The sequence below is a fragment of the Mesorhizobium sp. P3_B5 genome (assembly GCF_056402815.1).
Genome location: NZ_JBFUGR010000005.1, coordinates 55,388 through 278,714, shown reverse-complemented (window position 1 = coordinate 278,714; position 223,327 = coordinate 55,388). Strand labels below are relative to the sequence as shown.

Annotated in this window: 225 protein-coding genes, 3 tRNA genes and 1 pseudogene (2 of these 229 cut by a window edge); 99 read left to right on the top strand and 130 right to left on the bottom strand. The window is 61.2% G+C overall.

The genetic code is table 11. The features are described from left to right. On the bottom strand, positions 1 to 3 hold the 5' portion of the coding sequence (locus tag AC1DVW_RS15590) for a hypothetical protein (protein WP_477324189.1). Its footprint begins 171 nt before the window's first position; 3 of the gene's 174 nt are visible here — the first part of the coding sequence; its start codon is at positions 1 to 3; the stop codon falls past the left edge of the window. A 105-nt stretch (positions 4 to 108) separates the two neighbouring features. Here AC1DVW_RS15590 and AC1DVW_RS15585 point away from each other — a divergent pair, with 105 nt between their 5' ends. Beyond that, on the top strand, positions 109 to 1,023 hold the full coding sequence (locus AC1DVW_RS15585; RefSeq protein ID WP_477324187.1) for a LysR substrate-binding domain-containing protein: 915 nt from the start codon (positions 109 to 111) through the stop codon (positions 1,021 to 1,023). A 28-nt stretch (positions 1,024 to 1,051) separates the two neighbouring features. Here AC1DVW_RS15585 and AC1DVW_RS15580 read toward each other — a convergent pair whose 3' ends face one another. Next, positions 1,052 to 1,555: a DUF2314 domain-containing protein gene (locus AC1DVW_RS15580; RefSeq protein WP_477324185.1), complete on the bottom strand. Its 504-nt coding sequence runs from the start codon at positions 1,553 to 1,555 to the stop codon at positions 1,052 to 1,054. A gap of 165 nt (positions 1,556 to 1,720) precedes the next feature. Beyond that, positions 1,721 to 2,779 carry a glycoside hydrolase family 25 protein gene (locus AC1DVW_RS15575; RefSeq protein WP_477324183.1) on the bottom strand — a complete coding sequence of 353 codons (1,059 nt, stop codon included), beginning with the start codon at positions 2,777 to 2,779 and terminating at the stop codon, positions 1,721 to 1,723. A 420-nt stretch (positions 2,780 to 3,199) separates the two neighbouring features. Between AC1DVW_RS15575 and AC1DVW_RS15570 the strand changes: the two genes are divergently transcribed. After that, on the top strand, positions 3,200 to 4,114 hold the full coding sequence (locus AC1DVW_RS15570) for a hypothetical protein (protein ID WP_477324182.1): 915 nt from the start codon (positions 3,200 to 3,202) through the stop codon (positions 4,112 to 4,114). Between the two features lies 1 nt (position 4,115). On the opposite strand, the gene AC1DVW_RS15565 is transcribed toward AC1DVW_RS15570, so the two are convergent. The 5 genes from AC1DVW_RS15565 to AC1DVW_RS15545 form a co-directional block, all read right to left on the bottom strand. Continuing rightward, complete coding sequence (locus AC1DVW_RS15565; protein ID WP_477269440.1) at positions 4,116 to 4,313, bottom strand: hypothetical protein; 198 nt, start codon at positions 4,311 to 4,313, stop codon at positions 4,116 to 4,118. 116 nt (positions 4,314 to 4,429) lie between these two features. Beyond that, positions 4,430 to 4,828: a GFA family protein gene (locus AC1DVW_RS15560; RefSeq protein ID WP_477242982.1), complete on the bottom strand. Its 399-nt coding sequence runs from the start codon at positions 4,826 to 4,828 to the stop codon at positions 4,430 to 4,432. Between the two features lie 148 nt (positions 4,829 to 4,976). Beyond that, positions 4,977 to 5,927: an alpha/beta fold hydrolase gene (locus AC1DVW_RS15555; RefSeq protein WP_477324180.1), complete on the bottom strand. Its 951-nt coding sequence runs from the start codon at positions 5,925 to 5,927 to the stop codon at positions 4,977 to 4,979. Positions 5,928 to 5,953: 26 nt separating this feature from the next. Then, positions 5,954 to 6,439, bottom strand: coding sequence for an SRPBCC family protein (locus tag AC1DVW_RS15550; RefSeq protein ID WP_477324178.1), 486 nt, complete (start codon positions 6,437 to 6,439; stop codon positions 5,954 to 5,956). 110 nt (positions 6,440 to 6,549) lie between these two features. Then, entirely contained in the window at positions 6,550 to 6,798 is a 249-nt protein-coding gene (locus AC1DVW_RS15545; protein WP_023669061.1) for a ParB N-terminal domain-containing protein, read from the bottom strand. Positions 6,799 to 6,952: 154 nt separating this feature from the next. On the opposite strand from AC1DVW_RS15545, the gene AC1DVW_RS15540 reads away from it, so the two are divergent. From AC1DVW_RS15540 to AC1DVW_RS15515, 6 genes are read left to right on the top strand one after another with little or no spacing between them, the layout of a single operon-like run. Further along, positions 6,953 to 8,593, top strand: a complete 1,641-nt coding sequence (locus AC1DVW_RS15540; protein ID WP_477324176.1) for a N,N-dimethylformamidase beta subunit family domain-containing protein — start codon at positions 6,953 to 6,955, stop codon at positions 8,591 to 8,593. A gap of 1 nt (position 8,594) precedes the next feature. Next, entirely contained in the window at positions 8,595 to 9,968 is a 1,374-nt protein-coding gene (locus AC1DVW_RS15535) for an aminotransferase family protein (protein ID WP_477324174.1), read from the top strand. Positions 9,969 to 9,978: 10 nt separating this feature from the next. Then, the gene (gene kce, locus AC1DVW_RS15530) at positions 9,979 to 10,908 is read left to right on the top strand and encodes a 3,5-dioxohexanoate:acetyl-CoA acetone transferase (protein WP_477242977.1); all 930 of its coding nucleotides are present in this window, start codon (positions 9,979 to 9,981) and stop codon (positions 10,906 to 10,908) included. Positions 10,909 to 10,947: 39 nt separating this feature from the next. Further along, positions 10,948 to 11,457 carry a 2-thiouracil desulfurase family protein gene (locus tag AC1DVW_RS15525; protein ID WP_477269428.1) on the top strand — a complete coding sequence of 170 codons (510 nt, stop codon included), beginning with the start codon at positions 10,948 to 10,950 and terminating at the stop codon, positions 11,455 to 11,457. Between the two features lie 3 nt (positions 11,458 to 11,460). Further along, complete coding sequence (locus tag AC1DVW_RS15520) at positions 11,461 to 11,979, top strand: N-acetyltransferase family protein (RefSeq protein WP_477242976.1); 519 nt, start codon at positions 11,461 to 11,463, stop codon at positions 11,977 to 11,979. A 24-nt stretch (positions 11,980 to 12,003) separates the two neighbouring features. Further along, entirely contained in the window at positions 12,004 to 13,032 is a 1,029-nt protein-coding gene (locus AC1DVW_RS15515; protein WP_477324382.1) for a histone deacetylase family protein, read from the top strand. A gap of 15 nt (positions 13,033 to 13,047) precedes the next feature. Here AC1DVW_RS15515 and AC1DVW_RS15510 read toward each other — a convergent pair whose 3' ends face one another. From AC1DVW_RS15510 to AC1DVW_RS15495, 4 genes are all read right to left on the bottom strand, one after another. Beyond that, positions 13,048 to 14,313 (bottom strand): cysteine desulfurase-like protein, encoded by a 1,266-nt coding sequence (locus AC1DVW_RS15510; RefSeq protein ID WP_477324172.1) that lies wholly within the window; start codon positions 14,311 to 14,313, stop codon positions 13,048 to 13,050. 43 nt (positions 14,314 to 14,356) lie between these two features. Continuing rightward, the gene (locus AC1DVW_RS15505) at positions 14,357 to 15,424 is read right to left on the bottom strand and encodes an aldo/keto reductase (RefSeq protein WP_477324170.1); all 1,068 of its coding nucleotides are present in this window, start codon (positions 15,422 to 15,424) and stop codon (positions 14,357 to 14,359) included. Positions 15,425 to 15,545: 121 nt separating this feature from the next. Further along, a complete protein-coding gene (locus tag AC1DVW_RS15500; protein ID WP_477324169.1) occupies positions 15,546 to 16,001 on the bottom strand; it encodes a hypothetical protein in 456 nt (151 codons plus the stop codon). A 121-nt stretch (positions 16,002 to 16,122) separates the two neighbouring features. Next, positions 16,123 to 16,329, bottom strand: coding sequence for a hypothetical protein (locus tag AC1DVW_RS15495; RefSeq protein WP_477324167.1), 207 nt, complete (start codon positions 16,327 to 16,329; stop codon positions 16,123 to 16,125). A 69-nt stretch (positions 16,330 to 16,398) separates the two neighbouring features. On the opposite strand from AC1DVW_RS15495, the gene AC1DVW_RS15490 reads away from it, so the two are divergent. Beyond that, entirely contained in the window at positions 16,399 to 16,569 is a 171-nt protein-coding gene (locus AC1DVW_RS15490; protein WP_477324390.1) for a hypothetical protein, read from the top strand. A gap of 62 nt (positions 16,570 to 16,631) precedes the next feature. On the opposite strand, the gene AC1DVW_RS15485 is transcribed toward AC1DVW_RS15490, so the two are convergent. After that, positions 16,632 to 17,135, bottom strand: a complete 504-nt coding sequence (locus tag AC1DVW_RS15485; RefSeq protein WP_477324165.1) for a DUF1993 domain-containing protein — start codon at positions 17,133 to 17,135, stop codon at positions 16,632 to 16,634. A 124-nt stretch (positions 17,136 to 17,259) separates the two neighbouring features. Between AC1DVW_RS15485 and AC1DVW_RS15480 the strand changes: the two genes are divergently transcribed. Then, positions 17,260 to 18,300: a DUF1176 domain-containing protein gene (locus tag AC1DVW_RS15480; RefSeq protein ID WP_477324163.1), complete on the top strand. Its 1,041-nt coding sequence runs from the start codon at positions 17,260 to 17,262 to the stop codon at positions 18,298 to 18,300. Between the two features lie 9 nt (positions 18,301 to 18,309). Here AC1DVW_RS15480 and AC1DVW_RS15475 read toward each other — a convergent pair whose 3' ends face one another. The 8 genes from AC1DVW_RS15475 to AC1DVW_RS15440 form a co-directional block, all read right to left on the bottom strand. Next, the gene (locus tag AC1DVW_RS15475) at positions 18,310 to 19,203 is read right to left on the bottom strand and encodes an alpha/beta hydrolase family protein (RefSeq protein ID WP_477324161.1); all 894 of its coding nucleotides are present in this window, start codon (positions 19,201 to 19,203) and stop codon (positions 18,310 to 18,312) included. Positions 19,204 to 19,235: 32 nt separating this feature from the next. Then, on the bottom strand, positions 19,236 to 20,846 hold the full coding sequence (locus tag AC1DVW_RS15470) for an NTP transferase domain-containing protein (protein ID WP_477324159.1): 1,611 nt from the start codon (positions 20,844 to 20,846) through the stop codon (positions 19,236 to 19,238). Then, positions 20,843 to 21,547 (bottom strand): XdhC family protein, encoded by a 705-nt coding sequence (locus AC1DVW_RS15465; RefSeq protein WP_477324157.1) that lies wholly within the window; start codon positions 21,545 to 21,547, stop codon positions 20,843 to 20,845. Before AC1DVW_RS15465 ends, AC1DVW_RS15470 begins: the two co-directional genes overlap by 4 nt. Before the next feature lie 2 nt (positions 21,548 to 21,549). Continuing rightward, entirely contained in the window at positions 21,550 to 21,888 is a 339-nt protein-coding gene (locus AC1DVW_RS15460; RefSeq protein WP_023734542.1) for an XdhC family protein, read from the bottom strand. Between the two features lie 64 nt (positions 21,889 to 21,952). After that, entirely contained in the window at positions 21,953 to 22,348 is a 396-nt protein-coding gene (locus tag AC1DVW_RS15455) for a RidA family protein (RefSeq protein WP_477324155.1), read from the bottom strand. Between the two features lie 69 nt (positions 22,349 to 22,417). Further along, positions 22,418 to 23,662 (bottom strand): vWA domain-containing protein, encoded by a 1,245-nt coding sequence (locus tag AC1DVW_RS15450; protein ID WP_477324153.1) that lies wholly within the window; start codon positions 23,660 to 23,662, stop codon positions 22,418 to 22,420. 4 nt (positions 23,663 to 23,666) lie between these two features. Continuing rightward, positions 23,667 to 24,596, bottom strand: a complete 930-nt coding sequence (locus AC1DVW_RS15445) for an AAA family ATPase (RefSeq protein WP_477242965.1) — start codon at positions 24,594 to 24,596, stop codon at positions 23,667 to 23,669. A 29-nt stretch (positions 24,597 to 24,625) separates the two neighbouring features. Further along, on the bottom strand, positions 24,626 to 25,120 hold the full coding sequence (locus AC1DVW_RS15440; RefSeq protein WP_477269407.1) for a flavin reductase: 495 nt from the start codon (positions 25,118 to 25,120) through the stop codon (positions 24,626 to 24,628). Between the two features lie 181 nt (positions 25,121 to 25,301). Here AC1DVW_RS15440 and AC1DVW_RS15435 point away from each other — a divergent pair, with 181 nt between their 5' ends. Beyond that, the gene (locus tag AC1DVW_RS15435; protein WP_477324151.1) at positions 25,302 to 26,375 is read left to right on the top strand and encodes a branched-chain amino acid ABC transporter substrate-binding protein; all 1,074 of its coding nucleotides are present in this window, start codon (positions 25,302 to 25,304) and stop codon (positions 26,373 to 26,375) included. After that, entirely contained in the window at positions 26,375 to 27,388 is a 1,014-nt protein-coding gene (locus tag AC1DVW_RS15430; protein ID WP_477324149.1) for a P1 family peptidase, read from the top strand. Before AC1DVW_RS15435 ends, AC1DVW_RS15430 begins: the two co-directional genes overlap by 1 nt. A 16-nt stretch (positions 27,389 to 27,404) precedes the next feature. Here AC1DVW_RS15430 and AC1DVW_RS15425 read toward each other — a convergent pair whose 3' ends face one another. After that, positions 27,405 to 27,659, bottom strand: coding sequence for a DUF2171 domain-containing protein (locus AC1DVW_RS15425; protein WP_477324147.1), 255 nt, complete (start codon positions 27,657 to 27,659; stop codon positions 27,405 to 27,407). A gap of 140 nt (positions 27,660 to 27,799) precedes the next feature. Here AC1DVW_RS15425 and AC1DVW_RS15420 point away from each other — a divergent pair, with 140 nt between their 5' ends. The 3 genes from AC1DVW_RS15420 (at position 27,800) to purB (ending at position 30,420) form a co-directional block, all read left to right on the top strand. Beyond that, positions 27,800 to 28,525 (top strand): DUF2259 domain-containing protein, encoded by a 726-nt coding sequence (locus AC1DVW_RS15420; RefSeq protein ID WP_477324145.1) that lies wholly within the window; start codon positions 27,800 to 27,802, stop codon positions 28,523 to 28,525. 119 nt (positions 28,526 to 28,644) lie between these two features. After that, positions 28,645 to 29,058, top strand: coding sequence for a hypothetical protein (locus tag AC1DVW_RS15415; RefSeq protein WP_477242959.1), 414 nt, complete (start codon positions 28,645 to 28,647; stop codon positions 29,056 to 29,058). 60 nt (positions 29,059 to 29,118) lie between these two features. After that, positions 29,119 to 30,420 (top strand): adenylosuccinate lyase, encoded by a 1,302-nt coding sequence (purB, locus tag AC1DVW_RS15410; protein WP_477242958.1) that lies wholly within the window; start codon positions 29,119 to 29,121, stop codon positions 30,418 to 30,420. A gap of 57 nt (positions 30,421 to 30,477) precedes the next feature. Here purB and AC1DVW_RS15405 read toward each other — a convergent pair whose 3' ends face one another. Continuing rightward, positions 30,478 to 31,290, bottom strand: a complete 813-nt coding sequence (locus AC1DVW_RS15405) for a VOC family protein (RefSeq protein ID WP_477324143.1) — start codon at positions 31,288 to 31,290, stop codon at positions 30,478 to 30,480. Between the two features lie 215 nt (positions 31,291 to 31,505). On the opposite strand from AC1DVW_RS15405, the gene AC1DVW_RS15400 reads away from it, so the two are divergent. Together AC1DVW_RS15400 and AC1DVW_RS15395 are read left to right on the top strand one after the other, a co-directional pair. Next, positions 31,506 to 32,054: an RBBP9/YdeN family alpha/beta hydrolase gene (locus tag AC1DVW_RS15400; protein ID WP_477324141.1), complete on the top strand. Its 549-nt coding sequence runs from the start codon at positions 31,506 to 31,508 to the stop codon at positions 32,052 to 32,054. A gap of 97 nt (positions 32,055 to 32,151) precedes the next feature. Further along, positions 32,152 to 33,330, top strand: a complete 1,179-nt coding sequence (locus AC1DVW_RS15395; RefSeq protein ID WP_477324139.1) for an acyltransferase family protein — start codon at positions 32,152 to 32,154, stop codon at positions 33,328 to 33,330. A 30-nt stretch (positions 33,331 to 33,360) separates the two neighbouring features. On the opposite strand, the gene AC1DVW_RS15390 is transcribed toward AC1DVW_RS15395, so the two are convergent. Beyond that, entirely contained in the window at positions 33,361 to 34,134 is a 774-nt protein-coding gene (locus AC1DVW_RS15390; RefSeq protein ID WP_477324137.1) for an HpcH/HpaI aldolase family protein, read from the bottom strand. A gap of 170 nt (positions 34,135 to 34,304) precedes the next feature. Continuing rightward, positions 34,305 to 34,625 (bottom strand): DUF1476 domain-containing protein, encoded by a 321-nt coding sequence (locus AC1DVW_RS15385; protein WP_477242953.1) that lies wholly within the window; start codon positions 34,623 to 34,625, stop codon positions 34,305 to 34,307. 272 nt (positions 34,626 to 34,897) lie between these two features. On the opposite strand from AC1DVW_RS15385, the gene purC reads away from it, so the two are divergent. The 6 genes from purC (at position 34,898) to AC1DVW_RS15355 (ending at position 38,430) form a co-directional block, all read left to right on the top strand. Continuing rightward, entirely contained in the window at positions 34,898 to 35,692 is a 795-nt protein-coding gene (gene purC / locus AC1DVW_RS15380; RefSeq protein ID WP_477242952.1) for a phosphoribosylaminoimidazolesuccinocarboxamide synthase, read from the top strand. 39 nt (positions 35,693 to 35,731) lie between these two features. Then, on the top strand, positions 35,732 to 35,974 hold the full coding sequence (gene purS, locus AC1DVW_RS15375; RefSeq protein WP_477269993.1) for a phosphoribosylformylglycinamidine synthase subunit PurS: 243 nt from the start codon (positions 35,732 to 35,734) through the stop codon (positions 35,972 to 35,974). A gap of 1 nt (position 35,975) precedes the next feature. Then, entirely contained in the window at positions 35,976 to 36,644 is a 669-nt protein-coding gene (gene purQ, locus AC1DVW_RS15370) for a phosphoribosylformylglycinamidine synthase subunit PurQ (protein WP_477324135.1), read from the top strand. A gap of 61 nt (positions 36,645 to 36,705) precedes the next feature. Then, positions 36,706 to 37,371, top strand: a complete 666-nt coding sequence (locus AC1DVW_RS15365) for a glutathione S-transferase family protein (protein WP_477324133.1) — start codon at positions 36,706 to 36,708, stop codon at positions 37,369 to 37,371. A gap of 2 nt (positions 37,372 to 37,373) precedes the next feature. Next, on the top strand, positions 37,374 to 37,784 hold the full coding sequence (locus tag AC1DVW_RS15360; RefSeq protein WP_477269385.1) for a hypothetical protein: 411 nt from the start codon (positions 37,374 to 37,376) through the stop codon (positions 37,782 to 37,784). A 4-nt stretch (positions 37,785 to 37,788) separates the two neighbouring features. Then, positions 37,789 to 38,430: a Pr6Pr family membrane protein gene (locus AC1DVW_RS15355; RefSeq protein ID WP_477324131.1), complete on the top strand. Its 642-nt coding sequence runs from the start codon at positions 37,789 to 37,791 to the stop codon at positions 38,428 to 38,430. 87 nt (positions 38,431 to 38,517) lie between these two features. On the opposite strand, the gene AC1DVW_RS15350 is transcribed toward AC1DVW_RS15355, so the two are convergent. Next, positions 38,518 to 38,754 carry a DUF1127 domain-containing protein gene (locus tag AC1DVW_RS15350; protein WP_477324129.1) on the bottom strand — a complete coding sequence of 79 codons (237 nt, stop codon included), beginning with the start codon at positions 38,752 to 38,754 and terminating at the stop codon, positions 38,518 to 38,520. Positions 38,755 to 38,846: 92 nt separating this feature from the next. On the opposite strand from AC1DVW_RS15350, the gene AC1DVW_RS15345 reads away from it, so the two are divergent. From AC1DVW_RS15345 to AC1DVW_RS15330, 4 genes are all read left to right on the top strand, one after another. Beyond that, on the top strand, positions 38,847 to 40,259 hold the full coding sequence (locus tag AC1DVW_RS15345) for an aminotransferase-like domain-containing protein (RefSeq protein WP_477269379.1): 1,413 nt from the start codon (positions 38,847 to 38,849) through the stop codon (positions 40,257 to 40,259). A gap of 141 nt (positions 40,260 to 40,400) precedes the next feature. Beyond that, complete coding sequence (purL, locus tag AC1DVW_RS15340; RefSeq protein WP_477324127.1) at positions 40,401 to 42,632, top strand: phosphoribosylformylglycinamidine synthase subunit PurL; 2,232 nt, start codon at positions 40,401 to 40,403, stop codon at positions 42,630 to 42,632. After that, positions 42,629 to 43,153 (top strand): hypothetical protein, encoded by a 525-nt coding sequence (locus AC1DVW_RS15335; RefSeq protein WP_477324125.1) that lies wholly within the window; start codon positions 42,629 to 42,631, stop codon positions 43,151 to 43,153. The genes purL and AC1DVW_RS15335 overlap by 4 nt, the downstream gene beginning before the upstream one ends. A gap of 111 nt (positions 43,154 to 43,264) precedes the next feature. Next, positions 43,265 to 43,498, top strand: a complete 234-nt coding sequence (locus AC1DVW_RS15330; protein ID WP_023798252.1) for a BolA/IbaG family iron-sulfur metabolism protein — start codon at positions 43,265 to 43,267, stop codon at positions 43,496 to 43,498. A gap of 10 nt (positions 43,499 to 43,508) precedes the next feature. Here AC1DVW_RS15330 and AC1DVW_RS15325 read toward each other — a convergent pair whose 3' ends face one another. After that, a complete protein-coding gene (locus AC1DVW_RS15325; protein ID WP_477324123.1) occupies positions 43,509 to 44,303 on the bottom strand; it encodes a phosphodiester glycosidase family protein in 795 nt (264 codons plus the stop codon). 153 nt (positions 44,304 to 44,456) lie between these two features. Between AC1DVW_RS15325 and grxD the strand changes: the two genes are divergently transcribed. Further along, positions 44,457 to 44,792 (top strand): Grx4 family monothiol glutaredoxin, encoded by a 336-nt coding sequence (gene grxD / locus AC1DVW_RS15320; RefSeq protein WP_111542518.1) that lies wholly within the window; start codon positions 44,457 to 44,459, stop codon positions 44,790 to 44,792. Positions 44,793 to 44,958: 166 nt separating this feature from the next. Then, positions 44,959 to 46,203 (top strand): multidrug effflux MFS transporter, encoded by a 1,245-nt coding sequence (locus tag AC1DVW_RS15315; protein ID WP_477242941.1) that lies wholly within the window; start codon positions 44,959 to 44,961, stop codon positions 46,201 to 46,203. A gap of 97 nt (positions 46,204 to 46,300) precedes the next feature. Here AC1DVW_RS15315 and AC1DVW_RS15310 read toward each other — a convergent pair whose 3' ends face one another. The 4 genes from AC1DVW_RS15310 to rpsD all read right to left on the bottom strand — a co-directional run bounded on the left by AC1DVW_RS15310 (position 46,301) and on the right by rpsD (position 49,249). Next, positions 46,301 to 46,708, bottom strand: a complete 408-nt coding sequence (locus tag AC1DVW_RS15310; RefSeq protein ID WP_477324121.1) for a hypothetical protein — start codon at positions 46,706 to 46,708, stop codon at positions 46,301 to 46,303. 109 nt (positions 46,709 to 46,817) lie between these two features. Then, positions 46,818 to 47,645 (bottom strand): inositol monophosphatase family protein, encoded by an 828-nt coding sequence (locus tag AC1DVW_RS15305; RefSeq protein ID WP_477324119.1) that lies wholly within the window; start codon positions 47,643 to 47,645, stop codon positions 46,818 to 46,820. Further along, positions 47,635 to 48,522 (bottom strand): tRNA 2-thiocytidine(32) synthetase TtcA, encoded by an 888-nt coding sequence (gene ttcA / locus AC1DVW_RS15300; RefSeq protein WP_477324117.1) that lies wholly within the window; start codon positions 48,520 to 48,522, stop codon positions 47,635 to 47,637. Before ttcA ends, AC1DVW_RS15305 begins: the two co-directional genes overlap by 11 nt. Before the next feature lie 109 nt (positions 48,523 to 48,631). Then, positions 48,632 to 49,249, bottom strand: a complete 618-nt coding sequence (gene rpsD, locus AC1DVW_RS15295; protein ID WP_006332867.1) for a 30S ribosomal protein S4 — start codon at positions 49,247 to 49,249, stop codon at positions 48,632 to 48,634. Between the two features lie 385 nt (positions 49,250 to 49,634). Between rpsD and AC1DVW_RS15290 the strand changes: the two genes are divergently transcribed. Then, positions 49,635 to 49,844 carry a hypothetical protein gene (locus tag AC1DVW_RS15290; protein ID WP_477324115.1) on the top strand — a complete coding sequence of 70 codons (210 nt, stop codon included), beginning with the start codon at positions 49,635 to 49,637 and terminating at the stop codon, positions 49,842 to 49,844. 126 nt (positions 49,845 to 49,970) lie between these two features. On the opposite strand, the gene AC1DVW_RS15285 is transcribed toward AC1DVW_RS15290, so the two are convergent. Then, positions 49,971 to 50,159, bottom strand: coding sequence for a DUF3008 family protein (locus AC1DVW_RS15285; protein ID WP_477243118.1), 189 nt, complete (start codon positions 50,157 to 50,159; stop codon positions 49,971 to 49,973). 133 nt (positions 50,160 to 50,292) lie between these two features. Between AC1DVW_RS15285 and AC1DVW_RS15280 the strand changes: the two genes are divergently transcribed. After that, positions 50,293 to 51,675: an RNB domain-containing ribonuclease gene (locus AC1DVW_RS15280; protein WP_477324113.1), complete on the top strand. Its 1,383-nt coding sequence runs from the start codon at positions 50,293 to 50,295 to the stop codon at positions 51,673 to 51,675. An 86-nt stretch (positions 51,676 to 51,761) separates the two neighbouring features. Here the strand turns inward: AC1DVW_RS15280 and murI are convergent, their stop codons facing one another. The 3 genes from murI to AC1DVW_RS15265 form a co-directional block, all read right to left on the bottom strand. Continuing rightward, the gene (murI, locus tag AC1DVW_RS15275; protein WP_477324111.1) at positions 51,762 to 52,562 is read right to left on the bottom strand and encodes a glutamate racemase; all 801 of its coding nucleotides are present in this window, start codon (positions 52,560 to 52,562) and stop codon (positions 51,762 to 51,764) included. Between the two features lie 96 nt (positions 52,563 to 52,658). Next, positions 52,659 to 53,411 (bottom strand): hypothetical protein, encoded by a 753-nt coding sequence (locus AC1DVW_RS15270; RefSeq protein ID WP_477324109.1) that lies wholly within the window; start codon positions 53,409 to 53,411, stop codon positions 52,659 to 52,661. Next, positions 53,350 to 54,201 (bottom strand): RNA methyltransferase, encoded by an 852-nt coding sequence (locus AC1DVW_RS15265; RefSeq protein WP_477324107.1) that lies wholly within the window; start codon positions 54,199 to 54,201, stop codon positions 53,350 to 53,352. Before AC1DVW_RS15265 ends, AC1DVW_RS15270 begins: the two co-directional genes overlap by 62 nt. A 220-nt stretch (positions 54,202 to 54,421) precedes the next feature. Between AC1DVW_RS15265 and AC1DVW_RS15260 the strand changes: the two genes are divergently transcribed. Both AC1DVW_RS15260 and AC1DVW_RS15255 read left to right on the top strand, forming a co-directional pair. Then, positions 54,422 to 55,633 carry an NADP-dependent isocitrate dehydrogenase gene (locus tag AC1DVW_RS15260; protein WP_477324105.1) on the top strand — a complete coding sequence of 404 codons (1,212 nt, stop codon included), beginning with the start codon at positions 54,422 to 54,424 and terminating at the stop codon, positions 55,631 to 55,633. Positions 55,634 to 55,645: 12 nt separating this feature from the next. Continuing rightward, positions 55,646 to 56,272 (top strand): glutathione S-transferase family protein, encoded by a 627-nt coding sequence (locus AC1DVW_RS15255; protein ID WP_477324103.1) that lies wholly within the window; start codon positions 55,646 to 55,648, stop codon positions 56,270 to 56,272. A gap of 20 nt (positions 56,273 to 56,292) precedes the next feature. On the opposite strand, the gene AC1DVW_RS15250 is transcribed toward AC1DVW_RS15255, so the two are convergent. The 4 genes from AC1DVW_RS15250 to recA form a co-directional block, all read right to left on the bottom strand. After that, positions 56,293 to 56,772 (bottom strand): DUF2269 family protein, encoded by a 480-nt coding sequence (locus AC1DVW_RS15250; protein ID WP_477324101.1) that lies wholly within the window; start codon positions 56,770 to 56,772, stop codon positions 56,293 to 56,295. Continuing rightward, positions 56,769 to 58,064, bottom strand: a complete 1,296-nt coding sequence (locus AC1DVW_RS15245; protein WP_477324099.1) for an SDR family oxidoreductase — start codon at positions 58,062 to 58,064, stop codon at positions 56,769 to 56,771. The genes AC1DVW_RS15250 and AC1DVW_RS15245 overlap by 4 nt, the downstream gene beginning before the upstream one ends. Before the next feature lie 10 nt (positions 58,065 to 58,074). Continuing rightward, positions 58,075 to 60,741 (bottom strand): alanine--tRNA ligase, encoded by a 2,667-nt coding sequence (gene alaS / locus AC1DVW_RS15240; RefSeq protein ID WP_477324097.1) that lies wholly within the window; start codon positions 60,739 to 60,741, stop codon positions 58,075 to 58,077. A gap of 280 nt (positions 60,742 to 61,021) precedes the next feature. Continuing rightward, positions 61,022 to 62,122: a recombinase RecA gene (gene recA, locus AC1DVW_RS15235; protein ID WP_112561417.1), complete on the bottom strand. Its 1,101-nt coding sequence runs from the start codon at positions 62,120 to 62,122 to the stop codon at positions 61,022 to 61,024. Between the two features lie 283 nt (positions 62,123 to 62,405). Between recA and AC1DVW_RS15230 the strand changes: the two genes are divergently transcribed. After that, positions 62,406 to 63,350, top strand: a complete 945-nt coding sequence (locus AC1DVW_RS15230) for a carbohydrate kinase family protein (protein ID WP_477324095.1) — start codon at positions 62,406 to 62,408, stop codon at positions 63,348 to 63,350. 49 nt (positions 63,351 to 63,399) lie between these two features. After that, on the top strand, positions 63,400 to 64,317 hold the full coding sequence (locus tag AC1DVW_RS15225) for a pseudouridine-5'-phosphate glycosidase (RefSeq protein WP_477324093.1): 918 nt from the start codon (positions 63,400 to 63,402) through the stop codon (positions 64,315 to 64,317). A 4-nt stretch (positions 64,318 to 64,321) separates the two neighbouring features. Here the strand turns inward: AC1DVW_RS15225 and AC1DVW_RS15220 are convergent, their stop codons facing one another. Next, on the bottom strand, positions 64,322 to 64,645 hold the full coding sequence (locus AC1DVW_RS15220) for a TfoX/Sxy family protein (RefSeq protein ID WP_477324091.1): 324 nt from the start codon (positions 64,643 to 64,645) through the stop codon (positions 64,322 to 64,324). Positions 64,646 to 64,734: 89 nt separating this feature from the next. On the opposite strand from AC1DVW_RS15220, the gene AC1DVW_RS15215 reads away from it, so the two are divergent. Continuing rightward, positions 64,735 to 65,232, top strand: a complete 498-nt coding sequence (locus AC1DVW_RS15215; RefSeq protein ID WP_477324089.1) for a GFA family protein — start codon at positions 64,735 to 64,737, stop codon at positions 65,230 to 65,232. A 179-nt stretch (positions 65,233 to 65,411) separates the two neighbouring features. Here AC1DVW_RS15215 and sufA read toward each other — a convergent pair whose 3' ends face one another. The 9 genes from sufA to AC1DVW_RS15170 all read right to left on the bottom strand — a co-directional run bounded on the left by sufA (position 65,412) and on the right by AC1DVW_RS15170 (position 73,455). Next, the gene (gene sufA / locus AC1DVW_RS15210) at positions 65,412 to 65,792 is read right to left on the bottom strand and encodes a Fe-S cluster assembly scaffold SufA (protein WP_477242922.1); all 381 of its coding nucleotides are present in this window, start codon (positions 65,790 to 65,792) and stop codon (positions 65,412 to 65,414) included. A 105-nt stretch (positions 65,793 to 65,897) separates the two neighbouring features. After that, positions 65,898 to 66,290, bottom strand: coding sequence for an SUF system Fe-S cluster assembly protein (locus tag AC1DVW_RS15205; protein WP_477324087.1), 393 nt, complete (start codon positions 66,288 to 66,290; stop codon positions 65,898 to 65,900). Positions 66,291 to 66,311: 21 nt separating this feature from the next. Beyond that, entirely contained in the window at positions 66,312 to 67,544 is a 1,233-nt protein-coding gene (locus tag AC1DVW_RS15200) for a cysteine desulfurase (RefSeq protein ID WP_477324085.1), read from the bottom strand. 21 nt (positions 67,545 to 67,565) lie between these two features. Next, positions 67,566 to 68,180: a hypothetical protein gene (locus AC1DVW_RS15195; RefSeq protein ID WP_477324083.1), complete on the bottom strand. Its 615-nt coding sequence runs from the start codon at positions 68,178 to 68,180 to the stop codon at positions 67,566 to 67,568. Positions 68,181 to 68,216: 36 nt separating this feature from the next. Further along, on the bottom strand, positions 68,217 to 69,485 hold the full coding sequence (gene sufD / locus AC1DVW_RS15190) for a Fe-S cluster assembly protein SufD (RefSeq protein WP_477324081.1): 1,269 nt from the start codon (positions 69,483 to 69,485) through the stop codon (positions 68,217 to 68,219). Positions 69,486 to 69,528: 43 nt separating this feature from the next. Next, the gene (gene sufC / locus AC1DVW_RS15185; RefSeq protein ID WP_477324079.1) at positions 69,529 to 70,284 is read right to left on the bottom strand and encodes a Fe-S cluster assembly ATPase SufC; all 756 of its coding nucleotides are present in this window, start codon (positions 70,282 to 70,284) and stop codon (positions 69,529 to 69,531) included. A 95-nt stretch (positions 70,285 to 70,379) separates the two neighbouring features. Then, on the bottom strand, positions 70,380 to 70,541 hold the full coding sequence (locus AC1DVW_RS15180) for a hypothetical protein (RefSeq protein ID WP_477324077.1): 162 nt from the start codon (positions 70,539 to 70,541) through the stop codon (positions 70,380 to 70,382). A gap of 45 nt (positions 70,542 to 70,586) precedes the next feature. Next, positions 70,587 to 72,104, bottom strand: a complete 1,518-nt coding sequence (gene sufB, locus AC1DVW_RS15175) for a Fe-S cluster assembly protein SufB (protein ID WP_258593086.1) — start codon at positions 72,102 to 72,104, stop codon at positions 70,587 to 70,589. A 187-nt stretch (positions 72,105 to 72,291) separates the two neighbouring features. Continuing rightward, positions 72,292 to 73,455: a cysteine desulfurase family protein gene (locus tag AC1DVW_RS15170; protein ID WP_477324075.1), complete on the bottom strand. Its 1,164-nt coding sequence runs from the start codon at positions 73,453 to 73,455 to the stop codon at positions 72,292 to 72,294. Between the two features lie 239 nt (positions 73,456 to 73,694). On the opposite strand from AC1DVW_RS15170, the gene AC1DVW_RS15165 reads away from it, so the two are divergent. Continuing rightward, complete coding sequence (locus AC1DVW_RS15165) at positions 73,695 to 74,369, top strand: alpha/beta hydrolase (RefSeq protein WP_013532163.1); 675 nt, start codon at positions 73,695 to 73,697, stop codon at positions 74,367 to 74,369. 18 nt (positions 74,370 to 74,387) lie between these two features. After that, on the top strand, positions 74,388 to 75,038 hold the full coding sequence (locus AC1DVW_RS15160; RefSeq protein WP_477324073.1) for an FMN-binding negative transcriptional regulator: 651 nt from the start codon (positions 74,388 to 74,390) through the stop codon (positions 75,036 to 75,038). 3 nt (positions 75,039 to 75,041) lie between these two features. Here AC1DVW_RS15160 and AC1DVW_RS15155 read toward each other — a convergent pair whose 3' ends face one another. From AC1DVW_RS15155 to AC1DVW_RS15140, 4 genes are all read right to left on the bottom strand, one after another. After that, positions 75,042 to 75,917, bottom strand: a complete 876-nt coding sequence (locus AC1DVW_RS15155) for a phosphatase PAP2 family protein (protein WP_477324071.1) — start codon at positions 75,915 to 75,917, stop codon at positions 75,042 to 75,044. Then, positions 75,904 to 77,553: an ArnT family glycosyltransferase gene (locus tag AC1DVW_RS15150; RefSeq protein WP_477324069.1), complete on the bottom strand. Its 1,650-nt coding sequence runs from the start codon at positions 77,551 to 77,553 to the stop codon at positions 75,904 to 75,906. Before AC1DVW_RS15150 ends, AC1DVW_RS15155 begins: the two co-directional genes overlap by 14 nt. Positions 77,554 to 77,651: 98 nt before the next feature. Further along, positions 77,652 to 77,987 carry a lipid-A-disaccharide synthase N-terminal domain-containing protein gene (locus AC1DVW_RS15145; protein WP_477242912.1) on the bottom strand — a complete coding sequence of 112 codons (336 nt, stop codon included), beginning with the start codon at positions 77,985 to 77,987 and terminating at the stop codon, positions 77,652 to 77,654. Beyond that, positions 77,980 to 78,714 carry a glycosyltransferase family 2 protein gene (locus AC1DVW_RS15140; protein WP_477324067.1) on the bottom strand — a complete coding sequence of 245 codons (735 nt, stop codon included), beginning with the start codon at positions 78,712 to 78,714 and terminating at the stop codon, positions 77,980 to 77,982. The genes AC1DVW_RS15145 and AC1DVW_RS15140 overlap by 8 nt, the downstream gene beginning before the upstream one ends. Before the next feature lie 266 nt (positions 78,715 to 78,980). Between AC1DVW_RS15140 and tyrS the strand changes: the two genes are divergently transcribed. Continuing rightward, the gene (gene tyrS, locus AC1DVW_RS15135; protein WP_477269337.1) at positions 78,981 to 80,234 is read left to right on the top strand and encodes a tyrosine--tRNA ligase; all 1,254 of its coding nucleotides are present in this window, start codon (positions 78,981 to 78,983) and stop codon (positions 80,232 to 80,234) included. Positions 80,235 to 80,314: 80 nt separating this feature from the next. Here tyrS and AC1DVW_RS15130 read toward each other — a convergent pair whose 3' ends face one another. Next, positions 80,315 to 83,692 (bottom strand): hypothetical protein, encoded by a 3,378-nt coding sequence (locus AC1DVW_RS15130; protein WP_477324065.1) that lies wholly within the window; start codon positions 83,690 to 83,692, stop codon positions 80,315 to 80,317. Positions 83,693 to 83,787: 95 nt separating this feature from the next. On the opposite strand from AC1DVW_RS15130, the gene AC1DVW_RS15125 reads away from it, so the two are divergent. From AC1DVW_RS15125 to AC1DVW_RS15090, 8 genes are all read left to right on the top strand, one after another. Next, positions 83,788 to 84,255: a peroxiredoxin gene (locus AC1DVW_RS15125; RefSeq protein ID WP_477269333.1), complete on the top strand. Its 468-nt coding sequence runs from the start codon at positions 83,788 to 83,790 to the stop codon at positions 84,253 to 84,255. 134 nt (positions 84,256 to 84,389) lie between these two features. Next, positions 84,390 to 85,679, top strand: coding sequence for a M23 family metallopeptidase (locus AC1DVW_RS15120; protein WP_477324063.1), 1,290 nt, complete (start codon positions 84,390 to 84,392; stop codon positions 85,677 to 85,679). A gap of 297 nt (positions 85,680 to 85,976) precedes the next feature. Further along, positions 85,977 to 87,413 carry an FAD-binding oxidoreductase gene (locus AC1DVW_RS15115; RefSeq protein WP_477324061.1) on the top strand — a complete coding sequence of 479 codons (1,437 nt, stop codon included), beginning with the start codon at positions 85,977 to 85,979 and terminating at the stop codon, positions 87,411 to 87,413. Beyond that, positions 87,410 to 88,153, top strand: coding sequence for a FadR/GntR family transcriptional regulator (locus AC1DVW_RS15110; RefSeq protein ID WP_477269318.1), 744 nt, complete (start codon positions 87,410 to 87,412; stop codon positions 88,151 to 88,153). Before AC1DVW_RS15115 ends, AC1DVW_RS15110 begins: the two co-directional genes overlap by 4 nt. Before the next feature lie 2 nt (positions 88,154 to 88,155). Further along, on the top strand, positions 88,156 to 88,593 hold the full coding sequence (locus tag AC1DVW_RS15105) for a VOC family protein (protein WP_477324059.1): 438 nt from the start codon (positions 88,156 to 88,158) through the stop codon (positions 88,591 to 88,593). 67 nt (positions 88,594 to 88,660) lie between these two features. Continuing rightward, complete coding sequence (locus tag AC1DVW_RS15100; RefSeq protein ID WP_477324057.1) at positions 88,661 to 89,713, top strand: ABC transporter substrate-binding protein; 1,053 nt, start codon at positions 88,661 to 88,663, stop codon at positions 89,711 to 89,713. Further along, a complete protein-coding gene (locus AC1DVW_RS15095; protein ID WP_477324055.1) occupies positions 89,713 to 90,486 on the top strand; it encodes an ABC transporter ATP-binding protein in 774 nt (257 codons plus the stop codon). Before AC1DVW_RS15100 ends, AC1DVW_RS15095 begins: the two co-directional genes overlap by 1 nt. Further along, a complete protein-coding gene (locus tag AC1DVW_RS15090) occupies positions 90,483 to 91,238 on the top strand; it encodes an ABC transporter permease (RefSeq protein ID WP_477242901.1) in 756 nt (251 codons plus the stop codon). The genes AC1DVW_RS15095 and AC1DVW_RS15090 overlap by 4 nt, the downstream gene beginning before the upstream one ends. Positions 91,239 to 91,267: 29 nt before the next feature. On the opposite strand, the gene uxuA is transcribed toward AC1DVW_RS15090, so the two are convergent. Beyond that, positions 91,268 to 92,452, bottom strand: a complete 1,185-nt coding sequence (gene uxuA / locus AC1DVW_RS15085; protein ID WP_477324053.1) for a mannonate dehydratase — start codon at positions 92,450 to 92,452, stop codon at positions 91,268 to 91,270. Between the two features lie 98 nt (positions 92,453 to 92,550). Between uxuA and AC1DVW_RS15080 the strand changes: the two genes are divergently transcribed. Beyond that, complete coding sequence (locus AC1DVW_RS15080; protein ID WP_477324051.1) at positions 92,551 to 93,336, top strand: SDR family NAD(P)-dependent oxidoreductase; 786 nt, start codon at positions 92,551 to 92,553, stop codon at positions 93,334 to 93,336. A gap of 50 nt (positions 93,337 to 93,386) precedes the next feature. On the opposite strand, the gene AC1DVW_RS15075 is transcribed toward AC1DVW_RS15080, so the two are convergent. After that, a tRNA-Val gene (locus AC1DVW_RS15075) sits at positions 93,387 to 93,462 on the bottom strand. 217 nt (positions 93,463 to 93,679) lie between these two features. Here AC1DVW_RS15075 and AC1DVW_RS15070 point away from each other — a divergent pair. After that, positions 93,680 to 93,756, top strand: a tRNA-Asp gene (locus AC1DVW_RS15070). 319 nt (positions 93,757 to 94,075) lie between these two features. After that, on the top strand, positions 94,076 to 94,594 hold the full coding sequence (locus AC1DVW_RS15065) for a hypothetical protein (RefSeq protein ID WP_477324049.1): 519 nt from the start codon (positions 94,076 to 94,078) through the stop codon (positions 94,592 to 94,594). A 102-nt stretch (positions 94,595 to 94,696) separates the two neighbouring features. Here AC1DVW_RS15065 and AC1DVW_RS15060 read toward each other — a convergent pair whose 3' ends face one another. The 5 genes from AC1DVW_RS15060 to AC1DVW_RS15040 all read right to left on the bottom strand — a co-directional run bounded on the left by AC1DVW_RS15060 (position 94,697) and on the right by AC1DVW_RS15040 (position 98,204). Beyond that, complete coding sequence (locus AC1DVW_RS15060) at positions 94,697 to 94,942, bottom strand: hypothetical protein (protein ID WP_477242898.1); 246 nt, start codon at positions 94,940 to 94,942, stop codon at positions 94,697 to 94,699. Between the two features lie 295 nt (positions 94,943 to 95,237). After that, a complete protein-coding gene (locus tag AC1DVW_RS15055) occupies positions 95,238 to 95,555 on the bottom strand; it encodes a hypothetical protein (protein WP_477242897.1) in 318 nt (105 codons plus the stop codon). Positions 95,556 to 95,726: 171 nt separating this feature from the next. Further along, positions 95,727 to 96,656 carry a ribokinase gene (rbsK, locus tag AC1DVW_RS15050; RefSeq protein WP_477324047.1) on the bottom strand — a complete coding sequence of 310 codons (930 nt, stop codon included), beginning with the start codon at positions 96,654 to 96,656 and terminating at the stop codon, positions 95,727 to 95,729. 4 nt (positions 96,657 to 96,660) lie between these two features. After that, the gene (locus AC1DVW_RS15045) at positions 96,661 to 97,113 is read right to left on the bottom strand and encodes an RbsD/FucU family protein (RefSeq protein ID WP_477324045.1); all 453 of its coding nucleotides are present in this window, start codon (positions 97,111 to 97,113) and stop codon (positions 96,661 to 96,663) included. Between the two features lie 32 nt (positions 97,114 to 97,145). Then, on the bottom strand, positions 97,146 to 98,204 hold the full coding sequence (locus AC1DVW_RS15040; protein ID WP_477324043.1) for an ABC transporter ATP-binding protein: 1,059 nt from the start codon (positions 98,202 to 98,204) through the stop codon (positions 97,146 to 97,148). A gap of 290 nt (positions 98,205 to 98,494) precedes the next feature. On the opposite strand from AC1DVW_RS15040, the gene AC1DVW_RS15035 reads away from it, so the two are divergent. The 4 genes from AC1DVW_RS15035 (at position 98,495) to AC1DVW_RS15020 (ending at position 102,636) form a co-directional block, all read left to right on the top strand. After that, positions 98,495 to 100,159, top strand: coding sequence for an ABC transporter substrate-binding protein (locus tag AC1DVW_RS15035; protein WP_477324041.1), 1,665 nt, complete (start codon positions 98,495 to 98,497; stop codon positions 100,157 to 100,159). A gap of 96 nt (positions 100,160 to 100,255) precedes the next feature. Next, complete coding sequence (locus AC1DVW_RS15030; RefSeq protein WP_477324039.1) at positions 100,256 to 101,377, top strand: carbohydrate ABC transporter permease; 1,122 nt, start codon at positions 100,256 to 100,258, stop codon at positions 101,375 to 101,377. A gap of 14 nt (positions 101,378 to 101,391) precedes the next feature. Continuing rightward, positions 101,392 to 102,309 (top strand): carbohydrate ABC transporter permease, encoded by a 918-nt coding sequence (locus tag AC1DVW_RS15025; protein ID WP_477324037.1) that lies wholly within the window; start codon positions 101,392 to 101,394, stop codon positions 102,307 to 102,309. Positions 102,310 to 102,312: 3 nt separating this feature from the next. Further along, the gene (locus AC1DVW_RS15020) at positions 102,313 to 102,636 is read left to right on the top strand and encodes a hypothetical protein (RefSeq protein WP_477324035.1); all 324 of its coding nucleotides are present in this window, start codon (positions 102,313 to 102,315) and stop codon (positions 102,634 to 102,636) included. Positions 102,637 to 102,653: 17 nt separating this feature from the next. Here the strand turns inward: AC1DVW_RS15020 and AC1DVW_RS15015 are convergent, their stop codons facing one another. Together AC1DVW_RS15015 and AC1DVW_RS15010 are read right to left on the bottom strand one after the other, a co-directional pair. Next, the gene (locus tag AC1DVW_RS15015) at positions 102,654 to 103,397 is read right to left on the bottom strand and encodes a creatininase family protein (RefSeq protein WP_477242889.1); all 744 of its coding nucleotides are present in this window, start codon (positions 103,395 to 103,397) and stop codon (positions 102,654 to 102,656) included. Positions 103,398 to 103,400: 3 nt separating this feature from the next. Then, positions 103,401 to 103,967, bottom strand: coding sequence for an SIS domain-containing protein (locus tag AC1DVW_RS15010; RefSeq protein WP_477324033.1), 567 nt, complete (start codon positions 103,965 to 103,967; stop codon positions 103,401 to 103,403). A 184-nt stretch (positions 103,968 to 104,151) separates the two neighbouring features. Here AC1DVW_RS15010 and AC1DVW_RS15005 point away from each other — a divergent pair, with 184 nt between their 5' ends. After that, positions 104,152 to 105,174 carry an aldo/keto reductase gene (locus AC1DVW_RS15005; RefSeq protein ID WP_477324031.1) on the top strand — a complete coding sequence of 341 codons (1,023 nt, stop codon included), beginning with the start codon at positions 104,152 to 104,154 and terminating at the stop codon, positions 105,172 to 105,174. Positions 105,175 to 105,257: 83 nt separating this feature from the next. Here the strand turns inward: AC1DVW_RS15005 and AC1DVW_RS15000 are convergent, their stop codons facing one another. The 4 genes from AC1DVW_RS15000 to clpP form a co-directional block, all read right to left on the bottom strand. Next, entirely contained in the window at positions 105,258 to 105,530 is a 273-nt protein-coding gene (locus AC1DVW_RS15000) for an HU family DNA-binding protein (RefSeq protein WP_112392385.1), read from the bottom strand. 197 nt (positions 105,531 to 105,727) lie between these two features. Continuing rightward, positions 105,728 to 108,139 (bottom strand): endopeptidase La, encoded by a 2,412-nt coding sequence (gene lon, locus AC1DVW_RS14995; protein WP_477324029.1) that lies wholly within the window; start codon positions 108,137 to 108,139, stop codon positions 105,728 to 105,730. Positions 108,140 to 108,399: 260 nt separating this feature from the next. Continuing rightward, positions 108,400 to 109,674, bottom strand: coding sequence for an ATP-dependent Clp protease ATP-binding subunit ClpX (gene clpX, locus AC1DVW_RS14990; RefSeq protein WP_436161829.1), 1,275 nt, complete (start codon positions 109,672 to 109,674; stop codon positions 108,400 to 108,402). Positions 109,675 to 109,991: 317 nt separating this feature from the next. Further along, complete coding sequence (gene clpP / locus AC1DVW_RS14985; RefSeq protein WP_192253416.1) at positions 109,992 to 110,621, bottom strand: ATP-dependent Clp endopeptidase proteolytic subunit ClpP; 630 nt, start codon at positions 110,619 to 110,621, stop codon at positions 109,992 to 109,994. A gap of 331 nt (positions 110,622 to 110,952) precedes the next feature. Between clpP and AC1DVW_RS14980 the strand changes: the two genes are divergently transcribed. Continuing rightward, on the top strand, positions 110,953 to 111,543 hold the full coding sequence (locus tag AC1DVW_RS14980) for a hypothetical protein (protein ID WP_477324027.1): 591 nt from the start codon (positions 110,953 to 110,955) through the stop codon (positions 111,541 to 111,543). Between the two features lie 5 nt (positions 111,544 to 111,548). On the opposite strand, the gene AC1DVW_RS14975 is transcribed toward AC1DVW_RS14980, so the two are convergent. Next, positions 111,549 to 112,652, bottom strand: a complete 1,104-nt coding sequence (locus AC1DVW_RS14975; RefSeq protein WP_477324025.1) for an NAD(P)/FAD-dependent oxidoreductase — start codon at positions 112,650 to 112,652, stop codon at positions 111,549 to 111,551. Positions 112,653 to 112,769: 117 nt separating this feature from the next. Between AC1DVW_RS14975 and AC1DVW_RS14970 the strand changes: the two genes are divergently transcribed. Genes AC1DVW_RS14970 through AC1DVW_RS14955 form a run of 4 tightly spaced genes read left to right on the top strand, consistent with a single transcriptional unit; the run spans position 112,770 to position 115,866 of the window. After that, positions 112,770 to 114,008, top strand: a complete 1,239-nt coding sequence (locus AC1DVW_RS14970) for a cytochrome P450 (RefSeq protein WP_477324023.1) — start codon at positions 112,770 to 112,772, stop codon at positions 114,006 to 114,008. A 23-nt stretch (positions 114,009 to 114,031) separates the two neighbouring features. After that, entirely contained in the window at positions 114,032 to 115,099 is a 1,068-nt protein-coding gene (locus AC1DVW_RS14965) for a hypothetical protein (RefSeq protein WP_477324021.1), read from the top strand. Positions 115,100 to 115,159: 60 nt separating this feature from the next. After that, on the top strand, positions 115,160 to 115,561 hold the full coding sequence (locus AC1DVW_RS14960; protein WP_477324019.1) for a transporter substrate-binding domain-containing protein: 402 nt from the start codon (positions 115,160 to 115,162) through the stop codon (positions 115,559 to 115,561). A gap of 47 nt (positions 115,562 to 115,608) precedes the next feature. Next, the gene (locus tag AC1DVW_RS14955; protein WP_477324017.1) at positions 115,609 to 115,866 is read left to right on the top strand and encodes a hypothetical protein; all 258 of its coding nucleotides are present in this window, start codon (positions 115,609 to 115,611) and stop codon (positions 115,864 to 115,866) included. Positions 115,867 to 115,885: 19 nt separating this feature from the next. Here AC1DVW_RS14955 and AC1DVW_RS14950 read toward each other — a convergent pair whose 3' ends face one another. From AC1DVW_RS14950 to AC1DVW_RS14925, 6 genes are all read right to left on the bottom strand, one after another. Then, positions 115,886 to 116,236 carry a cupin domain-containing protein gene (locus AC1DVW_RS14950; RefSeq protein ID WP_477324015.1) on the bottom strand — a complete coding sequence of 117 codons (351 nt, stop codon included), beginning with the start codon at positions 116,234 to 116,236 and terminating at the stop codon, positions 115,886 to 115,888. Between the two features lie 23 nt (positions 116,237 to 116,259). After that, a complete protein-coding gene (locus AC1DVW_RS14945; protein ID WP_477324013.1) occupies positions 116,260 to 117,540 on the bottom strand; it encodes an O-acetylhomoserine aminocarboxypropyltransferase in 1,281 nt (426 codons plus the stop codon). Between the two features lie 147 nt (positions 117,541 to 117,687). Continuing rightward, positions 117,688 to 118,209, bottom strand: coding sequence for a CoA-binding protein (locus tag AC1DVW_RS14940; protein WP_477324011.1), 522 nt, complete (start codon positions 118,207 to 118,209; stop codon positions 117,688 to 117,690). Next, positions 118,206 to 118,982 (bottom strand): AAA family ATPase, encoded by a 777-nt coding sequence (locus AC1DVW_RS14935; RefSeq protein WP_477324009.1) that lies wholly within the window; start codon positions 118,980 to 118,982, stop codon positions 118,206 to 118,208. Before AC1DVW_RS14935 ends, AC1DVW_RS14940 begins: the two co-directional genes overlap by 4 nt. A 10-nt stretch (positions 118,983 to 118,992) precedes the next feature. Then, positions 118,993 to 119,415, bottom strand: coding sequence for a VOC family protein (locus tag AC1DVW_RS14930; RefSeq protein WP_477324007.1), 423 nt, complete (start codon positions 119,413 to 119,415; stop codon positions 118,993 to 118,995). Between the two features lie 2 nt (positions 119,416 to 119,417). Further along, complete coding sequence (locus AC1DVW_RS14925) at positions 119,418 to 120,239, bottom strand: enoyl-CoA hydratase (protein ID WP_477324005.1); 822 nt, start codon at positions 120,237 to 120,239, stop codon at positions 119,418 to 119,420. Positions 120,240 to 120,387: 148 nt separating this feature from the next. Between AC1DVW_RS14925 and AC1DVW_RS14920 the strand changes: the two genes are divergently transcribed. From AC1DVW_RS14920 to rpsI, 5 genes are all read left to right on the top strand, one after another. Further along, positions 120,388 to 120,840, top strand: coding sequence for a PaaI family thioesterase (locus tag AC1DVW_RS14920; protein ID WP_477269249.1), 453 nt, complete (start codon positions 120,388 to 120,390; stop codon positions 120,838 to 120,840). A 53-nt stretch (positions 120,841 to 120,893) separates the two neighbouring features. Further along, complete coding sequence (locus AC1DVW_RS14915; protein WP_477324380.1) at positions 120,894 to 121,085, top strand: type II toxin-antitoxin system HicA family toxin; 192 nt, start codon at positions 120,894 to 120,896, stop codon at positions 121,083 to 121,085. A gap of 18 nt (positions 121,086 to 121,103) precedes the next feature. Then, positions 121,104 to 121,502, top strand: coding sequence for a type II toxin-antitoxin system HicB family antitoxin (locus tag AC1DVW_RS14910; RefSeq protein ID WP_477269247.1), 399 nt, complete (start codon positions 121,104 to 121,106; stop codon positions 121,500 to 121,502). Between the two features lie 267 nt (positions 121,503 to 121,769). Next, positions 121,770 to 122,234, top strand: a complete 465-nt coding sequence (gene rplM, locus AC1DVW_RS14905; RefSeq protein ID WP_477242871.1) for a 50S ribosomal protein L13 — start codon at positions 121,770 to 121,772, stop codon at positions 122,232 to 122,234. A gap of 1 nt (position 122,235) precedes the next feature. Continuing rightward, positions 122,236 to 122,718 (top strand): 30S ribosomal protein S9, encoded by a 483-nt coding sequence (rpsI, locus tag AC1DVW_RS14900; RefSeq protein ID WP_023810272.1) that lies wholly within the window; start codon positions 122,236 to 122,238, stop codon positions 122,716 to 122,718. 76 nt (positions 122,719 to 122,794) lie between these two features. Here rpsI and AC1DVW_RS14895 read toward each other — a convergent pair whose 3' ends face one another. Beyond that, positions 122,795 to 123,820, bottom strand: a complete 1,026-nt coding sequence (locus AC1DVW_RS14895; RefSeq protein WP_477324003.1) for an acyltransferase family protein — start codon at positions 123,818 to 123,820, stop codon at positions 122,795 to 122,797. Positions 123,821 to 124,083: 263 nt separating this feature from the next. Next, on the bottom strand, positions 124,084 to 124,995 hold the full coding sequence (locus AC1DVW_RS14890; protein WP_477269242.1) for a LysR family transcriptional regulator: 912 nt from the start codon (positions 124,993 to 124,995) through the stop codon (positions 124,084 to 124,086). Between the two features lie 94 nt (positions 124,996 to 125,089). Between AC1DVW_RS14890 and AC1DVW_RS14885 the strand changes: the two genes are divergently transcribed. Continuing rightward, the gene (locus tag AC1DVW_RS14885; RefSeq protein WP_477324001.1) at positions 125,090 to 125,962 is read left to right on the top strand and encodes an aldo/keto reductase family oxidoreductase; all 873 of its coding nucleotides are present in this window, start codon (positions 125,090 to 125,092) and stop codon (positions 125,960 to 125,962) included. A gap of 224 nt (positions 125,963 to 126,186) precedes the next feature. Here the strand turns inward: AC1DVW_RS14885 and AC1DVW_RS14880 are convergent, their stop codons facing one another. Continuing rightward, a complete protein-coding gene (locus AC1DVW_RS14880) occupies positions 126,187 to 127,236 on the bottom strand; it encodes a glycerophosphodiester phosphodiesterase family protein (RefSeq protein ID WP_477323999.1) in 1,050 nt (349 codons plus the stop codon). Positions 127,237 to 127,324: 88 nt separating this feature from the next. Next, on the bottom strand, positions 127,325 to 128,548 hold the full coding sequence (locus AC1DVW_RS14875) for an acyltransferase family protein (RefSeq protein ID WP_477323997.1): 1,224 nt from the start codon (positions 128,546 to 128,548) through the stop codon (positions 127,325 to 127,327). Between the two features lie 260 nt (positions 128,549 to 128,808). Here AC1DVW_RS14875 and speB point away from each other — a divergent pair, with 260 nt between their 5' ends. The 3 genes from speB (at position 128,809) to AC1DVW_RS14860 (ending at position 131,190) form a co-directional block, all read left to right on the top strand. After that, complete coding sequence (gene speB / locus AC1DVW_RS14870) at positions 128,809 to 129,816, top strand: agmatinase (protein ID WP_477323995.1); 1,008 nt, start codon at positions 128,809 to 128,811, stop codon at positions 129,814 to 129,816. A 30-nt stretch (positions 129,817 to 129,846) separates the two neighbouring features. After that, positions 129,847 to 130,773, top strand: a complete 927-nt coding sequence (gene argC / locus AC1DVW_RS14865) for an N-acetyl-gamma-glutamyl-phosphate reductase (RefSeq protein WP_477269232.1) — start codon at positions 129,847 to 129,849, stop codon at positions 130,771 to 130,773. 99 nt (positions 130,774 to 130,872) lie between these two features. Further along, entirely contained in the window at positions 130,873 to 131,190 is a 318-nt protein-coding gene (locus tag AC1DVW_RS14860) for a hypothetical protein (protein WP_477323993.1), read from the top strand. Between the two features lie 28 nt (positions 131,191 to 131,218). Here the strand turns inward: AC1DVW_RS14860 and AC1DVW_RS14855 are convergent, their stop codons facing one another. Continuing rightward, positions 131,219 to 132,310 carry a COX15/CtaA family protein gene (locus AC1DVW_RS14855; RefSeq protein ID WP_477323991.1) on the bottom strand — a complete coding sequence of 364 codons (1,092 nt, stop codon included), beginning with the start codon at positions 132,308 to 132,310 and terminating at the stop codon, positions 131,219 to 131,221. A 152-nt stretch (positions 132,311 to 132,462) separates the two neighbouring features. Between AC1DVW_RS14855 and AC1DVW_RS14850 the strand changes: the two genes are divergently transcribed. Beyond that, positions 132,463 to 132,678: a DUF2842 domain-containing protein gene (locus AC1DVW_RS14850; RefSeq protein WP_477269226.1), complete on the top strand. Its 216-nt coding sequence runs from the start codon at positions 132,463 to 132,465 to the stop codon at positions 132,676 to 132,678. 5 nt (positions 132,679 to 132,683) lie between these two features. On the opposite strand, the gene AC1DVW_RS14845 is transcribed toward AC1DVW_RS14850, so the two are convergent. Next, a complete protein-coding gene (locus AC1DVW_RS14845) occupies positions 132,684 to 133,742 on the bottom strand; it encodes a polysaccharide deacetylase family protein (protein WP_477269225.1) in 1,059 nt (352 codons plus the stop codon). A gap of 91 nt (positions 133,743 to 133,833) precedes the next feature. On the opposite strand from AC1DVW_RS14845, the gene AC1DVW_RS14840 reads away from it, so the two are divergent. Beyond that, on the top strand, positions 133,834 to 135,063 hold the full coding sequence (locus tag AC1DVW_RS14840) for a GNAT family N-acetyltransferase (protein WP_477269223.1): 1,230 nt from the start codon (positions 133,834 to 133,836) through the stop codon (positions 135,061 to 135,063). Between the two features lie 107 nt (positions 135,064 to 135,170). Here the strand turns inward: AC1DVW_RS14840 and AC1DVW_RS14835 are convergent, their stop codons facing one another. After that, positions 135,171 to 137,348, bottom strand: a complete 2,178-nt coding sequence (locus AC1DVW_RS14835; protein WP_477323989.1) for a GumC family protein — start codon at positions 137,346 to 137,348, stop codon at positions 135,171 to 135,173. A gap of 265 nt (positions 137,349 to 137,613) precedes the next feature. On the opposite strand from AC1DVW_RS14835, the gene AC1DVW_RS14830 reads away from it, so the two are divergent. From AC1DVW_RS14830 to AC1DVW_RS14815, 4 genes are all read left to right on the top strand, one after another. Beyond that, positions 137,614 to 138,177, top strand: coding sequence for a polysaccharide biosynthesis/export family protein (locus AC1DVW_RS14830; RefSeq protein ID WP_477323987.1), 564 nt, complete (start codon positions 137,614 to 137,616; stop codon positions 138,175 to 138,177). Between the two features lie 5 nt (positions 138,178 to 138,182). Further along, positions 138,183 to 139,313, top strand: a complete 1,131-nt coding sequence (locus tag AC1DVW_RS14825) for a glycosyltransferase (RefSeq protein ID WP_477323985.1) — start codon at positions 138,183 to 138,185, stop codon at positions 139,311 to 139,313. Between the two features lie 84 nt (positions 139,314 to 139,397). Beyond that, positions 139,398 to 140,933 carry an undecaprenyl-phosphate glucose phosphotransferase gene (locus tag AC1DVW_RS14820; protein WP_477323983.1) on the top strand — a complete coding sequence of 512 codons (1,536 nt, stop codon included), beginning with the start codon at positions 139,398 to 139,400 and terminating at the stop codon, positions 140,931 to 140,933. Positions 140,934 to 140,968: 35 nt separating this feature from the next. Continuing rightward, positions 140,969 to 142,261, top strand: coding sequence for an O-antigen ligase family protein (locus AC1DVW_RS14815; RefSeq protein ID WP_477324378.1), 1,293 nt, complete (start codon positions 140,969 to 140,971; stop codon positions 142,259 to 142,261). An 85-nt stretch (positions 142,262 to 142,346) separates the two neighbouring features. Here the strand turns inward: AC1DVW_RS14815 and AC1DVW_RS14810 are convergent, their stop codons facing one another. Next, complete coding sequence (locus AC1DVW_RS14810) at positions 142,347 to 143,459, bottom strand: tyrosine-type recombinase/integrase (protein ID WP_477323981.1); 1,113 nt, start codon at positions 143,457 to 143,459, stop codon at positions 142,347 to 142,349. Further along, positions 143,342 to 143,644 carry a helix-turn-helix domain-containing protein gene (locus AC1DVW_RS14805; RefSeq protein WP_477323979.1) on the bottom strand — a complete coding sequence of 101 codons (303 nt, stop codon included), beginning with the start codon at positions 143,642 to 143,644 and terminating at the stop codon, positions 143,342 to 143,344. The genes AC1DVW_RS14810 and AC1DVW_RS14805 overlap by 118 nt, the downstream gene beginning before the upstream one ends. A 658-nt stretch (positions 143,645 to 144,302) precedes the next feature. Between AC1DVW_RS14805 and AC1DVW_RS14800 the strand changes: the two genes are divergently transcribed. Then, positions 144,303 to 145,031, top strand: a complete 729-nt coding sequence (locus tag AC1DVW_RS14800) for a hypothetical protein (RefSeq protein WP_477323977.1) — start codon at positions 144,303 to 144,305, stop codon at positions 145,029 to 145,031. Between the two features lie 287 nt (positions 145,032 to 145,318). Here the strand turns inward: AC1DVW_RS14800 and AC1DVW_RS14795 are convergent, their stop codons facing one another. Genes AC1DVW_RS14795 through AC1DVW_RS14785 form a run of 3 tightly spaced genes read right to left on the bottom strand, consistent with a single transcriptional unit; the run spans position 145,319 to position 146,555 of the window. Then, a complete protein-coding gene (locus AC1DVW_RS14795) occupies positions 145,319 to 145,582 on the bottom strand; it encodes a hypothetical protein (protein ID WP_477232845.1) in 264 nt (87 codons plus the stop codon). Positions 145,583 to 145,585: 3 nt separating this feature from the next. Next, entirely contained in the window at positions 145,586 to 145,879 is a 294-nt protein-coding gene (locus AC1DVW_RS14790; RefSeq protein ID WP_477323975.1) for a hypothetical protein, read from the bottom strand. Positions 145,880 to 145,892: 13 nt separating this feature from the next. After that, on the bottom strand, positions 145,893 to 146,555 hold the full coding sequence (locus AC1DVW_RS14785; RefSeq protein ID WP_477323973.1) for an SOS response-associated peptidase: 663 nt from the start codon (positions 146,553 to 146,555) through the stop codon (positions 145,893 to 145,895). Between the two features lie 156 nt (positions 146,556 to 146,711). Here AC1DVW_RS14785 and AC1DVW_RS14780 point away from each other — a divergent pair, with 156 nt between their 5' ends. Beyond that, a complete protein-coding gene (locus AC1DVW_RS14780) occupies positions 146,712 to 147,173 on the top strand; it encodes a hypothetical protein (protein WP_477323971.1) in 462 nt (153 codons plus the stop codon). A 198-nt stretch (positions 147,174 to 147,371) separates the two neighbouring features. After that, the gene (locus AC1DVW_RS14775; protein ID WP_477323969.1) at positions 147,372 to 148,553 is read left to right on the top strand and encodes a hypothetical protein; all 1,182 of its coding nucleotides are present in this window, start codon (positions 147,372 to 147,374) and stop codon (positions 148,551 to 148,553) included. Positions 148,554 to 148,645: 92 nt separating this feature from the next. On the opposite strand, the gene AC1DVW_RS14770 is transcribed toward AC1DVW_RS14775, so the two are convergent. Next, positions 148,646 to 149,314 carry an endonuclease NucS domain-containing protein gene (locus AC1DVW_RS14770; protein ID WP_477232850.1) on the bottom strand — a complete coding sequence of 223 codons (669 nt, stop codon included), beginning with the start codon at positions 149,312 to 149,314 and terminating at the stop codon, positions 148,646 to 148,648. A gap of 116 nt (positions 149,315 to 149,430) precedes the next feature. Here AC1DVW_RS14770 and AC1DVW_RS14765 point away from each other — a divergent pair, with 116 nt between their 5' ends. The 12 genes from AC1DVW_RS14765 to AC1DVW_RS14710 all read left to right on the top strand — a co-directional run bounded on the left by AC1DVW_RS14765 (position 149,431) and on the right by AC1DVW_RS14710 (position 170,878). Further along, entirely contained in the window at positions 149,431 to 149,970 is a 540-nt protein-coding gene (locus AC1DVW_RS14765; protein ID WP_477232851.1) for a hypothetical protein, read from the top strand. Positions 149,971 to 150,243: 273 nt separating this feature from the next. Then, positions 150,244 to 150,897, top strand: coding sequence for a hypothetical protein (locus tag AC1DVW_RS14760; RefSeq protein ID WP_477323967.1), 654 nt, complete (start codon positions 150,244 to 150,246; stop codon positions 150,895 to 150,897). Between the two features lie 117 nt (positions 150,898 to 151,014). Next, positions 151,015 to 151,992, top strand: a complete 978-nt coding sequence (locus AC1DVW_RS14755; protein ID WP_352535687.1) for a helix-turn-helix transcriptional regulator — start codon at positions 151,015 to 151,017, stop codon at positions 151,990 to 151,992. Between the two features lie 149 nt (positions 151,993 to 152,141). Continuing rightward, positions 152,142 to 153,269, top strand: a complete 1,128-nt coding sequence (locus tag AC1DVW_RS14750) for a metallophosphoesterase family protein (RefSeq protein WP_477323965.1) — start codon at positions 152,142 to 152,144, stop codon at positions 153,267 to 153,269. Next, the gene (locus AC1DVW_RS14745) at positions 153,266 to 155,881 is read left to right on the top strand and encodes an AAA family ATPase (protein ID WP_477323963.1); all 2,616 of its coding nucleotides are present in this window, start codon (positions 153,266 to 153,268) and stop codon (positions 155,879 to 155,881) included. The genes AC1DVW_RS14750 and AC1DVW_RS14745 overlap by 4 nt, the downstream gene beginning before the upstream one ends. Next, a complete protein-coding gene (locus AC1DVW_RS14740) occupies positions 155,881 to 159,213 on the top strand; it encodes a TM0106 family RecB-like putative nuclease (RefSeq protein ID WP_477323961.1) in 3,333 nt (1,110 codons plus the stop codon). The genes AC1DVW_RS14745 and AC1DVW_RS14740 overlap by 1 nt, the downstream gene beginning before the upstream one ends. A gap of 4 nt (positions 159,214 to 159,217) precedes the next feature. After that, positions 159,218 to 159,886 (top strand): hypothetical protein, encoded by a 669-nt coding sequence (locus tag AC1DVW_RS14735; protein ID WP_477323959.1) that lies wholly within the window; start codon positions 159,218 to 159,220, stop codon positions 159,884 to 159,886. Positions 159,887 to 160,898: 1,012 nt separating this feature from the next. Further along, complete coding sequence (locus AC1DVW_RS14730; protein ID WP_477323957.1) at positions 160,899 to 163,343, top strand: AAA domain-containing protein; 2,445 nt, start codon at positions 160,899 to 160,901, stop codon at positions 163,341 to 163,343. Beyond that, complete coding sequence (locus AC1DVW_RS14725; protein WP_477323955.1) at positions 163,309 to 164,730, top strand: coiled-coil domain-containing protein; 1,422 nt, start codon at positions 163,309 to 163,311, stop codon at positions 164,728 to 164,730. Before AC1DVW_RS14730 ends, AC1DVW_RS14725 begins: the two co-directional genes overlap by 35 nt. 9 nt (positions 164,731 to 164,739) lie before the next feature. After that, entirely contained in the window at positions 164,740 to 166,872 is a 2,133-nt protein-coding gene (locus tag AC1DVW_RS14720; protein ID WP_477323953.1) for an McrB family protein, read from the top strand. 5 nt (positions 166,873 to 166,877) lie between these two features. Then, entirely contained in the window at positions 166,878 to 168,461 is a 1,584-nt protein-coding gene (locus AC1DVW_RS14715) for a DUF2357 domain-containing protein (RefSeq protein ID WP_477232860.1), read from the top strand. Continuing rightward, positions 168,461 to 170,878 carry a hypothetical protein gene (locus tag AC1DVW_RS14710; protein WP_477323951.1) on the top strand — a complete coding sequence of 806 codons (2,418 nt, stop codon included), beginning with the start codon at positions 168,461 to 168,463 and terminating at the stop codon, positions 170,876 to 170,878. The genes AC1DVW_RS14715 and AC1DVW_RS14710 overlap by 1 nt, the downstream gene beginning before the upstream one ends. 94 nt (positions 170,879 to 170,972) lie before the next feature. On the opposite strand, the gene AC1DVW_RS14705 is transcribed toward AC1DVW_RS14710, so the two are convergent. From AC1DVW_RS14705 to AC1DVW_RS14650, 12 genes are all read right to left on the bottom strand, one after another. Next, positions 170,973 to 173,063 carry a 3'-5' exonuclease gene (locus AC1DVW_RS14705; protein WP_477323949.1) on the bottom strand — a complete coding sequence of 697 codons (2,091 nt, stop codon included), beginning with the start codon at positions 173,061 to 173,063 and terminating at the stop codon, positions 170,973 to 170,975. Positions 173,064 to 173,066: 3 nt separating this feature from the next. Next, positions 173,067 to 173,888 (bottom strand): HNH endonuclease, encoded by an 822-nt coding sequence (locus tag AC1DVW_RS14700; RefSeq protein ID WP_477323947.1) that lies wholly within the window; start codon positions 173,886 to 173,888, stop codon positions 173,067 to 173,069. Positions 173,889 to 173,898: 10 nt separating this feature from the next. Further along, entirely contained in the window at positions 173,899 to 174,561 is a 663-nt protein-coding gene (locus tag AC1DVW_RS14695) for a hypothetical protein (RefSeq protein ID WP_352560785.1), read from the bottom strand. A gap of 289 nt (positions 174,562 to 174,850) precedes the next feature. Continuing rightward, the gene (locus AC1DVW_RS14690) at positions 174,851 to 175,939 is read right to left on the bottom strand and encodes an HNH endonuclease (RefSeq protein WP_477323945.1); all 1,089 of its coding nucleotides are present in this window, start codon (positions 175,937 to 175,939) and stop codon (positions 174,851 to 174,853) included. Positions 175,940 to 176,017: 78 nt separating this feature from the next. Next, on the bottom strand, positions 176,018 to 176,554 hold the full coding sequence (locus tag AC1DVW_RS14685) for a GIY-YIG nuclease family protein (RefSeq protein WP_352560788.1): 537 nt from the start codon (positions 176,552 to 176,554) through the stop codon (positions 176,018 to 176,020). Between the two features lie 7 nt (positions 176,555 to 176,561). Further along, positions 176,562 to 179,660: a site-specific DNA-methyltransferase gene (locus AC1DVW_RS14680; protein ID WP_477323943.1), complete on the bottom strand. Its 3,099-nt coding sequence runs from the start codon at positions 179,658 to 179,660 to the stop codon at positions 176,562 to 176,564. A 20-nt stretch (positions 179,661 to 179,680) separates the two neighbouring features. Continuing rightward, a complete protein-coding gene (locus tag AC1DVW_RS14675; protein ID WP_477323941.1) occupies positions 179,681 to 180,019 on the bottom strand; it encodes a hypothetical protein in 339 nt (112 codons plus the stop codon). Between the two features lie 58 nt (positions 180,020 to 180,077). Further along, on the bottom strand, positions 180,078 to 181,079 hold the full coding sequence (locus AC1DVW_RS14670) for a PGN_0703 family putative restriction endonuclease (RefSeq protein WP_477323939.1): 1,002 nt from the start codon (positions 181,077 to 181,079) through the stop codon (positions 180,078 to 180,080). After that, positions 181,076 to 181,504, bottom strand: a complete 429-nt coding sequence (locus AC1DVW_RS14665; protein ID WP_477323937.1) for a hypothetical protein — start codon at positions 181,502 to 181,504, stop codon at positions 181,076 to 181,078. The genes AC1DVW_RS14670 and AC1DVW_RS14665 overlap by 4 nt, the downstream gene beginning before the upstream one ends. Before the next feature lie 7 nt (positions 181,505 to 181,511). Next, positions 181,512 to 183,419 carry a GmrSD restriction endonuclease domain-containing protein gene (locus AC1DVW_RS14660; protein WP_477323935.1) on the bottom strand — a complete coding sequence of 636 codons (1,908 nt, stop codon included), beginning with the start codon at positions 183,417 to 183,419 and terminating at the stop codon, positions 181,512 to 181,514. 37 nt (positions 183,420 to 183,456) lie between these two features. Continuing rightward, complete coding sequence (locus AC1DVW_RS14655) at positions 183,457 to 186,495, bottom strand: BPTD_3080 family restriction endonuclease (protein ID WP_477323933.1); 3,039 nt, start codon at positions 186,493 to 186,495, stop codon at positions 183,457 to 183,459. A gap of 1,119 nt (positions 186,496 to 187,614) precedes the next feature. Next, complete coding sequence (locus AC1DVW_RS14650; RefSeq protein WP_477323931.1) at positions 187,615 to 187,929, bottom strand: hypothetical protein; 315 nt, start codon at positions 187,927 to 187,929, stop codon at positions 187,615 to 187,617. A gap of 2,228 nt (positions 187,930 to 190,157) precedes the next feature. Between AC1DVW_RS14650 and AC1DVW_RS14645 the strand changes: the two genes are divergently transcribed. Next, on the top strand, positions 190,158 to 191,651 hold the full coding sequence (locus AC1DVW_RS14645; protein ID WP_477323929.1) for an exonuclease domain-containing protein: 1,494 nt from the start codon (positions 190,158 to 190,160) through the stop codon (positions 191,649 to 191,651). A 61-nt stretch (positions 191,652 to 191,712) separates the two neighbouring features. Here AC1DVW_RS14645 and AC1DVW_RS14640 read toward each other — a convergent pair whose 3' ends face one another. The 6 genes from AC1DVW_RS14640 to AC1DVW_RS14615 all read right to left on the bottom strand — a co-directional run bounded on the left by AC1DVW_RS14640 (position 191,713) and on the right by AC1DVW_RS14615 (position 198,347). Beyond that, positions 191,713 to 194,427, bottom strand: coding sequence for a UvrD-helicase domain-containing protein (locus AC1DVW_RS14640; RefSeq protein ID WP_477323927.1), 2,715 nt, complete (start codon positions 194,425 to 194,427; stop codon positions 191,713 to 191,715). A 340-nt stretch (positions 194,428 to 194,767) separates the two neighbouring features. Continuing rightward, complete coding sequence (locus AC1DVW_RS14635) at positions 194,768 to 195,091, bottom strand: hypothetical protein (protein ID WP_477323926.1); 324 nt, start codon at positions 195,089 to 195,091, stop codon at positions 194,768 to 194,770. A 185-nt stretch (positions 195,092 to 195,276) separates the two neighbouring features. Next, positions 195,277 to 195,684: an XRE family transcriptional regulator gene (locus AC1DVW_RS14630; protein WP_477323924.1), complete on the bottom strand. Its 408-nt coding sequence runs from the start codon at positions 195,682 to 195,684 to the stop codon at positions 195,277 to 195,279. Positions 195,685 to 195,850: 166 nt separating this feature from the next. Continuing rightward, a complete protein-coding gene (locus AC1DVW_RS14625) occupies positions 195,851 to 196,498 on the bottom strand; it encodes a hypothetical protein (RefSeq protein WP_477323922.1) in 648 nt (215 codons plus the stop codon). Between the two features lie 20 nt (positions 196,499 to 196,518). Then, complete coding sequence (locus tag AC1DVW_RS14620) at positions 196,519 to 197,484, bottom strand: hypothetical protein (RefSeq protein WP_477323920.1); 966 nt, start codon at positions 197,482 to 197,484, stop codon at positions 196,519 to 196,521. Next, positions 197,481 to 198,347: a hypothetical protein gene (locus AC1DVW_RS14615; RefSeq protein WP_477323918.1), complete on the bottom strand. Its 867-nt coding sequence runs from the start codon at positions 198,345 to 198,347 to the stop codon at positions 197,481 to 197,483. Before AC1DVW_RS14615 ends, AC1DVW_RS14620 begins: the two co-directional genes overlap by 4 nt. Positions 198,348 to 198,702: 355 nt before the next feature. Here AC1DVW_RS14615 and AC1DVW_RS14610 point away from each other — a divergent pair, with 355 nt between their 5' ends. Further along, on the top strand, positions 198,703 to 199,776 hold the full coding sequence (locus tag AC1DVW_RS14610) for a hypothetical protein (protein ID WP_477323916.1): 1,074 nt from the start codon (positions 198,703 to 198,705) through the stop codon (positions 199,774 to 199,776). A gap of 337 nt (positions 199,777 to 200,113) precedes the next feature. Continuing rightward, a tRNA-Pro gene (locus AC1DVW_RS14605) sits at positions 200,114 to 200,190 on the top strand. Positions 200,191 to 200,478: 288 nt separating this feature from the next. Here AC1DVW_RS14605 and AC1DVW_RS14600 read toward each other — a convergent pair. The 3 genes from AC1DVW_RS14600 to AC1DVW_RS14590 form a co-directional block, all read right to left on the bottom strand. After that, complete coding sequence (locus AC1DVW_RS14600) at positions 200,479 to 200,679, bottom strand: hypothetical protein (protein ID WP_477242854.1); 201 nt, start codon at positions 200,677 to 200,679, stop codon at positions 200,479 to 200,481. Positions 200,680 to 200,811: 132 nt separating this feature from the next. Next, positions 200,812 to 201,111, bottom strand: coding sequence for a DUF1236 domain-containing protein (locus AC1DVW_RS14595; RefSeq protein WP_477323914.1), 300 nt, complete (start codon positions 201,109 to 201,111; stop codon positions 200,812 to 200,814). Between the two features lie 558 nt (positions 201,112 to 201,669). Continuing rightward, the gene (locus AC1DVW_RS14590; RefSeq protein ID WP_477323912.1) at positions 201,670 to 201,861 is read right to left on the bottom strand and encodes a hypothetical protein; all 192 of its coding nucleotides are present in this window, start codon (positions 201,859 to 201,861) and stop codon (positions 201,670 to 201,672) included. 191 nt (positions 201,862 to 202,052) lie between these two features. Here AC1DVW_RS14590 and AC1DVW_RS14585 point away from each other — a divergent pair, with 191 nt between their 5' ends. Then, on the top strand, positions 202,053 to 202,202 hold the full coding sequence (locus AC1DVW_RS14585; RefSeq protein ID WP_477242851.1) for a hypothetical protein: 150 nt from the start codon (positions 202,053 to 202,055) through the stop codon (positions 202,200 to 202,202). Between the two features lie 64 nt (positions 202,203 to 202,266). Here AC1DVW_RS14585 and AC1DVW_RS14580 read toward each other — a convergent pair whose 3' ends face one another. The 3 genes from AC1DVW_RS14580 to AC1DVW_RS14570 all read right to left on the bottom strand — a co-directional run bounded on the left by AC1DVW_RS14580 (position 202,267) and on the right by AC1DVW_RS14570 (position 203,738). Beyond that, positions 202,267 to 202,692, bottom strand: coding sequence for a hypothetical protein (locus tag AC1DVW_RS14580; protein ID WP_477323910.1), 426 nt, complete (start codon positions 202,690 to 202,692; stop codon positions 202,267 to 202,269). Between the two features lie 129 nt (positions 202,693 to 202,821). Continuing rightward, on the bottom strand, positions 202,822 to 203,280 hold the full coding sequence (locus AC1DVW_RS14575; protein WP_477323908.1) for a YbaK/EbsC family protein: 459 nt from the start codon (positions 203,278 to 203,280) through the stop codon (positions 202,822 to 202,824). Between the two features lie 176 nt (positions 203,281 to 203,456). Further along, positions 203,457 to 203,738, bottom strand: coding sequence for a helix-turn-helix domain-containing protein (locus AC1DVW_RS14570; RefSeq protein ID WP_477242849.1), 282 nt, complete (start codon positions 203,736 to 203,738; stop codon positions 203,457 to 203,459). A gap of 310 nt (positions 203,739 to 204,048) precedes the next feature. Between AC1DVW_RS14570 and AC1DVW_RS14565 the strand changes: the two are divergent. The 4 genes and pseudogenes from AC1DVW_RS14565 (at position 204,049) to AC1DVW_RS14550 (ending at position 206,677) form a co-directional block, all read left to right on the top strand. Further along, positions 204,049 to 204,662 (top strand): annotated as a pseudogene (locus tag AC1DVW_RS14565) (hypothetical protein). Positions 204,663 to 204,827: 165 nt separating this feature from the next. Then, positions 204,828 to 205,034, top strand: coding sequence for a hypothetical protein (locus AC1DVW_RS14560; protein ID WP_477323906.1), 207 nt, complete (start codon positions 204,828 to 204,830; stop codon positions 205,032 to 205,034). Positions 205,035 to 205,227: 193 nt separating this feature from the next. After that, positions 205,228 to 206,226: an ATP-grasp fold amidoligase family protein gene (locus AC1DVW_RS14555; protein WP_477323904.1), complete on the top strand. Its 999-nt coding sequence runs from the start codon at positions 205,228 to 205,230 to the stop codon at positions 206,224 to 206,226. 172 nt (positions 206,227 to 206,398) lie between these two features. Continuing rightward, positions 206,399 to 206,677, top strand: coding sequence for a hypothetical protein (locus tag AC1DVW_RS14550; protein WP_477323903.1), 279 nt, complete (start codon positions 206,399 to 206,401; stop codon positions 206,675 to 206,677). A gap of 74 nt (positions 206,678 to 206,751) precedes the next feature. Here AC1DVW_RS14550 and AC1DVW_RS14545 read toward each other — a convergent pair whose 3' ends face one another. From AC1DVW_RS14545 to AC1DVW_RS14515, 7 genes are all read right to left on the bottom strand, one after another. Beyond that, positions 206,752 to 207,054: a hypothetical protein gene (locus AC1DVW_RS14545; protein WP_477323901.1), complete on the bottom strand. Its 303-nt coding sequence runs from the start codon at positions 207,052 to 207,054 to the stop codon at positions 206,752 to 206,754. 100 nt (positions 207,055 to 207,154) lie between these two features. Continuing rightward, positions 207,155 to 207,697 (bottom strand): MerR family transcriptional regulator, encoded by a 543-nt coding sequence (locus tag AC1DVW_RS14540; protein ID WP_477242843.1) that lies wholly within the window; start codon positions 207,695 to 207,697, stop codon positions 207,155 to 207,157. 132 nt (positions 207,698 to 207,829) lie between these two features. Continuing rightward, positions 207,830 to 208,153 (bottom strand): integration host factor subunit alpha, encoded by a 324-nt coding sequence (locus AC1DVW_RS14535; RefSeq protein ID WP_477242842.1) that lies wholly within the window; start codon positions 208,151 to 208,153, stop codon positions 207,830 to 207,832. A 102-nt stretch (positions 208,154 to 208,255) separates the two neighbouring features. Continuing rightward, positions 208,256 to 209,191, bottom strand: coding sequence for a beta-ketoacyl-ACP synthase III (locus tag AC1DVW_RS14530; protein ID WP_477324376.1), 936 nt, complete (start codon positions 209,189 to 209,191; stop codon positions 208,256 to 208,258). A 70-nt stretch (positions 209,192 to 209,261) separates the two neighbouring features. Then, a complete protein-coding gene (gene plsX / locus AC1DVW_RS14525) occupies positions 209,262 to 210,332 on the bottom strand; it encodes a phosphate acyltransferase PlsX (protein ID WP_477323899.1) in 1,071 nt (356 codons plus the stop codon). Positions 210,333 to 210,454: 122 nt separating this feature from the next. Continuing rightward, positions 210,455 to 211,003 carry a YceD family protein gene (locus AC1DVW_RS14520; RefSeq protein ID WP_477323897.1) on the bottom strand — a complete coding sequence of 183 codons (549 nt, stop codon included), beginning with the start codon at positions 211,001 to 211,003 and terminating at the stop codon, positions 210,455 to 210,457. Further along, positions 211,000 to 211,557 (bottom strand): ubiquinol-cytochrome C chaperone family protein, encoded by a 558-nt coding sequence (locus AC1DVW_RS14515; protein WP_477323895.1) that lies wholly within the window; start codon positions 211,555 to 211,557, stop codon positions 211,000 to 211,002. The genes AC1DVW_RS14520 and AC1DVW_RS14515 overlap by 4 nt, the downstream gene beginning before the upstream one ends. 114 nt (positions 211,558 to 211,671) lie before the next feature. Between AC1DVW_RS14515 and AC1DVW_RS14510 the strand changes: the two genes are divergently transcribed. Then, positions 211,672 to 212,193, top strand: coding sequence for an outer membrane protein assembly factor BamE (locus AC1DVW_RS14510; RefSeq protein ID WP_477269195.1), 522 nt, complete (start codon positions 211,672 to 211,674; stop codon positions 212,191 to 212,193). Positions 212,194 to 212,381: 188 nt separating this feature from the next. Here AC1DVW_RS14510 and AC1DVW_RS14505 read toward each other — a convergent pair whose 3' ends face one another. The 12 genes from AC1DVW_RS14505 to nrdR all read right to left on the bottom strand — a co-directional run. Then, entirely contained in the window at positions 212,382 to 214,523 is a 2,142-nt protein-coding gene (locus tag AC1DVW_RS14505) for a sodium-translocating pyrophosphatase (RefSeq protein ID WP_477323893.1), read from the bottom strand. A gap of 240 nt (positions 214,524 to 214,763) precedes the next feature. Then, a complete protein-coding gene (locus AC1DVW_RS14500) occupies positions 214,764 to 215,513 on the bottom strand; it encodes an ABC transporter permease (RefSeq protein ID WP_477269192.1) in 750 nt (249 codons plus the stop codon). After that, positions 215,510 to 216,448 (bottom strand): ABC transporter ATP-binding protein, encoded by a 939-nt coding sequence (locus AC1DVW_RS14495; protein WP_477323891.1) that lies wholly within the window; start codon positions 216,446 to 216,448, stop codon positions 215,510 to 215,512. Before AC1DVW_RS14495 ends, AC1DVW_RS14500 begins: the two co-directional genes overlap by 4 nt. Then, positions 216,445 to 217,608: an ABC transporter permease gene (locus tag AC1DVW_RS14490; RefSeq protein ID WP_477323889.1), complete on the bottom strand. Its 1,164-nt coding sequence runs from the start codon at positions 217,606 to 217,608 to the stop codon at positions 216,445 to 216,447. The genes AC1DVW_RS14495 and AC1DVW_RS14490 overlap by 4 nt, the downstream gene beginning before the upstream one ends. 56 nt (positions 217,609 to 217,664) lie before the next feature. Then, on the bottom strand, positions 217,665 to 218,576 hold the full coding sequence (gene osmF, locus AC1DVW_RS14485) for a glycine betaine ABC transporter substrate-binding protein OsmF (RefSeq protein ID WP_477323888.1): 912 nt from the start codon (positions 218,574 to 218,576) through the stop codon (positions 217,665 to 217,667). A gap of 157 nt (positions 218,577 to 218,733) precedes the next feature. Further along, a complete protein-coding gene (locus tag AC1DVW_RS14480) occupies positions 218,734 to 219,945 on the bottom strand; it encodes an MFS transporter (RefSeq protein ID WP_477323886.1) in 1,212 nt (403 codons plus the stop codon). Beyond that, complete coding sequence (gene nusB, locus AC1DVW_RS14475) at positions 219,942 to 220,442, bottom strand: transcription antitermination factor NusB (RefSeq protein WP_477242830.1); 501 nt, start codon at positions 220,440 to 220,442, stop codon at positions 219,942 to 219,944. The genes AC1DVW_RS14480 and nusB overlap by 4 nt, the downstream gene beginning before the upstream one ends. Continuing rightward, the gene (gene ribH, locus AC1DVW_RS14470) at positions 220,439 to 220,933 is read right to left on the bottom strand and encodes a 6,7-dimethyl-8-ribityllumazine synthase (protein ID WP_477323884.1); all 495 of its coding nucleotides are present in this window, start codon (positions 220,931 to 220,933) and stop codon (positions 220,439 to 220,441) included. Before ribH ends, nusB begins: the two co-directional genes overlap by 4 nt. A 73-nt stretch (positions 220,934 to 221,006) precedes the next feature. Beyond that, a complete protein-coding gene (locus AC1DVW_RS14465; protein WP_477269178.1) occupies positions 221,007 to 221,222 on the bottom strand; it encodes a type II toxin -antitoxin system TacA 1-like antitoxin in 216 nt (71 codons plus the stop codon). Then, complete coding sequence (locus tag AC1DVW_RS14460; protein ID WP_477269176.1) at positions 221,222 to 221,839, bottom strand: riboflavin synthase; 618 nt, start codon at positions 221,837 to 221,839, stop codon at positions 221,222 to 221,224. Before AC1DVW_RS14460 ends, AC1DVW_RS14465 begins: the two co-directional genes overlap by 1 nt. An 11-nt stretch (positions 221,840 to 221,850) precedes the next feature. Then, positions 221,851 to 222,975: a bifunctional diaminohydroxyphosphoribosylaminopyrimidine deaminase/5-amino-6-(5-phosphoribosylamino)uracil reductase RibD gene (ribD, locus tag AC1DVW_RS14455; RefSeq protein WP_477269174.1), complete on the bottom strand. Its 1,125-nt coding sequence runs from the start codon at positions 222,973 to 222,975 to the stop codon at positions 221,851 to 221,853. A 2-nt stretch (positions 222,976 to 222,977) separates the two neighbouring features. Next, positions 222,978 to 223,327: the 3' portion of a transcriptional regulator NrdR gene (gene nrdR / locus AC1DVW_RS14450; protein WP_477242825.1), read on the bottom strand. Its footprint extends 130 nt past the window's final position; the window shows 350 of its 480 coding nt (coding positions 131-480); its start codon lies beyond the right edge, outside the window — the gene reads right to left on this strand; it ends in the stop codon at positions 222,978 to 222,980.

Genomic DNA, 223,327 nt, shown 5'->3' with positions numbered 1-223,327 from the left:
CATTGCCGTATCCTCCAGGGGTTCGATCTGATGACCAGAGCATGCCGTTTTCCGGTCTTGGTTTCCAATCGAACGTCGCGTAGCATGCATCAGGAGGATTGATGCATCATGGGTTGGGAGTTGCCGCCACTAGGCGCTATCAGGGTGTTCGAGGCCGCGGCGCGGCTGGGCAGCTTCACCAAGGCAGCCGAGGAACTCGGCATGACCCAGTCAGCGGCAAGCTATCAGATCAAAGTGTTGGAAGAACGTGCCGGAACGCCGCTTTTCATAAGGAAAATAAGGCAGATCGCCCTGACGGAGGCCGGACAACAACTGGCGCCGCTGGCAACCGGCGCGTTCTCAGCTTTGGCGGATGCGTGGCTCGCCACCAAGGGTGGAGCGACCGGGGTGCTTTCCGTCACGACGATGGGAACGTTTGCGTCGAACTGGCTGGCTGTCTGGCTTGGAACATTCCAGCTGATGCATCCCGATCTCGCCGTGAAGGTGGACACGTCGTCCCGGCTGGTCGATTTCGGGCGCGAGGACATGGATATCGGCATTCGAACCGGCATTGGAAAATGGCCCGGTCTGACCGCCCATTATCTGTTCAAGGCGGACTACACGCCGATGCTCAGTCCAAGACTGGCCGAGAGCGTCGGTGGCATTCACCACCCCGAGGATCTCTACAAGGTGCCGCTATGCGGCCCTGACGATCCCTGGTGGAAAATCTGGTTCGAAGCAGCCGGCGTGCCCTTCGATCCCGATCGTGTCATCGCGCGTCCGGCGCTTGGCGGGCAGGCCTATGATGCGATGGCGGCAATCACCGATCAGGGCGCTGCAATCCTCACCCAGAACCTCTACAGCGCTCTGCTGGCGAAGGGACAGCTGATACAGCCCTTTGACATCGTCGGATCCGACGGCGACGGCTATTGGCTGGTGCACCTGGAAAGCCGCCGCAACACACCCAAGATCAAGGTGTTCCGCGACTGGGTGCTGGCCCAGACGGCAGTCATACGCGAGCGCGAGATGCGCGCAGCGCGGTAGTGCTTTCAGCGCGCGGTGACGGGCCGCCTCAATCCTTGAAGGTCAGCCCGTACTTTGCGACCTGCTCCTTGGGCATATCCGCAAACGCCTGACGTGTGGTGTAGCCGCCATAGATGACGTTGCCGTCCTTGACCATCCAGTCCTCGACGTCGGCCTCGGCCACGGTCATCCGGTCGCCCAGTTTGTACTTGTTGCCGTTGACCGGAACGTCGGCGAGCAGACCGATATACGAGCCGTCGCTGTAGCCGACCAGCTGCAGCCAGATATGCTCGGTGGCGCCGTTTTGCGTCAGCGGAAATTTCACCGTGTAGGTGCCGGGCGTGCCGGCGGCGATCAGTTGGTGGAAGCGCGGCAGCGTCGAGCGGCCGTTCTTCTTGGCGGCCTGCATCGCCTTGTCTTCGGTGGAATAGGAGACGACGTTTTGCTTCGACTCCGCCAGCGAGGTGTCGGCGCCCGGCATGTGGCCGAGCGAGTTGAAAAACCCGTAGCCGACGCCGGCCACAACAGCGATTGCCACGACTGGATTGCGCATTGACCCCTCCGAAACCCGATCACGGGCACGTTACCGGAAGGCTGTTGCGATAGCGCTAAAGGACAAAGTGAGCGGATCGTTAGCGAAACACTGAAAATTCAAGCCAAGGCGACCATAGGGCCGCCGGCGCGGGCGCTGCCGTCATCAGCCTGCGTCGCGAGGCGTTCAGTCGGCGTCAGCCACCATCTGCCGTCCGCCCGCCCATGCGCGCCAGGCATTTTCATCGCCATGGAAGACATTGAGGTCGATGCGGCCGCTCACCCCGTGCGACAGGCCGGAGCCGGAATACTGCCAGAACAGCCATTTGCGGCCGGGGTAGACTTTTGAGGGATGCCGCGCCACCGCACGCAGCCAGAACGGGTAATCCAGGAAGGCGCCCTGTAGATTGTCGCGGTAGAAATCGGGGCTGGTGTAGATGATGGGCCGCTGGCCGTAGTGGCGCTCCAGTCTGTCCATGAACACCTGCATCTTCTCCAGCACTTTTTCGCGCGACGGGCGCCGCTTGCAGCTGGATTCGCCGTTCCACTCGACGTCGATGACCGGCGGCAGCGCGCCGTCCATTTTTGGCACGTTGCGGATGAACCAGTCGGCCTGCTCGCCGGCCGTGCGGCACCAGTAGAAGAAATGATAGGCGCCGCGCTTCAGCCCGGCGGCATTGGCATTGCGCCAGTTCTTCATGAACATCGGATCGAGATGGTCGCCGCCATCGGTCGCCTTGATGTAGGCGAAGTTGGCACCCTGTGCGCGCAGCTTGTCCCAGTTGATGTTGCCCTGCCAGCGCGAGATGTCGACGCCGTGAACGGCCAGTCGCCTTGGCGATACCTTGCCGAAATTGATCGGCTTGGCGTCACGAAAGCCGTAGCGTGTTACCGGCGAGGCCAGCATCGCGGGTGCCGCCCGGCTCAGCCGCTTCGGCGGCGACATCAGGGCAATAGGCTCGGCCTGCGGTTCGGCGCTCTCCTGCGGCGCTGGCGAGGGCGCGAGCATGGCCTCTTCTTCCTCAACCATGGAAAAGGGTGGCGCATTGTCGGCCACAGCGTCGGACCGCATCGGCGCGAGAACGGCCGTCTCCACCGGAGCCGCCGCGACCGGCACGCTTGGCCGCACGACCGAACTGGTGGTTTCGTTGGACGGCATTTGCAAGGCATCGACGCCTGCCGTCGACGAGCAGCCGGCAAGGCACAAAGCCGCGACCGAGAAAATGACGACGCCTGATAACCGCATCTGGACCTGTACGCAGAACACAACAGACCGATGGCCAACACTCGCCGCCGGACAAAACTGGCTTCGATTACTAACGAGAAATTACCAACAAAGTTTGAATCAAATATTAGCCATAAGGTGGCTCTCCCTTCTCCCCTTGTGGGAGAAGGTGGATCGGCGCGCAGCGCCGAGACGGTTGAGGGGTGTTGGAAGGATCGCCGTCATTGCCAAGCTGGAACACCCCTCATCCGACCGAGCTTCGCTCGGCCACCTTCTCCCACAAGGGGAGAAGGGGGAGCCTGGCGCCCGCATCTCGGCAAATTTCCAGCGGTGGCATTGGCATCGAGGCCGATGAGTCCCCCAATCCCGCTTGACAACTTCCGTGTTAATATTACTCTGCGCTAACCTTACATCGTAAGGTAATGAATCGGGAGGAAGCCCATGTCGTCCGCCGCTCTGTCCGAATTGCAACCCGTCGCCCTGCCCGAACCGCATCAGCCGGCCATCGCGATGGAGGACGTCTCCCGCGATTTCAGCCGCGCCATCGAACGCGCCGAGGTCAATGCCTGGCTGGACCTTTACCAAGCCGCTCCCGCCGACTTTGCCGCGCGGCTCGGACTGACGATCGCCGAAGACGGTAATCTCGTCTGGACCACCTGCACGGCAATCCCGTTCATCCATTTCAACTGCGTCAAGAATTTCGGCGTCGACCGCCCGGCCACCGAGAGCCAGCTTGACGCGCTGTTGGCGCAGTACCGCGCCGCCGGCATTGCGAGGCCATGGTTCTATGCCAATCCGCACACCGAGCCTTCTGCACTCCGATGCTGGCTCGAGGCGCGCGGCCTGCAGCGCCTGAGCGGCTGGGAACGGATTTTTCGCGAGGCAGCCCCTCTGGCGGCTGAACCGCTTTTCCCGATCGAGGGCGTGTCGGTCGAGCGCGTGACGTCTGCAACGGCAGGCGAATGGGCTGGCTTCATCGACAGCCAGTACCGGCTGCCGACCTCACCATGGCTCAAGGCGCTGGTCGGCCGACAGGGTTGGCATCATTACATGGCGCGGCGGGACGGCGCGGTCGTGGCTGTGCGCTCGCTGTTCATCGGCGCTGACGGCACGGCCTGGAGCGGCATCGACGCGCCGGTGCCTGGCATCATGGCGCCAAGCTTCGATCTCGATGCCATGCTTGGCGAAGCCATGGTTCGCGACGGCCTTGCGGCCGGCGCGAAACTGTTTGTCGCCGACATCGAGGCGCCGCACCCCGACCGCGACGGTCCGGCCTATAGCAACTATGCGCGGCTCGGTTTCAAGCTGGCCTATTTCCGCAGCCATTACAGCTATTTGCCGGCAAACTCCGGCTGACCTATCTGCCCAGCCACTGTTGCAGGCAGGTCTTGGCGACGACATGCGCCGGTGGCACCAGCGGCCCATAGACGGCGGGGCGACGGGCGCGTTCAAGCAAGATGCGCACCTGTTCGGGTTTTACGCGGTCACGCTCCATCACCAGCAAGACCATCGGATCGCTCAAAAGCTCGTCCAGGGTGTTGATGCTGTCGCTCATCCGTCGCCTCCTCGAATGCCGGCCCGCAGCCGATAGATAGGGAGACAATCATGGCCCGCCAATGACGCTTTGCCGGCTATGTCGTGACTATTTGGATTAAATTTTGGTCATGCGATTCAGTTCGGCGGCGGCGCGCCTTCAAATTGCGGCAGGCCGTCGTCGAGCTGCACCCAGGGCTGCTTCGAGGCGGTCCACATATGCATCTGTGGCTTGAACAGCTTGGGATCGTCGAGCGAGCCGGTGGTGATGCCGATGATGCCGGCGGACTCGCGTCGCGAAAACATCGTCGTGCCGCAGCTGGAGCAAAAGCCGCGCTTGAGGTCGGGCGAGGTGTTGACCGTCGCCACCGCCCCGTCGATCGTCACATCGTCGACGCGAAACAGCACGCGGGCATTGAAGGCCGCGCCAATCACCTTCTGGCAGAGCCGGCAATGGCAGACGCGTTCATTGATCGGTGCAGCATCGGTGCGGTAACGCACCGCGCCGCACAGGCACCCGCCCTGATATCCAGCCATCGCCCGGTTCCGTTTTCCTGAGGAAGCTTAGAGGTAACGGCAGGATTGGCCCGGTCAATTGAAAAGCTTTGATGACGGTATCACCTGTCGTGATGGGAATGGGACCGGCCGCCCTTGGGGGACGGCCGGCAACCGTTTCCGGTGATGGTTATTCCGTTTCGCTGACGACCTCGTCCCAGGTCTTCACCTTGGTCTCGCCATCGAGGAAAGGCAGCGCCGCGGCGGTCAGTTCCGGGGCGAAAAAGACGTCGTAGTGGGTGCGATTGGGCAGTATGGCCAAGCGGTTCTGCGACAGGTTCTCGCGCATCCAGCCGGCATCCTTCAGTCCGCCGCCGAGCATCTGGTAAAACTTGATCTCATGCTCGGGCCGGTACATGTCGCTGTCGCCATAGACCAGCATCACCGGCATCTTCAGCTTGGTGACGTCGGCGGAATAATCGTAGTCCTTGCGCATGAAATTGCCGAGTGCATCGAGCAGTTTTGGGAAATCCTGCGGATGCGGCGCCACCGCGATGTAGGATTTGTACATCGGCGTGTCCTTCATGAAATCGGCGGCGGCGGCGCTGACTTGCGCCTGCTGGCCGCGCATCTCGGCATAGAAGCCGTCGGCTGCATAGCCGGTCGAGACCAGGACAAGCCGACGCACCGCTTCGGGATGCTGGACGGCCATGCGGAAGGCGACGCCGCCACCCAGCGAATAGCCCATGACATCGACCTTGTCATAGCCGAGTGCCTTGACGATCGCAGCCATGTCGTCGCCGATGGCTTCCAGGCCGAACGGCCGCTCACCAAGCGCGGTGCGGCCATGCCCCTGCAGGTCGACGGCGATCACCGTGCGATGCTCGGCAAGCCTGGGCAGGATCGGTGCGAACATATCGATCGTGCCCAAACCGCCATGGAGCAGAAGCAGCGGCTCGCCCTTGCCGTAGACGGCGTAATAGTAGTTGAGGCCGTCGATCGGCAGCAGGCCGGACTTTTCCGGCTTCGGCAAGGTTTTGGTCTCGGTCGTCATGGTGGTCTCCTCTGCATTGGTGGTGGCCGGTGAGGCAAGAAGCGCTGCCGCCGCGGCAAGGATGGCGAAAAGCAAGGTTCTGGACATATCGATCTCCTCCCGTCTTGTTGGCATCAAAGCGTCTTGGCGAGATCTTCGAGCTGGTCGGTGCACTGCCCCCAGCCGTCGTGAAAACCCATCTTTTCGTGCTGTTCGCGGTCGGCGACGCTCCAGTGCCGGACCCGCACCGTGTAACGGGTCTTGCCGGCGCCCTCATCCTCGAAGGTCAGCACAACGGTCATGAACGGCTTTTCCGAGGGATCCCAAGCTGTGGTGTAGGCGTCGGTGAAGACGATCTTGTTGCCGGGGATGACCTCGAGAAAGACGCCGGGGTTGGGGAATTCGTGGCCGTCGGGGCTGGCCATGACGACCAGGGTGGAGCCGCCGGTGCGCACGTCCATCTCGGCGCGCGGCGTCGTCCACGGTTTTGGCGCGAACCATTGCGTCACCAGCTTGGGGTCGGTCCAGCAACGATAGACGTTTTCGCGCGGCGCATCGATGATGCGGGCAAGTGCCAGTTCGCGGTCATTGCCGGGGGCGATGTCGAGCTTGGTGGTCATGATGGTCTCCTCGGATTGTTCTGGGTTGTGCCCCAAGGACGGGCCAACGGAGCACGAGCCGACAGTGGCCGGCGAAAAAATCACGGGAACGGTGGACCGAGGTCGGAAACTTAGTGGCGCTTGGCTTGCACGAGATAGGCGTCGATCTCGGTTTCGCCGAGCCACTTGGCCGCTTCCAGCCGATGCAGGCCCTCGACCAGGATGTGGCGCTTGCCGTCATGGCGCACCTGGATCGGTGTCTTCATGCCGTTTTCCAGAATGTCCTCGGCCAGATGGCGGACGGTCTCGGGGTGCAATGTCTTCTTGCGCGCGGTCGGCACGTAGATTTCGTCGACCTTGACCTTTTGCACTCTCAGCATTTTGGCTCCCACGGCAGAAATGCCGCCTGCCCTTGAGATAGTCTGTTTGGCCAACAGGGCCAAGGGCGCTTAGGACGAATGCTGGCCCGATCGTTTCCATTTGACGCTTGGCTGGCCGATGGTCTCAATGGCGGCCACTGATCTCAGGTGTTCATTGACGCAGCTGCCGACCGAGTTCCCCGATTTCGGGCTGACGCCCGAGCAGCGCCGCGAGGCGGTGCGTGGCCATTATTACGAATGGCCCGGCATGGATGGCGAGCGTGGCGAGATCTGGTGCTACACGGACCGGTTTTCCTATCGCCCCGGCGAGACGGTGGCGCTGCATGTCAGCTCGACGGCACCAAGCTTCGGCATCGTCATCATCCGCGACGGCGCAACCGAAACCAAGATTCTCGAGCAGGCCGGAATCGTGGCGCGCTGGCAGGAAACGCCGGACCAATGTTCGGTCGAGGGCTGCGGCTGGGAGACGTCCTTCGAATTCCGCGTCGCGGACGACTGGCCCTCCGGCGCCTATCGCGTGACGCTGACAGCCGATGGCCGCGACGGCAAGCCGATCCTTTGCCACCATCTGTTCATCGTCGCCCCGCCGCCCGGCAAAAGGCCTGGCCGCGTGTTGCAAATCGCGGCGACCGGCACCTGGCTCGCCTACAACACCTGGGGCGGCTCCAACCACTACCAAGGCATAACCGGCCCAAACCGCGACCAGTATGCGACGATGGTATCGACGCAACGGCCGTGGTGCCGCGGCTTCGTCGTGCTGCCAAAAGATGCGCCGCGCGTGCCGCTGGAGGTCGCGGTGCCGCCAAAGACCGCGCCGCGCTATCCCCATATGGAATGGGCCTATGCCACCGGCCATTCGAAGAAATACGCCTCATCAGGCTGGGCGAGCTATGACAGCCACTTCTTCCGTTTTGCCGAGCGCGCCGGCTATGGCATCGATCTTGCTAGCCAGCACGATCTGCATTTCTCGCCGGAGATTCTCGACGGCTACGACTGCGTCGCCTTTGTCGGCCATGACGAATACTGGACCTGGGAGATGCGCGACGCGGTCGACGCCTATGTCGAACGGGGCGGCCACGCGGCGCGTTTTGCCGGCAATTTCATGTGGCAGACAAGGCTGGAGGACGAGGGACGCCGGCAGGTCTGCTACAAATACCGGGCGCGTGCGGAAGATCCGGCCTATCACGGCGGCGACGTGACGCGCGCCAGCAATTCGTGGGAAGCACCTGAGATCGGCCGTCCCGGCGCTCTGACTTTCGGCCTCAACGCGACCAGGGGCGTCTATGCCGGGTGGGGTGGCTGCGCGCCGCGCGGCGTGCGCGGCTTTCCAGTCTACCGGCCCGAGCATTGGGCCTTTGCCGGCACCGGCATCTACTATGGCGACCTGCTCGGCGCCGACAGCCATGTCTATGGCTACGAGGTGGACGGGCTCGATTTCGAGATCCGCGGCGGGCTGCCCTACCCGACGCCAGGCAGCGGCGCGCCGGATGGTTTGCAAGTGCTGGCCGTCGGCATGGCGAGCCAGGTCGAGGAAAGCGCCGACATTCCGTTCGAAGACCAGTTCCTCGGTGACGAGGACGGCCGCTTCACCGCCGAGACCTTGTTTGGCGAGGCAAGCGACGCCAATCTGGAAAAAGTCAAACGCGGCAACGGCATGATCGTCAATTTCCCACGCGGCAAGGGCGAGGTTTTCCACGCCGGAAGCTGCGAATGGGTTGCCGGCCTGCTAAGGCAGGATGCAATGGTCGAACGCGTGACCAGAAATGTTCTCGACCGCTATCTCGGAAAGACCTGACATGCCGAAGCCCTCCACCGCCGTATCAGAAGCGCGCGCGCCATCGCATCTGTTCTATCTCTCCAGTCTGCGCCGGCCGCTGATCGATCGCGCCGAGGGCATCTATATGTGGACGCAGGACGGCCGCCGTTTCATCGACGGTTCGAGCGGGCCGATGGTCGCCAATATCGGCCATTCCAACCGCAACGTGCTCGATGCGATGAAGCGGCAGATGGACCGCGCCACCTTTGCCTATCGGCTGCATTTCGAGAACGAGCCGGCGGAAGAACTGGCGCGGCAACTGGCGGGAAAACTGCCGGAGGGCATGGACCGCATCTTCTTCGTCTCTGGCGGCTCGGAGGCGACGGAATCCTGCATCAAGCTGGCCCGGCAATGGGCGGTCGCCACCGGGCAAGCCAGCCGCTGGAAGGTGATCACGCGCTTTCCCTCCTATCATGGCGGCACTTTGGGTTCGCTCTCGGTCACCGGCGACGATGCGCTGGCCGAAAGCTTCACGCCGATGATGCAGGTGATGCCGAGCGTGCCGGCGCCGACGGCGTGGCGCGACCGCGACAATCTGTCGATGGAACAGCGCGGCATCCGATACGCCGACATGCTGGAGGACAAGATCCAGGCCGAAGGACCGGACAGCGTGCTCGCCTTCATCATGGAGCCGATCGGCGGCGCTGCGACTTCTGCCCTGGTGGCGCCCGACAGCTACTATCCGCGCATTCGCGAAATCTGCGACCGCTACGGCATCCTGCTCATCCATGACGAAGTGATGAGCGGCGCCGGTCGCACCGGCAAATTCCTCGGCGGCGACCATTGGAACTGCAAGCCCGACATCGTCGCGCTGTCGAAGGGGCTGGGCTCTGGCTACGCGCCGCTCGGTGCGCTGGCCGCACCGATGCGGCTGGTGCAGCCGCTGCTCGCCTCCGGCGGCTTCCAGCATGGCCACACCTATGCCGGAAACCCGCTGGCCTGCGCCGCCGGGCTTGCGGTGCTCGGCGAGATGGACCGGCTCGATTTGATCGCCAATGCGGCGAGAATGGGCGACGTGCTGATGGACGGGCTGAAAGGGCTTGCGAAACGCTTCCCCTTCATTGCTGACGTGCGTGGCAAAGGCCTGCTCACCGGAGCCGAGATGGTCGCCGATCCGGAGACGCTTCGGCCGATCGATCAGAGCAAGAAAGCCACGCAGCGCCTGCTCGACCTGGCCTATGAGCGCGGCCTGATCATCTACGGCCGCAGGGTCAAGGGCGGCGTCGACGGCGACAATTTCATGGTGGCGCCGCCGATGATCGTTACCCGCGAACAGATCGGCGAAATCATTTCCATCATCGGCGACTCGCTGCAGGTGCTGGCCGCCGAACTCGACCTCCCGGTCGAAGGCTGAGGGGGAAAAAATGGCGCCGAGGAAAGTCATCATCACCTGCGCGGTCACCGGCTCGGTGCACACACCGTCCATGTCGCCCTATCTGCCGGTGACACCCGACCAGATCGCCGCTGAGGCGATCGCCGCCGCCGAAGCCGGCGCGTCGATCCTGCATCTGCACGCCCGCGATCCAAGCGACGGCCGGCCGACCGCCGACCCTGATGTGTTCATGCAATTCCTGCCGCGCATCAAGCAGGCGACCGATGCGGTGATCAACATCACCACCGGCGGCTCGTCGCTGATGACGCTGGACCAGCGGCTGGCCGCGCCGCTGCGGGCCGAACCCGAAATGTGCTCGCTCAACATGGGCTCGATGAATTTCGCGCTGTTCCCGATGCTCGACAGACCGAGGGAATGGCAGCACGAGTGGGAGCCGAAGCTGCTCGAGGCGACCCGCGACACGATCTTCAAGAACACTTTTGCCGACATGGAGACGGTGCTCGATAAACTCGGCAAGGGCTGCGGCACGCGTTTTGAATTCGAATGCTACGATGTCGGCCATCTCTATTCGCTGGCGCATTTCCGCGACCGCGGGCTGGTGTCGGGACCGTTTTTCATCCAGTTCGTCTTCGGCATTTTGGGTGGCATCGGCGCCGATCCGGATAATCTCGTGCACATGAAGCGCATCGCCGACAAACTCTTTGGCGACAGTTTTCAGTTCTCGGTACTGGCAGCCGGCCGCCAGCAGATGCCACTGATCTCGATCGCCGCGGCAATGGGCGGCAATGTCCGCGTCGGGCTGGAGGACAGTCTTTACGACGGCCGCCAGCTGGCCAAATCCAATGCCGACCAGGTGCGCCGCATCCGCGGCATTCTCGACGGGCTGTCCCTGGAGGTCGCGACGCCGGCCGAGGCGCGCGCTATGCTGGCGCTCAAGGGTGGCGACCGGGTGGCGTTCTAGGCGCATGGTGGAGGCCGGGTGGCAAAGGGAGGAGCTGATATGGAAAGGGTTCTCGTCTCAGCCTGCCTGCTCGGCAGCAAGGTTCGTTACAACGGTTCCTACCGGCTCAACGACCATCCCGTTCTGGCGCGATGGCAGGCAGAAGGGCGGGTCGTGCAGATCTGCCCGGAGGTCGCCGCGGGTTTCTCGACGCCGCGCCCGCCGGCTGAAATTCGCGGCACCGGCGACGGCCTTGCTGTGCTGCACGGCCAAGGCCAGGTGGTCGAGAAAACCGGAAACGATGTGACTGCACTCTATCTCGAAGCCGGGCAGCTCGCGCTCGATCTCGCCCGGGAAACAGGCTGCCGCTATGCAGTCCTGACTGACGGCAGCCCGTCGTGCGGCAGTAGCTTCATCTATGATGGGAGTTTTTCGGGCAACCGGGTGGCTGGCTCTGGCACGACCACGGCGCTGCTGGAGGCGAACGGCATTCGCGTCTTTTCGGAAGACGGCATTGGCGAGCTTGATGACCTCCTGGCCAAGCCTGATACAGCCGGAACCGCAGCCTGATCCATGCGAGAGAAAGCCCGAGCCACGACCCGCGATACCATCATCCGCCCCGGCACCATCGACGACGTCGACACCATCTACGCCGCCCTGTTGCGCCTCGGCAACCATATTGGCGCGCATCAGGAGATCACGTCCACCGCCGACGACCTGCGCCGCTACGGCTTTGGCGAAAAGCCTGCCTTTTCGACCCTGATCGCCGAAGTCGGCGGCGAGTTTGCCGGGCTGTGCCTGCATTTCCCGATCTTCTCGACCTGGATGGGCCGGCCCGGCGTCTATGTGCAGGACCTCTATGTCGAAGGCCGCTTTCGCGGCCGCAAGATCGGCGAACGCCTGCTGCGCAGTGTCGCTGCGCAATGCCGGAAGGACGGTGGCGTCTATCTCAGGCTATCGGTCGACACCGACAACGAAACCGCCAAGGCCTTCTACGAACGATTGGGCATCGCCTGGTCGAGCTACGAACAGACTCAGAAGATTGTCGGCGACGCTTTCTTCGCCTTTGCCGATGGGCCGGACGATGTATAGCCGGCTACTGTATTGGGAGACATGATGAAAGCCTTCTATGCCGAGGAACAGAAACGCCACGATCCAAAGGCCTTCCTCTCCAGCGGGGCGCCGCAGCCCAATCCGGAAAAGCCGGAACGCGCAGAGCGACTGCTTGCCGGTGCCAAGGCCGCCGGCTGCACGATCGAGCGGCCACGGGATCATGGGCTCGGCCCGGTCTCTGCGGTGCATACGCCCGAATATCTGGATTTCCTCGAGCACATCTTCGTGCGCTGGCAGCGCATCGAAGGCGCCTCGGCCGAGGTGATCCCCAACATTCACCCGATTGCGCGCAACGGCTCCTACCCGGCCTCGGCTGTGGGACAGGCCGGCTATCATATGGCCGATACCGCTTGCCCGATCTCGGGCGAGACCTGGGGCAGCGCGCTGTGGAGCGCGTGGAGCGCGGTCGAAGCTGCCGAAGCGGTGATGGCAGGCGCACCGGCCGCCTATGCTCTCTGCCGCCCGCCCGGCCACCACGCTTTTGCCGATGTCGCCGGCGGCTTCTGCTTCATCAACAATTCGGCGGTCGCGGCGCAGACATTGCGCAAGCAGTCCGCGCGGGTGGCAATCCTCGACGTCGACCTGCACCACGGCAACGGCACGCAAGGCATTTTCTATGCCCGGCCGGACGTGCTGACCGTCTCGGTGCATGCCGATCCGGTGCGCTTCTATCCGTTCTTCTGGGGGCATGCCGACGAGCGCGGCGAAGGTTCCGGCCTCGGTTACAATTTCAACCTGCCATTGCCGCGCAAATCCAGCGACGCCCAGTTCCTCGAAGCCTTGGCGACGGCCTTCCAGCGCATCCGCGCTTTTGCACCCGACGCGCTTGTGGTGGCGCTTGGCCTCGACGCTTTTGAGGGCGACCCGTTCGGCGGGCTTTCGGTGACGACGCCGGGATTCTCGCGCATCGGCGAAGCCATTGCCGGCCTTGGCCTGCCGACGGTTATCGTCCAGGAAGGCGGCTATCTCTGCGATGAACTCGGTGACAACCTCACCGCGTTCCTCACCGGCTTCGGCGGCAAGAAGCGTTGAGGATGCAAGTTAGCGTCAAGATCGCTGCTGCCTGAGCATGGCGATGACGCGGTGCACTCTTTCCAGCGTCTCGTCGATCTCGGCGACCGTGTTGTAGTGGGCGATGCCGATGCGCACGACGCCGTGCTCGGCCGGAATGCCGAGCTGGTGGACGATCTCCCAGGCGTAGTTGTGGCCCGACCAGAGGAAGATGTTTTCGGCATTCATCTGGCGCACGATGGTTTCCGGCACGATACCGTCGACCGTGAAGGAAACTGTCGGCACGCGATGCTCGAGCCGCGCGGGGTCCGTAATGCCGTGGATGGTCAGGCCGGAAATGTCCGACAGCCCGTCGATCAGCCTTTGCGCCAAGGGGTTTTCGTAGGCGGTCGAGACTTCGAACGCCCTGGCAATCTTGCGCCTTCTTGACCCATCCTCGCCCGCCGCCGTGCCCAGTTCGGCGAAATAATCGACGGCGGCGGTGAGGCCGGCCATCAGTTCGATTTGCGGCGTGCCAAGCTCGAAACGTTCCGGCAGACCGTTGGACGAACAGCGGCATTTGTACGGTTTCAGCGCCTCGATGACATCCAGCCTGCCCCAAAGAATGCCCATATGCGGGCCGAAGAATTTGTAGGCCGAGCAGATCAGGAAATCGCAGCCGAGGTCGTGCACATCGACCAGGCCATGCGGCGCGAATTGCACGGCATCGACATAGACCAGCGCGCCGGCCTGTTTGGCAATGCCAGTCAGCGCCTTCACCCGGTTGATGGAGCCGGTCAGATTGCTGGCATAGTTGAGCGCAACGAGCCGCGTCCGGTCGGTGAGCAGTGCGCTGAGCGCCGTCTCCTCGACCTGCCAGCTCTGCTCATCGAAAGCCAGCCAGCGCACGACGAGGCCAAGGTCCTCGGCCAGTTGCAGCCAGGGCGAGACATTGCCCTCGTGGTCCATGCGGGTGAGGATGATCTCGTCGCCAGGCTTGAACGTGCGGCCGAGCGTGCGCGACATGTGGTAGGTCAGCGTCGTCATGTTGGCGCCGATGATGATTTCCTGCGGGGACGCGGCACCGAGGAAATCGGCCATTGCCGCATGGGCGTCGTCGACGACCTGTTGCGCGGCGATCGTGGTTTCGAAGAAACCGCCGAGATTGGCATTGGTGGTCAAAAGGCAGCGCGACACCGCGTCTGCGACCGTCTGCGGCACCTGCGTGCCGGCGGGATTGTCGAGATAGATGCGGCGGCGGCCCTTGTCGGTGAGTGCAAGAGCCGGAAATTTTGCCCGCACGGCGTCGATCTGAAATGCCACTTTTGTTCCCCCGATCAATTCAACTGGCCTACGGATCCCCTGCTCACGGGCACGGATTGCCGACGCGCTGATGGATCGCATCGACCGCCTTCTGCATCTCCTCGGTCCAGGTCACGTCGACGGATGACAGCGCCATTTCAAGTTGCGCAATCGTCGTGGCGCCGATGATGTTCGAGGTGACGAAGGGCCGGCTCGACACATAGGCGTTGGCAAACAAGGCCGGCTCCAGGCCGAACGAGCGCGCCAGCTCGTTATACTCAAGCTGCGCCTCCGCCGCGTTCGGCGTCTCGTAGCGCTGGCCGCGGTTGAACAGTTGCGAGCGCGACCCTTGCGGGCGTGCGCCATGGTCGTATTTGCCGGTGAGATAGCCCTGCGCCAGCGGCGAATAGGCCAGCAGCGACACCTGCTCTCGGTCGCAGACTTCGGCCAGGTTCACCTCAAAAGTGCGGTTGACGAAATTATAGGCATTCTGGATCGAGGCGACGCGCGGGCCGATGCCCTTGTCGGCCTCGGCGATGAAGCGCATGGCGCCCCAGGAATTCTCGTTCGACAGGCCGAGATGGCGGATTTTTCCTGATTTCACCAACTCGTCGAACACGGCGAGTGTCTCGGCAATCGGCGTCTCGCCGGCCGGCGCCCCGATGGAATCGGCACGCGGCCCCACGGCGCCGATGCGGTTCGGATTGGCGCCCCACGGTATGTCGCGTTCCGGCCAATGGATCTGATAGAGATCGAGATAATCGGTGCCGAGCTTGGTCAGCGATTTTTCGATCGCGTCAAAAATGTCGGCGCGCACCAGCTTCGAGGGACGATCGCCGCGAAACCAGGTGTTGGCGGTGCGGCCGACCACTTTCGAGGCCAGGATGACCTGGTCGCGGTTGCCCTTCGCTTTCATCCAGCTGCCGATGATCTTTTCGGTGCGGCCTTGCGTCTCCGCCTTGGGCGGAATCGGGTAAAGCTCGGCGGTGTCGATGAAATTGACACCACGGGCAAAGGCCAGGTCCATCTGGGCATGGCCTTCGGCTTCCGTGTTCTGCTGGCCCCAGGTCATCGAGCCGAGGCAAATCTGGGTAACAAGAAGATCGGTCCGACCGAGACGGCGTTTGTGCATGGAATTTCTGCTCCGGAGGGAAGACTGGCGCGGCGGCGCGAGAAGGAAATCGCATTTATAGGGAAAGCAGTCGCGCTCTCCAAGCCTCAGCGGACCGACTTTTGCGTGAACTCCGGAAAAGTCAGCGCCTGGCGCCGGCCAAAGCGCGCCGCTTGGCTTCGTCGATCAGCATGTTGGCCACCTGCATGCGGATCATGGCGCGCTGGCGCAAATGCGGGGCGACACGGTCGGGATGGTTGGCGAAGGCGAAACTGCGGCGCATGCGCCCGAAATCGGCAACATCCCTGGGCTGGTTGAGGCCAAGTTCGACGGCGATGGATTCGGGATCGATCGGCGGCAGCTTTTCTTCTGGCTTGGGCTCTTCGCCGGCAAGCGCGAACTTCGCCTGATCGAGCAGCGCGGCGAATTCGCTCGCCAGATCGGCACCCTCGCGATACTCGGCAGCAAACGTGTCGCCTGCAACCTTTATGCGGCCGGAATGAAGCTCGTCCGCCACCGACAGATAATCGAACGGAATCGACGGCCGTGCGCCGGCCTCTTCGCCCTTGTCGGGGGCGACGAAGAGGTCGTCGAGCAACGAAGCGAAATCCCGCCTGCTCCCGGTGCCGATCTCAGCCTCCCCTGTCGTAAGCGCACCTATACCGGCACCCAACATAGAATCGGCTCGTTAAAAATGAATGCGACCGATCTTAACCAATTTAGCCGTTGGCTTCCGGCTTTGGCCAGCCGAACTCTCCATGCAAAAAAAAGCCGGACTGCATTTTCATACAGTCCGGAAAATTCGCCAGGAGTGGCGAGGAAAAGCCGGCCATGTGCCAGCGTTGAAGCATACGGTCGGGACGCGCCGGAAGTTTCACCGGCCGGTTCGATTGTGACGAAAAAAATTCGCGCAGCATGGCTGCCATGCAAATGCTGCACTGCACAATCTTCATGATTTGCCTATATTGCTTGATGTGGAGGATCAACAAGGGGCCATGATCATGGGGTTCTTCACTGAAATGTTCGCTCGTCCGCGTCCGCAGGAACATCTGCGCTATCGCTCGGCACTGGCACTGCTGCATGCGATGAGCAGCAGCGACCGCGCCGACATCGGCATCAAGCCGGCCGATTTTCCGCGCATCGCCCGCGAAATGTCGCTGCGCTGAACAAGGCGTTTAGCCGAGCCTGACGCGAGGTTTCCCGGCAGCGCCGGGAAACCTTTTGACCTTCAACGTCCGAGGAAAGTTGCCTTGCCCAGCGGCACGCCGTTGTGACGCAGGATGTCGTAGGCCGTGGTTACGTGGAAGTAGAAGTTGGGCATTGCGGCGTGCAAAAGATATTGCAGCCCGGGCATCGAGACTTCACGCCCCGCAAGCCTGAGTTCGATCGTCCGCTCGTCGGAGCCATCGAGGTCGGCCGCCGAGAAGGTTGCGAGATGCTCGAGGGTCTTGGCGATACGGGCCTGGACGTCGGCAAAACTCGCCTCATTGTCCTCGTATTTCGGCACCTCGCGGCCGGCCAGCCGTGACGGCGCACCCTTGGCATGATCGGTGGCGATCTGCACCTGTCTCACCAGCGCGAACATGTCGGGCGCTAGCCTCGCTGTCAGAAACACCTGCGGGTCGATCTTGCGATCAGCCGCATTCTGTTCGGCTGCAGACAGCACATTGGACAGCGCCTTGAGCCTGGCGGAAAACACCGGCACGGACGCCTCATACATCGATAGTGTCACTTGAAATCTCCATGCGGCGGAACGCCGACGGCGGCACGTAGCGCCTTCGCGTGCGACTTTTCAAGCGTCACCGCGTCGCCGTAATCCTTGTGCTAGGATTTTCCGCATCGACTGGAGATTCGCGATGAGAAGCGCCCTTTTTGCAGCGACCGCTTTTTTCTCCCTTGCCACCATCAGCCAGACAGCATTCGCCGACGACGAAGCACCCTATCTCGATGACCGCTCGAGCGCCGAGGCCGTGATCCGGTCGCTCTACAGCGCCATCAATCGGCACGAATTTGCGCGCGCCTGGGGCTACTACGGCGACACCAAACCGGCCAAGGATTTCGACACATTCGTCAAGGGCTATGACGGCACCGGCAAGGTCGATGTCGCCACCGGCGCTGTCTCCGACGATGGCGCGGCCGGCAGCATTTTCTACAATGTTCCTGTCGCCATCCGCGCCACCGACAAGGACGGCAATGAAGCGGTCTTCGCCGGCTGCTACACGTTGCGGCAGGTCAACGCCCAGATCCAGCAACCGCCGTTCCGCCCGATCTTCATCGACAAGGGCGCGCTGAAACCGTCAAAAGCCGATTTCGAAGAGGCGCTGCCGGCAAGCTGCGGCGACGGACCGCCGCCGCCCAAGAAGGACACCGTACTGGAGCAGGTGAAAAAACTGTTCGCCGCTGATTATGGCAGCCAGTGCGACGAGCAATTTCTCGGCGAGGAGCCGAACATTTTTTCGATCAAATACAAGAACAAGGACGCGGCTGCCGGCGACCCCGACAAGGAAACGCGGCTTTTCGAGTTCTACTGCCAGGCGGCCGCGTACAACACCGCTTCAGTCTACTACATGACCGACGAGGTGTCGGGTGTGAGGCAGTTGCAGTTCGCCGAGCCCGAGATGGATATCCGCTACGAGAACAATGACAGCGACGGCAAACTGCTGGGCATGAGCATTATCGGCTTCCAGACGAGCGGTTGGGCGACCAATCCCGAATATAATGAAGAGACCAAGACAATCACCACGTTCAACAAATGGCGCGGCATCGGTGATGCCTCCAGCTCAGGGACATACCTGTTTCGCAACGGTGATTTTTCCCTGGTCCAGTACGACGTCGATGCGTCCTATGACGGCGAGGAAAACCCGCAGACCGTCGTCGACTACAACACCGCGCCCTAGCACCGCGCCTTACGGCGCTTTCGACAGCATCCAGTTGAGCGTTTCGCGCCAGTCGGTCATGCGGATCGGTGTGCCATGCGTGCCGGTCTCGAAGCGAACGAAATGAGTCGGATACGGATAGGCTTTCGATTTGGCGATGATGGAGCGGAAGAAGGCTTCCTGCTTTTCCACCGGAAATACCGGGTCCTTGCTGCCCTGACCGAAGAAAACCGGCACATGACGCCTGAAGGCGGGGCTCGCCAAAAAGCTCTCGTCCCAGAGCGAGCCGAGCAGCAGCAGCCCACTTATGCGCCGGCCGGTGTCGTTGCGAGCGGCGAGTTGCCAGCACAGCGATCCGCCCATCGAGCCGCAGGCGACGAAGATTTTCGCGCCAGGTGATTTTTCCGCATAGTGGTCGATCAGCGCCGCGACCTGGGCTGTGCCGGTGTCGCCGAAATCGGTGAAATCCGGAGAGAGATAGAGGCCGCCATTGGCTGCCATCAGGTTCTTGATGCGGTTGAAATTGCCGCCGAAGGTGAAGTCGTCGACGCCTTGCTTGCGGCTGCCGCCCTGCCCGTGCAGGTAGAGCACGATGATGCCAGCGCCCTCCGTCTTGCCGACGGCGACATGCCTGACATCGCCGGCGTCGGTCTTCAGCAGCAAATCCTGCTGCACCTTGCGCACGCTGGTGTCGGTGTATTGGGCGTGTACGCGCTTTTCCGGCACCTCGTCGCGGGCATTGATGTCTCGCATTTCGCGATAGTCGATAACAGTATAGGCGCCATTGTCCGTGGATGACAGCGTGGCCGGATAGGCGAACAGATCGTCCTTGAAGGGTTTTAGCGCGTCGGCGCGAGCGGCGACACCGCCAGGAAACAATACAAGCGCTGAGGCAAAAAGGGCATAGTGGAATCTGAGAGCCATGCCCATGGCATGCGTTTTTCAGCTTCGGTTTGTCAATCCTGCAGCACGCCGCCGGCGCCTTCCAGCGCCTCTCGGGTGTCGACATCGATCGATGCGCCGTCGCCGATCTCGACATCAACGACATCCAGCCCTTCGGCTTCGACCAGATGTCGCGCGCCGGTGTCGCCTTCGAGATGAGCGATCGCGGGAAACAACGCACGCGGCAACAGCACCGGGTTGCCGCGGCGGCCGTCATGCGAGGCGCGCACGACCGAGCGGCCTTCGGCCTTGCGGAAAGCGTCGATCAGACTGTCGAGGTCGACCGATGCGACGCCCGGCATGTCGCCGAGAACAATCATGGCGCCGGCGGCGTCTTCGGCAACTCTGGAAATGCCGGCTTTCAGCGACGAGGACAGGCCTTCGGCAAAATCCGGATTGTCGGCAAAGGTGACGTCAAGGACAGACAAGGCTGCCCGCACCCGCTCGCGCTGATGGCCGGTGACGACGATTGTTTGAGAGGCTTTCGAGGCGAGCGCCCGCTCGGCGGTCCGGCGCACCAGCGGCTTACCGTCGAACAATGCCAGCAGCTTGTTTGGCCCGCCCATGCGGCTGGAGCGGCCGGCAGCCAGAAGCACGATATCGACCGCCAGCTGCGCCTTGGCCGGCAGCGGCTCGCGCGGCTGCGGCCGTGTCGGGATTTCCATCAGCAGCCCGCCGACGCCCATGCCGGCAATGTCCTTGGCGGTTACGTCGAGGCCGGCGATCAGCCGATCGAGAACCCAGTCGAAGCCGTTCTCCTTCGGGCTGCGTGCGCAGCCCGGCGCACCGATGACACGTTTGCCGTCGAGCATGCCGAGCACCAGCAGATTGCCGGGATCTACGGGCATGCCCGCCCGGACGATGGTGCCCCCGGCGCGCTCGATGGCCGCCGGAACGACGTCGCCGAAGTCGCTCATCGCCGAGGCGCCAAAAATCACCACCATGTCATTGTCGCGCGCCAGCGAGGCTGCCGCCTCGGCCACGGCGATGATCTCATGCGGCGTGCGGCGCTCCGCCGTCAGCCGGCCGCCGGAGCGCGCCAGCCGCGCTTCGGTGACGCGCAGCGTCTTGTCGAGCACACTTGGCTTGATGCCAGGCAGGACCGTCTGGATGACGCCGACGAGTACCGGCTGGTAGGCGTTGACGGCAAAGATCTCGCCGCCGGCGCAGATCTTTGTCACGGCATCGACCAAAGCCGAGGCGACCGCGAAAGGAATGATCTTCACTGTCGCCACCATCTGGCCTTTTTCGACCGGGGCGTGCTGCGCCAAAGTGGCGATGGTGATGGTCGGGTCGACGGCGTTGATGGCGTCTATCATCGCGGCGTCGACGGTGAAGATGCCGGCGGCGTCAGCGTGCAGATTGACGCGGCCGGTCGCCGCCGGCCTCGCCTCGATGTTGCGATGGTGCATGCTCGCGGCGATCTTTTCGGCGGCTGCGTCCTCGCTCAGATCGTCTGCGGCCAGCACCGCAGCGACAACCTCCGAAATGCCTGAAGCCTTCAGCAGCGACACGTCGTCGGCGCTCAGCCGGTGCGCCTTGCGGAAGAGCCGTTCTCCGGCCGTGGTGGCGTGGGCCAGCACAGCACCTTCGGCCGCCTCGATCGGGATCGGGCCGAATTTCACGCCGCGGCATCCTTGGCTTCGAGACCGCGCGAACGAAAGGCGTGGATCGCCTGCGCCAGCACCGCAACCGCAATCTCGGCCGGGCTGGCCGCACCGATGTCGAGGCCGATCGGCGCATGGATGCGGGCGATCTGGTCGGCGGTGGCGCCCAGGGCCAGCAAGCGTTCGACGCGTTTCGCATGCGTCTTGCGGCTGCCAAGCGCACCGACATAGAAGCAGTTGGCGTCGAGTGCCGCCTTCAGCGCAAAGTCGTCGATCTTCGGGTCATGGGTGACGGCTGCCAGCGCCGAATAGCTGTCGAGCGGCTGGCGCTTCAGCACATCCTCAGGCCATTCGGCATGCAGCGCGACATCGGGAAAGCGGTCCGGGGTGGCAAAGGCCGTTCGCGGATCGACGATCTCGACCGGATAGCCGGCGATCTTCGCCATCGGCGCCAGTGCCTGGCTGATATGGACAGCGCCGATCACCACCAGGCGCGGCTGCGGCAGATGGGCGTTGAGAAAGAAGGTTCGTCCCTCCGCCTCGACCGAACCGGAATTGCCGGTACGAAACGCCTTGGCGATGGCCGCTCCCAAATCGCCGGCAACGGGATCGCCCTCGCGCACGATGCGGTCGCGGCCGTCGCCAAGATCGGTAACCAGGATCGCCGCGCGGCGAGCGCGGCGTTCGGCATTCAGCGTTTTCAGGGCATAGGGATCCATGGTCAGCCCAGCCGCTCTACATAGACTTTTATCCGGCCGCCGCAGGACAGGCCGACCTGCCAGGCTGTCTCGTCGGCGACGCCGAACTCCAGCATCTTGGCCTTCCCTGAGTCGATGACGTCGATCGCCTCGCTCACGACAGCACCCTCGACGCAACCACCGGAGACCGAGCCGTGGAAATTGCCTTCCGCATCGATGACCAGATGGCTGCCGACCGGTCGCGGCGCCGAGCCCCAGGTTTCGACCACAGTGGCAATGGCGACATCCTTGCCGTCCTTCATCCAGCCTTCCGCGATGATCAGCGGGTCGCGGGCCTCATCGAGATAAATGCTGTTGTCCATCGTCGCTTCTCTCAGAGTCTGTTTATGATCCGGCTATCGCCGAGTCGCGCAAGCAAATGCATGGTCAATCGATCACCGCGAATGCGTCAACTTCGATCAGATAGCCGGGCGACAGGCTCGCCACACCAAGCACCACGTCAGCCGGTTTGTGATCTCCGAACAGCCCTAGCCGAGCCTTTTCGATGATCGGCAGGCATTCATCGCGATCGTAGTTGACGACATAGATCGTGATCCTGGCGACCTGGGCAGGCGCCGCACCGGCAGCGGCAAGTGCCCGGCCGAGATTGGCAAACACCTGGCGCGCCTGAGCCGCAAGATCACCACGGCCAACAAGCTTACCGTCCAGGTCCTCGGGCTCCTGACCCGAGATGAAGACCAACTTGCTCCCTGTCGCAACGACGACCTGGCTGTAGGTCTGCGGGACTGGCAAATCCTTGGGATTGATGCTTTGGAGCGTCATCTATTGGGTCTCCAGTGCCGTGATTCCAATTTTTTCCGGGAGTCTGTTTTCCGCTGGATAAACATATGGCTATGCGGCGTGCCTGGCGCCAGCGTCCAACCAGTGACGCGGATCGACGGAAGCAGCCGACTTCTTGTCCAGCGAGGCGCAGAGATCGGCCAGCGCATCGAGATTGTGCACCGAGCGGAACTCGTCGACATACGGCAGCATCGCCTTGACGCCGCGGGCGCGGGCTTCGAAACCGTCGAAGCGCAGCAAAGGATTCAGCCAGATCAGCCGCCGACAGGATTTGTGCAGCCGCTCCATCTCCTCCGACAGGCCGGCGACATCGTCGCGCTCGAGCCCGTCGGTGATCAAAAGCACCACCGCGCCCTGCCCCAGCACGCGGCGCGACCATAGCTTGTTGAACTCCGCCAGCGTGTCGCCGATGCGGGTGCCGCCCGACCAGTCCTTGACCGCCGCCGAACAGTCGGCGAGTGCGGCATCGGGGTCGCGATGGCGCATCTGCCGGGTCAGATTGGTCAGCCTGGTGCCGAAGACGAAGGCATGCACGCGCCGGCGCTTTTCGGTCAGCGCATGCAGGAAATGCAGGAAGATGCGGGTGTACTGGCTCATCGAACCGGAGATATCGGCCAGCACCACCAGCGGTGGGTGAACCTCGCGCGGCGACCGGAATTTTGGCAGGATCAATTCACCGCCGGTGCGGGCGGCCGAGCGCATCATGGCGCGTGGATCAATGCGGCGGCCATGGGCGTCGGCCTTGAAACGCCGCGTCCTGACCATGTCGAAGGGCAACCGCAACGCGGCGATCGCCTTCTTGGCATCCGCCATCTCGGCGGCGTTCATCTGGGCAAAATCCTTGCCGCGCAGCACTTCGTTGCCGGAAAAGGTGAAGCGGGCGTCAACCTCGATCTCAGGGATTTCCTGCACCGGCTGTTTTTTCTGATGGCCCTCGAACATCGCCTGGCTGACGCGGTTTTCGGCCGCGCGGGGTTTTTGCTTTTCCCTGGCGTCCGGTGCCACCGGCGAAAACATCGCCAGCAGCTTCTCGATCAGTTCGCGCGATTTCCAGAACAGCCGGAAGGCTTCGTCGAAAGTTGGGTGATCCTCGTGCCTGGACACCAGCACGGCGTGCAGCGTCCAGTAGAAATCGTCGCGCGAGCCGATGCCGGCGGCCAGCACCGCCTCGATGGCGTCCTTGACCGAGGCCGGCCCGACCCGCATGCCTGATTTGCGCAAGGTGCGGGCGAAATAGACGATGTTGTCGGCGATGCGCCCGTCGGCAGTGGCCTCTTTCGGTTCGGGACGCAACATCGCCCTACTCGGCCGCCGCAAGCTCGGCCTTCACCTCGTTGAGGATGCGCCGGCCTTCGCCCTGTTCGATACGGGCAATGTCGTCCTGGTATTTCAACAGCACGCCGATCGTGTCGGAAACCGTCTCCGGGTCGAGCGCCACCTTGTCGAGTTCGGTCAGCGCGCCGGCCCAGTCGATGGTCTCTGCGACGCCAGGCACCTTGAACAGTTCGATCTGGCGCAGCTTCTGGATGAACGACACCACTTCCGCCGAAAGCCGCTGGTTGGCCTGCGGCACCTTTCGGCGCACGATCTCCAGCTCGCGCTCGGCATTGGGATAATCGACCCAGTGATAGAGGCAGCGCCGCTTCAGCGCGTCGTGGATCTCGCGCGTGCGGTTGGTGGTGATGATGACGATCGGCGGCTCTTCGGCCTTGATCGTGCCGAGTTCGGGTACCGTCACCTGGAAGTCGGAGAGGATTTCGAGCAGGAACGCCTCGAAGGCCTCGTCGGTGCGGTCGAGCTCGTCGATCAGGAACACCGGGGCGGCACCCGCTTTCCCCGTCAGCGCATCGAGCACCGGGCGGCGGATCAGGTATTTTTCGGAGAAGACGTTGCGCTCCATGTCGGAGCGGTCGACCTTGCCGGCCGCCTCCTCCATGCGGATCTCGATCATCTGCGCGGCGTAGTTCCACTCGTAGACGGCCGAGGAGACATCGAGGCCTTCATAGCACTGCAGGCGGATCAGCCGGCGGCCAAGCGCCTGCGCCAGTACCTTGGCGATCTCGGTCTTGCCGACACCCGCCTCGCCTTCGAGAAAGAGCGGCCGCTTCATGCGCAGCGACAAAAACAGCACGGTCGCCAGCGACCGGTCCGCGACATAGTCCGCGCCGGTCAGGAGATCGAGCGTCTCGTCGATCGTCCGCGGCGCGGGGCGCGGCTTCAGCTCGGTCATTCTTTCTCCATCAGCGCCGCCGGTCCGTTTCACAGAACGTGGTAGCCGCGGTTGTGGTAGATCAGCGGCCGCAAATTATCGCCCATGCGCAACCCTGTCACCTTGCCAAAAAGCACACGATGGGTGGCCAGATCCTTGGTGTCGATGAGTTCGCAGTCGAACACGGCAAGCGCGCCCTTCAGCGTCGGCGCGCCGGTCGAGATGACATCCCATTCGCCGAGCGCAAAGCGCTCCTCAACCGGCAGGCCGGTGATGCCGGAAAAGCCGATCGACAGCGGCTCCTGGTCCGAAGCCAGCGTATTGAGGGCGAATTTGCCGTTCTTGACGAACGGCTCGTTCTTGGGATTTTCGCGGTTGAGGCAGACCAGAATGGTCGGCGGCGTGTCCGATACCGAACAGGCGGCGATGACGGTTGCGCCGCGTCTGCCGGCGGGACCGTCGGTGGTGACCACGTGGACGTGACCGGCAAAATGGGCCATCGCGTCGCGATAGGCCTGCGGTCCGATGTCGTTCTTCTTCAGCACGGATGATTTTCCACAGTCAGAACCCAAGCGTTATATATGGCGGCATACGATATGCCACAAGCGAAGTGGTTGACCTGTATTCCCGGAATTAGCGTGTTGCACCAAGGCCGGGCAGCCTTTAGGTCTTGGCGGCAAATAGTGCCAGTAGCGTAAAGCCGGCACGGAGGAATCCATCGCTCGAATGCGACCCTGGACAAGAACAATAGCGGCGCTGGTCTGGCTGTTTGTGGCCGGCGGAGCGAACGCGCAGACGCTGCTGGTCGGCGTCGCCGCGCCCTTGTCGGGGCCGTCGGCGCTGCTGGGCAAGCAGATCGAGACGGGCGCCGGCCTTGCAGCCGAGGCGAACGGCGTCGAGCTTCGGACTGTCGACGATGCCTGCACGGCCGATGGCGGCGCTGCCGCCGCAAGGGATTTCGTTGCAGCAAAGGTCAGCGTGGTCGTCGGCTTTCTCTGCACCGACGCGATCGAGGCGGCGCTGCCGATCCTGAAGGATGCCAACATCCCGGTCATCACCGTTGGCGTGCGCACCGAAAGCCTGACAGACCGCCGCGCCAAGACCGGCTGGCCGGTCTATCGTCTTGGGCCGCGCGGCGACGACGAACGCAACGCCGTTGCAGCCATCCTCACCCGCCTGTGGCAAAACGAGCTGTTCGCCATCGTCGACGACGGCACCATCTATGGCCGCGAAATGGCCGAGACGTTTCGCGCCGCGGCCGAGCAGGCGGCGTTGAAGCCGGTGTTCGTCGACACGTTCCGGCCGCAACTCGACAACCAGATCGGCTTGATCGGCCGACTTAAGAAGGCCGGCGCGACCCGTGTGTTTGCCGGCGGCGATGGTGACGACATCGCCATCATGGGCCGCGACGCCGGCCAGCTCGAAGCCGGCATCGTCTTTGCCGGCGGCGAGAACATGCGCACGCCGCCCGGCGACGTGCCCTATGCCACGGGCACGCTGATGATCGCGCCGCCCGAATGGGCCGAAGTCGCCGATCCCAAGGTGCTGGAAGCGTTTGCCGCACAGAACATTGCGCCCGATGGCTACACACTGCCGGCCTATGCGGCGGTGGAAATCGCCAAGGCCGCGTCTGCTCTTTCGGAAACCACCGGCAAGCCGCTGACCGAGGCGCTCACCGCGCATGATTTCACCACAGCGATCGGGCCGATCCGCTTCGATGAAAAGGGCGACCTCAGCCACAACCCCTTCCGTGCCTACCGCTACGACGGCACCCATTTCGTGCCGGCGGAGACCAACTGATGTTCCGCACCGGTCCGCGCAATCTCATCACCGACGTCGCCGGCCTGCGGGTCGGCCATGCATCCGATGCCAGGCTGAAGTCGGGGGTGACCACCGTGCTGTGCGACGAACCGGCGGTCGCCGGCGTGCAGGTATTGGGCGGCGCGCCGGGCACGCGCGAAACCGATCTGCTCGAACCGCACAATTCGATCGAGGCCATCCATGCCGTGGTGCTTTCCGGCGGCTCGGCCTTCGGCCTCGATGCCGCTTCCGGCGTGCAGGCGGCATTGCGCGAGAAAGGCATCGGCGTGGAGGTCGGCGGCTTTCGCGTGCCGATCGTGCCGGCGGCCATCCTGTTTGACCTGCGCAATGGCGGCGACAAGGATTGGGGCCGCTATCCGCCCTATCGCGACCTTGGCTATGAAGCGGCGCAGGCCGCGGCAATCGACTTTGCGCTCGGCACGGCCGGCGCCGGCACCGGCGCGCTGAGTTCCGGCCTGAAGGGCGGACTTGGCTCGGCCTCGACAATGTTGGACAGCGGCGTCACCATCGGCGCGCTCGCCGCCGTCAATCCGACCGGCTCGGTCACTGTCGCCCGAACCAGGCATTTCTGGGCGGCGCCATTCGAGATCGGCGATGAATTCGGCGGGCTCGGATATCCGTCGCCGATGCCGGAGGATGCGAAAACAATCCTGCTGAAATATCGCGACAAGCATTTCACGGGACAGGCCGGCGGCAACACCACCATCGCCGTCATCGCCACCGACGCCGTTCTCACCAAGGCTGCGGCCAAACGCCTGGCGATATCGGCGCATGACGGTTTCGTCCGCGCCATCTGGCCAGTCCACACGCCGGCCGATGGCGATCTGGTGTTCGCGCTGGCGACGGGCAAGAGTGGCATCGAGCTGACGGCCGACGCGGCAGTCGACCTCTTTGCAGCGGCCGGCGCCACTATGGCGCGCGCCATCAGCCGTGGTGTCTTTGCCGCGACGCCAGCCGATAGCGACCTGTTTCCGGTGTGGTCGTCGCGCTGAAGGCGCGACGGTATGATCAGGCGGGATCGGATTTTTCTTCCTCGAAAGTGACTGCGACATCCGAGTTTGCAGACAGGCGCACCTTGTTGCCCTCGACCTCGGCGATCAGGCTCGACGGGATATAGTGGTGATGCCCCTTGTGACTGCCCTGCCCGCTGTCGAGCTTGGTCAGCTTGATTCGTTCGCCCTCGATCTTGTCGACCGTGCCGACATGGACGCCGTCGGCGCCGATGACTTCCATATGTTCGCGAATTTTGCTGGTGTCGGTCATGGTGGGTCTCCGTTGAAGCTGCCGACAACAACTAATGGCGGCGGGATTGGATGCATCGACCTTGTGTTTTAGACAGCACGACGTTTTGACCGCGTCGTGATAGGTGATCGGTCGACATTGGCTGCCGGAGCGAAATCCCGATGCGAATATTTGTCCTGCTTGCCGTTTCCTTGCTTGCCCAGTTTGCGACATCCATCGCCGCCCGTGCCGGCGATGTCGCCGAGCTTGAAATCCTAGGCTTCACTGGGGATGGCGGCGTCTTCGCCTTCGAGGAGTATGGCGTCTATGACGGGTCGGGCTTTCCCTATGCCAACCGCTATTACATCGACACCAGCAACGACAGTTTCCTGCCGGGCACGCCGATCCGGGTCCGGCTAGACGACGAGAATGCCACGCTCGACGCAGCGCGCCTCCAGGCGCGGCAAAAAGGCGAGGCGATCGTCAAGCAGGCGGAGCTCACGGCCAATCGTGGCATCACTGCCGGCTTCAACCCGGTGACCGAACTTTCGGCCGACCCGTTCCGCATGGTGGTGAACCCGCGCCCCATCTTTTCGCCGGTCGATCCCCCGCTCGAGTTCCGGCTCGATGAGATTGGCATGAATGACACCGAAGCCTGCCAAAGCTACGGCGAAATCAACGGTTTTCGCCTGCTGCGCATCGAGGCGAACGACGGCGGCCAGACCCACCTGCTGCATCAGGACAAATCGATCCCCAAGAGCCGAGGGTGCCCGAACGGCTACCGGATCGGCGCGGTGCAGACGTTTTCAATGGACAGCATCAGCACCTATGCGGTGCTGATCGCAGTGCGCCAATACGGCTTCGAAGGGCCGGATTTTCGCTGGATCGCGGTGACCGGCCGCCTGTGACACCTCCTGTTCAATCCGCAACACCCAACCCAGGCTCCGAGCGTTTGCCGGGCCGAGTCCGGCGTGCCCTGCCCTCGCTTCGGGTCGCTCTTTTCGGCGCCTTGCTGTGGGCTGCGGCGATGGGCGTCAGCGCGCTGGTCAATCTGTGGCTGGACGATTGGGAAACCCCGGCGAAGATCCGCTTCGTCTTCTTGCTGTTTGCCGCCGGCGGCGCGCTGGCCTTTCCGGTCGGCCTGTTCGCGGCCCGGCTGGTCTCGCTTGGACGGCATTGGGAAGTCGCCCTGGCGGCGGCCTTTGTCTGCCTCCTCGTCGCGACGATCGGCTTCACCGGCGGGCTATTCGCGCTGCAATACCGCTCCTACTACGCCGAGTGGCATTCGCCCGCCTTCACCATCACCTGGGCCTTCCAGTTCGTGTTCACGATGTTGACGGCGCTCTACCAGTTCGTCGTCCTGGGCATCCGGCTCTATTTTCCACTCGGTTTCATCGCGTTGGCGCTCGCCAGCGTCTGGTTTGCGCGCCGGCAGCGTTGAGCATTTTGTCTGCCTCTGTTAGGACGCGGGCAAAAGCTCTCGACACGTCAGGACTGACCGATGATCCCTCGCTATTCCCGGCCGGAAATGGTCGCCATCTGGTCGCCAGAAACCCGGTTCCGCATCTGGTTCGAGATCGAAGCCTATGCGTGCGATGCGCTGGCCGAACTCGGCGTCATCCCGAAGGAAGCGGCGAAAACCATCTGGGAAAAGGGCAGCGCGGCGAAATTCGATGTCGAGGCGATCGACGAGATCGAGCGCGTCACCAAGCACGACGTCATCGCTTTCCTGACTCATCTTGGCGAATTCGTCGGACCGGACGCCCGCTTCATCCACCAGGGCATGACCTCGTCGGATGTTCTCGACACCTGCTTTGCGGTGCAGTTGACGCGCGCCAGCGACATCCTGCTCGCCGACATTGACGGCCTGCTTGCCGCACTCAAGCGCCGCGCCTTCGAGCACAAGGACACCGTCACCATCGGCCGCAGCCATGGTATCCATGCCGAGCCGACCACTTTCGGCATCAAGCTGGCGCAGGCCTATGCCGAATTCTCGCGCTGCCGCGAGCGGCTGGTGCACGCTCGGGAGGATATCGCCACCTGCGCCATTTCGGGCGCGGTCGGCACTTTCGCCAATATCGACCCCTATGTCGAAGAGCATGTGGCCAAGAAGCTCGGGCTGAAGCCGGAGCCGGTGTCGACACAGGTCATCCCGCGTGATCGCCACGCCATGTTCTTCGCCACGCTGGGGGTCATCGCCTCGTCGATCGAGCGGCTGTCGATCGAAATCCGCCATTTGCAGCGCACCGAAGTGCTGGAGGCGGAAGAATATTTTTCGCCGGGCCAAAAGGGTTCGTCGGCAATGCCGCACAAGCGCAATCCGGTGCTGACCGAAAACCTCACCGGCCTTGCCCGCATGGTGCGCTCCTTCGCGCTGCCGGCGATGGAGAACGTGGCGCTCTGGCACGAGCGCGACATTTCGCACTCCTCCGTCGAACGTATGATCGGGCCGGATGCGACGGTGACGCTCGATTTCGCGCTGTCACGGCTGACCAGCGTCGTCGACAAGCTGCTCGTCTACCCCGACAACATGCTGAAGAACATGAACAAGTTCCGCGGCCTGGTGCATTCGCAGCGCGTCATGCTGGCGCTGACGCAGGCCGGCCTATCGCGCGAAGATTCCTACCGGCTGGTACAGCGCAACGCCATGAAAGTTTGGGAGCAAGGCGCTGATTTCCTTGAGGAACTTCTGGCCGACAAGGAAGTCACGGCAGCCCTGCCCGAAGCCGAGATCCGCGAGAAATTCGACCTTGGCTATCACACCAAGCATGTCGACACGATCTTCAGGCGCGTGTTTGGATAGGTAAGCTCCCTTCTCCCCGTATAGTGACGGGGGGAAGGAAGCTGTGCCACAGTCCAATCACGCCTTGCCGGGAACAGTCCTTATGACCGTGCCCCACGGATCTTCACGCGTGGTTTCGCCGGTCACATTGTCCGAGCGCATCTCGACCCAGGCGAGACCCGTGCGAGACGGATCGCGGCGGCCGGCGCCGGCGCTGTGCCAGGCGTTGGCGCCGATGTGATGGTGATAGCCGCCGGACGACAGAAACACCGCCTGGCCGCCATATTTCGCCACCGTGTCGAAACCGAACTCCTGGTTCCACCAGGCTTCGGCGTCTTCCGGCCTGCCGACGCGCAGATGCACATGGCCGACAATGCTGTTTTCCGGCGCGCCCTGCCAGCCGGCGTCGCCCGCCGGCACATCGGCGACGACAGACGGCAGGTTCAGCCGCTCGGTCGCCATGGCGATCTTGTCGCCATTCCATTTCCAATCCCTCGGCAGGCGGTCGGCATAGATTTCGATGCCGTTGCCTTCGGGGTCGGTCAAATAGAGCGCCTCGCTGACCAGATGGTCTGATGCGCCTTCGATGCGGATCTTGTTGGTGGCGGCATGGTTGATCCAGCGGCCGAGATCGGCGCGGCTCGGCAACAGGAAGGCGGTGTGGAACAGGCCAGCGCTGCGCGGATCGTCGGGCTTTGCCGCCGCATCCGCCTCGATGACGAGCAGCGGACGGTTGGCGGCGCCGAGCGAGATGGCGCCGTCGGCGCGGCTCAATTCCTGCAGGCCGACGACCTGGCGGTAGTACGCGGCGAGATTTTCGGAGTCGCGCGCCTTCAACCCGACGCGGGCAACGCTGACGGGAGTCGTGGCGGCAAAGGGCAGTTCACTCATCTGATGCTCCATTCGGCCGGCGTCCGACGAGCCCCCAAAAGCCAAGGACCCGGCGCCAGCGATCACTGTACGTCGTCTTTCTCTTCCTGACGACAGATCGTCGATCGGCATCGTTCACACAAGATGGCGAGAAGCGAACATGGTGTTCACTATTGTGATCAGCTGCGCGGCTCATCACGGTTGCATGACGCAGCAGTGCTCGCTATTTCAGCGCCATGAAAGTCAGGGAAGCAGATATTCTCATCGTGCCGGGCTACACCAATTCCGGCCCCGAGCATTGGCAGAGCCGGTGGCAGTCAAAACTGTCGACGGCACGCCGCGTCGAGCAGGCGGAATGGTCGAAGCCGGTGCGCGAAGACTGGACTGCGAGCGTGGCCAAGGCGGTCAACGAGGCCGAGCGGCCGGTCGTCATCGTCGCGCATTCGCTTGGTGTCGCCGCTGCCATCCAGGCCATGCCGCAGTTCGAGCGGCCGGTCGCCGGTGCCTTCTTCGTGGCCCCGCCCGATGTCGCCAATCCGAGGTTAAAGCCCAGGCATCTGATGACCTTCGGTCCCTACCCGCGCGAGCCGTTGGGCTTTCCCTCGGTGGTGATCGCCAGCCGCAACGACCCGTTTTGCCCATTCGACGTGGCCGAGGATATTGCCGGCGCCTGGGGCTCGCTGTTCATCGACGCCGGCGAGGCCGGTCACCTCAACGCGGATTCCGGCTTCGGCCCGTGGCCCGAGGGATCGATGACCTTCGCCAAGTTCCTGACCGATCTCTAGGAGTCAGGATCTGTTAATCTGGTCGATTTAGAGTGTTTTGAATCGTAGCGTATCGGACAAGCCAAGATTCTGTTGCAGCGAGACAAAAGGCCAATGCTTGCGCAAGGACGATTCACTTGAGTTCCTGAGGGGCGTCGCTGCTCTCGTCGTTCTGAATTGGCATACTTTGCTTGCGTTTGCGCCTTCGGCAAGCGGCATTTTCGCGGACGGTCCGGCCAACTCGCTGCAGACAAGCTTCGCCTTCGTCGCATTCAACGGCCCATCAGCCGTGTATCTGTTCTTCGTGCTGTCTTCTTTCGTGGTGGTGAAACGCTATTTCACCAGCCGCAAGATGCAAGACCTGGGGCTGGCCGCCATCAAACGCCTGCCGCGTCTTGCCGGCCCAGTCCTCGTCACGGTGCTGGCCTCTTGCCTGGTCTTCAAGCTTGATCTCTACTTCTTCAGCGAAGCGAGCACGCTGACCGCGTCGCCCTGGCTAGCCAGCTTCGCCTATGCCCCAAAGGTGCTGTCGCCGGAAACGGCGAGCTTTTCCGAAGCGTTCACAGAAGGCGCCTGGCGAACGTTCGTCTTCGGTGACAACTATTACGACACCAGCCTGTGGACCATGTGGTTCGAGTTCTGGGGCAGTCTTGCCGCCTTTATCCTCGCGCCAATTCTCTTCTTGATGCATGACCGCACACCCCTCCTTGCCTGGGTCGCCCTTTTCATCGGCATGTTTGTGGCATGGTCGATCAACTTCATGCTTGTGGCCTTTCCGGTTGGCCTTTCGCTCTATCTTGTGCTTGGCTGGACCTTCCGACCGAGTGCGCGGTTAAGGGCTGTGACCGTGGTGGTCGCGCTGGCCCTGCTGGGCTATGCCGGAAATGCGGTCGGCGCCTACCGTCCCCTGGTCATTCTGGACTTCAACGGCCTCAGCGTCGAGATGCGGCAAGCCTACGTCGCCATCCCGGCCAGCGTCATGCTTGTCTATGCCGTGTTGACGATGGAGAGCGCGCCATCATGGAGGACGGGCAAAGTGGCACGCTTCCTGGGCGATCTGTCGTTTCCGCTCTATCTCGTGCATGCGCCGGTCATTTGCTCCCTGGGATCATGGGCCCTTCTGACCAGCGGCTCCGCTCCGATCGCCGCCGCCCTGGCGATGCTGGGCTCGATCATCGTTGCGTTGCCACTCGTGGTCTTCAACAATTGGTGGGTTGCCGCGCTCGGCAATCTGGTTGGCAGGCTTAGACGCCGCGGCGGCATTGTGGCCGCAGCGCCTGAGGCCGCCAATGTCTGATCGCGGGCCGCTTTGCGAAAAGCCGACAGATCAGGATCCGATCGAATCCCTGACGCTCTTGATCAGGGTTTTTGCTCCGAGCGCAATCAGCGTGTGATCCGAGCCCATGGCCAGCAGGCGGTAGCCCATCGCCACGACGCGGCCGGCAATGGCCGGCTCGATGACATAGATCGCGGCATGCTTGCCGGCCTTGCGTGTCCGCTCGGCGATTGACGCCACGGTTTCCATCATGCTTTCCAGCGTCGAATTGACGGTGGCGCCGTTCGACCAGGCGATCGAGAAATCCGAGGGCCCGAGGAAGATGCCGTCAATACCCGGCGTGTCGAGGATGCCGTCCAGCGCATCGAGTGCGGCAAGTGTCTCGACCATGGCGAAGGCCATGGTGCGCTGGTTGGTGTCGCGCAGCCATTCGGCCTGGTCGCCCTTGCCATGGCGCGGAAAGGCATAGGTCGGACCCCAGGAGCGCTCGCCAAGCGGCGGATATTTCATGGCGGCGGCAAACAGTTTTGCGTCGGCCACCGAATTCACCATCGGCGCAATCACCGCCTCGGCGCCGAAATCAAGTGCGCGGCTGGCCATATCGAAGCGGCCGACGGGAATGCGCACCAGCGCCGGCTTGTTGGCGGCCAGCACCGGCACGAGGCCGCGCAACACGCTGTCTTCGTGATGACCGCCGTGCTGCATGTCGAGCGTGACGGCGTCGAACCCCTGCTTGGCGATGATTTCCACCGTCAAGGCATCCGGCACCCCGGACCATGCTGTGAACAGCGTTTCATCCGCCGCCAGGCGTGATTTCAGGGACATTGGCGATTTTCCTTGTTGGCTTACGCAGTTTCAGCCGGAAACAGCGGCAAAGGCAAAGAAAAACCGCCCGGATGGGCCGGGCGGTCGATTGGTCCAGTCATTCTTTGTTTGTCACCGCAGGTTCTGTCGCAAAACCGCAGGACACTTTTGCGGAACCTGCTTCGGCTGGATCAGGTGTTCTTGATCTGGTCGATCGCCTGCGCCATCAGCTCATCCATGGTGCGGCGGATCTGATGATCCGACTGGGCAACGCCGGCCGCATCGAAATCGGCGCGGATCTTGCGGAAAACGTCGTGATCGCCGGCTTCCTCGATGTCGGCGACAACCACCTCCTTGGCATAGGCGTCAGCGTCCGCCCCGGTCTTGCCAAGCTTTTCGGCAGCCCACAGGCCAAGCGCCTTGTTGCGGCGCGCCGCGGCCTTGAACCGAAGTTCCTCGTCGAATGCGAATTTGCGCTCGAAGCCCTCTTCGCGGTCTTTCATGCTGCTCATGGCATCCCTCCGGTACAGTCCGATTCGTTTGACGGTGAATATGTGTTGCCGAAGCACAAACCAAAAGGCCGCGGGTCGGTCAATATGCTACCTTACTTGCTGCGCTGCGGCATTTCATTCCCGAAAGCGGTTGATTGGAAGGATTTGCCGATTGAGCAAACGATGTGATTGGGATAGACCCGGCATTGAACCCTACCGTAGCCGCACTATTTCAGGCTAACGGACAGGAACTGGTCGCTAGCCGCCTGCCCGGAAATCCAGAGAAAAATCAGATGAAAAATCGCCGCCGCATTTATGAAGGCAAGGCCAAGATCCTCTATGAAGGACCCGAACCGGGCACGCTGATCCAGTTCTTCAAGGACGATGCGACCGCGTTCAACAAGAAGAAACACGAGGTCATCGACGGCAAGGGCGTGCTCAACAACCGTATTTCCGAGTATATTTTCAACCATCTCAACCGGATGGGCATTCCGACCCACTTCATCCGCCGGCTCAACATGCGCGAGCAGCTGATCAAGGAAGTCGAGATCATTCCGCTCGAAGTGGTGGTGCGCAATGTCGCCGCCGGTTCACTGTCCAAGCGCCTCGGCATCGAGGAAGGCACCGTTCTGCCGCGCTCGATCATCGAATTCTATTACAAGGCCGACGCGCTCGACGATCCGATGGTGTCGGAAGAGCACATCACCGCTTTCGGCTGGGCCAGCCCGCAGGAAATCGATGACGTCATGGCACTTGCCATCCGCGTCAATGACTTCCTCTCCGGCCTGTTCCTGGGCGTCGGCATCCAGCTCGTCGACTTCAAGATCGAATGCGGGCGCCTGTTCGAGGGCGACATGATGCGCATCGTCGTTGCCGACGAGATTTCGCCTGACTCCTGCCGGCTGTGGGACGTGGCGACGCAGGACAAGCTCGACAAGGACCGTTTCCGTCGCGATATGGGCGGGCTGGTCGAAGCCTATCAGGAAGTTGCCCGCCGCCTCGGCATCATGAACGAGAACGAGCCGCCGCGTCCGGCCGGACCGGTGCTTGTCGCCTCGACCGATGGCATCAAAGGCAAGCCGCACTAACAATCCTACCGCTCAACATCGAACAGGAGCATGTCCAGCGTGATCAAGGCCCGCATTACCGTCACCCTCAAGACCGGCGTGCTCGACCCGCAAGGCAAGGCGATCGAACATGCTCTATCCGGGCTCGGTTTTGGCGGTGTCGGCACGGTGCGCCAGGGCAAGGTGTTCGATGTCGAGCTTTCGGAGACCGACAAGGCCAAGGCCGAGGCTGACTTGAAAGCCATGTGCGACAAGCTGCTGGCGAACACGGTGATTGAGAATTACGCGGTGGAGATAGCCTAAGGTGAAATCAGCGGTTGTTCTTCTGCCTGGCCTCAACCGTGATCGCGACATGATCGCGGCGCTTACCAAGATTTCCGGGACGCCGCCGGTCACCGTCTGGCAGACCGACACTGAAATTCCCGATGTCGACCTGATCGCCATTCCGGGCGGCTTCTCGTTTGGCGATTATCTGCGCTGCGGGGCGATTGCCGCGCGCATGCCTGTCATGCGGGCGGTTGCCGAAAAGGCGGCCAAGGGCGTCATGGTCATCGGCGTCTGCAACGGCTTTCAGATCCTGGTCGAGGCCGGCCTGCTGCCGGGCGCCTTGATGCGCAACAGCTCGCTGAAATTCGTCTGCCGTGAGGTGAAGCTGCAGATCGCCAATGCCAACACCATGTTCACCCGCCGCTATCAGCCGGGCCAGATCATCCGCTCACCGGTGGCGCATCATGACGGCAATTACTTTGCCGATGCCGAGACGCTGGCGCGCCTCGAAGGTGAAGGCCAGGTGGTGTTCCGCTATGCCGAAGGCACCAATCCCAACGGCTCGATCAACGACATTGCCGGCATCATCAACAGCCAGGGCAATGTGCTCGGCCTGATGCCGCACCCCGAAAACCTGATCGAAACAGCCCATGGCGGCAGCGACGGCCGGGCTTTGTTCGAAGGTGCGCTTGGCATCGCCGCTTGAATTTCCTCAACGCAAGCACCGCAAAAAGCGGGCAAATCCAACACATTAGGGAGAGACGGTCATGAAACTCTATTCGCGGCCGTTGTCGCCCTACTCGTCGATCGTGCGGGCGCTGGCCTACATCAAGAACGTGCCGCTCAAGGTGATCGCGCCGCCGTCGGGATTTCCAATCCCCGAAGAATTCCGCGCCATTTCGCCACTCAACCGGATTCCGGTGCTGATCACCGGCTCCGGCGAAACCATCGTCGAATCGGTGGTCATCGCCGAATATCTGGAAGAGCGGTTTCCGGAGCCGGCACTGCTGCCGCAGGATTCGAAGGACCGGGCGCTGGTGCGCATGTTCGCCCGCATCACCGATCTCGATGTGCTTGCCCCGATGATGAAGCTGTTCGAGCTGTATTTCGTGCCGAAGCGCAACGACGCGGAGATCAAGGCGCAATTCGCCCGCCTGCATCACGGACTGGCGGCGATCGAGGCCCGCATGGCGCAAGGGCCGTTTGCGCTCGGCGACGACATCAGTTTCGCCGACGCCTGGCTGACGCCGACCCGCTTCATCTTCAACAATTTCCGGGTGACGACCGGGCACCATGACCTGCTTGACGCCTATCCGAAGTTCGATGCCTACGAGCAGATCGCCTTGCAGCACCCGGCGCTGTCGCGGGTCTGGGGTGAGATGACGGACGGGCTGAAAATCTTCCTTTCCGAACTCGAGATGGGTGCGGCCTGAGCATGACATCGACGATCGCCCGCCTCTGTCTTGTCGCCACCGCCTGCTTTGTGCTCGCCTCCTGCCAGTCGACGCCAAAGAGCGCGCCGGTGCCCATGGGCAAGAGCGCTTCGCTGCTCGCCATGGAGCAGGTGGCGATCGCTGCCCACAAATGCTGGATCGCCAGCAAGGACCCGGCCTTCAAATCGTATCAGATGGCCAATGAGCTGAATTCGTTCAGCGGCACGCCGCGCTTCCTGCTGGTGCCGGCCAAGCATTATGGCGGCAAACCGCTGCTGGTCGTGCAGGCGCAAGGCAATTCAAGCCACGTCGATGCGTTCGGCCCGCTGATGGCCGATCCGCTCGGCGCCCGCATCGGGTCGGACATTGCCCGCTGGCAGGCCGGCAATCCGGCCTGCAACGCGGCCGCATAGCCCGATGGGCCGGTTCCTGCAGATCGCGGGTCTGGTCATCGGTCTGGCCGGGCTTGTCCTGCAATTCTGCATCACCATTCCGGCGTCGATGGAAGCCGGCCGCAGCCTGCTCGGCTCCATCGTCTTCCTGTTCAGCTTCTTCACCATCCTGACCAACATCGGCGCCGTGCTGGTTCACGTCTCCTTGCTCTCGCCCAGCGGCTATGCCTGGCTGCCGGCCTTTGCCGGGCCGCGCATGCGGGCCGGCATCGCCGTTTCCATCGCGCTGGTCTTCATCATCAATACGACGGTACTGGCGCAGCTTTGGCAGCCGCAAGGGCTGTTCCTGCTCTGCGATGTCCTGCTGCACTATGTGACGCCGGTGCTGTTCGTGCTGTGGTGGCTGGTGGCGGGCGCGGACGGCTCGACGCGGTGGCGCGACATCTCATGGTGGATGCTCTATCCGATCGCCTACCTGGTCTATGCGCTGGCGCGGGCGCCAATAGCCGGCGAAGTGCCCTACCCGTTCCTCGATGTCGCCAAAAACGGCACGGCCAGCGTCGCCATCGCGGCGCTGGCCATAACCGGGCTTTTTCTCGTGCTGTGCATCATCGCGGTCGTTGTTGACCGCGGCGTCTCGCGCCTCAGGACGTCAAGCGTCCGCTAGCCGATCCGGACCTCCGGTCCAGATCATGATTCTTGTTTGACTATGATCTTTTCCAAAAACCGGATTCCACTTTTTGGGATGATGGTCCTAATCCCAGAACGGCCTGATGCCCTCGCGGTGCGCATCGCAACGCGAGACGCCGATATCCTTGAGCTGCTCGTCGGTCATCTCCAGCAAGGCCAGACGGCTGCGGCGACGCTCCAGCAGGTTGCCAATCCAGCGCGCGGCCGATGCGACCACGTACACAAGGCGGCTGACATAGGTTCGCCGGGCCGACGGACGGGGTCCGAGCGACGCATAGGGAATTGTCTCGATTGTATGCATTGTCTTTCTGCCAAAGTCCGAATTGTACCCTTTTTGGTACGCGACTGATATGTATTGACTCCCATTTCGGTGCAATATAGAAAATTGTCACCATGACAAATTGGCTCCCAGACCTCACCGCCGGCACCGGCCCTCTTTATCAGCGTCTTGCTGACAGCATTGAGTCAGATATCGACCGGGGCGTGATTGATGCCGGGGCAAAACTGCCGCCGCAGCGCGACCTCGCCTACGACATCGGCACCACAGTCGGCACGGTCGGCAGGGCCTACCAGTTGTTGCGCGAGCGTGGTCTGGTGAGCGGCGAAGTCGGCCGCGGCACCTATGTGCTGGCGCAGCAATCCGAAGCGGCACGCCCCGAATTCGTCGAGACCGCCGTGCAGGGCACACGCTATGTCGATGCGCCGCCCGGCAAGCTGCGCTTCGACAGCACCGCCGCCCCCGAGATCGGCCAAGGCGCCATTGTCGCCGACATGCTGTCGCGCACGGTGCAGGATCATCCGCACGAGATTTCCAGCTACACCAGGGATTTTCCGGAGCGCTGGTTCGAGGCTGGCGCGCGCTGGCTGTCGCGCAATTCGTTCCGCCCGGCCGCAGAGACCATCGTTCCCACGCTCGGCACCCATGCCGCCGTGATGGCGGCGATCGCTGCGTTGACCACGCCCGGCGATTATGTCGCCTTCGAGCACCTCACCTATTCGCAGATCTCGCGCAGTGCCGGGCTGATCGGCCGGCGCACGGCGTTGGTGGCATCGGACGAGGAAGGCCTCGATCCCGAGGATTTCGAACGTGTCTGCGCGCAAAAGCACCCGAAAATGATCTTCCTGATGCCGACGGTGCAGAACCCGACGCTGGCGATCCTCTCGGCAGCACGCCGCGAGGCGATTGCTCGGGTAGCGCGTGAGTACAATGTCATCCTCATCGAGGACGACCTCTATGGCGGCTTGACCTCGGATCCGACACCATTGCTCGCCGAATATGCGCCTGAGCGCACCATCGTTGCCGGCGGCCTGTCGAAATCGGTCGCCGCCGGCGTTCGCGGCGGCTGGCTCTCCTGCCCGCCCGCCTATCGCCATCGCATCCGCGTCGCCCACAAGATGATGAGCGGCGGCATGCCGTTCCTGCTGGCAGAGGTGAATGCCCGGCTGGTTCTGTCGGGCCAAGCCGGCGACATCCGCAAGCGCAGTATCGCCGAAATCGGCGCCCGCATCGCGATCGTGCGCGAGACGCTGGCCGGCTTTGCGTTCAAGTCGCATGAGAACGTGCCCTTCGTCTGGCTGACGCTGCCCGACCCCTGGCTGTCCGGCACCTTCAGGAGCGCCTGCCTCGAACATGGCGTGCTCCTCGACGACGAGGACGAGTTCAAGGCGGGACGCTCCGAGCAGGTTTTTCACGGCGTTCGTTTCGGCGTTTCGCAGCCGAGGCGGCGCGAGGACATTGCCGGTGGCGTCGAAGCTATCCGGCGGCTGCTCGACGAAGGCCGCGCCGGCTACGACAGTTTTTCCTGAGTTCGCTTTCGGCCGGGCCTGACAGGTGACGCGCTGCCGTTTTCCGGCGTTTTTCCTCATCCGAAGGGGTGTATCGCGCCAAAGCTTGCGATAAGAGGGGACTCAGAAATCCCCCTCTCCCACGGATACCAATCGCCGCCCATGACCATTTCCAATTCCGTGCCGATCACCCCGGAACTCATTGCCGCGCACGGGCTGAAGCCCGACGAATACCAGCGCATCCTCGACCTGGTCGGGCGCGAGCCGAGTTTTACCGAGCTCGGCATCTTCTCGGCGATGTGGAACGAGCACTGCTCGTACAAGTCTTCGAAAAAGTGGCTACGCACGCTGCCAACCACCGGGCCGCAGGTCATCCAGGGACCAGGCGAGAATGCCGGCGTGGTCGACATCGGCGATGGCGACTGCGTCGTCTTCAAGATGGAGAGCCACAACCACCCCTCCTACATCGAGCCCTACCAGGGTGCGGCGACCGGCGTCGGCGGCATATTGCGCGACGTCTTCACCATGGGCGCGCGGCCGATCGCGGCAATGAACGCGCTGCGCTTCGGCGCGCCTGACCATCCCAAAACCAGGCATCTCGTCTCGGGCGTCGTCTCCGGCGTGGGCGGCTACGGCAATGCCTTCGGCGTGCCGACGGTTGGCGGCGAGGTCAATTTCGACGCCCGCTACAACGGCAACATCCTGGTCAACGCCTTTGCCGCCGGTCTTGCCAAGACCGATGCGATCTTCCTGTCGGAAGCCAAGGGCGTGGGCCTGCCGGTCGTCTATCTCGGCGCCAAGACCGGCCGCGACGGTGTCGGCGGCGCCACCATGGCTTCGGCCGAATTCGACGACAAGATCGACGAGAAACGCCCGACCGTTCAGGTCGGCGACCCCTTCACCGAAAAATGCCTGCTGGAGGCCTGCCTCGAACTGATGGCGTCCGGCGCCGTCATTGCCATCCAGGACATGGGTGCCGCCGGCCTCACCTGTTCGGCGGTCGAAATGGGCGCCAAGGGCGACCTCGGCATCGAGCTCGATCTCGACAAGGTACCGGTGCGCGAGGAGCGCATGAGCGCCTATGAGATGATGCTGTCGGAAAGCCAGGAGCGCATGCTGATGGTGCTGCGCCCCGAGAAAGAGAAGGAAGCCGAAGCGATCTTCCACAAATGGGGGCTCGACTTCGCCATCGTCGGCAGGACCACCGACAACCTGCGCTTTCGCGTGCTGCACCAGGGCGACCAGGTCGCCGACCTGCCGATCAAGGACCTTGGCGACAAGGCACCCGAATATGACCGCCCCTGGACCGAGCCGAAGAAGCCGGCGGCGCTTGCCGCAAGCGATATTCCGCAATCCGACGTTGCCGATGCGCTGCTGAAGCTGCTTGGCGGACCGGACCAGTCCTCGCGCCGCTGGGTCTGGGAGCAGTATGACACGCTGATCCAGGGCAACTCGCTGCAGCTTCCCGGTGGCGATGCCGGCGTGGTGCGCGTCGAAGGCCATCCCACCAAGGCACTGGCCTTCTCCTCCGATGTGACGCCGCGCTATTGCGAGGCCGACCCTTACGAGGGCGGCAAGCAGGCGGTGGCCGAATGCTGGCGCAACCTGACCGCCACCGGCGCGCTGCCGCTGGCGGCCACCGACAACCTCAATTTCGGCAATCCGGAACGGCCCGAGATCATGGGCCAACTGGTCGGCGCGGTGAAAGGCATTGGCGACGCCTGCCGCGCGCTCGGCTTCCCGATCGTCTCCGGCAACGTCTCGCTCTACAACGAGACCAACGGCCAGGGCATCTTGCCGACGCCGACCATCGGCGGCGTCGGACTGATTGCCGATTGGACGAAGATGGTGCGGATCGGGTTTGCGGCGCAAGGCCAGATGATCCTGCTGGTCGGCGCGCCACGCATGTGGGGCACGCATCTCGGCCAGTCGGTCTATTTGCGCGATATCCATGGCCGCACCGATGGCCCGCCGCCGCCGGTCGACCTCGACCATGAAAAGCGCGTCGGCGACCATGTGCGCGCCCTGATTGCCTCCGGCATCGTCACATCGGCGCATGATGTCTCCGATGGCGGCATCGCGGTGGCGCTGGCCGAGATGGCGATGGCCTCCGGCATCGGCGCGACCGTGCCCGGCCTTGCCGGCACGGATCCGATTCCGGTCTGGTTCGGCGAGGATCAGGGCCGTTATCTCTTGACGCTGTCGATCGATCCGCAGAGCGACGAATGGGACGCCATTCGCGAGCAGCAAAGCAAGCTCGGCATCTTCGCGCCGTGGATCGGCTCGACCGGCGGAAGCGAGCTGAAGCTGGGCGATGCCAGGGCTATACCGGTCACGGAATTGACCGCCGCCCACGAGGGATGGTTCCCGCGCTTCATGGATCAGGCCATTTGACAATGCTGGCCGTCCGGGCGCTGCTTGCAGTCGTTTTCTGGCCGTCGCTGTTCTTCTTCTGGTTTCTCGGACCGTTCGTCTTTTTCCTGCTGTCGACCACCTCGAGCGAGGTTTGTCCCCGGCTGGAAACGCGGGCGGCGTTTCTTGCCGCGGCCAACGGCACGATCTTGATGCTGGCCGTCCAGAGCCTCGTCTATGCGGTGCCGATCCTGTGCCTGGTCCTTTGGGACCGGCTTTCACCGGAGCCGGCGCGGGCTCGGCACATCATCACCTGCGTCAAGCTCTTTGCCGTTACCGTCGTCATTGGCGTGCTGTGGGCGTATGGTTCCTCGCTCGTCTGCGACGGCTACGGCCAGACGTTCTTCTCACCCCTCTGGCAGTGGACGAGTTACCTCCCCATCGTCAGTCTGATGGTCAACGTTCCACTTTATGTGCTGACCTTCAGCCTTGGCCGCGCCTTCTCGACACGCGAGGATGTTGCCGAGGACGATGCTTCCCAAACAAACCAAGATGTCCCTTGAGCCTTCAATCGTGGCCGGAACCGCTTCAATCCGAACCCGAAAGGCTTTAGGCTCACCCCGACTCTCATGACGCGGGCTGCACCGCTCCCCCGGCTGAAACAGGATTTTGCCATGGCAATGGACGCGCACGACATCGAACGGCTGATCAAGGAAGGCATTCCGGACGCCAAGGTGACGATTCGCGACCTGGCCGGCGATGGCGACCACTATGCGGCCGAAGTGGTGGCCGAAAGCTTTCGTGGCAAAAGCCGCGTCCAGCAGCACCAGATGGTCTATGACGCGCTGAAGGGCAATATGGGCGGTGTGCTGCATGCGCTCGCGCTGCAGACCAGCGTTCCGGAGTAGCTAACGCGCCTCACTTCTTCGTCGACACCGCGATGATCGGCCCGGCCGGATAGGTGCCGCCGACGACCATTCTCTGGCCATTCGACAATGCCGACACCGCGCCGTCGAAAAACAGCGCGTTGGGACAATTGAGTGCGTCGCGGAACAAGCGCGCGAAGCTGCCCAGGCTGACCTCCGAGCGCGAGATCGCCAGCACCACCGTATCGCCGTCACGCACGCCGACACCATTGCGGATGTAGCGCGAGGTGCCGTTGGCCTCGAAGCGCGGATGCAGCTGGCCGCCGATCACCAGCATCGGACCTGACTGGGTGGCGAAGGCAACGTCAGGCTTCGCAACCGCATAGGCGTTGCTCTCCATGATCGCCGCCTTGCCGTCCTTGCCGATCTGGAACACGCCATTCGGCTTCAGGAAGAAATTGCCTTCTGCGTCGGCCAGGTTGAGTGGCGCCTTTTCGCGTCCGTCCTCGACCAGGAGGCCAACGGGCGTCAGATCCTCGTGATACATGCCGGCGTTCATGGCGAGCAGCACCGGCCTGCCCTCGCCTGTCATCACCTTGTCGAATTTATCCAGCGAGCCGAAGGGTTTGCCGTCGGCACCGGTGTGGAAGACAGCGATGTCATAGCTGCGAAGATCGACCTCACAGACGACATAGGGAACCGCTTCGAAACTGAAATCCCGGCATGGCGCCGGCAGGTCGCCACTGCCGACGATGAGTGGACGCACCGGCTGCCTGAACCACCAGATCAAGGCCGTTGCCGCGACTAGAAGACCGATCGCGATTGCCGCAAAATATCGTCTTTTCATCACGCCCCGGGCTCAATGCGTTTGGCCCAACATCACGCGATGTTTTGCGCCATTTGCACGGCGGCGCGGCAAACATCTTGTTTCGGGCAACCTATGGGTTTATTTGATGGCTATGTTTCCAGCCTGACTCCCACAGGCGTGAAAGGATCGTCCATGAGCGGAATCAACGACTACATCGACAATGAAGTGAAGGGCAACGACGTCGTCCTTTTCATGAAGGGCACGCCCGGTTTCCCGCAATGCGGATTTTCCGGCCAGGTCGTGCAGATCCTCGATTACATCGGCGCCGACTATAAGGGCGTCGACGTGCTGACCTCGGCCGAGTTGCGGCAAGGCATCAAGGAATATTCCAACTGGCCGACGATCCCACAGCTCTACGTCAAGGGTGAGTTCGTCGGTGGTTGCGACATCATCCGCGAGATGTTCCAGGCGGGCGAACTGCAGACGTTCCTCGTCGAAAAAGGCGTCAGCGTCAAAGGCGCCGCCTGACTTCCGTTTTGTGCATGTCGTTGTTTCAAAACCGCTGTACACTTTTGGGCGACATGCACTGAAAACGTCGGGGGTGCCCCCACCTCGGCAGACTGTGTTAGCGGGGCAAAGACGAATTCATGCGCCGGCCTTCCGGCGCATATTCGTTTGAACGATCGGACTTGCCGTGGACAACCAGACAGACGCGCCGCAACGGGCATTCAAGCTGCCCATTCCGCGCTGGGAATTTATCGCGCTGTGCGCGGCGCTGATGGCGCTGAACTCGCTGGCCATCGACATTATGTTGCCGGCACTGCAGCAGATCGGCGCGTCGCTTGGCGTCGAAAATGAAAATCATCGCCAGTATGTGATCACCGCCTATATTCTGGGCTTTGGCGGCGGCCAGCTCTTCTTCGGGCCGATCTCCGACCGTTTTGGCCGCCGTGCGCCGTTGGTCGCCGGCCTGATCATCTATGTGGCCGCGGCTGCCGCAGCCGCCATTTCACCAAGCTTTGAAACGCTTCTCATGTGCCGGGCCGTGCAGGGCCTTGGCGCCGCCGCTACCCGCGTTATCGCCGTCTCGATCGTGCGCGATACCTTTGACGGCCGGCGCATGGCCGAGGTGATGTCGCTGATCTTCATGGTGTTCATGGCCATCCCGGTCATTGCTCCTGGCATTGGCCAGTTCATCATGCTGTTTGCCACCTGGCACTGGATCTTCGTCACCATGGCGGTCGGTGCGCTGATCGTGTCGGCGTGGTCGCTGCTGCGTTTGCCCGAGACGCTGCATCCCGAATATCGCCGGCCGCTGACGGTCTCGTCCGTCATCGGCGGGTTCCGCATCGTGCTCACCAACCGCATCGCACTCTGCTATGCCTTCGCCAGCACCTTCGTCTTCGGGGCGATGTTCGGCTTCATCGCTTCGGCGCAGCAGATTTATGTCGACGTGTTCAATGTCGGCGAAATGTTCCCCGTCATCTTCGCCGGGGTGGCGGGCGTGCTCGCCTTCTCCAACTATTTGAACTCACGCCTGGTCGGACGTATCGGCATGCGCCGCCTGTCGCAGGGCGCGCTGCTGCTGTTTCTGGTCATCAGCCTTGCCTGGCTGGTCGTCTCGCTGGAGATGAAGATGCCGCTCTGGCTGTTCGTCACCTTCTTCGCTTGCGCGATGGTGCCATTCGGCGCGCTTGGCGCCAATTTCAACGCGCTGGCCATGGAACCGCTCGGGCAGCTGGCCGGCACGGCGTCGTCGATCCTCGGCTTCATGCAGACCTTTTTGGGCGGCATCCTCGGCACGCTGATCGGTCAGGCTTTCAATGGCACGGTAACGCCGCTGGCCGCCGGCTTCTGCAGCGTCTCGGTCGCCGCATTGCTGATGATCTTCATCGCCGAGCGCGGCAAGATGTTCCAGCCGCACAACAAGCCGGTCTAGAGCCTGTTCCATCCCGATGGAATCGGGATGGGGCTCTATCATCTTGTTTGAGCATGATCTTTTCCGAAAACCGGTTCCCACTTTTCGGGATCATGCTCTAGGATGCCCCCTCACGCGCTGCCGTGAAGTGAGGAAACAGCGGACGTCCCGCGATTGCTCCGCCCATGCTCTTCGAAAGGGGCAGCGGCAGAGCCTTGTCGAGAGCCGCGAGGACGGAAGCCACGAAGGCCCGGTTGAGCGGGCCATCGTTGCCGAGATGGGCGTAGGTGGCGCGAGGCTTGCCCATCAGCGTGCCGTTTTGGCGAATTGAAAAACTCAGCGTCAACGTCATGCCCGCGGTTCCGGGCGGCGGCTGCCAACAGGCATAGATCGCGGTGAACATTTCGTCGATGGTGTCGACGGGATCGGGACTGTGACACGCGCGTTCCTGCGATCTCGCCCCGGTGGCACCGGCGACCAAGGCAATAGCAAGGACCGTAGCGGCAATCGCCGAGCGAGGTTTCATCGCGGGTCTCCGGTCTCGGCCTAAAGCGCGCCGCGCGCTTTAGGTCTTTGTTTCATGCATGTCGTGCTCCCAAAACCGGGGCCACTTTTGGGCAACATGCATTGGCCGGCTATTGCGCCCAGAGTTCGCGGCGGATTTCGCGCCAGCTTTCCTCGTCCGGCGCGACGAGGATGCCGCCGTCAAGATGCGACGGCAGATAGGCGCTGCCGTCGATGCGCCTTGTGTACCCGCCGGCCTCGGCGTGGATCAGCACGCCGGCCAGATGGTCCCAAGGCATCAGCTTGTTGTAGACGACGAAATGGGCGTGGCCGCTCGCCAGCAGGCGGTATTCGTGCGCGGCACAGCGATAGCCGAACTGCGACAGGCTCTTGGTCTGATTGCGCGCCAGCCGCGACCGCTCCGGCTCCGGCATGTACTGCCAGGACACCGCGCCGGTCGTTTGCGACATCGGTACCGGCTTAGCGACATGCACCTTCTCCAGGCTGCCATACGCATGCCTGATGTGGCTTCCGGCCCCTCTGGCGCCGATCAGCCAGTCCTTGCCGACCGGATCGTGAATGATGCCGGCAACAGTCTCACCGTTGACCACGACGCCCAGCATGACGCCGAACAGCGGCACGCCGGAAGCGAAGTTGAAGGTGCCGTCGACCGGGTCGATGACGAAGGCGAGTTCGGCATCGCCGAGTCCCCTAAGCAGCGCCGGATCGTCCGAGCAGGCTTCCTCGCCGACGATCATGGCCTGGGGGTAGCGCTGACGCAGCCTGGCAGTGATCAGCCGTTCGGCATTGACGTCGGCCTCGGTCACCAGATCGGCGGCCGAAGTCTTCTGGCGGATGTCGCTCTCACCCAGCCGGCGAAAGCGCGGCATGATCTCGGCCTTTGCCGCGTCCGAGAGAAGATCGGCGAGCCAGTCGATGGCGCTGTCGTCAAAGGTCATCGGCTTGCCGTGCGGTGAGCGTTTTGTTGAGGGCGGCGAAATCGAACAGTTTTCGGTCCATGAGATGCGAAGGCCGCACGTTGCTCATCGCCCGGATCATCGTGTCCTTGCGGCCGGGCATGCGCTTTTCCATGTCGTCGAGCATCGCCTTCATGGCGTTGCGCTGCAGGCCTTCCTGGCTACCGCAGAGGTCGCACGGAATGATCGGGAACTTCATGGCGCCGGCGAATTTTTCGAGATCGGGCTCGGCGCAATAGCTGAGCGGCCGTAGCACCATGACGTCGCCTTCGTCGTTGAGCAGCTTTGGCGGCATGGCGGCAAGACGGCCGCCATGGAACAGGTTCATGAAGAAGGTTTCCAGGATGTCCTCGCGGTGGTGGCCGAGCACCAGCGCCGAACAGCCTTCCTCGCGCGCAATACGGTAGAGATGGCCGCGCCTCAGCCGCGAGCACAGCGAACAATAGGTGCTGCCCTGAGGCAGCTTGTCGGTGACCACCGAATAGGTGTCCTGATATTCGATGCGGTGAGGAATGCCGTATTTTTCGAGATAATCAGGCAGAATGTGTTTTGGGAAATTCGGTTGGCCCTGGTCGAGATTGCAGGCCAACAGATCGACCGGCAGCAGGCCGCGCCATTTGAGATCGAGCAGCACGGCGAGCAGCCCGTAGGAATCCTTGCCGCCAGACAGAGCGACCAGCCAGCGGTCGCCGGGCCTGGCCATGGCGAAATCCTCGATCGCCTGGCGGGTAAGCCGCAACAGCCGTTTGCGCAGCTTGTTGAACTCGACGGAGGACGGCACGTCGGCAAACAGCGGATGAAAACCGCCTTCGGCCTCAGTGATCGGTTCCAATGATTCGACGTCTGGCAGCATGTTCATGGCGCGTCGGCCCCGAAATCTCTGTTGCCGCCCGGATTAGCGGAGGTGGCGGACAAAGAAAAGGCCGCCTCGACGGGCGGCCTTCGATGGTGTCGTAAAATGGGGTCGATCAGCGCGAATAGAATTCGACGACCAGGTTCGGTTCCATCTGCACGGCGAAGGGAACGTCGGCCAGGCCGGGGATGCGCGCGAAGGTGGCGACCATCTTGTTGTGATCGGCATCGATGTAGTCCGGCACGTCGCGCTCGGCGAGACCGACCGATTCCAGCACGATGACGAGCTGCTTCGACTTCTCGCGCACTTCGACGACGTCGCCCGGCTTGCAACGGTACGAGCCGATGTTGACGCGCTTGCCGTTCACATTGACGTGGCCGTGGTTGACGAACTGACGGGCGGCAAAAATGGTCGGCACGAACTTGGCGCGGTAGACGACCGCGTCGAGACGCGATTCGAGCAGGCCGATCAGGTTCTCCGAGGTGTCGCCCTTGCGGCGATCGGCCTCTTCATAGACCTTGCGGAACTGCTTTTCCGAAACGTCGCCATAGTGACCCTTCAGCTTCTGCTTGGCGCGCAGCTGCAGGCCGAAATCGGAAAGCTTGCCCTTGCGGCGCTGGCCGTGCTGGCCGGGGCCGTATTCACGCTTGTTGACCGGGGATTTTGGGCGGCCCCAGATATTTTCGCCGAGACGGCGGTCGATCTTGTACTTTGCGGATTCGCGCTTGCTCATCGCATTCCCTTTCAAAACAAACACACCCGGAACCTCATGGTCCGGGTGAAGGAAACGCGCCCTCCTCTGGCCTCCGTTTTCGAGGCCTGACAGGGTTTTCCCACGCAACGCGGCGGAAAACCCACGGGACACGTCAGTTCAAACAAGACCGGAAAATACAAACAGGTATCCGAGGTCTTGCGCATACAAAAAATACCACCGGACATTGCGGCCCGGTGTTGGCGCGGTGGTTAAACGGAGATTTAACCGGTGTCAAGCTTCTGAATGGCGCCGCGCGTCGCGACCGTATAGCATTTTCTGCGTTGAATACGGTGCCGGCTCTGGCGGGAAGTTGTCGCGCCAACGGCATCAGGAAGGGACTGGGAGTTAGAGGAGCCCGATTCTGATGAAGAAATTCTTCCTTTCGTTGGCAGGTGCGGCGGTACTGGCAGCATCGATGTCCGTTGCGGTGCCGGAGCCGGCAATGGCCCGGCATTGGCATGGTCACCGGCATCATCAGGTATGCCGCATCGTGATCAAGAAGAAGGTAGTTTGGCGTCATGGCCACAAGCGCGTTATCCGTTACACGGTAAAGCGCTGCTGGTGGCGCTGGTAAGTCCGGCTTCGGCCTCCGAGGGGTGACAGCCCGATCAATTGAAGCCCGCGGTTTTAGCCGCGGGCTTTTTGATGGAACACCGCCTGGCGGAACACTGCGTTGCGACGTTATTTCGTTTGATTTCCTTCAATGCTTCGACTTCTTCTCGGGCAGGCCCTTGCGCTTGGTCTCGGCAAAATCCTCGAGCTGTTTTTCACTCATGGATTCGTACATTTCCTTGGAAGCGCCTTTGAGTTCGCTCTGCTTCGTCTCGCCACGTTTGGCGGACAGTGCCGCGCCGGCGGCCATTTGCTGGGCTTTCGATGTGGCTGGCATATCCGTTCCTCCTTTGCTGCCAGAAGAAACGTTGCGCCTCAGCGACGGTTCCAGCGCCGGCGGTTCAATTTCGTGTCTGCCCCGCCAGCAAATCGGCCTTCCCGCGTCCGGAACGCCAGTGTAGGACGACGCCATGAAATCGTTGACCGATCCCTCGCAAGCACTCGCTACCGGCCTCGCAAAAATCCGCACCGAGTTCCATGTGCCGGATGGATTTCCGGCAGTCGTAGTGGCAGCCGCAGAGGCGGCGGCCAAACGCGTGCCCACCCAGCATACCGATCGCACAACGATGCCCTTCGTCACGCTCGATCCGGCAAGCTCCACCGATCTTGATCAGGCGTTTTCAATCGAGGCAAGCGGCAGCGACCTTCTGTTGCACTATGCCATTGCCGACGTAGCGTGGTTCGTCGAGGACGGCGACGCGATCGATCTCGAGGCCTGGACGCGGGGCGAGACGCTTTACTTGCCGGACGGCAAGGCCGGGCTCTATCCCCCGGTGATTGCCGAAGGTGCTGCGAGCTTGTTGCCCGACGGACCGCGTCCGGCGGTCGTCTTCACGGTTCGGGTCGCTGCGGACGGAGCGGTAAAGCTGGACGGTGCTGAGCGGGCAATCATTCAAAGCCGCGCCAAGCTTGCCTATGACAGCGTGCGTGCCTCCGACGTTCCGGCCGGCTTCGCCGAAATTGCACGGCGCATGGCGGCAGCCGAAGAGCGTCGCGGCGCTTCCCGCGTCGACCCGCCCGAGCAGGAGGTGGAACAGCTTGCCGATGGCAAATTCCAGCTTTCTTTCAGACCGCTGCTACAATCCGAGCAGGACAACGCCGCGCTTTCGCTGGCCGCCAACATGGCGATTGCCGACGCCATGCTGGCACACCGGACCGGGCTGTTCCGGGTGATGGCGCCGCCGGACGCTTCCAAGGTGCAAAGACTGCGCAACGCGGCACGGGCTCTCGGCCTGTCCTGGCCGGCTTCGACCAGTTTGCCTGACTATCAGCGAACCCTCGATGCGAGCAACAAGCAACAGGCCGCGCTGATGCTGGAAATCCGCCGCGCCGGCTCCGGCGCGTCCTACCAACCCTATCAAGAAGGCGTTGTCCCCTGGCACGAGGCGATGGCCGCGACCTATGCCCACGCCACCGCGCCGCTGAGGCGGCTGGCCGACCGCTACGTCGTGCGCTGCACGCTGGCCATCGCCAACGGCCGCCCGGTGCCCCAGGCCGTTACCGACGCGTTCGCCAGATTGCCGAAGGTTATGGGGCGCGCGGATGCTCGCGCCTCGCAAATCAACCACGCAGCCATCGACCTTGCCGAGGCGGTCATGCTGAAGGGACGCGAAGGTGAAACGTTCAAGGCCGTCGTCACCGACGTCGCCGATCAGCGTGTCCGCGTGCAGCTCTCGGACATGCCTGTCGTTGCCAACGTAAAGGCCTCCGGGTCCAGACAGGGCGATGGCGTGACGCTGAGGCTCGTTTCGGCCGATCCGGAGCAACGCAGTGTCGTCTTCGCACCTGCCTAGATGTCTTTGTTTTTACGCAATTCCTCGAGGGAAAGCGCTACGCGCTTTTCCCGGGAAAACCGTTTCACATTTTTCCTGGAATTGCTCTAGCGCGCGCTCAGGCCAAAACCCTGCATCAGCCGGCGGGTGGCGAAATCCACCTTGCCGGAGGTGAAAACAGCGATGTCGGGCTCGCCGTCCGGCAGAGGGCCGTCTACAGGCGCAAGCAGCGACATGGCGCGCCGTGCGATCGCTTCAGCCGGATCGATCCAGTCCACCGGCCAGGGCGCCGTCTTGCGCATGCGGTTGGCCAGGAAGGGGTAGTGCGTGCAGCCCAGCACGACAATGTCGGTGCGGGCGCCGTCCTTTTCGACGAAGCACGGCGCGATTTCCTGGCGCACGATCTCCTCGTCGACGAATCCCTGGCGCATGTAGATTTCGGCCAGCGGGGCAAGTCGGTCTGAACCGACCAGCCGCACATGGCACTTCTGCGCCCACTTTCCGATCAGATCGCGCGTGTATTGGCGCTTCACCGTGCCTGGCGTCGCCAGCACGGAAACCAGACCCGAGCGCGTGCGCTCGGCCGCCGGCTTGATCGCCGGCACCGTGCCGACAAAGGGATGTCCGGGAAATTTCTCGCGCAGCGCATCGATCACCAGCGTCGAGGCAGTGTTGCAGGGAATGACCGAGATCTCCGGCTGGAATTTGTCCAGCAGCGCGCCGAACAGGCCGAGGATGTGAGCGTTGAGCGCCGGTTCTTCCCAAGCGCCATAGGGAAAGGCCGCGTCGTCGGCGACATATATGAAGCGGCGGTCGGGCATCAGCACGCGCGCCTCGCGCAGCACGGTGAGGCCACCGATGCCGGAATCGAACATCAGGATCGGGCGGGCGTCTGATGGAACGGTCATTGTGCTTGAATCACGAGAAGAAGCTGAGGATCAGGAGAAGAGGCTGGCTGCGGCGCTTCTATCTGGAACGATCATGGCCTTGAAGTGGCGAGACGCTCACACAAGACCGCGCTTGCCGAAGCCGCCTGGCTGAGGACGAGCATTTGGACCTGTCGGTCGCGACGGCGCCGGTCGCGTGGCAGAGGTGGAAGCCGACGAAGCGGTGGCGGCGGCCGGCGACGAATACAATCTCGAATTCATGTTGCCGAGCGGCGCGGCCGGTTCGTCGAAATCAAAAACCGACGCCAGCTCGTTGAGGTCGACGCCTGCCGGCTTCGCCATCAGAATTGTGCACCAAAGGCCAAAAATCGAGAACCCGAGCAGGTTCAGGCCTGAATTGAAATCTTCAGCATCGAAATCATAAACCAGGACCGTGCCCGCCTGCAGAAACGCAAAGATGGCAGAAAACACGACGTAGCCCCACAGGATCCACTTCGATCCTTGCGCGTCGCGGCTGCGGCGCCATGCGAAATTGGTGCGAAACAGCACGACCACCAGCGAAACCACCAGGATCGCCCCGGCCACCCCTTCCCGGCCCGGGCCAGGTTTCGAATTGGCCAGCCCATCGAAGCCGATGGTGAACGAAATGCACAACACCACCGCCGCTATTTCCGCGACCAGCACGGCCGCAGAATAGGAGAAGAAGCGCAGACGGCCGATATTTGAAGCAAACATCTCAGGACCCATCGTTTTCACGACAATGAGCCCAACCGGATAAAATTCGGTTACTGGTGACGTAGGGGCATGCCTACTCTTTGTCTGCGGCTTTTCTGGCGCGCGCAGCCGCTGCCGGCAGCCGCCTTGGATCATCTCCCGGCGAGCCATCGCCGCGCGGCATTGCCGGCGAAAACCGGTCCAGCGACGATATGATGCCGCGCAACACTTTGAGCTCCGGCTCGGCAAAGCCGGCGCGCGTCAGCACCGCGCGCAGATTGTCGACCATCTTCGGCTTCTTCGGCGCTGGGCGAAAATAGCCGCGTGCTTCGAGCGCGCCTTCCAGATAGGCGAACAGGCCGTGCAGTTCTTCCTTGCTGGCCGGCTTCATGTCCGGACCGGCAAAGTTGGTTTTGGTCTCGTCTTCGAGGCCGGACTTCATCCACTCGTAGGACATCAGCAACGCCGCCTGGGCGATGTTGAGCGAGGAGAAGTCGGGATCCACCGGAAAGGTGACGATCTCGTCGGCAAGGCCGACCTCGTCATTGTAGAGGCCGAAGCGCTCGCGGCCGAACAGGATGCCGGTGCGCTGCCCCATTCCGTGACGGGCGCGGAGCACCCTGCCCGCCTCCACCGGACCGCGTACGGATTTGAAGCCGTCGCGCTGCCTGGCCGTGGTGGCGACGACAAAGTTGAGGTCGGCGATTGCCGAGGCCAGATCGTCGAAGACGGTGACGGCATCGATGACATGGTCGGCGCGGCTGGCGGCGGCGCGTGCCTTCTCGCTCGGCCAGCCATCGCGCGGATTGACCAGGCGCAATTCGGCCAGGCCGAAGTTGGCCATCGCGCGCGCCACCATGCCGATGTTCTCGCCAAGCTGCGGCTCGACGAGGATGATCGCCGGCCCTGCGGCAGGAATTTTGTCGGGCTCTACCTGGGCTGTCATGGTGTCAATGAACTGCGGTTTGCGGCATTTCAGCGTCCCCTGCCACATTCGGCCGTGAAAATGAAGCTTTCGAAAGCAACGATCGGCGGCGACGGTTAGGCCCTACAGGGCGGATCGCCGTTTGCGCGGTCAAAAATGCTTTGATATACGGGCCACATCCCCGGCCGAAAGCCATGCGGGCAAGGCCGTTCCGATCCCCCAGCAACGAGGCATTCTTTCCATGGCGAAGATCAAGGTGGCGAACCCTGTCGTCGAACTCGACGGCGACGAGATGACCCGCATCATCTGGCAGTTCATCAAGGACAAGCTGATCCACCCCTATCTCGACCTGAAGCTCGAATATTACGACCTCGGCGTCGAGCACCGTGATGCCACCAACGACCAGGTGACCATCGATTCGGCCAACGCCATCAAGAAATGGGGCGTCGGTGTGAAATGCGCGACGATCACCCCCGACGAGCAGCGCGTCGAGGAATTCAAGCTTAAGAAGATGTGGAAGTCGCCGAACGGCACCATCCGCAATATCCTCGGCGGCACGATCTTTCGCGAGCCGATCATCATGAAGAACGTGCCGCGGCTGGTGCCCGGCTGGACCAAGCCGATCATCGTCGGCCGTCACGCTTTCGGCGACCAATACCGCGCCACCGATTTCCGCTTCCCGGGCAAGGGCAAGCTGACGATCAAGTTCGTCGGTGAGGACGGCAAGGTGATCGAGCACGATGTGTACGATGCGCCGGGCGCCGGCGTCGCCATGGCCATGTACAATCTGGACGACTCGATCCGCGAATTCGCGCGCGCCTCGCTAAACTACGGGCTGCTGCGCAACTATCCGGTCTACCTGTCGACCAAGAACACCATCCTCAAGGCCTATGACGGCCGCTTCAAGGACATTTTCCAGGAAGTCTACGAGGCCGAGTTCGAAGCCGAATTCAAGTCGAAGAAGCTGTGGTACGAGCACCGGCTGATCGACGACATGGTGGCTTCCAGCCTGAAATGGTCGGGCGGCTATGTCTGGGCTTGCAAGAACTATGACGGCGATGTGCAGTCCGACACGGTGGCGCAAGGGTTCGGCTCGCTCGGCCTGATGACCTCGGTGCTGATGACGCCGGATGGCAAGACCGTCGAAGCGGAGGCAGCGCACGGCACCGTCACCCGCCACTATCGCCAGCACCAGAAGGGCGAGGAAACCTCGACCAACTCGATCGCCTCGATCTTTGCCTGGACGCGTGGCCTCGCCCATCGCGCCAAGCTCGACGACAATGCCGAACTGAAGCGCTTTTCCGAAACACTGGAAAAGGTCTGCATCCAGACGGTGGAGTCCGGCTTCATGACCAAGGATCTGTCGCTGCTGATCGGCCCCGACCAGCCCTGGCTGTCGACCACCGGCTTCCTCGACAAGATCGACGAGAACCTGCAGAAGGCGATGGCCTGACAGGCAAGTGGCATGGGCAAGCCCATCGTCTACGGGGCGGACTACAGCGTCTATGTGCGCATCGTCCGCCTCGCTCTCGAGGAAAAGGGCATCGACTACGAACTTGTGCCGGTCGATGTCTTTGCGGCTGAGGGCATTCCCGCCTGGTATTTCGAGCATCATCCATTCGGCCGCATCCCGGCCTTCTCGCATGACGGGTTTCGCCTGTTCGAAACCAGCGCGATTGCCCGCTATGTCGACGAGGCTTTCGACGGCCCGGCGCTGCAGCCCGAGGAGCCGCGCAGCCGCGCGACGATGAACCAGATCATCGGCATGCTCGACGCCTATGGCTACCGGTCGATGGTCTGGGACGTCGCCGTCGAGCGGCTGGAGAAAGAGGCGCCCGACGAGACCCTGATCGCCGACGGACTGCGGCAAGCAGCCACAGTGCTGCGGGTGTTGACGTCACTCAAGGCTCCGGGGCCGTGGTTGCTCGGCGATCAGCTGACGCTGGCCGACCTGCATGCAGCACCCATTGTCGCCTATTTCCTCAAGGTCGCCGAAGGGCAGAACCTGCTGGCTGATTTCGCCGACATCCAGGCTTGGTGGGGCCGCATAGCCGCCCGGGATGCTTTTGCCATAACCGAAAAGCTCGATTAAGCACCCTCAGAGACGATGAGCTAGAACCCTATCTCGGGCCGGGTGACCATCAGCCAGAGAATGACAAGCACGGCGGCGAATGCCGGGAAGCCGCAAGCAAACCAGATGCGAAACAGGCGCTTTTCTTCAGCAGGCAGCGGCGCGTTTTCGATGGCCGCCTGCCGCGCCAGATTTCGTATCCTGACCTGAATCCAGACGACAGGCAGCCAAAACAGACCGGTCACGACATAGAGCAGCAGAGACAGCACGATCCAGCCCTCGGACAGCGGCCATCCCATGGCCTGCGCCAGCAGCACGCCGGTGATCGGCTGCACCAACACGGCCGTTGCCGTGAATATGGTGTCGGCGATGACGACCGTGCCCGCGACATGGGCGACGAGATCGGCCCGGCCGGTGCGCTGCGCCATCAGCATGAAGAAGGCGATGCCGGCGCCGGTGCCGAAGAGAACCGTGGCGCCGATGACGTGCACCCAGCGCAATATATCAGCCCAAAGACTCATCGCTCGTCCAGAACCGCCAGCGCCACAAGCACCAGACAAAGCGCGGGAAGTGTCTTGACCAGCGGTCCCAGCGGAGCGAGCCAAAACTCGGGAGCGAGAAGCGTCGACGCCGCCAGATAGAACAGCGTGATCGCAATCATCGCCAGCAGTGCCCGCTTGGCCAACGGTCGGACCAGAACCGCCGCGCCGACAAGGATATCCGCGGCGCTGCCGGCCAGAACCGAGATGTTAGCGACATTCGCCGGCACGCCACGCAAGACAAGAATATCCGCGGCTTCGTCCTGCCGGATCAAGCCGATGATGCCCGAAGCAAGCCAGAACAGGGACAGGCAGGTAAAGATGACGGGCTTTGTAAGCCAGAGGCGCGCGAACCAGCGCTCCTGAACATGAGCGGGCATGTCGGCCAGCGTTGCTTCCAGCGGCTGCAGCGGATGGTCGGAAACCTTGCTCCAAGGCGCGGCATTGCCGGTAACGCCAACCGCCAGCGCGGCCAGGGCCGAGCTGCGCAAGGGTGATCGCCAACCGAGCATGCCAAGGACATCGGCAACGGCGCCGGCCAGCCGGCCGAAAATAGCCGGCATTGGCACGACCCGCGCCGGCGGCAGGCCAAGCCATGCACGAAAGGCAGACAGAACATCAGCGAGAGATCTGGCCTTGGCTTCGACGAGATCGATGACCAGGCGGGGCGGCAGAGATCCAGTGACCGCACGCGAGACCGCTTCGGCAACTTCGGCGACCGATACCGTCTGGATCAGCTGGCGCGATAGGACGGCCGGAACGAAACCGGGGAAGCCTGCAAGGGCGCGCAGAAGTGCGGTGCCGCCATAGGCGGCGGGCGCGATCACCAAACCCGGCCGCAGGATCGTCCATTCCAGTGAAGAGCTTGCGACGGCGCTGTCGCCTTGCGCCTTGGTGCTGAAAAAGGGATTTGCTGAAGCCGGATCGGCGCCGATCGCGGAAATCTGCACAAAACGCCGCACGCCGGCCTGTTCGCAGGCCGCGACCAGCGCCACCACCGCGCCTCGGTGGATGGCATCGAGGCGGTCGCGCGGGCCGTCCTGCAAGGCGCCTGCCGCATTGACGACCGCATCCATGCCCGCGACCAGCGGCAGCCAGTCCTCAGGCGCAAGCAGTTGCGCCATGTCGGCCGCGATCCAGCGGACCGATGGCCTGCGTCGCTGCGCATCCCAGACATCGCGACCAAGGCCGGTCACATGATGGCCGTCGCGCAGCAGACGGCCGACGAGGGCTTCCCCGATCAAACCATAGCCGCCGAGGACAAGGACCTTCATGTGGCGGCCTTCAGGCTGCTTCGAGTGCAGCCTTCACCGCAGCGATCGCATCATTGGCCTTCGAGGCATCTGGGCCACCGGCCTGGGCCATATCGGGACGGCCACCGCCGCCCTGCCCGCCCAAGGCGGCCGAGGCGACGCGCACCAGGTCGACGGCGCTGAAGCGGCCGAGAAGGTCGTCGGTGACAGCGACCACGACGCTCGCCTTGTTGTCTTCACCGGCGCCGACGAACACCACTACGCCGGAGCCGAGCGATGTCTTGCCGGCATCGGCCAGCGGCTTCAAATCCTTCGGCGAGACGCCCGAAACCGCCTTGCCGAGGAAGCCGACACCGGCAACGGTCTCGTTTTCGGCCGGCGCACCGGCCGCCGCACCGCCGCCCAGCGCCAGCTTCTTGCGCGCCTCGGTCAGTTCCTTTTCAAGCTTCTTGCGCTCGTCGAGCAGTGCTTCGACACGCGCCGGCACGTCGGCCGGCGAAATCTTCAGCGTCGCGGCGGTTGCCTTCAGCCGCCGGTCCTGCTCGTCGAGATACTTTCGCGCAGCCTCGCCGGTCAGCGCCTCGATGCGGCGCACGCCGGCGGCGACCGCGCTGTCGGAGACGACATGCACCAGACCGATATCGCCGGTCGCCCTGACATGCGTGCCGCCGCACAGCTCGACCGAATAGGGCCGGTTGGCCTTGGCGCCGTGCAAGCCGGTGCCCATCGACACGACGCGCACTTCATCGCCGTATTTTTCGCCAAACAGCGCCATGGCGCCTTCGGCAATGGCATCGTCGACCGACATCAGGCGCGTGGATACCGGGCTGTTCTGGACGACGATTTCGTTGGCCATGCGCTCGACCTCTTCGAGATCCTCAGGCGAAATCGGCTTGTTGTGCGAAATGTCGAAGCGTAGCCGCTCCGGCGCGACCAGCGAGCCCTTCTGCGCGACGTGGGTCCCCAACACCTCGCGCAGCGCCTCATGGATCAGATGCGTCGCGGAGTGGTTGGCGCGCAGCCTGGAGCGGCGCGCATGGCCGACCTTCAGCTCGACGGTCGCGCCCGTCTTGACGGTGCCGCTGGCCACCTTGCCGAGATGGACGAACAGCCCATCGGCCTTCTTCTGCGTATCGGAGATCTCGATCGAAAACCCTTCGCCGGAGATAATTCCGGTGTCGCCCATCTGTCCCCCGGACTCGGCATAGAACGGCGTCTGGTTGACGACCACCGCAACCGCCTCGCCCTTGCTGGCGGCGTCGATGGTCTTGCCGTCCCTGACAAGCGCCTGGATGAGGCCTTCCGCCTGTTCGGTCTCGTAGCCGAGGAACTCGGTGGCGCCCGCCTTCTCGCGCACCGAAAACCAGACTGTCTCGGTGGCTGCGTCGCCGGAGCCGGCCCAATGCTTGCGCGCCTCGGCCTTCTGCCGCTCCATCGCATCGGTGAAGCCGGCAAGATTGACCGAGATGTTGCGCTGGCGCAGCGCATCCTGCGTCAGATCGAGCGGGAAGCCATAAGTGTCGTAGAGCTTGAAGGCGGTTTCGCCGTCCAGCATATCGCCGGCGCCGAGCGTTTCCGTCGCTTCGGAAAGCAGGCCGAGGCCGCGGACCAGCGTCTTGCGAAACCTGGTTTCCTCGAGCTTCAGCGTTTCGGTGATCAACTGTTCGCCGCGCACCAGTTCCGGGTAGGCCTGGCCCATCTCGCGCACCAGCGCCGGCACCAGGCGCCACATCAGCGGATCATGGGCACCGAGCAACTGCGCATGGCGCATGGCGCGGCGCATGATGCGGCGCAGCACGTAGCCACGGCCTTCATTCGACGGCAGCACGCCATCGGCCACCAGGAAGGAGGACGAGCGCAGATGGTCGGCAATGACGCGGAAGGACGCGACCGTCTCCTTGTCGGGACCGCGCCCGATGGCGGACGACGCCGCATCGATCAGATGGCGGAACAGATCGGTCTCAAAGACGCTTTCCACCCCTTGCAGGATGGACGCCATGCGCTCCAGGCCCATGCCGGTGTCGATCGACGGGCGCGGCAGGTCGATGCGCTCCTGCTTGGTCACCTGCTCGTACTGCATGAAGACGAGGTTCCAGAATTCGAGGAAGCGGTCGCCATCCTCTTCCGGACTGCCGGGAGGACCGCCCCAGATGTGCTCGCCGCGGTCGATGAAGATCTCCGAGCACGGACCGCACGGACCGGTGTCGCCCATCGCCCAGAAATTGTCCGATGTCGCGATGCGAATGATGCGATCGTCGGAAAAGCCGGCGATCTTCTTCCAGAAGCCGGCCGCCTCGTCATCCGTGTGATAGACGGTGACCAGCAGCTTGTCCTTGTCCAGCCCGAATTCCTTGGTGATCAGGTTCCAGGCAAGCTCGATGGCGCGTTCCTTGAAATAGTCGCCAAAGGAGAAATTGCCGAGCATCTCGAAGAAGGTCAGATGGCGCGCGGTGTAACCGACATTGTCGAGGTCGTTGTGCTTGCCGCCGGCGCGAACGCTCTTTTGGGCGGTCGAGGCGCGCGAATAGGGCCGCTTCTCGAGACCGGTGAAGACGTTCTTGAACTGCACCATGCCGGCATTGGTGAACATCAGTGTCGGATCGTTGCGCGGCACCAGCGGGCTCGACGCGACGATCTCGTGACCCTCCTTGCGGAAGTAGTCGAGAAATGTCGACCGGATCTCGTTCACGCCACTCATGAATGCTGCCTTTTCTAGGAGAGCCGCCGGTCGGCCCGGCGGAAAATAGATTTTTGCCCTTGGAGGACGGACTTGGCCTTTTAGCGGTCACACCGCAGCCTGTCCAGAAACACGGGATTGGTCCAAATCGCGGCTTTGCGGGCCAGTCGAACCAGCCCTGCCTCGCCGCCAAAACACAAAACCGCCGGCTTCAAGGCCGGCGGTTTGAAACACACTGATACGCAAACTCAATCGGGATACGCGAACTCAAGAAGAAACTCAGGCGGACATTGCCCGCATCCTACATGGCGCCGGATTCTTCCTCGAAGCCGTCGTCTTCGCCACGCTCAGGGCCGCCATTTTCGAGGAATTTCTCGGCGATCAGCCCGGCATTTTGCCGCAGCGCCAACTCGATCTCGCGTGCCGTGTCGGGATTGTCGCGCAGGAACAGTTTTGCATTCTCGCGGCCCTGGCCGAGACGCTGCGAATTGTAGGAGAACCAGGCGCCGGATTTCTCGACCACGCCGGCCTTGACGCCGAGATCGACCAGCTCACCGGTCTTGGACACGCCCTCACCATACATGATGTCGAATTCGACCACCTTGAAGGGCGGCGCCAGCTTGTTCTTGACCACCTTGACGCGGGTCTGGTTGCCGACGACCTCGTCGCGGTCCTTGACCGAACCGATGCGGCGGATGTCGAGGCGCACCGAAGCGTAGAATTTCAGCGCGTTGCCGCCGGTCGTGGTTTCCGGCGAACCGAACATGACGCCGATCTTCATGCGGATCTGGTTGATGAAGATGACCATGGTGTTGGAGCGCGAGATCGAGGCGGTCAGCTTGCGCARCGCCTGGCTCATCAATCGCGCTTGAAGACCGGGCAGCGAATCGCCCATCTCACCCTCGATTTCAGCGCGCGGCGTCAGCGCCGCCACCGAATCGACCACCAGCACGTCGATGGCGCCGGAGCGGACCAGCGTGTCGCAGATTTCCAGCGCCTGCTCACCGGTGTCGGGCTGCGAGATCAGCAGATTTTCGAGATCGACGCCCAGCTTGCGGGCATAGACCGGATCAAGCGCGTGTTCGGCGTCGACGAAGGCGCAGATGCCACCCTTCTTCTGGGCTTCGGCCACCGTGTGCAGGGCCAGCGTCGTCTTGCCCGAGCTTTCCGGCCCATAAATCTCGACGATGCGGCCGCGCGGCAGGCCACCGACGCCAAGCGCGATATCGAGGCCAAGCGAACCCGTGGGCACAGTCTCGATCTCGACGACCTGCTCGTTGGCGCCGAGCCGCATGATCGAGCCCTTGCCGAAGGCACGCTCGATTTGCGACAGCGCCGCATCCAGAGCCTTTGATTTGTCCACCGCTTTGTCCTCTACAAGCCGCAAAGAATTCTGAGCCATGATACATCACCCCTTGGTCGTCAATGAAGGCCGGACAATCCGTAATCCCTGTCGAGTTTGTACCTTTTTTGTTCTCGTTTGGCAAGGGGTATCAAATGTCTGAAAAACAATCGATTTCCGGATTTGTTCTATTTTTGTTTCACATTTCGGTTTGGCGACGCGTCCGGCATGAATCGAGGCCGGTTGCTTGTTTTGCCCTGCCGAATCGCTGCCTTGATCGCGAAGCTCCTGTCCGACAGCCTAGCGCTTGTCCGCGACGAATAACAAAGGTCATATCGCCTTCATGGTGAAATCCGCAAAGATACTGGCCGTTGGCGGCGCCCATATCGACCGGCGCGGCCAGGTTGCCGGCCCGTATGTGCCGGCAGCGTCCAATCCAGGCACGATGCGCGAGGATGTCGGCGGCGGCGTCTTCAACGCGCTGCGCAGCATCGTGCGGCGCGGCGTCTCGGCTTCGCTGCTTTCGGTGCGTGGCGGCGATGCGGCCGCAGACACGGTGTCTTCGGCCATCGCCAAGGCTGGCATTGCCGATCTGTCGGCGGTATTCCTCGACCGCACGACGCCAAGCTACACGGCGCTGCTCGACCGCGACGGCGAGCTGATCGTCGGCTTTGCCGACATGGCGTTGTATGATCTGGCATTTCCCAAGCAGATCCGCCGCTCCAAGGTGCGCGAGGTAATCGCTGCCGCCGATGCGATCCTGTGCGATGCAAACCTGCCGTCGACTGCACTGGAGCGCCTGGTGGGGCTCGCAGATGGCAAGCCGGTGTTTGCCATCGCCATCTCGCCGGCCAAGGTGGTGCGGCTGATGCCGGTGCTCGGCGGGCTGGCGTTGCTGTTCATGAACCGCCGCGAGGCGATAGTGCTGGCCGGGGCAAACACCGATGCCACGGAGCGAGGCCTGGGCGACGGCCTGAGGGGCGTCGGCCTCAAGAGCGGCGTGGTGACGGCGGGCGATGGTCCGGTGCTGGGCTTCGACGAAGCCGGCCTGTTCTCCATTGCACCACCTGCGCCCAGAAAAATCGCCGACGTCACCGGCGCGGGCGATGCGCTGGCGGGAGCAACGGTCGCCGCGCTGCTGCGCGGCCTGCCATTGCGAGAAGCGCTGCGCGAAGGCGTTGCGGCGGCGACGCTCGCCATCGAAAGTGCCGACGCAGTGCCGGCCTTCACGGCGGCCAGCTTTGCCGAAGCGCTGGCCCTTGTGCCGGATGTGCAGGAAATGGCATGAGACCGGCGAATTCTTGTTGCTGGAGCGCCGCTCCAGATCGGAGACCATCATGACACCGGAAAACGCCCGCCCCTTCATCGACATCCACCCGCCGGTGGCGCAGGCGCTGGCCGCTGGGCGCCCGGTGGTGGCGCTGGAAAGCACCATCATCACCCATGGCATGCCCTATCCCGACAATGGCGCCATGGCAGCCAATGTCGAAAAGATCATTGCCGATGGCGGCGCGGTTCCGGCGACGATCGCCGTGGTTGCCGGCCGCATCAAGATCGGCCTGTCCGACGGCGAGCGCGAGTCGCTCGCGATGACCGGTGACGCCATGAAGCTGTCGCGCGCCGACCTCGGCTTCGCGGTCGCCGAGGAACGCACCGGCGGCACCACGGTCGCGGCAACCATGATCGCGGCGCATATGGTCGGCATAAAAGTGTTTGCCACCGGTGGCATCGGCGGCGTGCACAAGGGCGCCGAAAAAAGCTTCGATATCTCCGCCGATCTCGACGAGCTGGCGCGCACGCCGGTCATCGTCGTCTCGGCCGGCGCCAAGGCGATCCTCGACATCGAAAAGACGCTGGAAGTGCTGGAAACGCGTGGCGTGCCGGTGGTCGGCCATGGCTGCGAGACGATGCCTGCCTTCTGGTCGCGCCATTCGCCTTTCCGCGCGCCGCTGACCTTGCATGGCGCCGACGCGATCGCGCAATTCTACAAGACTCGGGCTGCGCTTGGCCTCAGTGGCGGCATGCTGATCGCCAATCCGGTGCCTGAAAACCACGAAATCCCAGCCGAAGAGATGGCCGGCTACATCGAGGCGGCGCAGAAGGCAGCCGAAGCGCTGAACGTGACCGGCAAGGCGGTGACGCCGTTCCTGCTGGGAAAAATCCTCGAACTCACCGGCGGCAGGAGCCTGAAGACCAATATCGCGCTGGTCGAAAACAATGCGCGGCTGGCGGCCAAGATCGCGAAAGCCCTCTAGGCGATTACTTCCCGGCGCGCCATCCGGCCTCATAGGCCCGACGCGCCCAGACCGTCATCTCGTCGGGATCGTCGAAGGCGCTGTCGGGAATGCTCCAGTAGGGCATCGAGACCAGCTTGCCGTGCCTTGAGCCGGTATAGGTCCATTGCTGGCAGCCGGCGGCTTCAAAGTCGGGGGCACTTTCCGCATCGGCCTTCAGCTTCAATTCGCCACGCAGCACGATGGCGACGATGACGCCGTCGAAATAGATGCCCTTGCCGCCGAACAGTCTTCGGATGCTGACCGGGCCAAGGCTGTCGAAAAGTTCGGTTATGCGTTCATTGTCCATGCCGCGATCATGTCACCGGGATTTGGCCTTGTCATTGCCGCAACTAAAACCATGCTGACAGGTTGAAGCTAATTCGTTGGAGTTTTGCCATGCCGCTTCTGCTCAAAGGGTCCTGCCGCTGCGATGCCGTCCATTTCGAGATGGAAAGCCATACGCCGGTGCCGTTCATGCTGTGCTACTGCTCGATCTGCCGCAAGCAGCAGGGCGGCGGCGGCTTCGCCATCAATCTCGGCGCCGACTACAAAACGCTGAAGATCAAGGGCAAGCGCAGCCTCGGCGTCTACAAGGCCGAGATCGAGGATGACGAGCATCCCACATGCGAGATTTCGACTGGCGAGCGCAATTTCTGCAGGAAATGCGGCTCGGCGCTGTGGCTCTACGATCCGACCTGGCCGGATCTGGTCCATCCTTTTGCGTCAGCGATCGACACGGACCTGCCCGAACCGCCTGAAAAGGTTCACATCATGCTGAAATACAAGGCGACTTGGGTCGAGCCGGTGATCGGCAAGGGTGACAAGGTTTTCGACGTCTACCCGGAGGAATCCATCGCCGACTGGCACAAACGAACGGGGATGTGGGTGGAATAGTGTCCTTCACCCGTTTACGGGGAGGTGAGGAGTGGTCCGCGTAGCGGACGAAAAGCCAATTGCTTGGCTTTTCGAATGACGAACGCCGGCAGGGGGCGGCGCTAGCTCTGGAGACGCTGGCGCTGCCCCTCATCCGGCCCTTCGGGCCACCTTCTCCCCGTAAACGGGGCGAAGGAAGCTCAAGCCGACTCGCGCGCCTCGGCCAAAGCCTTCAGATCGGCCGGCTTCAGTTCGACGGATTCGCCGCAGCCGCAGGCCGAGCTCTGGTTCGGGTTGTGGAAGGTGAAGCCGGTGCGTAGCGTCGTCTGCTCGAAATCCATCTCGGTGCCGAACAGGAAAAGCGCGGCTTCCGGCGCGACATAGACATGCGCGCCGTCGCGTTCGATGTGGTCGTCCTTGGTGTTCGGCTCGGTCACCAGATCGACCGTGTATTCCATGCCGGCGCAGCCGCCCTTCTTGATGCCGAGGCGAATGCCATGCGCGTTGTCGCGCGTGGCGACGATCTCGCGCACCCGGTCGGCAGCCTTTTCGGTCATCGTGATGACGGCGAAGCGTCCCATTCTTTTTCCTCTTCCATTCCATGCAGGTTCAAGGCCTGCCGAATGATTCCTCACCTAAAATGGTGAAGTTTTACCACTGGCGCAAGTGCGCCAGCCTTGGTCTGCCTAGTACCAGCCCACCGCCACCTGCGCCTCTTCCGACATGCGGTCGGGCGACCATGGCGGGTCGAAGGTCATGTTGACCTCGACGCCGGAAACGCCTTCGACGGCGCCGACGGCGTTCTCCACCCAACCGGGCATCTCCCCGGCCACCGGGCAGCCGGGCGCGGTCAGCGTCATGTCGATCTTGACCGAACGGTCGTCCTCGATGTCGATCCTGTAGATCAGGCCGAGTTCATAGATGTCGGCCGGGATTTCCGGGTCGTAGACCGTCTTCAGCGCCGAGACGATGTCGTCGGTCAGCCGCGCCAGTTCGTCGGCGGGAATGGCCGAGGCGGAAACCAGCGGATTGATCGCTGGTTCCGGCGCGGTCTCGGTGGTGTGGCTCGCATCATCCATGGTCGTCATCCAAAGAACTTGTCACCCGAAGAATTTGCGCGCTTTCTCAAGCGCTTCGGCCAAAGCATCGACTTCGGCCCTGGTATTATACATGCCGAACGATGCCCTGCATGTGGAGGTTACGCCAAAGCGTTTCAACAGCGGCTGGGCGCAATGGGTGCCGGCGCGTACCGCCACGCCCTGCCTGTCTATCACCATCGACACGTCATGGGCATGAATACCCTGCAATTCGAAGGAAATGATGGCGCCTTTGCCGGGTGCATCGCCGAAGATGCGCAGCGAGTTGATCGCCCGCAGCCGCTCATGCGCATAGGTCTTGAGATCGGCCTCATGCGCGGCGATGCGCTCGCGTCCGATTTTTTCCATGTATTCCAGCGCTGCACCCAGGCCGATCGCCTGGACGATCGGCGGCGTGCCGGCCTCGAAGCGGTGCGGCGGGTCGTTGTAGGTGACGATATCTTCCGTCACCTCCTCGATCATCTCGCCGCCACCCATGAAGGGGCGCATCCCCTGCAGAATGTCCTTCTTGCCGTAGAGCACGCCGATGCCGGAGGGGCCATAGACCTTGTGGCCGGTGAAGACGAAGAAGTCGCAGTCGAGATCCTGCACGTCGATCGGCATGTGCACAGCGCTCTGGCTGCCGTCGACGAGCACGGGAATGCCACGGGCATGGGCGATGCGCACGATCTCCTTGATCGGCGTCACCGTGCCCAGCGCATTCGACATATGGGTGATGGCGACGAGCTTGGTCTTGTCGGTCAGGCGCTTTTCGAATTCCTCGATATGGAAGGCGCCGAGGTCGTCGACCGGCACCCAGACCAGCTTGGCGCCCTGGCGTTCACGGATGAAATGCCACGGCACGATGTTGGAGTGGTGCTCCATGATCGACAGCACGATCTCGTCGCCCTCGCCGATGTTGGGCATGCCATAGCCGTAAGCGACCGTGTTGATGGCCGCGGTCGTGTTCGAGGTGAAGACGATGTTGTCGGTGCTCGGCGCGTTGAGGAAACGGCGCACCGTCTCACGCGCCTTCTCATAGGCGTCGGTTGCGGCGTTGGACAGGAAATGCAGGCCGCGATGGACGTTGGCGTATTCCTGGGAATAGGCGTGCTGAATCGTATCCAGCACCACCTGCGGCTTCTGTGCCGACGCGCCATTGTCGAGGTAGACGAGCGGTTTGCCGTAGACTTCGCGCGACAGGATAGGGAAGTCGCGGCGGATCGCCTCGACGTCGTAGGGGGTGGTTGAGCTCATATCATCCAAAGCTAACTCCGATCACACGCGTAATATCATGGCAAAGGCAGTCGGGACGGAAATGCCTGCTCCGTCAATCCACGACCAGGAAAGGACGAAAATGAAGCTGGTGAGGGCAATGCAGATGCCGGTCAAAAAAGCCTGCGGCCAAGGCAGTCTGCCTCCGTAGCGCGCGGCGACCACACCCGTCAGGACGAAAACCCCTGCAAGGGGATCGAAATCCCCCATCCAGCCACCCAAAACTCGGTTCAGATAGAACCATTTGTAGGTCGTTGAGCCGAGCGGAGCGATGAGGAGCGTTATGATCTGAACAACGTATATCAGGAGCAACCAGGAGAGGACCGATTTGGCTGTCCCCGAACCCTTCAGCAGGCGAACCATGCCCAACAGAACAAGTCCCACGATAAAAAAGTGCAACGGAGCGGCCCAACCAGCCCACCGCACGATCGCTGGAAGGCCGTCCAGACTATCAGAAACGGGCATCGAGGCGGTCGACTGGTAAAGCGAGAACTGCAGTGCATGGGCATATGCGGAGAGCCCTACAACAGCCAATGCAATTGCCAGCCAAGGCAGCAACCGCCCAAGCCCGCGTTCATATGATGTCGAAGTATCTACCCGATCCATCGTTTCGACCATCATCCTCCTGAGGATGACGCCCTGACCTTAAGCCGCTTACCCATGAGCCACGAACCAGTCGTCGAGCCGTGTTTCCAGCGCCTCGACGATGGTTTCGTCGTCCAGTTCCTCGATCACTTCGGCCACGAAGGCTTTCACCAGCAGGCCGCGGGCGCTCTTCTCGTCGATGCCGCGCGCCATCAGGTAGAACAGATGGTTGTGGTCGATCTCGGTGACGGTGGCGCCATGGCCGCAGACGACGTCGTCGGCGAAGATTTCCAGCTCCGGCTTGGTCGAGAACTCGCCATCGTCCGACAGGAGCAGCGTGTTGCAGGCCATCTTGGCGTTGGTCTTCTGCGCATACTGATGGACGTTGATGCGGCCCTGGAAGACGCCCCGCGCCTTGCCGGTCACGACGTTGCGGATCACTTCCGTCGACGTCGTATGCGGCACGGCATGGTCGAGCACCATGGTCACGTCCGTGTGGGTGTCGCCGGCGAGCAGGTTGATGCCGCGTAGCTTGAAGTCGGCGCCTTCGCCCGTTGTCCGAACCACGATCTCCTGGCGCACAAGCTTGCCACCGGCATTCATGAAGAACACCGTCAGCTTCGAATTCTTGCCGAGATGGGCCTTGAACTGGGCCAGATGCGTCGCCGTTTCCGGCTGCTCCTGGACGATCAGCCAGGTGACGTCGGCACCCTCGCCCAGCACCAGCTGGCTGACCGAGCTCACCAGGGCCGCGCCGTCGCCGGTCTGGCGCTCGACGATGCTAGCCTTGGCCCCAGTGCCGACGCGCACCAGCAGGCGCACATGGGTCTGGCCGCCGGCCTGCAGGTTTTGCAATTCGATCGGCTTTTCCAACTGGGCGCCGTCGGCGATGTCGACAAAATAGCCGTCGGCGACAAAGGCAGTGTTCAGCGCACCGATGGCGTCATCGCTGCCATAGGGATCGAGCCCAGGTGCTACGCTGCCGTCTGTCAGTTTTTCCGACAGGCGCTGCACGGTGACGCCGTCGATGACAGGCAGTTTCGTGCCCGATACGCCATTGAGGATCGCCAACACGGCGGAACCGTCGACGATCGGCGCAATGGCCTTGGTCTTGGCCGCGGGATCGAAATCCGGCACCGAAGTCAGCAGGCGGCGCAAATCCGTGTAGTGCCAGGATTCGATGCGCCGCGTCGGCAGGCCGCTTTTGATCGCCTCGATGGCGTCGTCACGCTTCAGCATCACCGCGCCGTCGCCGGGCAGCAGCGACAGCCGCTCGCCAAAAGCGTCGATCAGCGCCGTTTCGGCCTGTGTCCGCTGGGGTTGTGTATGCATGTTCATCAGTTTTGCCTTGCCTTTCAGCATTAAATGGCCTTCTGGCATCTCACGCGGCTTCGCCGATCACACCGGCGTAGCCATTGGCTTCGAGGTCGAGCGCCAGCGATTTGTCGCCCGACTTGATGACCTGCCCCTTGTAGAGCACGTGCACGCTGTCCGGCACGATGTGTTCGAGCAGGCGTTGGTAATGGGTGATGACGACGATGGCGCGATCTGGCGAGCGCAGCGCATTGACGCCGTCGGAGACGATCTTCAGCGCGTCGATGTCGAGGCCGGAATCGGTCTCGTCGAGCACGCAGAGTTTTGGCTCCAGCAGCTTCATCTGCAGGATCTCGGCGCGCTTCTTCTCGCCGCCGGAGAAGCCGACATTGAGCGGCCGCTTCAGCATCGCCATGTCCATGTTGAGCGAAGCGGCAGCCTCTTTCACGCGCTTCAAAAATTCCGGGATCTTCAGCGGGTCTTCGCCGCGCGCCTTACGCTGCTCGTTCATCGCCACTTTCAAGAATTCCATCGTCGCGACGCCCGGTATCTCCATCGGATACTGGAAGGCGAGGAAGATGCCTGCGGTGGCGCGCTCGGCCGGATCCATTTCGAGGATCGAATGGCCGTTGTAGAGGATGTCGCCTTCGGTGACCTCGTAGTCCTCGCGGCCGGCGAGAATGTAGGACAGCGTCGATTTGCCCGAGCCGTTCGGGCCCATTATGGCGGCCACCTCGCCGGCCTTCACCGTCAGGTTCAGGCCGCGAATGATTTCCGTGCCGTCGTCGACGATGCGGGCATGCAGGTTCTTGATCTCAAGCATTCTTCTTTATTCCTCTTGCCGACGCGGCAATTTCGTTCATTCGTTCAATCAGTTCGTCCAGCGAGTAGTCAGGCGTCGCCCATGTGCTGCGACAGTCACATTCCAACGGTCTGCCGCACGAAGGGCCAGACAAACGCCGCCACCAGACCGGTCACCGCGCCGCCTGCCAGGCGACCGGGCAGCGAACCGAACGATGGCGCCAGCGCCGAAAGCGCTCCGCAAATGATGGCGTAGAAAGCCATTTGCAACGTATCCATCACTTCATCCCCCTCAAGCCGCCGTTCGGAGAATTTACTCTGCGTTCACCCGACACTGCCTTCCAGTGAAATGCCGATCAGCTTCTGCGCTTCGACTGCGAACTCCATCGGCAGTTGCTGGATGACATCCTTGACGAAGCCGTTGACGATCAGCGCGATCGCCTCTTCCTCGGGAATGCCGCGCTGCATGACGTAGAACTTCTGGTCCTCGGAAATCTTCGACGTCGTCGCTTCGTGTTCGAACTGCGCCGTCGAGTTCTTGGCTTCCATGTAAGGCACGGTGTGCGCGCCGCACTGGTCGCCGATCAGCAGACTGTCGCAATTGGTGAAGTTGCGGGCGTTGGTTGCCTTGCGGTGCGCCGAGACCTGGCCGCGATAGGTGTTCTGCGAGAAGCCGGCGGCGATGCCCTTGGAGATGATGCGGCTCGACGTGTTCTTGCCGAGATGGATCATCTTGGTGCCGCTATCGACCTGCTGATAGCCGTTCGACACGGCGATCGAATAGAACTCGCCGGAGGAATCGTCACCACGCAGGATGCAGCTCGGGTACTTCCAGGTAATGGCCGAACCGGTCTCGACCTGCGTCCACGAGATCTTCGAACGGTCGCCACGGCAGTCGCCGCGCTTGGTGACGAAATTGTAGATGCCGCCCTTGCCCTCGGCGTCGCCGGGGTACCAGTTCTGCACCGTCGAATATTTGATCTCGGCATCGTCGAGCGCCACCAGTTCGACGACGGCGGCGTGAAGCTGGTTCTCATCGCGCTGCGGCGCCGTGCAACCCTCGAGATAGGAGACGTAAGCCCCCTCCTCGGCGATGATCAGCGTGCGCTCGAACTGGCCGGTGTTCTTCTCGTTCATGCGGAAATAGGTCGACAGTTCCATCGGGCAACGCACGCCCTTGGGCACGAAGACGAAGGAGCCGTCGGTGAACACGGCGGAGTTCAGCGTGGCATAGTAATTGTCGGAGGTCGGCACGACCGAGCCGAGATACTTTTTCACCAGCTCCGGGTGCTCGCGGATGGCTTCCGAGATCGAGCAGAAGATGACGCCGGCCTGCGCCAGCTCCTTCTTGAAGGTGGTGACGACGGAGACGGAATCGAACACCGCATCGACGGCGACGCGGCCCGACTTGTAGACATTGTCGCTGGCCTCTTCGAATTCCGACACGTCGGTCTTCTGCACACCGGCGAGGATTTCCTGTTCCCTGAGCGGAATGCCGAGCTTTTCGTAGACCTTCAGCAGTTCGGGATCGACGTCGCTGAGCGAGGTCGGGCCGGGCGTGCTCTTGGGCGCCGCGTAGAAATAGATGTCCTGGAAATCGATCTTCGGATAGTGGACGCGCGCCCAGGTCGGCTCGTCCAGCGTCAGCCAGCGGCGATAGGCCTCCAGGCGCCATTCCAGCATCCAGGACGGCTCGTCCTTCTTGGCCGAAATGAAACGGATGATGTCTTCGCTCAGGCCCTTGGGGGCCTTGTCCATCGCGATTTCGGTCTGGAATCCGTATTTATACTGGTCGACGTCGATCTTTCGAACCCGATCGATCGTGTCCTGCACAGCAGGCATAAGCGTTCTCCATCCACGCCGGGGTCAAGGCCCGACAGTTTTCAAACTATGGCACCGGCAACGAGCCCCCATGGGGCTCAAAGGCGGCGTAAGTTCCATATAGTGCGTTTCGACCGGAAATTCACCCGGCCACCCTGAAACGCACGGCTCTACCAGGCCAAAAAGGCCCGAATTCGTTTTGCCACGCTCAGGCGGCTTCTTCCCTGTTCGCCCGACGCGCGGCGATCGCTGCCAGCGCGGTGCGAAACATCTCGATGTCGTCGGCGTCGGTTGCGTGGCCGATGGACACACGCAAAGCGCCAAGGCTGTCACCGTAGCCCATGGCCTTCAGAACATGGCTGGGGCCGACCTTGCCCGACGAACAGGCTGATCCCGCTGACAGCGCAACGCCGGCCAGATCGAAGGCGATCTGCGCCGTTTCGGCCTTGATGCCCGCAATAGCGAAGAATGTCGTATTGGCAAGCCTTGGCGCGCCGGTTCCAAAGATTTCTGCATCCGGCACCAGCAATTTCAGGATGGCCTCGACCTCGTCGCGGCGACGGCCGACCGCATCGATGCTCTGCAATCCGGCGAGGGCTTCACGCGCAGCTGCGCCAAAACCGACGATGCCGGCGAGGTTTTCGGTGCCGCCGCGATGACCCTTTTCCTGGCCGCCGCCATTGATCAGCGGCTTTGGCATCATCAGATCCGCGGCGGCGACGATGGCGCCGACGCCCTTGGGACCGCCTATCTTGTGCGAAGATACAATCAAATAATCGGCGTAACCCGCTGACATATCGACCGGAATGCGACCGACCGCCTGCACTGCGTCAACGATCAGGATGCCGCCCGCCGCCTTGACGATTTTCGCGATGGCCTCGACCGGCTGGATGACGCCGGTCTCGTTGTTGGCGGCATGGATCGCCACCAGCGGCAGGCCGTCGGCCTTGTCGTGCGCGGCAAGGGCGACCGCCAAAACGTCGAGATCAACAATGCCGTCGGCATCGACGCCGATCCGCGTCACCAAGCCTGCCGGGAAGCGCCCGCCATTCAGCAGGCAAGGATGATCGGCCGCGCAGACATAGAGATGACTCATGCGGATAGCGCCGCGCCCCATCTGCCAGTCCGGCGTCAGCAGCGTCGAGGCGGCTTCCGTCGCCCCGGAGGTGAACACGACATGCTCGGGTTTGGCGTTGAGCAGTGCTGCGACGTCGCGCCTGGCATTCTCGATCAGGCGCCGGGCGGCGCGGCCTTCAGCGTGGACGGATGACGGGTTGGCCGTGATATCGAGCGCCGCGACCATAGCTTCGCGTGCCGCGGCAAGCAGCGGCGCACTGGCATTGTAGTCGAGATAGGCGCGTGTTGCGGCCATTTTCGTCCTGTTGGTCCCGTCAAAAGCCATTCGGCGAGGCTATGGCGTTATTTCCTTGAAATTCCAAGGCGAGCCGTCCTATTTACGCGGCTTGCGGCGCGGGTGGCCGGGCTCGACGTCTGGCCACTCAGTTTTGAACAGTTCTAAACTAGCTTCTAAGAAGACGCTCGCCCTGCGTCAAGGCCAGAGGAAGACACGTTCCGGGCGCCGCGCATTCGTATACCCAAGTGGAGTATTTCATGCCTGAGGTCATTTTCACCGGTCCGGCCGGTCGCCTGGAGGGTCGCTACCAGCCTTCCAAGGAAAAGAGCGCGCCGATTGCCATCGTCCTGCACCCGCACCCCCAGTTCGGCGGCACGATGAACAACAAGATCGTCTACGACCTCTTCTATATGTTCCAGAAGCGGGATTTCACCACGCTTCGCTTCAATTTCCGCGGCATCGGCCGCAGCCAGGGCGAATTCGACCACGGCACCGGCGAGTTGTCGGATGCCGCTGCCGCACTCGACTGGGTGCAGTCGCTGCATCCGGATTCCAAGAGCTGCTGGGTCGCAGGTTACTCGTTCGGCTCGTGGATCGGCATGCAGCTTTTGATGCGCCGGCCGGAGATCGAAGGCTTCATCTCGATCGCGCCGCAGCCCAACACCTATGACTTTTCGTTCCTGGCGCCCTGCCCGTCGTCCGGCCTGATCATCCATGGCGATGCCGACAAGGTGGCGCCGCCAAAGGACGTTCAGGGCCTGGTCGACAAGCTGCACACGCAAAAGGGCATCACCATCACCCAGAAGACTTTGCCCGGCGCCAACCATTTCTTCTCCAATGATGCGGACCTTTTGCTCGAAGAATGTGCGGATTATCTCGACCGCCGGCTCGCCGGCGAATTGTCCGATCCGCGGCCGAAGCGTTTGAGATAGAAGGACTAGCGGACGGCGATGTACCAACCTCCTCATTTCGTGGAAACGCGGCCGGAAGTCCTGCACGGGCTGATCCGGACGCATCCGCTGGGGCTGTTGATTTCCAACGGGGCCGAGGGGCCGGTCGCCAACGCCATCCCGTTCCTGCTTGACGCCGATGTGCCACCGAACGGCAGGCTGCGCGCGCATCTGGCCAAGGCCAATCCGCAATGGCGCCTGCTGGCCGACAATCCGGCATCGCCGGTGCTGGTCGTGTTCCAGGGCAGCGATGCCTATGTGACGCCGTCCTGGTACGAGACCAAGCGCGAGACCGGCAAGGTGGTGCCGACCTGGAATTATGCCATCGTCCAGGTGCGCGGCACCGTCAAGGTGATCGACGACCAGGCCTGGCTGGCACAGCAGATTGCCGAGCTGACGGCGTCGCAGGAAGGCACGCGCGAGGCGCCCTGGGCGGTGACCGACGCGCCGGCGCCCTTCATCCAGTCGCAGATCAAGGGCATCATCGGGCTGGAAATCGAGATCAGCGAAATCCACGGCAAGTGGAAAGTCAGCCAGAATCGGCCGGTCGCCGACCGCGCCGGCGTCGCCGAGGGGCTCGAAAGCGAAGACCCCCATTCGCCCGACATGGCGCAGCTGGTGAGATCCTACGGCGGACTGGACGGCAATTAGCTTCTAGCTTCTGCCCCGCTTCGCCTGGCCAAACCATGTCAGCCGGAACGTTTGCTTGCGGACCGGCAATCCCGCCGGCATCACGCGAAAGACGAAACCAAGCCGGGCAAAGATCAGCGCCGAGGCAATCGCAAAGGCACAGCCGAGGCCGAAGCCTGCGACGGTGTCGCTTGGGTAATGCGCGCCGACGAAAACCCTGGTCGAGGCAATGCACGCGGTGATCGCCAGGGCGATGTACCAGCGTTGCGGAAACAGCAGCAGAGCGATCCCGAACACGGCGCCCATGGTCGTGGCGTGGCCGGACGGGAACCCGGCGAAGCGCGCGTCAAAAGCGAAGGGATGCAGCGACAACACCCCGAAATCGTGGAAATACATCGGCCGAGCCCGGCCGATCGCATATTTCAGCACATTGACGGTCAGGCCGGACAGGCCGACAGCGCTCAGCACCAGAAAGGCCAGGCAGGTCCAGTTGTAGGCAAGCATCAGCGATTGCCGGGAAAGGCTTCGCCAATCGGTCAGGTTGGCGGCGACAAGCAAGAGCGCTGAGGGAATGAGGTACCAGCCGCTGAGGCCGAACTGGGTGAAGAAATCGGCGACCTGGACGAAACCGGACGACCACTGGTCTCGCAGCATGCCCGCTGGTGTATCGAGGCGAACAAAGGCCGCAGCCGTCAAAAAGACCCAGACCAGGAGCCAGACCGACCAGAGTATGTTCGGATAGGAGGCCGGACGCGCGGCAAAACGCCTTTTCACGATCTGCAAGGTATCGCGAAAATTGCCGAGTGATCGACCGGGCACCGCAAGCAGTGCGGCGGACACGGAAGATCGCGATTTCACCAGCATCGGGAATTCGACCCTGCAGCCGTCATTGGACGACACGATAGAGGCCGAGCGACAGTTTGTCTCCCGACGAATAGTTGAGGCCGTCGATCCGGGCAACGCGGTTCGCCGACTTGCCTTGCCCCGCCAGCAATCCATTCAGCTTCTGCTCGTCTCCGATCGGCGCCAGTGCCAGTGCGCAGGCAGGGTCGGCAAGCAGATGTTTGGCGACGCCATCGACGTCAGTCAGCAATGTTTTCGTGCCCACCAGGAACACCAGGCTCGGCTCGTGATACTCCGCCGAGGCGAGTACCGCCGTGTCGCAGGGACGGTTGGCGCGAACCGCGGCCTCAATCGCCGGGCTCAGCCAGATCGGCTTCAGCGAAGGCGCGATGACGCCGAACAACAGCCCATAGGTGATGCCGGCGCAAACCGCCGTCACACCGATGCGGCTGAGCGGCACCTGCAATTGCCTGGAAAAGGCGAAGTAGCCGGCAGCGAGTGCCGCGGCGGCAGCCGGAATGCTCCACCATGAGAAGGTATGTGTGAGATAGATCGGCGCGCCGACGCAGACCGCCGCCAAACCGAGGCTGACCACGGCAAGGCCGAAGGCTGTGGACCACCACAGCCAATTCTGCCAGGTTTTGAGCGGGGCGTTCGCGTCCTGCGGCTGCAATGTCAGAAGCCAGCCGATCAGCAGCGCCATGCCGGGATAGGCCGGCATGACATAGTGCGGCAGCTTTGTCGGGATCAGTTCGAACACCAGCCAGAACGGGATATACCAGGCGAGGCAGAAGCGCAGGCGCGGGTCGTCGCGCAGGCGATTGAGCGCCTGCAGCCCGGCGCCGACTGCGATCAGCCCGAAGGGCCACATGAACAGCGAATAGGTCAGCATATAGAAGCCGGGCGGCAGGCCATGCGATTCCTCGCCCGACGCGACCTTGCCGATCATGTCCTTGCCGACCGCCTGCTGCAGGAAAGCGCCATTGCTTTTCCAGGTGATGAGCGCGATCCAAGGCAGCACGATCAATGCCGCCAGAGCCAGGCCGCGTGCGGCCCTCAGCTTTGACAGCCAGCGCCAGTCGCGCTCGAAGGCGACCAGTGTGACCATGGTCAGCGCCGACAACAGCGGCGCGATCGGCCCCTTGATCAGGATCGCCGCACCCTGGGCGATCCAGAAAATCCACGGCAGATGGCCGCCGACAGGCTCGTTGCGGCGCGAGGCCGTGTAAATCTGCGCCAGCGCGCCTTGCGCCAGGACGCAGCAGGCCAGCAGCATGGCATCGGTCTTGGCGTCACGCCCCTCGAAGGCCGTGGCGAAGATCGCGGCCATCATCAGCCCGGCGGCGATGCCGGCATTGGTTCCAAAGAGATTGGCGCCGGTCCAGGCGATTCCGACAACGGCGATGGCAATGCCGAGCGCCGAGACCAGCCGGTACACCCAGATCGGTGCTGCCGCGCCGTCGCCGCTCAGCGCGACGGCCGCCGATTGCAGCCAGTAGATGCCGATCGGCTTCTGGTAGCGGGAGGCGTCCTGGAAGCGGATGTCGACATAGTCGCCGGTCTCGACCATCTGCTTGGTGGCCTGGACGAAACGCGGCTCGTCGCGATCGATCGGCGGCATCGACGCCAGCCCCGAAACCGTCATCAGCAGGCTGAACAGGAAGAGAAGGATATAATTCCTGTTCAACGCCATATCTCAACCTCTCCGGTCATTCGCGATGCATGTCGCCCAAAAGTGTCCAGCGGTTTTGGGATAAACGACATGCAAAAAAGAGTTACGTGACAGGCTGCTCAATCGACCTTGGTCATCGCTGCTGCCTTGCGCTCATTGGCGATCAGCCAGAGATTGCGGATGTAGATCAACATGCCCATGGCCTGGCCGGCGATGAACACCGGATCCTGGCGCACGATGGCGTAGATCAGCAGCAGGCCGCCGCCGAACAGCGAAAAGAACCAGAAGGCGACCGGCACGACGCTGCGCTTGGCCTTTTCCGAAGCGAGCCACTGCACGACGAAGCGCATGGTGAAGAAGAACTGGGCGACGAAGCCGAGCAGAATCCAGGCATCGAACTGTTTGATGAAAACCTGGTGGAGCCAGGTCGCCAGTTCCTGAAGCACGTTAGCCATGCCTGATTTCCTCTGTTTTTGGCATTCTGCGGCGCCGGCGGCGCAGCCACCAGACACCGCCGAGGTCGAGTGCACCTTGCAGACCGCGATCGAAAATTCCGTAATTCGACTTGCCGTGGCGCCGCGAGCGGTCGACCACGTCGCAGTGAACGATCCGATACCCCTCCTGGATGACCAGCGCCGGAACAAAGCGGTGCGTGCCGTCGAAGAACGGCAATTTCCTGAGGATGTCGGTGTGGATGGCCTTCAGGCCGCAGCCGGTGTCGCGGGTCTCGTCATGCAAGATCGCGCCGCGCAGCCAGTTGGCGAAACGCGACGCCAGCTGCTTGATCTTGCTGTCGCGGCGCTTCAGCCGCTGGCCTTGCGCGGCACCGAAATCGGGGCCGGCCTGCCGCAAGGCATCGACCAGCACCGGAATGTACTTTGGATCGTTCTGGCCATCGCCGTCGATGGTGGCGACGATGGCGCCGCGCGCCGCCCAGGCGCCCGAACGCACGGAAAGGCTCTGGCCGGCGGATTTCTGATGACGCAATTCCCGCAGGGGAAATGGGCGCTTGGCCGCCTCGGCGGCAAGCACCGAAGCGGTATCGTCGGTCGAACCGTCATTGACGATGATGATTTCGAAGTCGCGCCCGGTCATGGCGGCTTCGATCTCGTCGATCAGCAGCGGCAGGTTCGCCGCTTCGTTGCGGCAGGGAATGACGATGGATATCAATGCGTCCGGCATATGTCGCGTCGGGCTCTGTCACAGGATATGGCATTTGAGGGATGCCGTGCGGTGCCGTTCCAGCGGATCGAAGGCTGCAAGAACCCGTTGGCGCGGCGCCTCATTACGCCAGCCGAAACGATGAAGCAAGCTCGCGCGGCAGCGCAGCCTATGCCGCCAGCGTCGGCACAAACCGGAAACCACTTTTGCTAAACGCGCGCGGATGCTAAACGCCCGCGTTCATATCAAGCTTGGCCGTTCAAGCCGGGCGCTTTCAGGAAGAAAAAATGTCCGCCTTCAAATCCGATTTCCTGCGCACGATGAGCGAGCGCGGTTTCATCCACCAGACGTCGGATGATGCCGGCCTCGACCAGCTTTTCGCCAAGGAAACGGTAAGCGCCTATATCGGCTTCGACGCAACCGCCAAAAGCCTGCATGCCGGCTCGCTGATCCAGATCATGATGCTGCACTGGTTGCAGCAGACCGGCCACCGGCCGATCGCCCTGATGGGCGGCGGCACCTCGATGATCGGCGATCCGTCCTTCAAGGACGAGGCGCGCAAGCTGCTGACACCTCAGGATATCGAGGACAACCTGGCCGGCATCCGCCGCAACTTCGCGCCCTACCTCAAATTCGGCAGCAGCGCGGGCGACGCCGTCATGATCAACAATGCCGACTGGCTGATGGAGATCAACTACGTCAATTTCCTGCGCGACGTCGGCCGTCACTTTTCCGTCAACCGCATGCTCGCCTTCGATTCGGTCAAGCTCAGGCTCGACCGGGAACAGTCGCTGTCGTTCCTCGAATTCAACTACATGATCCTGCAGGCCTACGACTTCGTCGAACTCTACAAGCGTCTGGGCTGCCGGCTGCAGATGGGCGGCTCCGACCAATGGGGCAACATCGTCAACGGCATCGATCTCGGCCATCGCATGGAAAACGCACAGCTTTACGCGCTGACCACGCCGCTGCTGACCACCTCGTCGGGCGCCAAGATGGGCAAGTCGGCGTCAGGCGCAGTCTGGCTCGATGCCGAAATGCTGAGCCCCTACGAATTCTGGCAGTACTGGCGCAACACCGAGGACGCCGATGTCGGCCGCTTCCTGAAGCTCTACACGACGCTGCCTTTGGACGAGGTCGCGCGCCTGGCAGCCTTGGGCGGTTCCGAGATCAACGACGCCAAGAAGGTGCTCGCCACCGAGATCACCGCCATGCTGCACGGCCGGGAGGCGGCGGAGCAGGCCAGCGAAACGGCGCGCAAGACCTTCGAGGAAGGCGTGACCGCCGAAACGCTGCCGACCGTCGAGGTGGGGAAGACCGAGTTGGAGGCCGGTATCGGCATCCTGTCTCTGTTCGTCACCGCCGGATTGGCTGGGTCCAACGGCGAGGCACGGCGTCACATACAGGGCGGCGCGGTGCGCCTGAACGACCAGCCCGTGTCCGACGACCGCCGGGTGGTGACGCTTCAGGATCTGAGTCCGGAAAACGTCGCAAAGCTGTCGCTCGGCAAGAAAAAACACGTTCTGGTGCGGCCTGTTTAACCCGGGCCGGACAGGCCCCTGTTTTCTTGTTTGACCATGATCTTGTCCAAAAACCGGTTTCCACTTTTAGGGATCATGGTCTAGCGATACTCGAAGATCGACCTGAAGATCCCGGGCGCGATCACCGACAGCGGGTTGATGTCCAGCACCGGCTTGTTGGCATTGCCCTTGAGCCGGTAGGTGACGCCGATCAGGCCGCGATCGCGGCCATTGCCGAGCAGTGCGCCGACCAGCGGCAATTCGCCAAAGATACGGTTGAGGCCATAGGCCGGCATGAACGTACCGGTCATGTCCATATTGTTGTCCTGGTCGTAGAGCGTGCCCTGGAACGTCGTGCCGATGCGCGGACCGCGCAGCACGCCATTGGCGAGCTTCAGATAGCCGGCGCCCTTTTCGATCTCGGTATAGCCGCGTTCGAACTTCACCCGCGAGGTGTCGAGCTTGCCCTTGACCGCTTCGTTGAGGCTGCGGCTATCGCCGGCCGGCGTGGTCGATACGATCGAGGCGAGCTTCGGTTCGTCGACGATGAAGAAGTCGCTGCTGTCGACCTGACCCTTCATCGGCCCGTCGCCGGCGCCCGCCAATGCCAGCGTGATCAATCCGCCTTCCATGTGTTCGTAGATGTTGAGGAAGCGCAGGATGGCGCCGGCGTCGGCCGACTTCATGGCGAGCGCGCGCCTGCCGTCGCCGGTGGTGTTGCTGATGGTTATGGCTGCACCCGAACTGGCGACAGCGCTCACCTTCAGCCCGTTCACTCTTGAGCCGGCGGCGCTGTAGTCGAGCTTCAGGTTCGACAGGACCTCGTCGTGGAACCCGGTCAGGGAATCGACATCGGCGCTGACGGAAATCGCGTTGGAGCCGGTGGTCTTGGTGGCGGTGTCGACGTCGGAGGTAAACTGCTTGATCAGCGAACGGGCATCCAGGGCGCTGCCGCTGACATCGACCGCATAGCCCTTGCCGGATCGCTTGACCGACACAGCAATGTCGTCGCCGCGGTTCAAGGTCACCTTGCTGAAGCGGCCGGTCGACAGGGCGCCGTTGACCAGCACCACGCTGCCGTCGATGGAGAAGGTCTTTCCGTCGAGGTTGAAATCGGACAGCGTCGTAGTGCCGCCGGACTTCGCCATGACGAAGGAGACGTTGGCGGGAATGCCCGGCCCCTTGCTCCAGCCCGCCCAAGGGATGTCCAGCCTGGCATCGGTCAGGTCGGCCGAGACGTTCTGGTTGCCGTCGCCGCTCTTGTCGATTGCCACCTTTATGGTTCCGGAAAGCAGCGGCGACAGGCCAGGCATGGCTGCATCGCGTATCTTGTCGTCGAGCACCAGCGCGACCTTGCGGCTGCGCGGCGGTCCGCCGTTCCTGAGCGGCTCGACCAGATCGAGTTCAGCCGGAATGCCGTTCAGCAACGCCTTGGCGGAAATCACCGCCTGATCGGGTCCAACGCTGATCGAACCGTCGGCGCCGGTCACCGTCTGGTCTTCAAACGGCTTGGCCAGCGCCAGGTCCTTGTAATCCAGCGTCACCAGCCAATCGAGTTTCGAGGTGTCGACGCCGGACTGCAGCGGAATATCCGCTTTGACGTGCCCGGTCATCGTGCCGGAGAGGTCTTCCGGCCGCAGGCCGACATGGCGCATGGCGTTGATCGGCTCATAGGAGGCGAGCTCTGCTATTGCCGGCGCCTCGCCGGCGACATCGATGTCGAGCGCACCGATCACCGGCGGATGGTTCGCCGCCTTCACCGTCAGCGTGCCGTTGCTTGCCTCGACGGTACGGCCGCTCGGCATATAGACGCTGCCTGACGTCAGGGAAATATCGACATCGTTGCCGTGGAAGCCGACAACGCCCACGGCGTCGCGTATCGGCGGGATGCGGCCGGCCGTGTCGAAGCGCGAGCCTTCGATCTGGAAACGGCCGAACACCTCATCGGCCGAAAGCGGCACGCCGTTGCCAAGACGCCCCGGCACGACCTGGAACTGCAGATTGGCATCGACGACGCGGCCGCCGAACAGGTTCTGCAGCACCCACAGACGGGCATTCTTGGCGGAAAACCAGGGCCACAATTGCTTGACATGCGAGACCGGCATGTCGTGGACATTGAAGGCAACCGATATTCCCGGCGCCTTTCCCTCGACGAACGCGACCGAAGCGGTGCCCAGCGCCTCGCCGGTCGGCCCGGACCTGATGCCGATCTGCTCGGCGACCAGTTTGTGGCTGTTGGTCTGGTAGACACCGGCGATGCGGGCGAAGAAGTTGAGGGCCGGCTCGGGCGATTCCGACGGCGCCAGCGTCGACCCATCGCTGGTCAGATCGTAGCGATAGGAGGGCTCCTCGCCCGCCGCGCCGGTTGCCGGCTTTGGCCCGATCGAACCAGCGAAATCGAAGGTCGAGCGGCCGGTCTTGAGCAGCAGCCTGTCGACCTGGATCTTGTTGGAGCCAGCGGCAAGCGTGGCATCGACATCGACATCGGCGGGAAGCAGGCCGCGCGTGCCGAGATCGAGCACCGAGCCGGTGAGCGACAACGCCGCGGTCAGCTGCGAATTGTTCTCGCCGGACCCTTCCGATCCGGTCAGCTTCAGCGCAACCGCGCCCAGTTTGCCAGCCACCGCCGCCGTGGCGTCGCCGGCGACTTTCACGCTGGCGTCGAGTGCGGCGACGCGCCGCGTCGTCGTATCGCGGCGGGCCGAGGCGGCGATGGTGAGTGCGCGGCCATCGACGGCCGCATCGGCCGAAAATACCATGCTGCCCGCCCCCGACTGCAGCACGCTGGCAGTGTTGATCCTGACCTGTTTGACCGCTCCGGCTTCGGGCAGCTCAAATTCGACATTGCGCAGATCGATCTGGCGCATCGAATCCTCACGCACGGCATCGAGCCCGTGGTTGACGCCGGCGAAGACCGCTGCGGCGAGTTTTTCCGGATCGACAAGCCCGTCCTGGTTGCGCAGCCCGGCCGTCCAGTCGCCACCCGCCGGCATCGCCGCAGTCACGATATGGGCGTCGGAAATCCTGGCGCTGGTGAGCCGCACCTCGCCCGAAAGCAAAGGGATCAGCCTGATGCCGAAGCGGACGCGCCCGGCATCGGCCATCGGCTTGCCATAGGCGGTCTTCAGGCTGACGTCGCTCACCTGCAGCGCAATGAAGCTCGATCCGTCGAGCGTCAGGCGAGCCGGTCCAACCGAAACGTCGACATCGACACCGGCCAGTTTCTCGATGGCGGTTTCGGCTTCCGCCCGCAGCCGTTCGGTGCCAAAGCCTGAGGCGCCGATCACGTACACGACGACAGCGGCCAACAGCACCAGCGCCGAAAACCCGGCAACCAGCCGCGCAAGAATGCGAAAGCCGCGACCGATGCGCGCCTGGCCGAGCGGAGGCACATCGCACGCAGACGGGAACTTGCCCAGGTCGGTGATCTCATCACGCCTGAACTTGATCTTCTCGTGCTGCGGTTCTTCCTGATCCACGCAATTTTCCGTTGTACGAACTCGATCGTGGACGAATCCCCGTTCGACACTATATCGATGCAGCTTCGCGCGTAACCTCAAACAAGGGCATCGATATGGCTGACCTCGACGTGGGCGATCTTGCGCCGCAATTCGACCTTCCGCGCGACGGCGGTGGGTCGCTCAGTCTGACAGCATTCCCGGGCAAACCGATCGTGCTCTATTTCTACCCGCAGGACGACACCACAAGTTGTACCACCGAGGCGATCGGCTTTTCGCAGCTGAAGCCGGAATTCGAAAAGGCCGGCGCCGTCGTGATCGGCCTGTCGCCCGACAGTGTGAAGAAGCACGACAAGTTCAAAACCAAATACGATCTCACCATCGATCTGGTCGCCGACGAAGAGCGAAAAGTGATCGAGGCCTACAATCTGTGGGTCGAGAAGACGATGTATGGCCGCAACTACATGGGCGTCGAGCGCGCAACCTTCCTGATCGGCAAGGACGGGAAAATAGCCAGGATCTGGCGGAAGGTCCGCGTCAAGGGCCATGCCGAAGAGGTGCTGGAAGCGGTGCGCGCGCTTTGACGGTTCGCCGTCGCTGGTCTCGATGGCGAACGTGCGAGCAATCCTTACCGGCGCTTCGTCCCCGGCAAAGCTTTGTTAACCCTAATAATGTGTAATCAGGCTCGTCGTTGGTGTCGTAACGAAAGCTTGGTCCCGTGAACGTAACCGGTCAGTCAGCGGTCTTCGGCAGACGCAGAGAACCCCACACGGTCATCATCGCCCGGGGCAATCAGATAAGGCATTTCACCATACGCCCCTGGTTTGCCGCGTTCATAGGCTCGGCGCTGGCGGCGATTGCCATAGGCTATCTGCTGGCGACGTCCTACCTCGTGCTGCGCGACGATCTCATCGGCGCCGCCACGGCGCGGCAGGCGCGCATGCAGCAGGCCTATGAGGATCGCATTTCGGCGCTGCGCGCCCAGGTCGACCGCATCACCAGCCGCCAGCTTCTCGACCAGCAGCTCATGGAAACCAAGGTGAGTGAATTGCTGGATCGGCAGTCCCAGCTCAGCCAGCGCCATGGCCGCCTCGGCCCGATCCTCGAACGCGCCGAAAACGAAGTGGGCACGCCGCCTGCCGCGGCCGATGCCACGCCCGCAAAGCCGGACGAACATGCCGACGTGACCGGCAGCATCTCCCAGCCGATGGCCTATTCCGTCGCCAGCCTCGGCGCCGGCGACACCAGGCCGTTCTCGCTGTGGTCGACCCGCTCCGATCCGCTGCCCAGCGAGACAGCGGCCGACCGCGCCGACAAGCTGTTCGTGTCGATCAACGAATCGCTAAAGACCATCGAGAGCCAGCAGCTCACCCGCATCGCCACGCTTGCCGACAATGCCTACAAGAGCGCCGATGCGATTACGCAGGCGCTGCAGGCGGCCGGCCTGCCGGTCGACAGCGACTTCGGCAAGAACGAGAGCGATGTCGGCGGCCCGCTGATCCCGCTCGACAGCTCGATGATGTTCGACAGCAAGGTCAAGGAACTCGACGAAGCGCTGGATGCGCTCGACCACCTGAAAACCGAGGCGCGGCGGCTGCCGCTTGCCAATCCTGCCCCCGGCCACTCCGTCACCAGCCCGTTCGGCGTGCGCACCGACCCGATCCTGGGCACCGCGGCGCTGCATTCGGGCATGGATTTCCGGGCGCCGATCGGCATGTCCGCCAAGGTCACGGCGCCCGGCGTCGTCGTCAAAGCCGGCTGGAACGGCGGCTATGGCCGCATGGTCGAGGTCGACCATGGCAATGGCTTCTCGACGCGCTACGGTCACCTCAGCGAAATCGACGTCAACGTCGGGGACAAGGTCGATGCCGGCGCCATCATCGGCAAGACCGGCAGCAGCGGCCGCTCGACCGGCCCGCATCTGCACTACGAGGTTCGCCACAATGGCGAAGCCATCGATCCGCTGCGCTTCCTCTCGGTCGGCAAGAAGGTCGCCCAGTATCTCTAGGCCGACGATCCTTTCGTCGGCTGTTCATTCGACAACCCACGCATATCCGCAGCGGCGCCAACCTTCAAAGGTTCGGAACAAGCCCCTGATGACCCGGCAAGCGCTGGGGCCATGCAGGCAACCCCAAGCGGACTTACCATCGCGCCGAGAGGCGCTGGCTGATCCGTAGCTGCAGAGGCATCCCCTTCCCTTCTTCGCTGCGCAACGTCTCCCCACGGCATATTACCGTTGACATAATTTAGTTGTAGGATGATATGTATATCCATACACCTTCCCACTGATCCAGCTTGGCCCGGGATGACAGCGCACGGCATTGCCTCACCAGTTCTTGACGCGCTGCAGAGCGTGGTCGGACACAGCGGCGTGATCGCGGACGCCGCCGGCATGGTGAAATATCTCGGCGATTGGGCCGGCGATCACCGCGGCAAGGCGCTTGCCGTGCTGAAGCCTGGCTCCGTCGCCCAAGTGCAGGCGCTGGTGCGGCTTTGTAGCGCGCTTGGGCTCGGCGTCATCCCGCAAGGCGGCAACACCGGACTGGTCGCAGGCGCAATCGACATCGGGACCGGCGGCGCGGTGATCGTCAGTCTGGAGCGGTTGAACGCCATTCGGCTCGTCGACGCCGACAATTTCATCCTGCAGGCCGATGCCGGCTGCGTCCTGCAGCACATCAAGGATGCCAGCGAGGCGCAAGATTGCCTGTTTCCGCTGGCGCTCGGCGCCCAGGGAAGCTGCCAGATCGGCGGCAACGCCGCCAGCAATGCCGGTGGCGTCAATGTGCTGCGCTATGGCATGGCGCGCGACCTCATCCTCGGTCTCGAGGTCGTGCTGCCGGACGCTGACTTGTGGAGCGGCTTTTCCGGCCTGCGCAAGAACAACAGTGGCTATGATCTGAAGCAGCTCTTCATCGGGAGCGAAGGCACGCTGGGCATCATCACCGGCGTCGAGGTCAAGCTGTTTCCCAAGCCCAACCGTGTCGAGACCGCCTATCTCGGCGTTGCCTCGTTCGAAGCGGCCATCGCCCTTTTTCGCGAGGCACGCCGTGGCTGTGCCGATCTGATCTCCGCCTTTGAGATCATCGGCTCGGAATGCATGGCTTTGGCCAGCCTGATCGACGCCAACACGGTGTCGCCGGTCGAGGCTCCCGTGCACGTGCTGATCGAACTGTCGGCAAGTGCGGCCATCGACCTGCGCACTCTTCTGGTCGATTTCCTCGCCGAAGCGATGGAGAGCGGCCTCGTCATTGACGCCGTCCTGGCCGAAAGCAGCACCCAGGCAAAATCCTTCTGGGCAATCCGCGAAGGGCTGGTCGAAGGCCAGGCCAAGCGCGGCTATCATGTGCGCACCGATCTTTCGGTGAGGATCTCGGATATCCCTGCCCTCATCGATCAGGCGCGTCGCTTCGTGGCGCAGGATCATCAGGGATGGCTGCCGCTGGCGTACGGCCATGCCGGTGACGGCAACATCCATTTCAACGTCCTGCCGCCGGAAGGCCTCGACGAGCGCGTGGCCCGCGCCCGCGGCGCCGACATCACCGCCGGACTCTACGCCATCACCACCGCGCTTGGTGGCTCGATCAGCGCCGAGCATGGCATCGGACGCACCCGCCAGCGTGCATTCTGGACCGGCCTATCGCCAACGCACCGACGGCTCGTCACCGCGCTGAAACAGGCGCTCGACCCCAACGGGCTGATGAACCCCGGTTGCCTTCTGCCCTCGATGGAGAGTTTTTCATGAAGACACGACTGGCCGCCATCGGCACCGTGGAAGCGTTGCCACATCGCGTCGCCGCGTTCCTCAGCCGCGAGATCGAATCCGGCGACCTCAATCCGGGCAGTCTGCTGCCGACAGAGCAACAGCTTTCGGAGAAGTTCGGCGTCAGCCGAAACGTCGTACGCGAGGCGATCGCGCAATTGCGCGCCGACGGCATGGTGGAGGCGCGACAAGGTATCGGTTCGTTCGTGCTGGCGCCGGAACAGCGTGCGGCGATCCGCATCGACCGCGAGACGCTGAATGAAGGCCAGAACATGCAGCGGCTGTTCGAGCTGCGCTGCATCCTCGAGGCCGAATCGGCGGCCCTTGCCGCCGAGCGCCGTGACCAGGAGCATCTCGACGCCATCAAGGCGGCGCTCGACCGCATGAGTGGCGAGGAGCGCTGGGAGGAAGGAAGCATCGACGCCGATCTGCTGTTCCATCGCGAGATCGCGCGGGCCACCGGCAACAGCTACATCCACACCTTCATTTCCTTCGTCTGCGAGCAGATCCGCCGCTCGATCCACTACGCCCGTCTCACCAACCCGCTGCACGACCTCGTCGAGGTCAATGTCGGCGAGCATGTGCGCATCTATGAGGCGCTGGTAGCGGGCGATCCGGCGGCAGCCGAAGCGGCCATGCGGGCCCACATCGTCGGCGCCGCGCACCGTGTCGGCGTCAAACTGCCGGCCTCGCGCCCTGAACGTATCGGCGAGGGCAAGTAGCCATGGCGTTCGGGGGCCTGGACCGGATTACAGACGTCTGCCTGCTTGTCGCCGACATCGAGCGGACCGTGGAATTCTATGTCGACAAGCTCGGCTTCCGGCTGCGCCGGCGCGCCGAGGGTTTTGCCGATTTCCATGGCAAGGGCGTGACCCTCGCGGCCTGGGAGCTCGACCACATCAACAGCCACACCGGCGTCTCCAACGCCCGCTCGCCGCGGCATGCGCACAAGGTCTGCGTGGCGGTCAAGCTCGACGCGCCCGCCGAGATCGACCGGCTCTACGCCGATCTGACAGCCAAGGGCGTGCCCTTCTACAGCCCACCCCAGGACTATGTCTGGAATGCGCGCTGCGCCTATTTCACCGACCCGGACGACACGCTCTGGGAACTATACGCCTGGCTCGACGGCGGCCCGGGCGATTATCACGACGAAAGGCCGTAGGTGACGCCGCGCCGGCGGGAGTGGCGCGGATTTTGACGGAACAATCTTGATCCAACAGGAGCGAAAAATGAGTGGGAACCAACGCTACCAGACAAACCGCCGGACCTTCATCAAGACCGGCCTGATCGGCCTAGCGGCCGCATCTCAGGGCATGCAGCTTTTGCTCACGCCAGGCGCGAAAGCAGCCGGAAAGGTCGTCATCCAGTATGACTGGCTGATGTCGAACGGCCAGATCGGCGATATCGCCGCCGTAACCAATGGCTATTTCAAGGAGGCCGGGCTTGACGTCGAGTTCAGCCCCGGCGGGCCCAATTCCGCGACCGTGCCGCCGGTGATTTCAGGCTCCGCCCAGCTTGGCCAGTTCTCCGAAACGCCGCAGCTCTATGCCGCGCGCGCCAGCGGCGTGCCGGTGAAAATCATCGCCTGCGGCTTCCGCACCGGGCCGTACGCCTTCACCTCAAAGGGATCGAATCCGATCCGCGGCGTGGCCGACCTCAAGGGCAAGAAGATCGGCATTCAGCCGACAGCTCGTTTTGTCATCGACGAAATCCTGTCGAAGAACGGCTTGAGCGCCGACGATGTCACCGTCGTCAATGTCGGCTTCGACAAGGCGCCGCTGATACGTGGCGACGTCGACGCCATCGGTGGCTGGATCACCAACACGCAGGCGCTCAGCGTCGTCGGCGATGACCGCGTCGACCTTCTGGTGCGCGATCTCGGGCTGGACTCCTATGCCGATGTCTACTTCGCCACGGATACAGCGATAGAGCAGGATCCGCAGACGCTGGCGAAGTTCATCGGCGCCGTGGCCAAGGGTTGGGGCTGGGTTCATGCCAACCCCAAGGAAGCGGTGAGCAAGATGGTCGCGGCCTATCCGGAAATGGACCTCGGCTGGGAGCAGAAAACCATCGATCTCGTGCTGAAGCTGTCTTTCGACGCCGCGACCGCCAAGGATGGCTGGGGGACATTCGACCCAGCCTCCATCGAAAGCCAGCTGGCGTTGCTGGACAAGGTCGGCCAATACCCGAACGGAAGGCCTGCCGCAGCCGACGTCTACACCACAAAAATCCTCGAATTGTCGGCCGCCGACCGGCCCAAGCTCGACGCGCCCGCCGCCTGATGGCGAACGCAATCGAAGCCCGCGAACTGGATGTCGGCTATGGCGGCCGGCAGACGGCGGTGAAAGTGCTCTCCGGCCTCGACCTTTCCGTCGAGGCCGGATCTTTCCTATCGATTCTGGGACCTTCGGGGTGTGGCAAGTCGACCTTGCTGCGCGTCGTCGCCGACCTGCTCGATCCGCTCGGCGGCGCCATCAGCGTGCTCGGCGACACGCCGCATGCGGTGCGCTCGCGTCGCGATGTCGGTTTCGTCTTCCAGGATTCGACCTTGCTGCCGTGGCGCTCGGTGCGCGACAATATCCGCCTGCCGCTCGCAGTCGGCCAAGGCAGCGTCACCCGCAAGATCGAGGATCGCACCGACGACCTGCTTGACCTGATGGGGCTTGCCGACCTCAGTGAGCGCCTGCCGCACCAACTTTCCGGCGGCCAGCGCCAACGCGTGGCCATCGCCCGCGCGCTGCTCGGACAACCCAGGCTTCTGTTGATGGACGAGCCGTTCGGGGCGCTGGACGAGATCACCCGCGACCGCCTCAATGACGAGCTTCTGAACCTGTGGCGCCGCACCGGCACCACCATCCTCTTCGTCACACACTCGATCGCCGAAGCCGCTTATCTCGGCGAACGCGTCATCGTGCTTGCCGCCAATCCTGGGCGCCTGGTCAAGGATCTCGACATGCGGCCGCTCAAGCAGGACGGCAACCGCTGCACGCGCGAGGATCCGGCGATCGTCAACGCCATGGCCGAATTGCGCGGTGCGCTGGAGCGGGCCTCATGAAGCCGGCTCCCTTGTCGCCAACGCTTGCCATCGCCCTGCCCGTGCTTGGTGCCGCGTCGCTCCTTTTCGCCTGGCAGGTCCTGCTCCCATGGCTGGGCGTACCCGCCTATATCGTGCCGACGCCGACGGCCATATTCGGCGTATTCCAGAAGAACCTGTCGCTGCTGCTCGCCAATCTCAGGCCGACGCTGATCGAGGCGCTGGCCGGTTTTGTCATCGGCAATCTTGCCGGCGTGCTGCTTGCCGTCTTGTTCGTGCACAGCCGCATCCTACAGGCAGCCTATTTTCCGATCGTGCTGTTCTTCAACACCATCCCCATCCTGGCGCTGGCGCCGATCATCACCCTGATCTTCGGGCTCGGCATGACACCGAAGATCGTCATCGCGGCGGTGATCTGTTTCTTCCCGACACTGGTGAACATGATCCGTGGCCTGGATTCAGGCAGCGACAATGAGCATGAGCTGTTCCGGGTGCTGTCGGCGACGCGCTGGGAAATTTTCTGGAGCCTGCGCCTGCCGCGCGCGCTGCCGATGCTGTTTTCCTCGCTGAGGATCGCATCGGCAACGGCGGTTATCGGCGCCATCGTCGGCGAGTGGATCGGCTCGGACAAGGGCCTCGGCGCACTGATCATCCAGGCGAGCTTCAACTACCAGTCGGACCGGCTTTACGCGGCGATCGTGCTGTCGTCGTCGCTGTCGATCGCGCTGTTCGCGATCGTGGTTCTCGTCGAGCGCCGTGTCATAAAATACTGACAGGCATTTTCGCTGCCTGTTTCGACCAATCAAGCCAGTCCAAACCGATCCACCGCCCGCATGATGCCGCGCAGTTCGGCGAGGCCCTTGAGGCGGCCGATCAGCGAATAGCCCGGGTTGATCCGGGTCTTGCCGATGTCGTCGGCAAGCAGATGGCCGTGGTCGGGACGCATCGGGATGCGCCAGTCGGCCCTGCCCTCCATGCGCCGACGCCCCTCTTCCTTCATCAACGCCAGGATCACCGACACCATGTCGGTCGAGCCCTCCAGATGTTCGGCCTCAAAGAACGAGCCATCGTCCTCGCGCGTGACGTTGCGCAGATGGGCGAAATGGATCTTCGATCCGAATTCTTCGATCATCGCGACAATGTCGTTGTCGGCGCGTGTGCCGTAGGAGCCGGTGCACAGCGTCAGCCCGTTGGCGGGACTGTCGACAGTGCTCAGGATGAAGCGCGCATCATCGGCGGTGGAGACGATGCGCGGCAATCCGTAGAGCGAGAAAGGCGGATCGTCTGGATGGATGCACATGCGTGCGCCGACTTCCTCGGCAACCGGAATGATCTCCTTCAGAAACCAGGCAAGGTTGGCGCGCAGTTCCGCCGGGCCGATTGCCGCATAGTCGGCGAGCGCGTCGCGCATCGTCTCCCTGTTGTAACTGCGCTCGGTGGCGGGCAGTCCGGCAATGAGATTGCGCTCTATTCTGTCGATCGCGTCGTCGCTCAATGTCTTAAGCCGCGCTTGTGCCTCCGCGATGCGAGCCGGGCTGTAGCTTGCCTCGGCATTGCTGCGTTTCAGCACGAACAGATCATAGGCAGCGAAGTCGATCGCATCGAAACGCAAGGCAAAGCCGGTCGTCGGGAGCCGATACATGAGATCGGTGCGGGTCCAGTCGACCACGGGCATGAAATTGTAGCAGATGGTCGAAATGCCGGCCTTGGCCAAAGCGCGAATGGTGTCCTTGTAAAAATCCGCGTAGCGCTGCCGCTCGGCCGAGCCGATCTTGATCGAGTTGTGGACGGGGATGCTCTCCACCACCGACCAGGTCAGCCCCGCCGCCTCGATGATGCGCTTGCGTTCCAGGATGTCGGCCAAAGGCCAGGCGCGGCCGTCATAGATGTTGTGCAAGGCCGACACGACACCCGTCGCCGCCGCCTGTCTGACATGGTCGAGCGTGACCGGATCGTCCGGCCCGTACCAGCGCCAACATTGTTCCATGGAAGTCCCTTCCGAAGCGAAGCCAAAACCGTATTGTTGGACCATAGCCGGAGTCGAAACTTCGGCAATCCCGACGACGCGACGACGGAGTTTGAGCCATGAAGGATTTCGACGGCAAGATCGCCCTGGTGACCGGAACCACCGGGATCGGCCTGGCAAGCGCCAGACGCCTTGCGGCGGGCGGTGCGGCGATCATCGCGTGCGGCATCGACGGCAATGCGAATGCGGCGATGCAAAGGGAATTGGATGGTTCCGGTGCAAAGGCGCTGGTGGTGACAACTGACGTTTCCGTGCCCGATCAGGTGGCCCGGGCGATCGCTGCCGGTGTCGCGCGCTTCGGCGGGCTGGACGTCATCGTCAACTCGGCCGCCGTGCACCCTTATGGCACCGCAACGAGCACGGATTTCGAGACCTGGAACCGGGCGATGTCCGTCAATGTCGGCTCCATCTTTCTGACCGCCCGTTTCGGCATTCCCGAAATGATCAAGCGGGGTGGCGGCGCCATCGTCAACCTGGCTTCGGTGCAGGGACACGCCTGCCAGCAAAACGTCGCCGCCTATGCGACGACCAAGGGGGCAATCCATACGCTGACGCGCTCGCTGGCGCTCGACTATGCCCGTCAGGGAATTCGCGTCAATTCGGTCAGCCCGGGATCGATCCGCACGCCAATCCTGGAAAGAGCGGCGCGCGGCGACAACGGCAGCGAGGCCGACATCGAAGCCGCCTTCAAACGCTTTGGCGAAGCCCACCCGCTTGGCCGAATCGGCGAGCCGGAGGAAGTGGCGGAGCTGATCGCGTTCCTGTGCTCGTCCAAGGCGGGATTCTGCACCGGCGCCGACTATAAGATCGACGGCGGCCTGACCGCCGGCATCGGGGTCAAGTAGGGGGCCGGATCGCCGCGATCCGAACATTCAATCCAGCAAGACCCGTAAAATGGTGGGCGATGACGGGCTCGAACCGCCGACATCTTCGGTGTAAACGAAGCGCTCTACCAACTGAGCTAATCGCCCGCTCCGGCGCGGACCTTTAAGCGGTCAGGACAGGCTTCGCAAGGCCAAATGAACAGGCGGCCCCCTCGCCATCGGCTGGTTTTGACAACAAAATCCCGCTTGTCAAAAAACCTTCTCCTGTTTGCTGTTATGCTGTCCGGGTGCGCTTGACACTCGGTGGCGAACCCCTTATCCACCGCCCCAACGACGAACACGGCTGACACGTGCTCGTCCATGCGCGGGTGTAGCTCAGTTGGTTAGAGTGCCGGCCTGTCACGCCGGAGGTCGCGGGTTCGAGCCCCGTCACTCGCGCCATTTCTCTTCAAGGGTCACGATCCTTGGTGCCGGAGAAATGTCGACGTTGATGTCAAAAAAATGTCTTCTTACACGAGGCAAATTGAAGCCCTCCGAACGCCGGCAATTGCCAGTGGTTCGGTGACGTTGTCGGTTTCCTGCCGCGTTTCCTTGACGACTGGCTTCGAATCGTTGGTGGCTCTGTGCAAATGGGACGCTACGGCGGAAACCTGATTGTTCTGGTCAAACGCCGCTTGCACATTCGCCGATAGAGCGCTTGAGTCACCGTCAGATAATCGACCTGCCATATTGAATGTCTGAGCTGGAAGGAGGACTTACAATGTCAATCGCCCCAAATGTTTCGATGCGCATCGTGTTCACATTGATCTGCCTGGTCGGTCTGACAACGATCGCTTCTGCTCTCTTTCCCACTACGGCCTCGGCCGATCGGCTTCAGCGATGCGCGCGCGAGGGCGGCATTTGCCGGCTGCCTTATCCCTCCGAAGTGGTGTTCGGCGTTCAGGGTCGCAGCACCTCCCGCTTTTTCGACCGCGACGCAGTGCCGTGCTCAACTCGTGTCTTTGGTGACCCGGCGCCCGGCCGGCAAAAGGCGTGTTTCATCGTGCTGCGCGATCGCGACGACTCCGATGGCGGCTACGACGAGCCTCGCCGTGACGAATGGGTCGCCTGTGCCCGTGAAGGCGAATATTGTGATTTCCGGGGCCGCAAGGTGGTGAGGTACGGGGGGCGCGGCCGGTTCACGCAAGACGTATTCAGGAACGGTGTCCAATGCGACAACGATTCATTCGGTGACGATCCCGCACCCGGCGCCCACAAGCGCTGCTACGTCAGGCAGTAGTTGGTCATCTCCGGGTCACTCGGGACCCTTGGCAGTTGCGCGTGTGGAAGCAGCGCCTTCCTGACGCGTTCGATGCCTATCAAGCCTGTCAGCCAGCAAGGGTCATGCTGGCCTGTCACGCCGGAGGTCGCGGGCTCGAGCCCCGCTCGCACCATCTCCCTCGATGGCTTCCGATCCCCGTTTGTAAATCAGGCGGACGACGAGGCCGATGTATCCAAGCTGAAGAACAAACATTGCAAGAACAGCCCAGCCGAGCGCCTTCCAGACGGACCCGGTTTCGATCTCGGCCCAGATCGCAACGATGAACGACGTTGCGAACATGCCCACCAAAAATTGCGGAAAATACATAATGGCCCAGCACCCATGTTTCGGCGATTCAGGCGGCTTTCAAATCGGCAGTTAAAGAGCCCGCCGCTTCATTTTGCGAAGCGGCGGGCCCCAATCGCCCCCCGTTCGCCGGGAGCGATGGATGCCCCCGGCATTGCTGACAGTGCAATTGCGGTGCCAGACATGACGACCCATTACGGGACACCTATGCCAATGGCGCAAGACCGGATTGCTGATTAACATTACCTGTTGCTAATATGACACCCCAAGCACGAGCGCCTCGGAAGTCTGAATGCCGGCCTGACAATTTCAGGATTTATAGGTATCGCGCCATCTCGGGCCGGGTTGAAACGAGCCGCCTGATCATCTCTCTTCTCGCCGAGGCGCCCTTGGAATCACCGTTTTTTGCCAGGTCGATGGACTGGCCTGCCAGCGTGTGCGCCGCACTGCGCAGATACAGGATCGAGCCCGGGCGCGGCGGCACCGCTGCATGGAAAATGGCAGGAAGAGCAACAGCTGCGGCAAGCGCGACGAGACCGTAGATCCATCCCTCAAAATACCAGATGCCGCTGACCGCCCCGACCAGTTCGACGAAGCAGATACCCATCAAGCCTGTCAGCCAGTCGGGGGTCATTCTGGCCTGAATTGGACGCCTGGTCTGAGCCATGCTGCGCCATTTTGGCCGCCCGTCGAGACGAATGACAGGCATTTGCCCGCAAGCAATGCCCCCAAGGCCAGGGCCACCCAGAGCATCGAAGTTCCTCCTTGCGCGCCAATCATGCCGAAAACAATTTCGCGCCTGCTTCTACCCCTTCGCCAGCAGCGCCTCGACCTCCTGCAGCGTCGGCATGGACGGCGCCGTGCCCGGCCGCGTCACCGAAATGCCGGCGACGGCGCAAGCGAAGCGCATCGCCTGCAACGGCTCCACTCCTTTGGCGAGCGCCGCGGCCAGGCCGCCATTGAAAGCGTCGCCCGCCCCTGTCGTCTCGACCACCGGCCCGGCATTGACCACGGGAACATGGTCGGAACGGTTTTTCGTGTGCAGCAATGCGCCCTTGTCGCCGAGCGTGACGATGACAGCGCCGACGCCCTTTCCGAGCAAGCTGTCGGCGGCGCGGCGGGCGTCGTCGATGGAGGAAACCTTGATGCCGGTCAGTTCCTCGGCCTCGGTCTCGTTGGGCGTGACATAGTCGCAAAGCGCGTAGATGCGATCCGGCAGCTTTGCCGCCGGCGCTGGGTTGAGGATGGTGGTCACCCCTGCCCCACGCGCGATCTCCAGTGCCCGCGTTGCTGCTTCGATCGGCTGCTCGAGCTGGGTGACGAAGACGCCGGCCGAGCCGATCAGGCCAGCATGGGCGTCGATATCGGCGGGCGAAATCAGCATCGCCGCACCGGGGCTGACGATGATGGCGTTGTTGCCGGTCGTCTCCTCGACAAAGATGTAGGCCGCACCGGTGTAGCTCTGCGGCGTCTCGATGACGGCGCTCTTCACGCCGGCATGCGCCCAGGTCTGCCGCGCCATGTCGGCGAAAGGATCGACGCCGAGCCGTGTCAGAAAAGTAACATCAGCGCCCAGTTTGCCGGCTGCCACCGCCTGGTTCGAACCCTTGCCGCCCGGGCCAAGCGTGAAGGAGGTGCCTAGGATGGTCTCGCCCATGCGCGGTTGGCGCGCGGCGCGGTAGGCGGTGTCGGCGACGAAGACGCCCAATATGACGACAGGCTTGCCTTCCGCCATGGCCCTACTCCGCATCCGGCGGAATGACGCCCTTGCGGAAGGCAAAGCAGCCATAGAAGCGGCGCTCGCCGGTCTGGATGACGCAATAGGCCTTCTTTGAGCGTTCATAGAAGTCGTAGCGCTCGACCGAGATCATCGGCCAGGCCTTACCCTCGGCCGCGTCGATCTCTTTTTGGACTTCCTTCTGCACCGGCGGAATCTCATCCGGCTTGCCGACGATCTCCATGCGGGCGGCCGCGTCGTCGACGAACGTATCCAGCGGATAGAGCGACAGCACGGCCCTGACCACATCCGCCGCCGACGCGTCGATGTGCAGCAGCTTGCCGAGCACGGTCTGGCGCGCCACCGCATCGGCGGGGAAATTGGTATCGGCGATGATCAAATCGTCGCCGTGTCCCATTGCCCGCAGCGCCTGCAGCACATCGGCGTTGAGCAACGGGTTGATCCCTTTGAGCATTTATTCCTCCCGAACGAATTTTGGGTGTGAAATCAGAGCCGGTTGCCAGTCTCTGCGTCGAAGAGATGCACCTGGTCAAGCCGCGGCTTCAAATGCAGCGTGTCGCCCGGCTTGAAGTCGTGGCGCTCGCGAAACAGCGCCACCATCTCGCCCTCGCCGAAGCGCAGGAAGACCAGCGTTTCGGAACCTGTGGGTTCGACCACCGAGATTTTGGCGGCAACACCGTCAGGGTGGATTTCGAGATGCTCGGGCCGGACGCCATAGACGACATTGCGCCCGTCCTCGACTTTGCTGTTGGCGGCAATCGGGAACGGCGTGCCGGCAATCTCGACGACCGGCTTGTCGCCCTTCTTCACGACGCCCTTGAGCAGGTTCATCGACGGCGAGCCGATGAAGCCGGCAACAAACAGATTGGCCGGCCGGTCAAACAATTCCAGCGGCGCGCCGACCTGCTCGATGCGGCCATCGCGCATGACCACGATCTTGTCGGCCATCGTCATGGCTTCGATCTGGTCGTGGGTGACATAGATGGTGGTGGTCTTCAGCCGCTGGTGCAGTTCCTTGATCTCGGTGCGCATCTGCACGCGCAGCTTGGCGTCGAGATTGGAGAGCGGCTCGTCGAACAGGAACACTTGCGGGTTGCGCACAATGGCGCGGCCCATGGCGACGCGCTGGCGCTGGCCGCCCGAGAGCTGGCGCGGATAACGCTTGAGATAGGGGTTGAGGTCGAGGATGTCGGCGGCGCGCTTGACCCGTTCCGCAACCACGGCCGGATCGGTTTTGCGCAGCTTGAGCGCAAAGGCCATGTTCTGCTCCACGGTCTTGTGCGGATAGAGCGCGTAGTTCTGGAACACCATGGCGATATCGCGCTTGGCCGGCGGCAGATGGTTGACGACACGGTCGCCGATGGCGATCGTTCCGCCGGATATGGTTTCCAGCCCCGCCACCATCCTGAGCAGCGTGGACTTGCCGCACCCAGACGGGCCGACCAGCACCACGAACTGCCCGTCGGCGATATCGACACTGACATCGTGCAGGACCTTGACGGTTCCGAACGCCTTGGCCACATTGGTGATCGCGACTTGAGCCATCGTCCCCTCTATCGTTTTCGGTGAAGCTAGCCATTGCCAACGATTAGGGCAAGCCAGTATCTTATAGATAAAAACCCGTCCTTGTTGACAAGGTAATCGATTACGCGAATAGTGCGAGTGCCAATCCGACAGCCGGCCCTTTTTCCGGTCAACGGAACTCCTGGCGACGCAGGGTGGGGTCCCACGTCCCCATATGATATAGGAGAACCGTAGACGTTTCGGCGTCTGAGATTGGCATATCAAATCCAAGTCTGGTCAATTCACGACTGTTGTTCTGGGAGGAATGGTAGATGAGAGTCGGTCTTTACGAAAAATTGGTCCGCGCGGGTGCAACCCGGCGTGACATTCTCAAGGGAGCGGCCAGCGTGGCCGCGCTCTCGGCGGCATCGGGTACCGGCCTCGGCGCATTGACGCGTCCGGCTTTCGCCGCCGATGATCTGCGCGCGCAGATCCTCCAGGTCCCGGGCGTCGGCAAGGGTCAACCGACCGATGCCGACTTCCAGAAGGTCGGTGAGATGTGCCTTGGCGCCACCAAGGCCAGTGTCAAGCCAGGCGAGTTCGCCGGTGTCGAGCTCACCTTCATGGGTCTCAACAACCAGAACCTGCACAATGTGCTGTACCGCGGCTTCCTGAAGGCGTGGGAAGACTACACGGGCGCCAAGTTCACCTGGATCGATCTGGCGCAGGCCGACTACGGCGCGCGCCTGCAGCAGTCAATCRCCACCAAAACCGTCGACTTCGACGTCATCGAAATGGGCGCGCCGTTCGAAGGCGACGTCTGCGGCAAGGGGCTGGCCTCCGAGATGCCGGACTGGGTCAAGAAGCAAATCGAAATGGACGACCTGGTCAACTATCTCAAGCCGCCTGTCGGTACATGGGACGGCAAGCAGTATCGCGTGACCGTCGACGGCGATGCGCACAACTTCAACTATCGCACCGATGTTTTCTCCGACAAAGGTCTCGCCGACGCCTGGAAAGCCGCCGGCAATGCAACGCCGTGGGGCGTGCCGACCACCTGGCAGCAGGTGCAGGCCGTGACCAAATTCCTGAAAGGCCAGAAATTCAACGGCCAGGACGTCTACGGTTATCTCGACGCGCCCAAGGCCTGGGGCGGTTTCGGCTTCTATTTCCTTGGCAGCCGCGCCACCGCCTATGCCAAGCATCCAGACGACAAGGCCTGGCTGTTCGACGCCGACACGATGAAGCCGCGCATCAACAATCCGGCCTGGGTGCGTGCCATCCAGGATGTGATCGACGCGCTGCCTTTCGAACCGGCCGACCAGATCAACGCCGATCCCAACACCACAGGCTTCAGCCAGTTCCTCGCCGGTACCGGCTCGATGATCCCGTGGTGGGGCGACATCGGCTCCAACGCCAAGACCAACGATTCTTCGGTTATCGGCGACACCGTCGGCTTCTCGATCCTGCCCGGCTCGGACGATGTCTACAACTCCAAGACCGGCAAGTGGGATACGCTGGCCAGCGGCCCGAACTTCTCGCCGAACTGCGCTTATCTCGGCTGGGGCGTTTATGTCATGGCCCGCGTCGATAGCGACGAAAAGAAGAAAAAGGCGGCCTGGTCGGCAGCAGCCCATCTCGGCGGCAAGGACCTGTCGCTTTGGTGCGCGGCGTATCCGTCAGGCTTCCAGCCCTACCGCAACAGCCATTTCAACATTCCGGAATGGGTGGCGGCCGGCTACGACGAGGCGTTCATCACCTCGTATCTCAAGTCGGAAGCCGACAGCTACAACCATCCGAACGCGGCGATCGAGCCACGCATCCCCGGCATCTTCCAGTATTACAGCGCCGCCGAGGACATTCTGGCCAACACCTTCGCGGGCAAGATGAAGGCGCAGGAAGGCGCCGACGCCATCGCCGCCGCCTGGGAGAAGCTGACCGACCAGCTCGGCCGCGAGAACCAGATCAAGCTCTACAAGGCCTCGCTTGGCGTGTAGGCTGATCGTATAGTGAACAAGGGTCCGGCGGTGCAAAGCCGCCGGACCTGACCGGCCAGGCCGGTCGAAGGGCCTTCTTATGAATGGACGAGACGCGTGGCTGACCAGACCTTGCCCACCAATGCATGGCCGGCAAACGCCGTTCCATCCGACCTGATAGCGCCAGGCCGCAAGCGGCTCGGCGGGACGTTGATGGCCGTTGCGACGCTCGGTCTCTTGGCAATCATCGCAGTCCAGAGCCTGTACAAGACTGAAGTCGACGCCATTGGCTTCGAGACCTGGCGGCCGGTCGTCTATGCCTACATGCTTTGGGGCGTGGCAATCGGCATCGGCCAGGTGCTGACGCGCGGCGAAGACGGCCAGCGCGCGCTGTTCCTGCTGCCGGCACTGCTGTTCACCATCGCCATGGTGATCTTTCCGACGCTGTTCGGCTTCTACATCGCGCTGACCGACTGGAACCTCAGTTCCATCACCGGCCGGAAATTCAATGGGCTCGACAATTTCTGGCAGATGCTGTCCGACCCGTACTACCGCAACGCGCTGTTCAACATGGTGCTCTACGTGCTTGCCGTGCTGGTCGAATATGCGATCGCCTTTGGCCTGGCGCTGCTGCTCAACGCGCAGATCCGGGCACGCAAATTCTTCCGCGTCGTCTTCCTGATGCCGTTGATGCTGTCGCCGGTCGCGGTATCGTGGATGGTCGGCAAATCGATCATGGAATATCGCTTCGGGCCGGCCGCGACGCTGGCACGCACTCTCGGCTGGGAAAACCCGGCCTTCTTCTCGGACCCGATCACCGCCCGCATCTCGATCATGGTTCTCGATGCCTGGACCTTCATCCCGTTCATGATGATCATGCTGCTCGCCGGCCTGCAGGCGATGTCGCGCGAGGTGCTCGAGGCCGCGCGTGTCGACGGCGCCACCGCCTGGCAGACCTTCTGGCAGGTCACTTTCCCGCTGATGCTGCCGGTATCGGTGACGGCGGTCATCCTGCGCATCATCTTCAAGCTGAAGCTGGCCGACATCATCATCACCGTCACTTCCGGCGGCCCGGGCGGCGCGACCGATTCCGTCTCGAGCTTCATCTACCGCGAGTACCGCGACCGCTCGAATGTCGGCTACGGCACCATGCTGGCGATGGCCTATCTCGTAATCATCGTCGTGTTCGTGACGTGGCTGTTGAAATTCGCCAACCGCTTCGTGCGCAACGTCAACTAAGGCCGGCGGCTACAATGAGCGTCCAGACCACCGACTATTCCGCTTCCGAAATCCGCTCGCCGGCGAGTTTTCTCGCCAACCGAGTCTTCATCTACGGCGCGCTCGCCTTCTGGGCCTTCATCTGCCTGTTTCCGATCTACTGGACGATCACCACCTCGTTCAAGACCGCGGTCGACGTCACCCAAGGCCATCTCATCCCGTTCGTCGATTTCCAGCCGGACTGGAAGGGCTGGCGCTCGCTTGGCCTGTCGCCGGACTCGATCTTCCGAACCTCGACGGTGCGCGACGAGTTCCTCAAGCGCTTCATGAATTCGGTCATCACCTCGGTCGGCGCGTCGAGCCTGGCCATCATCATCGGCAGCCTCGCCGCCTATGGCTTGACCCGCTACCGCTATCACTTCGCCTGGTTCAAGAACGAGGACATCTCCTTCTTCTTTCTGTCGCAGCTGATCCTGCCGCCGGTGGTGCTCGCCCTGCCCTTCCTCGTGCTCTACCGCGAAGTCGGCCTGCTCGACACGCGCGTCGGGCTGATCCTGCTCTACACGCTGATGGTGCTGCCGATCGTCATCTGGATCATGCGCGACCAGTTCAACTCAATTCCCGTCGAACTGGAGGAAGCCGCCCTTGTCGACGGCCTGTCGATCTGGGGCGCGTTTTTCCGCATCGTTATGCCGATCGCCCTGCCCGGCATGGTTGCCGCCTTTATCCTGGCGATGGTGCTGTGCTGGAACGAGTATTTCTTTGCCGCGCTTTTGACCTCAACCGATGCCAAGACCATTCCGGTCATGGTGGCGAGCCAGACCGGCTCGCAAGGCATCAATTGGTGGTCGATGGCAGCGCTTGCCACCGCGGCAATCGCGCCGCTTGCAGTTATCGGCATCGCGCTGGAGCGCTATCTGATCATGGGCATGACGGCGGGAGCCGTGAAGTAGGCGATGGCCGGCCCGTATTGGTTCGCCCGCAACATCCGCGTCGGCTATGTCGGCAGCCACCGCTACGGCAAAGGCGTCTTGCCGATCGCCTGGCAAGGCCGCGCGGTGATCGCCGGCTTTGTGGTGGCGATGGTGGGAGGTGGTCTGTCCATGTTGCTGACCGTGCTCTACACCAAGTCGTTTCCGCTCGGCATCGCGCTCTTTGCCATCCTGGCAATCGCCGGCGGTGGCACCTTCATCTGGGCGGTGGGGACCAAGAGCGATCCGGAGAAGTCGATCGCCGAGTATAGGGCCGAAAGGCAAAGAGCCGGCTCATCCGGCGCTTAGCACTCGTTGACTGGCAACTAGCGCGAAAGCGTCTTGCGCAGATGATCCATGATCATCGCCACGCCTTTTTGCCCCAGTTCCGCCGAGGCGTCAGGGGCGCTCGCCGTGTACCAGCCAGTATTGTCGGCGAAGTGGCCGGCATCGACCGCCTCCGGGCACAGTGCCAGCATCAGCGAGGTCTCGCCGATGCCGGCATGGTCAAACGGGTACTTTCCGTTCATGGCCGCCGGCATCAGCGGATGCACCTGCACCCAGTTGAAGAAGTTTTCGCCCGCGGCGTGTCCGGAATAGTAGTCGGCCATCTCCTTTGCGCCCCACCAGCCCTCGCCGCGCTCCTTCTCCAAAAAGCGGAAGATCGCCTGGCGGCCGGCGGTCTTGAAGGCGAGATCGGTCGGCATGCCGGCAGCGAAATTCTCGGTCTGGTGGTGGATGATGGCGTGGATGTTGCGAAAACCGACGCGCAACAGGCCGTAGAACAGTTCCTCGGCGAATGGCGCCAGCGCATTGCCGCCGACCTGCACCGAACCGCTGCCCTCCGGCGGCGCCACCACGTAGCTCGCCGCGCCGTAATAGAAAGGCGGCAGGATGACGATGTCGGCCTCCTTTTCGAACAGGTCGAGCATCTTGACGACCGCCAGCGTGTCCATGCCGACAGCCATGTGCTCGCCATGGTATTCGAGCACGCCGAGCGGCAGCACCACCGGCCAGTTCTCTGATATCGCTTTGCGGATCTGGTGCGGCAGCATCAATTCGTAGCGCATGGTCTATTCCATGTTGGTGTGACGGGCGCGCATCACTTCGGGCGTTGCGCCGGTAATTGCCTTGAGCTTCAGCACCATCACTTCGAACAGCAGGAACAGCGCGCCCTCGAACACCGAACCCATCGGCAGGACGGAGGTCTTTTCCGGCCCCTGGTCGCGGGCCATGGTCTGCGCGGGAATGAGCAAGGTGAAGTCGGCACCTTTTGCCGCGCTGCTGCCGGCCTCGGCGGTGAGTAGCAGGACGGTTGCGCCGGCTTCGCGAGCGACCTGCATCAAGGTCAGCACGGTCGACGTTTCACCCGGGCCGGAACTGACTAGGAAGACATCGCCGCTGCCTAGCGGCGGCGTGTTCATGTCACCGACCACCGACACCGGCAGGCCGAGATGATAGAGCCGCATGGCAAAACCTTTGACCTGCAGCGCCTCGCGGCCGCAGCCATAGGTGACGATCTGCCTCGCGCCGGCCAGCATGGCGCAGGCGGCGTCGATGCGGCTTTCATCGACCCGCGCCAGCACGGCGCCAAGCTCTTGTAGTGCAGTCGCAAACATATCCGAGCCGGTATTCGTCATGACTGTCCCATCTGTCTGCCAGGGCTGTGGCTGGAGATTCCTGGTTGCGCTCTTCCGGGGAAAGGCTTGTTTTTGTTCATGCTATCACCGCGAAAATGCCTGTCCAACCGCCGTGGCGGCTTTTGCTGTGCCTCCGGCGTGATAGTGTCATGTCAGACAAATCAATCCAGGATTTCAGCAGGACATGAAGACACGGCATTTCGACCGCATCGGCAATGGCGGCATCGCGTTTACCGAACTCGGCTTCGGCACGGCGCCACTCGGCAACCTCTACCACGCCGTCTCCGACGAGGACGCCAATGCGACGCTGGAAGCGGCCTGGACGACAGGCTGCCGCTACTACGACACCGCGCCGCTCTACGGGCTTGGCCTGTCGGAAACGCGGCTCAATCCGTTCCTGCGCGGCAAGAAGCGCGACGACTATATGCTGTCGAGCAAGGTCGGCCGCATCATGCGCGCCTGCCCGCCGGAGCAGCGCACCGGCATCGGCAAGTTCTTCGATACGCCGTCGCGCCGCGAGGTCTACGACTACAGCTATGACGGCGTCATGCGCTCCTTCGAAGCCTCGCTGGAACGGCTCGGCGTCGACCGCATCGATATCCTGTTCGTCCATGACGTCGACATCTTCACCCATGGCAGCAAGGAAGCCTCGGACCAGCGCATCGAGGAGTTCATGGCCTCCGGCTATTACGGGCTGCTGTCCTTGCGCGACCAGGGCGTGATCAAGGCGTTCGGCGGCGGCATCAACGAATGGCAGGTCTGCCAGACGCTCGCCGAGCGCGGCGACTTCGATCTGTTCCTGCTTGCCGGGCGCTATACGCTGCTGGAACAGGAGGCGCTTGCCAGCTTCCTGCCGCTCTGTGAGAGGCGCGGCATCGGCATCGTCCTTGGCGGTCCCTACAATTCAGGCATCCTGGCCACCGGACCCAAGCCCGGCGCCTACTACAATTATTCGGAAGCGCCGCAGGACATACTCGACCGCGTCACCCGCATCGAAGCCGTCTGCAAACGCCACGGCGTGCGCCTGATCGAGGCGGCGCTGCAGTTCCCGCTGCTGCACCCATCCGTCGTCTCGGTGATCCCCGGCGGCCAGCGGCCAAGCGAGGTCGAAAGCAACCGCTCGCTGCTCGATGCCAAACTGCCCGCCGCACTCTGGGCCGATCTCAAGCAGGAAGGGTTGATGCGGGCGGACGCGCCGACGGCGTAAGGCCTGCGCGCCCTCATTGCGCACAAAAAAGAAAAGCCGGGGCAAGCCCGGCTTTTCATGTTCTCTGAAAAGAAAAAATGGTCTTAGTTGACCGCGTCCTTGAGGCCCTTGCCGGCCGAGAATTTCGGCACGGTGCGCGCCGGAATCTTCACTTCCGCGCCAGTCTGCGGGTTGCGGCCAGTCGACGCCGCGCGCTTGGAGACGGTGAAATTTCCGAAGCCGACGAGCCGTACATCGCCGCCCTTCTTCAGTTCGCCAGTGATCACGGAAAACACCGCATCGACCGCCGACTGTGCGTCACCCTTCGAAATGCTCGCGGATTCAGCGACAGCGGAAACCAGTTCGTTCTTGTTCATAAAAATTCCCTTCCATGAGAAAAACCGGAACTCTCGACTCGTCCGGCAGGAAACGGACTTTAGAAAGAAGCGTTCCTAAACCCAAGTCAAAAAGCGGCAAAAACGTTTGAAAAAGCCCGGAAAAGGTGGGTTTTTCACATGAAAAAGCCGGGCCCAAGGCCCGGCTTTCCATTTGTGCACTGCAACGTTAGAAAATTCTAATGCGCAAGCGACTTTCCAGCATCGTCCGCCGTGTCGGTCGCAGCCGGCGTGTTCACCGGCTCGACCCACTCGATCGGCTCCGGCATACGCACCAGCGCGTGCCTCAGAACCTCGCCGACGCGTGAGACCGGAATGATTTCCATGCCGTTCTTCACGTTGTCCGGAATCTCCGCCAGATCCTTGGCGTTGTCTTCCGGGATCAGCACCTTCTTGATGCCGCCGCGCAGTGCGGCGAGCAGCTTCTCCTTGAGGCCGCCGATCGGCAAGATGCGGCCGCGAAGCGTTATCTCGCCAGTCATCGCCACATCGGCCCGGACCGGAATACCTGTCATTATAGACACAATGGCCGTCGCCATGGCAGCACCCGCTGATGGACCGTCCTTCGGCGTGGCGCCTTCCGGCAAGTGCACGTGGATGTCACGCTTGTCGAACAGCGGCGGCTCGATGCCGAAATCGATGGCTCTGCTGCGGACATACGAGGCCGCCGCCGAAATCGATTCCTTCATCACATCGCGCAGATTGCCGGTCACCGTCATGCGGCCCTTGCCGGGCATCATGACGCCTTCGACCGTGAGCAGTTCGCCGCCGACTTCCGTCCAGGCAAGCCCGGTGACGACACCGACCTGATCGTCAGCCTCGACCTGGCCGAAGCGGAAGCGCTGGACACCGAGGTAATCGGCGAGGTTCGCCGCCGTGATGCTCACCGTCTTCTTCTTGGTCTTCAGGATCTCGGTCACCGCCTTGCGGCCAAGCTTCATCAGCTCGCGCTCCAGGCTTCTGACGCCCGCTTCACGGGTGTAGGTCTGGATGATGCCGCGGATCGCGTCCTCGCCGACGGAGAATTCCTTCGGCTGCAGCGCGTGATCGCGGATCACCTTGGGCATCAGGTGACGCTTGGCGATTTCGATCTTCTCGTCCTCGGTATAGCCGGCGATACGGATGATCTCCATGCGGTCCATCAAGGGCGCAGGGATGTTCAGCGTGTTCGCCGTCGTCACGAACATCACGCTCGACAGGTCGTATTCGACCTCGAGGTAATGGTCCATGAACGTCGAGTTCTGTTCGGGATCGAGCACCTCGAGCAAGGCCGACGACGGATCGCCACGGAAATCCTGGCCCATCTTGTCGATTTCATCGAGCAGGAAGAGCGGATTGGACTTCTTTGCCTTCTTCATCGACTGGATGACCTTGCCGGGCATCGAGCCGATATAGGTGCGCCGATGGCCACGGATCTCGGCCTCGTCGCGCACGCCGCCCAGCGCCATGCGGATGAATTCGCGGCCGGTTGCCTTGGCGATCGACTTGCCAAGCGAGGTCTTGCCGACGCCGGGAGGGCCGACGAGGCACAGGATCGGCCCCTTCAGCTTCTTCTGGCGGCTTTGCACGGCGAGATACTCGACGATGCGGTCCTTCACCTTGTCGAGACCGAAATGGTCGGTGTCGAGCACGTTCTGCGCAAAAGCCAGGTCCTGCTTGACCTTGGAGTTCTTGCCCCACGGTATCGACAGGATCCAGTCGAGATAGTTGCGCACGACGGTCGATTCAGCCGACATCGGCGACATCGTCCTGAGCTTCTTCAGTTCGGCTTCCGCTTTTTCGCGGGCCTCCTTGGAGAGCTTGGTCTTCTTGATGCGCGCCTCGATCTCGGCGGCCTCGTCGCGGCCGTCCTCACCTTCGCCGAGCTCCTTCTGGATCGCCTTCATCTGCTCGTTGAGGTAGTATTCGCGCTGCGTCTTCTCCATCTGGCGCTTGACGCGCGAGCGGATGCGCTTCTCCACCTGCAGGACGGAGATTTCGGCTTCCATGAAGCCCATCGCCTTTTCCAGCCGCTCCTTGACGGAAAGCGTGGCCAGCATCTCCTGCTTCTCGGGGATCTTGATGGCAAGATGCGAAGCGACCGTATCGGCGAGCTTGGAATAGTCGTCGATCTGGCTGGCGGCACCCACCACTTCGGGCGAGATCTTCTTGTTCAGCTTGACGTAATTCTCGAAGTCGGTGACGACCGAACGCGCCAACGCCTCAACCTCGACCTCTTCCTCTTCCGGCTCGACCAGCGCCGCAGCGTGGGCCTCGTGGAAGTCGGGACGGTCGGTGAACGAGACGATTTTGGCGCGCGAAGCGCCTTCGACCAGCACCTTGACGGTGCCGTCCGGCAGTTTCAGCAGTTGCAGCACATTGGCGAGCGTGCCGATGTCAAAAATGGCACCGGGCTCGGGATCGTCATCGGCGGCGTTCATCTGGGTGGCAAGCAGGATCTGCTTTTCCTGACCCATCACCTCTTCCAGCGCCTTGATCGATTTCTCACGCCCGACGAAGAGCGGAACGATCATGTGCGGGAACACCACGATGTCGCGCAGTGGGAGGACTGCGAAGACGCCGTTGCTGGGTGCCTTGGATACTTTGGCCATTGTCCAACCTTTCATGTCGCGGCCACCAATCGGCCAACCGCGAATCTCATATTAACGACCGAGGGTCGTTCCGCCTACCACCGTTTGTGACGGGAGTTTTACAGCACAGAACTCGGCCCCACAGCCTTCTTTTGTTAATTGGATGCACGAGGGGCAAAGATCAAGAGCCAGCACAATTCGTTCGTCACAACGCGGCACATCCGCAACAGCAAAACGGCGCCTCACGGCGCCGTTTCAAAAACTTCGACTGCGGGCTCACGTCAGGCGCTGACGTTGCCCTTCTTTTCCTTCTGCTCGGAGTAGATGTAGAGCGGCCGGGCGCTGCCGGTAACCACCTCCTCCGAAATAACCACTTCGCGAACGCCTTCCAGCGCCGGAAGCTCGAACATGGTGTCGAGCAGGATCGCTTCCATGATCGAACGCAGGCCGCGCGCGCCGGTCTTGCGCTCGATGGCGCGCTTGGCGATCGCCGAGAGCGCATTCTCGTGGAAGGTCAGGTCGACGTTTTCCATCTCGAACAGCCGCTGGTACTGCTTGACCAGCGCGTTCTTCGGCTCGGTCAGGATCTGGATCAGCGCCGGCTCGTCGAGATCCTCCAGCGTCGCCAGGACCGGCAGACGGCCGACGAACTCGGGGATGAGGCCGAATTTCAGGAGATCTTCAGGCTCGACCAGGCGGAACACGTCACCGGTGCGGCGATCCTCCGGCGAAGCGACGATGGCGCCGAAGCCGATCGAAGTCTTTCTGCCGCGATCCGAGATGATCTTGTCCAGCCCGGCAAAGGCGCCGCCGCAGATGAACAGGATGTTGGCGGTGTCGACCTGCAGGAATTCCTGCTGCGGATGCTTGCGGCCGCCCTGCGGCGGCACGGAGGCGACCGTGCCTTCCATAATCTTCAAAAGTGCCTGCTGCACGCCCTCGCCCGACACGTCGCGGGTGATCGAGGGGTTGTCGGACTTGCGCGAAATCTTGTCGATTTCGTCGATGTAGACGATGCCGCGCTGGGCGCGCTCGACATTGTAGTCGGCCGACTGCAACAGCTTCAGGATGATGTTTTCGACGTCCTCGCCGACATAACCGGCTTCGGTCAGCGTCGTCGCGTCCGCCATGGTGAACGGCACGTCGATGATGCGGGCCAGCGTCTGCGCCAGCAGCGTCTTGCCGCAACCGGTCGGGCCGATCAAAAGGATATTCGACTTCGCCAGTTCGACGTCGTTGTTCTTGCCGGCATGCGCCAGACGCTTGTAGTGGTTGTGGACGGCCACCGACAGCACGCGCTTGGCGTAGGGCTGGCCGATGACATAATCGTCGAGAACTTTCAGGATCTCCTGCGGTGTCGGCACGCCCTCGCGCGACTTCACCATCGAGGTCTTGTTCTCCTCGCGGATGATGTCCATGCAGAGTTCGACGCACTCGTCGCAGATGAAGACCGTCGGACCGGCGATCAGCTTGCGCACTTCGTGCTGGCTTTTGCCGCAAAACGAGCAATAAAGCGTGTTCTTGGAATCACCGCCGTTGTTGCCGACCTTGCTCATTTTCATGTCCTTTCATGGCCGCCCGCCGATGGTCTGGCTGAAAGGGCGCATATTCAATCTATCGCGGGAAATCGCCGCCGCCAGTGTCCCGGCTCCCGCAACGTATTCAGTACGAAACACAAATCAGAAAACGTGGCAATGATTCGCAACAACCCCACGCAAAGCTAAGCCGTCGAAACTCAACATAGCCTTAACGTAGGCAATCCTACCCGTCGAGGGAACAGCCAATTGTGGCCGAAATGCCGCAAGCCGCGCCAAAAGCGCAGGATACGCACCTCCGCGATCCGAGATACCGCCATCCAACTGCCACGAAGCGCTTATGCCGCGACACCTTCGACCGGCTCGCGCGACGAAATGACCTTGTCGATGAGGCCAAAATCCCTGGCTTCGTCGGCGGTCATGAAATGGTCGCGGTCGAGCGTCTTCTCGATCTCCTCGTAGCTCTTGCCGGTGTGCTTGACATAGACCTCGTTGAGACGGCGCTTCAGCTTGATGATGTCCTGGGCGTGGCGCTCGATGTCGGAAGCCTGGCCCTGGAAGCCACCGGAAGGCTGGTGAACCATGATGCGGGCATTCGGCGTGGCAAAGCGCATGTCCTTGTGGCCGGCGGTCAGGAGCAGCGAGCCCATCGAGGCCGCCTGGCCGATGCACAGCGTCGACACCGCCGGCTTGATGAACTGCATGGTGTCGTAGATCGCCATGCCGGAGGTGACGACGCCACCCGGCGAATTGATATAGAGGTTGATTTCCTTCTTCGGATTTTCCGCCTCGAGGAACAAAAGCTGTGCACAAACCAGCGTCGCCATGCCGTCTTCGACCGGGCCGGTGATGAAAATGATGCGCTCTTTCAGCAGTCGCGAGAAAATGTCGTAGGCCCGCTCGCCGCGATTGGTCTGTTCGACCACCATCGGAACGAGGTTCATATAGGTTTCGACGGGGTTCTTCATGGACTATCCCTTTTTGAAGGTGGGATTCCGGCGCCGGGGAATGAGCAAGTCGGGCAGAATCGGTTCTGGATCGTTGAGATGTAAATAGGATGTCGGCTCACCCTAGCGCAAGGCCGACCGGCCTAGCCATCCGGTTAAGTCGAATTAAGGTTGCCAAGCAGGATCTGCCCGATGCCCTTATCATCGTCGGCGAGCGGACGAAACCATCGCCGGGTAGCAATTCCTTAACCGCGTCGCTTAACGAAATCCGGCGAAACCGCTTTTCGCCGGCCCGGCTTCCCCTACAATTCAACGTTGAGCTTGTGTCTGGAGTTCAAACAGGGGGAGTACGATGTTCAGGAAAACTGCTTCCTTCACCATTGCCGGGCTGACTGTTCTCAGCACGATCTCCAGCACGGCGGCGGGCGGTCGCGCCGTCGAATGCTACGAACCGATCCACACGCCGGCTGTCTACGATACCGTCTATGAGGACGTGATGGTCAGCCCCGGCGGGCAGTTGGTCGACTACGACCCGCCGATCTATGGCACGCTCGAGCGCGTCGAGCAAATCGCGCCGCCCCGCGTCACCTATGAGGTCGTGCCGGCCCTTACCCGCACCGTTTACCACACGGTCAAGGTCGACAATGGCGGCTATGCTTGGGAATGGCGCGTCATCCACGGCCGCAAAGTGCTGTGCAAGGTCTGGCGCAAGGCTCGCTACGCGCGTGTCGCCAAAACGGTGGTGGTTGAACCAGAGCGTACCCGACGGACTGTCCTGCCAGCCGAATATGAGAGCGTTGCCCATGAAGTGCTGGTGCGACCGGAGCGGCGGCATGTCACCGACATTGCACCGTCATACCAGAGGGTGGCGCGCCGGGTGGTGGTGCAGGAAGGCTCGACCAGCTGGCGCCGCGTGCACATTCCACGGCACTGCCAGTATTAAGGCTCTCAGGCCACCTCGGCCCTGAGCCATTTCTTGAGACCGGCGACATCGCCGTCGCCGACGGCCGCTGCCACGCGCCTGCCGACGGCGGCGCCGAACTTGTAGCCATGGCCGGAGCAGGCAGAGACGATGAGGCACTTTGCCTTTTCATGCGCCATGAATTTCTCGTCGGCGGTGAAGGTGTAGGCGCACGTGACGACCTCGGTGACGCCGTATTCGGCGATACGGGCGATCGGCGGCGAAAACACGTTGCGGATCGCCTCGCCCTCGCCCGGCACCGGTTGGCGGTTCCAGTCGGCGTCGCTGGTCGGCACCCGGTGCAGGCCTGAGCCAAATTTCATGCCGGCGCCGCCTGTCGGCGGGATGACATAGCCGTCGACCGTGCCGCCGATATCGAGAACCACCGGGGCAGCCTCCCAGGCGACCTTCAGATCCGCCGGCGGCTCGACATAGGCGAGCGCGGTACGCCAGGTCGTCAGTTCTCCACCCAGTTCCGGAAACAGTTTCAGCACCCAGGCGCCAGCGGTGACGACGATGCGGTCGGCCTGCATCGTCTCGCCGCTCGCCATCACGACATGGCCCGCATCGGCATCGATTTCCGTCACCTTGCTGTGCTCGTAGACATTGGCGCCATTGGCGCGCAGCCACTTTGCCAGACCACAGGCGATCTGGCGGCAATGCAGCGCGCCGCCTTCCGCTGAAAAATAGGCGTAGCGGAACGAATTGGGCTCGAGGAACGGCCAGCGTTCCACAGCTGCATCCGGCTCCAGCAATTCGAACGGAAAATTCCCCTCCTCGAGGCCTTCGCGATATTGCTCGGCCTCGTCGCCCGGTTCGCGCGAAATGCACAGGAAGCCGCGCGGATCGAGATGGCTTTCGCCGAGATCGACCCACATCTCGTCCCAGGCCGCATAGGCTTCAGTGATCAGCCGGCCATAGCCGGTTCCGGCCCGGTAGGCGCGGCGGATGACGCGGTGATGATCGCCGGACGCGGCCAGCGGATTGGGGATCGGCCCTTGCTCGACGATGGAAACGCTGTGACCTGCCTTGACCAGCGACCACGCCGTCGAAAGCCCCGCAATACCCGCACCGACCACGACCACATTCATCAAAACCGTCTTTCCGCAGCCGCGTCGGCTGGCTCAACGCATAGGGCAGTCGGGCGCCAACATACGGTCTGGCGCCTGTCTGGCAAGCCGCGCTAATGAACTGGAATGACCGATTTGATGCCACCACCTTACCTGGCCTTTGATCCAGCAAGCCGCCATGCGCGACTGGATCCACACGAGGCGGCTTTTTTCCAGAATCCCTACGAGGCTTATGCCTTCTTGCATGGCGTATCGAACGCCTTCTTCTGGGAAGACTTCGGCTTCTGGTGCTTTGGCGGCTTCGACGACGTCAACCGGCTGTTGCGCGACCGCCGTTTTGGCCGCCAGAATCCGGCTGGCATTCCCGACAGCCGCGGCATCGGCCAGGACCGCACGCATCTCGCCGCCTTCGACGGCATCGAGGCCAATTCGATGCTGGAGCTGGAGCCGCCGGTGCACACGCGGCTCAGAACGCTGGTCAATCGCGCCTTCGTTTCGCGCCAGGTCGAGCGGCTCAGGCCGCGTGTCGAGGCGCTCGCCAACGAACTGATCGACCGCTTCGAACCGGGCCAGGTCGACTTGCTGCCAGCCTTCGCCGCACCCTTGCCGATCACCATCATCGCCGAAATGCTCGGCGTACCGGTCGAGATGGGGCCGCAACTGCTCGATTGGTCGCATCAGATGGTGGCCATGTACATGCATGGCCGCACGCGCGAAACGGAGGAGACGGCCAATCGCGCCGCACGCGATTTTTCCGATTTCCTGCGTAGCTATGTCACCGAGCGGCGCAAGAAACCAGGCGACGACCTTTTGTCCCTGCTAATCTCGGCGCAGGAAGACGGCCAGAAACTGTCGGAGGACGAACTGGTATCCTCGGCCATCCTGCTGCTCAACGCCGGCCATGAGGCGACCGTCCACCAGACCGGCAATGCCGTCCGCGCTATCCTGGCGCAAGGCGGTGACATCAGGCGCTTCTTCACGTCGCCGGAGGCGACCGCGGCAACCGTCGAGGAGTGCCTGCGCTTCGACGCGCCGCTGCACATGTTCCTGCGCTATGCCTATGAGGAGATCGAGGTCGGACCCGGGATCGTGTTGAAGCCTGGCGACAAGATCGCGTTGTTGCTCGGCATGGCCAATCATGACCCGGGTGCCTTTGCCGGGCCTTCTGCCTTCACGCCCGGCCGCACAGACCAGAAGAATGTCTCGTTCGGCGCCGGTATCCATTTCTGCATCGGCGCGCCACTCGCCAGGCTCGAATTGCAGGTGTCGCTGAAGACCTTGTTCGAACGGCAACCGCGGTTGCATCTTGCCGAACAGCCGCGCTTCCGCGACACTTATCATTTCCATGGGCTGGAAAGGCTTGCCGTCAGTTTTTGATGTCGCGGGCCGGGGGTCGCGACATGAGACTGTCTTTCACGCGGGCGACGGCATTCGCCCTGGCGCTGGTGTGCGCAGGTATTGCCGGCGCGTTCGCCCAGCAGCAGCCTGAAAACATCCCGCAGGAAAACAGCGACGCCATAGCCCGGGCGCTGGCGGGCGGCCTGCTCGAACGCAAGACCGGCGCTGCAGTGCCAGCGGACAAGTTCTGGGCGTATGAGGTCGATTTCAATCTCGACGGGTTTTCCGAACTCTACGTCTATGTCGCCGATCCCGCCTGCGACGGGGTGAAGTGCGGGCTGTTCCTGTTCGTGCTCGAAGGCGACAGTTACCGCGAGGGTCTCGGCGACATTCCAGGGGCAAGGCTGACGGCCACGGACAGGGTCGGGCTCGGCGCGTTCAAACGCAACGGCTTCATCGATCTGCAACTCGACCAAAAACTGTTTGGCTGGACGGGCGAGCGCTACGCCGACGTCTCGACCTTCCCTGCCACGTCGCTCGACGGTGCCGCCTTCATCGCGGCCTGCCAGAAGAGCAAATCGAGCGAACAGCCCGAAGAAGGCGAGGCCGAACAGGTCGCCAGCGAATGCCAGTGCCAATTCGACCGGTTTCAGGCGATCGGTTTCGCACAGGCCGATCTCGACCAATATGCCGCCTCCCTGGGCGAGAATTTCGACTATCCCACGGGTGACAAGGAGAACGCCTGGCTGGCCGTCTCCAAGGATGCGGGCGACGTCGCAACCGGCTGTGAGGTCGTCGCCGGCAAGGGCCAATGGCAGCCGGCCTATTTCAATCACGGCGACCAGCAGCAAGAGAAACTGAGCTTCGATGGCTTCATCGAAGCTTGTCCAGGCCAGGATTTTATCCTCGCCAACCGCAAGATCGGCTCGCCCGATCGCGCGCTTGGCCTGTGCGGTTGCCTTGCCAGGGAAATGCCGACCCAAGGGGTCACGCAGGTTGGAATGGACCTGTTGGCGAAGTACTATCGCGACGAGATTTCCGATGCGGATGTCGAGGCTGAAGACGTCGATCTGCTGGCAAAGCACGACAAGGCTTCCGAAGCCTGCCTCAGCCAGTTTCCTGGGAAGTAGGAGACAAGCCGCTTCCGAGAGAAAATGCCATCGCAGGACCGAGATCGCATGACTGAAAAAATGAGATTCGCTTTTTTGCAGGAGCCTCCCTTCTGCTTTACAGACGCTTCCGGAAATCTCTGCGGCTGCGATGCGATCCTTGCGCAGAAGGTCTGCCAGGCGCTGGGACTGGACGCATTTTCGCCCGTCGAGGCCGAGTTTGCCAATTTGCTTCCCGGCCTGGCGAGTGGCCAATGGGACATGACCACAGGTCTCTTCGTTTCGGACGAACGCAGGAAGCTGGTCGATTTCTCGCGGCCGATCTGGGTGTTGCAGGACGGATTGCTGGTCGCGAAAGGCAATCCGCGCGATTTCAGGGGCTATCGTTCCATTGCAGGCGATCCGGCGGCTCTGATCGGCGTCATATCAGGCCAGATCCAGCATCAGAGGCTTTGCAAAATGGCGTTCCGCCGGAGCAGATAAGGATTTTTGCCACGCAGGCGGAAGCGGCAGAGGCCGTCGCTGCCGGCGTGGTCGATACCTATGCCAGTGTCGCCCTGGCACATCGCGGCTATTTGGGCAGGCGACCCGACGCGCCGCTTGACGTGATCGACGTTCCGGCAGCTGAAAAACAGCCCGCTGCCGGCGCTTTCGCGCTCAGCAAAAGCAACACGGCCCTGCGTCAGCGCATTGATGCAGGTCTGGGCGATCTGCTGGGAAGTGCCTGGCACAGGGCGATGATGAGCGGATACGGATTTTCCGATGCCGACATCGATCGGCTTCTGTAAGGCCAGCGCGATGCGGTGATCAAAGCTTGATCACATACTCCTTGCGGGTCGTTTCAATCACTTCCCAGCTACCCCTGAAGCCGGGCCTGAGCACAAAGCTGTCGCCGGCCCTGACGGTGCGTGCCTCGCCGCCCGCCTCTGAAATCACCGAGACCCCTGACAGGATGTGGCAGAACTCCCACTCGTCATATTCGATGCGCCATTTGCCCGGCGTCGCTTCCCAGATACCGGCATAGAGCCCGCCATCCCGTTCCTCGACGTTCCAGGTGCGGAACTTCGGATCGCCCGCAATCAGGCGATCCGGCGCTGGCGCGCCAAGTTCCGGCTCGACGCTGTCTATGCCGACGGAGAGGAAATTTGGCGCGGTCATGGACGCTCCTTGTTTGCCAGGGATCAAACCTTGGCGAGGGCCTGTTCCAGATCGGCAACGATGTCGTTGACGTCCTCGATGCCGACCGAAAGCCGGACCGTGTCCGGCCCAGCGCCGGCCTTGACCTTCTGCTCGTCGGAAAGCTGGCGGTGCGTGGTCGATGCCGGGTGGATGACCAGCGACTTGGTGTCGCCGACATTGGCGAGATGCGAGAACAGTTCCAGCGCCTCAACGAACTTGATGCCGGCGGCATAACCGCCCTTCAGGCCGAAGGTGAACACGGCACCCGCACCAAGCGGCGAGTATTTCTTCTGCAGCGCGTTGTTCTTGTCGCTGGGCAGGCCGGGATAGTTCACCCAGGCGACCTTGGGATGATTCGACAGCCAGCCGGCGACGGTGACCGCATTGTCGCAGTGGCGCTGCATGCGCAGCGGCAGGGTCTCCAGGCCGGTGAGGATGAGGAAGGCATTGAAGGGCGAAATCGCCGGACCGATGTCGCGCAGGCCGAGCACGCGCGCGGCAATGGCGAAAGCGAAATTGCCGAAGGTCTCGTGCAGGACGATGCCGCCATATTCGGGGCGCGGCTCCGACAGCATCGGATATTTGCCCGACTTCGACCAGTCGAAGGTGCCGCCGTCGACAATGGCGCCGCCGATCGAATTGCCGTGACCGCCGATGAACTTGGTCAGCGAATGGACGACGATGTCGGCGCCATGCTCGATCGGCCGCACCAGATAGGGCGAGGCCAGCGTGTTATCGACGATCAACGGCAGGCCATGCTTGCGGGCGATGTCGCCGATCTTCTCGATGTCGACGAAGACACCGCCCGGATTGGCCAGGCTCTCGATGAAGATCGCCTTGGTCTTGCCGTCGATCTGGCTTTCGAAGGTGGAGACGTCGTTGGTGTCAGCCCAGCGTACTTCCCAGCCGAAATTCTTGAAGGCGTGGCCGAACTGGTTGATCGAGCCGCCGTAAAGCCTTGTCGCGGCAACGAAATTGTCGCCAGGCTGCATCAGATTGTGGAACACCAGCACCTGCGCGGCGTGGCCCGAGGCGACGGCCAGCGCCGCCGTGCCACCTTCGAGGGCCGCGATACGCTCTTCCAGCACCGCCTGCGTCGGGTTCATGATGCGGGTGTAGATGTTGCCGAACGCCTTCAACCCAAACAGCGAGGCGGCATGGTCGGCATCGTCGAAGACGAAGGAGGTCGTCTGGTAGATCGGCGTGGCGCGCGCACCGGTCGCCGGATCGGGCTTGGCGCCAGCATGGACGGCGAGCGTGTTGAAACCGGGCGTGCGGGTCATCGAAAACCTCCCTTTCTGAAAACGTCTGAAATCGCCGGGCATTGTTGGCGAAGCCCGGGTGTGAATGCAAAGAAGAAAATACCTTTCGGCGGACGATCTGCGGTGAACGCGCGAGGAAATCCACTTCTTCCCGGAATAAATTTGCGCCTACTTCTGGCGCACGCCGAAGCTCTGGAAACCCGCGCGCATCAGCGGCTTCTTCGACGACAGCACGCCGGAATTGACGCCGGTCCAGCCGATCTCGCCCGACAGCTTGCCGTATTCGATCTTCGGGCAGCGGTTCATCACCACCTTGATGCCGGCGGCCTCGACGCGCGCTGCTGCCTCGTCATGGCGCACGCCAAGCTGCATCCAGATGACCTTCGGCAGCGGATCGAGCCGCAATATCTCCTCGACGATGCCAGGCACCGCCGCCGAGCCACGAAAGATGTCGATCATGTCGACGGGCTCAGGAAGATTGGCAAGCCTGGCGTAGACCGTGCGGCCGAGGATTTCCTTGCCGGCATGACCTGGATTGATCGGGAACACCGAAAATCCCTTAGCGAGCAGGTATTTCAGCACGAAAAAGCTCGGCCGCACGTCGTTGGCCGACGCGCCGACCATGGCAATGGTTTTCACCGAATTGAGAATACCGCCGATATAGGCATTGTCGTAGGCGTCGTGATTCACTCGTCGGTCTCCCTCAGCGCTTCCTCCATAAAGGACTGCGGGTCCGTGCAGAAGTCGCGCATCATGCGAAAATGATCGGTGTCGCTGAAATCGGTCGGGTCGAGGCCAAAGCGGCTGATGCGGAACAACCGTGCGCCGGGACAGGCCATCAGCAGCGGCGAGTGCGTCGCCATGATCACCTGCGCCGTGCCTGACTGATCCATGCGCCGCAGCATCTTCAGCAGTTCGATTTGCCGCGACGGCGAAAGCGCGCTTTCGGGCTCGTCGAGGATGTAGATGCCTTGCCGGCGGCAGCGCTCCTCGAAGAAGCGGATAAAACCCTCGCCATGCGACCAGGACAGGAAATCCGGTGGCGTCCCGCCTGAACTCAGCGCCGCCTGGTCGAGATAGCGGGCTACCGCGTAAAAGGATTCGGCGCGGAAGAACCAGCCCGCAGTGACCTTCGGCAGCCAGTGGCCGCGCAACGTGTCGGCAAGCGCCGCACCGCTCTTGTCGATGGCGCCGGAGTGGTCGACGGGCATGTAGCCCTTGCCGCCGCCTGCTTCGTCGTAGCCGGCCAAAGCGCCGATCGCCTCGAGCAAGGTGGACTTGCCGGTGCCGTTCTCGCCGACAATGATGGTGATCGGCGTGGTGAATTCGAACTCGAATTCACGGCCGCGAAACAGCGGCAGGTTCCACGGATACTTTTCCCAATCCTCGACGCGTGCCGGATCAATCAGGATGCGCTTGAGATAAGGCGCCTTCAATCGGGTCAGTTGCTTGCGATAGGCCACTGTGAAGCTATCAATCCGGCAGCGAGATCGATCCGTCTTCCGCGATGGGAAAAGCCGGATTGTGCGCCACTTCCCAGACATGTCCGTCCGCATCGGCGAAATAGCCGTACCAGCCGCCCCAAAATGCACGGCCGGCCGGCTTGACGATCCGACCGCCGGCATTCTCGGCCGCCGCGAGCACYTCGTCGACCTCGGCGTCGGAGCGGGTGTTGTAGGCGAGGTAGACCGCCGACGGTGCGCTGCCGAAGGCGATGCCGGAATCCTCCTCGGCGCTCTGGCGCGGAAACAAGCCGAGAATGGCGCCGCCCATCTGGAAGAAGGCAACCCCATCGGTGATGCCGGCATGGCGGGTCAGCCCCATCGCCTCATAGAAGCGCACCGCGCGGTCGAGATCGTCGGTGGCGACGGTGATGATGGAGATGCGCGGTTCCACCTCTATTCCTCAGGCCATTCCGGCTTGCGCTTGCCAATGAAGGCGCCGATGCCCTCTTCGGCATCGCGCGCCAGCATGTTCTCGACCATCACGCGGCCGGTATAGGCATAGGCGTCGGCCAGCCCCATATCGGCCTGCGCGTAGAACGCTTCCTTGCCGGTCTTCACGACCAAAGATGATTTGGAAGCAATGGTTTGCGCGTATTTGGTGACAATCTGATTCAGGTATTCGCGCGGCACGACGCGGTTGACCAGGCCGAACTCCTTGGCCGTTGCCGCATCGATCGTCTCGCCGGTCAGCAGCATCTCCATGGCGTGCTTGCGCGAGACGTTGCGTGACAGCGCCACCATCGGCGTCGAGCAGAACAGGCCGATGTTGACGCCCGGTGTGCAGAAGGTCGCTTCATGCGAGGCGATGGCCAGATCGCAGCTGGCGACCAATTGCAGCCCGGCGGCGGTGGCGAGGCCATCGACCTCGGCAATCACCGGCAGGGGATGGCGCACGATCGCCTGCATCAGCGCCGCGCAGGCGGCAAACGTCGTCTCGAAGAACGCCCTGCCCCTATCCGCGTCGGCGCGGCGCGCGGTCAGCTCCTTGAGATCATGCCCGGCGCAGAATACTTTTCCGGCCGCCGACAGAATGATGACGCGCACGGATTTGTCGGCCTTGGCCAGCTCGAGCTCCGCCGTCAGCGCCGCCATCACCGCCAACGACAGAGCATTGGCCGGCGGATTGGCGAGCGTCAGGCGCAGCACGCCCTTTTCCAGCTTGGTGACAACAGGGCCTTCGGCGACAGCCGGCTTGATGGCGACGATTTCAGCCATGGGTCGCTTCTCCGCGATTCTGGATCAGGTTGGGTCGGACTAATCTAGTATGCCGCCTCGCTTCGTCCAACACCCTCGGTGACAGACAGGGGTGTTGCCAGAAATGCCGCGCTGCGTTCATACAGGCATGGCGCAAACGGAGACAGACATGCCCGCCCAAAGCAATCTTAAGCCGGTGCTGGATGCGGCGCAGGTCAATGCGCTGATGGCAACCGTCTATCCCGAGCTCAACGACCAGTTCACTTTTTATCAGGCGCTGGATGTGTTTCCGGGCGGCTGCACGGTGCGGCTCAACGCCGACGAGCGGCATCTGCGCCCCGGCGGCACGGTGTCAGGTCCATCGCTGTTCACGCTGGCCGACATTGGCGGCTATGTCTGCGTGCTCTCCCATGCCGGACCGGATGCGCTGTCGGTGACCACCAATCTCAACATCAATTTCGTCCGCAAGGCCGAAGCCGGGCCGATCGACGGCCATTGCCGCATCCTCAAGCTGGGTAAGAACCTGATGGTGTTCGACATCGACATCGTCGCCGGGCCGGACGGACACACGGTCGCGCACGCCACAGGGACCTATTCGATCCCGCCAAAACGGGCGCCATAATGACGATTGATTTCCGGCTTGATGTGTATAAATGTGCGCATAGGCGACCTTTGCTGGAGCGTGACAGCCGCAAAATCGTGAAGCGCCTCAAGGATGATGGTTTCGAGCTGATTTCCGTGCGCGGCTCGCATCATAAATTCCGAAAGGGTGAGATCGTGTTGATCGTTCCGCATCCGGAGAAGGATCTGCCAACCGGCACGGCGCGGGCGATCGCCAAGCAAGCGGGCTGGATAAAGGCGCCCTAAAGCGCCCTGGAGACCGAAATGAAGAACTATTTCGCCTTGGTCGATAAAGAGCCCGATAGCGCGTTCGGCATCCGCTTTCCCGACATTCCCGGCTGCTTTTCGGCTGCGGACGAGGCGGAAGACATCGTGCCGAATGCAGTTGGGGCGCTACAACTGTGGGCGGAGGATATGCCCGTTCCGGAACCGTCCAGCCACGAAACGATTGTTGCACTTCCGGATATTCGTAGTGCACTCGCCGAAGGCGGCTATCTGGTCTCGGTGCCACTCATCGACAATGACAGTGCCGTCGTGAGGGCGAATGTGACTTTCGAGCGCGGCGTTTTACGGGCGATCGACGCCGCAGCGCGCGAACGGGGCATAACACGATCCGCGTTCCTCTCCAGCGCAGCCCGCAAGGAAATCGAAGCAAAGCACTAGGACCTGGTCGGATGTTGTCAGGCAAGCAGCGCCTATTCGATGTGGTAAAATAATACCTTTTACCCAAGCCATTGTTTTTGCTTCGTTTTACTCGCCAAATAGCTTTTCACGTGCCTTGACGCAGCCCCGACCCTCACCTATAAGCCCTCACGAAGCAGCGGCCCGCAAAGGCCGCCGTTTTGTTATTGGCGACGAGCAAGCGGCTTGGCGCCAATCCAAGCAACAAGAAACGCCTTCTCCGGAAGGTCCGAACCGAAAGCAGAATCCATGACAACCTTTTCGCAGAAGCCTGCGGATGTGGTGAAGAAGTGGGTGTTGATCGACGCCGAGGGTCTCGTCGTTGGTCGTCTCGCCACTGTCATCGCCAATCATCTTCGCGGCAAGCACAAGCCCACCTTCACCCCGCATGTCGACGATGGTGACAATGTCATCGTCATCAATGCCGACAAGGTGGTGTTCACCGGCAAGAAATTCACCGACAAGGTCTATTACTGGCACACCGGACACCCCGGCGGCATCAAGGAGCGCACCGCGCGCCAGCTGCTCGAGGGCCGTTTCCCCGAGCGTGTCGTCGAGAAGGCCGTCGAACGCATGATCCCGCGCGGCCCGCTCGGCCGTCGCCAGATGAAGAACCTCCGCGTCTATGCAGGCACGGAACATCCGCATGTCGCCCAGCAGCCCGTCACCCTCGACGTCGGCGCGCTGAACGCCAAGAACAAGAAGGTTGCATAAGATGGCTGAGCTTTCCTCGCTCGCAGAATTGGGCGCCGCCACCGGCAACACCAACACCCAGCCGGCAGCACCCGTCCATGTCCAGAAGCTCGACAAGTCGGGCCGCGCCTATGCCACCGGCAAGCGCAAGAACGCCATCGCCCGCGTCTGGGTGAAGCCGGGTTCGGGCAAGATCATCGTCAACGACAAGGAATTCGCGACCTATTTCGCGCGCCCTGTCCTGCAGATGATCCTGAACCAGCCGATCATCGCCTCCAACCGCGCCGGCCAGTACGACATCGTCGCCACTGTTGTCGGCGGCGGCCTCTCCGGCCAGGCGGGTGCGGTTCGCCACGGCATCTCCAAGGCGCTGACCTACTACGAGCCGACGCTGCGCGCCGTGCTCAAGAAGGGCGGCTTCCTGACCCGCGACAGCCGCGTCGTCGAGCGCAAGAAGTACGGCAAGGCGAAAGCCCGCCGCTCGTTCCAGTTCTCGAAGCGCTAAGCGCTGCGCTTGCAAGTTCCTCGAAAGGCCGCCTCCGGGCGGCCTTTTTGTTTGCACGCAGCTATTGGTCAGCTTGCTAGACGCTTGGAGTGGCCGCCAATACCCGGCGTCGGATCAGGCCCGTCAGATAACGGCGAACTGGCTGATCGAAAAAGCGCAGTAAGGCACCCGAGGCAGCCACCGCAGCGATGGAAGCAACGAGTGCCGCAAGGTTGTAGGCAATCAAACCGGCGGTAAACCTCACGATGAGCACTGAGCAGAAATAAAACAGCGGTCGATGAATGGCATAGAGCGGGTAAGAGATATCCCCGAGCCATTGAGACAAGGCCGCCATTTTGGCAGGCATGGCGTTGTCGCTATTTGCCGCTACGAGGATTACTACACAGAATATTGCATCGATGAGCAGAAAAAGCACCTCGGGTGGCTTGGCTGAGGTCGGCATGGTGAGGATGAGAGCAACCGCGGCGGAGCAAAAAAACGAACCATACCTCCCTGCCGGCAAGCGCAATGTCTTCGACATGCGATAGGACAGCACGCCCAGGAAAAACCCAAAGAGCGCGCGGGCGAATAAACCTAGCATCTTTATTTCTGGTTCAATCAGGATACAGACTGCGGAAAACGCGACCAAAACAATCAGTATAACCTGCGATCGCCGATTATATAACCATGCCGCATATATCGCGTTAACGACAACCTCAAAAAAGAGAGACCAAAATACGGTGTTGAGTGGAAATAGTTCTTCGTCCGCAGACACGGCCATTTTTGGGAACAGAACGAGGGAAGCCAAGAACTGAGCGGCCAAGGTCGAGAGATTGCCGGGATGCGCCACATAGTGAGCCAGTCCGGCCAAAAGGCCAAGGACACTTCCAACCGCAATCATTGGCCAAAGGCGGATGAAGCGTGTCGAGAGGAATGACGATAGCGTTAGCCCATTTCTTAGCTTGTCTTCATAAGAAAGAGCGATCACGAATCCGCTGAGAATGAAGAATAGATCGACAGCCAGATAGCCGCTTTGAACGACGTCGATGCAGTTGTGATAAAGCATGACGCCGATAGCCGCGATGCCGCGCAGCAAATCTAGCGTCACGTATCGCCGTTGCACGCTACATTCCAATGGCTAAAAATACGGATCGGGAGATCGAGGGCGCCACGGGTACTTCGCCAAGCGCCGACACCCTGTCTATGGCTGCGCGCACTTCCTTGCGCCACAGCCAATAATGCGTCGCGGTCATTGAGTTCAGCCCCCTATCGCCCTCACTGAATGTCCGACTGTATCCGGTTGTTGGGCGGGGGGACAGGGTCGGCTCCCCCCGCCGAAAGGAGGAGGACCATGCCCAATATGGATGAATCCGGCGTTTCGCCCAGCTATTGGCCGCGACCGGCCGGTGTCTTGATGAAGTCGATGAACGCCCTGAGCGGCGCTGGCACCAGACGCCGTCCGGGGTAGTAGAGGAATGGCCCCGGGAAGCGCTGCCACCAAGGCTCCAGCACAGGTTCGAGCGCGCCGCTCTCGAAATGCGGGCGCAGCCAGTCTTCAAAGAGCCATAGAATGCCCAGTCCAGCGATCGCTGCGTCGACGACGAGATCGATGCCGCCACCGATCCCAACGATCAGCGGACCTGTAGGGTCGACCAGCACCACCTCGCCGTCACGCTCGAATTCCCACGACGGCATTGCCCCGCTGGGGAAACGTCCACGCAAACAGGCATGGCCGAGCAATTCGCTGGGGTGTTGAGGCCGACCATGGCGATCTAGGTAGGCCGGCGAAGCGGAGGCGGTGAAGCGTTGGACGCGTGGTCCTATCGGCACGGCAATCATGTCCTGCTCCAACCGCTCGTCGTAGCGGATACCGGCGTCGCAACCAGCCGCCAGCACATCGACGAAACTCTCCTCGTTGACCACCTCCAGCTGGATGCCGGGGTAGGCAAGGAGAAACCTCGGAACGATGCTGGGCAATACCAGCCGCGCCGCGCTGACCGGCACGTTGAGGCGCAGCGTGCCCGTCGGCCGGTCGCGGAAGCCATTCACCACGTCAAGTGCCGCCTGGACTTCGTTCAAGGCTGGCCCGAGCCGCCCCAGCAACCCGGCACCCGCGTCGGTCAAGGCGACGCTGCGCGTCGTACGATTGAGCAGCCGGACACCGAGCCGTGTTTCCAGGCGGCGGACCGCCTCGCTCAGACCCGAGGCGCTTCCGCCGCTGGCGCGCGCGGCTTCGCGAAAGCCCCCGGCACGTGCCACCGCTAGGAAGGCGTTGAGATCACTCAGTTCGACATTCACTGTTCGCTATCCTGTACAGCCCGTGCAGATTATATAGGGTTATAAGGACAGCGGACAGCGCCTATTTCTGCTTGGTCATTCAAGGAGAAAGATCATGGCCAACATAGACCAGTCCGGCACGTTCACCCTCGGCAGCCGCACCGTAAAGCGGCTCGGCTACGGCGCCATGCAGCTCGCAGGCCCAGGGGTGTTCGGCCCACCCAGGGACCACGACGCCGCGTTGGCGGTGCTGCGCGAGGCGGTTTCGGGGGGCGTCAACCATATCGACACCAGCGACTTCTATGGCCCGCACGTCACCAACCTGCTGATCCGCGAGGCGCTGGCGCCCTACCCCGACGGCCTCGTCATCGTCACCAAGATCGGCGCCCGCCGTGGCGCGGATGGCGCATGGCTGCCGGCCTTCTCGCCGGAAGCGCTGACCCAGGCGGTGCACGACAATCTCAGCAATCTCGGCCTCGAGGCGATCGACGTGGTCAACCTTCGCGTCATGTTCGACACGCGTGGCCCCGCCCAAGGGTCGATCGAAGCGCCGCTCACCGCCCTGGCCGAGCTGCAGCGGCGGGGCCTGGTCAGGCATATCGGGCTGAGCAACGTCACCCCTGCGCAGATCGCGGAAGGACGCGGGATCGCCGAGATCGTCTGCGTGCAGAACCAGTACAATCTGGCGCATCGGGACGACGACGCCCTGATCGACGACCTTGCCCGCGACGGCATCGCCTATGTGCCGTTCTTTCCATTGGGTGGCTTCAATCCGTTGCAGTCGTCCACCTTGTCGGCTGTGGCCAGGCGCCTCGGCGCCACGCCCATGCAAGTCGCGCTGGCGTGGCTCCTCAAGCGCTCGTCGAACATCCTGCTGATCCCCGGGACGTCGTCGGTCGGGCATTTGCGGGAGAATCTGGCGGCGGCGGAACTGGAGCTGTCGCAGGACGCGCTGAGCGAACTGGACGGCGTAGCGATGGCCGCCTGAAAGCAAACTTTTGCGGGCTGGGCTGTCACCCCACCCGCGCCTGCGGCGCGACCTCCCCATCAAGGGGAGGTAGGGCGCCGCGCCTTATTTTCAGCCATTCGTTCCGATTCTTGCGGAGCTCGGCAGACCAAGGCTGGGCCGAGAATTGCCGTGACTTCCTACCTCCCCTCGATGGGGAGGTCGGCGCGCAGCGCCGGGTGGGGTGAAGCGCCTGCTTTGAATTCCTAGTTGATGCTTGCCGTGTGCGCCGGCTCCGCTTCGGTGGCATAAGGCACGCGAAAGCCGTTGGCTGCCAGCCATCCGATCGCCGCCTTCGGCTCGTCGGTCTGGATGATGGTCGCGCCGCGCTCGACCCAGAACCCCCAGGTTTCGCGCGGCAGGCTGGCGAGCACCGCCAGCTCGTCGCCGCGGCCGCCGGCCAGGAAGCCGCCCGGCTTGTTGACGATGGCGTAGGTGTCGGCCCAGATGTGCCAGTCGCCCCTCGCCGCCTCCGCCCGCATGTGCGGGCTGAACAGCGGCCCACCGGTCTCGGTCAGTGTTTCGGCGCCGGCCCGCCAGTTGATCAGCTCGATGGCGTGCACCGGGAAGGCGTGGGCGACAGTTTCGGCGAAGCCGGCATCGTGAACCGCATCGTCGGCGATGATCGGCATGAACTGGAAGCCGCCGCCGATCGCATCCATGGCGGCCTTGACCGTCGTAATCCTGGCGGAGTTCCAGAGGTTCTCCTTGACGATCACCTGCTCGGCCATGCCGAGGTCGCGGGCGACCGCGATCATGTCCTGGAGGTCGCCGACGGCGAGCTTGTTGTCGAGGTTGATGAGGATCCGGTCCCTGGTCGCCATCAGCATCTCGCGCAGCGTCGAAACCGTCTCATTGGTGGCGACGCCGGTGCCTTCGATCACCAGCCGGCATGTTTTCAGCTCGGCCAGCGTGTGCTTGACCACCTCGCCGTTGCACGTCGTCGTACGGTCGAGCCAGCTGTCATGCATGACGACAAGCTGGCCGTCCTTCGACCGCCTGATGTCGACCTCGACGATTTCGGCGCCCATGGCGATCGATGCCTCGACAGCGGCAATCGAATTTTCCGGATAGAGCGTCTTGCCGGCCTGCATGCCGCCGGCGCGATGCGCGGCCACCAACACATGGTCGCGCCACTGGTTGGCGTGTTCGAAGCGGTCGAGGATCTGCCTGGCCCGGGTTTCGCCGGCCACGGCCTGGCCGACGGAGACCGCCAGTGCGGTTGAAAGCAGAAGGCTCAGCCAAATGGTCCGCATCGAGAATCGTTCCTTGCCGGATCGAACCGGGGATAGGCGATGCCCGTGACATCTGGGTGAACGAAGCCGGCTTCGAAAAGCGGGGAAGTTACGTCAACGCCGGCTGGAGCAGCCGTTTGTCGACATCGTGTGGATGGCCGACCGGCCCAAACAGGCGGCCGGCGAGGCGCCGGAAGAGGCGCTGGCCCGGTTGCTCGATCAGCCGATAGGTCACGTAGCTGGCCGCGATGGTGACCGCCACCATGGCGACAATCAGCAGATCGCCGGCAAACAGGCTACCGAGATCTATGCCGTCGCCATAGCGGTCGGTGCGGCCGACCTGCCGGACGAGGGACATTCCGGCGATGATGTCCACCAGCCGGGCCACATTCAGCAGCCGCAACTGGATGAACAGGTGGATCATGTAGATCGAATAGGACAGTGTGCCGATGAAAATGAACGGGCGCAAGCGCAGCAGGCGGCTGACCATCCCCCTCTCCCTGGCGAAAACCCAGACCAGCAGCGCGAAGACAAAGGGCAAGCCATAGCTCAGCGGGGTCGCATGCGTCTTCCAGGCGACCACGACGGCCAACGCCGTCACCGACAGCTCGATCACGGTCCAGCGTAGCGATCCCGCCCGGCTGGCGGGAGCGGCATGCTGCAACAGCATCGAGCGGAAGGAAACCACGTACAAAAGCGCGCCAATGGAAAAGCCGTAGATGGCGCGCAGGAAGCCGGTCCCCGATGCCGAGGCCATGCCTTGCGCCGAGGCCTGCCAAAGCACGAGTGGTGCGGCGATCATGGCGAGGACAAGCCACAAAACGACCCGTTTGCGCTGTGTCAGCACCGCGACGGCGAACAGGACATAGGCCAGATACTCCGCCGAAATGCTCCATGACGGCGTGTTCCAGCTCAGCGAATCCGCAGGCCAAAAAGCCTGGAGCAGCAGCGCGTTGCTGGCGAGATAGGAGAGATCGTTGGTGCCGGAGAATGAGGGATCGGAAGCGTTGACCAGTCCCGGCAGGAAGGTTTTGGCGATCTCGAACAGGAGGAAGAGCGCGAGCATGAAGATGTGCAGCGGATAAAGCCTACCCAGTCGCAAGACGAAGAAACGTCCCATGTCGCGAGGGGTCGAAAGCCTGTCGAGGTAGGCATGGGCGATGACGAAGCCCGACAGGACAAAGAACAGGTCGACGAAGGCTTCGCCCGAGCGGACGATGCCGATCAGTCGAATGTTGCTGACGATCTGGGCGTGAAACAGCACCACCATGATTGCGGCGAGGCCGCGCCAGCTGTCCAGCGCTTCGAACCTGATTGGTGCAGGTCGCGCCACATCCGGCGATCGGGCGGAAGTTCGCAACGCTGGCGCGCCCATAGTTGTTCCGTTCCCCGGCCGATTCCGTCCCAGGACGGGACGGATGCTTGCTTTCGGCTGTCTTCATGCTTGTTACCGCAATTTGCGTGCCAGCACTGCAGTTCGCCTGGCACGCAAGAATTTGTGACCGAGTTCCAGCGGCCATCGCCCGCGGAAGGGGTCGCATTTCTGAAAATTATGTCCAATAAGGTCCGCGTCGACGCACAGGAGATCGCTATATGGCCAACCAAAACATCGACCACGCCTTCACCGCCCGCTCCAAAACGGGCGCTGCCTTCGAGCCGACCTATGCCGGCGCGCTGTCGTTCATGCGGCGCAAGTACACGAAGGACGTGAAGGGCGCGGACGCCGTGGTGTGGGGCATTCCCTTCGACGCCGCCGTCACCAACCGGCCGGGTGCTCGTTTCGGGCCGCAGGCGATCCGCCGTGCTTCGGCCATCCTCGACAACGACCCGCAATATCCGTTTTCGCGCGATCTGTTCGAACAGCTCGCGGTGGTCGACTATGGTGATTGCCTGCTCGACTCAGGCAACCACCAGAAGACGCCAGGGACGATCGAGCGCGAGGCAGCAAAAATCCTGAAATCCGGCGCCTTCCTGCTGACGCTGGGCGGCGACCATTTCGTCACGTGGCCGCTGCTCAAGGCGCATGCCGCCATTCACGGGCCGTTGGCGCTGGTGCAGTTTGACGCCCACCAGGACACCTGGCCGGACGATGGCAAGCGCATCGACCATGGTTCGTTCGTTGGCCGCGCCGTCAACGAAGGCATTATCGACCCCGACCGCTCGATCCAGATCGGCATCCGCACCCACGCGCCGGATACGTTCGGCATCAAGATCCTCTACGGCCATGAAATCGAGGAGATGCGGGCGTCCGACATCGCCTATGCCATCGTCGATCGCACCGGCGGCAGGAAGACCTATCTCACCTTCGACATCGACTGCCTCGACCCGGCCTTCGCGCCGGGCACCGGCACGCCGGTCGCCGGCGGACCGTCCTCGGCGAAGATCCTGTCGACATTGCGCCAACTCGGTCAGGTCGACATTGTCGGCGCCGATGTCGTCGAGGTTGCGCCGGCCTATGACCATGCCGATATAACGGCGATTGCCGGTTCGATGGTGGCCATGCAGTATCTCGGCCTGCTGGCCGAGCGAAAGGCCCGGCTCGGGGAGATGAACAACGGCAATCACCACGCTGCCGCAGTGAATCAGGAAAGCGGCATATAGTTTTGAAATAGCAGGGAATTTGGTCAATCCATGAAACCGAAAATCTTCATCGACGGCGAGCACGGCACCACCGGTCTGCAGATCAGGGCGCTGCTTGCCGAGCGCGGCGACCTCGAGATCATCTCGATCCCGACCGAGCGCCGCAAGGAAACGGCGGCGCGCGCCGAGTTCCTCAATGCCGCCGATGTCGCGATCCTGTGCCTGCCGGACGCAGCCGCCAAAGAAAGCGTTTCGCTGATCACCAACGACACGACCAAGGTCATCGATGCGTCGACAGCGCATCGCGTCGCCGAAGGCTGGGAATACGGTTTTGCCGAAATGGACAAGGGTCAGGCGAAAAAGATCGCCCGGGCCAAGCGCGTCGCCAATCCCGGTTGCTGGCCGCAAGGGCCGATCGCGACGCTGCGGCCGCTGCTGACGGCCGGGCTGCTGCCGCCAGATTTTCCGATCACCGTCAACGGCATTTCGGGCTATTCGGGCGGCGGCCGGCCGATGATCGAGGAGTATGTCGCCAAGGGCGAGGATGCCTCGGAATTCCTGCCCTACGGGCTGACGCTGCAGCACAAGCATGTGCCGGAGCTGAGGACCTATGCGAAACTCTCGCATGATCCGATCATGCAGCCGGCGGTCGGCAATTTCGCGCAAGGCATGATCACGGTGGTGCCGCTGCAACTCGGCGGCCTCGACCATGTGCCGACCGGTGCCGAACTGCATACAGCGATCGCCGACCACTTCGCGGCCATCGATGGCGGCGTGGTCGAGGTGGCGCCCTATGCGCATCTCGAGCGCATGCCGGAGATCGATCCGGAAGTCTACAACGGCACCAACCGCATGAAGGTCTATGTCTTTGCCAATGACGACCGGGCACAGGCGCTGCTGCTCGCCGTCTACGACAATCTCGGCAAGGGCGCCTCGGGTGCCGCCGTGCAGAACATGGACCTGATGCTCGGCCTTTGATGGACGCGCCGGCGCTGGCAGGTCGGCGCCGGATGTGCAGGTAACCGCCTGTTCACCATGATGATCTACTGAAAGACTGACATCTTTCAGGGAATTCTCATGGTCAGCGCGATTTCGGCTTCGTCCCAGGCGACACAGATTTCTTCGTCCAGCGCGTCGAGCAACGCTTCGCAGGAGGCCGCGCTCGAAAAGCAGATCAAGGCCAAGGAAGACGAGGCGAAGACGGTCGAGGATCAGGTCCAGGCGGCCAAGCTGCAGCAGGAGATTGCGGCGCTGAAGGCCAAGCTCGATGCGCTCAAGGCCGCCGACAAGGCCGCAGCCACCGACCAAGGCCAGTCGACCCCGTCTGCCGCGGCGCTACGCCAGGCAGAGTTCGATGGTGAGACGAAAGACACGTCGAACGTACTCTGGATTTGACGATAGCCGGCCAGCCGAATGACCGTCGTCAACCTCTAATGGCGATCCGGCTGGGCAAGGGATAAGCGCCCTTGGTGCCGCGCCAATGCGCGGCGGCAAAGCCGAGCACGACAAGCGCAAAGCCTTGATGCGTCAGCGCCATGTGCAGCGGCACATGCATCAACAGCGTGCCGATGCCGATCGAGGCTTGCACCAGCACCAGCAGGAACAGAAGTGTGGCGCGACGGGCATGTGTCGACCCGGGCAGATGCCAGCGCGTCGCGATCATGTGCCAGAGCGCCACGGTGAAAAGCGTGTAGGCGCCGAGCCGGTGAACGAACTGCACAGTCTTCGGATTCTCGAAAAAATTGCGCCATGCCGGCTCGAGCAGCAACAGGTCACCCGGCACAATCTTGCCGTCCATCAACGGCCAGGTGTTGTAGCTCAGGCCGGCGTCGAGCCCGGCGACGAGACCGCCGAGATAGATCTGGATCAGCGCCAGCAGCACCAGAAAGCCTGCCAGGCGTTGCGTCGAGCGATCGGCGGCGGGCTCCGAGTGCGGGGCCAGCCCGCGCGCGACCACCATGGTCGCGGTGAAGATCAGGGCGGCAAGCGTCAGGTGCGTCGCCAGCCGGTACTGGCTGACGGAGACACGGTCGACCAGCCCTGACGCCACCATCCACCAGCCGATGGCGCCCTGCAGGCCGCCGAGCAAGAGAATGCCTAGCAGTTTCGGCCCCAGGCCGCGTTCGACGCGGCGCGTCGCCCAGAAGAACAGCAGCGGCAAGGCAAAGACGACGCCGACGCTGCGCGCCAGGATGCGGTGCGCCCATTCCCACCAGAAGATCGTCTTGAACGCCGCGATGCTCATGCCCTTGTTGAGCTCGGCATATTGCGGGATCTGCTGGTAGCGCAGGAATTCCTCCTGCCACTCGGCGTCGTTGAGCGGCGGGATGACGCCGTGGATCGGCTGCCACTCCGTGATCGACAGGCCGGATTCGGTGAGCCTGGTGGCGCCGCCGACCAGGACCAGCGCAACCAGCACCAGGAGCACGACATAGAGCCAGCCGCGCACCAGCGCCCGGTTGCGCAGGTCGCGGTCGCGAGCGATGTAAGGCGCGGCAGCTGGTATGGCAGCCATGGGCTTGTTCCAACGGTTTGAAGTCGCGGATTGGTGAACCATCGCAACCCGGCTGACAAGACCGGACGGCGCGGCACGCCGTCGCGCCGCTTGTCGCGGGTTGCGTGTCACTGTCTCAAGGCTTATTCGAAGCGCTTGCAAGAGGCCGGACAATGCCCATTCGCCTGAAAAAGCTGATCGGAACATTTCTGCTGGTGGCGCTAGTCATCATCTACGCGCTGGTCGCGTCGATCGTGGCGGTCGCGCAGCTGTCGCAGTCGGGACCGCTGGCGCATTTCCTGTTCTTCCTGCTGAGCGGCCTGCTCTGGGTGCTGCCGGCAATGGGCATCATCAAGTGGTTGATCCTGGAGCCGCCAGCGAAGAGCTGACGTGCCTAGACCGTTACGACCATCTTGCCGGCATTGGCCAGCGGCGTCGTTACCCCCGACAGCATGGTGCGAATGTGGGCGACGCTTTGGTAGCGGCCGTTGACTGAAATGCGCGGCAGCGCGTGCAGGAAGCCCGAATGCTCGGCGCGCAGCACGCCGTGCCGCGTCGTCACCGCCGAGGCATAGCCGGCATCGCGGGCAAAACCAACTTCCCGACAGCCGACGGCGCTGGCATAGCCATAGGGATAGGCGAGATGGCGCGGCTCCTCGCCCAGTTCCGCCTGCAAAATACGCCTTACATCGCCGATCTCGTGGCGCGCATCGGCTTCGGAAAGCCGCTTCAGATTGCGGTGGTTGACCGTGTGGCCACCGATCGTCACCAGGGGATGCGCGGCCATGGTGCGAATATCGTCCCAGTTCATCAGCGTGCTCGAGCGTAGCCCGTCAAGCTCGATGCCGTTGGCGCGCGCCAGGTCGCGCAACACCGCGCGCTGGTCTTCCTCGCGGATTTCCAGCGTCAGATAGCTATGCAGGCGCGCATTGGCCTGGAGTTTCTTGCCCGGGGTCGAGCAGTCGATGCTCACCGGGCCGGCCGGCGTCGGCAGCGTCAACCGGTCGCGCGCGTTGACGATGTCCTCGACCACGTCCCACCACAGGTCGGCGGCACCGTTGATCAGCCCCGGCGCGACGTAGATGGCGATCGGCGCACCGTGCTTTTCCAGCACCGGCAGCGCCTCGGTCATATTGTCGCGATAGGCATCGTCGGCGGTGATGGTGGCAAACTGGCCGCCCTTGCCACCGGCCTTGATGCGCTCGATGGCCTCGTCAAGCGTGACGAAGGCATAGCCTTTCGCCTTCATGTCGGCGATCACGGCGTCGAGGAAGTCGGGCGCGATGTTGAGATGCCGGTTGACGCCATTCGGTTTCTCCGGCGTCGCGGTCACCCGGTGCAGCATGAGGATGGCGCCGATGCCGCCGACGAACGGCTTGGCCAACGGTGCAAGGCCGGTATAGCGGGCGACATTGAGCGCCAGTTTCCGGATTGCCTCGCCTCCGTCGATCATTCATTCACCTTTTACGCCTAGGCTCATCCAAGCACGGAACGCGCCTATGCGAACCCCCAAATCGCGATGAATACGCCCTAAGGATTGAGGTATGGTTGACGCCACCGCGTCATTTGACGGCAATCGGCTTGCGGCAACCGAAGCGTCGCCGCGCGCGGTTTCCGTTGACCAGGCCGGCCTGTCGGCCTCGGTCTCCGACGGCACAGCCCTTGCGGCCTATGGCGAATTCAGCCGTTCGGCCTTGGTCGCCCCGGCGCAGAGCGCGTCGTGGATCCGGAACTGGACGGCGCAGGCCGGCCCGGACGTTGTCGTGGCAACCCTTAGCATTGAGGACAGGCCGGTTTTTGCGCTGGCGCTGGAAGTCACCCGCACAGGCCCGTTTCGTGTCGCCCGCTTCATGGCCGGCCGCCATGCCAATGGCAATTTCGCCGCCGCCGATCCGCGCTGGCTGGCCAAGCCGGACGGTTCGGCCATTCGCTCGATGCTGGCGGCAATCGGCAAGACCCGGCCCGATATCGACCTGCTCGCGCTGGAACGGCTGTTGCCGAAGCTCGACGGCGCTGCCAATCCGCTTGCCAGCTTCCCGCATTTTCCGAGCCCCAATCTGTCGCTCGCGGTCGACCTTGCAGGCGGTTTCGATGCCTTGCTGTCGCGCGCCAGCGGCAAGCGCAAGCGCAAGAAGCACCGTTCGCAGACTCGAAAATTCGAAGCCGTCGGCAGCTACCGCCGCATCGCGGCCGGCACGGCGGACGAGGTGAACCGGCTGCTCGACGCCTTCTTCGAGATGAAGGAATTCCGCTTCCGCAAGATGGGCATCGCCAATGTCTTCGGCGATGCGCCAGTGCGTTCTTTTTTCCGCGCGCTGTTCGTGGAAGCGCTTCAAGAGAAAAACCCGCCCTTCGTGCTGCATGGACTCGAGGTCGCCGGCAAGCTGCGCGCCATCACCGGATCGAGCCGTTCGGGCAAACGACTGATCTGCGAATTCGGAGCGATCGCCGAAGACGATCTCGGCCACACCAGCCCAGGCGACTTTCTGTTCTTCGACAACATCCAGGAGGCCTGCGAGACGGGCTTCGACGTCTATGATTTCTCGGTCGGCGACGAACCCTACAAGCGGCTGTGGTGCGACATCGAGACCCAGCATTTCGAGGTGCTGGTCCCCCTGAGCTTGAAAGGCCGCGCGCTGGCGCTTGTGCTGCGGCAAAGCGCGCGGCTGAAGGCCTGCATCAAGAACAGCCCGACGATCTGGAAGCTGACCAAGATGCTGCGCCGCAAGACCGCCGGACAGGCTGCACCTGCGGCTGCCGAGGACGACAGCTGAAGCTGGATGCGGCGCAGAAACTGCCTGATCTCCCCCCTTGCGGGGGAGATCAGATGTCACGCCTGCTTCCGCCAATCGCCGCGCCGCCAGAGTAGGTATCGCATATCTCAGGCGGCGCTAAGTCGTCCCGGCACCGGCGTTCCCGGTGTCTCGTGGCCGATCGGCGTCACCAGAGTGAGCTCGGGATAGCCGTTCTCGATCAGCTTGACCGCCGCCTGCGCCACCTCGTCATGGGGCTCCAGCATGGAGAGGAAGACCTCGGTGCCCTCGCCCACCAGGCGGCTGATTCCTTGCGCATCGGTAGGGCCGCATTCGACGACGACCAGATCGTAGGCGGTGGTCAGCGACTGCATGATGATCGGCAGCCGGTCGGCGGCGCGCATGGCGCGAACCGGATCGGCGGTGCCGACGGGAATGACGTGGCAGTCCGAATAGAGATCGGGATGGATGACCTCGCTGAACTGCGCCTCGGAGGCGAGCAGATTGGTGATCCCGGGGAAAAGCCCGCTGTCGAGCATCGGCCGCGAGGCAGCGCCCGAAGCGGTGAGATCGAGCAGCAAAACGCGCAGCCCGGCGTCGGAGACTTCGCGCGCCACCAGCACCGCCGAGGCCGCCGCTTCGTCGCCTTCGGGCGACACGAATATGGCGCGGGCCGCACCGCTGGCGATCAGCTTTTCGGCTGCCTTTTCGACGTCGACTTCGCCGAGGCTGGAGCGCACCGGTTCGGCCCTCGCGGCAGCCTTTTCCGCCACGACAGCCGCTGCCGGCTCCGTCTCGGTTTCAGCCACAGCCGGATGATCCTCGGCTTCCGCGATTTCGACAATCGCCGGCTCCTGGCGGGCAGCCGGCATCGCAACCTGCTCGATGTGCTCGAAACGGGCGCCCGGGGCCGGGCGCATGGCGCGACCCGAGAACAATTCCTGGAGAAGCGTCACGATCGCCATCAGCAGCAGCGAACCGACGAAGGCCGCGCCGACGATCGGGACGATCTTCGGGAAATAGGGTTCGGACGGCATCCGCGCTTCGGAAAACACACTGGCATCGACCGGCAGATAGTTGCGGTCCTTGCGCGAGGACGCTTCACGGAAGCTGGTCATGTAGGATTCGAGTTGCTGGCGCCGCGCGGTCGCTTCGCGCTGCAGCGCATCGAGTTCGACCTGTTCCTCGCCGGCGCGCGCCGATGCAGCCTTGAGCGTATTGACGTCGGCGATGAGCTGGCTTTCACGGGCCTTGGCCGTCTGCGCCTGGGTCAACAATCCGCGCATGATCTTTTGCGCCTCGTTGCGAATCTGGCCGTCGAGATCGGCGAGCTGCGACCGCAGCGCCCGGATGCGCGGATGATTGTCGAGCAAGGTGGTGGAGAGGTCGGCGATGTTGGTCTTCAGCTCGACCTGGCGCTCGCGCAAGCGCTGGATCAGATCGGACGACAGCACCTCCGGCACCGCATCCAGCGAGGCGCCGTTCTGCAATGCCTTGCGCACGCTGTCGGCAGTCGCTTCGGCCGCGGCGCGATTGGCGCGCACCCGCGACAGTTCGCTCGACAGCTCGGACAGCTGTTGTGTCGCCAGCACTGAATTGTTGCCACCCATCAACAGGTCCGACTGCGCCCGGTAGGCAGCAACCTTGGCCTCGGCAGCCTTCACCTGCGCCTGCAGGTCGGTAATTTCCGGCCCCAGGAAGGCCGTGGCCGCGGAATTCGATTTGGTCTTCGCCGCCGCCTGGTAGGCGATGTAGGCGGCTGCAATGGCGTTCGGAATGTCGGCGGCAAGCTTGGGATCTTCGGAGGAAAATTCGATGGCGATCGCTCGCGTCTTCTCGACGCCGTAGACATTGAGCTTGTCGCGCATCTTCTTCAGCACGCGCTCTTCCTGCTGCATTTCTTCCGGATCGCTTTTCAGGCCGGCAATGACCAGAAAGCGGGTAACCGGCGACATGTTCAACGCATCGTCGAACTCCGGCTTATTTGCCAAATTGAGCTGTTCGGCCACCTTATTGAGGATATCGGATGAGGAAATGACCTGAACCTCGGTGGCCACACCTTCCGCATCAAGGACCGGCTTGTCGTCGTCATTGGTGCCGGCAGGGCGGGTGAAGGCCGATTCGTTCATCTGGATCTTCAGCAGCGTCGTGGCCTTGTAGTGCGGCGTGGCGAGCCAGGCAAAGGCGAACGCCAGCCCTGTCACCACCAGCGCGACCACAAGAATGCGCAGCCAGTTCCTCGCAAGACTTGCGAAGAGTTGCCTGAGATCGACATCGACATCTGCGGCCGCGGACTGAACGGACATGCATTCCTGCTCCGGTACTGAGTCTAGATTGCACCGTAAACAACTATGGTAACTCAGCCGTTAAGAACGCTGTAAGCAGCCGTCAGAGTTTGGCGCGCAGGCGGCAAACAACGACCGGAAAACGGCCCGGTTTCTATCGATTGCCGCCACATCGGCCGCGCCCCTTTACCGGCCATTAACCCTAACGGGATGATAACGAACCCGGATCCCTTAAGGTTTGCCGCGACGTCCTGGCGGCCAGAGTGATGAAGGTTCGTGTCCGCTCATGAAAAGCACTGCTTCCCTCTTTCGCGCTCTGCTTGCCGTGTCGATGCTTGCCGGCTGCTCCAGCTACAGGCCGACGCCGGCAGCCTTCCACGAAGTGCTCGAACAGCCCTACCGCCTCGGCGCCGGCGACCGTGTCCGCGTCACCGTGTTCGAGCAGGAGGGATTGACCAACACCTATAGCGTCGACCAGTCCGGCTACCTCTCCTTCCCGCTGGTCGGTGCCGTGCCGGCACGTGGCCACACGGCCGTACAGCTGGAGAAAGAGATCGCTGACAAACTGCGCCAAGGCTATCTGCGCGACCCCGATGTGTCGGTCGAGATCGACCGCTACCGGCCGATCTTCGTCATGGGCGAAGTCGGTGCCGCAGGCCAGTATTCCTACGTGCCGGGCCTGACCGTGCAGAAGGCGATCGCGATTGCCGGCGGCTTCTCGCCACGCGCCAACCAGGAGAGCGTCGACATCACCCGCGACATCAACGGCAAGGTGATGACCGGGCGCGTGGTCACCTCGGACCCGCTGCTGCCCGGCGACACCGTCTACGTCCGCGAACGCCTGTTCTAGACCACGTGGCGGACACGCTCAGGATCGTCCACTGTTTTCGCTCACCCGTCGGAGGGATTTTTCGGCATGTGCGCGACCTGACCGAGGCGCAGGTCGCCGCCGGTCATTCCGTCGGCATCGTCTGCGATTCGACGACGGGCGGCGATTTCGAGGAACACCTGTTCGAACAGATGAAAGGCAGCCTGGCGCTCGGCATCCATCGCACGCCGATGCAGCGTCATGTCGGGCCGGGCGACCTCGCCTCGGCCTGGCGCACCTACAAGATTATCAAGGAATTGCGGCCGGACGTGCTTCACGGGCACGGCGCCAAGGGTGGCGCCTATGCCCGTCTGTTCGGCTCATTGTTGCGGGTATCAAGGTCTCGCGTAGCCCGCCTTTATTCGCCGCATGGCGGCTCTCTCCACTATGACGAAACCACGGCCACGGGAAAACTGTTCTTCGCGCTCGAACGCTTCATGGGCCGCTTCACCGACTGCCTGCTGTTTGTCTCCGATTATGAGAGGCGAACCTATCGCCGGAAAGTCGGCGAGCCGCCGATCCCCAACAGGCTGGTCTATAACGGCCTGCGCGCCGCCGAATTCGAACCGGTCGGCACAGTGCCGAATGCTGCCGACCTGCTCTACATCGGCATGATGCGCGACCTCAAAGGGCCAGACATTTTCATCGATGCGCTGGTGCTGGCCGCAACCCGGCTTGGCCGCCCGCTTAGCGCCGTGATGGTCGGCGATGGCGACGACCTGCCGCGCTATCACGCACAAGTGAAGCGGCTCGGGCTCGACGGCCAAGTCCGCTTCCTGCCGCCAATGCCGGCAAGGGATGCCTTTGCGCTGGCGGAGCTTGTTATCGTGCCATCCCGCGCGGAAGCCATGCCCTATATCGTGCTGGAGACGCTGGCGGCAGGCATGCCGATGATCGCCACCGCCGTTGGCGGCATACCGGAGATTTTCGGCGAGACCTCCCCTGCCCTGATCCGCCCCGACCCTAAGCAGCTCGGCCACAAGGTGAGCGAGGCGATGGCCGACCTCGGCGCCTATATCAGCCTGATGCCCGGCACCGCCGACCTCAAGGCGCGCTTCGGCGCCGACGTCATGGCGGCCGAGATCGAGAAAGCCTACTTCGCCGCCCTCGGGCGCTGAACCCTTTCCAAAGCCACCTGTTGCTTCAAGGCTTTCTTAGCTCTCTTTTGCTATCCAGTTGGGCGAAGCCCGCGGGAAAGTTCCATGAACGAAATCGACCCCACGCGCCGTTTTTCTGCCGACGCGGTGCGCAAACTCGAGAGTCCTGCTGAAGGCGATGCGCCCGGCAGCCTGAACAATGTCGCCCGCCAGGTCGCTTCGCAGTACCGGCGCGATACGATGTCGCCGATCATGGTCAGCGGCGTGTTGCGCCTGGTCGAATTCGGGCTGCTGTTCGCGTCCGGACTCCTGCTCTATTTCCACTATGTCGGCTTCTTCAACTATCTCGCCTGGCAGTATCCGCTGACCATCGCCGCCGCTTCGTTCGTCGCCGTGGTGCTGCTCGATGTCAGCGACTGCTACCAGATCGTCGCCTTGATGCGGCCGATCGCCAATTTCGGCCGCATGCTGCTGGTCTGGGCCGGGACCTACGCGCTGATGGCGCTGACGGCGTTTACCTTCAAGATATCCGAGGACTATTCGCGCCTGCTTTTCGGCGCCTGGTTCGTCGTCGGTTTCGTGCTGATCTTCGGCCTCAGGCTGGTGATGTCGAAGCTGATCCGCAGCTGGGCGCGCAACGGGCGCATGGAGCGCCGCGCCGTTATCGTCGGCGGCGGCAAGGCAGCGGAGCAGCTGATCCGCTCGGTCGAAAAACAGCCTTACAACGACATCCGCATCTGCGGCATCTTCGACGACCGCGACGACAAGCGCTCGCCGCCCATCGTTGCCGGCTATCCCAAGCTCGGCAATATTTCCGAGCTGATCGAGTTCGCCCGCATCGCACGCATCGACATGCTGATCGTGTCACTGCCGCTGACCGCCGAATCGCGCGTGTTGCAGCTGTTGAAGAAGCTGTGGGTGCTGCCGGTCGATATACGGCTGTCGGCGCATTCGAACGCGCTGCAGTTCCGCCCGCGCGCCTACTCCTATATCGGCTCGGTGCCGATGCTCGACATCTTCGACAGGCCGATCAACGACTGGGATTCGGTTGCCAAGCGCGCCTTCGACATCATCTTCTCCATCATCGGCATCATCCTGTTCTCGCCGGTCATGCTGGCCACGGCCATCGCCATCAAGCTCGACAGCAAGGGACCGGTGCTGTTTCGGCAGAAGCGGCATGGCTTCAACAACGAGATCATCGAGGTCTACAAATTCCGCTCGATGTATACCGACCGCTCGGACCCGACCGCCAAGCAGACGGTGACCAAGAACGATCCGCGCGTCACCCGCGTCGGCCGCTTCATCCGCAAGAGCTCGATCGACGAACTGCCGCAGTTCTTCAATTCGCTGCTCGGCTCGCTGTCGCTGGTCGGTCCGCGCCCGCACGCCATCGCCGCCCAGTCGCACAACCTTCTCTACAACGAGGTGGTCGACGGCTATTTCGCCCGCCACAAGGTCAAGCCCGGCGTCACCGGCTGGGCGCAGATCAATGGCTGGCGCGGCGAGATGGACACCAACGAAAAGATCCGCATGCGCACGGAGTACGACCTCTACTACATCGAGAACTGGTCGCTGCTGTTCGATCTGCGCATCCTGCTGTTGACGCCGGTGCGGCTGCTCAACACGGAAAACGCGTATTGAGCGCCTTCACGCATGCGCCGGCCGCGGTCAACACGTTGCCGCCTTCGGTGGTCAACACGCTGCCGCCTTCGGCGGTCAACGCCAAGCTGATCGCGCTGATCGCGTCGGGCGCGGTTTTCTTCGGCGTCTTTCTGTCCGGCTTCGTCATCGACGAGCCGGCGCCCTACGATCTCTACATGGTCGGGCTGATCGGCGTGTGGGCGTTGTTCGGCCTGCGCATCTCGCGCGCGGCGGCGCCGCTGCTGGTGCTGCTGCTGACGATGAACATCGGCGGCATGATCGCGATGACGCAGATGTCGGACCTCGCCAACACGCCGCTCTATCTCGCCGTGTCGCTGTTCCTCGCCTTCACCGCGGTGTTCTTCGCCTCGGTGACAGCGGTGCAGCCCAACCTCTACCGGCTGATCTTCATCGCCTATGTCTTCTCCGCGGTAGCGACTTCGCTGCTCGGCATTGCCGGCTATTTCCACGCTTTCCCCGGCGCCGATATCTTCACCAGATACGACCGCGCCCAGGGCGCTTTTCAGGATCCGAATGTGTTCGGGCCGTTCCTGGTGCTGCCCGGCACCTATCTGCTCTATCTCCTGTTGACCGGCTCGATCGCGCGCATGCCGCTGCTGGCGGTGCCGCTGCTGATCATAACCGCCGGCATCTTCTTCTCCTTCTCGCGCGGCGCCTGGGGCATGTTCGCCGTCTCGGCGATCCTGCTCACCGGCTGCCTGTTCCTGCAGAGCAACAGCGGCAAGTTCCGGCTGCGTGTCGTCGTCATGACCATCGCCGCAATCGCGCTGCTGGTCATCGCGATGATCGTCATCCTGCAGCTTCCCGGCGTTTCCGAGATGTTTTCCAGCCGCGCCCAGCTCGAACAGAGCTATGACACGGCTCGTCTCGGCCGTTTCGCCCGCTACACGATCGGTTTCCAGATGGCGCTGGAACATCCGTTCGGCATCGGCCCGCTGGTCTTCGGCACGATCTTTGGCGAAGACACGCACGACATCTGGTTGAAGACGCTGATGGACTATGGCTGGCTCGGCTTCGTCTCATTCCTGTCGCTGACCTTGTGGACGATCGCTGCCGGCTTCCGCATCCTTTTGCGCGACCGGCCATGGCAGCCCTATCTGCTGTGCGCCTATGTCGCCTTCATCGGCAATATCGGGCTCGGCACCTTCATCGACATCGACCACTGGCGCCACGTCTATCTGCTGCTCGGCCTGATATGGGGCGCCATCGCGCTCGAATACCGTCACCAGCGGCTGTTGCGGCCGGCACTGCAGCCCGTGCCGAAGGCGCCAATTCCATCCAGCAGAAAAGCCGCCGAATTCGGTTGACCCGAACCGGCTTATCACGATACATCGCGACCGGTCCGGAGTGTAGCGCAGCCCGGTAGCGCACTTGACTGGGGGTCAAGGTTGCTCAGGCCGATTTCTTTATATCTTTCAGTGATTTAGGTGCCGGCCTCTCAGTCCCGGTGTGACTCCCGGTGTGATTTGCTGCTTCCATGGCAATACGCATATCCTCGATCATCGCATGGGCGTATTTCGCAGTGGTGGTGATGTCCTCGTGGCCCAGCATTCTCTGCACGATCTTCATGTTGCCCTTGCGCAGGGTTCTCGTCGCGGCTGTATGGCGCGTGTCGTGGAACCGGAAGTTCTCCACGCCTGATTTGTCTCTGTAGCGTCGCCAGGCTGTCTTGAAGCCTTCCATCGTGATGGGGTAGCGGGTCCCTCTAACGAGTTCGAGACGTTTGTTTGTTCTCCGGGCGATGTAGGTGAAGACCGACGCCGGATGGTGGTCCTTCAGGACCCACAAGAGGGTATGCACCGCCTCTGTCATCGGGAGGACCCTGGTCTTATCGCCCTTGCCAGTGACGGTGATCGTCCTGCCGAAGAAATCAATGCGGGACCACGTGAGGTCAACGATCTCCATGCGACGGCAACCGGTTAGGAGAGCAAACCGAACAGCGGGCTCATAGTCCCCGCGCATCGCATTCAGCAGGCGCTTCTCTTCGTCTTGGCTCGCTTCACGAACGCGTTCCTTCGGCTCTTTGAGCATATGCCTGCTCCAGTCGATATCACCGACTGGGACCTTCCAGGTCTTCTTGGCCCGGGTCATGATACCGCGGAGCGGAACTGTAGAGGTGCGATTGACAGTGGCGTTGCTGACGCCGTCGCTGCGCCTCTGCGATACCATCGCAGCCACCAAGGAGTCCGAGATCCGATCCAACGTGACGTGCTTGCCAAAATGATCGAGGAGCCACCCGAGAAATCGGTAGTAGTTACCGGAATTGGCTAGGTGTTGCCCCACCTCCAGCCAATAGCGGGAAGCAGCTATCTCGAGTGTCATCGGTCCTTCGGCAGTGAAGCTTGCAGCCGTCTTGAGCTTGCTCTGCGCGTCCTGCCGCTTGAGCTCTAGGACGCGTTCCGCCTGGCGCTTGTTGCTCGTGCCCGTGGGACCGGAAAATCGACGACCGTGAAACTGGAAGTCATAGGTGTATTCTGGTTTGCCGTGCTTTCGATATACCGGCATGCTTTTTGGCTCCGCTTTACAATGAACTCGGCAAGGTCGTCTTGTTGATAGCGACGGGTGGGCCTCTTCCCCTCGAGACCAATGTTCACCCAGGGCAAAGCGCCTTCTTTCGTCAGCTCGAGCAGGTGCTTCGGAGTGACGGCGAGGAATTCAGCAGCTTGGGCGGGGGTGAGCAACCTCAACATCTTTGAGGTTATAGCGATAAGTCGACCGGCTACTTTCACGAATTGTTACAGCGCGCTCAACCATGCAGTTCCGCTAATCATGCGCAATTCCAATTAGCCCGAGTGAAGGCGGCAAATGCCAATCTAGGCGATCGGTCAAGACGAGAAAGCGTATCAGACGGAAGGTATAGCCGCCGATCTTCTGGCACAGGTGTTGAAGTTTGCTCGCTGGCGTCTCTGCCCTTCCCGCATTGTCTGTCAGCGGGATAGCAGCGCGACCTGCACAAAGCCTACTCTGCGAAGACGATGTCAGCAGCGCCACCGCGGTCTGCTTTGACAGCGGCATGACATCTTTTCAATTTGTCGGAAGCGCCGCTTCCGGAGTGAGCCCTTTGGATATAACCCAAGGCGCCTCTGGCTGTGTCGCCTTCGCCAACGAAAACAAACTCCTCTCGGCTTGTGCGGACTGTAATGCGTCCATACTTCTTGTTCAGCGGGGGACCCGGGTCACTACGCAGCGTCACGTCCCCCCGCAGCAACACCTTCATCTCGTTTGGCATTTGTTGTAACCTCATTGGCTACATAAGCTGATCCTAATTTTTCTAGTAGATCAAGGACAAGCCTCTACTTTTCCTCAAGGCCCAGCGATAGCAGTAATGCCATAGGGGGGGGGAGAGGTGTGGGAAAGCCGAGCTACGCAGACGCGTTGGCGAAAAGCTACAGCGGCCGGTTGGCTGAAGGCAAAGCGATGGGACAGACTGTGACAACAACAGTTTTGGGTTTCAAGACACCTGCAATTCCACAGTCGGTGCGCAAAATATACCATGCACGTTACAGGAACATTTTCTCTTTCGGCTTGGGCAACAAGAACCTCTGGGGAACGGAGACGTTGCTCGGCGATTGGGACGGGGAACACCTCTTGATCGCCAAGGACTTTTACCCTGCGCAACACATTGAAGAGCGCTTGGACGCCGGTGATACGAACCCCTACAGCCACAACCCCAAGGCCCCGACGAACAAGAATTTGCTCAAGACGCTTCGTCATTTTGGCCAGCTCGAGGATGGTTTTTTTCAGAACACATCTTGCAACTTCCTGTATATTTCCGCCTGCTTTCTCCTCCGCAACGACGGTCTGAAGCGAGGTGATTTGCCGGACGCACCGCATGCGTTTGCGATCTCCGCGCCAGTCGTTCGATTCACAATCAAACATATGCCGAGGCTACGAAAAGTTGTAGCAATGGGAGGCGACGCCTCGCGCGCTCTCAGTGCATCCGGGCTCTTCGACGAGATCAAATCGAGGAGCCTGTCCTACTTTGAAGTCAGCCATCCCTCTCGTGCGCTGTCGAACATCAATCGCTATGCTGAATGGTTACCTGTCTTCGAAACGAGGTCTGCAACCCCACGTTGATTACCATCGAATTGAGATCATTGAGATCGCAGACTCCGCTGGCGGCCGTGTCCCTGACTAATGCTATTTCGATGGGCGGGATTTCGCGACGAGAGCTAGTTGGCTAGCTGTGGCCGAGGCGGCTCAGAACGACGCTGGAAAACTTCTGAACTCATGCAGGGAAATGCTTGATGGCCGTGACAAGCCTGTGCTTGAGGAGTCCCGTGCCGACGCGTGTTTTGCTCGGGGCCGACAAATTCTTGGCCTTGAATGAGCACAGCAAACGCTATCTGGCCGGAATTGGCGGGTTACTCCATGTCCGGAACATCACCATTGGTGAACAACACCGTCGGCGGCCCATAGTCGCCGAGCGCCGGGTCGGCATCGCGGCTCCAAGCGATCACTCCGACATGGTTCGAGGCCAGCGCTTTGGCGGTGCGGATCGCGCGTTCCTCGGTCTGCTGATCTGTTGGGCCGTAGGCCGTGAACAGTTCGCCTTCGTCGCCACGGTCGAACGCCACAACTACGATCAGCTTGGGTTTCTTCTGGGTGGGTAGAATGTTGTCTGACATTGGCTATGCACTTCCGTCCGTGGCCCTCTCGTCGTCGAGAGCATAAGGCACCGGCACATACGCGTTCGCGATCAGCCAGTCTCCAAGGATGGTCTTGATAAGCTCGGGCTTCGACATGCTCATTTCCGCAGCGATGCCATTAATCGACTCGTCGGCTGCGGGATCGAGCGTGACACCCGTGATATTGCGGAGCACGAGCGCGGCCCTTCGAAGCATGATCTGAAGATCGGCGCGAGAGATATCGGCGATCCGACCCGCAGCGCTCTCGAGCTCCGCTGCAACGCTTAAACGGGGCATTGTTGTTTCCTCCTCACAGAAAGCGCTCACCTTCAGCGCGGTGTTCGAAGCAGAACCAATGCGGCCCCTGCCGGGGCTTGGCGAAGCCCCAACCGGCATCCCTGACGCATCCGGCGTGCTCGCAGACGTGGTGCTGGATTCCCGGCGGTGTGACGTGTTCCGGCATGGGAAGTCTGATTTCGTCGCTCATAGGCAGGCTCCCGTCAATGTCGTGGCGCAAGATGTCTTTCAGGTCTCCGGCCGGCGTCTTGGGATCGAGCCAGGCGTCGTAGAAAGCCGAATCCAGAATGAGCGGCTGGCGGTCGTGGATCTGATTAACCGGCGCCGCTGATGCCTCGGTGATGATCGTGCAACTCGTGATTTCAAGGTTCGAATTGTAGGCCCATAGGCCAGCGAATGAGAACGGCGCATGGCCGGACTGGAAGATGTGCCATGGATCTTTCTTTCCGTCTGCCGGCGATATCGTCCACTCGTAGTAGCCGTAGGCTGGGATCAGACAGCGCTTCGATTTGAACGCGTCTCGAAAGGCCGGTGTCGTGTCGACACCTTCTATCCGAGCATTGAACATCGCCGCCTTGGGCATTTCCTTCGCCCCCTCAAAGACGGTCTGGGCCGCTTCGATACCGCGCGCGATCTCTAAGGGCGTGGCACCCTCGATGTCCAAGCGAAGCTCCATGACTTCCTCCTGTTGCTATCCTGCCAACAGTGAACAAAAAGAGAACACAAGAGTCAAGATCATCTTGACTGGCGAGGAATATGTTCCTTATTTCCATCCTCGATCTAGGCAAAAAAGGGACCATGGCGAGGCGTCACCGCGCTGGCCGGCGAAGCTATGGGAAAAACTGCAGAGGACAATTTTCGGATCGAAGTTTGGGATCGGGACGAGACCCAGCTCGTCGAGACGCTATGCCGGTCACCGGATTTCTTTATCAGCCAAACCGCCTGGCACGTCGCGATCCGAAGACGCCCGGGAATGCTGCTAATCCACTACAACGCACGGCATGTGATGGAGAAGATGCTGACACCTGGCGACGTCAAGATTGACCCGCAGACGATCGTAGACGGCAGCGTGCACGCCGGCCTCGACGTCGCGCTCGGCGACCTCCGCGAATGGCACACCCTGCGGGCCTGGTGCAAGAACTGCTCTCACTATGCGGAAGTGAAGCCCGCCGGCCTTATCCGGCGATACGGCAAAGGCGCGCTTTTCAGTTCGGTCGAGAGGGCACTTTTCTGCACCAGCTGCGACCGTGGTGGACCGGTTAGGCTTGAGATTCACAAGTTGCCGAGAAACTGAAGGCCAAGAGGAAAATTTCGATGGCGACGCTCACTGATGTAACACCAGACAAGCGCGCTATTATGGATCTTCGGCTTGCATTCTGCTGCCGTGAGCGCGGCCTTCGCGCGTCTTCCGTGAGATAGTCCTCGCGCGGTCGAAACGACTCGCTTTTTCTCCCTTTCTCGGCTTCACTGAAGAGGGATTGGGGGAAAACAGATGGCAACAGTAATACAGCGTCCTCTGTGCACGGTATTTTCTGTATTCATCTTCTGTGCTGCATTGTTGATTTCGGGGTGCACGACCCCTTACGTCCCCCCGAAGATTCAAGAACCTGGCCTAACCAACGCATCCAGCTTTGGCGGCATTATGAGCTTTGCCAAGCAAGAAGACCTACGGGTCGTCTGGGTGCACGGGATGTGCACTCACGAAGAAGACTGGGCAGATAACCGTCATGCCCTACTCCAACAGGCAATCCCAATTGGGTCGTCTAGGCGAAACACTGTGTATGGCCCAGGGCGCGCCGCGCGCGTCACGTTCAATCACAGTGTGAACGGACATGCACTGGAACTTCGTTTTCTCGTCTGGTCGCCCCTCGCCGCCGGTGCAAAAATCGCGATTGGGCTTGATCACAATGATGAACTTAAGCGTGCCAGCCTGAATAGGGATCTCAAAAAAGGGCTGATCGACGACTGTTTCTCCGACGCTGTGATTTACACGGGCACGGCTGGCAACCCAACCAGATCCTGGATGCGCTCTGAAGTTTGTGACGCTCTGGGCGGCAATATTTCAGCCAAAGGCCGCTGCGCTATCGACGACAGCAAGCCCCGGCGGAAGACTGTGCTGGTTGCGGAAAGCCTGGGCAGCAAAATACTCTCCGATGCTATCGTCTCGATATGGGAAACCGCGCCGGCATCGGAACAGTCGCTAATTGCCCAACGCCTTGGCGATGTCCAAATGGTTTTCCTGCTGGCAAACCAGATACCTCTCCTGAATGCCGCAACCTACTCTCCAGGCACAGCCAGGATTGTAGCTAACAAATCGGTGGATCGAGCCAGTGGATCGCTCCTCGACGTGTTCGCCAGCGCGCGAGCTCGCAAGAACAAGGCGTTTGTCGCCGAACCGGCCGGCCCCATCCGCTTTGTCGCTTTCACAGATCCGAATGACCTATTGAGCTACCGGCTGTTCCCCAAGGCATATCTGCCGGAGGATATGAAGATTACCAACGTCATCGTCTCAAACGATCAGACTTATCTCGGGCTGCTGGAGCGCCCGGACACTGCCCACTGCGGCTATGGCTGGAACCTGGCGGTGATAGCGACGGTCGCGGAAGGCTACGACGGCAAACGCCTTGGATCGATCCCGGTCAATGTCCCACACTCTTGCGGGCTCGGGGGATAGCGCTGCTCTATTGCCTGGGATTTGGGCCAGGCTTCAGGCGTGGCTCGTGATTTCTGCGAGGTTGGCGCAAGCGAAGGGCGGAATTGGTGCCGCTACGACGCATCCGTGAACGAGAACCCAACCCGGTAGGTCTTGAGCGCAACCGCCGGGGTCATCGACGCCGCTGAAAGTGCTTTTTCCTGGAATGCCGGTGCAACAAGGATTCCCCGAACCTTTCCCTTGTCGACATTCCGCATCGTGGCAGCCTCGGCCATGTAGGCTAGGAGCTGGGCTACCGCGTCCTTTCCGGCCTTGGTTGCCTTCAACTCGATCACGACCAGATTTCCGTCCCGGTCCTGCGCCGTGATATCCCGAAACTTTTCCTCTGATCCATGGTCCGCCACAACGAGCCCGTCTTCTAACTGAGCGAGGTTCGCGCGCAGCGCTACCTGAAGATCGCGTTCCAACGAGAAGGTCAGCATGACGGCATCGGTAACTTCGTCGACCACCTCCCGTGGCAGCATATCAACCACCTCATTGGCTTCTTTTAGATCAGCCTCGCCCGCAGCCTTGTGCCGGAGCCAAATGCGCATCTGCGCGCCCTTGCCCTTGCGGATGACTGTGTGGCCGACTTCTTCTAGTCTCTTGAACACATTGTATTGACCTTGGTCGGTATGACTCCTGATCTCGCCCATCGTTGTGCCCTGGGGCCTTGCGGCCAAACCCACAGCCAATGCCGCTTTGTCACCCAAGCGGATTCCGTAGTCAGTAGTCGCGGTCACGGCTGTCCCCCTCTGCCACCAAAATCTGGTAATTCAGCGTTTGCTGTGCGTGTTCGCCAGAAAATATACAGGCTTCGCTGCAAGAGCCAACTCTTGATCGAGATGCGACCATGGGAATGACACCTTACGACTTCTTTGATGGCTTTGTCGTCGACGACTACGACGACTGGAAAGAAACGCCCCACTCAATCCGCAAGGCATTTCACGCAGCTGTTTCCTCCTTCCACATGGCCGATCACTACTACCGCTATCATGCCCGTAGGAATCAGGTTTTCGCCCAGCGCTATAAGACCCTGACGGACTTCCAAAAGGCAGTCACGACGCGCACGCCGTCGTTCAGGGATATCCAGGACATGGCGACGGCCTTTAAGCATCTCTATACCCGTGCCACGTGTTCGATCGCGTCCGGCGGATCGATCGAGAGTGTTACCTATCGCGGCGACACAATCGAAGGAGATTGGCAGCAAGCCGAGGGCGGCTGGACCGGCGGCGTTATCATCCGACGGCGCGACAAGTCCATCGTGCGGTTCGATCAGGCCATCGAGGCCGTCATCGAGATGTGGCGCACTTTCATTTATGCCGAAGCACCGGCGCTCGATCTGACAGCGGACGGCCCGCCTGCAAACAGTCCCGGTTTGTCCGGTGAAACTTCCTGAACCTGGCGAGCACAGTCGGCGAGAATATACTCGAGGCGATGCTGGAAACAATCATCGAGATGAGCGATCCTGTCTTCAGCTAGCAGGCACGGCGCATTCACAATCCCGGCATGCACGGCTGCGGCCATCAGCTGCCAACTACACCACTACCACTCCGCGGGACGCGACCATTTGGGGGATGGAATGTCACGAATTGAGTTAAAGCGCCAAGCATTCACATTTTTGCAGGATCTTCATCGACTAATCCAAGCGTCGCTACCTCATGCTGCATCGATGAGGATCAAGATCGGTGAACTGATTGAAACTGCCAAAAACGATCCAACAAAGAGGCATCTTGGAGGAAAAGAGTGGGCATTTCTCAATCACTTTGTTACGCCTGTGGTCTACGAGCTAGCGAAACAAACCAAGGGGATGACTGGAAATACCACCCGAACCGCGTTTCTCTCTGAATTTTGGAATAACGCTGATATTCAGCCCTATTGTGAAAAGTCGGCAAGTAGAACCGCTCGCACCCCCTTCATAAAGAAGTTGATGGGTAAAGGCTCAGACCTCTTCAATGCTTGGAAGGCAGGCAAACTAGAGCGGGCTTGCCCGGATTTTGCCCTAAGCTCCCCTTTTCCATACCCCATAGTGTTCGAAGGCAAATACTTTGACGGCGGGTCAATCACGCAAGCCGAAACGGTTTTGGTTGATTGTATCAGGGAGGCATTTTTCTATCGTTCCTTTCCCTACTCGGATCCCGGTCCCATCAAGGGCGAATGGAGCTACGACTATTCCTGTTTGCTTGTATGCGACGCCTCCGAGAACGGTTCTCTATTAGGTGCCTGGAATCAACTTCCGCTTGATGTCAGAGAAGCGTTTTGGGACGGTGCAAATGTCTTTGTGATGATAGTCCGGGGCGGTAGCGATGTTGGTAGCTCGCCGTGACTTCAGGGCCTAGTCCGCGATGGGCTCCGCTCTTTCTGTCCGCGATATTTGTTTAACAGCCGAATTCCCACCCTTCGCTTCCGTCAGCTACGCCACCACCGGGGACACGACCACGCCATGTCCTATTCCAAGGCAAAAGAACTTCTCAGACTGGCTGATTTCGCCTGCTCACGGTTCCGCGGCGTCACGCTCGTGGATATTTGTGAGCATTTCGAGGTAAGCCATCGAACTGCGCAGCGCATGACCTCAGCGCTCGCCGAGGCATTTCCACACGCTGTAGAGATCGCCGAAGATCAAACTCGGGAACGGCGCTGGATGGTTCGCGAGATCCCACTTGCTAGATTGCGGCTCTCCGGGGATGAGGAGCTCGAGGGGCTCGAATTCGCGATTTCCCGACTTCGGGAAAGCGGTGATTCAAGGCAAGCCCGCGCTTTGGCGAGCCTTCGTGACCGCCTTCTGGCGGCACTGCCTGTCAAAGAAGCACGGCGCGCGGAAGCTGACGCCGAAGCGATGCTTGAGGTTCACGGAGTTGCAGCAAGGCCAGGGCCATTCGTTGCCGTGGCACAAGCCGTGACCGACGCAGTGACCGCAGCGCTTCGGGGACCGTATAGGCTTCGCTTCAGCTACAATGACAGTCTACGTCTTGTCGAACCTTACGGCGTTCTTCTCGGTGCGCGGCGCTACCTCGTCGGGAGGCAACCCGATAAAGGACTGAAGCTTCGGCATTTCCGCTTTGACCGAATCAGCGCGGTCGAAGTGACGGACGAATGGTTTGCGCGAGACCTCGATTTTGATCTTGCAGCGCATGCGGCGCGAGCGTTCGGGTCATTCCAAGACGACAGCCAATTCGGTGAGGTCGTGTGGCGCTTCGCTCCAGAAGCGGCCGATCGCGCTGCGGAATGGCGCTTTCATCCCAATCAACGAGTGCGCGTAACTGAAGATGGCGCACTTGAAGTGCGGTTCAAGGCCTCTGGGTGGCTCGAGATGGCCTGGCACCTTTACCAGTGGGGGGATGCTGTCCAGGTCATCAAACCCGAAGAGCTTGCAGATATTGTTCACGCGGCCCGGAGGGCTGATTTTGATGCACTTCCCTAATTGATGTTCATACTTTGTTCGATAATTCAACCCTTCAACGTTCGCGACCACTCCTCTCCATGACAGCTTCTGACACCCTCGCATGATAGCTCATGTGAATTCGGATCGCACTTTTGGGTCCGCCTCAATCTGGCACTGGTGATCTTCACATGTTTCGTTTTATTCATTCGTCCGATCTGCACCTCGGCCGCAGGTTCAGCAACCTTCCCGAAAACGCGCGCGGTCGCCTGGTAGAGGCGAGGCACGCGTCGATCGGACGTCTGGCCGCTTCCGCATTAGATCACGGCGCAAGCCACGTGCTCCTTGCTGGAGACGTTTTTGACACGGAAACGCCTTCTGACGCCGTTTGGCGTCACGCCTTGGCTGCGATGAGCTCCGCGCAAGGCCTTCATTGGTGGATTCTTCCCGGAAATCACGACAGCCTGGCGGCTGAAGCGCTCTGGGGTCGCGTCCGCGCCCATGCTCCAGCGAACGTTCATCTTCTTGATGCGCCGGAGCCAGTCGAGATCGCGCCGCGTGTGGTTCTTCTGCCCGCTCCGGTGCCTCGCCGCTTTCCCGGCCGCGATCTGACAGAGTGGATGCCCCTTTGCGCTACTCCTGCCGACCACTTCCGGATTGGGCTTGCACATGGCGGGGTCCTTACATTCGGGTCCGAGGACGGCGGTGCCGACATCATACCGCCCGATCGCGCCAAGTCTGCTCGGCTCGACTATCTTGCGCTTGGTGATTGGCACGGACTGAAGCAGTTCGGCGATCGCACTTTCTACTGTGGCACCCCCGAGCGCGATCGATTCAAGCACAGCGGCCCCGGCACTTGCCTCGCTGTCACTCTCCTGGCTCCGGGCGCGGTGCCCGAGGTCAACACCATTCAGGCCGGTCAGTTCGACTGGCGGGAAGCACCACTGCCACTCATACCTGCACAAGACGCTGTAGCTGCGCTAAAGATGCTGTTGCCGGTCGAAGGCAAGGAGAGGCGCGACATGCTTCTCAAAATTCGAGCCACCGGTAGGCTGGGCCTGCCAGCGCGCATGGCTCTGACGCGTGCAGCAGAGCTTGCAGAGCCCGAGTTCTGGCATTTCGAATTCGACGATGCAGATCTCGCCACCGAATGCAGCCTGGAAGATCTCGATGGAATTGCGTTGAGCGGCGCACTTCGGTTGGCAGCTGAAGGCCTCCATCAGAGGTCTGAAGACGCTTCAACGCCCCCCACGGATCGGGCGATCGCCGCGGCGGCACTTAGACGCCTTTACAACTATGTGCAGGGAGAGACGCAATGAAGCTTCTCGCGATACGCCTCGATAACGTCCGACGGTTCACCGACCCCGTTGAGATCACTGGTATCGGCACCGGGCTGAACGTCCTCTCGGCCCCGAATGAGAGCGGCAAGTCGACCATCGTTGATGCACTCCACGCGCTCTTTTTTAAAGGCTACAGGTCCTGGGACAAAGAGGTCGCGAGTCTTGCGCCGCATTCCGGCGGTGATCCTCAAGTGGCAGTCGAAATTGAAATCAACGAAACCCGCTTCAAAGTCGAAAAGCGCTGGAGCAAGACGCGCAAGGGCGAGGCCAAGGTCTCCCGTAGCGGGCACCTGATCAAGCAGGCGGACGATGCCGAGACATGGCTCGCTGAGGTGCTCAAAGCACCAAAGGAAGGGGGGCCGGCCGGTCTCCTCTGGGTGCGACAGGGTTTGACCAGTCTCGACGAAGGCGAATCCGCCCACTCAGCACGGCGCGACTTGCTTTCTTCCGTCACCGGCGAGGTCGAAGCAATGACCGGCGGGCGTCGTATGGACGCGACGCGGGATCGTTGTCGGAGGGAACTTGACCGCTACTTGACCAGCAGCGGAAAAGCGAAAGTTGGCGGCCCACTAAAGTCCACGGAAGACGAGGTCTCGGCTCTCGATCTCCGACGCGATGGGCTTGCAGCCAAGGCGGCGTCTCTATGGGCGGAACTTGATCGCCGGCGCAATCTAAGGCGCGAACTCGCCAGTCTTGAAGACGGCGAGCAGGATTCGGAAAGGATGACGCGGCTTGCGGAGGCACAGGCCGCCCATGACGAGGCATCCCGTCATGCAGAAGCGCTTGAGCGAGCAATCGAAGCAGAAAGATCCAAATGCCTTGAGATGGAACGAGCCCAGGAGAGGCTTGCGATAATCGAGGCCGCGCTTGCCGAAGAAAAGAGTGCCGGAGCCGCCCTTGAGTTGGCCAAGGCTGATGCCGCAATCAAGGACGAGAGGCACCGTGAAGCAGAGGGTGTATTCATCGAGGCGAGAAGGAGTTTCGACAAGGCGTCCTCATCGGCAGAAACTGCCTCTGAAATCCTTCGAAGGGCACTACGTGCTCAGACATGCGCCGCGACGGCAGAGCGGCGTGCGGAGCTTGCGGTTCGACTGACCCAAGCCGAAGGCTTGCGGACCGAGCTCGAGAAAGCCGTAGCGGACGCCAAGGTTGGCCTCACAGAAAAGGTGCTGCGTCAGTTGGAGGATCGCGCTGGAGAGGTCCGGGTTCTACGAAAGGCACGCGAGATCGAGGCCGTCGCTCTCACGATGACGTATGCCGTTGGACGAAAAGATGGTGTCGCGCTCAACGGTAAGCCGATGCCTGATGGAAATCGTGTGGCAATACCCGATGGCGCCACGCTGGAGATTGACGGCATTGGATACCTAGCGGTCCACCCCGGTGCACAGTCTGCCGCCGATACACTTGCGGTAGCCGAGAAAGCTCTTGCCGACGCACTTGGAGCGTCTGGCTACGAGACCATCGAGACTGCTCGTGCAGCCGCGCATCTCCGGCTTGAGGCGGAAGCTCGATGCCGGAGTGCCGAACACCAGTTAAACGGAGCGGCGCCGCATGGAATCGAAGCCCTGCGGGAAAGTATCGCCCGCCTGCCTGAATCAGTGGAAGCGGAACCCGAACTTCCGAGCGCACGAGAGGCTCAAGAGGCCGAGGTAGCAGCAAAACATGCTCTTGCAGACGCAACCAGCACACTTGAGAAAGCCCGTTCTGCGTTCGAAACAGCGCAGACCGCCGCGGCCCGTGCTTCAGCAGCCGCAGAAAGCGCAGCGGAGAGGGTCTCCAGGGCACTCTCCGCGCTCAGCAGCTTCCAAGATGCCGAGGCCGAAAAGATACGCCTTATGAACGGGCTTGTTGGGCATCGGGCCGCGTTGGCAGAGGCGATTGGACAGCGCCAAGCAATCTTGGCCGTGGCGCCTGATCTTGAAGCGGCGAAGGCTGTATTACAACGTGCACGATCGGTCATCACACGCGTCGAACAGGACCGCCAGCGCATTTGCGTTGATCTCGGAAAGTTGGATACGGCAATCGAAATGCATGCTGCGGAGGCCGTCGAGGAAGAGCTGGCCGACGTCGAGATTCGACTGAAAGCAGCGAGGCGGAGACTTGAAGAGATCATGTTCGAGGTCTCAGTCCTACAAACAGTGGACGACGCACTTGAATCCGCCCGAACTGCTGCACGTGACCGCTACGTTGAGCCCGTCCTGAGGGAGATTACCCCACTCATCCGACTGCTCTGGCCCGAGGCTGAGCTTCGCTTCGATGCAGAGAAGGTCCTGCCAACGGCTCTGGTTCGAGCCGGGACGGAGGAAGACTTTGACATCCTGTCGGGCGGCACCAAGGAACAGATCGCACTTCTCGTGCGGCTAGCCTTTGCTCGAATGCTGGCGAAGGCAGGTAACCCCGCGCCAGTGATTCTCGACGATGCGATCGTTTACACCGACGACGACCGCATCGAGCGTATCTTCGACGCCTTGACGCGACAGGCACAAGATCTGCAGATCATTGTATTTTCATGCCGACAGAGAGCCTTCCGAGATCTTGGAGGTCGGAGCCTCGCAATTATCGGCCAGGAACCTGTTTTGGATGCCGCGTGATGAGACGCGACGGCAATGGGCTTCGCCTATCGGCCTCGGACTTGATGCGATTCATGGCCTGCTCGCATGCAGCACGCCTGGACCTCGCACATCTTGCAGGCGAGGGGCCGAAGCCGGCGGATGACAGTGAAGACGCGGCCCTACTTCAAAGATATGGCGACGCGCACGAAGCGGCCCATCTGGCGCGGCTCGAGACCAGCGGAAAGCGTATCTCCAAGATTGAAAAGGATGGGATCGCCTTCGATGTGGCTGTCAAAGCGACGCTAGAGGCCCTTCGAAGTGGCCCGGATATTGTTTTCCAGGGAGCGCTCGAAGGAGACATGTGGGGCGGATACTCCGATTTCCTCGAACGGGTTGATTTGCCCTCGAAACTCGGGGGATTTTCTTACGAGGTTACAGATACCAAGCTGAAGCGCAAACCTGCTCCGGCGCATGTCTTGCAACTCGTCCTTTATTCCGACCTGTTAGCAACTGCCCAGGGACGTAGTCCAGAGCGGGCACACGTGGAGCTTGGCGACGGCAAGCGTTTCAGTTTCCGTCTCGCGGAATATGCGGCGTATGCTCGCGCAGCACGAGAGAGGCTTGAGTCCTTCGTTGTCGAACCAACGAAAACTCGACCTGTGCCTTGTGCAACTTGTAATCTCTGCCGCTGGCGTGAACATTGCGCTGGAGAATGGGAGCAAGAGGACAGCCTTTTCCGCGTTGCCGGCATGACGAAAGTCCAGGTGGAAAAGCTTGAAGCAACCGGCATCACTACGATGGCCACTCTCGCACAACAACGCGGCCGTGTGCCGAGGATGGCCGAGTCGACACTCGAAAAGCTCAGGACTCAGGCATCGCTGCAGCAAGAGCGGAAGAGTGGCGAACCGTCCTATGCGCTGCGCCCTCCCCTTCCCGGCAAGGGCTTCGACCTGCTGCCCCGGCCCCATCCTGGCGATCTCTACTACGACATCGAAGGTGACCCGTTCTATGCTGAAACCAGCACCGAAGGCCTTGAATACCTACACGGGGTCTGGGATGGGAAGGCCTTCAAAGCTTTCTGGGCTCATGACTTTGCGGAGGAGAAGGAGGCGATAGTCGCCCTTTTTGCACTCTTCGGGCAGAGCATAGTGCAGAACCCGCAAGCTCATATCTACCACTACGCATCATACGAAATCAGCGCGCTTCGCAAGCTCACCACTCGGCACTGCGTCGGCGAAGCGCAGCTCGATCGGTGGCTGAGGGAGCGCCGTTTCATCGACCTCTATGCCGTTGTTCGGGGAGGCGTGTATGCATCCGAGCCATCCTATTCAATTAAGGATATGGAGGCCTTCTATGATCTTTCCCGCACAGGCGAGGTGAAGACCGCGGGCGGGTCTGTTGTCGCTTATGAGAAGTGGCGTGAAAGCCATGTCGCCGCCATCTTGGACGAGATCGAAAACTACAATCGCATCGACTGCGTCTCGACGGAGCGGCTGCGCGATTGGCTACTCGAAATCCGGCCAGAAGGGCGATGGCTGGAACTCGGCGAAGGCTGCACCGCAAAGTCCGTAGAGGCCGAAGCCGAAGTAGACGATCTCGCCGACTTGCTGCTTCAATCCAGCCTACCCGACGACCGTCAGCGGCTCCTGTATGACCTAGGCGTCTTCCACTGGCGCGAGCGAAAGCCTGCTGCGTGGGCTGTTTTCGACGCTGCTGCGAAGGACTTCGACGAGCTCTGCGATGATATGGAATGCCTTGGCGGCCTCGTCGCCCATGGGCCGCAGCGATCGGTGAAGAGATCGAATGAGCGAGATTACCGATATCCGCCGCAGGAGACGAAGCTAAGGGCAGGCAAATCCTCGCAGTTTGCTATCGATGGCGGTTTCGGACAGGTCGACATCACGTCGCTCGACCGCCGTGCTCGGCGGGTAACGCTGAAAATGGGGCCGAGCTCCGGCGATAAGCTCCCAGACCGGCTGGATCTCATTCCCTCCTTCGCTATAGATGCCAAACCCATTCCCTCCGCTGTGCGCAAAGTTATCAAGGACCAGTGTGGATCTCGCGCGAACAAGGCAGCAGAGGATCTCATCTCACGCAATCCTCCGCGCTTCAAAGGTGCGTCACCGCTTCCCCTGGATGAGGCGGCAGATCCCCTCCGAGGAACTATAGCAGCCATTCGGGCGATGGATGCAACAGTCCTACCAGTCCAGGGCCCGCCCGGAACAGGTAAAACGTATGTCGCCGCGCGCGCCATCCTCGCACTCGTCAGGGACGGCCATCGCGTCGCCGTTTCATCCAGTAGTCATGAAGCCATCCGCAACGTCCTGATGGCCTGCCTAGATGCGCTTCGCGATGACGCCGACGTCGGACTGACCCTTGCGGAGGTCCAGCTCGCACACAAGATTGGATCCGACACCGGCGAGGCACCGATCGGCTACGAGGCCATCGCGAGTGTGCGGAATAACGACGATTCCGCACTTGAAACAGCACAGGTAGTTGGCGGCACAGCGTGGTTGTTTTCGCGAGACCAACTTGAGGGCGCGTTCGAATACCTCTTCATCGATGAGGCTGGGCAGGTTTCCCTCGCAAATGCGGTGGGGATGTCGAATGTGGCCAAGAATCTTGTCCTCATAGGCGACCCCCGCCAACTCCCGCAGGTAATTCAGGGAGCGCACCCTGATCCGGCAAATCTCTCTTGCCTTGATTGGGTTCTCGGCGAAGGGCAGAACGTTGCGCAGGACAGGGGGATTTTTCTTCCTGTCACTCGTCGCATGCATCCCGAAGTCTGCAGCTTCATTTCATCACAGTTCTACGAAGGTCGGCTGCATCCACACGAAACGACGTCGCGGCAAGCAATCCACTCACCGGGACTACCCATAGCCGGCGCATGGCGGATTGCGGTAGCCCACCAAGGGCGCGCACAGGAATGTCCTGAAGAGGTCATTGCAATCCGTGAGAAGATTGACCTTCTGCTTGCCGGAAAATGGACCAACATTGACGGTTTGGTGCGCCCGTTACGGAAGGACGATATCATCGTTGTCGCTCCTTACAACGCCCAGGTGAACGCACTAGCCGAAGCTTTGCCTGACATAAGGGTAGGAACCGTCGATAGATTTCAAGGGCAGGAAGCGCCAGTTGCCATTGTCTCAATGACTGCCTCTTCAGCGGAAGAAACTTCACGGGGCATCGAGTTCCTTTTTTCCCGCGAGCGGCTCAATGTCGCTGTGAGCCGTGGCAAGGCCCTGAGCCTCGTATTTTTCTCGCCTCGACTGCTGCAGGCGGGGTGCTCGACGGTCGAGCAAATTCGTCTCGTGAATACGCTCTGCGCACTTCCCGACATGCCTACTGGACAGGATGAACGGACGGAATGAATCGATGAAGGACAACGCGGCAGCTCGGCTTAGGTTTGAGGCGCTCAAGGAAAAGCAGCGTCAACTTCGGGCAGGTTTCCCCGAGAATTTCGGCCTTCGCGTCCATCGGTCGATCAGTTGGATCGGACGGGCTGAAGCAGAAGCCAACGATCCCGCTGCAGCGTTCCTCTTCCTCTGGATCGCATTTAACGCGGCCTATGCGGACGAGCGCGACGTGCGAGGTGAACGCGAAGCATTTGCATGGTTCTTCGGAATGCTCCGCGACCTCGACAAGAACAGCCGCATCTATGACGCGGTCTGGACACGCTTCCCTGGTCCCATACGGCTCTTTCTGGAGAATCGCTTCGTCTTTGGCCCATTTTGGTCCCACCAAAATGGGATCGATGGTTACGATGACTGGGAGCAAAGATTCAATGCCGCCAGGCGTGCCTTCCACGGAGCGCTGATGACTCGCGATACCGCCAACATCCTGTCGATGCTATTCGACCGCCTCTATGTGCTCCGCAACCAACTTGTTCACGGGGGCGCAACTTGGAACTCGAGCACTAACCGCGACCAACTTCGTGACGGGGCCGATATCATCGGGTTTCTCATCCCGATCATGATCGACATTATGATGGACAACTCAACCGAGGATTGGGGACGACCATTCTACCCAGTTGTTGAGAGCTAGACCGGTGTTACGACGACAAGGGGCACCGGCCTCTTCAGGCAAGCGGTGTCGGCTCTGGTGCGTAGAGCGACTTGACGAACTCTCTGACGATTTCGACAGCCTTATGGACGACGACGCTCATCGACTTGGCGAGTTGGAGGATGGTTGAGTTTGGCCGAACTGAATACTGTTACACACCAACCACATTACCCTACGTCACTGAATTGACCGCAAACAAGTTGTCGGCGATTACCATCAAGTGATACTGTGGAGGTGGGGTCGATGTCGAAAGCGCTAGACGACCAACGACTTCGAAGGGGTTTCATTGCTTGACCACACCATTAGGCGGCTACTCGCGCTTTACCCGCGAGGCGCCACCGACGATCAGCTTGTCTGGCGGTTGAGGGCGTCCGGGCTGCGCATTGGCGCGTCCGAGTTGCTTGCCGGACTGCTCTCTCTCGCCGAGCGCAGAGAAATCGTGCGGGTGCGGAACGGACGATGGATGGTGGTCTCACAAGCCGCTATCGCTACACCAACGACGGGGACCAACCCCAGCGCAGGCAATGCTGGCGCAACAATTCTTTACTCGGTTCCTGCCACCTGCAGAAATGTGGACCCCCGTCCTCCCGCGGAAATTCCCGAGTCGCCTACAGTCGCGCCTTTGCCGGATTGGGCGACGCTCCTTGGCTACTACTCTGCGACACAACGTCAGGATCCCCGTGGACAGATAGTGGAATTCCCTGACCGCCATGCTGTGAGCTGGCAACTTCTTCGCAGTTCGGGCCATTGGTGGGAAGACGCCGAACTCCGCGTAGGAATGGAGTGTTTGCCGGCAAGCTTCCGGGAAGCACTTGCTCGCCGGACAGTTGGGACGGCTGCCGTTGGATGGCCTGTCTCCATCTTTTCGATCGCCGAGGGCCCGGCCTGTATACCTGGTCTGCTCTTGCCAGCTGACTGGCGAATCGAAGGGTCAGATCTGGTGCTGAATTTGGAGGCCTCACAGCCGTCCGTAAACCCAGCGTGGTTGAGAGAGGTGCGGCGCAACTCCAGCTGGAATGAAAGCGCGCTACTCGACACGCTTTTCCCCGAGGGAGAGGAAAGCGACCTCGGCGCCGTGAGTAGCCGGATGCGGCACGCTCTAGCGACCTTAGGTGGCGTAGAGCTCCGTCCAGCCGATCTCGCGCCGGAGCTGACCGTCCATGGCACGGGTCTGCGAAATGCGGCGGCCCTGTTCCTGATAGAGGATGGGACTTTCACTAAGGGAGCAGCCGACGATCTGGAGGCTCTTCGCGCATGGACGACTGAAAAACGTTCCGGCACAGCGCTGGCGGAGTTGTTCGCGCGCGATGCGAAGAGCCCCAACACCTCTGAAGTGGCCATCCTATCGCCGACAAACTTGACTGAGAGTCAATTGGAGGCAGCGGAAGCGGCGCTGCAAGGGCCTTTGACGGTAATCCAAGGGCCGCCCGGCACCGGCAAGAGCCAAGTCATACTTTCCCTCATTGTCTCGATTGTGATGGCCGGTCGGAGCGTGCTGTTTGCGGCGAAAAATCACCAAGCCTTGGACGAGATTGAGCGACGTTTGAAGGAGATCGTCCCCGCCGCTCCCCTATTGGTTCGAGGTCGCGATGCAGACGGCGATCGGAATACAAATTTTCTTAATGCGCTTTTCGATATCGCCGGTGGCGAAGCGAGGAATTCGGCTGACCTCGACGGTATCGAGGCCGCACGGATCGGCCTGCTCAATTCCGCGCAATCGGGCGCGGCTGATCGTCGGCGCATGCGCGAGCGCACGGCCCTTCACATAGCACTATCTGAGCTGACCGATCGGCATGAGCAAATCTGCCGCCACCTTCCGGACGGGTCGGCAAGACGACCTCGCGTTTCATGGGTGAAACGCGCGTTGCTTTCCCTGCGTCGGTTACTGGGGCGACCAGTCGATCTTACCGTTCCGTTGCCCGATCTTGTTCCGCTCTCTGAACTAAATGCGCGAATAGCCGAGGTGCGGCGCAGACTTCAAAAATCTGGCTCGCGACCGATTGACGACAGCAAAAGAGACTTCGACCCGGTCGTAGGTGCAGTTGAGATCCGCTCGTTCTTGCCAAGACTGGCGGCCGTGAAGACGCAGGCAGGAGAGGCGGAGTGGTTGCGGATATCCGAGCGCGCCAAAGAAATCCAATTCGGCAACATCAAGAGTGCGCGAAGGATGATGCCGGAAGACGCTCGCGCAGTGCTTGAGCATCGTCCGGTCTGGGCCATCAGCACGCTCTCAGTCCCCTCTCGAGTGCCGCTCATTCCTGGCCTCTTTGATTACGTGATCTTCGATGAATCGAGCCAGTGTGACATTGCTTCAGCCCTGCCTCTCTTGGCGCGGGCGCGCAAGGCTGTCGTCGTCGGCGACCCTATGCAGCTGCGTTTCGTCCCATCATTGGGAATCGCCACCGAGCACGCCCTTATGGATGCGGAACGCATCCCGCAACAGGGACGGGCGTCGATCGCGCAAAGCATAAACTCGCTGTTCGATTTCTGTGCGCGCCAGCCGAACGCACGGCGCCTGTTGCTGCGTGACCAGTTTCGCTCGGCACCGCAGATTGTCGATTATCTGAACTCCGATTTCTATAGCGGCAAGCTCGTGAGCAGGCGAGAGGATGATGCCTTCCACCCCCCGTCTGGCTACAAGCCCGGCTTGGTCTGGGAGGATGTTGCGGGCACAGCCAGCAGACATGAGGGTGGAACCATTAACAAGGCCGAGGCGGAGCATATCGCCACAGTTCTGCGCCGAATTGCCGATGACGTGGAGTTCAAGGGCACGGTCGGAGTGATTTCCCCATTCAACGCGCAGGTGGCGGAAATCGAAGTCAATGTCCTAGGCCTCCTGACGAAGACGCAACGGGAGCGCCTGTCGCTTAGGATTGCGACAGTGGATAAGTTTCAAGGCGGCGAGGCCGACGTAATTCTTTTCTCGCTGGTGCTTGCCCCCGGCTGCCCTTCCTCGGCCCGAACCTTTTTGCAAAAAGAACGCCGGAGGCTGAACGTGGCAATTAGCCGGGCTCGCGCGCTCTGCATTGTAGTGGGGGATCTATCTCACGCTCGGTCCTGTAATATTAAGCACATAGAATATCTCGCACAACGCGCAATCACTCCTTGGTCGCCCCCGCGCCCGCCCTTCGACAGCGACTGGGAGCGCAGACTCGACACCGCGATGCGAGCGCGAGCTCTTCAGCCCATCGCGCAATACCCGGTTGGCACACGATACCTCGACTTCGCGCTCGACCCTCAAGGGGTCAAACTCGATGTCGAGGTGGATGGCAGGCGCTGGCACTTGGATGCGGACGGAAACCGGAAGGTGAGCGACCGGCTGCGGGATGCCGAACTTCGTGCCCGCGGCTGGAAAGTGCTCCGCTTCTGGGTTCACGAATTAGCTAATGATATGGAGGCATGCCTTGACCGGATTGAATATGAACTCAGGCGCGCCTGACTCAACCCGAGACCAAGCCGCGCCAGTCGGCGGACGGATATGGATCGCTCTCGTGGCGATGCTCGGGCTGGCCGTAATCGGATTGAACCTGATCGTCTTCACAATGGTTCAGGGTGCCCAGCGCGTCGCAGAGAGTCGCGAGACCGAATTGCAGCGCCGGACGCTGATTGTATCGGCGATGGAGGAGCGAAAAGGTGAGTTGGAGCAAACTATTCGTAGCCTCGATGACAAAAGAGTAGAAGCTCTGCGCGCAAAAGAGGATGCCGAACGGAGTGCCTCGGACGCAGACAAGATAAAAGGTGATCGCGACCATGCCATGGTTGAATTGGACAAGGCGCGCTCCGAACTTGCCGAGGCCGAAAGAGGCCAAGCCGCGGCAAAGGCTGCCGAGAATGAAGCCAAAAGCATTCTTACCCAGCTAAATGCGCAGATCGAGAAATCTACCAACGATCTGGCGCAGACCTCTCAAGAGCTCAAGAAATTGGAAGCAAATCTAGCAGAGGTGGAGGACGAGATTTCAGCAGAGGATCAGTCGCGTTCGGATGCCGAGGCAAGAGCCCAGAAAGCGCTTTCCGAAGGGGCTACGGTTGAACGTGATGTCGAAAAATCGAGAGTTGAACTCGAGAAGGCTGAGAGCGACCTCGCCGCCGTAAAAAAGGACCTAGCTGAGAAACAGGCTGCCTTGAGCGGAGCGCAGCAGATGTTAGCCAATGCTTCGGCCGCTGCAGACGAAAAAGGGCAGCGAACCTCCGAGGCCGAAGAGAAGGCAAAGGCTGCCGAACAAAGACGCGTCGCCGCAGAGACGCGATTGGCGGAAGCTAGCTCGAATGAGGCTACGCTGAATGACCGCTTGGCGAAGCTGAAGGCGGATACTGCGGCTGCGCAAGCTCAATTGGATGCGCAGCTTGCCTCTCTCGAAAAGATCCGAGGCGACGTTACTCAGCAAACCGCTACCTTCACTCGACTTCAGGTGGACGTAGCTCGACTGCAGTCGCAAAGTGCCGCTGCTACGCAAGATGCTGCGACCGCGGATCAGGCAGCTGCGGCGCGGACGGCGGCAGAGAAAGAATTGGCGAAGACGCAAGGCAATCTGGTGGGGGCGAGTGGCCAGCTTGCCAACGCACAGGCCGAATTGGCTCGCACGAGGGCACAGATCGCAGACACCGCAATGGACGTAGAGGCGGCGAAAAAAGCCGAGATCGCGCGGGTTGAAGCCGAGAAGATGGCGTTGGAAGCAAAAGATACCCTCACAAGCCTGAACGACGAAATTGAAACTGCAAAAGTCCGTTTGGCGGAGGTCAAAGCCGGCATCCCTGCAGCACCTGCGACCGACCCCGGTCCGCCCGCCACGGACAATTCTGTGCCGCCGCCCGTAGCGAAGGAATGAGAAACCACGATGTTAGCTTTTGATCCCACCACCCTCGTTCTGCCTTCGCTGTTGGCACTAACAGCTCTCGCCGTCTTAATGAGCGGTATCGCAACCATGTTTCAGATTCGGCGCGCCCGGCTTCCTGATGCGACTCGCTACGAGCATGTGCGCGAGCTGCGGGCACAAGAGGAAGGGCTATTAGCCCAACGACGAGCAGAACTGAGCATTGTTGAACAGAAAATTCAGGAGAGAGATCGTTTGATCGCTGAGGTCTCGGCTCTGGAAGAGAGGCGAGATGCCACCAATGCAGAACTCTCCAATCTCGAATCCGCGCGAGTGGAGATCGACGAGGTTAAGCGCGACGCTTCGGCTGCGGCGGCCGAACTAGCTGAAGTTTCGCAGAAGCTCGGAGCCGCGACTGACGAACTTGATCGAGTGACCGCCGATCTGGACCCTGCCCGGATTGTCGAGCGCAAGCGTGAGGTGGAGCGTCTGACAGAGGAACTTCACCAGCTGGAAGCCAAACTGCCTGAACTTCGAGCCGAGCGCGATATCGCGTTGCGGGCGCTCGAAGAGGCGCGGAGCCTAGAGGCTACCAGGGCCGCCATCCACGTGGAAGTGGAACGGCTGAATGGTGAGGCCGAACGCCTTTCAGTTCAGGTCGAGGAACTGACTGTTATCAAGGACCAGGTGGATCGGCTGCGGGATGAACTGGCCCGTGCATCTGACGAGTTCGGCCGTGTCGAAACGCGCCGCAACCACTTGCAACGGGAACTGGAGGACCTGGCAGAGCGAAGCGACGCTGTGGAGCTGAAAAAGAGTGAAGTTCAGGCGATCGCCGTCGACCTCGCCCAGAAACGTGAACGTCGCGACGAACTGGCGGAAGAGGTCGACAAGCTCGCGGCACGGCGAGAACGACTGCTTTCGGAAAGTGGTGGCGCTGACATAGCCGCAGTGGACGAACAAGCCATTCTCGCCGACCTCACCAAGTTGCCAACATTGCTCGAGATACCATCAACGTTGCGGGATGCCGGGCGCACAGAAGGCGCCGCTCTGCATGACGTCGCGGCCTATTTACAAAAGCATGGGCTGTCATACAGCGGCCGCACAGTTAGGGCCTTTCACACCGCTCTAAAGATCAATGACAATGCTCAGCTCACTGTGCTGGCGGGCGTGTCCGGCACAGGAAAAAGCCTGCTGCCGCGGCGCTATGCGGAGGCAATGGGAATGCATTTCCTGCAAATCGCGGTCGAGCCGCGTTGGGACAGCCCCCAGGATCTGCTTGGCTTTTACAACTATATTGAAAAGAAGTATCGCGCGACCGATCTCGCCCGTCTTCTGGTTCATATGGACCCATTCAGGACCGTCGAGATCGATACCAGTAGCTACGATCGCCGCGATCATATGGCACTCGTGCTCCTGGACGAAATGAACCTCGCTCGCGTCGAGTATTACTTTTCGGAGTTCCTCAGCCGCCTTGAAGTGCGGCCCCGCTTTCAAGAATCGCAGGATGACAAAAAGCGCAAGGACGCTCTCATCCCGGTCGACATTCGCGGCTTGAAGAAGACACTGTCGCTTTATTCCGCGCATAACGTCCTCTTCGCCGGCACCATGAACGATGATGAAAGCACGCAGTCGCTCTCGGACAAGGTGCTCGATCGGGGCAATGTCATGCAGTTCGCAGCGCCAAAAGACTTTCCAACAATGAACGAAGTTGGCAATGTGGCGCGACCCGACGGTGCGATGTCCTTCAAGAGCTGGAGAACATGGGTCAAGGGTTCGGACAGGCTCGACGACGCGCGCCGAAACCTTGCCGGTCAGATCGTTAATGGGCTTGCCGATATCATGGAGGGTTGCGGACGGCCCTTCGGCCACCGATTGCGGGATGCCATCCTCGCCTATTGTGCCAACTATCCGGTGGAAGGGAATGGCGGTATCGATATCCGCGTGCCCCTAGCCGACCAGATCGAATTCCGGATTCTACCCAAGCTACGTGGCCTCGATATTGAAGGCCACCGGGACCCATTCGACCGGCTGGTGAAGCTGCTGCGCGACGATCTCGGCGACAGCATGTTTGCTGACCGGATAAGCGATCTCGTTGAGAGGCAGCAGATCGGAACCGGTTTATTCGTATGGCGGGGTCTCACGCGGCAGAGTTGATCCAAGTGACGGAGAAGCGTGAAATCGAGCTGTGGCTGCGACCTTGGGCCCTGGTGGACCTGAAGCGGCGCCACCGGCGACTCCTTGCATCCGGTTCGACCGCCATCGTGGACCAAAACCGCGCTGGCCTGTGGTTATACGTGCCTGCAGGAGCGACTGCTGGCGCGGCTAGTCTCACGAAACTCGGCGAGCCTGTTTCGGGGTTCTCCACGGACGATGGTCGAACGCTACTCGTCCTGCCACTTCCGCTGAGACATTCGACCGGCTCGACCGTCCCGACCACGACCGGCACCACAAAGCTCTCTTGGCACTCTGCACCGGAAAGACCCTCAAGAACCCACGATCCGCAAACGGCCGAGGAGGAAGCCGCCCGTCGCCTGATGCTGCGTGCGGAAGCGGTATGGGATCGACTGCGCGATGTCGAGACCGCGTTGGCCGACCCTGCCAACCTATGGGAAGAACTCCGAAAGCGTTGGACGCAAGAAGACAATGACGTCCCGCCCCGAATGGATTTGATCGTCCATCACGCGGCCGCCCTCTCCCGGACCCTCGACGAGTTGGACCGCAAGCCGCGGCGCATCCTTCGACGCACGAACCAGCAGGTTCCTATCTCGCGTGTCCAGGAGTTGGACAGACGCGCAATGACCTGGCTGGTGCGGCAGCCCGGCGAGACGCTCGCCGAGCGCGCTGGCGACCGGCAACGCCTCTTGGCTGTTACTCGTGAGGAAAACTTCGACACGCTTGAGAACCGGGTGCTTCGCGCATATGCCGAGCTTGCCCGATATGTGGCGCGAAACTATCTCGATCGAAACCGCACAAAGGCACTTTCCAATCGGGCACGGAAGGTCAAGGATTTCGAGCGGCGATGTAAGCGTCTCGCTCGCGATCTTGCCGATCGCGGCGTGCGGCTTGCTGAAGCCGGGGTGACCCCCAACTTCGTCCTTCAGCAGAACCCGCGCTATCATGCGATCTGGGAGGGGTGGCAAGAGCTCCTCAAACACGATCGGATCTTCGACGAACTTTGGCAGTGGCAGGCCCGATCGTGGGAAGAATTCTGCACGCTGGCGGTGATGGTTGCCTTGGTCAGCGTGCCGGGCGCGCGTCTGATCGCGTCGGCCCCACTTAGTTTCCTTGATGAGCAGAGACGCGGAACGTGGACCGATCACGACAACCCGTTAGGTGTTTTCCATTTGCCCAGCAGCGGCATTGTGGTCGAGGTCCGTTACCGGATGGCCAATCCCGATGTGCGATTGAGAGACTTTGGCGCTCCGATCTGGGTTCGTATCGGCCGCGTCGGCGATGCACAGGCCTTCCTAACCAATTTTGCTATTTGGCCAGTCTGGGACATCGAAGGGGGTTTGGTGGAGGGCGAAATTGCTGAAGTCTCCGACTTGCTCCCCTTCGGCCGCAAGGCCCAACTCGCCGCGGGAATCGTGCTGCGCCCTGCTGCTGCGGGCAAGGAGGCCGAGATTATGGAGCGCAACGGTGTCCTGACCGCAACTATGGGAACCGATGGCAGCGCCCTTAGCGACGGCGTAGCAGCCGTGAGAAATTTCCTCACGTCTGTAATCCAAGCAAAGGCCGGCTGATGCGTCGACTCTCCGGCATGGATATTAATGGCTGGCACGATTTCGCGGCGCGTAACTGGGAGCCAGATGACCCCCTCGTGCTGCCGCCGAATCCAATTCTTGTGGATGGCGGTATCCACGGTGTAGTCGTCCGCCAAGAGTCGGGCGTCTGGATCGGTGGCCCCCAGGCCAAGTTATCGCCACATGGACGCGGCCTAGGTTGGGGAAAGCTTGGCGATCCGGTTCGGCGCGTGCAAGTAACGGAAATCTGCGACGATCTTGCTAAGACTCCTGGGGAAGCGCGCGATCTCCACACTTTCAAGGCCATCGTCGACTCGCTAGCGCGAGAAGCGCACTCCGTCACGATCACTGTGCCAGATCATGACGCATTCGCGGAGGCGTCCCAAGCTCGGTTACTCAACCTGCTCGGCCACGGCCGACGCGCTCACCGGCTGCTCTGGCGACCTGTAGCGCTTTTCCTAGATGCCCTCGAGGTCGGTTCGATATCTCGAGATCTCGAGGGCGGGCTCGTCCGATTGTTGATCCACTCGAGTTCGGGCATCGAGATGCAGTCGTTGCGTCTTCGCGGGGACCGAGATCATCCGGGCCATCTCGCGCCGGAACGAGATGGCTACGGCCGGATCGTCGTTCCGGAATTAGCCCTAGGGGCGATGCTAAGACGCGCTCAGAAAGAGGTGACAATCGCAAATCCGTCGATTGAGATCGGCAGTGGGGAAAAGAGCCAACTGGCATCGAAGCTACTCTTCGGTCAGGCCAGCGCAGGTGAGACGGAGATCCTCAGGAACGACAATGGCACTTGGATGGAGATCGTGGCGCCTCGCCTTGATCCGTGCGGTGTGGTGCAGCCGTATCGTTGTGATGGCGTGGCGGAAAGCAAGGAGGTCGTAGCGACGTTTCTTGCTACGCCGCTGGCCGAGCCATACGCGACCATGCTGGCCGACTCTCTGAGCGATCAAATTCCCGACCTGCACCGGTTGGAATGGTCTTCAATCGCACGCGGATCTCTGAGGGCGGCTCAACTTATCGAACGAGGTCTTCCGCACTATTTTGATCGGCTCACACCGATAGGCCTAGCGATCCTGAAAGGCGAACTACCTCACTTTGAGGACTTGGTCGGCACCCAGGCGACGCTGCCCGCCAACCGAGAATATGTGTCCCCAATCTACGATGGTTTGATTTGGGGACGCGGGAAGAAGGAGATCGACTTCTACGTGGTCAAGGGAGAGAGGGAGGTTCGCCACTGGCGGGCGCAGCAAGACGAGCCGCCAACCAAGGATGTGAATGTCGAGCTTCGACTCAGGCAAACGCCTGGGCAAAGCTGGGCAAGGCTTTCTCTGACGTCACCGGAATGGGAGCCGCTACAGCGCAGCCCAATCCTACTCGACTGGGAGAAAATCAGCGTGGTCGAGGAGAGTCCCGAAGAGATATTAACAAAGCTAAGATCTCCACCGCCAATCATCCCCGACCGAATCGTCGAGCTCGCGAACATGGAGTTCTGGACCGGCAACGCGCGCTATAGAGGGATACTGGATTGTCTTCAAGACGGGCCTTCGGGCGGTGCTGATCAGATGGCAAAGCTCCTTTCGAGATCGATGCGCGATCCTGAAACAAGAGCGAGAACACGCCCCGTCGGCACAAACGGCGAATTGCCATTGGAGCTGTCGGGCGTCGCCTCCGAGGCATTTATGCAGAGCCTCAATGATATGGGCCAATTTGTCCAACTCACCCTCCGTGAGCCTCGGAGGCGGCTGCGAAACAATGATTATCTGAGATGCCTCACTTGGGTGTTTACTCTTTGCCCTGAGAACGTGCAGAACGCCATCGTTGACGCTCTGGAAGCCGACCTTCGCGGAAGCGGTCATCCCCTACTTGCCCCTGCGAATGCCAGAACGGTCCTCACTCAAGGCGCAGGGCGGGCGCTCACCGGCCCGGAACGCATTGGTCGCGCGCTTGTCGTCCTGGCCGCTCGGCCCTCCAACTCTCACACACTGAACGCGCTTGCCATGATCCTGTCGCGGCGTAGTGAGGCACCAGCTTCGCTGACCGGCGAACTCGTCCGGCGGATCGCCGATCGTCTGGTAGGCGAGTTGCGCGAGCGATTGAATAGAAGAAACTTCCTCATACGTTTTAGAAACGCCCTCTCAGCAGCTGCTGGTCTCTTTCGATATCGTGAGGTCGAGCCATACGCACTGCTTTCGGCCCGAGATCCAACCGCCCAACGTCTGCGCGACGTGCTCTCACAAATCGGCGAGGCGCTGGGGCGCGAGCGACTTCTCCTTCGCAATCAACAGGAGCTTCGAGAGACCGTCGTCGATCTCATCAAGCTACTGGATGGGGAAGGAGACCCGAATATCCTGCACAAGATCGACCGTCTAGACGACGATGACGACGGCAACGCCGATGGCCAGGACGATTAGTTGCTAGGCGGGGTCGCCTCGAGATCACGGAGAGCCATTAGTCTAGCCGCCTAGAATGAAGGCTAGGCGGTGACAGTTCTCGTGGCCGTGCCGTTCACCACCTCCGAAGGTCATCGAGGAATTCGGAACCAGGCTTGACGCATGACACGACTAGCCGCTCCCTGGCGCGCGTCGCCGCGACATAGAACAGTTGCCGTTCAGTCGCGATTATCTCATCGAGTTCGAATTCATCGGCCACATCCACTACGCGGGATTCCAGTGGCAGGACACCTTCGTCGCACGCCATGAGGACCACTGCGCGAAACTCCAGGCCTTTGGCGAGATGCATGATGCCGAGCAACGCCTGATCAACGCCGGCTCTGCCATCGACCAAGGTTCGGGTTTTGAGGGACGCCGCCTCCGCGGCCGCACGTGCGCGGGACAATTGTTGTTCCGAGCGCACGAAAATCCCAATTTCGCTAGGTGCAAATCCTTCGCAGATAAGCTCCCGCAGCACTGCCGCGACCAAAACCTTTTCTGCCTCTATGCTTTCGGCGCTGACGATTTGCGGTTCCGGCCCCTCGAAAACCGAGACGGTCCCGGATCGATGATCCTCCAGACCGTCTACGTCGCGAACGCTGTAGGGAAGTAGCCGGTCAGCTGCCTGGCGGATCTGATGCGAGGTCCGGTAGTTGACCTTGAGTATGGACGAGCGACCGCGAACATCGATACCCAGCCCCTTCCAGGAGAATGGCTGTTGGAAGATGCGCTGCCCGAGATCGCCTGCGAAGAACAGGGCATCTGGCTGCGCCGGAGAGATCGCGGCAAGAAATCGCAACTCGGCGATGCCAAGATCCTGCGCCTCGTCGACCACAATATGCGTGAAGGGCTTTTCGGCTCTTGTCGCATAAGTGAGCGTTACCGCTTCGAACAAGCCGGACGGGCTCAAGAGTCCGCGCCTCGCGAGCGATTCACGCACCCGCGCAAATATTTCCCAAAGCTTTTCGCGCTGGCGTGCGCCAAGCCTGTTCTTGCGCCCCATGCGCGGGACGACGGCATATGCCTCCTCGCTGTCAATCCGCCAGGTGTCAATGACATGTTCCCATTCAGAGATAAGGAACTGCGGCGAAAACTCGCTCTCCTGCTGGTCGGCTGCGGTCTTGAGAACCGTCGTTCGCATGGTCACCTGATCGGCTACATGCGGCTCTCGTCCGGTGCTTAGTGCATAAAGTTCGCGAGCTGTCTGTTCAAAGGATGAGATCGTTACTCGTTCCAGGAAACCCAGTCGATCGGCCGAGAGCACCGCGAATTTCTGAGCAAGAGCGCGTGCAAGCGGGTCGGAAAAAGTAGTTAGGAGCACGCGTGCATCGGCACGGGTCTTAAGAATGCGCACCACTCTATGCAGTGCGACCACGGTTTTTCCAGTCCCCGCCGAGCCGGCCACTCGAGCTGGCCCATTGTAGTCCCGCTCGACCACGCCGCGCTGCAAGGGATGCAGAAACACAGCCCATTTTTCAAAAGGTGCGTCGAGTGCGGCCTGCAACTCCTCCGCGCCTTCGAGGATCCGGAAGCGGCGCTGTGTGTCAGGATGCACGAGCGGATCGGCTGCCGGCGCGGCGGCAATCTTGAGCACCCCAGTAGCCGCAAATTCGAATAGGGCTTCGACGGCCTCTTGTGGCAGATAGCCTACAAGGGCGAAGAACTCGTCTTCGGTGGCGGAGGCGACGTCGTCCAGCCAGTCTACGGGGACGCCGACGGAGAGCAGATCATCGCGTGCCAGATCGGCAAAGAGTAAGGGCGATTGGATTGGCGACGGTGCTTCGAGGGGCAATGTCGCCTGAGCAGGGCCGGTTGGTGGAGCCGCAATATCCTCGACCAGTTCGCGAACCTCCACGATTTGGATCGCACCGGTCTTGGGATGCGCCTCGATCCGGCGTCGCTCGGCCCATTTGTAGGCGTCGTCATGATGATCGACATAAGCAAGCATCAGGCTCCCGCCCGTCTTGTGGACGATGATACGCAGATCCCGATTGACCCGCACAGACCAGAAATTCGGGTCCTTCGACTTGTCGATGCGATGGAATTGCAGACCCGGCTGGTCAGGATTTGCCTGCAGGTCGAACGCCGTCAGCTTCGCCTGTTTCTGCTCGTCATTGCTGAGCTTGGCGAGGGATGAGGTGAAGCTGTCGGCGAGGATCGTGGACATCAATTAATGCTCGAAGCCGTATGTGCGCCGATGGGCGGCGAGATATTGTCGCATTCTCTCGCCAGGCTGCCGGGCCAACGTCCTCTTCTTTCCTATGACGTCATGCTGGTTGTCGAGAACCGACTGGCTGATCAACATTTCTCCTCTATCGTTAAACGAAACCAACCCCGCATCGAACAACGCATCAAGCGTGGCCACCAGTGGCAGCCCGTTCTCGGGATCAAGCCGCTGGGCGTTGCTTGCCTTACGCCATGGCAGGATGTGCGACGCACGAACTATGGCTGGAAGATCGCAGGATGTGACTGCGCACCTGTTTTCCCACCTGGACATAACGGACGTCCGAAACTTGCCCTGCCCGATCCGTGCATCGATAAGCTGCTTCTGCTCCGTGGGGATCAATTCACTTTGAAGAATTGCCTCGATGTCAGTGGCGACGGAAGAGAGATCGGAATAGAGAGCCAGAAGTGCTGGCTTGGGCGCAACCGCGATGATGTAGCCGTTCTCGTATTCAAATTCTGCGACGTTCTGACCGTCTGGGCCGACGAACTTGAGGCATCCGCCGTCCATCGAACGTTTGCGCCCATGGTGGTCGATAAACCGATATGGGACCGGTTCTCCTGTTGCTTCGAAAATACGCACAAGATGATGCTTGAAGTAATCCGTGCGCTCCCCATCACCCTCGCCCGCGCTTTTCAGTGTATCACGCCTGAACAGTTCATGGTTCGCTATCGAGAAGGGTTGGGAAGCCTTGGTGCCATCCGACTTTTTATAGTCTGGAATCTCCACGTCCAGCCTCGTGAACGGCACCTCGATAGGATCAGCCATCTATCGAACCTCAATATGCCAATGTGGCGGTGGGCCATCCAAAATGAAAACGGCCAACGTAGTATTTCTCGTGGAGATATTCGAGATCCGCTTCCCACTGTCTGATAGCCTCGTCTAGAAGATCAGCATCACGACGCTTCGCATTTCTCGTGAACGCAGCTAAAGACTCGGCCATTTTTTTCAACCGAGCGGCGGATTTCGGAATACCCCACGCGTCCATGTAGTCCTTCGGGAAAACCGGGGGTAGGAAAGCGCCAAAAACGCGATCAAGAATGGCGTGCCGTATCGGTGCAGGTTCGCCATTAGTTTTTCCAACTCGATATTCCAGATAGCTCAACATCCCGTCATCAGTCTTTCCCGCAAACGAGAGACTATGATCTCCACCACTGGCATCGGTGGTTGGCCAGTTGAAAAACTCATCCGGATTGATCCTTTTGAGCCCTCTATTGCGCCACTCAGCTTCGACTGCGTTCAACATCTTGATCGGTCCAGCCGGGGGCTTAGTCGCGCTCCCCTTGGTCAACAGCCTGATAGCATTCTTCCAAATTCGGACCAATTGATCCGGCTGCATCAGCGGCAACTTCGCGATAATCCCATCGACATTTCCAGTGCTTTTTGGCTGGCCCTGTTCATTGCGCGCTTCGCTAGCCTTCGCCTTCGTGGCCAAGCGCATTCGCTTTTCGACTCGAACGCGCAAGGCAGTGGCAGCATCGGCCGGTATTGGGTCGACCTTTTGTCGTCCTGCCAGACCGCGCTTCCATTTAGGCCTGCGAGATCGTGTTGCCGATGTGGTCCGTTTGCCCAATCCTTACACCTTAATTTCCAGCAGCTTCGATCTCTGCATGTCTCAGACGTCTATCAAGTCATTGGCCTCCGGCCTTTCTACACGACTAGGAATTTTTGCCGCGAAAGCGAACACTGTCGCCGTGTTCCGCGCCTAGGGGCATCTTAAACTTTCGATCTCAACCAGCTCGAAAAACATAGTCACGATGCCATTTTAGATATGTGGCAGTCCCACTATGCGGCGGTTTCTGCAAACCGTCCGATAGATGCAGGATGCGTCGCTCGTCATCAGAAACTAGGCCTGATATCAGCAAATCACCGGCCTCGCCGAACGAGATCAAACCTCGGTCGAACAAGGCGTCGAGATGTGCAACGAGGGGCAGTCCGTTTCGCGGGTCGAGCCTTTCCTTGTTGCTCGAGTCGCGCCACGGCTTGAGATGCGAAGCGCGAATGACTTCACCTACACCGCAGCCAGTGATAGCGCACTTTCCACCCCAAAAGGCGAGTGTTTCATCTCGGAATCTTCCTTGCCCAAGTCTGGCGTCGATCAACGCAGCTCTCGTCGTTGGCGCAACGGGTAAGTCGGCGAGATCTTCTTCAATATCGGACTCATCTGTGCAGTTCCGTTTCAACTGTTGAGCCGGCAAATCTCCGCGCAACAGATCAAGGATTCGAAGCGCGGTTTGGCGCGAAATCTCCTGATAGGACCCGAACATTCTGACTAATGAGCTTTTTCCGGAAATTGACTGGGGATCTAGTTGGAGAGGTTCCGCCAATGGCACGTAGGATTCTGCAGGGCATATCCAGTTCGGCACCCAGTGGATTTCGTCCTTCCAGTGCCGCGTGAATCGTTCTTCATCATCCCGGAACAACTTTCTCACACGCGCGACTGACCAAGCATCCAGACGAAATCGGTCGTCAATTCCAAGCCGCTTCACAATTGAAAGGCGTCGCTTTTTTTGCGTCTCGTCGATGAGGGATGTCGCATTTCCTGCGACTGCAATGAGAAATTGTTGCCCCGAATGCGCGGCTATCATGAACACAAAAATTCGGCCATCATGCGCCTCGAGAGGCTGATTTCCAAAGCCCTCCGTGTGGAAGGCCTTCCATCGTTTGCCATCTTCGGTGAACTCTAATTGTTTTGAGTTATTCCATTCCTCATGCCCATATCCATTTTCTTTGGGATAACCCGAATGAACTATTGCTCCGCTGGGTTGGAGATAGCCGTTAGAATTCCAAACCACCGGCTTCAGCAGATAAAGCGCCATTATTCTCCCCCTAGACCCCAAACGCCTTCACAATTTCGTCTACAATCACCTCGACCGCCATCTATAGCATTTGTCAGACTATTCTTCTTCCTCAGAAAAGTCTTCTTCGTCAGGTTTTTGGTTCTGACGATTCAACGGCACTTGTCGGAAGTGCGTAACATCCTTGCCAAAGATGCCACCCTTCAAGTTCTTGATCGGTTCGCCCGCCATGATGAGGATGGCTTCTAGATGATTGAGCACATTGACGCGATCGGTCCGGATTTCGTCGGGAACCTCGCGTAAGCCGCGAACATCAACCGCGGTCTGCCAATCGACATCGCAGATTCCGAACCATGAAAATCGTGTCCATCGTTCAGAAAGAACGCTATGCGCGTGCTTGCGGAGTCGAGGATAGAGGCGTCGATCCTTGCCGCCTGCCTGACCCACATAGATTAGCCGGAAGGTGTCATCGTAGAGAGCGTAGATGCCACGCTGCTGGGAGAAATCTACACGGCCGCCGTTTATCTTGCGCACGCCGAGCCCAATAAGCCTTCCGTGCCGCCGCTGCTTCCAGTCCACTTCGTGCTTGCGCCAGAAGAGACCGTAATTTCGGATCAGCCGCCCGCCCTCTTCCATAGCCCCCTCACACCCCAAAAACCTTCAGCACTTCGTCCCCAAAATGATTGATTACTTTCACGGCGATGCGTCCCGTTGCAGGGCGAGGAAATGGCCGTGACGTGTCGGAATAGAGCGTTGACCAGGCGTCCTCGTCGATCTCTGCCTTCAGCGCGGTTTTCAGCGACTTGTATGGGTCGTTGGCGCCGAGGAAATAGGCGTGGCGGACGAAGAAGCTCTCTTCATTGTAGTCGGTATCGATGAACCAGGCGGCGATGCCCTTGACGTCGTCGGAACGGATTTCGCCCGTCGACGGATCGAAGATGTCGATACCGTTGACCTTTACCTGAAGCTCACCGTCGGCCGTCTCGATCAGATCGACATCCGGCTCACCGAAGACGACGAAGAGGTTGCCCTTGCCRGTGTTCTTCAGATCGTCAGCCATGTGCAGGTCAGGATTCATGCGCGCTTTTAGGATCGGGAGCGGACCGAGCCGGTTGAGGTCACTTGCCTGGGCTTCAAAGTTAAAGGCGCAGGCGATCAACGCATCGAAGCGAGCGTCGGAGGCTTCTCGCGCTGCAGCGGTTATCTGGCTGCGCGTCAGCGTGCCAAATTCCGGGCCGATCAGAATTCCTGCTCGTTTTTCGCGACCGTCCCCATCAACATATCTGCCTTCCGCCGCCAGCCAGTTGCCAGGCCAAGGTTCGACCGAATTGAATCGGATTGTGTCGCGCTTTTCCTGTTGATGGACACCAGCGGAGCGCAGATGAACGAGGACCATCTGACCGAAATCCTGGTCCGGCACACTCGCAGGCGTCGGTTGCATGCCACCCTCGCCGGCTTTGATATCCGCCCCGAGCGTATCATCGCGCGCGGTGACGACCCGGTGCGGCGACAAGCTCTCGACCGTGAACGGGCCGGAGACGCGCAACTTGCTCTTGTCCTCGTAAGGTCGGTCGTAGAGCATCTCGACATCGGCGGCGCCGGCGATCGAGGCGTCGATCTTGTCCTGTCGAGCGATGCGCCCTTCCCACCATTCTGCATGAATTCTGACCGCTTCAGAATTCGACCAGGGGTCTACTGGCTTTTCGGGAAGAGTGTTGAAGGAGTAGTTGCGGCCCATAATAGAATTGAGCTTCGCAAGTGCCTTTTGCGACTTCTTTCCTACATCGTCCGCTGCGATTGCCTCGCTTAATTTCGAGTGAAGTGACGATGCCTCAGGCTTCCAGGGATCACCCGCCTCGCGCGGGATTTCCCACTCCTCCCAGGCATGGTTACGGCCAAGCACCTGGTTTAATTCAGTCCGCAGCGGTTCCAGCACTTGTTGCCACTTCTCCCAGATGACATCGATCTCGGCATTGTTGGCAATGGATTTGAGCGTGATGTGCGGCGCTCGATCATAGACGAAGCCTTGACGTATGTCGGCAGAAGCCGAGCTCTGTGGCTGAATCTTGCCCGAGATCTTTTGCTCTTGGGCACGCCCGTCCGCGCTGTCGGCAAGCAGGTAGTAGGGATAGCGGGCCGACATTAAACGCGTGCGAGCCAACGCCAGCGCAACGCGTGATGTGTCAATGGTGATCCAGCGTCGGCCCCATTGCTCGGCTACTGTTGCGGTCGTCCCAGAGCCGCAGGTCGGATCGAGCACGAGGTCTCCGGGGTCTGTAGTCATCAGAATGCAGCGCTCAACAACCTTGGCGTTTGTCTGAACCACATAGATTTTGTCGTCGGTAAACGCGCCTGTCTGCGTGTCCGTCCAGACATTGCTGAATTTGGAAACGGCAAAGTCATCAAGAAATCGAACATATTGAACTGACTGCGGTGTGGGGCTGGCCAGACGTTCAGCCCGAACGAGTCGACGCATACCAGCTGGGTTCGTCTTCCAATAGCCGCGCCCAGGTCGAAACGTGCGGCCCTTGAGGAAGACCGGAAAAGCCGAGTTATCTCCACCGCTTTGCGATGTGAGATTGTCGTTCCTATAAATCTTTGCTCCCGCAGCTAGCTTCGTTTCATCGCCGCGTTCTCCAGCGGACATAGCGCGTCGCTCAAAAGGTGCGGTCTCGACGCGGCGATAACGGGCCCCTACGTCGTCCGCGAGACCCTTCGATTTGTAGATGCTGCGATACTTCAGCGACGCAACGTCCTTAGCATACCAAACCAAGAAGTTGCAGGAAGAATCGAGAAACTGTTCTCCTAAGCCGGTTGTCGTCCGGAACGAGATGAGACTGACGAAATTGTTTTCACCAAATACTTCGTCCATCACCGCTCGGACTCTGTGGACGTTTTCATCGCCAATTTGCAGGAAGATGCTTCCGCTTTCAGTTAGCAACTCGCGGGCGACCATCAGGCGGTCGCGTAAATAGGTGAGGTAGGAGTGAATGCCGTCCTTCCAGGTGTCGCGGAACGCCTTCACCTGCTCCGGTTCGCGCGAAACGTCCGCCGCCTTGCCATCCTTGACGTCGCGCGATTGGGTCGAAACCTGCCAGTTGGAATTGAACTTGATGCCATAGGGCGGGTCGAAATAGATGCACTGCATCTTGCCGCGCAGCGCCTCGCGTTCGGCTAGGCTCGCCATCACCTGCAGGCTGTCACCCAGGATGAAGCGGTTCGTCCAGTGCTGGGCGTGCTGGTAGAACTCAGCCCGGGCCTCCGGATCGGCGATGCCATTGAAATCCGCGAAAAGATCCGGCGCGTCGGTCTCGGCCTCGCGGCGCAAGTCAGAGCGGCGCTTGAGGTCGTCGATGATCGCTTTGGGGTGCACTTTCTCCTGCACGTAAATCGGTGGAGCGTTGACCATTAGGTCGGACCAGTCCTGCCGGTCCTTGCCGCGCCAGACAAGCTGCGCATCGCCGAGCTCTAGCTCGCCTGTCTCAGCAAGCTGTCGCATCTGATCCTTGGTGATCCGAATGCGCGCGCCGTTCCAAACAATCTGCGGGTCAAGGTCGGGATCGCGGTCTCGCTCCTCCCCAATCGCGAGCGGTCGATGCCGTGCGATCGTCACCTCGCGATCGCCGCCACCGAGGATTTCCTGCTGCTGCTCAAACAGCGAAGCCATCTCGGCCGTCGGCACATTGATGCGCCGGGCGGCGTCGTGGGTGAGCGCGTCGATCTCGCGGGGGGGTTTAGCCATCAGGCAGTCCAAACTAGCTGTCAGAGAAACTTCTTTATGAGGAAATGATAGATGGCCACGATTTCGTCGTCGCGCTCCCGTTCAATGCCTTTGATCGTGAAATCCGACACCGTTCCAACTGTCGTGCCACTTCCCTTGGACGACCCAGTTCTCACGACACCGTCCTTGACGTTCCCGATCGCGGAACCGGAACCCGGTGACGATCCGTTTCGTATCACGCCGTCCTTCACATTGCCGAGTGCGGTCCCAGACCCAGGTGACGACCCGTTGCGTATGACACCACCTTTGAGATTGCCTAGGGCTCTACCGGAACCGATCGATGAACCATCCCGGACAACGCCCTCCTTATAGTTTGTCATTTTCTCACCCTTTAGACGCTATTCGCCGCGCGCCTGTCGCCCATATTGGCTCCCGCGTTCACGCCGAGGCCATTTCGTCTCGCGATGGGACCCCAGGAGCAGCCAGGAAGGCGTAACGATCGCGAAGGTATTTTGCCCAGCCGTCGTCGTCCGCTGCATCGGCGATCAGAGGCGAAAACAGCGACTCGGTCGAGCGACTGATGAAGTCCTCAAGATCGTTGAGCAGCGAACGATAAACCTTGAAGGCGTTATCGCCGAGCGGGCGTAGTGCAGCTGAAGTGACACGGGGTAGCCGACGGTTTCCAGCCGGCGCGATGTGGAGCACACGGACGCGGCGAGCGTCGTCCTCCCGTGCGGCCTCCATCCGAGACGCCAGCATTTGCTGTCGGAAAAGCTGATAGAACGGCTCCCAGAACAGGTCGGTGAGCTTGATGCCAGCATCGCCGCGGACCGGGCCGAATGGCGCGAATGCAATCCCTTGATAGCGGCGAAGACGCTCAGCTTCGCGCTTCGGTTCAGGCGGAGCGCCATAAGATTCGGTGTATTTCCACTCCACAAGCAAAGTTTGGATCCGGCCCGCCTGACGGAAGCGCAGAACGGCATCGGCGCTGGTTACATTGGCGCCGCGCTTCGGCGAACCGGTTCGCGGCCATTCGTTGAGGTAATCCTTGCGGCCGATCCATTCGAAGCCGACAAACCAGGGTCTGCCTTCCGGACCATCCTCGACCTTCAGCATTTCCGGAAGGTCACCGCCAAGGACGGATTGAACCAATTTGGCCAGAGTATCCGGACGCGTTGCCAGGGGCATCAGGAAATTCAGGCAGCAGGCCTGCGAGGAGAGGCCGTGGGCGGCATGCTGGTGCCAGGCGATCGCGTTGTCGGAGAAATAGCGGGCGGCAAGATCGCGGATTTCGGGATTGAGGTTCGAAAGCTTGCGATCAGGCGGGAGTCGGTAGTCGCAGCCGTCAAATCCGCACTCATCGGGCGACGTCGCGCGGAAGAACGTCGACTGGCTGGCGCGCTCCTGTTCGACGAATGTAGGCTCGCGTAGGGCGATCATGTCGCAGTCCCGCCCAGTGTCTCGCGCAGGGATTTCTCATACCGCTGTGACGTCTCCCACAAGAAATCGGCAGCATCATCCCAGTTGCCTTGGTCGTTCATGTCGAGGTCGAGTCGCTTCGAGAAGAACCTGTCGCTCTCCCCAGGACTTCTCAACGGCGCGCCAAGCGCTGGGATCAACTCTTCCTGCCAGCGCGTCAGACGCTCGTTAAGCGTCGACGTCTTGCCTCCTTCCGGAGTTCGGACGAAAACGCGGACGAAGTCTATGCCCGTCGTAATGGTAACCCGGCAGCCAAGGTCGGGAAGGTCGTGCCAACGCGCGCCGACAGGTTGCGCTTTGCCGTGCAGCATTTCGCGGTTGTGGCGCCCGAACATATCGAGCCAAAAGCGCTTGATCACGTCGGTCTTCAGATCGTTGTAGACCATTGTCCCCTCATTCCGCCGCCATCGTCATTTCGGTTTCGGCGCCATCAGTATCGCGCTCTTCATCCGTGCCTTCCTCCAAAACGTCGCCGCCATAAGATTCCTTGCCCATCGCCTTCTCTATAAGTGCCAGGAGTCGTCTTTGCCGGTCGGCCATGAACGTTTCGAAGGCATCGGCGCGAAGCAAGGCAGGATCGATCAAATGCGAAATAAGATACTGGTCGAGGTTTGCACCCGTGATGGCGGGCGTCGTGGGATTGCCACGTTCGAGATGGGCCAGGTAGGTAGAAGGCGCGTCGCCCCCAATGATGCGGTTTGTTCGGTAGGAAAGCGGCGTCTTGTTGATGATAGAATCAAAGATATCTTTGGCGATGTTCTTTGCTTTGCACCAGGCCTGCGGAAAGATGTGGTGGATGTCGACATCCTCGCCAAAAAACACCGTGTGATCGAAGGCTTGACCCGTCCGAAAATCCTCGGCGCCTTCCCTCATGAGAAGCGCATTGACGCCCTTGTAGGCGGCGGAGAGACGTGTGCGCATTGACTTCAACCGGTCCGCGCGGAAGATCGTCTCGCTTACGGTAGAGGGCTCGGGGCCGCCTCGTAGCCAGGCGGGAACCTCCATAAAATCTCGCGCGATTCGTGTATCCACGGCTGAGCCGTAGAGCTCGCCAAACACGCCGTTCCAATACCAACGGATGAGCTTGGCACGTATGGCCTCGTGTTCCCAGGCGTCCCCGATGTCCGCAAGGATGGCTGCCAGTGGGATGATTTGCGATTGGTAGGGGAGATCGTAGATACGGTAGATGTGCAGCATGTGCAGGAACTTTGCAGCCCTGATAAATCCGCTTTCAACCTGAGCCTCGAATTTCTTGTAGGCATCCAGCGGAAGGCCAAGCAGTGCCTGTCGGTTGCCAGTGACGGGCGGCAACTCATTGCCTTGTCTGCCGGCTGCCTCAGCCGTGACGCGCCGCGCTCGCGTGTAAAAGAGTGAAACCGCCTGCAAGAAATCGGTGTTGGCGACATTGGCCAGAATGCCGGTATCTTCACCGGGTGCCCTCAGAGTTTCCGCAAATCGCCTGCGGCGACCCTTCGTAGTCTCATCGCCATACCAATCCTTGCGTAGCTCGTGACCTCGAGCGGCATACATGGCCGTAACGAGCTCGAAGGCGTCCAGTGGCTTTCCGCCTGTGTTCACCTTCTCAAAGACGACGCAGACCGCCTCCTTTGATGTTTCCTTAGCCAACGCGATGACTGGCACTTGGTAGCGCGTGAAATTCTGGAGAACGTCGTTCTTGAACTTCCGGAAAAGCTGACGCTTCTCCTTGTGCTCATCTCCCGACCAATGGTTGTCGAACCCGTCTTGCCAATTATCCCAGTCGAAGACGCTAGTGACGGGATATTTCAGCTCGGCGAACTCCCGCTCTGGCGAAGACAGATCCAACTTGATCGTCCTGGCAAAATCCTCGCGCAGCACCCGGTCCTCGGGAACGCCGATGATCGCGTCTTCGCGATCCATAGCGTCGTCAAGGGCCTTCTCAATATCAATGTAGAACCAGCGCTTGACCCGCTTCTTCTTGGTCGTCACCGTCTCGACAACCGAGTTGCGGATCGTGACCTGATAGAGAGATGTTAGCCGCTGCTGTCCATCCAGAAGTAGTGACGACGGTCGGGCTTCCTTTGCTGCGGCGGGCGCCCCTTCGATCGGGCGCGGCTTGAATTCGACTTCGCCGCCGGTGTCCAGCGTCATCAGCGCGCCAACGGGGTAAGCCCTCGAAATAGATGCAATCAGGCTTTTGATGCGATCCTCGTCCCAGACCCAGCTGCGCTGAAAGTCTGGCAACTGGAGCGAGCCTTTCTGGCAGCTCTGAAGAATCTCGCGAAGATCGTATGGATTGGTCTTGAAACTAGTTCCGGTCATTGCCCACCCTTATTGCCTACACGTTCTAAGTCCGGATTTATTGGGCAGGTTCGGCCACCTTCGCGACATTCTGAACCAGCTTCTCCCACTCGATCTCGAGCGCAAAAGCGTCGCGGAACTCCGCAAATGCCCACCGGCCAAAGTTCTTTAGGTTGTTTACGCCTGGGACCCATAGAGCGCGCATTGTCTCGGCCTTGATCTGAGCGTTCAGATCCTTAAAACCCTTGATCTCAATGATGAGCTGAAGCGGATCGTCCAGCCCTTTCCCGTCATCCAGGAGCACAATGAAATCCGGCAGATATTTGCGATTGGTCGAACCATCGCGGTAAGGCACCTCGAAGCCAAGGGCCTGGTTCTTCACGTAAGCTAGGGTCGAGGGGTGCGCCTCGACAACACGGGCGAACTCGCCTTCCCAGTCGGAGTCGCAGACCACGTAGTTGACATGGGACTTATCGGCCGCGGTCGTCCAAAGATTTGTCTTCGTCGTGATGAACGAAACGTGGCTCGTATTGCCATACGGATTATAGGGGTCGAGCATGGCCTTCACGACGGGCTCTCCGCCGGCGCCTGCTTCGTGCACGATGGCCTTGTAGATCAATCCGGCAGCGATATCCGCGAGTTCGGCGTAGGTGAGCATGCCGGCTTTGGTCCCGCCTTTCATCACCAGACAGTCCCTGATCCACCGGCGCGTGATAGGCTGTATCTGATTGTAGAGATGGTAAGGCGGCGGCTGGTCAGGGTCACGGAAATAGCGTTCGACAAGCTTCTTCGTGAGGTGCACCGCAACGGTGTTCGGCCTCATATCGTCAAGCGCATCGGGAGAGATGTCATGGCCTTCACCGACAAGGCCCTCAAGCCGGGCCGTGCAGGGGCCGACGAGCTCAGGCGTGAGCTCAAGCCTCGAATCCCCGGTGAATGTTGCGCTGATGCGATCATCCGGCAGATCGATTCGGTAACCGGCGACGCGAGGGAAGCGGATCGAGAGGCGCTCTCGCTCCCGAAGGGCGAAGACGCGCGTAACCGGCTTTGGCGGCTTTCTCACCACGTCCTGCGGCTCGGTGGCGAAATCAAAGGGGATGCCGAGAATGTCGGCATATTCGGTGTCGAACAGGCCGGTCTCCGGATTGATCTCATAGCTCTGTCGCCGCAAACCACGGCCAATCACCTGCTCGCACAAAAGCTGGGTGCCGAAGGCGCGCACGCCGAGGATATGGGTGACGGTGTTGGCGTCCCAGCCCTCGGTCAGCATCGAGACGGAGACCACACACCGTATGCGTTCGCCGAGCCGGCCCTTCCGCCCAACGGTGTTCATCACCTCACGAAGCAAATCCGCGTCGGAGATGTTTGACGCCTCGGCAGCTCCTTCTCGAGCAGCTTTTTCCTGCCGGAACAACTCGATTTCGGCAGCCGCGATCTTGCGGAAATTCTCGTCGAGCGCCTCGCCGGAATCGACCTGCTGACTATCAATCAGCAGCGTATTCATGCGCGGGAGTTGATTGCCATATTGGTCGAAATTGCTGAAGAGCTTTAGGTGGCCGCGATGAATGTTTTGGCGTTGGCTTTCGACATCCCGATCCCATCCGGAAATCCATTCATAGACGAGATTGGAACTCGACGTGTTGTTGCAAACGACGATGAAGACCGGCGGCACGCCTATGGCCGCCCGCTCCCAGGCCTCATATTCCTTCTCGTAGTGGCTGTAGAGCGCGTAGAGCGCCGTCTGTAGCTTGGCCGGCAGTTGCAGCGGATCGAGTTCGCCCGCCTTTCCCTTACCCTTCTTCGGCATGTCCTTGCCGATGTAATCCCAGAGGTTGCGGAAAACGGGTGTCTCGGCGTTTACGGCGTTGTCGGAAACGGGAACGCGAGGCAACTTGACGATACCGCATTCAATGGCGTCAACGAGCGAGAAGTCCGACACGACCCAGGGAAACAGTGTCCCCTCCTCGTAGCCGGAACCACGCAGGAAGAACGGAGTCGCCGAAAGGTCATAGACGGCGCGGACCCCGACCTTCCGCTTCAGAGCTTCGATCCCGGATATCCAGAGCCGAGCCGCCTGGTTATTCTTTTCTGCCTCTTCCTTCTCCTCACCCTTGAGCGCCAGTTCCTCTTCAGTCGGAGGGCGTTCGCGATAGCAGTGGTGCGCTTCGTCGTTGATCACGACTACGTTCTTCAACGAAAGCAACTCGCCGCATGCGCGCTGCAGCATCTCGCCTTCAGTCTCCTTCGTGACGAGTTCCTCGTTGCGCCAGCCTGACAACACCGCTCGCCCGGTCTTGTTGGTCTCGAGCTTCTCGCGGCGTTGGAATGCATGATAGTTGGTGATGACAATCTTGGCCTTGCCAAGATCCGTCATCAGCTCAGGCGGAACCAGTTCCCGTGTCTGGTAATAGTTCTCGCCGTCGGCTGGATTGAGGACGCGCAAACGATCCTTGATGGTGATGCCTGGGGCAATCAGCAAGAACCCCTTCGAGAACAGCGACGAGTTCGGCTGCCGTGAAGCGTTGATCACCTGCCAGGCAATCAGCATCGCCATAACTGTCGTCTTGCCGGCGCCGGTGGCGAGCTTCAACGAGAGCCGAAATAGCTCAGGGTTCGCGCCTGCGTTGGCTTCCTCAAGGTGGCGGAAGATGTGCGCATATTGACGACGGCCGCGCGCGACTTCTGTGAGCCAGATCGCCCCCTCGACGGCCTCGACCTGGCAGAAGAACGGTCTCGCGCCCTCAAAATCATGATGGCGCCAATGCTGCAAGAGGCGTTGGGTCGTCGGAGTCACACCCCAATCGTTCGGGTTCGGAAGCGAGCGCCAAACTTCCAGATGTCCACGGATCTCGTTGATGATGGGGGTGGGGTTGTAGGCCTGGCCATCGGCTGCTCGATCGAAACCGAAATCCTGCTGTTCTCGATCGCCCTTCTTGACTTTCCGAGCCCTTGGAACCGGCGTGACATATTTCGACCTCCGCCGTCCCTCGATAGGAGGGTGCTCGAGCGGCTGCCCGTCCTCGCTCAACGCATGATGACGCGTCGGCGCCAGATACGGCGAATTGAGAATCGGATCCTGGTAGAACGGTTTCGTCATGGCCCCCCGCCAAACGATTGTTCGCGGCGGCGACATTGAACCGGAAATGGTCCGCGGATCAACCCAGTAGAGGGCTGAAACTATGTTTCACACAATTCTAAAGCGCTGTTCACCTCTCAAGAAAAAGACCGAATCCATTTCTTGTTGATTTCATCGCACGGCTATCGCTTCCGCAGTCGACCCATGGACACCCATCCGATCTCGGCCTCGACTGAAGCTCGATAGAGATGGCGTTCCATCGAAGGGGCTTCTCGAGGCATCATTGGATTTAAGTGCTGATAAACGCACTGCAACAGGCGAACGCCGTATTGCTGCACGTCTGCGTTGGCCAGTTCGCCGGCTCGGTGATTTCGAAGCCGTAGTCGCGGCGGGTAATGCGATTTACCAACATAGAGGCCAAACGGATCTTCGAAATGGGGGAAGTCCAACAGCACCACATAAACATAATTCACATACGAGATCTCACCGCGGCCCAAATTCGTCCACTGCTGGACCTCATATCGAGTCCTCGATTTGATTGTCCGCGCGGCCTCGTAGGCGATCCTGATGCGTCTCGTTGTTGAAGCAGTTGCTGGCGGCATAATGATGATAATCCGATAAGCGTAGTGATCCTATCGCTTTCGTGGTTTTCTCCCAGCCCAAACAACGAGGTCAACCGCCATGGCTTCCGCACAGAAAGATCCGCCGGCAGTCATGGCGTTCATGGCCATTTTCGCGAAAGTAAAAGATTGGTGCGACGACGACGCTGGCACAGGTTGTTTGGTTCGCGCCTCGCGAGCTCACGTTAACAAAGCGCGTCATTCCGTCGGCCGATGAGACGATTCCGAGGTTCCAAAGCGCCAGCCGCAAAGCGCCGTTGTGAGCATCGAAAAGCGTGCTACAGGCACCTATACCCATTTTCGAGAGCCATCTGCGTATCATGGCTGATGATGTGCGCGAACGGCTTCGCATCGAGGCGTGGCGGTCAAAGCAAGCCAAGATCGCTGCGGAGGCAGAAGCTAAGCCCGCGAAGGCAGAAGCCAAAGCAGCTGCCGCTGCGAGCTGACCCCTCAGGATAGGCGGATCGGTCCTCATCGGCCTGGCAGCGCGCTTCGAGCGCTGCCAGGCCGCTCGATGTCGTCATGGGGAGCCATCATCGGTTTTGTCTGCCGGACGGTCACAGGCAATGATGTCGGCAGGCTCCGCGCCGGTGAGCGAGGCGGAACGCTCGCTTGCCAGATGCCCAATGCCGTTGACGGCTGCCGGGGGCGCCAGAGGCCTCTTGTTATCCCGATCCTCTTCGATCGCGTCTGGCCATATACCAGCGTGTGCGAGCGCCTGGGCAATCTCCTCACGCCTCGTCAATTCAGGGTCATTCGGGTCGGGGGCCTCCGGGTAGGCCAAGTCGTCAAGCAACCGGTGCCATACGCCGGTATCGATATAGTGGTCGGTCATCTCATTTCTCCGAGTTTCGACTACGATTCAGACGTGAATCTTCCAGCACCGTTCGCAAAGCCAGAAAAATTCACAAAAACAGCATGTTAAGGTCACCAGTGACTTACATGCGGCTCTATAAAAAAGCCCGGCGCGTCGATGACGGCCGGGCTATACACAAGGGAGGGACACACCACCCGGATAAGCACCGGAAGATGATGATGTGTGTTATAGCAATCGGATCGCCGGCTATCGCAGGGTGCGACAGCCTGCCGCAGCCTCTTCGACATTGTCAGGGCCAACGACGTCGAGAGCCACGTCGGTGAGCTTCACCAGGCCGACACCCGACACCAAGCCTGCTCGCTTCGCTCGCCCGCGCTCCGCGCGGTCTTTTTTGTGTGTCCGTCTTTGTCGTCGTGACCGCCTTATCGAACAAGACATAGACACATGCGGAATGGAGCTATCCCCCCTGTCAGAAAGCTGAATAAGAACGAAGAGCCGAAGCCCTTCGCCGCTCTCTGACAAGAGGGAACTCTTAGAACCATGCGTCTAAAGAGAGTTGGAGCTACTAGGCGTTTATCAGACGCCGGATGGCGGTTAGCTGGACCATCCGTAAAGCCGTATCCCGGCTCCTCTCGGAGCCCTAACGGTCGGCACCTCGCGGTGCCTCACTTCCGGCGAGCACATACTCAACAGGCCGGAAGTATCAGGGCGTCCCTACCCCATCCTGTGGGGCTTTCGACGGAGCCTGAATCTTTTAAGGCGATATTCGTCTCGAAATGAGAACTGGATTCAACCGGGTCAAGGTATCTCCGCGAAGGCCGATGACCGATATACCATTTGTGGCTTTGGGCACTCTGGGGATGGTCCTGTATTCCATCGCCCATTTGAAAAGACGCGGTCGCATGTGCGACCCCAAAGCTATGTAACCCACCCGGTGATAGCCGGGCGGGTTTTGGGTCTCTTCTGTGGGATGACACCAGTATAGCAGAATCTTGCCGGGGTGAATGAAAAAAGTTCTGTTTTTGTTTCGCCTCTTGATGTTAAATCAGATCAGACATTCTCCCAGTCCTCGTCCTGACATAGGTGACCTGGCTGCTCTCAGCGCGTTGCGCCAGATCAGACACAGGGCTGCCCAATCTAGTCACACGGACGTTCGTGCAGGATGGGCATGCCGGGTTTTTGAGGGCGGAGTTTTCGAAGTCAGGTCATGGAACCCGAGAACCACGACAGACTTGTCGCGGTATCAGCACCCAACAATCTCTACGGTGCACAGCGACACGGCGATCCCAAATAGCTCAACTTCGCTCGCCCCTACCTTCTGGATTGGTCAGCGTTTCGCACCGCGACGCGTCGCTGAGCCAGTCTTAAGGTAGGACGTGTCGCACGACCGAATACATATTCGCCCTTGGGATACCTGGGTTTCTTATCAAGCCAAATCGCATGGAGTGCCTTTTACAGGGAGCTCTGTGAGCGTGTTCCGATAGTTGTTCGCTGCTGTCGGCGTGCGGGTGCGATGGCCGCGTCTGGTAAGCTTGCCTGTCTGTTTTAGGGTGTGTCGCTGATGTTTCCCAGGCGCTGATTTTTGATCTGGCTGTTGGAGAGGGAACGTTTGGGAAACATAGCGGGCACATATTAGCTTTGGTTGAAAGCTGGCTTTACGGAATATGTTTCCCTCGGCGTAAACATCTGGCAAGCCTAAGTTGACATGGATTTGACCCTTCGTTGCGGAAATTGGAGGCAAATGCCCGCGTGGGAATGGCGCTGCCAGACACGCCCCACTAGGATGGGTGGTTCCGGAATTTTCCGATCTGGTGGCGCCAAAAGGCATCCGGATAGATGGATCGCGGTATTCCTAGGACTTCGCCCGGCTGGAATCGTTCTTTGACTAATGTCGATTGGTTCCTAAGGCGCTAGACGCATCACTTTTCACGGTCGGCCAACCAGCTGATCAAGGAAAAAACGCGATTGACGTTGCACGCATGATGTCTGGTCCGCGAGCGGGTTCCTTCGACCGCTTGGCGTAGATGACAAGACGACGCACAGCTGACCAACTCGCTGTGGATTCGCAGACGACCCATGGTGGCAGCCCGACGGTCGTCATCCAGACGGTGTGGTATTGTTGACGCTTTCGCGCTCCGGTGCGAGCTCGATTTTCGTCGGAACCCATCTCCCAGAAACGCATGCGCAGGCGAACTTGCTTTTCACGTTGGTCATCGTTCATGAGTCAAACACGGGGCGGGTTCCAGATGGCTTTTATCTTCTACGATACCGAGACGACCGGAGCTGACAGGTCTTTCGATCAGATACTTCAGTTCGCAGCGGCTCTGACCGATGATGATCTGAACGTCATCGACAGTTTCGAGATCCGTTGCCGGCTGCTCCCACACGTCGTCCCATCGCCAGGCGCCATGGTGGTCACCGGGGTGCGTGTTGATCAGCTGTTCGATTTGCAGATCCCCTCGCACTACGAGATGTGCAGGCGAATTCATGAGGTCTTGACGGCTTGGTCTCCCGCGACCGTGGTCGGCTACAACTCGATCAGCTTCGACGAGGAATTGCTCCGGCGTGCCTTCTATTCGAGCCTCCTGCCGATCTATCTGACAAACACCGGCGGCAATTCGCGATTGGACATCCTGCCGCTTGCGATTGCTGCACATGCCTTCGCGCCGGAAGGCTTCAATTGGCCTGTCAATGAGAAAGGGCGGACAAGCTTCAAGCTTGATCGGCTGGCTCCTGCCAACGGCTTTGAGCACAGCAACGCCCACGATGCTCTGGCTGACGTTTATGCCACCATTCATATCGCCCGCCTGATAAAGGACCGTGCACCGGTGGTCTGGGAATCCGCCATGGCCTACCGGTCAAAGGCCATCGCCACCCAATACGTTGAGCTGAATCCCGTCTTCGTAGCGACGCGCCTGCGCTTCGGCCTGTGCTCATCCTTCCTGGTGACCGCCATCGGAACCAATCCGGACAATTCGGGCGAAGTCTTCTTGTTGGATCTCAGACAAGACCCCGCAGCTCTCTCGACGATGACCAGCGAGGAACTAACGGCACATATCGCAACGAAGCCGAGGCCTGTGTCCTCACTGAAGCTCAACGCATCGCCTTTGTTTTTGCCGATCGAAACGGTCGGCGAAAAAGCTCCTGGATATGATTTGGGGATGGAGGAGATCACTCGCCGATCGGAACTGGTGCGCAGTGACGAAGGTCTGCGCCGGCGGCTGATCTCAGCTGTTTTGCAGGCTCGCTCGCCTTTCCCGGAGAGTCCCCATCTCGAAGAGCAGATATACGGCAGCTTCTACTCCCGGTCGGACCAATCGCGGATTGACGAGTTCCGCGAGGCGGGATGGCCGCGTCGGTTTGAGCTCTCGGGGCAATTTGAAGACCGGCGCCTCAGAGGCTTGTCGCGGCGACTGGTCTACATTGATGCGCCTCATGTCATGCCCGCTAACATGCGTGCCGACTATGCCCGAGCTATTGCCCGCAGAATTCATTCGAGGACCGAGTCGACCGGCCGTTGGACAACGCTGGCCCAGGCGATCGAAGAAGGCTGGGAAATGCTGTCTGATGCTCCTCCCGGCTCTGAGGAAATCCTGCGAGAACATCTAGTTAAATTGACTGCTTGGCGTGATCGGGTCGCCATGCTTTTGGGTGAAACAGGCTTAAGCTCCGACCCTTCGGAAGGACGGAGTTCGGATCCTGTTCGGACATTGGCCGAAAGCGTCGATGGCGAATCTTAGTCGTCATGGACCTCCGAACTGGATCTGCGTCCGGCAGCAAGTTGCTCGGGTTATGCCGGATCTATCGAAGGATCGGCGATCCAATAATGCGGTCGGACGAGCTTGTCTTCAGTTGCGCGTCGATATCGCGAGTATGTCGGCAGCCTGGAAACTGGTTGCACCCGAAAAAGACCGTATCGTCGGGTCCACGGCGTTCGACCATCTGCCCCACCAAGCAGCTTGGGCATTGATCGAGCTTCTCGCCATCAATCGTTTCGAACCTGACATCATCTCCTGCAATTTCGCAAAGCTCACCGATGTAGCGGGAAGGTTTGCGACTATTGCACAGGAGGAAAGTGCCTCTGCTGGCACGGGTTAACGCGACGTAAAACAGGCGTCTCTCCTCGGCGTAGGCGAATGTTTCCGGTCGGGGAATAACCAGGTTGAGTAATTCGTCGTCTTCAATGCGACTCGGGACACCATAGTCACCTTCGCTAACATCAAGCAGGATCGTGTAATCGGCCTCTAGTCCTTTGGAACGATGAAACGATACGCCAGAAACGTCGATGGTGACGAAATCCGGCCGTCGCTGGCCAAACGGATCCAACAGGTTGTAGCGCCACAGGACCAGAACCTTTAGTTTCTGGCCCTCCTCCTGCCGCCATTGTGCCGAGATGCTCCCAAGGAAGGCGTCCAATCTTTCGAGCACCCGGAAGCACGCATCCGAAAAACTTGGCTTTCTCCATTCGACGCTAATCGGGATGATGCGGATTGATCGGGAAATGGCAGGCCGGGTAGAACGAACTGACTTTCTGATCTGCGCCGGATTTTTCTGAACGAACTGCGCCGCTGTATCGGCCAGCAGCTGATTACATCGGTAGGTCTCTTCTAAACGACCCTGCCAGCAAGCCCCGAAGTTCGCCTCAAACTGAGTGAAAATGGTGATGTCTGATCCGGCAAAGCGATTTATCGACTGCCAATCATCGCCAACCGCAAACACCTTCGCAAAAGACTTCTGGTGCCTAAGCGCCTTGACCAGGTTCGCCCGAGGTTCAGAGATATCCTGAAACTCATCAACGAGGATCAATGAGTATGGGCTTTGATACCTTCCCGTCTCAACAAGTCTGACCGCGTCACCGATCATCGAATCGAAATCGATGCGTTTGGCATCCTCAAGTTTGCGGGAATAGGCCTCTGTGACGAGCCACACCGCTCGCGCGAAATGCCGCGCCCGCGCTTGGTCATGAAGGGATTTGGTCCTTTCGAGAAGCATCTCGAGCGTCAGCCGGCTGGCGCGAATATGTTTGATGCAGACACCGACCAGCTTCTGATAATGCGTAATTACCACTGGCTCGATCGCTTTCAGAATTTGCTCAACGCTTTTTTCCGAGAGCGGAATGTCGCGCCTTGCCAGTTCGGCCTCGAGATGGCTCAACAGCGTTCCATCAGATGCCTGAGCCGACGTCGTTTCGAAGAAGTCGATTTCCTCCTTCCTGAACCCAGCCCGTTTGCCTTCAGCGTGCTCCACATAATTCAGGAAAGGCGACGTGCCGTCCGCGTCGATCGCGAAGTGCTCATGGATCGTCTGTGTCAGGGGATAATAGAAGTCAGGTTGGACAAACCTCTGACTGCCGTCCGGCTCTTCAAACGAGATTTGCCGCTCATACTCGAACTCCACCGAATATCTCCAAAGCCAATTGGCAATTCGCTGCTCCTGCAGCGACTTGACGTATACCCCTGCTAGTGTGCCGACGACGTTCCCTGCCCTATCGAGGCGATCGGTGATGTAGCTTCCAAACTCAGTCTCAGATTCGAAGGTTTTTGCGGGGATATCTGCCTTCGGCAGGATTGAGAGCAAGTCGATCCATAGCTGCCGGAATTCCTGATCTGTCTCCATCAGCTCCAGAATGATCTTCTCGATCATGCGGGTCTCGCCAGCCGGGTGTTCAACCCAGTTCGCAAGTTGCGGTGGCCGCCCTTCCACCTCCTCGATGATTTCCCGACCTACAGCATGGAATGTAGTCACACGGCATAACAACGCATCCCGTTCGACATTCAACTGCCGCGCGATCCGTTCTTTCAGTTGATCAGCTGCGCTCTTGTTGAAAGCCAGAACGAGGATCTCGCTCGGGTGATACAATCCTTTCTCCAGCACATAAGCCACCTTACCCACCATCGTGGCGGATTTGCCCGACCCGGCAGAGGCGACAAGAAGGTTGTTATCCTCAAGGCGGATGCATGCCTCTCGCTGCTGTTGGGAGAGAGAGAACCCGCCGAGATCGTCGAAGAACTGTTCGAATTTCTGCATCTCATGCAGAACGAAATTCTCATTGTATCGCTTCCGAACGGTCGGATCCGTGAGTAAGGAAAAAGAAGTTGGGAGGTAGGCCCTCAAGGATTGCGGCATCAGCGTTGCGTCGAATAGCGGATGCGACAAAGCGCGGGATGCGCTTCCAGAGATGCTGGCAATTGCACGGCCGACGTCGCCTTGTGCCAGATATTGCCGTTTGCTTTCTGTGACTGCCCGAACCAAGGTGTCGACCTCAACGAGGCGCTCCTTATCCGAGACGATAAGCGCTGAGAGGTGCTGGTTCACGAAACCTAGCAGTTCGGTCGCTAAATGTTTCGCCGCCTTCGAGGTCAGGCCGGAGAGCAGGTCTGAGCGATCCTTCGATCGTATTTCAACGGTGTGCCAGAGCAAAGTCGTGGCGATAGAAATGGACGTTATCTCGATGCACTGAATGCTTTCCTCAATCGAGGCCGTCAGGCGAATCCGCTCTTGAGCCGACGTGCTCAAGACTAGCTTCCAATTGTCCACATGGAAGATACGAGCCAACAAGTTTGGGCGGAAAACGCGAGGTTGGTCGAACATCAACAAATTCGCTGCCGCATCCGCTGTTCCTCCTCACTGGCGCCGGTTTCACGATTGGCGCGAGCCGAGCGACAGAGCGAGACGCAGTTTCTTGCCATGGACCCGCCCGCAACCTAACTCCTACCCTGTCAGTCTCTGCTAACAGGGTCTCGTTAAAATTCGTTAGCAAGTCTGGGCGGTGCAGGTGGCGGACTATCTCACAGCACGATGCGCCCTAGTCCTGGGATTTGACGCGTTTGGCCACATGTCCTAGTGGCGATCGGGGTCAATCTTCCCGTTTTCCCATTCGGCGTCGCTTCTCGTTTAGCCGCTTCTCCGGCGGCCATGCGGTTATGACCTGTTTGCCGTCCGACAAAACATAGATCCGTTCGCCGAGACGATCGATCCTAACGGAATAGATGGCTGTCTTTTTCGATCGCTTCTCAATCAGCTTGGCGTAACCAGTCCTGATGTCGTGAGCCATGTCGGAGAACTCACCGGGTCCAAGGACGATCCCATATCGGATTAAGAGCTGCCGGTGAAAATGCCAGTGCTTTTCTGGGATAGAAGCACCGTCCCAACGCGGATTGAAGTAGGGCCTTTCGCTCATCGGTTAGCGGCTCGATAACCGGAAAATTTGCTGGAGTCGCTGAACTCGGTTCAACGTAGGGGCTGGATCGGTATCGCCGCTCGCAAGTCTAATGAAGTTTATCCATTCGGCTTCATTTGGTGTGATAGGCCTCTCCGCGACCCGTCTCCGGTCGAAGACAATCGGGACTTCCTCCTGGGTGTCCGTCATTGGCCGAAGATCCCGCGGAGAGCAGCCCTCGACCTCGATGTGAGGCTCGGATCCGAATAGCCTGACGCTTTGCGGATTTCCTCCAGCCAGGCTGTCTCGTTTTCGGTAACGAGGGTCCCGAAGATTTTACGAATGGCCAACTCCGTCGTGTCTCCCCCGAGCTGCTCCACGGCCATCATAAAGAGGAGGGCCGCATCGACCTCTAGCGCCTTAGCAAGAGCCGGAACGCGGTCAAGTGGAAGCTTGCTATTGCCCAGCTTGATGTTCGTGAGCATGTTGTGTTGCCCAAAGCCGGCCTCGCTGGCGATAGTCGACTGAGTCTTCTTTGCTTTTAATTCAAGAATTCGTCTTTCGACAAACTGCGCAAGCCGCGTGTTTGCATAGGGTTTTTTCTCCGAGTGCATCAGATTTCACCTTCCTTGCCATCGCTCAGATCTTCGATGATCTGTCTTGTGTCTTTATAGCGATCTGCAGACGGTGAAGTCGGAAGGGATCGAGGCGAAACGCTATAGGCGCAATTTCGCCAAGCGGCGCGTTCCCCGGTGGCGGCGCGGAATATCGGACCGGTGGTTAACCGCCCGCGAAGTCGGCAGGCTTCAGTTCGTCTAAAACGCGTATTGCGATGGGCGTTAGCTTGTAGCCCATCCCACCCCAGGCACTCAAAGGTTCGACGAGCCCGAGGCGCATCATCGCGGCAGCGGTAGTGCTGAGTGAAAGGTATTGGTCGTCCGAGAATCCAAGCTTCTCTCGCACCTGATGAAGGGTTGCGTGTGGATCCGTGGCGAGCCAAAGGCCGAACAGTTGCATCTCATCGTCGGTTAGCCCCTCCACTGCCGCTGCCTTCTTCGCAAAATCCTCCGAGTTTGCTTTTCTGAATGATACCTGCCTAGCAAAAATAATTGCCAATAACCGCAAGTTCCGAGCTCGGGTGCCTTCTTCGGCCGCGCGCATATAGCGAATAGCTATACCAGCGAATTCATCAATCTGTTCAATGGCTGCAACTTCAAAATCCGCCCGCCCCTCGGCGATCGCTTCAACCAGGCTTTCACGCGCCTGAGATCGACGACGATCGATCGCTTCCTTAATCGCTTGGCTGGCAACGCCACCGAGCCCAACGATACCCGCGAGGTCAGTGGCGATCGCGATCGCTCTGTCGGCAGTGTTTTTGTGTCTGGTGAAATCCGGGGCAGTTTTATCCGACACGTTTCCCTCATTCATCGCATGCCGCGTCTCAGTGTTTATTCATTCATCAGCTTGGCGAACGCATAACTACAGTAGCTGCATAATCCATCGTGGCTAGAAAATATTATTTCGTTGAGTGGGATTGGGTTGTTGCAGCGATAACAATRTCGATCGTCATACTCATGTCCACAAACAGCGCACATTTCTTCGAAGTCAACGTAAGTCTCGTTGCCGCATTCTGAGCAATGATATAGGGGTCCATCCTCGCCTGTTTCCTTTACTCTAGTATAAGCCTCGTATCCTAGCGCCAAAGACAACGCGGCAGCGATTGCCCTATCTGTTTCTGGTTCAACGCCGCAAGCCCGACAGATCAACTCCATGTTCCGTTGTTCTGAATTCTCAGTGACCTGCTGCCGCACCAACTTTGAGCCACAAGCCGTGCAAGCAAGTCCAGAATTGGCGATTGTCGTCGATATCCACTCGACCTGCGAAAAACTGCCGCGACAAGCCATAAGCTCCCTCTCAAAAAGGGCTTTGGCTTCCAGCATCACAGGCCAGGCTTTGTGGAGAAAGTCGCCCGGCATTAACTCCATGTGCTCAAATAGTTGGACAACCACCGGAAAGGCATTTGCAATTGCCTCTCGAACTGCCTCGTCGGGCGTTTGCGTGTAAAGATGTTCGACGTCATTTCGTAGCCGGTTCAGCTCCGCCAACGCTTTCTGATCTATCGCTAATGAAAAATCTTTAAAGCGCCTTCCGATGGTAACGAAGTCAATCGTCGTTGCACCATCCTGAACGAAATCGACGCCACCCAGGCCATCTGGAACCGGCTTATATTTAGCCCCAATGAGGTCGCTTAGGTCGGCGTCTGGCGCACTCCTGGCTAGCGTTTCCTTGGCCAATAGAAGGACCCCGGCGTAAAAATTGCGGACTGCAGAAATAGCACGTTTTGGGTCGTTGGCTTGGAAGTCTTCGACACCGAGTTGTATTGAAACGACCGCATTCTCTAGAAGTTTGCTCATTCTTTAATTTCGTCAAGCAAGGCATTGAAGGGGGAGTAGGCGTCGACGTCTATATTTGGCATGGAGCTATTTCCCAATTTTTGGGTCATGGATATAAAACTTAGCCCATTTTTATTGAGTGGCGGAAGTCCCTCAAAAATGTTTGGTTGAGAATCACTTGTATATGACATAACAGTCTTATCTTTTACCTTGAATGCTTCCAATTTTTGCAAAACTCCACCAATGTCTCCGAATGTATCTTTTAATACGAGATCTAAAACAGACTTTTCTATCGCTCCTGCCTTTGCGTTTTCGTGCCTTGAAATTTCAAGCTCAAACTCAAAGGAGTCATCAAAGCTTTTTTTCTTGATAGAGATCTTGTGCCTCTCTATGTGCTTCGTTAATTTTACAATAGTTTCCGAAAAATCACTTTTCCCCCCAGCACTTCCTATGACATGGAAGCCGCTGTCTGTAAGCGAAAGAGATCTCGTCTCGGTCGCCGCGTTGCTCCTATGTGTTATATGGCTTGCCATGGGCTCCCCGGAGGTTGGGCAGTAGCCATAGACGATCAGGTCGATGTTCTGGCGGTCTGGGTGCCTGTGGGTTTTAAAAAACCGGTCACTCAATTCCCTGACCAAATCGACGATGCCCGCGTGTAGGGGCCTCGAGCCGGTCCCCACTTTATCTACGAGTGTCGCGAGACATTGCTGCGCCAAGGCTATGACTGACATGGCCTCAAAACATTGGCCTGCGAACCCGATGCCGATCTCAGACTCGTAATAGGGGCTACCCAGCAAACCGGTTCCTGGCTCGATCTCGAATTCAAAGCACCTGATTGGCACCCGAAACAGCTTGGGGGTTGCATCTACGTAATGATCAAACATCGTTTGGTCCCGCGGTGTGGACGCGCGTCCGTCGGCCAATCCGACCACTCTTTCAATTGACTGCGATCGATCGAGCCAGCAACATATGATGGTCATGGGTCAAACCTTCTAAATTCAGTCTGGATCGGTGCAGGTGCTTAGCCCTTGCCAAGCAGCCCGATTGTGCTTCTGGCATCTACAGACTTGGCGGCTGAAACAACATGCCCACGACAATGAAAATGTCGTCAATTCGGTCTGCCAGCAAGTGCCGGGCGCTTGTGGCGCGAACCCAATACCTCCGTCCTTGATTGGCTAGCTTAGGCGCATGACAACCGTTACCCGCACTTTCCTCCATGACCTCGTCTGGACGAAACCAATGGACGAGGTCGCCGCTGATCTCGGCAGTTCGGCCGGGACAATCGTCGCGGTCTGCCGAGCAAACGATATACCAGTTCCGCCACCCCACTATTGGCGAAATGTCGCCAATGGCAGTCCACCGAAGCGCCGGGCGCTGCCGACAGATAAATTCAAGCGAAATCAGACGGTGCTGATAGGCCACCAAGTGGAACCAGTTATCAATGAACTGAGGATCGCGAACTCGGACGCGGGCTCCGAAGAACTCCTCCGGATTGCGGTCGAGGTAATCGACCCAGTTGCAGTCGCAATTCAGAAGGACCTGAAGCGTTCGTCGTTGGCTGGCGAAGTCCGTCAACGATCGGGCCTCATACGAGTAGACATAGGCTTAGAAAGCCTCCCTCGTGCTGCAAATCTCATCGCCAGCATAAAGGCTGCCATTCTGGGGCGTTCATGGAGCGTCGCTGTAGATGCCAAGGCTGGTGTGGCAGTCGATGGTGAGGATGTCGAGCTGGCCTTATCCGAAGCATACGCGTCGATCCCGCACACGCCTACCGCAGCAGAAATACGCGACAATCGAAGCTACGGTCGACATATCCCCGAGCACGATCAAGTGCGGTCCGGACATTTGCAACTGTCAATCACAAATGCGACCTACCTCGGTGTCCGTCAAAAGTGGGCTGACGGCAAACGTCAACGGCTCGAGGATATCTTGACCGGCTTTGTCGACGGGATCGAGCGCGCTGCCGCGGCCTTGAAGCAACTGCGCATCGAGCGAGAGGAGCGAGCGCGTAGGTGGGCGGAAGAGGAGAAGCGTCGAGAGGAGCGAGAGCGGCTGGAAGCGATTGACCGAGTTCGGGGCGCAACTTTCAGAGAACAGGCAACCGCACATCAACAGGCTCGGGAACTCCATGCTTATATCGAAGCTGTGAAGAGCCGGCTCGTTCGAGGATCCGAGCGCGACGTTCAAGTTTTGGAATGGATCACTTGGGCAGAAAACTACGTTGCGCGAAAGGACCCGCTCAATGGTGGGTTGCCTGTCCTTCTTAGCGAAGACGACGCCTTCAGAATGAGGTGGCAGTATCCCGACAGGTAGACTTTCGGTTGCGGGAACTTGCCGTTCAGCGGACACAGAGGGCGCCTTATCAAACTCTGCTAGGGGCTTCCTGGGAAAACCGGAAAATGAACGCGCCGGGGAGCCGGCCGGCCACGCCATTAGGGAAATCGCAGGCTGGCTGCATGCGAAAGGCCGCTGCGTGTGGGGCGATCAACTCTAATCAAAGACGGACAAACGATGAACACCCGGTGTGATTTTCGGTGTGACTTTTGGTCTCGAAACCCACACCGAGACCCCATTTGTTCTAATTTCGCCGATTTTGTTCCGATAATGCTCTTGCGCGCCAACCCTTGAGAATATAGGGCTTTGCGCGGTCCGGAGTGTAGCGCAGCCCGGTAGCGCACTTGACTGGGGGTCAAGGGGTCGTCGGTTCGAATCCGGCCACTCCGACCATTAGTTCCTTGAAATCCCTAGTTTTTATTGAAGGCGCCCTCCGGCGCCTTTTCTCGTTTTCGGAACGAAAGGCGCCCATATCGCCCGTTTCGGAACCCGGAGACCCGAAAAAGTCCCGAACTAACCGCGCGAATGTTCTGCATCCGTGCACGTTGCGATTCCGGAATTCGCCTACCAATCGCTCCCAAGGAACCCGAAATGCTAGGTCCGTCAATGGTTGATAATGCAACGGCCTGGCTGGCCTTCGCAGGCGTCGTTCTGGCGCTTGCGTGGTGGTGCTGAAATTTCTTACTCCGCCGCCCCCTTGGCAAAAGGTGACGCGCTCGGCACGCACAGCAGCGACCAACCGGCAGGCGCCGGCTGTTTTTGATATTCGGTGATAGCGGCAGCGCATTGTTCATGTGTGTCGAAAGAGCCGGGCAGAATGGCCATTCCCCCTTGCGGACCGGCGACTACCAAATACCAGATCAACGCTGCGGTCGAAGCCATGGCCTTCCTCGTCAGAGGGTTTGGAGCAGCAAACTAGTCGCCTAGAGGATGCTAGATATGCAGGACTGACCAGTGATAACACCCGCACTCCCGTCGCCCCAATGGGCGACGGGCTGCAGCCGTCTGCTGTGTTCAGTCATAGACTTTGATGATCTTGTGCGTGCCCGGATCGACCACCACCGTCCGATTGTCGATCACGGTGTAGCGGTACTTCACATTCGGAACTTCATGAAGCTCCACCGTATCGGGGAGAGCCGTGCCGACATTGAGTTCCACACCGGGCAGCTTCAACGAAGCCAGGGGCTGCTTCTTCACGTATTCCCGGATGACCGTTTCCTGTTCCGGCTGAATGATGATGTCCTCGGCCGCGGCTGCGCCGAGACCGGCAAGCAACAAAACCGCCGCAGCGGTGCTGGTAAGATGGGTTCTCATAATCTGCTCCTTTTTGGGCTCGGCAGAGCGATATTGGCTCCGCGCAAAACCAACCGGACCTGCGAAAAAATGTTCCCCGGGCTGGACTTCGGTCGGAAGTGAGTCAGACCTAGGTCTGATGATGACAAGCAATGGTCTTACCAAGCGCGCTGGCCGGAACGAGGCCCCATCTGCAGCCGTTGTTTCACGTCTTCAACGGGAGGAATTCATGGATAGGAGTGTTGGCCAAGCGCGCTGGTTGCTCGCACCAATCTTCGGTGTGGCCATCACCGTCATGGTGATTGGATTGGCCCTTGGCTGACAGTTTGCACATTGGCGCAGCTGTGTTCCATTCCTGCGCCGATAGGGGTTCGCCCGCTACGGCGGGATGGCGAGCGAACCCGCATTTTGGTGAGGGAGAGGCGGACCTAATGTTCAACGATAAGGAAACCCGATTTTGGGAAACTGGGCTGGTCCTGGCGGTGCCGCTCACCGTGTTGATCGCAAGCCTCCTTGGCCTATTGTGCATGCCTGGACTGATATGAACGCGGTCGTCGCTTTTGCGTGAAGAAGCCTCGTCTAGACCCGCGCGAAGTCGGCAAGCCCTAGACGTCGCCGCTGGCCTTCCGCGAACACGAGCGCGAATGCCTCCAATTCGAATGAGCGGGTAACTTCCTGGTCTTCCTCGACCACGCGGACGAACCATTCGCCGCAGGCCTCAACCACTTCAACGCAAGGACGGACCTTGTCGCTGGCTGCCACGTCATCCACCGCAACCTCCTTAGAAAGCAATGGGAACGCCGATTTTTATGTCCGTCAAAACGGGTCTTTCAATTAAAAAAGACATACGCTTGCATTTTTCGAGCGGCCTTCAATAGGAACCATCGCCGCCGGGGTTTCGTTTTCGTCCCACGGATGGCTCCGTGACTGCCGGGCCTTCCACTGTTTGTTGGGAGCGACAAATGATCAGAAAGCTCAAATCCGGGAAATACCGTCTCTATTCGCGCAAGAAGGATGAAAAGACCGGCCGCCGACGCAATCTCGGTACTTTTGATAACCGCGAGGCCGCCGAAAAACATGAACGCGAAGTCCAGTATTTCAAGCGTCATTGAGGCGGATCCCGCCAATCACGAACTAGCGACCTGTTTCGTGATTCGTCGGTTCGACCCTAGGTTGTTATCGAAGGGTGCCCGCAGGCGCCTTGTTGTTCCCCGAACGAAAGCCGCTCGAACCGCCTGACGGCGGCCGGTGGAACAAGTGCGGCGATGCCGACACGCTGTTGATTTGCCAGATCGGCAAGAGGTGCCAGTGACTCCTGGCCAGGCTCGAAAAGAGATCCCGTTGGTTTCCTCTCCGATCGAAATGCACCGCGAGGCCCTGGTCCGCTGCGAACAGGACCGCGTAGCGCTCGATCTGATCGTCCGATAGCTCGCAATCGCAGACTGTATCCCGCACCGACTGAACTGCCGAAAACGTTGAGATGATGCGTCCGGGAGCACAGCAGTCGATATATCGCGCGACAGCGTCGATGACGTCGTCAGGAACGAGAAAGTTGAATTGGCGCGAACTGGTTTTGGTCGGCGCTACGATCCGCTTTAGCATTTCGCCTTCTGAAAGCCCCGCGCGATGCTAGCTCTGGGGCAGATACATCAGCAAGGGCTAATGGACAGCAGGTGGATGTTATGCACTGAATTCTAACATGCCCAGGAAACACCCGTCCCGCGCATCACCCTACTGGCAGACATCGACCCACTCGGCGCTGACGATTTGCGCCATAAGCTGCGGGTTGAGCCGCACGGCGGCATTGGTTGCACCTGCGGCTGGCACCACCTCGTCGAAGTCGCGCAGCGACACGTCGCAATAGACCGGGAGCGGCGCCGGCAGACCGAACGGACATACCCCGCCGACAGGATGGCTTGTCGCAGCGAAGACCTGCTCGGCGTCCAGCATGCGCGCCTTGCCGCCGAAGCGGTCCTTGAACTTGCGGTTGTCGAGCCGGGAAATCCCGCTGGCGACGATCAGCATCGTTTGATCGCCAACGCGCAGGCAGATCGTCTTGGCGATCTGTGCCGGTTCCACGCCATGCGCCTCTGCCGCCAGAGCCACCGTCGCCGAACTGGCCTCCGTCACGAGGACCTCGACGTCGGGGGCACGGGCAGCGAGAAAGGCACGGACCGAATCAAGACTCATTTCGCCGTTGTTTCCTTCGAAATAGGGGCTGGAGCTCACTGGATAGCTTCCCCATCAACCGGCGGCAACCTTGCCGCCTTTCGACGCATGCGGCGAGAACAAGCCGCTCGAACACAAAAAGCCCGCCAGGGCAAACCATGGCGGGCGTGTTGCGAAGACGCTTGCCGTCGCTGCTATCAGACGGCTCGCCTTTCCGCGGGTTGCGCCAGCACTGCCGGATCGATCAGCGCACTTTCCGGAAGTCGAAGTGCCGCGGCGATGCGTCGAAGCCGCGACGGATCATGATCCTTGCCGTTCTCGATGTTGGCAATCTCATCAGTCGACAGGCCGCATGTCAGGGACAGCTCTTCCAAACTGTATCCCCGGCTTTCCCGTATGGCGCGCAGCGCGCTGTGGTCGGGCGCAATGTCAGTCGCCGCCAGTTCGGAGAGGGCTTCGCGTTTTGCATTTTGGGGCATTGGCAACTCCGTGGGCTGAAAGGGTTTGGATCAAATCATGGGTGTTGCCTGAGACGCGGGAGAATGCCTGCTCATTAACTATTTGCCAAGTGGCAATGGAGGCGTCACGGCATCGTGAACCAATGCCGGAACGGCCGTCTTGCCGACGAAGCCGGCGCTCCTCAAAGACTGTCCCATCAAATTCTTTTGAAGGACTGCGGATCGAATTGTTCGACGGTTTCAGGCCGCCCGTTCGTTGAACTGCTGTGGCTGGCAAACCAACCATCCTGGCCAACCACCCTGGCCAGCTTTTCGCAGAAGGACAAAACCCATGAATTTGAAGACATTCGCGATCGTGCTCGGCACGATTTCAAGCCTTGCCGGCATCAGCCTCGTTTCGGCTCAGGCAGCGGACACCACGCGCGTGCGCGGCACGGCGGTCGGTTTTGCCGGATCGACGCTGACGGTGAAGACCCGCGAGGGCAACACGGATGCGATTACGCTGGCGCAAGGCTGGAAAATCTCCGGTGTCGCCAAGGCATCCGCGCAAGACATCAAGCAAGGCTACTTCCTCGGCATCGCGTTGGTCTCGAAAGCCGATGGCGGCAGCGGCGCGCTGGAAGTCGTGGTCTTTCCGGCTGCTCTGAAGGGTGCCGGCGAAGGCGACCGTCCTTGGGATCTGCAGCCCAACAGTCGCATGACCAACGGCACTGTCGCCGATGTCACCAACATCGATGGCCGGACGGTGACGCTTACCTATGACAATGGCCAGAAGAAGCAGATCGCCATTCCGCAAACGACGCCGATCGTCACCTTCGCCCCGGCCGTCCCTGGCGACCTCAAGCCCGGCGCGACAGTGTTTCTCACCGCCAGCGGGGCAGCGGTGGCGCACTCACCTCCGCCAGGGTCGTCGTCGGAAACAACGGCATCGTGCCGCCGATGTGAGGTGTCGAGCCCGTGAACCCCTCGGACACAATCCGGAAACAAAATTCTACAGTCGGGAAAAACTGTCGAAAAAATCCAGGAGGATAGTTCCAATCGCGGCGCTCATATCACCGGCATGATCCGGTGCCCCTCAAAAGCGGTCCGCGCAGAAAAGGAACCGAAGTCATGAAGAAGTCTCTCCTGTCGGCCCTCGGCCTGGCTTTTGCCCTGGCCATCTCGCTGCCGGTCATCGGTGCCAGCAGCGCCGATGCAGCACCGCTGCACAAGAAGCATCATCACCATCATCGTCATCACCACAAGCATCACTGGCATCACTGGCATCACCACCACCACCATCATCATCACAAAAAGGTGGTTGCGAAGAAGATTTAGTATCCGTCTTGTCCAGTGGGAAGGCTGGCTTTGGACCTCTAACCAGGCCGCCTTTCTGCTGGTTTTTCATGCGCGTGCTCGCCTCGCCAAATGAGGGCTTGATGCGGCCAGGGTGATGTATGCTAGGGGGATGACTTCGGGTCGATCGGCCCGCTTGCCGGCCTGACAGGGACTTTCCCGAGAGGTATCCCAAGTGAAGGCCAACATCCCGGTCAGACACCGTCTCGTTCTGGCTGTTGCGCGCCTGCTGCTGACGCTTCGCCACCCGGCCCTGGTCGTTCGGTTCGTCATGAAGCTGGGCTATTTGCCCAATCCGGCCGCCCCTGAGAGCTATCACGAGCGATTGCTCTGGCGAAAAATCTTCGACCGCAATCCACTGTTCGTGACTCTGACCGACAAGCTCGCGGCCAAAGCCCATATCCGCGACGCCTGCCCGGAACTGGCCTTGCCGCGGACGCTCTGGTCCGGACGCGACGCCATAGACATTCCTCGCGACCTGCTGGCCGGCGATGTCGTCGTCAAGACAAACCACGGCTGCGCGATGAACATATTCGTTGCCAGTGGCGACCCCAATCGCGGCTTCATCGTCGCCAAGGCGAAGCACTGGCTGAGAAAACGCTATGGCCGCCGCGATGGCGAATGGGCCTATTGGCCGATCGTTCGCACCGTGTTCGTGGAAGAGCGGCTGGCGCTCTCTGGCGCACGGATCGCAACCGACATCAAAGTGCATGTTTGCGGCGGCGTGGTAACGCATGCCTGGGTCGAGGATAAGGCTGCGGGGCGTTCGCTGCTTTTGGATCGGGACGCCAATCCATTGCCCGGGCGCGATCCGGACTATCCCCGCGAGGATCAGGCGGTGCCCGTCAATGCGCGACTTCTCAGCTATGTCCGCCAGGCGGTGTCGATCGCCCCTGCCATTGCCGGCGACCTCGACTACATCCGCATCGACTTCCTGGTCACCGATCATCGTCTCTATGCCGGCGAGATCGTCGTCTATCCCGGCGCCGGCTATGGCACCACCACCAATCCGGCGTTCGCCGGCGAAATCGAGCGGCTCTGGCGGCTCGATCGGTCGCATTTCATGGGGCGGCGGCACAGAGGTCTGGCGCGCTTCTATGCTGGCGCGCTGCTCGCCAAATGCATGATCGATGCCGGCCATTCCCGACAGATACCGGCAGATTGCGAAGCCTGAAATTGACGCCGAGAATGACGCTTTGATGCCTGCGGCGCTCAAAAAAGTTTGAACCGCCGCGTGAACCTTTCCCCTCTGGGCCGCACCAAGTCGGCATGGACGCCAAGAAGGCGATCCCAATCCAGAAGGACGCCACAACGGCGATCCACGATCCAGAGAAGGAAATGCTCAAATGACCAACTATTCGAACTTCAAGCGCCTGTCCCTTGCCGCTGCTGTCGCCATTTCGGCGCTCGGCTCGATCTCGGTGCCGGGCTCGGCTTTCGCCAATGGCACGCATCCCACCGGCGACGGCGGCGCGGTTTGCAAGGGCGCAGGCCACTGTCTGGTGCTCGAGATCGAGTGCAAGGGCACCTACACGGACGCCACCGACAAGAACGGCACCGCCTATGGCAAGTGCAGCCAGACCGCGCAGGTTTCGCCGCAGGGCAAGATCAAGCTCGCGAAGTAATCGAATGCCGATCAAGGAAATGGCGGTCGTCCGCGGGACGGCCGCCATTTTCTTGTGTCCGGAACAGAGCGCCGCTACCTGCGGCTGAAGAGCAGGCTGGCGACCAGCCCGACCACCACCAGGCCCACGGCAGCGGCAGTCGCGGGATGATCGCGCGCCGTCCTTTCGATCGCCCTGCCCTGCTTCCTGATCGCGGGCAAGGCGTCACTGATGCGGTCGGCAAGCTGCGCATAATAGTCCGACGCGGCATCACGCCCGTCTTCGTAATAGGCGCCGCCCCGCTTGGCCACGACCTTGCGCAGTGCAGCCAACTCGTTGGAAAGGACAGCGACCCGCTTGTCCAGGTCGATGTCGGTGATGGTCGAAAGCGATGCCATGATGTGTTTCCTTCATTGCAGAAGGAGAGGTAACGCATGGCTGCAAAGCCGGTTCCGGCTTTTGGAAGAACAAGGCGCTGACGCAGCGATCGACCTGCGGTCAGCGCACCTGATCGAGCAGGCGCTTGCATTCCAGGAGGTCGAAGAGAGCTTCCTGCAGCAAGGCGCGGTTGTCGCGCGACAGTTTCGACGCTCCGGGCTGGACGGGACCTTCGTCGTCGGTCTTGCCGAGGCCGAAGAAGCGGCGGCTGGGTTTCACCTTGGGTTGGCCGACCAGCATCTCGTCGTCCATGCCGCGCGGCTGGGCCGCAGGCGTCAGCGGCACGGCGTCAGCCTGCCGGCGCTGCGAGATCGCCTCGACCGCGGCCATGTCGCCATTGCCGATGGCGACCAGGAAATGGTTGCCGTTCTCGCGCAGCAGTTTTTGCACGCCCTTGATCGTATAGCCCTGGTCGTAGAGCATATGACGGATGCCCTTGATCAGTTCGACATCCTGCGGCCGGTAGTAGCGGCGGCCGCCGCCGCGCTTCATCGGCTTGATCTGGTTGAAACGCGTTTCCCAGAAGCGCAGCACATGCTGCGGCAGATCGAGATCCTCGGCGACCTCGCTGATGGTGCGGAAAGCATCGGGGCTCTTGTCCATGGGCGAATCCTCACGCTGGACGGCGATCCGGCTCATTTTGCCGAATCGAGCTTTATTTCAGCGGTTTATGAAACAATATTCAAGCCCGGCGTCAAAGAGGACCACCGTTTTCAACCGGCTTCGACGCGGAGCCTATTTGCTGCCCTTGGCCTTGCTGTTCTGGTGAGAGCGCAAGATGCGGCTTTTCAGCACGTTTGACGACTTGAAGGTCATCACCCGGCGCGGCAGGATCGGTACTTCCTCGCCGGTCTTCGGGTTGCGGCCGATGCGCTCATTCTTGGAGCGGACGTGGAACGTCGCAAAGGACGACAGCTTCACCGTTTCGCCGCGAACGATCGCTTCGCAAATCTCGTCCAGAACCGCTTCGACAAGCTCAGCCGATTCCGTGCGCGACAAACCGACCTTGCGGTAAACAGCTTCGGCAAGGTCGGCGCGCGTAAGTGTCTTTCCCCCCATGCGACCGTCCCATCAGCTCAAAAACATAAATCGATACAAGCAAAGGCAGAGCCTAAGTAATTGATCCGGCAAGGTCAAGGACCGAACCCGTCCGTTCGGCACTTACCAGCGGACCAGCACCGCGCCCCAGGTGAAGCCCCCGCCCATCGCCTCGAGCAGCACCAGATCACCCTTCTTGATGCGGCCGTCGGCGACCGCCACTGAGAGAGCCAGAGGCACGGAAGCAGCCGAGGTGTTACCGTGCAAATCGACGGTGACCACCACCTTTCGCTCTTCTATCCCGAGCTTTTTGGCCGAAGCGTCAATAATCCGTTTATTGGCCTGATGCGGCACGAACCAGTCGAGGTCTGCGGCGGTGATACCGGCCTGAGAAAACGTCGCCTCGATGACGTCGGTGATCATGCCGACGGCGTGCTTGAAGACTTCGCGACCTTCCATCCTGAGATGGCCGACCGTCCCGGTGGTCGATGGTCCGCCGTCGACAAAGAGCTTCTCCTTGTGGACGCCGTCGGAACGCAGGCTCATCGCCAGCACGCCATGGTCGGCAATGCTGCCTTCCCCCTCGCCGGCTTCCAGGACGATCGCGCCGGCGCCGTCGCCGAACAGGACGCAAGTCGAGCGGTCGCTCCAGTCGAGGATGCGCGAGAAGGTTTCCGCGCCGATCACCAGAACCCGCTTGGCCTGGCCGCCGCGGATATAGAGGTCGGCGGTGGTCACCGCGTAGACGAAGCCCGAGCACACCGCCTGCATGTCGAAGGCGAAGCCATGATGCATGCCGAGCCGGTTCTGGATCTCGACGGCGGTCGCCGGAAAGGTGTTGTTGGGCGTCGATGTCGCCAGCACGATGAGGTCGATATCGGCCGGCGTCAGGCCGGCGCTATCGAGGGCGGCACGCGCCGCCGCTTCGCCCAGCGAAGCCGTCGTCTCGTCATCGGCCGCGATATGGCGCTGGCGGATGCCGGTGCGCTGGGCAATCCACTCGTCGGAGGTTTCGACCATGCCTTCGAAGTCGGCATTCTTCATGATGCGGCGGGGCAGCGCGGCACCGGTGGGGGGGGGGCCGCGGGGAACGGGTGCCGCSCACGACTGATCTGATCAAAGCTCTGTCCTATTCCTTCGCGTCGACAACGACGTCGGATTTCCTGTTTGCCTGGGCATGCGGATTGCGCGCATGGAACAGATCGAGGTCGGCCTCGATGCGGTCAAGCAAATTGTTGCGCACCATGTCGTAGCCAAGCTCGATCGCCGCCGCAAAACCATTCGAATCGGCGCCGCCATGGCTTTTCACCACGATGCCGTTCAGCCCGAGGAAGACGCCGCCATTGGAGCGGCCGGGATCCATCTTTTCGCGCAAGCGGTCGAAGGCGCCCTTGGCGAAGACGTAGCCGATCCTGGCCATCAGCGTCCGGCTCATCGCCGCGCGCAAATAGCCGGCGATCTGCCTCACCGTGCCTTCCGCCGTCTTCAGCGCGATGTTGCCGGCAAAGCCTTCGGTGACGACCACGTCGACCGTACCCCTGCCGATGTCGTCGCCCTCGACGAAACCGTGATAGTTCATCGAGGCCAGATTGGCCTCGCGCAGCATGCGCCCGGCTTCCTTGACCTCTTCCTGGCCCTTGATCTCTTCGACGCCGACATTGAGCAGACCGACTTTCGGCCGGTCGATGCCGAAAACCGAACGCGCCATGCCGGTGCCGAGAATGGCAAAATCGATGAGCTGGTGCGCATCGGCGCCGATTGTGGCGCCGACGTCCAGCACCACGCTTTCGCCACGCATTGTCGGCCAGATCGCCGCGATCGCCGGACGATCGATGGTCGCCATGGTGCGCAGGCAGAATTTCGACATCGCCATCAGCGCGCCGGTGTTGCCGGCCGAGATGCAGGCCTGCGCCGTGCCGGATTTGACCGCCTCGACGGCTTTCCACATCGACGACTTCCAGCGGCCGTGGCGCAGTGCCTGGCTCGGCTTGTCGTCCATCCTGACGGCGATCTCGCAATGGACGAACTCGCTGACATCGGCCAGCTTGGGAAATTTGGCGAGCTCCGGGCGCACCACGTCCTCGCGTCCGTAGATGATGAAGCGGATATCAGGACGCCTTGTAGCGACCGTCATGAGCGCCGGGATGACCACGCCTGGTCCGTGATCGCCGCCCATGGCATCGATGGAAATCCTGATCACGCGGTGTTCATCTCACTTGCTTGGGGCCAGCGGCCTCGCGAAATACGGGGCTCGCGAAGGTTCGGCGAAAATAGCGGTTTTGGGCTGCCGCACAACCGACTTTTCTAATATTGGATCGGCTTTTAGGATTTTCCCAACAAGGATCGCAGCTTTTTCTGGAAATCGCTCTCCGCGGGCTCCGAATCGCCAACGGCGTCCAGGGATACACCTTGCTTGCGCGGATAAGGGTCGATGGCCAGTCCGAAGAACTGTTCGGCGAGCGCCCCGACATCGATCGTGTCGCCGGAAAATGTCTCCGGGCTGTCCGGCCCTTCGGCATCGAGCAGGATTTCGCCGCCGCCGTCAAAGCTCTGCCGTCCAAGCTTGGACTGCTCCGGCAGCAACAGTGCGTCGACCGGCTCATCGATATGCGCCGCGACCGGTTCGAGGGTGACGATGCAGGCTTGCGTGATGTCGGCCACCACATGGCCGCTTACCTTGACGCCATTGCGCTTCCACGGCGCCACCAGCAGTTCGGCGCGGTAGCTTTCGACCGAAAGCAGATCGTGCTCTTCGGCCAGAGCGATACGCTGCGCGGCATCGGCATCGATCACCACCATCAGGCCCTTGTGTGGCAGGCGGGCGACATTTGCCTTGAACGACACGGGGCTTGGGAGATCCGCAGGGTTCATCGGGTTCCTCCTTCAGCCTGGCCCGGCACGGGAAACACCAGCGTGCCGGAAACGATCGATTCGGTCGGCTGTGCCGCCAGGCGCTGGTCGACATTGACGACATAGGACGCCAGCAGCGCTGCTTGCGGCCAGGCGCCGGCGTCGGGCCTGATATTGCGGGCAAGGGCTACAGCAAGCGCTTCGCGGTCGTCGTGCTCCAGCGCGTCGTCATAGGCGGCAGTGCGGCCATAGAACATTTTCGCCAGTTTCTTCATGCGCTTCGGCACGCCGACGTCGCCAATGCCGAGTTCGCGCAGCGAATGCTCGACATCCAGGAAAAACTCGTCGATCAGCACCTGCGCGACCTCCCCGGCAACGCCGCTCTCGCCGCGCAGCCGGTGCTGAAACAGGAACATGTGCAGCGACAGCATCTCGAAACGGCCGAGAGGCGTGTCCGGCACATTCCATTCGGAATAAAACAAAGTCTGCCGCGCCGCTGCCACGATTTGTGCGTAAAGCGCCTCGGTGATAGCGCGGTTGGCGTGACGTTCGCGACCAAAAAGGCGCAGGAACATTGAGGGTGGTCTCCTAGGGACCGTATGTTGAATGGGCCTTGTTGCATCGGCAAGCAAGCTGGTTTACCGGTTTTGCGGCCCAGCGCAAGTTGCGGCCAGCTTATGGAGTTGTAGTTGCGCGCGCTGAAATTCAAGTCGACTTTTTTACCCATGCCTGCCGGCGCGATTTCGTTGTTGGTGATCGCTTCGGCGCTCTCCGCCTGCAACTCGTCCAAGATGATCGGCGATCTCAATCCGAGTGAGACGCTGACGCAGGGTTATGTCATCGATCAGCAGGCGGTCGACTCGGTTCCGGTCGGTTCCAGCCGCGAACAGGTGCTCCTGGCGCTTGGCACGCCGTCGACGACGGCGACCTTCGACAACGAGGCGTTCTATTACATTTCGCAGACGCGCAAGCGCTACGTCGCCTTCGACAAGCCGAGGCTGGTCGACCAGAAAGTGCTGGCGGTCTATTTCGGCCCTGACAGCCGTGTCACCCAGATCGCCAATTACGGCCTGAAGGACGGCAAGATGTTCGATTTCATCTCGCGCACCACGCCGACCGGCGGCAAGGACCAGAACTTCCTCAGCCAGATCATCAACGGCGCCAGCAAGCTGGCGCCCGGCCTGCCCAGCGGCGGCGGCGGCACGCCCTGATCACCAGATTCTGCGTTCCCTCCAGGGAAAGCAGCACCATCTCAGGCGACCAAAAACCCGTGGGAGCAATCCCACGGGTTTTTGTTTTGAGACGGCAAGCTATGGTCGCCAGACATCAATCTCCCAACACGCAAAGAAAAACCCGCGGGATTGCTCCCGCGGGTTTGTTTTCGAGCGCTGGGCGCTGATCAGCCGTGCGCGAGCACGGCCAGCAGCAGCAGCGCGACGATGTTGGTGATCTTGATCGCCGGGTTGACCGCCGGACCGGCGGTGTCCTTGTAGGGATCGCCGACCGTGTCGCCGGTCACCGAAGCCTTGTGCGCCTCGGAACCCTTCAAGTGCTTGACGCCGTCCTTGTCGACAAAGCCGTCCTCGAAGGACTTCTTGGCGTTGTCCCAGGCGCCGCCGCCCGAGGTCATCGAGATGGCGACGAACAGACCGTTGACGATGACGCCGAGCAGCGAAGCACCGAGGGCGGCAAAAGCAGACGCCTTCGAACCCGAGATCAACAGCACGCCGAAATAAACGACCAGCGGTGCCAGCACCGGCAGCAGCGACGGGATGATCATTTCGCGGATCGCCGCCTTGGTCAGCAGGTCGACGGCGCGCGCATAGTTCGGCTTCGAGGTGCCGGCCATGATGCCCGGATCCTCGCGGAACTGCTTTCGCACCTCCTCGACGATGGCGCCCGCCGCGCGGCCGACGGCCGTCATGGCGATGCCGCCGAACAAATACGGGATCAGGCCGCCAAAGATCAGGCCGGCGACGACGTAAGGGTTGGAGAGGTCGAAGGAGACATCGCCCATGCCCTGGAAGTAGGGATATTTGTCGCCATTGGCGGCAAAGAACTTCAGGTCGTTCGAATAGGCGGCAAACAGCACCAGGGCGCCGAGGCCGGCCGAACCGATGGCGTAGCCCTTGGTCACCGCCTTGGTGGTGTTGCCGACCGCATCGAGCGCGTCGGTGGATTGGCGCACTTCCTTGGGTAGGCCGGCCATTTCGGCAATGCCGCCGGCATTGTCGGTGACCGGGCCGAAGGCGTCGAGGGCGACGATCATGCCCGCAAGGCCGAGCATGGTGGTGACCGCGATCGCCGTGCCGAAAAGGCCAGCGAGCTGGTAGGTCGAGATGATGCCGCCGACGATGACGATGGCCGGAAGCGCCGTCGATTCCAGCGAGACCGCAAGGCCCTGGATGACGTTGGTGCCGTGACCGGTCACCGACGCCTGGGCGATGGAGTTCACCGGACGCTTGCCGGTGCCGGTGTAGTATTCGGTGATCACCACGATGAGGCCGGTCACCACCAGGCCGATCAGGCCGCAGATGAACAGGTTCTTGCCGGTGATGACCATGCCGGCGACGGTACCGACTTCGCCCCAGCCGAGGGTTGCCGAGGTGGCGACACCGAGGCCGACGATCGACAACAGGCCGGTGACGATCAGGCCCTTGTAGAGAGCGCCCATGATCGAGCCGTTGGAACCGAGCTTGACGAAGAAGGTGCCGACGATCGAAGTCAGGATGCAGGCGCCGCAGATGGCCAGCGGATAGAGCATCGCCGCACCCAGAGCGGCGGTGCCGCCGAAGAAGATGGCGGCCAGAACCATGGTGGCGACGACGGTCACCGCATAGGTCTCGAACAGGTCGGCGGCCATGCCGGCGCAGTCGCCGACATTGTCGCCGACATTGTCGGCGATGGTGGCCGGGTTGCGCGGATCGTCTTCAGGAATGCCGGCTTCAACCTTGCCGACGAGATCGCCGCCGACATCGGCGCCCTTGGTGAAGATGCCGCCGCCGAGACGGGCAAAGATCGAGATCAGCGAGGCGCCGAAGCCGAGCGAAACCAGCGCGTCGATGACGATGCGGTCGTTGGGCTCGAGGCCCATGAAGTGGGTCAGGATGAGGTAGTAGATCGAAACGCCGAGCAGTGCGAGGCCGGCCACCAGCATGCCGGTGATGGCGCCCGACTTGAAGGCGATGTCGAGACCGGCGGCGAGGCTGTTGGAAGCGGCCTGCGCGGTGCGCACATTGGCGCGCACCGAGACGTGCATGCCGATGAAGCCGGCAGCGCCCGACAGCACGGCGCCAATCAGGAAGCCGATCGCAGCGGTGATCGAAAGCAGCCACCAGGCGAGCACGAGCACGACCACGCCGACCATGGCGATGGTGGTGTACTGGCGCGCCAGATAGGCCTGCGCACCCTCGCGGATGGCCGCGGAGATTTCCTGCATGCGTGCATTGCCCTGATCGGCCGCAAGGACCGAACGCGTCGCCCAGATGGCGTAAAGGATCGAAAGCAGGCCGCAGGCGATGACAGCGGAAATTATGGTCATTGCCGAATTTTCCTCGATTGGTGGCCCAAAAGAACCCCTCCCTGGGCCGTTGAGACGGAGAGCGGATGCCGCCAGGCAGAATCCGTCCCTTCGCAGCGGCTTATGCGAAACAGGGCTCGGAACGTCAAGATATTGTTCGGTTTTTGCCCGGCTTTCACCGAAAAGGCGTATGTGCCAGCGCGTCTGCGGGCGCCGCCGTCCTATTAGATCGATTGAAATCGGTTCTGGCGCCGTGCGGGATTACTCTGCCTCACGCCCCATCCGGCGCGCGGTGTAGCGCTCGATCGCCGACAGCCCGTCATAGATCAGCACCGCAAGCGCGGCGACGATCAGACCGCCCTGTAGGACGAAGGCAAGGTTGTTCGACAACAGCCCGGCGATGATCACCTCGCCCAGCGTCTTGGCGGCAACGGTCGAGCCGATGGTGGCGGTGGCCAGGCTGATCACCACCGACAGCCTTATGCCGCCCAAAATGATCGGCGCGCTGAGCGGCAGCTCGACCTTGACCAGCCTCTGCCAGCCGGTCATGCCGGCGCCGCGCGCCGCCTCCACCACATTGCCGGGCAATGTCGTAAGGCCGGTCAGCGCATTCTCGAAGATCGGTAGCAGGCCGTAGAGAAACAGCGCGATTAGCGTCGGTTTTTCGCCAAAGCCGACGGCCGGCACGGCCAGCGCCAGCACCGCCACCGGCGGAAAGGTCTGGCCGATATTGACCAGGCTGCGCGACAGCGGCAGGAACTCGACGCCGACCGGCCTGGTGACCAAGATGGCGAGCGCCACCGCAACGATGGTGGCGGCCACGGTGGCAATCAGCACGGTCCTCAGATGCAGCAGCGTCAGCGTCAGCAGGCTGCCCTGATTGTAGATCGCCGGCGCGTTGTTTTCGGTCAGCGGCTTCAGCAACGGCTCGAACCAGCCGGGATTGGTGACGAATGCGACAAGCAGCACCACCAAAGCAAGCCTGAGCAGTGACGGCAGCCAGGCTTTCATGCCGGCCTCGCCGCGCGCTTAACAAGCCCGTCGATGGTGACGCGGCCGAGCGGCTTGCCGTCGGCGCCTTTGACCGGCAGCGCCGGACGGCCCGACCACAGAAGTTCCGCCAGCGCATCACGCTGGCTGGCATCGCCGGGAATGGCTTCGCCTTCGGCGGCGCCCTTTTCTACGGCATCGCGCACGCGGCCGAGCGACAGCAGCCGGAACGGTCTTTCGCTGGCGCCGACCAAGGTTTCGACGAAGGCGCTGGCCGGCCGCGCCAGGATCTCTTCCGGCTTGGCATATTGCACAAGCTTGCCGGCATCCATGACGGCGATCTTGTCGCCCATGTGCACGGCTTCTTCCATGTCATGGGTGACGAGGATGATGGTGGTGCCGAAGCGTTTTTGGATCGCCAGCAGATCTTCCTGCGCCTTGGTACGGATGATCGGGTCGAGTGCGCCGAACGGCTCGTCCATCAACAGCACGTTGGGTTCCGCCGCGAGCGCGCGGGCGACGCCGACCCGCTGCTGCTGGCCGCCGGACAGCTCGTGCGGATAGCGCGGCCCGTAGGCTTGCGGATCGAGCTGGTAGAGTGTCATCAACTCGTCGACGCGGGCCTTGATGCGGTCCGCGTCCCAACCGAGCAGCACCGGCACCGTGGCGATGTTCTGCGCCACCGTGCGGTGCGGAAACAGGCCGTGGCCCTGGATGGCATAGCCGATGCTGCGGCGCAGCTGGTAGCCGGGCAGCGAGCGATTGTCGGCGCCGTCAAGCTTGATGATGCCCGCGGTCGGCTCGACCAGCCGGTTGATCATCCTGAGCAACGTCGTCTTGCCGGAGCCTGACGTGCCGACGATGACGCAGACCGTGCGCGGTTCGATCACCATCGACACGTCGTCGACGACCGTCGTCGCATCATAGCGCTTGGTAATGCCTTCGATCTCGATCATGCCGTTTCAACCCTGCGTTTGGTCGTCGTCATTTCGATCACCGCGTCGAGGATGATGGCGGCGGCAAAGGCCAGCGCCACCGTTGGTACGGCGCCGAGCAGCACCAGGTCCATCGCCGTCTGGCCGACGCCCTGAAACACGAACACGCCAAAACCACCGCCGCCGATCAGTGCGGCAATGGTGGCAAGGCCGATGTTCTGCACCAGGACGATGCGGATGCCGGTGAGGATGACCGGGAAAGCCAGCGGAAACTCGACGCCGAACAGGCGCTGGCGGTCGGTCATGCCCATGCCCCGCGCCGCATCGTTGGCCGCGCGGGGTACACCTGCAAGCCCAACCACGGTGTTGGCCACCACCGGCAGCAGCGAATAGAGGAACAAAGCGACGAAGGCGGGCGCGGTGCCGATGCCGCGAATGCCGAGCGCGGCTGCCCCCGGAACGTGCGTCGCAACCCAGCCGAGCGGCGCGATCAAGAGGCCGAACAGCGCGATCGAGGGAATTGTCTGGATGATGTTCAGCACATTGAGCACGCCGGCGCGCAACCGTTCGACGCGGTGACAGAGGATGCCGAGCGGCAGGCCAATGATCACCGCAGCCGCCAGCGAACCCAGCGCCAGCGTCACATGCTTGGAGCCTTCGGCCCAGAAACTGTCGGCGCGATTGGCATATTCCTTGAGGATGGAGAGACTGTCCCAGCTCCCCGACACCAAAAGCAGGCCGATGGCCGCAGCCGCGACGACAAGCACGCCGACCCGTCCCCAAGGCGACAGGTTAAGCCTGGTCAGCACATCGGCGAGCAAGAGCGTGAAGGCAAAGATCAGGAGCCAGAAGCCCGAGGCCGGCGAGATACGGGCGAAAGTGTTGCCCGCCGGGGTCAGGAAAGTGCCGGCGACACCGATCAGAAACGTCAGCGCGGCGAGCGCGACAACACTGGCGGCAAGGCGCAGAACCAGCGGCGTTTTCAACAGCGCGATGAGCGCCGCGACGACGACGACCGCCAGCAGCAGCAATCCGGCCGTTGCCGGCAGCGCTTCAAGGATGGAGCGCGCCTGGCCGGGAACGATGCGGTTGGCGCGAAAGGTGGCGAACGGGGCGAGGAATGCCGCATAGGCCACGATCGCGGCGATGACCACGCCGAGCTTGTCGAACCGGATGCGCACGCCCTGCCCCCGTCAGTCGATCCGGCGCGCCACGAATGCGGCGCGCCGGGATCGCCCTATTTCAGGAAGCCGTTCTTCTTCAGGAAGTCCTCGGCGACGCCCTTGACCGGCTCGCCGCCGACCTGCACGCGGCCATTGAGTTCCTGCAGCGTGACGAGGTCGAGCTTGGCGAAGACCGGCTTCAGCAGCGTCTCGATCTCGGGGTGTTCATTGAGCACCGCCTCGCGGATGATCGGCGCCGGCTGGTAGACCGGCTGCACGCCCTTGTCGTCGTCGAGCACGACCAGTCCGGACGGCGCGATGCCGCCGTCTGTGCCGTAGACCATGGCGGCGTTGGCGCCGTTGGTCTGGTTGGCGGCCGCGGCAATGGTCGCCGCCGTGTCGCCACCAGACAGCGTGATCAGCTGTTCCGGCTTCAGTGTGAAGCCATAGGTGGTCTGGAACGCCGGCAAGGCTGCCGCCGAATTGACGAACTCGGCCGAGGCAGCCAAAACCACCGTGCCGCCGCCCGAAACGTATTTGCCGAAGTCGGACAGCGTTGCCAGCTTGTTGCTATCAGCAACCTCCTTGCGCAGCGCGATCGCCCAGGTGTTGTTGGCCGGCGATGGCGACAGCCAGACGATCTTGTTGGCGTCATAGTCGAGTTTTTTCGCGGCCTCATAGGCTTTCGCGGCATCTTTCCAGACCGGATCATCGGCCTTTTCGAAGAAGAAGGCGGCGTTGCCGGTATATTCCGGGTAGATATCGATCTCGCCGGCAGTGATCGCCTTGCGCACCACCGGCGTGCCGCCGAGCTGGATGCGATCTGTGGTCTTTATGTTGTTGGCGTTCAGCACCAGCTGGATGATGTTGCCGAGCACGCCACCCTCGGTGTCGATCTTCGAGGATACAACCACCTGGGCGCTGGCGGAGGCGGCGGTGATGCCGAGCGCAAGGGCTGCGCCGGCGAGAGCCTTGATTGAAAACATTGTGAAAACCCCTTGCTGTGAACCGAAATTCGGTGGCCGCATATGAGCATGGCTTCAACGCCCAGTCGGGGCACACGGTTTCATAAGATGCGGGATCAGCGCAATAATTTTGTTCGGAAGCGGCCATTCCGGCTTGGCCAGTCCCGACAGCGTGTTGTCAGCTGGGTTGGCGCAAGTCCGTGAACTTCAATGTCCCCAGCGCGACGAAACACAGCACCGTCACCGGGAAGACGATCCAGTTCAGCATCTCCCAGCCCCAGGCATTGTAGATCATGCCCGACATCAGCGATGCGAAGGCGACGGAGCCGAACAGGACGAAATCGTGGAAGCCCTGCACCTTGCTTTTTTCGGAAGGGTGGTAGCTGTCGGCGACCATGGCGGTTGCGCCGATGAAAGCGAAATTCCAGCCGAGGCCAAGCAGAATCAGCGCCGTCCAGAACTGCCACAGATGCAGGCCCGACAACGCCACTGCGGCGCAGCCGATGAGTAGGACCAGACCAGTGGCAACGATGCGTTCGGCGCCGAAGCGGTGGATCAGCGAGCCGGTGAAGAAGCTTGGCGCAAACATCGCCATGACATGCCAGGAAATGCCGAGCGTGGCGTCGTCTGTCGTCAGGCCGCAGCCGACCATGGCCAGCGGCGCGCCGGTCATGACGAAGCTCATCAGCGCGTAGCTGCCGACGGCGCAAAACAGCGCCGCGACGAAGCGCGGCCGGCTGACGATCTCGGATAGCGGCCGGGCGTCGCTGATGGCGATCTCAGTCTTGCCAGCAGCCTTGGCGGGAATGCGCAGGAACGACAGGATGATGGCGCCGACCGCGGCCAGCGGCAGAATGGCGGCGAACGAGCCGGCAAACATCACCGGCGCAAACAATTCGCGGGTGAAGATGACGATCTGCGGCCCGAGGATGGCGGTGATGATGCCGCCGGCGAGCACGAAGGAGATGGCGCGCGCCTTGAATTCGGGCGGCGCATTGTCTGCGGCCGCAAAGCGGAATTGCTGGACGAAAGCGCCACCGATGCCGATCACGGCCAGACTGAACGCGAACAGCCAGAAGCTTGACTGAAACAGCGCCAGCGTGGCGACCAGGCCGCCGAGTGCGGTGATGACCGTGCCGGTCATGAAGCCGCCGCGCTGGCCAAGCTGGCGGATGATTGCCGCGGCCGGCAACGCACCGACAGCCACGCCGACATTGAAGCCGGTGATCGGCGCCGTCGCCAGCGACTTGTCGGCGGCAAGCAGATACTGGCCGGCCAAGCCGCCCATCGAAATGGCGATCGGCGCGGCCGAACCGATGATCGCCTGCGAGACGGCCAGGATGATCGCCGTCCGACGCGCTTCTCTTGCGACCCCGGCGGCGACAGTCATACCGCGTCCTTGCCGCGCCCCTCGCCGCGCACTCGGCGCGACACGCGATCGAGCACGGCATTGACCAGCTTCGGCTCGTCGTCTTCGTAAAACGCCTTGGCGATGTCGACATATTCCGAAACGATGACGGCCACCGGCACGTCCTCGCGCTTCATCAGTTCATAGACGCCGGCGCGCAAGATGGCGCGCAGCGTCGAGTCGAGCCTGGACAGCGGCCAGTCTTCGGTCAGCGCCTGGCGGATGATCGGATCGATGCTTTTCTGGTTCTCGACGACGCCGGCGAGGATGGCGCGAAACCATTGCGCGTCGGCCTCGCGGTAGAGCGCGCCGTCGACTTCCTTGCCGAGCCGGAAGGCCTCATATTCGGCGGTGATTTCGATGACACCGCTGCCGGCAACGTCCATCTGGTAGAGCGCCTGAACGGCGGCAAGACGGGCGGCGCCACGCTTGTTGGCGTGGCGGATCGCGGGTTGGCCGGGCGCAGCGGGTTCGCTCACGATCCGGCTCCCAGCTGCTGTTTGAGCGCGATCATGGTCAGCGCGGCACGCGCAGCAAAGCCGCCCTTGTCGCCTTCCGAACGCTGTGCCCGCGTCCAGGCCTGCTCGTCGTTCTCGGTGGTCAGGATGCCGTTGCCGATGCAGACGGAGTCCTGCACGGAGATATCCATCAGCGCCCGGCTGGATTCATTGGCGACGATGTCGAAATGATAGGTGTCGCCGCGGATGATGGTGCCGAGTGCGACAAAGCCATCATAGTTTGTACCGCCTTCGGCCATGCCGTCGAGTGCGAAGGAAATTACAGCGGGGATTTCGAGCGAACCGGGAACGGTGACGACGTCATAGGTCGCGCCCGCGTCCTTGAGCGCGCTTGTCGCGCCGTCGAGCAGCGCGTCGGCAAGATCGTCGTGGAAGCGCGCCTCGATGATCAGAAGGTGGGCCTTCTGCTTCGGACGGATGAACGCTTTGCCGTGTTGGGATGTGCCAGCCATAGATGTCTCCGGGGGTAACCGGTGACTTAGGCTGAAGCCGGTTTGATCGCAAGCGGAAGATTGCCGGAGGTGCTCATTCGCCGGTGGCTTGACGGTACCGATGCACGGTGTCGCGTAGACGATCGTTCACCGGGCGCGGTGTGGTCAAGGCGTCAACGAAGACGTGAGCGTCCCTGGCGGACAAATCGAGATGCTGGCGCTTCTCAATAGCAAAGCCGATGTCCCCATTTGCCACTGGCTTGTGAGTCAGCTTGCCTTCCCGGGTAGAATTTACTCTGTCCTTGGCCATCAAAGCCCCTCTTTCGCCGCCTCGACCAGCCGCGCCGCGTAGCGGGCCATGGTGTCGATCTCGAGGTTGACGCGGTCGCCGACGTTCCGCTCGCCCCAGGTGGTCACAGTCAGCGAATGGTGGATCAACAGCACGTCGAAACGGGTGCCTTCGACCTTGTTGACGGTAAGCGAGGTGCCGTCGAGCGCGACCGAGCCTTTTGGCGCGATGAATTTCGCCAGCTCGCGCGGCGCGTCCATGGTGAAGCGCACGGCGTCGCCCTCCTCCTTGCGGGCCACGATCTCGGCCATGCCGTCGACATGGCCCGATACGATGTGGCCGCCGAGCTCGTCGCCAATCTTCAGCGCCCGCTCCAGATTGATCCTCGTGCCGGATTTCCAGCCCATGGCCGTCGTCAGCCGGAGCGCCTCTTCCCAGGCCTCGACCTCGAACCAGCGCGCATTGGCGCCCCTTTCCGGCAGTGCCGTCACCGTCAGGCAGACGCCGCCGCAGGAAATCGAGGCGCCGATGGCGATGGTGTCCGGGTCGTAGGCAGTGTCGATGCGCAAGCCGACGCCTTCCCGCAGCGGCCTCACGGCGGCGACTGTGCCGACATCGGTGACAATTCCGGTAAACATCGATGCTGATCCTAGAAGTTTCGTATCCATTCCGCGTAGCTGTCTTCGCCGAACTGCATGTCGCGCAATTTGCGAAATCCTGCCGGGATATGGTTGGCGTCGATGGGCGATGCAATGCCGACCTTGCCGATCGCTTCCGGCCCCTGGAACAGGATGATGCGGTCGACCAGCCCGTCGGCCAGGAAAGCGCTGGCGACCTTGGCGCCGCCCTCGACCAGCACACTCGCCATGCCGAGCGCGGCCAGATCCTCGAGCAGTTCCGGCAGTGCGACGCCGCCTTCATGCGTTTCGGTGCCGATGAAGCGCACGCCGGCACGCTCCAGCGCTGCGCGCCGGTGCGGATCGGCCTCCAGGCACGCGGCGACATAGAGCGGAACCCGGTCGATGCCGGATACCAGCTTCGACGTCTCCGGCAACCTGATCTGGCGGTCGAGCACGATGCGCGCCGGCGAGCGGTTTTCCAATCCTGGCAACCGCACGGTCAGCGCCGGATCGTCTTCCAGAGCCGTGCCGATGCCGACCAATATGCCGTCGGCCTCGGCTCGCATCAGGTAGACTTCGCGCCGCGCGATGTCGCCGGTGATCGAGACCTGCCCGTCGCCTGCCACGCCGATCTTGCCGTCGCTGGAAAGCGCAAGCTTCAGAATCACTTCCGGGCGTTTTTTGAGCGATCGAATCAGATAGCCGGCCATCTGCTCGGCGGCCTCGGTCGCCAGCACCTTTTCGACCACCTCGACACCGGCGGCGCGCAGGATGGCATAGCCCTGGCCGGACACGCGCGGATCGGGATCGCTCGCCGCCCCTACCACCCGTGCCACGCCGGCATTGACCAGCGCATTGGCGCAAGGCGGCGTGCGGCCGTGGTGGGCGCAAGGCTCCAGCGTGACATAGGCGGTGGCGCCACGCGCCAGTTCGCCGGCCTCGGCCAGTGCCTCGGTCTCGGCATGCGGCCGGCCACCGACAGCGGTGACGCCGGTGCCGACGATCATCGGCCCGGAGCCGTCGTCACGCACGATCAGCGTGCCGACGGAAGGGTTGGTCGAGGTCCGCCCGGCATTTTTGCGCGACAGCCTGAGTGCTGCCGCCATGAAGCGGCGATCAAGAACCTCTTGCGCGGCTTTGTCAGGCCTTGCCATGCTCAGCCGGCTTCCTCTTCGCCCTTGGCCTCGTCGCCCTTGAGCTCGCCCAGCACGTCATGGAAATCCTTGGCCTCGCGGAAGTTGCGATAGACCGAGGCGAAGCGCACATAGGCGACGTCGTCGAGCGACTTCAGCGCCTCCATCACCAGCCGCCCGACCTCACCCGAGGCAACTTCGGTCTCGCCCGAGCTTTCGAGCTGGCGCACGATGCCGGTGACGGCGCGGTCGATGCGCTCGGGATCGACATTGCGCTTGCGCACGGCGATCTCGACCGAGCGCAGCAGCTTGTCGCGGTCGAACGGCACTTTGCGTCCGGACTTTTTCACCACCACGAGATCGCGCAGCTGGA

Excerpts from the sequence above, each read along its gene's own strand:
- AC1DVW_RS14850 (WP_477269226.1), top strand. The coding sequence starts at position 132,463 with ATGCCCATTCGCCTGAAAAAGCTGATCGGAACATTTCTGCTGGTGGCG.
- sufD (WP_477324081.1), bottom strand. The coding sequence starts at position 69,485 with ATGAACATGCATACACAACCCCAGCGGACACAGGCCGAAACGGCGCTG.
- AC1DVW_RS15330 (WP_023798252.1), top strand. The coding sequence starts at position 43,265 with ATGGCAATGGACGCGCACGACATCGAACGGCTGATCAAGGAAGGCATT.
- AC1DVW_RS14790 (WP_477323975.1), bottom strand. The coding sequence starts at position 145,879 with ATGCCCCGTTTAAGCGTTGCAGCGGAGCTCGAGAGCGCTGCGGGTCGG.
- AC1DVW_RS14690 (WP_477323945.1), bottom strand. The coding sequence starts at position 175,939 with ATGGCGCTTTATCTGCTGAAGCCGGTGGTTTGGAATTCTAACGGCTAT.
- AC1DVW_RS15245 (WP_477324099.1), bottom strand. The coding sequence starts at position 58,064 with ATGAAGGTCCTTGTCCTCGGCGGCTATGGTTTGATCGGGGAAGCCCTC.
- AC1DVW_RS14840 (WP_477269223.1), top strand. The coding sequence starts at position 133,834 with ATGGTTGACGCCACCGCGTCATTTGACGGCAATCGGCTTGCGGCAACC.
- AC1DVW_RS15465 (WP_477324157.1), bottom strand. The coding sequence starts at position 21,547 with ATGGATCCCTATGCCCTGAAAACGCTGAATGCCGAACGCCGCGCTCGC.
- AC1DVW_RS15195 (WP_477324083.1), bottom strand. The coding sequence starts at position 68,180 with ATGGTCGAAACGATGGATCGGGTAGATACTTCGACATCATATGAACGC.
- AC1DVW_RS15020 (WP_477324035.1), top strand. The coding sequence starts at position 102,313 with ATGGCCGGCCCGTATTGGTTCGCCCGCAACATCCGCGTCGGCTATGTC.
- AC1DVW_RS14675 (WP_477323941.1), bottom strand. The coding sequence starts at position 180,019 with ATGACAAACTATAAGGAGGGCGTTGTCCGGGATGGTTCATCGATCGGT.
- AC1DVW_RS15525 (WP_477269428.1), top strand. The coding sequence starts at position 10,948 with ATGGAAAGGGTTCTCGTCTCAGCCTGCCTGCTCGGCAGCAAGGTTCGT.
- AC1DVW_RS15420 (WP_477324145.1), top strand. The coding sequence starts at position 27,800 with ATGCGAATATTTGTCCTGCTTGCCGTTTCCTTGCTTGCCCAGTTTGCG.
- AC1DVW_RS14855 (WP_477323991.1), bottom strand. The coding sequence starts at position 132,310 with ATGGCTGCCATACCAGCTGCCGCGCCTTACATCGCTCGCGACCGCGAC.
- AC1DVW_RS15045 (WP_477324045.1), bottom strand. The coding sequence starts at position 97,113 with ATGCTCAAAGGGATCAACCCGTTGCTCAACGCCGATGTGCTGCAGGCG.
- AC1DVW_RS15205 (WP_477324087.1), bottom strand. The coding sequence starts at position 66,290 with ATGGATGATGCGAGCCACACCACCGAGACCGCGCCGGAACCAGCGATC.
- AC1DVW_RS15265 (WP_477324107.1), bottom strand. The coding sequence starts at position 54,201 with ATGACAGCCCAGGTAGAGCCCGACAAAATTCCTGCCGCAGGGCCGGCG.
- AC1DVW_RS15545 (WP_023669061.1), bottom strand. The coding sequence starts at position 6,798 with ATGCTGAGAGTGCAAAAGGTCAAGGTCGACGAAATCTACGTGCCGACC.
- lon (WP_477324029.1), bottom strand. The coding sequence starts at position 108,139 with ATGGCCAAAGTATCCAAGGCACCCAGCAACGGCGTCTTCGCAGTCCTC.
- AC1DVW_RS14745 (WP_477323963.1), top strand. The coding sequence starts at position 153,266 with ATGAAGCTTCTCGCGATACGCCTCGATAACGTCCGACGGTTCACCGAC.
- AC1DVW_RS15450 (WP_477324153.1), bottom strand. The coding sequence starts at position 23,662 with ATGTTGCGTCCCGAACCGAAAGAGGCCACTGCCGACGGGCGCATCGCC.
- AC1DVW_RS14920 (WP_477269249.1), top strand. The coding sequence starts at position 120,388 with ATGCCCGCCCAAAGCAATCTTAAGCCGGTGCTGGATGCGGCGCAGGTC.
- AC1DVW_RS15180 (WP_477324077.1), bottom strand. The coding sequence starts at position 70,541 with ATGGATACGTTGCAAATGGCTTTCTACGCCATCATTTGCGGAGCGCTT.
- AC1DVW_RS15575 (WP_477324183.1), bottom strand. The coding sequence starts at position 2,779 with ATGCGGTTATCAGGCGTCGTCATTTTCTCGGTCGCGGCTTTGTGCCTT.
- AC1DVW_RS14950 (WP_477324015.1), bottom strand. The coding sequence starts at position 116,236 with ATGACCGCGCCAAATTTCCTCTCCGTCGGCATAGACAGCGTCGAGCCG.
- AC1DVW_RS15400 (WP_477324141.1), top strand. The coding sequence starts at position 31,506 with ATGAAAGTCAGGGAAGCAGATATTCTCATCGTGCCGGGCTACACCAAT.
- AC1DVW_RS14515 (WP_477323895.1), bottom strand. The coding sequence starts at position 211,557 with ATGTTCCTGCGCCTTTTTGGTCGCGAACGTCACGCCAACCGCGCTATC.
- AC1DVW_RS14505 (WP_477323893.1), bottom strand. The coding sequence starts at position 214,523 with ATGACCATAATTTCCGCTGTCATCGCCTGCGGCCTGCTTTCGATCCTT.
- AC1DVW_RS14925 (WP_477324005.1), bottom strand. The coding sequence starts at position 120,239 with ATGGCTGAAATCGTCGCCATCAAGCCGGCTGTCGCCGAAGGCCCTGTT.
- AC1DVW_RS14600 (WP_477242854.1), bottom strand. The coding sequence starts at position 200,679 with ATGGCTTCGACCGCAGCGTTGATCTGGTATTTGGTAGTCGCCGGTCCG.
- AC1DVW_RS15385 (WP_477242953.1), bottom strand. The coding sequence starts at position 34,625 with ATGAGCAGCATGAAAGACCGCGAAGAGGGCTTCGAGCGCAAATTCGCA.
- AC1DVW_RS14835 (WP_477323989.1), bottom strand. The coding sequence starts at position 137,348 with ATGTCCGTTCAGTCCGCGGCCGCAGATGTCGATGTCGATCTCAGGCAA.
- AC1DVW_RS14760 (WP_477323967.1), top strand. The coding sequence starts at position 150,244 with ATGAGGATCAAGATCGGTGAACTGATTGAAACTGCCAAAAACGATCCA.
- AC1DVW_RS15270 (WP_477324109.1), bottom strand. The coding sequence starts at position 53,411 with ATGATCCAAGGCGGCTGCCGGCAGCGGCTGCGCGCGCCAGAAAAGCCG.
- AC1DVW_RS14785 (WP_477323973.1), bottom strand. The coding sequence starts at position 146,555 with ATGGAGCTTCGCTTGGACATCGAGGGTGCCACGCCCTTAGAGATCGCG.
- AC1DVW_RS14580 (WP_477323910.1), bottom strand. The coding sequence starts at position 202,692 with ATGCTAAAGCGGATCGTAGCGCCGACCAAAACCAGTTCGCGCCAATTC.
- rpsD (WP_006332867.1), bottom strand. The coding sequence starts at position 49,249 with ATGAGCAAGCGCGAATCCGCAAAGTACAAGATCGACCGCCGTCTCGGC.
- AC1DVW_RS15140 (WP_477324067.1), bottom strand. The coding sequence starts at position 78,714 with ATGCCGGACGCATTGATATCCATCGTCATTCCCTGCCGCAACGAAGCG.
- AC1DVW_RS15360 (WP_477269385.1), top strand. The coding sequence starts at position 37,374 with ATGACATCGACGATCGCCCGCCTCTGTCTTGTCGCCACCGCCTGCTTT.
- AC1DVW_RS14765 (WP_477232851.1), top strand. The coding sequence starts at position 149,431 with ATGACACCTTACGACTTCTTTGATGGCTTTGTCGTCGACGACTACGAC.
- AC1DVW_RS15350 (WP_477324129.1), bottom strand. The coding sequence starts at position 38,754 with ATGCATACAATCGAGACAATTCCCTATGCGTCGCTCGGACCCCGTCCG.
- AC1DVW_RS15390 (WP_477324137.1), bottom strand. The coding sequence starts at position 34,134 with ATGTCCCTGAAATCACGCCTGGCGGCGGATGAAACGCTGTTCACAGCA.
- AC1DVW_RS15430 (WP_477324149.1), top strand. The coding sequence starts at position 26,375 with ATGTTCCGCACCGGTCCGCGCAATCTCATCACCGACGTCGCCGGCCTG.
- AC1DVW_RS14635 (WP_477323926.1), bottom strand. The coding sequence starts at position 195,091 with ATGAGCGAAAGGCCCTACTTCAATCCGCGTTGGGACGGTGCTTCTATC.
- AC1DVW_RS14720 (WP_477323953.1), top strand. The coding sequence starts at position 164,740 with ATGTTAGCTTTTGATCCCACCACCCTCGTTCTGCCTTCGCTGTTGGCA.
- AC1DVW_RS15475 (WP_477324161.1), bottom strand. The coding sequence starts at position 19,203 with ATGGCTCTCAGATTCCACTATGCCCTTTTTGCCTCAGCGCTTGTATTG.
- AC1DVW_RS14595 (WP_477323914.1), bottom strand. The coding sequence starts at position 201,111 with ATGAGAACCCATCTTACCAGCACCGCTGCGGCGGTTTTGTTGCTTGCC.
- AC1DVW_RS15585 (WP_477324187.1), top strand. The coding sequence starts at position 109 with ATGGGTTGGGAGTTGCCGCCACTAGGCGCTATCAGGGTGTTCGAGGCC.
- AC1DVW_RS14570 (WP_477242849.1), bottom strand. The coding sequence starts at position 203,738 with ATGCCCCAAAATGCAAAACGCGAAGCCCTCTCCGAACTGGCGGCGACT.
- AC1DVW_RS15415 (WP_477242959.1), top strand. The coding sequence starts at position 28,645 with ATGGGCGTCAGCGCGCTGGTCAATCTGTGGCTGGACGATTGGGAAACC.
- AC1DVW_RS15555 (WP_477324180.1), bottom strand. The coding sequence starts at position 5,927 with ATGTCCAGAACCTTGCTTTTCGCCATCCTTGCCGCGGCGGCAGCGCTT.
- AC1DVW_RS14750 (WP_477323965.1), top strand. The coding sequence starts at position 152,142 with ATGTTTCGTTTTATTCATTCGTCCGATCTGCACCTCGGCCGCAGGTTC.
- AC1DVW_RS15495 (WP_477324167.1), bottom strand. The coding sequence starts at position 16,329 with ATGGCAGCCATGCTGCGCGAATTTTTTTCGTCACAATCGAACCGGCCG.
- murI (WP_477324111.1), bottom strand. The coding sequence starts at position 52,562 with ATGACCGTTCCATCAGACGCCCGCCCGATCCTGATGTTCGATTCCGGC.
- AC1DVW_RS15460 (WP_023734542.1), bottom strand. The coding sequence starts at position 21,888 with ATGGACAACAGCATTTATCTCGATGAGGCCCGCGACCCGCTGATCATC.
- AC1DVW_RS14795 (WP_477232845.1), bottom strand. The coding sequence starts at position 145,582 with ATGTCAGACAACATTCTACCCACCCAGAAGAAACCCAAGCTGATCGTA.
- AC1DVW_RS14845 (WP_477269225.1), bottom strand. The coding sequence starts at position 133,742 with ATGATCGACGGAGGCGAGGCAATCCGGAAACTGGCGCTCAATGTCGCC.
- AC1DVW_RS14740 (WP_477323961.1), top strand. The coding sequence starts at position 155,881 with ATGAGACGCGACGGCAATGGGCTTCGCCTATCGGCCTCGGACTTGATG.
- AC1DVW_RS14660 (WP_477323935.1), bottom strand. The coding sequence starts at position 183,419 with ATGACCGGAACTAGTTTCAAGACCAATCCATACGATCTTCGCGAGATT.
- AC1DVW_RS15100 (WP_477324057.1), top strand. The coding sequence starts at position 88,661 with ATGAGTGGGAACCAACGCTACCAGACAAACCGCCGGACCTTCATCAAG.
- AC1DVW_RS15550 (WP_477324178.1), bottom strand. The coding sequence starts at position 6,439 with ATGACCACCAAGCTCGACATCGCCCCCGGCAATGACCGCGAACTGGCA.
- AC1DVW_RS14465 (WP_477269178.1), bottom strand. The coding sequence starts at position 221,222 with ATGGCCAAGGACAGAGTAAATTCTACCCGGGAAGGCAAGCTGACTCAC.
- AC1DVW_RS14970 (WP_477324023.1), top strand. The coding sequence starts at position 112,770 with ATGCCACCACCTTACCTGGCCTTTGATCCAGCAAGCCGCCATGCGCGA.
- AC1DVW_RS14500 (WP_477269192.1), bottom strand. The coding sequence starts at position 215,513 with ATGAAAGCCTGGCTGCCGTCACTGCTCAGGCTTGCTTTGGTGGTGCTG.
- AC1DVW_RS14585 (WP_477242851.1), top strand. The coding sequence starts at position 202,053 with ATGATCAGAAAGCTCAAATCCGGGAAATACCGTCTCTATTCGCGCAAG.
- AC1DVW_RS14705 (WP_477323949.1), bottom strand. The coding sequence starts at position 173,063 with ATGTCCACGATCCTCGCCGACAGCTTCACCTCATCCCTCGCCAAGCTC.
- ttcA (WP_477324117.1), bottom strand. The coding sequence starts at position 48,522 with ATGAACATGCTGCCAGACGTCGAATCATTGGAACCGATCACTGAGGCC.
- AC1DVW_RS15345 (WP_477269379.1), top strand. The coding sequence starts at position 38,847 with ATGACAAATTGGCTCCCAGACCTCACCGCCGGCACCGGCCCTCTTTAT.
- rpsI (WP_023810272.1), top strand. The coding sequence starts at position 122,236 with ATGGCTGAGCTTTCCTCGCTCGCAGAATTGGGCGCCGCCACCGGCAAC.
- purL (WP_477324127.1), top strand. The coding sequence starts at position 40,401 with ATGACCATTTCCAATTCCGTGCCGATCACCCCGGAACTCATTGCCGCG.
- AC1DVW_RS14960 (WP_477324019.1), top strand. The coding sequence starts at position 115,160 with ATGAGATTCGCTTTTTTGCAGGAGCCTCCCTTCTGCTTTACAGACGCT.
- AC1DVW_RS15425 (WP_477324147.1), bottom strand. The coding sequence starts at position 27,659 with ATGACCGACACCAGCAAAATTCGCGAACATATGGAAGTCATCGGCGCC.
- AC1DVW_RS15255 (WP_477324103.1), top strand. The coding sequence starts at position 55,646 with ATGGGCAAGCCCATCGTCTACGGGGCGGACTACAGCGTCTATGTGCGC.
- AC1DVW_RS15290 (WP_477324115.1), top strand. The coding sequence starts at position 49,635 with ATGAAGAAATTCTTCCTTTCGTTGGCAGGTGCGGCGGTACTGGCAGCA.
- AC1DVW_RS14860 (WP_477323993.1), top strand. The coding sequence starts at position 130,873 with ATGGTCAGCGCGATTTCGGCTTCGTCCCAGGCGACACAGATTTCTTCG.
- AC1DVW_RS15215 (WP_477324089.1), top strand. The coding sequence starts at position 64,735 with ATGCCGCTTCTGCTCAAAGGGTCCTGCCGCTGCGATGCCGTCCATTTC.
- AC1DVW_RS15110 (WP_477269318.1), top strand. The coding sequence starts at position 87,410 with ATGAAGACACGACTGGCCGCCATCGGCACCGTGGAAGCGTTGCCACAT.
- clpP (WP_192253416.1), bottom strand. The coding sequence starts at position 110,621 with ATGAAGAACCCCGTCGAAACCTATATGAACCTCGTTCCGATGGTGGTC.
- AC1DVW_RS14805 (WP_477323979.1), bottom strand. The coding sequence starts at position 143,644 with ATGTTGAGGTTGCTCACCCCCGCCCAAGCTGCTGAATTCCTCGCCGTC.
- AC1DVW_RS15355 (WP_477324131.1), top strand. The coding sequence starts at position 37,789 with ATGGGCCGGTTCCTGCAGATCGCGGGTCTGGTCATCGGTCTGGCCGGG.
- AC1DVW_RS14495 (WP_477323891.1), bottom strand. The coding sequence starts at position 216,448 with ATGATCGAGATCGAAGGCATTACCAAGCGCTATGATGCGACGACGGTC.
- AC1DVW_RS15250 (WP_477324101.1), bottom strand. The coding sequence starts at position 56,772 with ATGAGTCTTTGGGCTGATATATTGCGCTGGGTGCACGTCATCGGCGCC.
- AC1DVW_RS14695 (WP_352560785.1), bottom strand. The coding sequence starts at position 174,561 with ATGCGCTTGGCCACGAAGGCGAAGGCTAGCGAAGCGCGCAATGAACAG.
- AC1DVW_RS14885 (WP_477324001.1), top strand. The coding sequence starts at position 125,090 with ATGGCCAACATAGACCAGTCCGGCACGTTCACCCTCGGCAGCCGCACC.
- AC1DVW_RS14630 (WP_477323924.1), bottom strand. The coding sequence starts at position 195,684 with ATGCACTCGGAGAAAAAACCCTATGCAAACACGCGGCTTGCGCAGTTT.
- AC1DVW_RS14610 (WP_477323916.1), top strand. The coding sequence starts at position 198,703 with ATGGACGAGGTCGCCGCTGATCTCGGCAGTTCGGCCGGGACAATCGTC.
- AC1DVW_RS14550 (WP_477323903.1), top strand. The coding sequence starts at position 206,399 with ATGACCAACTATTCGAACTTCAAGCGCCTGTCCCTTGCCGCTGCTGTC.
- AC1DVW_RS14535 (WP_477242842.1), bottom strand. The coding sequence starts at position 208,153 with ATGGGGGGAAAGACACTTACGCGCGCCGACCTTGCCGAAGCTGTTTAC.
- AC1DVW_RS15480 (WP_477324163.1), top strand. The coding sequence starts at position 17,260 with ATGAGAAGCGCCCTTTTTGCAGCGACCGCTTTTTTCTCCCTTGCCACC.
- AC1DVW_RS15165 (WP_013532163.1), top strand. The coding sequence starts at position 73,695 with ATGCCTGAGGTCATTTTCACCGGTCCGGCCGGTCGCCTGGAGGGTCGC.
- AC1DVW_RS14820 (WP_477323983.1), top strand. The coding sequence starts at position 139,398 with ATGAACGAAATCGACCCCACGCGCCGTTTTTCTGCCGACGCGGTGCGC.
- uxuA (WP_477324053.1), bottom strand. The coding sequence starts at position 92,452 with ATGGAACAATGTTGGCGCTGGTACGGGCCGGACGATCCGGTCACGCTC.
- AC1DVW_RS14700 (WP_477323947.1), bottom strand. The coding sequence starts at position 173,888 with ATGGCTGATCCTATCGAGGTGCCGTTCACGAGGCTGGACGTGGAGATT.
- AC1DVW_RS15365 (WP_477324133.1), top strand. The coding sequence starts at position 36,706 with ATGAAACTCTATTCGCGGCCGTTGTCGCCCTACTCGTCGATCGTGCGG.
- AC1DVW_RS15065 (WP_477324049.1), top strand. The coding sequence starts at position 94,076 with ATGTCAATCGCCCCAAATGTTTCGATGCGCATCGTGTTCACATTGATC.
- AC1DVW_RS15040 (WP_477324043.1), bottom strand. The coding sequence starts at position 98,204 with ATGGCTCAAGTCGCGATCACCAATGTGGCCAAGGCGTTCGGAACCGTC.
- AC1DVW_RS14910 (WP_477269247.1), top strand. The coding sequence starts at position 121,104 with ATGAAGAACTATTTCGCCTTGGTCGATAAAGAGCCCGATAGCGCGTTC.
- AC1DVW_RS15515 (WP_477324382.1), top strand. The coding sequence starts at position 12,004 with ATGAAAGCCTTCTATGCCGAGGAACAGAAACGCCACGATCCAAAGGCC.
- AC1DVW_RS14520 (WP_477323897.1), bottom strand. The coding sequence starts at position 211,003 with ATGAACCCTGCGGATCTCCCAAGCCCCGTGTCGTTCAAGGCAAATGTC.
- speB (WP_477323995.1), top strand. The coding sequence starts at position 128,809 with ATGGCCAACCAAAACATCGACCACGCCTTCACCGCCCGCTCCAAAACG.
- kce (WP_477242977.1), top strand. The coding sequence starts at position 9,979 with ATGGCGCCGAGGAAAGTCATCATCACCTGCGCGGTCACCGGCTCGGTG.
- AC1DVW_RS15520 (WP_477242976.1), top strand. The coding sequence starts at position 11,461 with ATGCGAGAGAAAGCCCGAGCCACGACCCGCGATACCATCATCCGCCCC.
- AC1DVW_RS14880 (WP_477323999.1), bottom strand. The coding sequence starts at position 127,236 with ATGCGGACCATTTGGCTGAGCCTTCTGCTTTCAACCGCACTGGCGGTC.
- AC1DVW_RS15010 (WP_477324033.1), bottom strand. The coding sequence starts at position 103,967 with ATGACGAATACCGGCTCGGATATGTTTGCGACTGCACTACAAGAGCTT.
- AC1DVW_RS15025 (WP_477324037.1), top strand. The coding sequence starts at position 101,392 with ATGAGCGTCCAGACCACCGACTATTCCGCTTCCGAAATCCGCTCGCCG.
- AC1DVW_RS15310 (WP_477324121.1), bottom strand. The coding sequence starts at position 46,708 with ATGAAACCTCGCTCGGCGATTGCCGCTACGGTCCTTGCTATTGCCTTG.
- sufA (WP_477242922.1), bottom strand. The coding sequence starts at position 65,792 with ATGGGACGCTTCGCCGTCATCACGATGACCGAAAAGGCTGCCGACCGG.
- ribD (WP_477269174.1), bottom strand. The coding sequence starts at position 222,975 with ATGGCAAGGCCTGACAAAGCCGCGCAAGAGGTTCTTGATCGCCGCTTC.
- AC1DVW_RS15060 (WP_477242898.1), bottom strand. The coding sequence starts at position 94,942 with ATGTATTTTCCGCAATTTTTGGTGGGCATGTTCGCAACGTCGTTCATC.
- AC1DVW_RS15455 (WP_477324155.1), bottom strand. The coding sequence starts at position 22,348 with ATGACGCTCCAAAGCATCAATCCCAAGGATTTGCCAGTCCCGCAGACC.
- AC1DVW_RS15405 (WP_477324143.1), bottom strand. The coding sequence starts at position 31,290 with ATGAGTGAACTGCCCTTTGCCGCCACGACTCCCGTCAGCGTTGCCCGC.
- AC1DVW_RS14945 (WP_477324013.1), bottom strand. The coding sequence starts at position 117,540 with ATGACCCGCACGCCCGGTTTCAACACGCTCGCCGTCCATGCTGGCGCC.
- AC1DVW_RS14645 (WP_477323929.1), top strand. The coding sequence starts at position 190,158 with ATGGCTTTTATCTTCTACGATACCGAGACGACCGGAGCTGACAGGTCT.
- AC1DVW_RS14655 (WP_477323933.1), bottom strand. The coding sequence starts at position 186,495 with ATGACGAAACCGTTCTACCAGGATCCGATTCTCAATTCGCCGTATCTG.
- AC1DVW_RS15160 (WP_477324073.1), top strand. The coding sequence starts at position 74,388 with ATGTACCAACCTCCTCATTTCGTGGAAACGCGGCCGGAAGTCCTGCAC.
- tyrS (WP_477269337.1), top strand. The coding sequence starts at position 78,981 with ATGTCCGCCTTCAAATCCGATTTCCTGCGCACGATGAGCGAGCGCGGT.
- AC1DVW_RS14625 (WP_477323922.1), bottom strand. The coding sequence starts at position 196,498 with ATGAATGAGGGAAACGTGTCGGATAAAACTGCCCCGGATTTCACCAGA.
- AC1DVW_RS15435 (WP_477324151.1), top strand. The coding sequence starts at position 25,302 with ATGCGACCCTGGACAAGAACAATAGCGGCGCTGGTCTGGCTGTTTGTG.
- AC1DVW_RS15090 (WP_477242901.1), top strand. The coding sequence starts at position 90,483 with ATGAAGCCGGCTCCCTTGTCGCCAACGCTTGCCATCGCCCTGCCCGTG.
- AC1DVW_RS15220 (WP_477324091.1), bottom strand. The coding sequence starts at position 64,645 with ATGGACAATGAACGCATAACCGAACTTTTCGACAGCCTTGGCCCGGTC.
- AC1DVW_RS15260 (WP_477324105.1), top strand. The coding sequence starts at position 54,422 with ATGGCGAAGATCAAGGTGGCGAACCCTGTCGTCGAACTCGACGGCGAC.
- AC1DVW_RS14545 (WP_477323901.1), bottom strand. The coding sequence starts at position 207,054 with ATGGCATCGCTTTCGACCATCACCGACATCGACCTGGACAAGCGGGTC.
- AC1DVW_RS15115 (WP_477324061.1), top strand. The coding sequence starts at position 85,977 with ATGACAGCGCACGGCATTGCCTCACCAGTTCTTGACGCGCTGCAGAGC.
- AC1DVW_RS14780 (WP_477323971.1), top strand. The coding sequence starts at position 146,712 with ATGGGAAAAACTGCAGAGGACAATTTTCGGATCGAAGTTTGGGATCGG.
- AC1DVW_RS14975 (WP_477324025.1), bottom strand. The coding sequence starts at position 112,652 with ATGAATGTGGTCGTGGTCGGTGCGGGTATTGCGGGGCTTTCGACGGCG.
- AC1DVW_RS15005 (WP_477324031.1), top strand. The coding sequence starts at position 104,152 with ATGAAGACACGGCATTTCGACCGCATCGGCAATGGCGGCATCGCGTTT.
- AC1DVW_RS15225 (WP_477324093.1), top strand. The coding sequence starts at position 63,400 with ATGACACCGGAAAACGCCCGCCCCTTCATCGACATCCACCCGCCGGTG.
- AC1DVW_RS15080 (WP_477324051.1), top strand. The coding sequence starts at position 92,551 with ATGAAGGATTTCGACGGCAAGATCGCCCTGGTGACCGGAACCACCGGG.
- sufC (WP_477324079.1), bottom strand. The coding sequence starts at position 70,284 with ATGCTTGAGATCAAGAACCTGCATGCCCGCATCGTCGACGACGGCACG.
- AC1DVW_RS15565 (WP_477269440.1), bottom strand. The coding sequence starts at position 4,313 with ATGAGCGACAGCATCAACACCCTGGACGAGCTTTTGAGCGATCCGATG.
- AC1DVW_RS14670 (WP_477323939.1), bottom strand. The coding sequence starts at position 181,079 with ATGATCGCCCTACGCGAGCCTACATTCGTCGAACAGGAGCGCGCCAGC.
- AC1DVW_RS15305 (WP_477324119.1), bottom strand. The coding sequence starts at position 47,645 with ATGACCTTTGACGACAGCGCCATCGACTGGCTCGCCGATCTTCTCTCG.
- AC1DVW_RS15095 (WP_477324055.1), top strand. The coding sequence starts at position 89,713 with ATGGCGAACGCAATCGAAGCCCGCGAACTGGATGTCGGCTATGGCGGC.
- AC1DVW_RS14755 (WP_352535687.1), top strand. The coding sequence starts at position 151,015 with ATGTCCTATTCCAAGGCAAAAGAACTTCTCAGACTGGCTGATTTCGCC.
- AC1DVW_RS15535 (WP_477324174.1), top strand. The coding sequence starts at position 8,595 with ATGCCGAAGCCCTCCACCGCCGTATCAGAAGCGCGCGCGCCATCGCAT.
- AC1DVW_RS15580 (WP_477324185.1), bottom strand. The coding sequence starts at position 1,555 with ATGCGCAATCCAGTCGTGGCAATCGCTGTTGTGGCCGGCGTCGGCTAC.
- purB (WP_477242958.1), top strand. The coding sequence starts at position 29,119 with ATGATCCCTCGCTATTCCCGGCCGGAAATGGTCGCCATCTGGTCGCCA.
- ribH (WP_477323884.1), bottom strand. The coding sequence starts at position 220,933 with ATGGCTGGCACATCCCAACACGGCAAAGCGTTCATCCGTCCGAAGCAG.
- AC1DVW_RS14460 (WP_477269176.1), bottom strand. The coding sequence starts at position 221,839 with ATGTTTACCGGAATTGTCACCGATGTCGGCACAGTCGCCGCCGTGAGG.
- rplM (WP_477242871.1), top strand. The coding sequence starts at position 121,770 with ATGACAACCTTTTCGCAGAAGCCTGCGGATGTGGTGAAGAAGTGGGTG.
- AC1DVW_RS14710 (WP_477323951.1), top strand. The coding sequence starts at position 168,461 with ATGCGTCGACTCTCCGGCATGGATATTAATGGCTGGCACGATTTCGCG.
- AC1DVW_RS14735 (WP_477323959.1), top strand. The coding sequence starts at position 159,218 with ATGAAGGACAACGCGGCAGCTCGGCTTAGGTTTGAGGCGCTCAAGGAA.
- AC1DVW_RS15570 (WP_477324182.1), top strand. The coding sequence starts at position 3,200 with ATGTCGTCCGCCGCTCTGTCCGAATTGCAACCCGTCGCCCTGCCCGAA.
- AC1DVW_RS15280 (WP_477324113.1), top strand. The coding sequence starts at position 50,293 with ATGAAATCGTTGACCGATCCCTCGCAAGCACTCGCTACCGGCCTCGCA.
- AC1DVW_RS15015 (WP_477242889.1), bottom strand. The coding sequence starts at position 103,397 with ATGCGCTACGAATTGATGCTGCCGCACCAGATCCGCAAAGCGATATCA.
- AC1DVW_RS14830 (WP_477323987.1), top strand. The coding sequence starts at position 137,614 with ATGAAAAGCACTGCTTCCCTCTTTCGCGCTCTGCTTGCCGTGTCGATG.
- AC1DVW_RS14965 (WP_477324021.1), top strand. The coding sequence starts at position 114,032 with ATGAGACTGTCTTTCACGCGGGCGACGGCATTCGCCCTGGCGCTGGTG.
- AC1DVW_RS14980 (WP_477324027.1), top strand. The coding sequence starts at position 110,953 with ATGTTCAGGAAAACTGCTTCCTTCACCATTGCCGGGCTGACTGTTCTC.
- AC1DVW_RS14560 (WP_477323906.1), top strand. The coding sequence starts at position 204,828 with ATGAAGAAGTCTCTCCTGTCGGCCCTCGGCCTGGCTTTTGCCCTGGCC.
- argC (WP_477269232.1), top strand. The coding sequence starts at position 129,847 with ATGAAACCGAAAATCTTCATCGACGGCGAGCACGGCACCACCGGTCTG.
- AC1DVW_RS15200 (WP_477324085.1), bottom strand. The coding sequence starts at position 67,544 with ATGAGCTCAACCACCCCCTACGACGTCGAGGCGATCCGCCGCGACTTC.
- grxD (WP_111542518.1), top strand. The coding sequence starts at position 44,457 with ATGAGCGGAATCAACGACTACATCGACAATGAAGTGAAGGGCAACGAC.
- AC1DVW_RS14650 (WP_477323931.1), bottom strand. The coding sequence starts at position 187,929 with ATGACCGACCACTATATCGATACCGGCGTATGGCACCGGTTGCTTGAC.
- AC1DVW_RS14615 (WP_477323918.1), bottom strand. The coding sequence starts at position 198,347 with ATGTTTGATCATTACGTAGATGCAACCCCCAAGCTGTTTCGGGTGCCA.
- AC1DVW_RS15145 (WP_477242912.1), bottom strand. The coding sequence starts at position 77,987 with ATGGCTAACGTGCTTCAGGAACTGGCGACCTGGCTCCACCAGGTTTTC.
- AC1DVW_RS15105 (WP_477324059.1), top strand. The coding sequence starts at position 88,156 with ATGGCGTTCGGGGGCCTGGACCGGATTACAGACGTCTGCCTGCTTGTC.
- AC1DVW_RS15125 (WP_477269333.1), top strand. The coding sequence starts at position 83,788 with ATGGCTGACCTCGACGTGGGCGATCTTGCGCCGCAATTCGACCTTCCG.
- AC1DVW_RS14685 (WP_352560788.1), bottom strand. The coding sequence starts at position 176,554 with ATGGAAGAGGGCGGGCGGCTGATCCGAAATTACGGTCTCTTCTGGCGC.
- AC1DVW_RS14480 (WP_477323886.1), bottom strand. The coding sequence starts at position 219,945 with ATGACTGTCGCCGCCGGGGTCGCAAGAGAAGCGCGTCGGACGGCGATC.
- AC1DVW_RS15325 (WP_477324123.1), bottom strand. The coding sequence starts at position 44,303 with ATGAAAAGACGATATTTTGCGGCAATCGCGATCGGTCTTCTAGTCGCG.
- AC1DVW_RS15445 (WP_477242965.1), bottom strand. The coding sequence starts at position 24,596 with ATGACCGAGCTGAAGCCGCGCCCCGCGCCGCGGACGATCGACGAGACG.
- osmF (WP_477323888.1), bottom strand. The coding sequence starts at position 218,576 with ATGTTTTCAATCAAGGCTCTCGCCGGCGCAGCCCTTGCGCTCGGCATC.
- rbsK (WP_477324047.1), bottom strand. The coding sequence starts at position 96,656 with ATGGCGGAAGGCAAGCCTGTCGTCATATTGGGCGTCTTCGTCGCCGAC.
- AC1DVW_RS14665 (WP_477323937.1), bottom strand. The coding sequence starts at position 181,504 with ATGGTCTACAACGATCTGAAGACCGACGTGATCAAGCGCTTTTGGCTC.
- AC1DVW_RS15150 (WP_477324069.1), bottom strand. The coding sequence starts at position 77,553 with ATGGCGTTGAACAGGAATTATATCCTTCTCTTCCTGTTCAGCCTGCTG.
- AC1DVW_RS14540 (WP_477242843.1), bottom strand. The coding sequence starts at position 207,697 with ATGGACAAGAGCCCCGATGCTTTCCGCACCATCAGCGAGGTCGCCGAG.
- AC1DVW_RS14810 (WP_477323981.1), bottom strand. The coding sequence starts at position 143,459 with ATGCCGGTATATCGAAAGCACGGCAAACCAGAATACACCTATGACTTC.
- purC (WP_477242952.1), top strand. The coding sequence starts at position 34,898 with ATGAAAAATCGCCGCCGCATTTATGAAGGCAAGGCCAAGATCCTCTAT.
- AC1DVW_RS15505 (WP_477324170.1), bottom strand. The coding sequence starts at position 15,424 with ATGCACAAACGCCGTCTCGGTCGGACCGATCTTCTTGTTACCCAGATT.
- alaS (WP_477324097.1), bottom strand. The coding sequence starts at position 60,741 with ATGAGTGGCGTGAACGAGATCCGGTCGACATTTCTCGACTACTTCCGC.
- sufB (WP_258593086.1), bottom strand. The coding sequence starts at position 72,104 with ATGCCTGCTGTGCAGGACACGATCGATCGGGTTCGAAAGATCGACGTC.
- AC1DVW_RS15055 (WP_477242897.1), bottom strand. The coding sequence starts at position 95,555 with ATGACCCCCGACTGGCTGACAGGCTTGATGGGTATCTGCTTCGTCGAA.
- AC1DVW_RS15560 (WP_477242982.1), bottom strand. The coding sequence starts at position 4,828 with ATGGCTGGATATCAGGGCGGGTGCCTGTGCGGCGCGGTGCGTTACCGC.
- AC1DVW_RS15000 (WP_112392385.1), bottom strand. The coding sequence starts at position 105,530 with ATGAACAAGAACGAACTGGTTTCCGCTGTCGCTGAATCCGCGAGCATT.
- AC1DVW_RS15230 (WP_477324095.1), top strand. The coding sequence starts at position 62,406 with ATGGTGAAATCCGCAAAGATACTGGCCGTTGGCGGCGCCCATATCGAC.
- AC1DVW_RS15490 (WP_477324390.1), top strand. The coding sequence starts at position 16,399 with ATGATCATGGGGTTCTTCACTGAAATGTTCGCTCGTCCGCGTCCGCAG.
- AC1DVW_RS15170 (WP_477324075.1), bottom strand. The coding sequence starts at position 73,455 with ATGGCCGCAACACGCGCCTATCTCGACTACAATGCCAGTGCGCCGCTG.
- AC1DVW_RS14775 (WP_477323969.1), top strand. The coding sequence starts at position 147,372 with ATGGCAACAGTAATACAGCGTCCTCTGTGCACGGTATTTTCTGTATTC.
- AC1DVW_RS15285 (WP_477243118.1), bottom strand. The coding sequence starts at position 50,159 with ATGCCAGCCACATCGAAAGCCCAGCAAATGGCCGCCGGCGCGGCACTG.
- clpX (WP_436161829.1), bottom strand. The coding sequence starts at position 109,674 with ATGAGCAAGGTCGGCAACAACGGCGGTGATTCCAAGAACACGCTTTAT.
- AC1DVW_RS14575 (WP_477323908.1), bottom strand. The coding sequence starts at position 203,280 with ATGAGTCTTGATTCGGTCCGTGCCTTTCTCGCTGCCCGTGCCCCCGAC.